Below are 230,686 nucleotides of genomic sequence, written 5' to 3'. Positions count from 1 at the left end.
ATTGTAAATGTTGCATATCCTGTGATTCTTATGTTTTTTATTGCAGCTGGGGAAGTTCATGTAAATGCTACAACATATGCAATGGTAGGTGATTTAATAAAACCAATACATCAAGGTATTTTCACCGGGTATATGTTTATATGTGTAGCCATTGGTATTGTTATATCGGGCCCTGTTTCAAACTATGCTATTGGAAACCAAACTCATGCTGAAAATATTACAGCACTTGGAACAAACCATTTATATTTAAAAATCTTCTTAACTCTAGCTATAGTTACAGCTTTTATCTCAGTATTTTTCTTCTTAATTTCTAAAAAAGTTAATAAAGTATTTAGTAAAGTTCATTAGTCAAATCTGTATTAAAATTAATTGTCTAAAACCATCATTTTTTCCTTTTTTTCTCTTTGAAAATTGCTTATTATTAACCATCTTTTTTTAAATACTTTTTTTGGATATAAACTCAATGAATAAAGTATCAAAGAAACCCATTGTTTCTATTAAAAATATATCTAAACAATTTGAGGATGGCCTTTTAGCTGTAGACTCAGTAAATTTAGATGTTTATCCTAAAGAGTTCTTCTCACTATTAGGTGGCTCTGGTAGTGGTAAAAGTACCCTACTGAGGATGCTTGCCGGATTTGAAAAGCCTACAGATGGTAAAATTATTATTGATGGTGTTGATATGTCAACTACGCCACCATATAAAAGACCTGTTAATATGATGTTTCAATCATACGCTTTATTTCCACATATGACTATTAAACAAAATATCATGTTTGGTCTAAAACAGGAAAAATCTCTTAATAAAGAAGATATTGAAAAAGCTACCGATAGAGCTCTAAAAATCATTAAGATGGATCATCTTGCAAAAAGAAAGCCTCATCAGTTATCAGGTGGTCAACGCCAACGTGTAGCTTTAGCAAGATGCTTAGCAAAAAGACCAAAATTAATATTATTAGATGAACCATTATCTGCTTTAGACAAGAATCTACGTGACCAAATGCAGTTTGAGCTTGTTGATATCCAAGAGCAAACAGGTAGTACATTTATAATGGTAACTCATGACCAAGAAGAGGCTATGACAATGTCTACTCGCATAGGAATTATGACAGATGGTTGGCTTGAGCAAGTTAGTACGCCATCAGAAATTTATGAATTCCCTAAAAGTAAATTTGTAGCAAACTTTATTGGTAAAAGTACAATATTTGAGGGACGTGTTGAAGAGGTTAGCAGAACTCGTAGTGTTATAACTTCTGAACAAGCTAACACTACCTTTGTCTTACAAAGAAATATTGAAGCTATTGAAGATCAAGAAATATGGATTGGCTTACGCCCAGAAAAAATTGTTATCAGCAAAGAAGTACCTGAAGATTATAACCCTCAAAACCCTATAAACTGTATCAAAGGTAAAGTAGAGGATATTGCATATATGGGTGGATTATCTACTTACCATGTCAGAACAGCTAATGGAATTATTAAATCTACTGATTTTAATATTGAGAGAAATGCTGATCATCCATCTTGGGGAGATGAAGTATATCTAACTTGGGAATCACAAAATATCATGGTGTTGTACTCATAATGCAAAATTTAGAAAAAAGTTTTAGGCATGTTTTTGCATACTTTATACCTTTCACATGGTTTGTAGTTTTTTTATTAGTTCCTTTCTTATTTGTTGTAGGAATAAGCTTTACCTTACCTGCAGATGGTACTCCTCCAGTCACATCTATTTTAACTTACAAAAATGAAGCCCTTAACTTTACTCTATATTTAAAAAACTATGTAGAACTAATACATTACAACTTAGTATTTATAGCACTACTTAACTCATTAAAAGTGGCACTTATAACTACCATTCTTTGTATATTAATTGGCTACCCTATGGCATTAGCCCTATCAAGAGCTGATAAGAACACACAAATATTTTTTCTAATCCTAATAGTTATCCCATACTGGACCTCATTTCTACTTAGAACTTATGCTTGGGTTACTTTGCTAGGTAATCATACATTAAATCAATACTTAATGGACTTAGGTTTACCAAGTATGGCTTTGTTATACAATAGCTTTTCAATGTATCTAGGTATGGTTTACTGTTATTTACCATTTTTAGTATTGCCTCTTTATAGCACTCTTATAAAGATTGATCCGAGTATATATGATGCTGCTGAAGACCTAGGATCAAGACCTATAAATTCTTTCTTTAAGATAACACTTCCTTTATCCATGCCTGGATTAGTCGCTGGAAGTTTACTTATATTTATTCCAGCAGTTGGTGAGGTTGTTGTACCACAAATCATGGGAGGAATGGACTCTCTAATGATTGGTAATATTATATGGGAAGAGTTCTTTACATCAAACAACTGGGGGATGGCTGCTACTATCTCAGTAGTATTAATAGTAATACTTGTTTTACCAATATTATGGATGCAACGCATTCAAGCAAAACGAACTTTTGTATAAGGGTATAACTATGAAAAAATTTACTTTTAGTAACATTATGCTCATACTTGGTCTAGTATTTTTATATATTCCATTAATAATTCTTATAGTATTTTCATTTAGTAATTCTGAAATTATCAATTTATGGGGAGGCTTTACATTTGATTGGTACCATGAAGTCATTAATGATGAAGATATTATCAATGCGACTTTTACCAGCCTAAAGATTGCTACAATCACATCAGTTGTTGCAACTGTACTCGGGACTATTGTAGCTTATGCTATGACTAGATTTACATTCTTTAGAACTAGAAGTTTCTTATACGGATTAGTAGCAACTCCGCTAGTGCTACCAGATATTATTCTCGGTGTTGCATTACTTTTGATGTTTTCAACTTTACAGCACATTATAGGCTGGCCTGCTGAGAGAGGCACTACGACTGTAGTAATTGCACATGTAACAATGTGTACAGCTTATGTAACTATTGTAATGCAATCAAGAATTGCTAGCGTAGATATATCACTAGAAGAAGCCGCTCTAGATTTAGGTGCAGGACCTATCAAAACTTTCTTTGCAGTTACACTACCGCAACTGATTCCAGCACTTATAACAGCTGCTTTACTTACTTTTACGCTATCTATAGATGATCTAGTTGTAACAGAGTTTGTAGCAGGTAGTGATAACCCTACCTTACCTATGTATATTTACTCTACTGTTAAAAATGGCCCTACCCCAGAAATTAATGCTTTAGCAACTATTATGATTGGCATTATTATAGTAGGAGTCCTGGCTGCTATGTTTATATCTACTAAGCTTCAAAAGAAAAAGTAGTATAACAATTATTAACTATTCAAACAATTAAGCCTTCTAGTCTCAACTTGGGCATTAGGAATAATTATAGCTATTACCAAACCAATTATACCTACTGTAACTAACAATAAACATAAGCCTATTGTGGGTGTAGTATATCCCATTACAATAGTAGCTATCATTGGAGCAAAGCCAGATAGTGATGCACCAAAACCAAACCCTATAGAACAGCCAGTTGCTCTGACTCTTGATGGAAATATTTCGGTATAATATGGAGTAGAGACACCTTGAATCACAGCTGTCAGCATAGCCATAGAGATAACCATTACTGCAATCAGAATAATATTTTGTAATTGCATAAGCATAACCATTGGCACTGTAGTAACTAATAGTAATAGATACCCTATTATATGAGTCTTCTTGCGACCATATACATCTGAAAGATAACCAAATAAGGGCATTATCAAGCACATAGCGATAATACTTAAAGTATTAATAGCTAATGCAGTTGATAAACTAAGTCCTAGTTGTCTTTCCATATACGTAACCATATATGTAACATCTAAATAATAAAAAACCGTAGCCGTTGTTGATAATACAATTATAAGAAAAAGTCTCCACTTATAATGTTTAAAAAGCTGTTCCATTGGTTTTATTTCAAGACTTGTGCTTTCCTCTCCTTTAATTTCCTCTTGAATTTTATCATCTTCTCTGAAGAAAAAGTGTAATAGCAAAAGTATAAAACCTAATGCAAATGGTATTCTCCAAGCATAATACTGCCACTCTTGAGGCAGTAAACTTACAGTTAAAAAACTTATTCCAGATGCTAGCAAAAACCCAATAACTGATGTTGAATAAGCAATAGCTAAATTAAAACCTCGATAACATTGATTATCATCCTCTGAAGTTATTGTCATAAGATTACCAAACTGACCACCTGCAGACAATCCTTGTAAAATACGTACTGTTACCAATAACACAGGGGCCCAAATACCAATTAAACTATAGCCAGGAAGAAAAGCCATAACTATAGTAGGTATTCCCATCATAATAATAGCTAGATTCATAGCATAATGTCGCCCTAATCTATCACCCAACCTGCCAAAGAATATTGAACCAATAGGTCTAGCTATAAAACCTGCAGCGAAAGCTCCAAATGTTGCAATAATTGCTACAAATGGACTTTCTTGTGAAAAAAACTGAGCGGATATAACTGTTGCAAAATAACCGTATAATGAAAAATCATACCACTCTATAATATTACCAAACGAATTTTTAAATGTTGTTTTTATTTGATCAAACATACCAAGTGAACGTTGTTAATCATGAAAATTTACAATAAGATAGCAAAAAACTACCTGAGTGAGATTAACAAACTAAACTAAAACTTCTCCCAAATTTTATTTTCTAGTATATAAATACCTTACATGCTTAAAAACTAAATATCAAATTTATATAGCTGTACTAAAAGGAAGTAGATAGATATAAGTAGTTATCTTATAAATTAGAAGTTAATAATAGGAAATACTGGTAAGAAACCATTTTTAGCAAAATTAAGTAGTCCAATTTGCAAGCCGCCTATATGACCTGTTACATTTATAAAACCAAATTGAAATAAGGTTGTACTACCAGCAATATTTACTAAACCAATATCAGCACTTGAATTTTTTGTTGATATATTTACTGCAGACCAATTTAACCCCGTTGTATCAGTAGTTAAATTTACTAGTCCAAAGTTTGCACCAAAAATATTATTAACGATATTTACGCCACCAAAGTTTGCGCCCACATCATCTCCTTGATGCCAATTTAAAATGCTGAAAGAAACACCTTTAAATTGTTCTCTAACTCTATTTGCACCAAAGAACATATCATATTCAAGCCCTGTGAAGTTATCTACATCAGAAAGCCCAAGTATAGAAAAGTTTAAGCCTGTTACATCAGCGCTCTTACCATAAAACAAATTAAGTCTAAGCCCTGTCACATCAGGATTTCTAGGAAAGTTTTTAAATACAGATAATTGCAAAGGCACAGAATCATTTGCTGGAGTTAAATTATCATCTGCATACACAACTGTATTAACCGTAAATAGCACGGTTAAAGATATTAAAATTTTTGAGATTATATTTTTCATAAGTATAAGCATCCAAAAAGCTTTATTGATACTTACATTTATAAATAATTACAGATATTATTGCAAGAAAAATTTATTTAGAAATAATGATTATTATTCGTCTACTGATACGAATTTACGGTTTAAAGCACCACCAGTATGGAACTTAACATGTCCATCTTTAAGAGCAAATAAAGTGTGATCTTTACCACAACCAACATTTACACCTGGATGAGTCTTAGTACCTCTTTGACGCAGGATAATAGTACCTGCTTTAACAAATTCACCACCATATCTTTTAACACCTAAATACTTAGGGTTTGAATCTCTTCCGTTTCTAGTACTACCACCAGCTTTCTTATGAGCCATTTGTATACTCCTTAAATATTCTTAATAAAATTATAAACTAATAGATGAAACTTTTACCGCTGTAAAATACTGACGGTGACCTTGTTGCTTCATGCTGTGCTTACGACGACGGAACTTCATAATTTTAACTTTCTTATGACGACCTTGTTCTACAACTTCACCTACAACTTTAGCACCTTCTACAACAGGAGCGCCTACTTTAACTTCGCCCTCTGCTGTTTGACCCATTAAAACAGTATCAAACTCAACTTTTTCACCAATACCAAGATCGAATTTCTCAAGTTTAACAACTTCGCCTTCTTTAACTTTGTATTGCTTACCGCCATTTTTAATTATCGCGTACATTTATTACTCCATTTATTAGATTTTAAATCCTCAGAACTGTCTATAAAGTCATAGACTTCTGACTTTTTGTTATTATTACAATTTACCTAGTCATAAAACTAGACACCATATTATAACAAAATTAATTAAAAGCTCAAGCTTAAGATTAGATATTATCTACCTTTTTAGAAAATCTATAAAGCAAGACTGAACCAAATAAGACCACTATAGAAATAACATAAAGAGCAGGAGAAATCGATTTAGTAGTATCTATAATATAGCCAATCAAATATGGTGTAACAAATCCTGATAAGTTACCTACAGAATTAATTATAGCTATTGCAATAGCCGCTGCCATACCGCTCATCAAGGTAGCTGGTAGACTCCAAAATAAAGAAACTAACGTTAAAATCCCTGCTGTTGCTAATGACATAAATATCAATGCTAAATAAATGTTATTATCAAAAACTGCGATACCTAAAAACCCTATTACTGCAATAATGTTTACAGCTATAAAATGATACTTTCTTTCTTTAAAATAATCAGAACTTGCACTAATAGCTATCATTGCTACTATAGCAGATATATATGGTATTGCAGATATAACACCTATTGCAAAAATATTTTTCACACCTACATTATTAATTAAAGCTGGCAAGTAAAAACAGACCGTATATAGTCCTGTAATGCCACAAAAGTATATTGCCGATAACCACCAAACACGCATGTCCATAAAAATAGCTATTTTTTTAGGTGATTCTTGATTTGCACGATCATTTTCTAATTGTTTGCGCAAGTATTCTCTTTCTGTTTGGCTTATCCATTTTGCTTTATCAATTGAGCTTAAAATTTTTGGTGCTAAAAAACCCAAAATAATTGTAGGAATCCCCTCAATTAAGAATAACATTCTCCAACCACCATAATGATATTGATCAAAGATATTCATAATAAACCCAGAGATAGGTCCCCCAACGATTCCTGAAAGAGCTATCGAGCTTAAAAATATAGCTGTAACTTTTGCCCGCCTATATGAAGGATACCACTCAGACAAATAATAAATAACCCCAGGAACAAATCCAGCCTCTGCTAAACCTAATAAAAATCTAAGTAAATAAAATTGTTGCGCAGAGTCGATAAACATTGTCAAAGAGGACAGAGTACCCCACACTACCATTAAGAAACCTAGCCATCTGCTAGCTCCAATTTTGACTAGCAAATAGTTACTCGGTACTTCGAAGATAAAATAACCTATAAAAAATATCCCTGCTCCTAAACCATATACAGTTTCAGAAAATCCAAGCTCAGACACCATCTGAATCTTAGCAAAAGATACATTGACTCTATCTATATATGCAAGAGTAAAGCATACAACTAAAAAAGGTAAAATCCGCCAACTAATTTTTTTATAGATACTTTCGTTCATACTTACTTTTTTTGAAGTAACATCTATTAATTATATGTAATATTAACCAAAATGAAATAAATAGTTTTGTATATGGCTATAAGTATCTTCTACTTGTTTATAGTGTAACACCAACAATTAACCAGATGATCATTAACTAAGCCAGCTGCTTGCATATAAGCATAGATTATAGTTGGACCTACAAAACTCATGCCTCTTTTTTTGAGATCTTTTGATATTTTCTCACTAATAGAGGTTGAGGTTGGAACTTCCTTATGAGATTCCCAATGATTTTTAATAGGTTTATTATCTACAAATGCCCATAGATAATCACTAAAACTACCAAATTTCTTTTGAATTTGTAGAAATGCTTGAGCATTCTTCCTAGTAGCGTAGATTTTTAATTTATTACGGATAATATTTGGATTAGAGCGAAGAGTCTCAAGCTCAGAATCTGTCATATCAGCTATTTTAGCTGGATCAAAATTATAAAAAGCATCCCGATAGCCTTGACGCTTTTTTAGAATAGTTTCCCAGTTTAATCCTGCTTGAGCGCCTTCTAATATCAAAAGTTCAAAAAGCTCTCTATCATTATATTTAGGAATACCCCATTCATTATCATGATAGTCAGCATAGAGCCTTTGATTAGGTTTATTGCCAAAACAACGATTTTTAGAAATCATCTGGGTTACAGAAACTTATTCAACCTTACCATGGCATTGTTTATACTTTTTACCTGAACCGCATGGACAAGGATCATTTCTTTTAACCTTTGGTCCTTCACGTTTTACTTGTTGAACCTTTGGTGCTTCATCTTGTTCCTGCTCTTCTTGAGTTTGATTGTTATCAATTACACTTTCATGTTCAGCTTTGATATCGCTCATTGACTCTTTCCACTCTTCTTGAGCTCTTTGAGTTTCTTCTTCTGTTGCTATTCTTATCTTAGCAAGCGAAGATATAACTTCATATTTAAAGTTATCAAGCATACTAGAGAATAGCTCAAAAGCTTCTTTTTTATACTCATTTTTAGGATCTTTTTGAGCATAACCACGCAAATTAATACTATTACGTAGATGATCAATAGAACTCAAATGCTCACGCCAATGACTATCTAAAGTTTGTAGTAATGAGAATTTCTCAAACTGTTTAACTGCTCCAGGTTCCAAATTTTTAGTCTTTTCCGCAAATTCTATTTCTATTGCTTCTCGAACTAATTTCTTAAGATCTTCCTCACCTAAATTATCATTCTCTTCATACAGCTTTTGTAAATCAACTTCTATCATAAAGTCAGATTTAAGTGCTTTTTCAAGACCCTCAAGATCCCATAGTTCATGCATAGAGCCTGATGGGACATAATCATGAAATAAGTTTTCTGCAACATCTATACGAATATCTGCCAATATCTCACTTACATCTTCAGCAGTTAAGAAATCTTGTCTTTGCTCATAAATAACTTTACGCTGAGTATTTACTACATTATCATACTCAAGTAGGTTCTTACGGATATCAAAATGATAAGCCTCTACTTTACCTTGAGCTTTAGAAATAACCTTTGACATAAAGCCAAATGCTAATGATTCACCACCTTTTAGACCTTTTTTAACTCTTTCAGCCATACCTTGAGATGCAAATATTCTAAGAAGGTTATCATCCATTGATAAGTAGAATTTACTTTCACCTGGATCACCTTGACGAGCAGCACGCCCTCTAAGCTGGTTATCAATTCTACGTGAATCATGTCTTTCTGAACCAATAATACACAAACCACCAGCCTGCTTAACAGCTTCGTTGCGTTCTTGCCAAGCAGCTTTAATTTCTGCTATTTGTTCATCTGTTGGATCTTCTAGCCCAGCAACTTCAACTTCCCAGTTACCACCAAGGATAATATCTGTACCACGACCTGCCATGTTTGTTGCGATTGTCACATTACCAGGATAACCCGCCATTGCAATAATCCCAGCTTCTTTCTCATGCTGCTTCGCATTTAGGACATTGTGTTTGATTTTTTTCTTCTTCATCAAAGTAGATAAAATTTCTGATGCTTCAATAGATGCTGTACCAACCAATATAGGCTGACCTTTTGATATTCTTTCTTTGATATCATCAACTATCGCATCAAATTTCTCTCTAACGCTACCATAAATTTCATCATGGTGATCTTTTCTGATAAGAGGTTTATTTGTTGGAATAATAATAACTTCTAAATCATAGATAGAGTGAAGCTCAAAGGCTTCCGTATCTGCAGTACCTGTCATACCAGCAATTTTATTATATAGTTTAAAGAAATTTTGGAATGTAATAGATGCCATAGTCTGATTTTCAGCATTTATCTTAACACCTTCTTTAGCTTCTATAGCTTGGTGAAGACCATCTGACCATCTACGCCCCGGCATTGCTCTACCAGTACTTTCATCAATAATTACAACTTCTTGATCTCTAACAATATAATCAACATTCAATTGATATAAAGAGTTTGCTCTTAAACAAGCATTTAAATAATGCATTTTCATGATGTTATGCGGACTATAAAGATTATCATCTTCCTCAAGAACACCCTCTTTCTTAAGCATATTCTCAATCTTTGCATAGCCCTTCTCTGTTAGATAAGCATTTTTAGACTTCTCTTCTAAGTAAAAATCTTTCTGTTCTGCTTCATCTTCAACTTCTTCTTTATCCTGTTTTTCTAAGAAAGGAATTAGTCTGTTGAAAAGATTATACATTTCAGAGCTATCATCAGATGCTCCAGAGATGATTAATGGAGTTCTAGCTTCATCGATTAAAATTGAGTCAACTTCATCAATAATTACAAAGTTACGGCTTCTTTGAACTTGGTTTTCTAATTCGTAAGCCATATTATCTCTTAGATAATCAAAACCAAACTCATTATTTGTACCATAAGTGATATCACATCCATAAGCTTCTTTACGCTGTTCAGGATTTAGATCTGCAACAATCACACCTACGGTCAAACCTAAAAACTCATAGATCTCTCCCATAAGCTCAGCATCACGTTTAGCAAGATAATCATTAACAGTAATTACATGAACACCATCTCCACTTAGTGCATTTAGATAAGCAGGCAGCGTTGCTACTAAAGTCTTACCTTCACCAGTTCTCATCTCGGCAACCTTACCTTGATGAAGCACTATACCACCAATAAGCTGAACATCATAATGACGCATATTCTTTGTACGCCTAGCAGCCTCTCTAACCGTTGCAAAAGCCTCGGGCAAAAGACTATCTAGATTCTCACCTTTTGCTAACCTTTCTTTAAACTCAGTAGTTTTTGCTTTTAACTGCTCATCTGACAAACTTTCAAACTGAGATTCTATTGAATTAATTTTTTGGACAGTTTTTGAAACTTTTTTTATAAATCTCTCGTTACGACTACCAATAATTTTTTGTACTAAACCTAACATGCTTACTTAACCAATTTTTTTATAAAAATTTATACAAATATAATACTCTGAACATACATTATATAGAGTTTGTAAGAAATTTAAATTAAGATAGAGTATTAATTATAATAATTATGACTAAACTCACAGAAATGAGATTTTTCTATTGCAAAACATTGTTGTTTATATTGTGTGGTATAGCCATATCTAGCTGCTCAACGACTCATGAATATAATCCAAATTTCACTCCAGAAGTTAAGAAAGTATCAGACAAAGAAATTATGCATAGTACACCAGCATGGTTTTCTTCAAACCAATCAAACTCTGAAAACACTCTATATGGTTTTGGTTCTGGAGATAATTTAGGCCAAGCAACAAAAAGTGCTTTAAGTGATATGGTACAAAGACTTCAAGTAACAGTATCAACTACAACAAGCTTTCAAAATATTTCAAGTAATGACAATATTTCTCAAAAATTAATTCAACAAGTTACAACTCAAACAGCAGAAGTAAATATTCCTAACTATACTGTAGTAAATCAACAAATCCCTGGGGATACGTATTATATAGAACTGCAAATAAACAAAGATCAAACCATCCATGACCTACAAAAGCTTATATTAAACAATACAAGGCAGGCACAACAATTACTTATAAATGCAGAAAATAAAAGCTCACTAGATAGATTCAATATCAGTCAAAAAGTAAATAATAATCTAAAAATTATTAAAAGTAGTCTTAGAACTTTAGTTATATTATCCCCTGAAATAGATATAGAACAACAAATGCAAGCTCTTAATAATATTGATAATAAACTTTTAAATCTTAAACGCACTATACAAATATTTATTGATAAACAAAATAGTGGCTTCTTTTACGATTCTCTAGAAAAGTATCTAAAGATTAATAATTACAGTTTAACTATGCAAAAAGACTATGCAAACATCTATATAACCCTGAAATTAAAAGACTATAATAATTTAAATAAGGATGATAAATACTGTATTGATACGAAAGTTGAACTTCAAGCAACAGACAATATCTCGGGAGAGCTATCACCAAAGTCATATACAATTAAGGCATGTTCTAAACAAGGGAGAATATCTGCTATAGACAAGGCTGTTGAAATATTTTATTCTCAATTAAATAATGCTGAAAGTATTTACCTATAATGAGTATAAAAATCCATCCAGAAAAAGCATCTAGTATAAATAATCATCGCACTAGAAAAAAAATAACTAACTCAACTTATGCTTATAAGGAATTAATTAGCAAAGCATCTCATCTAAGTACTACTATTGAAGTTGCTAATAAAGAATTACAAAAATTCAATTTACCATACTTATGTGATACTCACGTAGTATTCTATTCGCCAAAAAAAATTATAGTACAAAGCGATAAAGAGATATTAAAAACAAAATTCAAAGAGCTACAAAGTCAATTTGTCAGCAAACTAAGACAAAGCAGGCTTTTTTCTAAACTAGAAAAGATAGAAATTATAATCGACTATAAAACTCAAACTAAAAAACCTCAAAAAGTTAGTGATACTAAATTAGCAAAACAAGCGCTAAACGAAATAAAAAAAGAGATCTGTAAGGAATAACTATGGAACTAACCAATAAACATCCAAAAGGTATTTGGTATACAAGTGCATTATATTTTTGGGAATATTTCAGTTTTTATGGAATGAGAGCTATTTTTGTTTTATATCTTGTTAATCAACTAAAATTTACTGACCATCGCTCATACGCGATATATGGCGCCTTTACTGCCCTTGCTTATTTAGCACCGCTACTTGGAGGTATAATTGCTGATAAGCTGATTGGATTTCGTAATGCTTTAATACTTGGTGCAGGCTTAATGACATGTGGACATCTAATTTTAGGCTATGATGCTCAAGATATGTTCTATATTGCACTTGCATTTATAATATGTGGTTTTGGTTATTTTGAGAGTAATATTGCCTGTTTGGTAAACCAAATCTATCCTGAAGATCATCCTAAACGAGATAGTGGTTTTGTGATTCTATATATCGGTGGAAATATGGGCGGAGCTTTGGCTCCTATTGCTTGTGGCTATGCCGCGTATTATTTAGGTTGGGAATATGGTTTCTCAATAGCAGGTATAGGCATGTTTATTGGAATACTCATATTTCTATATGGAAGCAAACATATACCAAACATTACTCCCACAAATAGCAACTACACTCTTAGATTATTTAAAAATCTATTTATTGCTCTAGCAAGCTTCCTTGTTATAGTAGGATGTGTATATACAATCCAAAACGATTATGAAACATATGTTGTTGGAATTGTTACTGTATTTGCCACTCTTGCTTTTATCGGCTTAATTTTCAAAAACACGCAATATCGATCAAAGCTTCTATTTGCTGTTCTATTTATGATTTTTGCTATATTGTTTTGGATATTTGATGACATGATATTTACAGCTATAGAGGTGTTTTTAGATAGAAATATCGACTCACACTTATTTGGTATAAATATCCCTGCCTCTGTACTAATATGTGTAAATCCTATAGCAATTATAGTATTAGGTACCCTAATATCTATGCAATGGCAAAAAAACAATCCTGCAAAAGGATATAAACAAATGATTAGATTTACATTTGGTTTCACGCTTCAATTTATATCTTTTACTACTCTTGCATTTGCAGCTTATCTAGCAACAACAACTGGAAAGAGCTCTATAGTTTGGGCAGGTATTGCTATAGCGATACTTGGTGTCGCTGAAATATTTATTAACCCTGTAGCACTATCAAATATCACAAAAGCTGGTGGTGCTAAATATGCTGGATTTATGGCGGCACTATATACACTTTATACAAGTAGCATTGCTGAGCTTAGCTCTTCTAGATTAGCACAACTTGCAGCTACTCAAGATATCTCAAAAGTTAAAGATTTACATGAGCAAGCAAGATTATTTTTTGATCTTTTCTCACAAGTTTCAATAACACTTATTGGAATAATTATAATTTGGTTAGGAATAACTTTTATATATAAATTTAGACAAAGAAAAGTATTTTAGAATATTATTAATTTTCTACCAAAGTTCCTAGAGCAACTTCCATCATGTTTGTAAAAGACTGCTCACGTTGCTGAGATGTAGTTGACTCACCTGTAACAAAACAATCAGATATAGTTACAACTGCTGAGGCATTTTTACCTAAAAGCTTAGCTGTAGCAAACAATGCCGCTGTTTCCATCTCTACAAGATCACAACCATGTTCTTTACTTATAGTTTTCCAATCATCAAAATTCTTTCTATAAAAAACATCAGTACAATGGGCTTTAGCTTTTTTCAGTTCAATCTGCTGTCTTTTTGCAGACTCAACAAGCTCTTCATTAAGCTTTGAACTTGGTTTAATAGTACGAGTTTTTTCACCAGTAACTATCTCAACATAATCAGACTCACCATAAGTATCTTCAACAAGTACTACATCATAAACTGCTAAGTCTGCTGTATATGAGCCTGCTGAACCAACTCTGATAATATTTTCAACATCATAGTCATTAAAAAGTTCATAAGCATATATACCCATACTTGGCATACCCATACCGGAGCCCATGACACTTACTTTTTTACCATTATAAGTTCCTGTGTAAGCAAACATATTTCTTACAGCATTAACTCTTTCAATATTTTCTAAATAATTTTCAGCAATAAACTTAGCTCTCAAAGGATCGCCAGGCATGATTACTGTCTTAGCAAATTGTTCTTTACTTTCTGTTTCTATATGAGGAGTAGGTAGTGCCATATTATTTCCTTTTATATTATAAATCTCTTGAAAGCTATATTAGCATAATTTAGGTATAAATATTATTTTTCTAGCTGTTAAATTCTCAAACTAATTTAACTATCCAAACTTTACAAACCTCATTAAAAAGCATATTCTTTGATTGTACGGGTGTGGTAACCCAACAACAAGTAGTGTGATACAACTAAAAGTGTATCCATGGAAAGAATAGGGATAGCTGTATCTATAGCTGTCCTTTTGTTTTCCCATGACACCTTGATTAAGCCTCGTTGTTTGATCGGGTGGAGTGAGAAATACAATAGCCTCTATGGTAAATACTCACTACTAGGCTTGTTGCTAGTTACCAACCACCCGATTATTTTGGTAAAAACAACAAGAGGTATAACTTATGTTATATAAGCAAATCAACCTATCAACTAGTTATGCTAGTTGTTCGATAGATGATCCTAACTATGCTTTATCAGTCGATACTTATATTATCAAAGAAGATAAACAAAATAGTTTGTTTATCGAGTTAGATAATATATTTGAATATGCTGATATCAAAGATGTAGATAGTGTAATTAATGAGATAAAAGCGGTTAAAACTGCTTTGCTTTATAAAGAAACTATTAATAATCAAACTAAAAGATTTGTTTATTACAAACATCTAAATCCAGCGTTAGCAATTGCTCATTTTTACCTTAGAAAAAATGGTAACAATAGTAGTAAACTTAAAGATGCTATGGGAATATTATATTTTAATATAGTTCTAGAGTGGAGAAAGCAAGATAGTGATTTGGTAAAATCTCTGGATTTGTTTTTTAGGTAAAACCTAATACTAAACCTTTGCAATTTTGGATATAGTTAGATAAATTTTAACTTATATACTTTTGTTTTATGTTATTAACTAGGTACTTGTCGTGTCAGATGATAAGAAAAAGAAAAAACGGCCATTAGATGACTATGTAGCTAATACTCCGACTGTTCAAGAGATAGACCATGAAGGTGAGTATGGACCTGAACCTGAATGGGTAGGCGTGCCTCAAGATGTAGATGAAGTTGAGAGATGGCTTGATGAACCAGTTGTTTTACATAGTATAAATTCTTTGCCTTATACTAAGATTTGGACTAAACCAGCCTATGATCTAATCCATGATGAAATTAAAAATCTAAATAAAAACTGGCAAGATCGATCAGTAGACTCTATAGAGCATAGTGATACTGACTTTACAGGTTTAGATGCTCAAGGAAGTGCTATAGTAGCTAATACTTTTAAAGAAGGTACAGACTTTACAAATGCTAAGTTTAATCGAGCTAAACTGCATGGTGGTAAATATAAAAATTGTAAATTTGTAAATAACAATTTTGCTTCTGCTGGTATAGGACATTTAGAGTTTGAGAACTGTACTTTTACAAATGCTGAATTTGGTAAAACAGATATTAAAAAAGTAGAGTTTAAGAATTGCACATTTGATAAATGTAGTTTCTTTAGTACACAATTTCATACCTCTGATCTATATGATTGTACATTTAATGAATGTATCTTTAATACTGAACTATGGTTTAAAAACACGATACTAAATACGAAATTTTCAAAAAGTGAATTTAATAAAAGTCAGTTTAGTGGAGTTCTAATTGACTCAGTTACACTTGTAGATAGTTCACTTCTTAAAACGACATTCTTTGGTACTCAAATACAGAATAGTGATTTCACAAACAATGCTTGGTTAAAGGTTGGCTTTGCTAATGGTAATAGTATATACAAAACTACTTTGTATAATGAGAATATCCAACAATGTAACTTTGGTGATAGTGAATGGAAAGATAGTGAGTTACAAAACTCGCAAACATTAAGCAATGACTTTAGCAAGGTGGAAATGCACGACACTGATTTCACAGGAGTTAATGGAATTGGAGATAACTTTGCTACAGGACTATTTTCAAATTGTAGGTTTGCAGATTGTGATTTAGCACAAGCTAATTGTACAGGTACAGATTTTATAGTTGGTAGTTCTATACAAAATTGTACCTTAGATAAACTAATTTATGCTTATGCGAGATTACCAGAGAATTTTGATGAAGGACAACTTAAGAAGACTTCTCAAGCTCAGATAAGGCAGCTAACGGATAAGGATGTTAAGCTAGGTTATCCAAGTACTAAGGCAGAGATAAATACACCAAAGGCTACAGTAGCAAGTGTATCAAATGGTTATAGATACTTTGGTACTATGTCACTATCTGGAGATATGACAGTTACAGATACAGAAAGCCCTATATCAAATGTAACTTTAGAGCAAAAGAAAGTATCTATAGAAAACTCTGTATCAGAAGAGATCCAAAAATGGATACATAACGACTATGGTAAAGCTCCTAAAGATCAAAATCATGATAATGCTGCTATTGTAGACGTGATTACATCATTAGATATTAAGAATAAACAAATCTCTATAGGATGGAAATTTGGGAATTACACATTTAAACCAGAAATATTCTTTTTTGATGGTAAGAATTATACTATAACAGGTAGTATCACAAAAAATAACGATGATATTGCTATAGATAAAAGATTTATTTCTTCAAGTTCTTTGACTATAGATATTAGCTTGACTTTCATGAAGAATAATCAAGAAGCTGAAAAAACTAGTAATAATTTCTTGGAAGGTATAGCAACAAATTTGAAATTTGTAATATCAACAACAGGTACTGTAGTCGCTATGATTCCTCATCCTTTAGCGAGAGGCGTAGGATTAGGTTTAAAGATAGGGTCAAGATTAATTCCAGAAGGATAAAGTTTTATGAAAAAAATATTTCTATTTCAGTCTTTATGTCTAGTTTTCCTTTTATTTAGTTTTGTATATGTATTTATATATAAACTTATATTTTTAAACGATCTTATATACTTTGATCTTATACCAATACTTATTCTTTTAGTTTTACTTATAAATATATATTTTTCTATTAGAAAATATTTTATATCTGTCATTATAAGTTTTATATATTCAATATATTCTATTTACTCATTTAGTAACTTTGTAGGTTTGAAATTTTATGAAATGCCAAGGTATTTATTTGATTTAGTAGTAGATGGATATTACCAGGTATCAATATCTCAATTGCTAGCATTATTATTATTATTATTATCAGTAATTATGATACTTGTAAGGATTAGAAATTATGTTAATAAAGAATAAGGTTTTTTCAGCAACTGGAACCGTAATAAGTTTTATCCCCCATCCAATAGCTATAGGAGTCGGTTTAGGTATGAAAGGAATCGCTTATGTCATGTCTAAAATATGGGGTTAGGCTATGAAAAAATTATACTTATTGCAAACGATATTTTTATTTTCATAAAATTAGCGATATTATTATTTACAATGTTCTCGTGGAAATCATTTAATTTGCAACCTTACTTATATCTCTTGGCAAATCCTTTTATTTTCATTAATTGCAATTATTGTTCAGATAATTGAGTATAAGAAATCACAAAATTAAAAAGTTGGCAAAAAGAGGAAAAAGAATAAATGATTTATTAGATTTTTGTAATCTATCAAATTAGATTCTATAGTCAAACTATAGAATATCCCATAATTTACTTATCTGAATTTTTATCCATATCTGAATTATATGGTGTGAAGTAGTATGGGTTAATCAATGTTTGTACATTTATAGTATCTCCTATAGTTCTCCACTTAAATGGTCCTTTATAGGTATTATTAGATATTAAAGTTCCTTTAAAAGTAGTTTTGTCATTATTTTGCCACCTACCTTTATCATCCATAGGATTCCCCATAGCATCGAAGCTAAGAGTATCACCCGATATATGAATCTTAGGATACGTATAGCGCCAAGCATTAGGAAACCCTAACGAAGTATCTTGTATATACTCATAATTAACAATATTAGAACCACGAAGTCCATTTGGAACAAATAGTCCCGGCAACCATCTATTAGAATTAGATTTAATATTATATTTAATTGATTCTAGTGAATCTGTAATCTCTTCATCAGTAATTGGCTTTAATTTACTTTCTAAATCTTGAGCAACAGAAATACATTTATATGGTTTAGTAAAGCATTGAATACCTCCACTCACAGGATTAGTTAGCGTATTTACATTATCATCAGCCTTAGTGTATAGATCCTCAAGTTTTTCTTTGTATTGATCATCTAGTTTTACTGGATAACCATTTATGATTGCACCTAAATGCTCTTTATAATATTCATTTTCCTTAAGATCATTTTCTAGTTTTTTCCTAGCTTCTTTAACTTGAGGAGTCACAAGAGTGTCTGGCTCATCTAGACCTATTAGCTCGATATCCATAGTGTCAGCAAATGCTATACCAAATGGCTCTAAATTTTCATCTTTTGATAAGTCGTATTGCTTAGAAAAACCGTCTGTTGCATGAGTTTCTTTAGAACCTGCATAATCAAGAACACCTTCAGCAGCTTTAATACAACGATCCATATTTTGCATTGAGCAAGTTAGAGCATAATAACCACCTTTATCTGGATCTTTACTTAGAATTTCAGCTAATCTTTCAGGTTTACCTCCAATTTGGTATGCACTAATGGAAACTTTACCATCTATATTATTTTCTCTAGCAATTTTTTCTATATATCCTGAAGCATTAAATATATTACCAAAGCTAGCATGGGCTTTAGCTTTAAACGTCTCTAGGTCTGAATGATTATGGAACTTAAGATTTATTCCAAACAGTAACATTGCACCTGTTTGATATGCTGTAATTATTTCATTACCACACGAAACACCAAACTTATCGAAAACATTATTATATAGAGTATCTCCTATTGGAGTTAACCCTCCTTCAGATAAATCTAAATTTACACGCACTTTATTTGTTGCATAATTAAAATAGTTTAGTGAATAACTAAGATCAGTGTCTTTCATAGCTTTAAGATAATCTATCGCAAACCCGCCACCAAACGCTCCTATACCAGCACTCGCACTAGCTCCCGCTGCAAATTTATTCTCAATTTCTTTAAAAGAATAAACACTATCTAAATCAAAAACAGCCTCACCTGCAGACTTATCAGTATCTGTAAATGCAAAACATATCTGCTGCCCTAGTGTTTGAGCATCACTTGAGTAGCCACTACCAGGACTAATAAAATTATTTCCAGCCTCTAAATTCTTATTCTGTTCCCGCAACTTCTGTAAGTGCATAATTGGCTTAGTTGCAAATGCTGATCCAACTAGACTTACTAATAATACTGACGTTAAAATTTTCTTTTTCACAAACCTCTCCATTAAATTTAATTAAATTGAAAAATACTATTAAAATATAGTTTATTAACTTTGCATAATCAAGAAATAGTTTGGTATTTCTTACTTTTAAGATTATTTTGAATCATTTTTCTAAATATCATGCCTATGATAGTAACCTATATCTCAAAGCTACTTTTATAAGAAGTAAGATATATTTAATACTTAATTATACTTATCAATTTTATTGGCTTATAAAATGAATGTGAGATATATTGCTAAATCTAATAAGATTAGCTTACTTTAGAAAAATTATGATTTCGAATTATCAGAATCATTATCTTTTGATGATTCTTCTTGAGTACTATCTTGAACAGGTTTATCTTGTTTTTCCTCATCAACAACAGGAGCAACTATTTTACCTTGATCTTCTTTTGGCTTATAACTATCACCATAATCACCCGGTTCACGCACTTCACGTCTTGCCATAAGATCATCTACCTGCATAGCATCTATAGTTTCATACTTCATTAGAGCTTCTGCCATAGCATGTAATATATCTACATTATCTTCAAGAAGTTTTTTAGCTTTAGCATAACTGGCATCTATTAGTTTGCGAACTTCTGAATCTACCTCACGAATTGTAGAATCTGAAATCTTAACAGTTTTTCCACCAGATCCACCAAATGGACCATCATCTTCTACATCATACAGAATTGTACCCATAGAATCAGATAAGCCCCAGCGAGCTACATAATTACGAGCAATATCTGTAGCCACTTGTATATCATTAGATGCTCCAGTAGTTACATGATCATAACCGAATATAAGTTCCTCAGCCAATCTACCACCAAAGATACTACATAAACGACCATGAAGCACAAGCCTACTTTGGCTAACAGTATCACCCTCTGGCATATACATAGTCACACCAAGAGCTCTACCTCTAGGAATAATACTTACTTTATAAACAGGATCATGCTCAGGCATCAATCTACCAATAATAGCATGACCAGCTTCATGATAAGCAGTAAGTTTCTTCTCTTTCTCAGTCATAGCCATAGTTCTTCTTTCAGAACCCATTAAGATCTTATCTTTAGCCTTTTCAAAGTCAGCCATTGTAACTTTATCTTTTGATTCTCTAGCTGCAAACAATGCTGCTTCATTGACAAGATTTGCAAGCTCTGCACCTGAGAATCCAGGAGTACCACGAGCAATCCAGTCAGCTCTAACATCATCACCAAGAGCAACTTTTTTCATGTGAACTTTAACAATAGCTTCACGCCCTTTTACAGTTGGTAGGCTAACATTTACTTGTCTATCAAATCTACCTGGTCTTAGTAAAGCTTTATCTAGAACATCTGGTCTGTTTGTTGCAGCAATAACAATTACACCTTCATTATCTGCAAAACCATCCATTTCAACTAGCATTTGGTTTAGGGTTTGCTCACGCTCATCATTACCGCCACCCATGCCTGAGCCACGATGACGACCTACAGCATCTATCTCATCGATAAACACTAAACATGGTGCTTTCTTCTTTGCTTGCTCAAACATATCACGTACACGAGAAGCACCAACACCAACAAACATCTCAACGAAATCTGAACCAGAAATTGAGAAAAATGGCACCTTCGCTTCACCTGCAATTGCTCTTGCAAGTAGAGTTTTACCAGTACCAGGAGGACCTACCATTAAGACACCTTTAGGGATCTTACCACCAATTTTTTCGTACTTTTTAGGCTCACGTAAGAAATCAACAATTTCAGCAACTTCTTCTTTTGCTTCATCAACACCTGCAACATCATCTAGTGTAACCTTAATCTCATCTTCGCCTAGTAGCTTAGCCTTACTTTTACCAACAGAGAAAGGCCCTCCTTTGCTACCACCGCCAGCTTTCACCATCATATAGATAAAGAAACCAAAGATAAGTAGCATTGGTAACCAGTTAAGTAAAAATGCCAAGAATAGATTTGGTTTTTCTGGAGCTTTTGCCTCAACTGTTGCCTTACTATCCTCAAGCTTACTAACCAGACTACCATCTAGTAACGGAGCATAAGTTACAAAGCTAGTACCTTCACTAGTTTTACCCGTAATTGTTCTACCATCAACATCTACAGAACTAATTTGATTATCCTTTAACTTAGAAACAAATGTTGAATAATTAATACTTTTTGACGCTCTATTTGTGTCATTAATACCATTGAAAAGCAGTAGCATCCCACCAATGATCAAAACCCAAAAAATAATATTTTTCACCATATTATTTTTATTGTCATTATTTTGTGCCATATATTTATATTTATCCTTTCTTTTTTATAAAATTTAAATCTTGGATTTTTAACTAATATACTATAGTAAAAAAATTACCTATTAGCTAGTCGTTTTACTAAATAATTGTATAATACTCTTACAGTATTAAGCAATACAGATGCTTTTGATTCTTAGTTTAATCTGATCTTTTATCAAAAAAATTAAAATGGTTTGTTATAACAATGGATAAAAATAAAATAATTGCCTATACAATTGGTATAGTTTTTCTGATTGAGCTAATTGATGGTTCAGCTCTAAATACAGCTCTTCCACAAATTGCAAACGATTTTCAAGTAAATGCTATCACTCTTAAAGTAGCTGTAACTGTTTACCTACTTGCTCTAGGATTATTTATCCCTGCATCAGGTTGGATCTCAGATAAAATAGGTTGCAAAAAACTTCTTATCATATCTTTGATAGGATTTATAATTTCTTCTGTAGCTTGTGGATTATCAACAAATATTATTAGCTTGGTTATATTTAGAGCTTTCCAAGGTGCTTTTGGAGCATTCACAGCACCAGTTGCTCGTTTAGCAATGGTTAGAATATTTAAAAATGATCGATTAACGGCGATGTCAATAGTAGCAGTTATTGCTACACTAGGCCCTGTTATTGGCCCCTTATTCGGTGGTGCAATGACTACTTATATTGGCTGGAGAATGATATTTTTTATTAATTTCCCCATTGTATTGACTTGTATAGTATTGATAAGTATCTATTTACCCAATATTTCAACAACAAAAATTAGAAAATTTGACCTTAAAGGATTCTTAATCCTTGGATCATCAATTGCTTTACTGATGTTTTTTATAGACCTTATGATCGATACAAGTATACTTCCCAACATAAAATGGCTAATGCTTATTATAGCAATAGTTCTTTTTATATTATATCTACGTCATGCAATACGATTAGGTGATGATGCTGTCATTAACCTAAATATTTTTAAAAATAACTGTTTTAAATACCTTACTATCATAAGCTCTACTACTCGCCTGCTTATAATGGGGATGTCTTTTCTTATTCCTCTATATTTACAAACAAAGCAAAATTTTTCAGCTTTTGAATCTGGATTAGCATTAATGTTTTTTATAATGCCTGCTTGGTATGTTAAAAAAATAGTGAGAAAAGTTTTAATAAACTTACATTTTTATAATTTTTTTGTAATGATCCTTAGCGTAATGGCTATTACATATTTAGGCTTAGGAATAGTTTTTATTCATTTTAACTTTTTTGCATTTTCTGCTCTACTTATAGTAATTGGTGTTTGCTTTGGACTGTTTACAATTATATGTAATGCCGGAATCTATAATTCTATTGAAAATGATGATCACATGAGTCCAGCAACAATAGTTAATAGTTCAATAATTCAACTTACAAATGCCTTTGCAATATCTTGGGCAAGTGTAGTTTTAGCAACTCTATCAGGAATTAAAAATATAAGCTTTGATTCTATAATATCTTCATCTGCATTTGCATGGATTCAAGTTATTTACTTCTTAGGTTTATTAGCTATCTTAGTTTACGTAGTTATATGTAAACCTAATAATTTAAGTGAAGTTCCAACATCTTAAAGTAAGCTCTTTAAATACTTACCAGTATAAGATTTTTTACATTTAACAATATCTTCCGGAGTTCCTTCAAATATTATCTGACCACCTTTATTGCCACCTTCTGGACCAAGATCAATAATCCAGTCAGCCATTTTTATAACATCTAAATTATGCTCAATAATCACTACAGTATTGCCTCTGTCACGCAGATCCATAATCACTTTTAGTAATTGATGAATATCGTAGAAATGCAAACCTGTAGTTGGCTCATCAAGTATATATAAAGTTTTACCTGTTGATCGTTTGGATAATTCTTTTGCTAATTTAACTCGCTGAGCTTCTCCGCCAGAAAGTGTTGTAGCGCTTTGTCCTAACTTAATATAAGAGAGTCCAACATTCATAAGAGCTTCTAGTTTACTCTTAATGCTTGGTACAGCATCATAAAATTCTACAGCTTCTTCGACTGTCATGTCTAACACTTCGTAAATATTTTTACCCTTATACTGCACAGCTAAAGTTTCACGATTATAACGCTTACCACCACAAACATCACAAGCAACATATACATCTGCCAAAAAGTGCATTTCTACTTTAATAACACCATCGCCCTGACAAGCTTCACAACGTCCTCCACGGACATTAAAGCTAAATCTACCAGCTGTATAACCTCTAGATCTTGCTTCTGCTGTTGCCGCAAATAGCTCACGAATAGGTGTAAATACTCCAGTATAAGTCGCAGGGTTTGATCTAGGTGTACGACCAATTGGAGATTGATCTATATCAATAACTTTATCAAGGTGATTAAACCCTTTATGCGAGTTATATTCCATTGGCACTAGTGTACTTCTATTTAACAATCTAGATGCTAATGGGTATAATGTTCTATTTATAAGTGTAGATTTACCAGATCCTGAAACACCTGTAACACAGGTTAGCACTCCCATAGGGATTTTCAAATCATCACCTTGAAGATTATTTCCAGATGCTCCTTTTATTTCTATATATCTATTCTTACTAGCTTTTAACCTAGTTTGAGGGACTTCAATCTTTTTACGTCCACTTAGATAGTCTGCCGTAAGAGATTTTTTATTTTTGATAATAGTATCGTATTTGCCAGAAGCAACAACTTCACCACCATGAACTCCAGCCATGGGACCCATATCTATAATATGGTCTGCTTGTCGCATAGCATCTTCATCATGCTCAACCACTATCACTGTATTACCTAGGTTTTTAAGATTATGTAAGGCATCTAGTAATCTTTGATTATCTCTTTGATGCAATCCTATTGATGGCTCATCTAAAATATACATAACTCCAACAAGCCCAGCACCAATTTGACTAGCTAACCTAATTCTTTGAGCCTCGCCACCAGATAAAGTATCAGCCTGTCGAGCTAAATTTAAATATTCTAAGCCTACATTTACCAAAAACTGCACTCTCAGTTTAATCTCTTTAAGTAAGTTTTCTGCTATAACCTGTTGCTGACCAACAAATTCAAGTCCATTAAGCCATGCAATTAAATCTTCTATAGATAATGCACAAACATCAGCGATATTTTTATCTGCTATAAAGATGTTACGTGCATATTCATTAACTCTAGCTCCATTACAAGATTTACACTTAAGATTACTCATTAACTCATATAAGTCTTTTTTGACCATATCTGAGTCAGATTCATAATACCTTCTTTCGAAATGAGGAATCACACCTTCAAAAGTTTTTTTACGAACTTGTCTACCACCCCTAATAGAGTCGACTGTCATTTCAATGACTTCACTTCCTGATCCATATAAAATTGTATCTTGTATTCTTTGTGGTAATTCTTCAAATGGCTTTTCTAAAGAAAACTTATAATGTTTTGCCAACGATTCAAGCTGTGAATAATAGTATTGATTTGCTTTGTTCCACTTAACAATAGCTCCTCTTTTCAATGATAATGATGAGTCAACAATAACTTTTTTCTCATCAAAAAATTCTTTCACTCCCAAACCATCACAACTTGAACAAGCACCTAATGGACTATTGAAAGAGAATATTCTTGGCGATAATTCTTTAAGAGCAAAGCTACATAAAGGGCAAGCGTGCTTTGAGGAAAACAACATATCTTCAACATTATCATCACCCATATTTGTTAGCTTAACAATACCATTACCAAGATCTAAAGCAGTTTCAATTGACTCTGCTATACGTTGCTCATTTTCTTTTTTAGGTTTAAACCTATCAACAACAACATCAATATTATGTTTTTTGTATCGATCCAATTCAGGATAATCTTCATCAAGGTTATAAAACTCTCCATTTATTCGCACACGAATATAGCCTTGAGCTAGTATCTTATCTAAAAGTGTATGATGTGTCCCTTTTTTCTCAGAAATAATTGGAGCTAATATCATTAATCTAGAACTATCATCAAACTCCAGAATCTTATCAACCATTTGACTAACAGTTTGTGCTTTTAACTCTATTTGATGAGTAGGACATTTTGGCGTTCCAGCTCTAGCAAAAAACACTCTCAAATAATCATAGATCTCTGTTACAGTTCCAACTGTTGAACGAGGATTATGTGAAGTTGTTTTTTGATCAATAGAAATAGCTGGTGAAAGCCCTTCAATATGCTCGACTTCCGGTTTATCCATCATTGATAGAAATTGTCTAGCATAAGATGATAGAGACTCAACATATCTTCTTTGACCCTCTGCATATAGAGTATCAAAAGCTAATGATGATTTACCTGAACCACTAAGTCCTGTAATAACAGTTAACTTGTCTCGAGGTATTTCAACATCAATATTTTTTAGATTATGGGTTTTTGCACCCTGAATAATGATTTTTTTCATAAAGAACTTAATAAAGAGATATCCGTTAGATTTTTATAGATTACTTATATTCTACTTCTACGATTTCGTAAGTTACTTTACCTTTTGGAGTATCAAGAACAATCTCATCGCCCTCTTCTTTTTTGATTAAAGCACGAGCCAAAGGCGCAACTACAGATATTTTATGATTATCGATATCTGCTTCATCTTCTCCTACGATCTGGTAAGTAGTTTCTTCTTCTGTTTTAACATTCATAACAGTAACTGTTGCCCCAAAGATTACCATACCATTTGCATTAATTTTAGTTACATCAATTACTTGGGCATTTGATAGTTTTGCTTCAATATCTTTGATTCTACCTTCGATAATACCTTGCTTTTCCCTAGCAGCATGATACTCAGCATTTTCTTTTAAATCACCGTGATCACGAGCTTCTGCAATAGCCTCAATAATAGCAGGTCTTTCAACCTTTTTAAGTTTATCTAACTCTGTTCTTAGGGCTTGTTCTCCAGCTGGAGTCATAGGTATTCTATCAGTTGTCATTATTATATTCTCCTTTGATAATAAACATGAAAATTATTCGCAAGTATATGAGCCACCACCATCTCTAGTTGGGCTATCGGTATAAATAACTCTACCCACCAAATTCGTGATTAAAGCAGCTTGATATTGATTTGTTCTATCACAATATGTAATGTTCCCATTTCCTGTGGCCATAAAGCCATTTGGATTAATTCTTATAAAACTTGGACTACCTGCTAAATTTATATAAATATTTTCACCATGTCCTTGGGCCAGATTCGCAATAATTTCATCGTTATCACCATCATATGTAGTTGTACCATCAGCACTTTCAAAAGCTACAATAGGGTTATCGCCCCAAGACCTTTCAGTTGAACATGCAAAACTATTAGGATCAAGCTTACCATTGCTATCAAAACTATCAGGTGTTGCTGCACAAATAACTACTGTTTGCCCATCTGTACGCGCTCTGATAACACCAAACTCAATTAGTTTCTGTAAGTTTGTCAAACGAGTTTCTGCAAATGTCTTATAGTAAAAAGTAAATGAGCTAATTGCTGCCATCATAAGTATAGTCATGATAGCAATTACAACCATCACCTCTACCAATGAAAAACCTTTCTTTTTACTTCTAACCATTTCTTACTTAGTTACCTTTGCTATTAACATTTTTGTTGACTCATCAAGATTCTCATATTCATCTGACGATCTATCTGCCATAGCTTTTAAAATATTTTTGCCTAATTTTTTACCAAGCTCAACACCCCATTGATCATAGCTATTAACATTCCACAAAACACCTTGAACAAATATCTTATGCTCATATAAAGCAATCAATGCTCCAAGGCTAAATGGACTTAGCTCGTCAAGTAAAATTGTAGTACTTGGCCTATTACCTGGTATTACTTTGTGAGGAGCAAGTTCTTTCGCTTCAGCCTCACTTAATCCAGATTTTAACAAATCATTATAAACCATCTCGTACGATTGTCCAAACATTAGTGCTTGAGACTGCCCAAAGCAGTTTGCTAGAAGAGCATCTTGATGATTTTGATAATTATGATGACTATTCGTAACAGCAATAAAATCAACAGGGATAAAAACATTTCCCTGATGTAAAAGCTGATGAAAAGCATGTTGTCCATTTGTTCCAACACCACCCCACAAAACCACTCCTGTTTGATAATTAACAGTTTCTCCAGCTAAATTTACAGATTTTCCATTACTTTCCATATCTGCTTGTTGAAGATAGTCAACGAAATAACATAGTCTCTCATCATAAGGTAATAATGCCTGAGATTGACTATTATAAGCACATGAGTAAAAACTTGCTAACAATCCCATAATCACAGGAATATTTTTATCAAAATCTGTTTCTTGAAAATGCTTATCTACAGAATACGCTCCAGCTAAAAGTTTCTCAAAATTAGCATAGCCAACTGCAAAAGCTATCGACATACCGATAGATGACCATAAAGAATAACGTCCCCCTACCCAATCCCACATTTTATAACAATGCTGTAGATCTATACCAAATTCTTCTACTTTATCAAGTTTACTTGATATAGCTATAAAATGATTAGCAACTGCTTTTTCATTTTCATAATGATCTAATAGCCATTCTCTAGCTGAAATCGAGTTTAAAAGAGTTTCCTCTGTTGAAAAAGATTTTGAAGCCACTATAAATAAAGTAGTCTCTGGATCAACCACATGTAAAGCTTGTAACAATGAATCAGCATCCACATTTGAAACAAAATGCACTTTTAAACCTATACAATGATAAGGTTGCAATGCTCTAACAACCATCTTAGGACCAAGATCAGAGCCACCAATACCAATATTTACAACATCAGTAATTTTCTTACCAGAAAAACCTTTCCATTCTCCAGAAACCACTTTTTCAACTAATTCTTTTACTCGCTGTTTTTCCTCTTTGACTTCCTTGCGAATATCTTGACCATCTACAATTAAAGGTGAATCTGATAAGTCACGCAAAGCGGTATGTAATACAGCTCTATTTTCAGTAGAGTTAATTTTCTCACCAGAGAACATTTGTGCTATTTTGCTCTTTAAATCAGATTGCTCAGCGGCCCCTAACAATGAAGACAGAATAGTGTCATTTATAAGATTTTTTGAATAATCAAAGTATATACCACCATGCTTTAATGAAAATTTCTCAAGTCGCTTGCTATCACTTACGAACTCTTGTTTTAAATTAATATTCTGTTGTTTTAGTTGTTTTTTTGAATCATTACAAAATTGCATTTAATCTGTCCTTATATTTCGCATGCGATATAAATAATAAAATATCCCCGCTCGAATAAGATATTTCAACCTTATCTTGCGTAGCATAATTTCTTGCGCCTGTATTTGTATCTATACTTAAGCACTCTCCACTCAAAGGATATGCAAGACCATTATAATATATATCCTTTGCATATCCAAAAGGCATCACTGAAAACATCTTACCATCCACATTGGTAACAGAGTATTTTTCAGGTATGAAAAAGTACCTTGAATAAATATCTATAAACTCAATATCTATTTTATTTTTATAGTTCTTAGCTATAGAAATATTACACAAAAAATGATCCATCTCACCTTCAGAAGCTCCGAATACAAAAACCTTTTCAAAGCCTTGTGAAATTATATAATTAAGAGATTTTTCAAAATCTGTTGAGTATTGATCATGATCAACTAAAAATAGTGAACTATCAGAGACTAATAAAGAATCAAAATCCCCTATAACTTTCTTTATTTTTAAGTTTAGTTGTTCTGATTGCTTAACTATTCTATATGCACCATCAGCACAAAAAATATCAAGGCCGGTAAATTTATCTTGGATATATTTCTCACAAAAAGCTAAATCTATTTTACCATTTAGAAAAAGTATTGCTTGACGAAAAAACATTAAGCCATTTATTAGTCGTTAGAATTTAGTAGATTATAACTTATAAAGATCAAATTTAAGAACTTTTTAAGATTGATAATTAGGTGGCTCTTTAGTAATTGTAATATTATGCACGTGAGATTCATTAAAACCAGCACCTGTAATTTGTACAAATGTAGGCTCTGTACGCATAGTTTGAATATCTTTCGAACCTGTATAACCCATGCTTGATTTTAAACCACCGATTAACTGATGAATAACTGCCGAAAGTAAACCTTTGTAAGGTACTCTGCCTTCAACTCCTTCAGGTACAAACTTTTTAGCTTCCGTATCACCTTGAAAATATCTATCAGACGATCCTTGTTCCATCGCACCAAGAGATCCCATACCACGGTAAGATTTATAAGAGCGACCTTGGAAAAGTTCAACTTCACCAGGAGACTCTTCTGTACCACCAAATAAACCACCAATCATAACTACAGATGCTCCAGCAACGATAGCTTTTGCGATATCCCCTGAAAATCTGATGCCTCCATCTGCTATAACTGGCACCCCTGTTCCTTCTAAAGCTTCAGCTACATTTGAAATAGCGGTAATCTGAGGAACACCAACACCAGCTACAATTCTAGTAGTACAAATAGATCCTGGACCAATACCTACTTTAACAGCATCAGCTCCTGCCTCAACAAGATCTTTTGCAGCTTCTGCTGTGGCAATATTACCACCGATAATTTGAATATTAGGGTAGTTATCTTTTACCCATTTAACCATATCAAGCACTCCTTGAGAGTGTCCATGAGCTGTATCAACCACTATAATATCAACACCTTCTGCTGCCAATGCTGCTACACGCTCCTTAGTATCTGCTGCAGTACCAACTGCTGCACCAACTCTTAAACGCCCTAGAGAATCTTTACACGCATTAGGTTTATTCTGTGATCTTTCAATATCTTTTGTTGTAATCAAGCCAACTAACTCACCCTGATCGTTTACAACAAGTAATTTTTCTATTTTATGTTCATGTAATTTCTTTTTGATAGATCCTTGAGAAGCATCTTCAGCAACAGTTACAAGCTGATCTCTAAGTGTCATAATAGAACTAACTGGCTCATCAAGATCTTTTGCAAACCTAAAATCTCTCTTTGTAACAATACCAACTGTTTTATTATTTTCATCGACTACTGGAAAGCCTGAAAAATTATGCTCTTTTGCTAACTGCATAATCTCTTTAATCGGACTTTCTTGCTTAACAGTAATTGGATCAATTACCATGCCATTTTCGAATCTTTTTACTTTTTTGACTTCTTGAGCTTGAGCCTGAATTGACATATTTTTATGAATAATACCAATACCACCCTCTTGAGCTATTGCGATAGCAAGACGAGACTCTGTTACAGTATCCATTGCAGCTGAAACAAGAGGAATATTTAGCTCGATATCTTTTGTGATATTTGTTTTCAAATCAACCTGATGAGGAAGGACATTTGAATATCTAGGTGAAAGCAATACATCATCAAAAGTGATTGCTTGTTGAGTAATTCTTAACATTTTAATCTCCGTAATTAAAGTCTAAGGATAGGATTTAATTACAGTGGAATTTTATCACATAAGAAAAAATATACTAGAGAAAATAGCAAATATAGAATAAAAATATTTTTATTTTGCCTGAGAAAGTAAATAATGTGTTAATAATGGTACCGGACGTCCTGTAGCTTTACAATTAGCAAAATCTCCCATAGCAGATCCTGCTATATCAAGATGAGCCCATTCATAATCTTCTGTGAACTTAGATAAGAACAAACCAGCAACAATTGAACCCGCAGATCTATCACGACCACAATTATCCATATCAGCCACTTTACTATCTAACTTTTTCATATATGGCTTATGAAGAGGAAGTCTCCAAACCAAATCATTGGAAGCATTAGCAGCTTGTTCTAAACTATTTGCTAATTTATCACTGTTTGCCATAAGTCCAGAGAACGCATCTCCAAGAGATACAATCATAGCACCTGTAAGTGTTGCCATGTTAATCACATATTTTGGCTTATATTTACCAATATAAGTTAAAGTATCACAAAGAACTAGCCTACCTTCTGCATCCGTATTGCTAACTTCTACTGTTATACCTTTCATACTCTTAAGCACGTCACCTGGTCTATATGATCTTGCATCAACGGCATTCTCTGCAAGTCCCATAACACCTACAACATTAATTGGTAGATTCAGCATTGCTAGAGTTTTCATGGTTCCCATTACAGCTGCAGCACCACCCATATCCATTTTCATAGAGTCCATGCCAGCTGCTGGCTTAATACATACACCACCATTGTCAAAAACTAGCCCTTTCCCAACTAAAACTATTGGAGCTTGTCCTTCATCACCGCCATTGTACTCCATACAGACAGTATAATTTGACATGTCCGAACCACGACCAACTGCTAAAGCACACCCCATACCTAATTCAGCCATAGCATCTTGATCTAGGTAATCTAGATTAAATGTTTCATACTTGGAAGTAAGCTCTCTCGCTTCATTTAGCATATAGTCTGTATTACAGATATTTGCTGGTAAGTTTTGTAAATCTTTTGCATAGTTTTGACCACATGCAATAGCAGAGCCTACTTTTGCAGACTCCTCTATATCATGATTACCAGAATAGACTATTTCTATTTTATCCAAAGAGTATGTTTGTTTTTTTGACTTTAATTGATCAAAAACATAAGTTTCTGAAATAAGTGCTCTAACAGTTTCTAAAGTATACTGTTGAATATTACCATCAAAGAAATATTCTAAATTTACAGATATTTCTTTTAGATCAAGCTTTTTAAGTTCTTCAGTAAGTTTAGCTATGAGAGTATCATATTCTGAAGCAATAAATTCTTGCTTTAAACCTAAACCCAATAGAATAACTGTTTTTTCACCATGAAGTAATGGTAAAACCTCTCCAGCCTTTGCTTTAAAGATCTTTCTATCTAATAAAGCTTTTGAATTTGGACATTTTGTTTCTTCTACAAGTTTTTGCAAATTTTCTTGAGCTATAAGCACTACTTCTGCAGATAAAGTTGCTTCATTGTTTACTATTATTTTCATCTTTTAACAAGATCTCCTATTTTTTTACTAAAGTTTTTAACTTAGAAATAATATCAGAAATAAACTGACTGGAACACCTGTATTATACTAAAATCTTCCCCTATATAATAATTTTAATAACTTGCTTTAAGTGTAAAGCAAGATAAATCTAAAAGATAAGGTAAAAAAGAAATCACATTCGAAGAAATATTTAACTAATTTTCCAATCCATACCCTTCTTGGAACAAGCTATAATTATGACTTCGAACTTCTTCCATATTTTTCGGCCAAGCAAATGGTAAAGTATTACTATAGTACTCTTTGCCATTTATTTTAGTCTTAAATGACTTAAGTTTATAACTGCCTGTAATAACATTTGCTACAGCCTGCCCCCCACTTGTGCCTGGTAGCCATGCTGCAATCATAGCATTACTATTCTGTAATGGCGCTTTATCATTACCATCAGTAATAACTAGAGGTCTACCTGATTGAACAACAGTTATAATAGGTATACCTAAGGCTTTTAATTTTTTAATTTCTTTTGCTTGTTTTTTAGTAAACTTAAGCCCTAAAAATTTTGACTGTGGCTTTTTATACTCATCTGCATATAAAGGACTATTGTTATCAACATCACCGTGATACTCTGCATATGGTTTTTCTGATAAAACAACAAGTGCAATAGTATTATTTTTACTTAGATTATCTTTATCATCCTTGTTTAGTTTAGTTATAAAATTAGTATCTTTAGAAAAATTATTTTTTAATCCATCAATATAGCTCATTGCACCACTATGTTTTTTAGCCTCAGATCCCGGTAGCCACCATTGATTACCTGTAAACCCTTGCCACAAAACAGTCCAACCACCATTTTGTTTACCAATATCATCATAATCACCTATTAATACAACATTCTTAATATCACTTGGATCTACAGGTAAGGTTTTATTATCATTCTTTAAAAGTACTAAAGACTGCTCAGCTGCTTTAAGACTGGCTTTTTGCACCTGTTTATTATCAACAGGCTTCATTTTTGATTTCATTGCAAGCTTAACTGCTATAATTCTAGTAACTGCATCATCTATACGAGACATTGGTATTCTTTTTTGTTCTATAGCAAATTTTATAGCTTTTAACATGTCCACATCATTACTATAGTTGTAGCCTTCTAGTGTTTTTGGCCAAGGCGTTTTATTTTGATGAGTGTATAATGAATTTATATCTTTAGATTGCTCACCTAAAAAATCTTTAGGATAGTGGTTTGGTATAGCTGTATTAAATATACCTAACATTATCATATCTACACCGCTATTTATTGACATAGATAATGAATCAATAAATGAGATTTGACTATCTTTGTTAAGCATATTATATTTAGCCTGAGCTTTTGAAATAGCTGCATAGTCAGATACTACAATACCTTCAAATTTGTAACCTGCTATCCCTGTAGTAGTTATTCTTTGTAAAAGATCCTTATCACCACCATAGTGCATAGGAATTCCATTTAAACTACTATACGATGGCATTAAGCTACCAACATTAGCATCAATAGCTCCTCTATAACCAGCTCCATCAACTGCCCATAACTCATCTATATTATCAATTTCAGTATTACCTTCATCTAAACCGTTAACAGTTCTACCATCACCTATAAAATGCTTAACTGTTGCTAAAGCTCCAGTAATATGATTATTTTGTGTTGCTTGCAACCCCTCAACGAAGTTATATGCCATTGATTTTACAATATCTGGATTTTGTGAGAACGACTCATACGTTCTACCCCATCTATAATCATGAGCAATTGCTACAGTTGGTGCATACACCCAATTAAAACCTGATTCTAGCGTACCAGCTGCTGTCATTTTAGCAGCCTCTTTTACTAATTTAGGATTATGTGTAGCCCCTAATCCAATATTTTGAGGAAATAATGGAGATCCTATGACATGCTGATTACCATGAACTTCATCTGTACCTAATAAAAGCTCTGTTCCTTTTGGTCCAGAATACTGGCTTTTAGCAAGTCTAGCAATTTTTTGCCACATTTTAAGTGATGGATCATTTGCGTCAAAAGGCACATCATTTCCACCAACAAGTATTGAACCAATATGATATTTTTTAATCTTATCTAGACCAAATTTTTTAATAAGTTTATCGTCTGATAGAGATTCTAAATATTTAGCATCTTCAGGATTAGGAATCATAATAGTTGTCGTAGGTACAATCATTTGACCTATTTTTTCATCTAATGTCATCTTAGCTACTATTTTCCTAGCCTTCATTAAATATGGATTATAAAAGCTCTCTTGAATGTTATTTGGGTTAACTGTTGTTATTGCTGTTTCAGCAACAGCACACGCCATCATACTAGAAGCTATAAGAGCTCCAACAAACAATTTCTTTTTCATGTTCTTTCCTTATATTTGGTTAAATACCACTATGAAAACGAAATTCACTATCAGGTGATAGAATAAGTTCTTTTTCAATTTCACCAATTCTTTTAATATCTACAGAAATATTCTTTGATGAATATTTTTCTGCAAAACTCAGATAAATTGTAAAATGCCTCTTTTCAGACTCCAAAAGACCACTATAAAACTTCTGTAAATCAGCATCTAAGAACGGTGCTATCTTAGCAAACCTCTCACATGAACGAGCTTCTATATATGCCCCTATTATCAAAGCATCTATAAACCGGCCTTCTCTATCTGTTCTAGCGACCTTAATTAACTCTCCAGCATATCTTGATGCTGATATAGCTTTATACTCAATATTACGCTTTTTTAAGATTCTCATTACCTGCTCAAAATGTACCAGCTCTTCACGCGCTATTCTTGACATTCTTGTAACTAAATCATATTTGTCTGGATGCCTATAAATATATGTCATTGCCGATGATGCTGCCTTCATCTCACAATGAGCATGATCAATCAGCATTAACTCTATATTATCTAGTGCTTTTTTAACCCATTGATCAGGAGTTACGCATAATAAAAAATCCTCAATAGAAGCAAAGTTTGCATATAAACTATCAGTCATATTATATAAATTATTCATAGATAAATTCTGAATATATTATAAAGAAATATATAAATAATAGTACTCTTTTAAAAAATAGTGTAAACTGATCGTCCTTTGCCTTTAATAAATGATTTATGAATAAAGAACATGATCAAAAATTAATTGAAGCTGCAAAAGCTAGCTTTGAAAATGCTTATGCTGTATTTTCTAACTTTAAAGTTGGGGCAGCCTTGCTAATGAAGGACGGCAATATTATAAATAGTTCAAATGTAGAAACCTCTATACTAGGATTATCTGTTTGTGCTGAAAGAAATGCTATCTTTTATGCCTATAGCCAAGGTTACCGTAAAGATGATATTCTAAAAATAGCAATTGTTGCAGATACTGAAAAACCTGTATCTCCATGTGGCGCTTGTCGTCAAATTATGTCAGAACATCTAAAGCTAGATTGTCCAATCCTACTAACAAATATAAATGAAACTTCAAAAATAGAAACTAATATACAAGATTTATTACCTTATATGTTTACACTGTAATAATCCTTATTAGTTACTTTAAGCCTCTTCACCCAATAACTTTTTGATTAATACTACAGCGAATACTGTAAGTACAAAGGCTACAACTCCTATAATAGAAAAAATATTAAAGCTACCTAAATAAACTTGTTTTAACTCTATTATATTAGTTACTCCCTCTGGGATAGCTGCTACATTTGCAATAACACCCGCCACATAGCCTCCAACCCCCATATTAACCAACCATAATCCCATATAGCCACCTACCTGACCTTTTGGAGCTAATCTAGTAGCTAATGATAAACCAATAGCTGACACAAATAACTCAGCTAGTGCCAAAATTATATAACTTAAAACAACCCAATTACCATTAACTAATTGAGTTGTTGATTTACCAGATAAGTGTATACCTACAATCAATGTAGTAAACATAAATACAAGTAAGAACATTCCTGTAAGATATTTATATACATCAAGAATATTAACTTTTTTCCACAATATTCCTAAAAATACACCACCAATTAATATAGTAATATTATTAAAGGCTACAAAAGCTTGTGTTGGGATACTTATAAAACCTAATATTTTATGATCAACAACTCTTTCAATAAATAAGTTTAATGACATAAATAGCTGATTATACAATGCCCAGAAAAACACAGCTATAAATAAAAACACTAAATATGATAGTGCTTTTTTAAAGTCTTGTGAGCCTTTTGCTCCTTTAAATAGAACAAACAAGCTAAAAATAATCACTAAAGCAAAGAAAACACTAGATACATTAGGATTATATATTACAATAACGCCTATAATAGCTCCGATAAGTGTTAAAACTATTGCAGCTATCCAACTATAAATAGTCACCTCTCTTCTATATAGTTTCAAATTCATTAATTTAAAACCAAAATAAAAAGTTAACGTTCCAACTATTAGCATAAATGCAGAAGTAATAAATATTGCACTACCACCAAGATATTTATAAATATAGCCCGCCATAATATTTCCTACCAAAGCACCTATATTTATACCAACATAAAATATTGTAAAACCACTCTGACGATGAGTATCGCTAGCATCATAACTATGACCAAGATAGCTCCCAACATTAGTCTTAAGCAACCCTGTTCCACTACATACAACACCTAAAGCCACACAAAAAGTAAATAAATCTTGAGCTAATGCTAGATATGAGTAACCAATAACAAGGACTATACCACCCAAAATGACACTTCTATAGTAACCTATTATTTTATCTGCTATTTGACCAGCTAATACTGATGTTATATATAAAATAGCTGTAAATGAACCTACTATAATATTTGCTCTAGAATCATCCAAATTAAATCTTTGGATTAATATAAATATTACCGTTGTTGATATAAGCATATAACCAAATCTTTCCCACATCTCTGTAAGAAAACATATAGGCAATGCTTTGGGATGTTTCAAACTACTATTAGACATCAAAATCTCCTAAAATTAAAAGTAAAATAGACATCCTAATTTTACTTCAATTTTGGACTATTTTTTATATTTTTTAATAGATATTAAAATCTTAGGAAAATTATGCTTCTTCACCAAGCATTTTTTTAATGCAAAATGCTGCTATTAAAGTAGCTAGAAATGCGACAACCGCTATAGTTATATAAATATTAAACCCACTTAAATATATTTGTTTTAATCTTATAATATCTGAACCTTTATCTGGTATAGCTGCATAATTAGCAATAATACCGGCAACAAAAGCACCTATTCCAACATTCACAAGCCATAAGCCCATATAGCCCCCTATCTGACCATTAGGAGCTAGTCGAGTTGCCAATGATAATCCAATAGCAGAAACAAATAGTTCAGACAAACCAAGCAATATGTAGCACAGAACAACCCAATTACCATTGACAAGGTTTTCACTATTCACTCCAGATAAATGGACTCCTACTGCCACGGCTACAAACATAAACATCAAAATAAACATACCAAGAGTATATTTATAGATATCTAATAAATGAATACGTTTCCAAACTACACCAAGAATCACACCTCCAACTAGAATAGTTCCTGCATTAAATACTAAGAATGCTTGTGTTGGAATAGTAAACAATCCTAAAACTTTATGATCAACAACTCTATCAATGAATAAGTTCAAAGACATAAAAATTTGATTATATAATGCCCAAAAGGCAATAGCTATTACTAAAAAGACTAAGTATGAAATAGCTTTTTTAAGATCTTGTGAATTATTTGCACCTTGAAAAACAATAACTAAGCTAAAAATAATAACAAGTACTAAAAACACATTTGAAACACTAGGATAATAAATCACAAACACACTAATGCATGTCCCTATTAGAGTTAAAATAATCCCCAATATCCAGCTACTTATAGAAACATTCTTTCTATACAGTGTTAATCCAGCTTTTTTAAATCCAAAATAAAATCCCAACGTTCCTAATACCAACATTATAGCTGCAGTTAATAATGTAGCCTTTTCACCAAAATTATTATATAAATAACCAGCAGATGATAATCCTAAAAGAGCTCCAACATTAATACCAACATAAAATATAGTAAAACCACTCTGACGATGCTTATCACCAGGTTTATAACTATGGCCAAGATAACTGCCTATATTTGTTTTTAAAGAGCCTGTTCCACTACATACAACACCTAATGCTACACAAAAAGTAAATAGATCTTGTGCAAAAGCCAAATATGTATAACCAACAATTAGAAATATACCGCCTAAAATAACACTTCTATAATAGCCCAAAAGTCTATCAGCAACTTGACCAGCTAGAACAGATGTTATAAAAAGCATAGCTGTAAATGATCCAACTATAAGATTTGCTTTATGATCTGATAAATCAAACCTTTGTATAAGTATAAATACAACAGTTGATGCTATAATAGCATTACCGAACCTCTCCCACATTTCCGTAAGAAAACATATAGGTAATGCTTTAGGGTGTTTAACACTATGCTCCGACATAAAATCTCCAAAATTAAAAGCAAAATTAAAAGCAAAATTAAGATTTAAATTTTAACCTAAAAACTTTCAATTTAAAATTTTATTCTGAAGAATTTTTTATAAAAAATATTTGAAAATAAGTGGTGGGTTGTACAGGATTCGAACCTGTGACCAATTGGTTAAAAGCCAACTGCTCTACCGACTGAGCTAACAACCCGAAGTGATGTTGAGTATTATACTCATACTAGTTTTTGTGTCAACACTTTTTGTTGTTTTTTTCTATTTAATTCCAAAATTTCTATTGGATGCTTAATTGTATGCCCTTCCATACGCTTAACTTGGCATCTACACGAGAATCCAGTAGCTACAACTCCTCTTACTCCACACTCATTAATTTTCTCTTTCCAACTCATATTATATATTTTCTTTGATGTGTTTATATGTTTCACTTCATGACCAAAGCTTCCAGACATCCCACAACAACCAACATTAGCAATTTTTAATCTAATTCCAAAGTGTTTAAATATTTTCTGCCAATTTATAACCGATACAGTGGATAGAGATTTTTCTGTACAATGATTAAAAAGGTCAAACTCTTTATTTATCATAGTTTGCATTTTAGGAAATGTATCAAGTTTAGTTACAAGCCACTCTTGAACCATTTTAATTTTGAATCTAACTTTATCTCTACATATTTTTGGATATTCATCACGATATACCAATGTCATAGCAGGATCAATACCTATCATTTCAACTTTTGTTTCAGCTATACGATTATAAAACTCTGTAGCTTTCACTGCCTTTTTCCTAAAGTATTTTAGAAAACCTTTTACATGCGCTGGTTTCCCATTTATTCTAAACGGTGCAACATAAACTCTAAAACCTAAAGCTGTTAAAAAATCATACAATGCAACAACCACATGTGTATCATATAATGATGTAAATAAATCTTGTACGATACACACAGTTTTTTTCTTTTGCTCTATGGTAAGTTTTTTCATTTGATCTAGATTAAACTCTGGTGCATTCCTTTGCTTTAACTCTGATTTTAAGTTTAAAGAGCTAATCAACGGCGCATCAGCAAATCCAACAATATTTGTTAAACCAGACCTTACAAATTGAGTATTAAAAATATCATTAAATATTTTTGGCATATGAAGGTTTAGATTAAGTAACGCCTCACTATATTTAACAAAATAATCAAGACCTGGTCTTTTATATTTAGAATGATAGTGATGAAGAAATTGTGACTTCATTGTTGGGATATCCACTTTTATAGGACACCCAGAAACACAGGCCTTACACCCTAAACATTTATCCAAAGAGTCATAAACTTGGTGGGAGAAATCTTCAGGATAATCCTCATGGGTATCCAAGCCAATTTGTTTAGCTCTTCGAGCAGTAGAATATCCTTGTGCAGATAATCGGCCTAACCACTCTCGCAGGATAGCAGACCTTCCTTTAGGAGAGTAAAGCCAATTTCTACTTGCTTTTGCAGATGGGCAAATAACTGTATCTAAATTATAGTTCAAACATTGTGAGTTACCATTACAATTAAAAGCTCCAGAGAACTGTTCACGTACTTTTTGTGGCACCTGACTATCTAAATAGCCTCTATATGGACCATCTACTTTTACAAGTACATCACCACTTCCATTAGGAACAGTTATTTTACCTGGATTAAGCTGATTATGTGGATCAAATACCTTTTTTATATGTCCTAATGACTCATAAAGCTCTTCACCAAAATAATCTTTCAAATATTCACTTCTATAACCATGACCATGCTCTGCACATAAAATACCACCATATTTACTAACAAGTTGACTAACTTGTTTAGTGATCTGTCTAAGCTTTTGTGAGTCTTCTAGAGTACTCATATCAAGAGCTGGTCTGACATGCAGACAACCAACATCGACATGACCAAACATTCCATATTTTATACCATAAGAATCTAATAATGCTGTAAGTTCCTTAATATAGTCAGCTAACTTCTCTGGTGCTACCGCTGTATCTTCTATAAAAGGAATTGGCTTACGACTACCCTTCATTGCTCCAAGTAAACCTACACCTTTCTTGCGTAACTCCCATAAACTATTCATTTCATTATCACTTTCAGTAAGATGAAAAGATTGCTGATTCCCTAGAAGCTGTCTCTCAAGATCAATAGTTTTTGTATCTAATTCATTACGTGAGTTAGCTATGAACTCAACAAAATTAACTGCTGCAAGATTTATAGATTCTTTTTTCTCAAGCATGTGCTTTATTTTGTGGTAGACTTCATCATTTTTTGCAATTTCAACTATATTATTATCTACAGTCTCTATAGCTGATGGATTAAATGCCAGAAGATCTCTGGCTGCTTTTAGTGCTCCATCGAAACTATCATATGATATTGCAAACAAAGCCTTATACTTAGGTTTTTTTGTAAGTTTTAGTTTTAACTCTGTAACAAATGCCAGAGTTCCTTCAGAGCCAGAAATTAAATAGCTTAAATTAACCGCATTATTTTTCTTATCATAAGTATGTGATAAATTATAACCAGTTAAAAATCTACTGAGCTTAGGTAGGTTTTGTTCTATCAAAGCATACTTCTCAACAATATACTCAACAACTGTACTATATATTTCTTTTTCAATATCACTTAACTCATCTTCACGAAGATTATTGAGATTTATCTTTTTTGTAGTTAGTTTTTGGCCATTTACTAATGCACATTCTAACTCTAAAATATGTGCACTAGTTCTACCATAAATTCGTGAACCTTTACCACAAGCATCTGTGTTTGCCATACCTCCAAGCGTTGCTCGATTACTTGGAGAAAGATTTGGTGCAAAAAAATAGTCTGTCTCTGTTAGAGAATCATTTAACTGATCTAACACGACTCCTGGCTCAACTCGAACAAATTCATTATCAAGGTCTATCTCGAGAATATTATTCATATAGCGACTAGTATCAACTATAACGCCTGCACATAATGAGTGTCCTGCTGTACCAGTTCCACCTCCTCTTGGTGAGAATTTAACTTCTTGGTATTCTTTTTTGCTAGCCAATGCGAATATACGATTTACATCATCTTTATTTTTTGGAAAAACCACTAATTCTGGAAGCACATAATAAACACTATTATCCATAGATGAAGAGACTCTTGAAGCATAATCAGAATGTATATCTCCTTCAAACCCTTTTTGTTCTAGCTCTTCAGCAAAAGTATTAATTAAAATATTTAAGGTGTTTGTCTCATTTAAAACTGGGAGTCTATTTTTTTTCATAAATCAGGATAGAGTGATATATAGCTGAATGACATTATATAAGAAAATATTCCATACATAAATAAGAACATGTTACCTCAACCATAAAGCAAATGAAGTCATATTCAGTATAAAAATAAATTAAAACTCTTATATCAACGCAGACAAACTCCAAATATATAGTTATAATTATACAAAGTGATATTTTCCAAAGTTAAAACTTTTCAAGGATGATTATGAAGAAAACTACTCTATTAGTAATCTTAGATGGTTGGGGCTACAGTGAAAGCGATTATTTTAACGCTATCAAAAATGCAAATACTCCAACATGGGATAGCATCTGGGAAGAATTCCCAAAAACTCTAATTAATGCATCATCTCTAGAGGTTGGCTTACCTAGAGGGCAAATGGGGAACTCTGAAGTTGGTCATGTCAATATTGGCTGTGGCAGAGTAGTTTATCAAGAACTCACAAAAATTGATAAAGCTATAGAGGATAAGACTTTTGGGAATAACAAAGCAATTTGCGATGCTATTGATAACGCTATAAAAAATGACTCTAGCTTGCACCTGATGGGTTTACTTTCTCCTGGTGGAGTTCACTCTCATGAAGAGCATATTTTTGAAATGATAAAAATCGCCAAACAAAAAGGGGTTAAAAGAGTATACTTACATGCATTTTTAGATGGTAGAGACACCCCTCCTCGCTCAGCTGAAGAGTCTATAAAAAAAGCAGATAAGCTATTACAAGACCTAAAACTTGGTTATATTGCTAGTGTTTCTGGTCGTTACTATGCTATGGATAGAGATAATCGCTGGGATAGAGTTGAAAAAGCATATAATGCAATTGTAAATGCTGATGCTCAATATATATATGACTCAGCGATAGAAGCTCTAGAACAATCCTATGCTCGTGATGAATCTGATGAATTCGTAATACCCACATGTATTAAAAAAGATAACAAGCTTGTAAAAGTACAAGATAATGATAGTGTTATCTTTATGAACTTTCGTGCCGATAGAGCTAGAGAGATATCTCATGCATTCACAGATAAGAGCTTTGATAGTTTCCCAAGAGAAAAACACTTAAACATCAACTTCACAACTCTTACAGAATATGACTCCAAACTTGAGTGTGCTGTAGCATTTCCACCAGAGCAGCCAGTTAACACTCTTGGTGAAGTACTGATGAAAAATCATAAAACTCAGCTTAGAATTTCAGAAACTGAAAAATATCCACACGTTACATTTTTCTTTAACGGTGGTAAAGAAGACCAATTTGAAGGTGAAGATAGAATACTTATTCCTTCACCAAAAGTTGCTACTTATGACTTACAACCAGAAATGTCTGCACCAGAAGTTACAGATAAGCTTGTAAATGCTATTAATAGTGGTAAGTATGACTGTATTGTATGTAACTACGCAAACTCTGATATGGTTGGACATACTGGTAATTATGAAGCTGCAATGCAAGCAATTGAATATCTTGATAAATGTTTAGCAAAATTAAAAGACGCAATACTTGAGCACGATGGTAATATGTTTATTACAGCAGATCACGGTAATGCTGATATGATGCTAAACCCAGAAACTCAAAAACCTCATACTGCACACACTACTAATCTTGTACCATTTGTATATGTTGGTCACAAAGAGGCAGAAGTTGCTATAAAAGATGGTAAGCTTTCTGATATTGCGCCAACTATACTTAATGTTATGGATATCAATCAACCTGCTGAAATGACTGGCAGAACTATTTTTAAATTTCAAAAATAAGGATTTTATATAAAATGCTTGATGCTAAATATATTAAAGATAACTTACAAGAAGTTGCTGAAAAATTAGCTACACGAGGCTATAAATTTGATGTAGCTTCCTTTGAAGCTCAAGAGGCTAAACGTAAAGAGCTACAAGAAAAAACTCAAGATCTACAAGCTCAACGCAATACAATCTCAAAGGAGATCGGCAAAAGAAAAGCTAACGGTGAAGATGCTAGTGATATTTTTACAAAAGTTAATGAAATTAACGAAGAGCTAAAAACAATAGAAAAAGATCTAAAAGAACTCCTTGAATCTATAAATGATACTCTTCTTTCTATGCCGAATATTCCTGCAGACGATGTTCCAGTAGGCAAGGATGAAAGTGAAAATATTGAAGTTAGAAAATGGGGAACTCCTCGAGAATTTCATATTGAAGCGCAAGCAAAAGATCATGCAGATATTGGTGAGATCTTAAAAATGATTGATTTCAAAGCTGCTGCAAAAATTACAGGGAGCAGATTTGTAGTACTAAAAAATAAAATAGCAAAACTTCATCGTGCACTATCTCAATTTATGTTGGATATACATGCTGATAAGCATGGCTATGAAGAGTTATATGTCCCATATATGGTTAATAATGATAGTCTTTATGGTACTGGTCAACTACCAAAATTTTCTGAAGATTTATTTCAGCTTAAAGGCGATTTTGAATATAGTCTAATACCTACTGCTGAAGTTCCTATCACAAACCTAGTTAGAGATGAGATCTTAGATACAGACTCTTTACCTCGATACTATACTGCTCATACGCCTTGTTTTAGAAGTGAAGCGGGGTCTTATGGTCGTGATACAAAAGGTATGATTCGCCAGCACCAATTTGAAAAGGTTGAGCTAGTACACATCACTACAGCTGACAAGGGTGAAGAATCTCTTGAGCTACTAACATCTCATGCTGAGAAAATTTTACAAAAGTTAAACTTACCATACAGAGTAATGAAGCTTTGTACTGGTGATATGGGCTTTAGTGCTAAAAAAACTTATGATTTAGAGGTATGGTTACCATCTCAAAATACGTATAGAGAAATTTCTTCTTGTAGTTGGTGTGGTGATTTCCAAGCTCGTCGCATGAAAGCTAGACATAAAAATCCAAGCATGAAAAAACCAGAGCTAGTCCATACTTTAAATGGTTCAGGTCTAGCAGTTGGTAGAACTCTACTAGCAATAATTGAAAACTATCAGCAAGAAGATGGTTCTATTATGATACCAGATGCTCTTATAAACTATATGGGCGGTATTTCGGTTATTAAGTAAATATGACTTTCCTTTCTCAAACACTTCTTGATTTAGAAAAATCTTTATTATCTAGTAAAACTCGTTTTGATTATAAATATATGTCTGAAATTTTAACTAATGATTTCAGAGAATTTGGAAAATCTGGAAAAGCTTATACTAAACAAGATATTTTACAGTCTCTTCTATCACCTATCAAAATCAATTTAGAAATAATTAACAACAGCTTTAAAGTTAACCTGCTGGAAGAACATATAATATTAGTAACATATATGACCATAAATAAATATAACAATCAAAAACATAATAGAAGCTCTATTTGGGTTGGACTTAATAATAAATGGAAAATTAAATTTCACCAGGGCACGACTATAGAGGGTTAAATAATGTCAAAATTCATAAATTTTATAAAACGTCAACTGTATATCCTCAAAAGTAAGCTTTGGTTTAATCCTCTAGCTTATTGTATATTAGCGATACTCGCTATTTATTGGTGTTACTTGATGCAGCAGCTTAATATTGATTTTTATTCAACAAAAATCAATTTGGATACTGTTAACTCACTTTTATCAATTATAACTACAAGTATGTTAGCTGTAATTGTATTTACAGTAGGTGCAATAGTAACTGCCTACAACTCAGCTAGTAACTCTGGCACTCCACGAGTTCTTACTATTTTATTTCGAGATAAAGCTTCTCATAAAGCAACATCTAACTTTATTGGAGCTTTCATCTATGGTGTTGTTGCTACAGTAGGCATCAAATCAGGAGTATTTAATGGCACAGGAATTTTTCTAATTTTTCTAATTACTATTTTTGTTTTTGCATGGGTAATTTTTACCTTTATAATTTGGATAGATGATATTGCAAAATTAGGGCAAGTTAGAACTCTTCTAACAAAAACAGAAAAACAAGCTTTTAATGCTGTAAAAAAATATACAAACAATCCATACCTAGGCTGTAATGCTTTAGATGAAAATAGTATCCCAACAAATTCAACTCCAATATTTGCCCAAGACTATGGATTTCTTAATGATATTTTATTTGAAAGTCTTAATAGCTTATGTAAAGAGTTAGATGCTAAGCTATATATTGTTAAGTACAAAGGTGAGCACTTAGCTAGCACAGAGACCTTAGCATTTATTGAATGTTCAAAAGACCTGCCTAATGAAAAACTAGCTGAAATAGCTAATCACTTTATAATATCTAATGAGAAAAATTTTATAGAAGACCCTGTTTTTGGATTAGAAACTCTCAGCGAAATAGCTGCTAAAGCTTTGAGTCCTTCGACAAATGATCCTACTACAGCTATAAATGTTATTGATACGCTAAATCGTTGTCTTAAATATCTTTTTGATTCTAGTTTTAAAGATAAAAAGGTTATATATGAAAATCTTTATATAAAAGATATTTCTATAGAACGATTTATTAAAAGTAGTTTTGAATATATAAGAATATATGGAAGTAGCAATTTATTAGTGGCAAAACGTATTCAAAAAAGCCTTTTACACATATCAAAGCAAGCAAATAAAGAAAACTCAAAAGTTATCGAGAAATATATGGAGAACTGTTATACACAAGCTAATGTAGAACTAACATATAATTTTGAAAAAACTGAATTAAATGAGTTTATAAAAAGTTTAAAAGTACAAAAATAGTTTTCATAAAATACTAAATCGATATTACTAAAACTCCTTAAACAATGGTAATATTTAAATATATCTAATAATTTTTCAGATGAGAGAATAGATCAATGTATTTAGCGGGTATAGAAGCAGGTGGAACCAAGTTTTTTACAACTATTGGTGATATGGATGGAAATGTAATCGAACGTCATCGTACAGATACTACAACACCAGAACAAACTATGGCTGAAGTCCTAGAAATTCTAAAAAACTATCAAAGCAAATACGATATAAAAGCTATTGGCTTAGCATGCTTTGGCCCAATTGATATTAATAACAAGTCTAAAACTTATGGCTATATCACTAATACACCTAAAATAGCTTGGCAAAACTTTGATATTGTTAGCTCTATAAGATCTATATATGATGGCCCTATAGGATTTAATACAGATGTAAATGCTGCTGCTATTTGTGAACAACTTTGGGGTTGTGCTCAAGACTTAGAAAATCTACTTTACTTAACAGTTGGTACAGGTGTTGGTGGAGGTGTTATATGTAATAACAAATTAGTTCAAGGAGCTATGCATCCTGAAATTGGTCATTTGTTTATCCCTCAAAATCCTGAAGATACATTTGAAGGTTGCTGCCCTTTTCATGGTACATGTATAGAAGGCTTAGCCTCTGGTACTGCAATAAATAAAAGATGGAAGATTGCACATGCTGGAGCTCTAAATGATGATCACATTGCATGGGTATTTGAAGCAGAATATCTTGCAAAAGCTTTGGTAAATTATATATGCTCCTTTTCTCCTGAAAAAGTTATTTTAGGTGGCGGTGTAATGCATAAAACTATTCTTTTTGATATGATTCGTAAAAATGTTACCAGATACTTAAATAACTATTTTGATTATCCAGCTTTAAAAGATATGGATAACTTCATCGTACCCGCATCTTTTGGTGATAATACTGGTGTTAAAGGTTCCTTAGCTTTAGCACTAGAAACTTACAACTGTTCAATTTAGTTAAATTAAAAACATTGCTTATATTATTTTTACATTACTGCTAAAATTTTGATTAAATCAACTAGGTAACATATAAATTGATAAACAAAATCCGCTCTAATCACATTTTATCAAAATCATTACAAACAATGATAGTACAAGCTCTAGGCCAAGGGTGTGCTTTTATCACAGCTATACTATTAGCTCGCCACCTTAGCATAAATGACTATGGTTACTACATATTTGGTGTAACAGTTGCAACTATCTTAGCAGTAATTGCCACAATGGGTGGTGGTGGTATACTTGCTCGCACATGGGGCAAATCTGATTTAAAAGATATTTTTGAAAGAAATAAAGAAACATATCTTGTACAAAACTGGTATTTCAAAAGAGGATTTGCCTTTGTCGTTATAGCTATAGCTGTCATAATTTTTTATAATTACTCTGAAAACAATGATAATTCTATAGAAAATTTTGCTCTACTATTTGCAGTACCATTTTTTATGGCAAATATCTTTCAGTCTTTTTTTGTAGCTAGAAGAGTTGTTGTTGTTGCAAATCTTTTACAACTTGGCCTACGAATCATTATGCTTTTGCTAACTGTTGCTTTTATGTTTCTGCATATGAGAAATACTGCTTTGCTAGTAGGTAGCATGATGATTTTTATGACAATTTACACCTCAACAATATGGCTTATAAAAACATCTAAGTATTCATTCGAAAGCTCAAAACCTGTTGGAAGCAACCTATCTTTCGCACTAATGCAGTGGGGACTGTTACTATTATCACAAGTAGATATTATAATACTTAAAGGTCTATCATCGCCATCCAGTGTTGCATTATATGGTGTCGCTCTACAACTAGGGGCACTTGTTAGCTTTGTACTAAATGCAGTTAATTCAAATGTTTTATCACAAATCGCAGATGATTATAAAAACTGCTCTAGAGATGAGTTTCAAAAGAAAATCACATCATATACAAAGATTATTTTTCTCCTATCTATTATTGCTATATTTGGCTTAATTATTTGTGGTTATCCAATAACTCTTCTTTATGGTGAGAAATATACAACTTCATATTTCATATTCTGTATTCTAATGATCGGACAAATAGTAAATGTATTATCAGGCTGTGTCGCTACAATTCTAAATATGGCTGGCTTTGAGAAAACAACATGCTTTGCTTTTTATATAGCATTAGCAATAAATATAACTTTAGGGATAATATTTACTATTTATTGGGGAGTATATGGACTTGCTATTGCATCAAGTCTATCAATGATATATTGGAATATTCATCTTCTTTACAAAGTAGTTACTAATATAAAGATCAATCCAACAATATTTATAATTTAAATAGAAAAATTCCGAAGAATACAATGCTTAAAATCAATAATTGTATTTTCAGAGTATTAAGAGAAAACTACTGATCGCTTCCGTCAGCAACACCTTGCTTGAAATTACTTGCAGCATCTTGTGCATTATCAGCCATATCACCCATAGCATCTGTTGCTTGATCTGCTTTATCAGCAGCCGCATCTTGCATTGCATCAGCTTTGTCTGCCATTGTATCTGCTGCATCTGATGTAGCATCTTGTGCATTATCAGCCATATCACTCATAGCATCTGTTGCTTGATCTGCTTTATCAGCAGCCGCATCTTGCATTGCATCAGCTTTGTCTGCCATTGTATCTGCTGCATCTGATGTAGCATCTTGAACATTATCAGCGGCTTGCCCAACTTCTTGGCCTGCTTCATATGAAGAGCCTTGTGCCTTTGATGAGGACATTGCATTAACTAATAATGGTGATCCAGACAAACCTAATGCTACCATAGCCATACATATTTTTTTCATAGTTTTTCTCCTCTTATTTTAACTATATGGATATCTGTTAAAATTTTCATTTCTTAACAGCCTATGTATAACAACCTAACATAAAATATAGTCATTAACTACCCTTAGGACCAACTAATTTTAATAAATTTAAAAGCTATAAACATTTTAAATAAGAGAAAATATAGTTTATGAGTTTGATTATTCTACAGAGTTACTATTATTTTCAGCGGCATTATTAAGAGTTTTAGAGACATTATTAACTGTGTTATTTACAGTTGCTTTCGCTTCTTGAACTTTTTCATTCTTCATATTAAATACAACAATCACTGACCCGACTATCAAGAGAAAAATAATAAGTGGAATATTTATACCACCAACAATTTTTTTTATTATTTTTTTCATAATTCTATTATTTTTTTAAAATACCATTTTTTTATCCCCTGCTTCAAAACCTTTTTTAAAGTTTTTTGCAGAATCTTGAACATTTTTAGCCGTTGCCTTCATAGATTCAGATGTTTTATCAAAATCTTTTGAAATTTGACTCCCAATTTCCTTAGCTTTGAGCTTAGTCTCATCACTAGCATTATCTATATTTTGTTTTGTTTGATCAGCTACTTTATCCATAGATGCTGATATATTATCTTTTTGATCATCAAGTTTATCTTGCATCTTATTTAATGATTGACCAAAATTTTTACCTGCCTGGTAAGCTTGATCCTGCTCGTCCACAGAAGCCGCATTAACCAGTATAGGAGCTCCTATTAATATTGCTACGACAAATTTTAAAGATATTTTTCTCATAATCGATGACCTCTTGATAAAATTCAACTTTGCATTCCATTAGCTGCTGTATTAACATTAGCAACTTCATGTTGACCTTCTTGTGCTTTATCAACCGAATTTGCTTCAGCTATATCTTTCTCAGCTTGAACATCTTCTACAACTTCAGCATTATTAGATTGACCTTGGTCTAAATTAGCGTTATGGCTAACATCTTCCGCAGGGACATCCATTGCTGTTGACTCTGATGCGGCTATAGATAAACCAGGAATACTTATAATTAAACACATTATTAGGTAAAAAAATTTTTTCTTCACACTATATCTCCCAATAATAACAAATCCCCTGTATGGTAAAAATTATCATAAAATCTAGTTTTTTGCCATATATTAGAAGCAATTCAGTTGAGTTTGTAAAAGCTTCGATATCTGAATATGGTATAATTTTGAAAAGGAAAATCTTCAAAAAAATATTCTATATGCTATCCGATGCCTCTAAGGAAGACAAAAAAATCGCACGAAAATGGCTTAAAGATATAGCAAGTCCAGCAAAGAAATGGATCAAGCTAACTGTTATGATTGCTTTTATAAGTGGTTTATTGCTTATTGGCCAACTATATTTGCTTGCTCATATCTCTTATGATGCTTATTTACAAAACTCTACCCTAGCTCAACTTAGTACTTATTTCATTATGATAATTGTTATCGTAGTAATTAGGGCTGGACTAAGCTGGCTTAGAGAGATTATTAGTTATAAGACTGCAACTATTGTCAAAAAACAAATCCGTGAAGATATACTTACTCATATAAATAATCTTGGTCCAGTTCAGCTAAACAAAACTTCTCAAGCAAACTTAATATCAAGTACTATGGAACAAGTTGAAGGCTTAACTAATTTTCTAACAAAATTCCTTCCACAAGTGACTCTTTCTGGACTAGTTCCATTAGCGATATTGGTATTTATATTTCCTCAAAGTATTGTATGTGGTGTACTTTTATTAATTTGTGCACCATTAATTCCACTATTTATGATAATAGTTGGTTTAGGTGCAGAATCAGAAAGCCAAAAGCATTTCAAAACGCTTGCAAGAATGAGCACAACATTTTTGGACACTCTAAAAGGTTTAACTACTCTTAAATTCTTCAATAAAAGTAAATCTCATAGCGAAAAAATTTATGAGGCTTCTGATGAATTTAGAATCCGTACGATGAAAGTGCTTAAAATTGCATTTCTATCTTCTGCTGTTTTAGAGCTGTTCTCAGCTGCATCAATCGCACTAGTCGCAATATATCTAGGTATGGGCTTTATAAATACTGGTGCAGATAATAATATTTGGTGGTCATTCCACAATATTACTCTTCAAGGTGGTTTATTTATATTACTACTTGCTCCTGAATTTTTTATGCCACTTAGAGAACTTAGTACACATTATCATGCGAAAGCCGAGGCTGTTGGTGCTGCTCTAGAGATTGCAAAAATCTTTGAAATGCAACCATCTCATAATGAAAGAAATACAGTATTTAATGACAAGATAAATAATATCAAGCTACAAAATTTAGTAGTTAAATACGATGATAAAACTGCTATTGATAATATTAGCCTTGAGATAAATAATAATGAAAAAATAGCTATTGTTGGTGCTAGTGGTGCTGGTAAAACTACATTGATAAATACACTACTTGGTTTTATTGATTATCAAGGAAATATCCTAATCAATAATGATACAGAGCTTAAAAATTTAGAAGAAAAATCTTGGCTAAAAAATATCTCATGGCTTGGACAAAACTCTTCATTATTTAAAGGTTCAATCAAAGACAATCTATTACTGGCAAATGCTAATGCTACAGACGAGCAAATTAACCAAGCTTTGCAAGATGCTGATTTAAAAGATTTTATAGACTCTCTATCAAATGGCTTAGATACTCAAGTTGGTGAGCAAAATACTGGTGTGTCTGGTGGCCAAGCTCAAAGACTTGCTTTAGCTAGAGCATATCTAAAACCTCATGATATTTTGATACTTGATGAGCCAACAGCAAGTCTTGATAAATCTAGTGAAGATAAAATTGTGAACTCACTAATTTCAAATTGGGAAAACAAAACTGTATTAATGCTAACTCATAAATTAAGCTTCTTAGAATGTGTTGATAAAATAGTCGTTTTAGCTGATGGTAAAATAGCTGAGATAGGAACATTCAAAGAGCTAGTAGATAATCAAAGTAGTGAGTTTTATCGTTTTTATAAAAATGAGGTGACAGCATGAGAAATTTGATACCTTTTATAAAACTCTTTAAAAACCAAACTCAATGGATGCTTTTAGGTACGCTACTTGCATGGTCTGCAATACTTATGGGTATTGGACTTATGTCATTATCTGGTTGGTTTATTTCATTTACAGGATATTTAGCAACGACAACTTATGCTGTTGCGAGTTCATTTAACTATTTTTACCCTGCTGCTGGCGTTAGATCTTTTTCACTTGGTAGAATTGTAACTAGATATGGCGAGAGGGTTTTAACTCACCAAGCTACTTTTAAGATTCTTACAGACATTCGTGTTTGGTTCTACAAAAAGCTTGAACCTCTTGCTCCATCTCACTTATACAAATATAAAAGTGGTGATTTACTTACACGCCTAATCAATGATATTGGTGCTTTAGATAACTTATATATCCGTATACTTTCTCCAACCGTTGTATTTGTTTTAGCAAGTATCACTATAGCTCTATTATTTTGCTTTTTCAGCTTTACTCTAGCTATTTTGACATTTGTTGCTTTGCTATTTATCGGTTTTGTAATACCTCTAATTAGTAGCTTATTAGCAATGAAAAAGACTCATGAACTAAATACGACAAGTGCTGAGCTAAAGACAAATATTACCGAGCATGTAAACTCACTTGCTGAGCTGAAAATATTTGATTTAGAAGGAAAACATTTCGAAAATATTAGAGCTCAAAACTCTACGCTTTTGAAACAAGAAGAAAAAATAAGTATTATAAGTGGTTTTGGTAGTGCTTTAATGACTTTAGCTCTTGGCTTAACTATCGTTATGGTTACAGCTTTCGCAGTTAAACTTACGCAAAATGGTAATATTAATGGTGCTTTTATTGCGTTAATATTCTTAGCAATTATGGCGATGTTTGAATCAATTATGCCATTACCTTTAGCATATCAATATTTAGGTAAAACACTCTCTGCATCTAAACGTATTTTGAATATTACAAATGCAAAGCCAGATGTTGAATATCCTGCAGAATCACAAGCTAAGCCTGACAACTTCGCAATCAAGTTTGATAATATAAACTTTGGTTATGATACTGAGCATCAAATACTTAAAGACTTCTCTTTAGATATACAACAGAATGAAAAAATCGCTCTATTTGCACCTACAGGTAGTGGTAAATCTACGATTATTAACCTACTTGCTAGATTCTGGGATGTAAATTCTGGAGAGATTACTATTGGTAATAACAACATTAAAGAGTTTGATGAAAACCAGCTTAGAAATTTAATGGCTATAATCAACCAAGCTCCACACATTTTTAATACAACAATTAGAGAAAATTTGCTACTTGCAAAGACTGATGCTACTGATGAAGAATTGCTTTTAGCTTTAGAAAAAGTTGAGCTAAAAGATCATGTTGAATCTTTACCAAAAGGCCTAGATACTTGGACTGGTGAGCTTGGTAGACAATTATCTGGTGGTCAACAAAAACGCCTAGCTTTAGCACGTGCATTCCTACAAGATAAGCCTATACTTATCCTAGATGAACCAACCGAAGGACTTGATAAAGAAACTGAAAGATTAGTTTTTGAAAATTTAGTTGAGCTTATACAAAATAAAACTGTAATTTTCATTACTCATAATGCTAAGCTTTTGGAAAAGTTTGATAGAGTTATTAGGTTTTAGCTAAAAACTCATACTTGCTAACTTAGCAAGCTTCTTATGTACCATATTTGTTGGATGCAGGTTATCATGAAATATATATTTACTTTCATTTTTCTTGCATGACTTTCTTTTGTCATAAGAGATTAAAAAATTTAACTTATCAGTTTTGATAGGTATTTCTAAGCACGACTTATCTTTGATATATTTCTTCTTATCTAAGAGATTATTTAATAATCCATAAAAGTTGATTACTTTTATATCAATTCCTTGCTTTTTAAAAGAATAAGCAACTCCAAATATCTGCTTATTAATATTGACTACCTTTTCATGAACTTTCTTTCTCTTAAAATCACTAGATTTAAAATATCTAGGAGCTTTACTAAAATCTGGCAAATTTAAGATAATGAAATGCTGAGCCTTATCTTTCTTAACAAGGAGATCAATCGCTTTTTTGATATTATTAGCAATATTTTTATAATCATCTTTTAGGTCCATAATATCATTCCCACCTATATCCATCACATAAAGGGTCGTAGCTGGATTGTATTTTTTGTTAGTAGCTGTGAAATTTTCGACTTGCTGTAAGAAGTTAGTAACTACTTTAAAGACTGTTTTGCCATTAATATCAAATTTTTGATAGCCATCTTTACTATAGGCTCCACCATAAGCATTATCGATTAATTTACAGCTTTTATCATTGCTGTATTGACACAAATACTCTACCCATACTTTTGAATTAGAAAAACGTCCATCATACCAAGTTTCATGGTCAGGGAGCATCTCTAAAGATTTCTTATAGGTGTTGCCATTGTCACTAAGGCTGTCTCCAAAAACTACTATATTAGCTATTTTTTTGCCAGCAATACCATCGACTCTTTTTGAAGAGTATGATGCTACCCCCACCACGGCTAAAAAAATTAGTATAATTAAGCTAATAAGCTTTTTTTTATTTTTCATGATGGTAAGTATTTATTTAAAAGGAAATATAGATGCTTATAATAGTTTAGATTGATATAAAATACTAGCATTACAAAGCTTCTGGTTTTAGCTATTAAGCCTATGTATAAATTTTAATATAATTCCTATTCTTATAGTAAGCAAACCTGTGCTAAATACTATTATTTTCCAATCTCCTCTCTATTTAGAAAATTATTTTCACTTTAGAAGCTATTCTTTATAAAATTCAATAACTAAAATAAACAATATATAAGAGATTTCTGGAGATAAAATGACAAAACAACAAAAAGGTGTATTCTATGGATTATCCATAGGAATTATTTTATCAGTTGCTATTATTTTCGTTGGGTCTATGTGCGATTTTTTTCATCTTAGCAATGTTGATAACAAACTCTCAATAGCCTTCAAAGCTTTACTTGCTCCTGGTATATGCTTAATGGTTGCAATTGCCAGATTAGCAAAACACCGTTTCTTTAGTGCTGAAGATATAAATGGTAGTGGACTCACTCAGGGAACACAAAAAGCTAAAGTGCTACAAGCATTAATACAAAATACATTAGAGCAGCTAGTTATTGCTTTTGTAGCATATTCTTCATGGTCTATAATAATGCCTTCACTAACCATGTCGACTATATTTTTTGCTGGGATTGTATTTGTCATTGGTAGGATACTATTTTTCACGAATTATAATAAAGGTGCTGGAGCTAGAGCACTAGGTTTCACTCTGACATTTTATCCCTCTGTAATTATGATAATAGTAGCTTTGATATATCTTATTGTATAAAATAGAGCTAATTTATTTTTTAATATTTAAAATCTTAAATGAAAAAAACTTCTCTAATTATAGCAACCACTATCACATTAGGTAGCTGTAGCTGCTCTTACTTTAATGATTCTTTAACTAAAAATCACATTCAAAAGCCAAAAAGCTCTATTGTCTATCAAGTGACCCCAGAAAAACCAGATATAAGCCCTAATGCCATATCACCTCTTTCAAATAGAAACGTTGGTAATATTCAAGGAATTGCTGATTATTTATCATCGGCTTTTCTAACTCGTCATAAAGACGAAAATAGTGAAGATGGTTATCTAACAGCTTATCAAATTACTTATGTAACCAATACTCCTAAATCTTTTGGTACCTATATTCGCTGCAACCATGATGAACAAGGCATATATCACTGTAACCCTAGAGATACCTATACTTGTAAAGAACAAATCTGTAAAGGAAAAGATGATTATTCACAATGTATGAAGAACTGCCCAGCAATAGGAAGTTCAGATCAAATTGGTGCTGGTTGGATTAATAAAGACCTTGATGACCCTGTAATGTATTTCTCATTACCACAACAAGCAGAATGTAGTGAAAATCAACATATTGGTAATGATAACTGTACTTGGAAAGTCACTAAAGACTTAGGTAGCATAGGGTTAAAAGAAATTTTAGATAAAGGCCTAATCTTGAAACCTAAAACAAAAGAATCTAGTGATGAGAAACAACTAAGAGTTGAGAAAAATACAGAAATATTAAAAGAGATTTTAAAATCTCACAATATTAATTAGCTATAGCTATAGCCTCTATTTCAATACGTACATTTCTTGGTAATCTAGAAACTTCAACACATGAACGAGCTGGATAGTTTCCATCAAAAAAGCCATTATATACTTCATCGATAACTTTAAACTCAGCCATATCTTTGATAAAAATAGTCGCCTTAACTACTTTATCCAAACCTGAGTCAGCGGCTTCTAAAACTGCTTTTAAATTTTGCATAACTTGAGTAGTTTGTTCTTTAATACATTCTCCAGCCATTGTACCGTCAGCTTTTAAGCCTATTTGACCAGAGGTATAAACCATATTACCTACTTTTATAGCTTGTTCATAAGAGCCTATTGCTTGTGGTGCATTTGTTGTATTAATCTTTACTTTTTCCATTTTTAAGCATCCCTCGCTACTTTATAAGTTGGATCAATTTCCTCAAACACACAGTATGGTCCAGCATTTTTTAATACTTTACGACAATCTTCACTTAGATGTTTGAGTATTACCTTTTTACCTAAATCTAAATATTTTTTAGTAATATCATCAATAGCCTCAGCTCCTGATATATCCATAACTCTAGAATTAGCAAAATCTAAAACCACATTATCAGGATCAAACTTACTATCAAATAGGCTCTTAAAAGAGTTTGTTGACCCAAAGAATAATGGTCCAAAAAATTCATAAACTTTAGTATTCTCATCTTCTCTATGAGTTCTAGCGTGTACTTGAGAGCTCTTCCATGCAAATACTAAAGCTGAAATTATCACACCAGAGATCACAGCAATTGCTAAGTCAGAATAAACAGTAATAGCAGTTACAGCAACAAGTACAAACTTATCAGAGTTAGGCATATAGCGGATACGATTCATACTTTCCCACTCAAAAGTATTGATACACACCATAAACATAATACCTGCAAGCACCGCAACTGGAATATACGAAATATACCCAGATAATGCTACAACAAAAGATATTAATAAAAGAGCTGCCGTAAGTGATGACAATCTACCTCTACCGCCATTTGTGAAGTTGATGATAGACTGACCAATCATAGTACACCCTGCCATACCACCAAAGAAGCCACAAGTAATATTACCAACACCTTGAGCTATACATTCTTGATTACCACTACCACGCTTATTATCCATCTCATCAAGAACAGATAGTGTAAGTAATGACTCAATTAAACCAACTAATGCAACAATCACAGCATACGGTAATACAACAAGAAAAGACTCTATAGTTAGATGTATGTGAGGTATTGCAAAACTTGGGAAAGCTCCTGAAATATCAGCTAAATCACCAACATTCTTTGTATCAACTTTGAAAATTACCACAATTGCTGTAATAGTTATAATAGCAACTAAACCAGACGGTACTTTATCTGTAAACTTAGGCAAAAAGTAAACAATTAGCATTGTAAACCCAACAAGTGCATACATTGTCACACCTTCTCCTTTAAACAAAGGAATTTGTGCCAATGCAATCACTATCGCAAGACCATTTACAAACCCATACATCGCTGGTTGCGGAACTAATCTGATTAACTTACCTAAGCGAAGAAGTCCAATACAAATTTGTATCACACCAGCCATAATCGCACATAACAATATATACTGCAGAATATAGCTACTTAACTCGCCTGAAGCAGTTAACGAGTGAAGCATCTCTGGAGAGAGAGACTGTTTGACCTGTATTCCAAGCCCAACCAAAACAACTGCTACGGCACCTGTCGCTCCTGAAATCATACCTGGTTTACCACCAATCAAAGCTGTGATTAAACCAAGTATAAATGCTGTATATAAACCAACTGTGGGCGATACTCCAGCAATAACTGAAAAGCCAATAGCTTCAGGAATAAGTGCTACTGCAACGACAAAACCTGATAGAACATCAGCTTTGATATTTTTTCCAACAAAGTTTTCTTTGTAGTTTAACAATTGAAACCCTATTTTTTTGTATATATAAACTAAGGCTATAAAGATAACATAAAAGTAAAGACTATTTAAGTAGAATTAAAAGTTTATAAAGCAATATAAAATAGTTGTGTCAATAACATATTTAACATAAACTAAATAAATGATTTTTCTTCCAGGAAAAGACAAGCCAATATGAACTTTCTAAAACCAGCAAAAGCACTACCATTACTTGCAAAAGAACAGATACAAAAAAAATACCCGCATTGGCGACTACGAATGTTTTTGGTCGCTTATATTGGCTATTTTACTTATTACTTTGGTAGAAGTAGTTTTGATGTTTCAAAACAATATATAACAACTCTTAATCCAGATCAGTTAGGGTTAATTGGTGCAGGTCTTGGTGTAGCTTATGGTTTTAGTAAGTTCCTAATGGGAAATATCTCTGATAGAAGTAATGCTAAAATATTTCTAGCTATAGGGCTATTTATAACAGGATTAATAAACTTATTATTACCAAGCTTATTATCTATGGGCGTGCTAATAATGTTTATAGCTATGTTTATTAATGGCTGGGTTCAAGGTATGGGCTGGCCTGCTTGTGCACGTATTATGACACATTGGTTTTGTGTCAATGAGCGCGGTACTAAGATGGGAATTTGGAATACCGCTCATAATGTGGGTGCTGGATTCCTAGCTATTGCGGTTGTTCCTATTGGATTGTTTTTATTTCACGATAATTGGCATGGTCTTTTTTATGTTGCTGGAGCAATGTGTATAGTTATAGCTATCCTAACATTGATCTTTGGAGCAGATACACCACAATCAGTTGGTTTGCCAGCAATAGAGGTTTATAAAGGATATGCAACTGCCGATGAGTATCATGAGAAAGAGTTTTCTGCAAAAGAAATATTCTTTAAGTATGTACTAAATAATAAATGGGTTTGGATGATTGCTACGGCAAATGCTTTTGTTTATTGTGCTAGATATGGAATGTTAAGCTGGTCTACATACTACTTAGTACAGGTCAAACACATGTCTGCTACTACGGGGCTTCTTGGTTTTGCTTTATTTGAGCTACCAGCTATCCCAGGTACTATAATTATAGGTTGGCTAACAGATAAATACTTCGGCAGCAAAAGAGCTCCTATGAGTGTAATCTGTATGGCTCTTTTTGTTGTTGCTCTGATCATATATTTTCATAGTAATACTGGATGGGTATTGTTATTGTCACTATCTGCTATGGGGATTCTTATTTATGGTCCAGTAGCTTTGATTGGAATATTAGCATTAGATCTAGTTCCTAAAAAAGCAGGCGGCACAGCTGCTGGCTTTGTTGGATTATTTGGTTATTTATTTGGTACAGTTGGAGCACAAGCAGTTATCGGAATTATTGCAACATATTTTGGTTGGAATGCCGTGTTTGTATTTCTTCTAAGCTCATGTATTATTGCAACTATACTACTTGCAATATGTTGGAACCTCAAAAATACAAATGTCTATAACTAAAAACATCTTAATCACAGGAGCAAATGGTGGCATAGGTTCTGCAATTGCTCTTGAGGCTGCTAAAGCTGGATATAATGTTGGCCTACATTACCACTCAAATAATGAAAATGTCCTAAAGCTTCAACAACAAATCATCAAAAACAATGGTAAAGCAGTATTACTAAAAGCAGACATCTCAAAAGAGTCTGATATTACTGCAATGTTTGATAAATTTACGCAAGATTTTGGATCTTTAGATGGATTGATAAATAATGCTAGCACTATTTTTCCTAGTTCTCGCTTAGAAGATATGAGCACTGAACGGCTGGAGATAATATTCAAGATTAATGCGATAGGGAATATCCTTTGTGCTAAACATGCGATCAAATATATGTCCAAAAAGCATGGACATGATGGTGGTAAGATTATAAATATTTCATCAGCAGCATCAAGAATAGGTTCTGGTAATGAATATGTTGATTATGCTTGTACAAAAGGAGCTATTGATACTCTCACAAGAGGGTTGGCTATTGAGTTAGCAGATGATGGAATCTTAGTTAATTGTATTCGCCCAGGTTTTATATATACAGATATTCATAAATTATCTGGAGATCCAAATAGAGTTGATAAAATCAAAGATAAAATTCCTCTAAAACGTGGAGGCTATCCAGAAGAAATTGCTAGTGCCGTTATATGGCTTCTATCTAAAGGCGCTAATTATTGCACAGGAACCTTTATAGATATTGCAGGCGGTCGATAATAGTAAATGACATTTACTATATCTTAACTCAATAACTAATAATATTACTGAAAGCTGGTTAATATAAACAGTGTATACCATAGCTTTTTAAATCCAACATTACAACGATAATATACATCATAGATAAGAATGTAGTAATTTAACCTACAGCCTCCCCTTAATAAATACTTTAGATAATTTTTTAATTTGCACTTTTTTATACCCTTTTATGAGAAGAAAGAACCTTTATGATATAAGCTGTTATAAACCTATTAATTCTATAAGAAATATTTATCTACCTAATAACTAATTACTATTTGACTCAACTTATATTTATAAAATAGAATGACGTATAAGCCTTAAACTATGTAAATGGCTTAAAGGTTCATACATGGATCATTTTATTCGATCTTAGTATGAAACTGGTCTAACTTATACAGAGGAAATTATTATAATGCTGAAAAAAATAGTTACAGCTTTAGGAATGTCTAGTATGCTTCTAGCAACAAATAGTGCTATGGCTGATGACAAAACAACGGAAACTGCTACACCTCAAAGTGTAGATTTATCTCCATTACGTAATCTAAATAAATTAGATAGCCCAATGGGACCTAACTATAGCTATCATGAAGCTTTTAAAAAGCTTGATACTGAACAGCTTAAAAAAGATATGCAAGATCTTTTAACACAATCTCAAGATTGGTGGCCTGCTGACTTTGGTAATTATGGTCCATTCTTTATTAGACTATCTTGGCATGATTCAGGAACTTATAGAATATTTGATGGTAGAGGTGGTGCAAACCGTGGTCAACAAAGATTCTCTCCTCTAAACAGCTGGCCTGATAACGTTAACCTTGATAAAGCAAGACAGCTTCTATGGCCGATTAAGCAAAAATATGGTAATGCAGTATCTTGGTCTGACTTGATTGTATTAGCTGGTACAGTTTCTCTTGAATCTATGGGTATGAAGCCAATTGGTTTTGCATTTGGTAGAGTAGATGACTGGCAAGGTGATGATACAAACTGGGGATTATCTCCTGAAGAATTAATGTCAAGTAACGTAAGAAATGGTAAGTTAGAAACTCCATATTCTGCAACACAAATGGGCTTAATCTATGTAAACCCAGAAGGTCCAGATGGTAAACCAGATGTTAAAAAAGCTGGTGATGCAATTCGTCAAGCATTCGATGGTATGGGTATGACTGATAAAGAAACAGTTGCCCTAATTGCTGGTGGTCATACATTTGGTAAGACTCATGGTGCTGTTCCTGCTGATAAGATAAAAGAAGATGTTGGCCCTGCTCCGGATAAAGCTCCAATTGAACAACAAGGTTTTGGCTGGCACAATACTTATGGTACTGGTAATGGTGATGATACCATGGGTAGTGGTCTTGAAGGTTCTTGGACTGCTTCTCCTACTTACTGGAATCATGATTTCCTAACTAATTTATATAACTTAAATTATGAAAAAACTCTATCTCCAGCAGGCGCGCATCAATGGGAAGCTACTAATGCTAAAGAAGATAATATGGTTCCTGATGCTCAGAAACCTGGAGTTAAACATAAGCCTATAATGTTTACTACAGATTTAGCATTAAAAGCTGATCCTAAATTTAACAAATATGCTGAAGAGTTCTATAAGAATCCTAAAGAATTCAAAGAAGAGTTTGCTAAAGCTTGGTTTAAACTAACTCATAGAGATATGGGTCCTAAATCAAGATATATGGGTCCTTGGATTCCTAAGCAAAACTTTATCTGGCAAGATCCTGTACCAGCTGCTGACTACAAGCAGGTATCTACTCAAGATATAGCTCAACTTAAACAGAGTATCATCGATTCTGGTTTAACAAATCAAGAGCTTATCAGAACAGCTTGGGATGCGGCATCTACATTCCGTAAAACAGACTACAGAGGTGGTGCTAATGGTGCGAGAATTGCTCTAGCTCCAGAGAAAGATTGGCAGATGAATGAGCCGGCTAAACTTGAAAAAGTAATAGCTAAGCTTAAAGAAATCCAAGCTAACTTCAACAACGTTAAAACTGATGGTACTAAAGTATCATTAGCTGACCTAATCGTATTAGGTGGTAATGTTGGTGTTGAGCAAGCTGCTAAAGAAGCTGGTTACGATATAGAAATACCATTTGTACCAGGCAGAACAGATGCTACTCAAGAGCAAACTGATGTTGACTCTATCAACTACTTAAAAACTAAGAATGATGGTTTCATAAACTACACAGATGGTAGCCTAGCTTCTGATAAACTACCTCAAGCATTAGTAGAAAAATCTAGTATGCTTAAGCTAAACATACCTGAAATGACTGTATTAGTTGGTGGTCTTCGTGCTCTAAATGTGAACTATGATGATTCTCAAGAAGGTGTATTAACAGCCACTCCTGGCCAGCTTAATAACAACTTCTTTGTAAACTTACTAGACATGTCTACAGAGTGGAAAAAAGGTGATAATGGTGAGTATATCGGTGTAGATAGAAAATCAGGTGATCAAAAATGGACTGCATCTTCTGTAGATCTAATCTTTGGTTCAAACTCTGAGCTTAAAGCTGTAGCTCAAGTTTATGCTGAAAATGGCAATGAACAGAAGTTTGTAAACGATTTTGCTAAAGCATGGCATAAAGTTATGATGCTTGGCAGATTTGATGTTCAAAAATAATTATTTCTTTTCAACCTAATCTCATTAAGAGAATTAATTTCTATAAATCATTATACCTTCTAAAAAGATTAAACATTATAAATTGAATACTGATTATTTTGATAAATAACATTATAATTTAAAGCAATTTATAAACATATATCCAAGCTATGTCAAATCAAGATATCGAATATGATTTACAACAACTTATACTAAGTAAAGAATTCTCTTCCCAAAATGATATGTGTAATATCCTATATCAACTTGGTTATAAAGTAAGCCAGTCAAAAGTAAATAGACTACTAAAAAAAGTTGGGGCAATTAAGGTAAAAAACAGCAAAGGAATTCTTGTTTATAAAATCCCTAATGAACCGGCACCTCCAATGATAACAGACAATATAGGCTCCTTAATAACAAGCATAAAAGCTAATGAAGTTATGGTAACTATTGAAACAGCTCCTGGTTCAGCACAACTTATAGCAAGAGTACTAGATTACAATAAAAAAAGTTTTGAGATAATTGGTATAGTCGCTGGTGATGATACTTTATTTATATCACCATCAAGCATTAAGAATATAAATAAATTACAAAAAAATATAGAGAACTTTCTACTTTCAAAATAACTTAGCTAGTGATGTTTTATTTATCTTTTTCTTTACTACCACATAAGCATCTCGAAAAGACAAGCCGTCTTCAACTAGCTTATAAACTTCTTCTGTAACATATAAGTCTGAAGTCATAGCTTCATTTAATTTATCAGAATGAACTTGTAAATTCGCCACAACAATACTAAATAATAAAGTAGTATCTTCTATAAGCTCTATTGCTTCAAAAAAAGGAGCTTTTGTTAATTGGTAATCACGATTATATCCACTAGGCACCCCATCAATAATATTAGTAATCTGCTGTAAGTAACCCTGATATAACTTTGCATTACCACGCATAATTTCAAATAAATCATAATTACGCTTCTGTGGCATTATTGAAGAGCCAGTTGTAAATGAATTACCTAAGCTAAAATAACCAAACTCTGACATCGTAAACAGCATCATATCATTAGCAAACCTAGAATAAATATTCATTGAGTTTGATAAAGATTGTAATACTAGTTTTTCAAAATATCCTCTTGAGAAAGCACAGTATATCGGATTATCTTGAGATTTCCCAAAACCTAATTTTTCAGTTGTATAACCTCTATCATGCTTAAAATTTTCGATACCAAATCCTGATGCAGACCCTAGAGGATTTTGATCAATAATTTTGGTAGTTGCAGATATTAAAAGCAGAGAGTCTTCTAATCCATCAGCAAAAGAACTTAACCAAGTTGAGACAGTCGTTGGCATTGCTTTTTGCATATGAGTGTATCCTGGCATAGGAATATTTGAATTCTCACTAGCTTTTAGTCTTAAACATGAAACATTATCTTTAATAGATTTTTCTATCTCATGAATCTTTTCTTTCATAAAAAGACGTAGCATTACTAATGATTGATCGTTTCTACTTCTGCCAGTATGTATCTTTTTACCAACATCACCATAGTGAGTACAAAGATATTGTTCAATAGCTGTATGCCCATCTTCTTGATCTTGAGTTATTTCAAATTGACTTTTTTCTAATAGATCATTTATCTCAGTAAGACCTTGTTGTAATAACGCAAGCTCATCTTCACTAAGTATATTGACTTTATGCAACATCTCAGCATGAGCTAGACTAGCTTGTAAATCATATTTTAAAAGCTTTTGATCAAGTATATAATCCTGGCCAACAGTGTATTTTTCAACTATTGGTAAGAGTTTATCAGTAGACGTTTGCCAAAGTTTTTTACTCATAATATTACTAGTTTTTAGTTTTTTGAATTGAATAAGCAGTACGTTGAGCCAAACTATGAAGCTCTATAAATCCAGCTGAAGCATTATGATTAAATAAATCATCTCCTGCATCAAATGTTGCTAGTTCAGGCTTAAGCATAGAAAAAGGCGATTCTACTGCAACTACTTCTATATTACCCTTATATAAAGTCACTGTCACTTTTCCAGAAACTTTTTTATTTTGCTCTTCTATAAAAGCAAAAATATTATTCATGACTGGATTATACCATTGAGCTTCATAAGCAAGATATGCCCATTTATTATCAATAAAAGATTTTAATTCATTTTCTTGACGAGTTGAAACCAACTGCTCTAACTTCTTATGCGCAGCTATTATAATACTAGCTCCAGGATTTTCATAAATCCCTCTAACCTTTAAACCAATTAATCTATCCTCTATTAAGTTAAATACACCAACACCATGCTTGCTACCTATTTCATTACATTTCATTATAAGTTTAGCTAGAGGCATAATCTCACTATCTAACTGAGTAGGTACACCTTTTTTAAAATCTAAAGTAATTGTCTGGGACTCTGCTAGTGCATTTTCTGGGGTCTTACACCATTGTAATATATCTTCTTTTGGTGCAATAAGTTCTGAATGTTCAATTTCACCACCCTCACCAGTGTTACCCCACATATTTTCATCATACGAATAAGGTTTATCCTTTTGCTGTTTCACTGGGATTCCATGCTTTTGGGCATATTCTAATTCTTGTTCTCTTCCCATTCCCCATTCTCTCACAGGAGCAATAATTTTTAAATCTTCATCCAAAGTTGTTATATAACTCTCAAAACGAACTTGATCATTACCTTTACCCGTACAACCATGAGCGACTACTTGGCAATTATATTTTTTAGCCATTTCCACTGCTATTTCAGAAATTATAACTCTACCAAGTGGAGTAGATAGAGCGTAACCTCCTTGATAGTCTGCATTTGCTTTAATAGCCTTACTTATAATCTCATCTGCAAACAGATCTTTGGCATCATAAACAACGGCATCAACAGCTCCTAAAGTTATTGCTTTTTGCTTTATTTGTTCTAGATTATCAGCTACTTGTCCGATATCAATTGTCAAAGCAACTACTTCAACTTCATACTCCTCTTGTATCCATTTCAACATTACAGATGTATCTAACCCACCAGAATATAGTAATAAACAACGCTTAAAATCTCCTTTTTTAGCTTCATGACTTGCAACTTTTTGATACTCTTTAGACATATATCACCATATCATTTTTAGAATAATTATTCATAATATCAGCAAAATAATCATATATAAATACTTAAATATCATATTTTTGAATAATTATTCAAAAATATAGCCTCAAACACATCAGTAATACTATTGCATATAAAATCATTTGATCTAATATGTAACTATATAAGTATTTATTTTATTAAGTTTCATATGCCTATTAATCTATATCATGAGAATGACTACCTAAGACAAAATAACAACATTGCAAAAAAAGAAAACTTCTCGCCTTTTAGAAGAGACTATGCAAGAGTTGTACACTCTTCATCTTTTCGCAGACTGCAAGCAAAAACACAGATTTTTCCAAGCTTTGAAAATGACTTTTTTAGAAATAGGCTTACACACTCACTAGAGGTTGCTCAGATTGCAAAATCCATCGCTGTAAAGCTTAATGCTGAAAATGAACTAAATCTTGACTATGATTTAATTGAAACAGCCGCACTTTGTCATGATATTGGGCACCCTCCTTTTGGGCATAATGGTGAAGTCGCTCTTAATAAAAAAATGCGAGAATTCGGTGGCTTTGAAAGCAATGCTCAAACTCTACGACTAATATCTCATACTGCAAAAAAAGATGTCGATCAAAAACAAAGCTTTGGACTTAATCTTACCTACAGAACACTTGCAGCAACTATTAAATACGATAACCTAATTCCCCCTATCAGTGATCTGGGTAAACTAACCAAAGGCTACTATCATGAAGAGTCAAACCTCATTAATGATATTAAACAAAAGCTCTTAAAACCTTATAATGCAACGACTTCAACAGAAGATTTTAAAACTATCGAATGCTATATAATGGATGTTGCTGATGATATTGCTTATTCAACTTATGATGTTGAAGATGCCCTCAAGGGTGGTTTTATAGATCCACTATCAATGGCTAGTATAGATGATGGACTTTTGAGTAAAATCTACAATGCTATGCCCTCTGATTTAGATATCACAAAAGATGATATTAAAAACATCCTGAAGGATATTTTTTCTGATTATATAGATTTTAATAGTGATTGTCGTGATATTTATAAAATATCCAAAAACATTGCTAACAATAGTCTGCTACGTACAAAACTTACTTCTAAACTTGTAAACAGCTGCATCCAAAATATTGAAATAGATATAAATCAAGACATCCCAATAATTTCAAAAGTATATCTTAACAATGAGATCCGCAAGCAGGTAGAAGTTCTAAAAAAATATATTTTATTTAAGATTATCAAATCGCCAAAACTAAATGTACTTAGATATCGTGGTCGTGAAATAATTTCTGAAATTTTTGATATCTTAATTAGCTCAAATCCGAATGAAAGTCTCCTACCTGACGATATTGGTGCTATCTTTTATAATACATATAGCGCTCAAGGCAAAGCTAGAATTATTAGTGACTATATTTCATCAATGACCGATAGATATATTATCGAATTATATAATCAGTTTAAGTCTGACCCGTCGTCTATGATATTCAAACCTTTTTCATAAACCAACTGGATGCTGCTATTCCAGCAAGAGAAATTGCTCCTGCAAATATAATCATATATGCAGGAATCAGTAAACTACCTGTCTCTCTAATTAAAAGTATTGTTAATGCTGGCACACCTGCTGAAAATACCAAATACCCAAGATTATAAGCTATTCCATATCCTCTACATCTATATTCTAATTTAAAAAAGTTAGTAATAATCACATTATATGTTGATGCAAAGAAACCCATAATTATAGACAATATAATAAAACAAACAAATACATGCGTACCAATTATCAGGTTTTTATAAAATATAGGAGCTATAGATATACTAATAAGTATTAACAATGCCATCATCTTAGGCTTAGAAACATAATCACTGATAAATCCACCTACTAGACAGCTTATAGCCATTATAATTGATCCTATCAAAAGTAAATCTGAAACATCAAAACTTGAAACAATATACGTCTGATGAAAAGCTGGTAAAAACATATATAACTGTGTCGTAAGCATTGCTATGCAAGCAACTAGAGCTATGCCTATTAGAATTTTAACTATTACTGTTGAGTTTTGTGAACGAGATTTTTCCAATGTTTCTGTTACTTGAGGAAGATCTACAATATTCTTACGTAAGAAAAATAATATAAATGTAAAACATGCTCCAATTAAATAGCCAATTCTCCAACCATATTCACTAACAAACTCTTGACTAGTAAAATGATTTAAAACAAATAAAACTAGAGATGTCATCATTATTCCAATACTAAGACAACAAAAAACCAAACTTGTTACTAGACCTTGCCTTTTCGGATAATTCTCTACAATATAGACAACCGAAACAGGAATTTCAGCACCTACAGCTAACGACTGTATACAACGTAAACCAACAAAAAGTAATGTTGCAGCAACACCTATAGTTTCTATAGATGGTAAAAATGCTAAAACAATAGTAGAAAAAAATAGTAACATCATGTTTAAGCGCAACACAAATGCTCTACCCTTTTTATCTGCAATATAGCCAAATCCCCAAGCCCCTAAAGGACGAATCAGGTAACCTACTATATAAACTAAAAACACCAATAAGGTATTACTAACAGAACTGCTTTCATCAAAAAATTTATTACCAATAGTTACAGCAAATACAGAATATATTGCCAAGTCATAATACTCAAAAGCTGCTCCTAGAGTAGAAAAAAGAAGTCTTTGATATTTTTTCATTTATAAATAGTTCTGTTAAAGTTTGTATATATGTTATTTAAATCAGCAATATAATCAAATATTAATTAGCATATGCTGACGATAACTCTATCATTTCTAAGGTTAAATTATATTTTGATATATCAACATTTTTGTCAAGTAAACTTGTAAGTTCTAGCTTTAATTTATGTACCAAATCATTTAAATGCTCTTGTGTACGTCCAGCTAAAACTTTTATCTGCAAATGGATAATTTCTTTATCTAAATCACCTCCTACACTACAAGCAATATATCTATAAATTCTGCTTTTAAATGTTTCTAACTTAGTTGGCAACTTTTCCACTAAAAAAACTTGTGATTCATCAATGATCTTTTTAGCTATATTTATATCAAAAGTATCTGATATTTCTAAAGTTATTTGAGGCACTATAATTCCTTATATCAACTTACTAAACCTAAATTGTATAACTTATCACAAGATCATACAAACCGATATTCTAGCTATCAATTTTTAACTATAGCTATCAATTTTTGAATATCCTCATATTCACAAAACCCTGTTATATTTCTCTTAAACATTTTAACAACCTAACTTATATAACTTAAAACTCAAATTACTCAAGGAGAAAATATGAAAAGAAAACTAAAATTAGCATCAGTTGTCACTTGTGCACTAATGGGAGTAGGAACATTCACAATAGCAGATGCTGCTAGCTGGGATTCTGGCGCAGTTTATACAGCTGGAGATACTGTTACGCACAATGGTAAAGAATATACTGCTAAGTATTGGACTCAAAACAATAATCCAGAAAACTCTGGTGAATGGGGCCCTTGGAGCCTATCAAATGGCGGATCTAGCTCTGATGATGATAATGGTGGTGGCTCCTCTGAACAATCTGCTGAAGAATGGAGCTCTAGCAAAACATATACTGAAGGTGATACAGTTACATACAATGGTGGATCATATACAGCTAAGTGGTGGACTCAAGGAGAAACTCCTAACCCTGAGTCAAAATGGGGAGTTTGGCAATATAATGGTGAAGCTGAACAAGGCACAGGAACTGTATCTATAGTTCTACCAGCTAAGCCTGATTTTGTAAGCTCAAATACTAAAGCAGATGTACAGATTTTCAAAAATGGTGTAATGGTAGCTGAATCTAAAGATGCAAATTGGGGATCAACTACTAGCTTTGACATATCAGTTGGCAGCGGTGCAGATTTAACAGTTAGTGTTCCTAGCCTTGATGGTGCTACAGGTTCTGCTACTCCAGCATCTTTCAATCTTGCAAAAGATGCTTCACAAACAGTTTCTGTAGAATATACAGCTCCTAAACCAGCTGAAGAAGGTTCTATTAATATTAACGCAAAAGCTGATGTGATAGGCAATCCTACTACAACTTATACACTAACTAATTCAGATGGAGTAGTTGTTTTTCATGGTGACCTTAATGTAAATAACACGACTTCTTTAAATAGTGTCCCTGCATCAGAAGATGGTGTTAAATATACTCTTGAAGTAGCAGGATTTACTACTAATGGATATAACTATACTCCTAGCAAGACTTATAGTGTAACGGTTTATAATTATAACTCCTCAAACGTTAATGTTAATTTTGATAAAAAAGCAATTCCAACTGAAAATGTAACTTTCTCAGTAGATGGTCTTCCTAGTGGCAAATCCACTACTTTAACATTAACTAATGGCTCTGAAACTAAGGAAGTAGATCTAACAGGTAACTCAGCTTCTATAGATATAGCTAAAGATGGCAGTATTTGGACGATAACAGCTGCTGCTATGTCTGGATATAAGATAGCTGTTTCACCTAGCTCATTTACAGCTGATCAAAGTAACCAAAATGTAAATGTTAAAATAACTGAAAACGCAGCTCCTAGCACAAACTGGCCAGACAGAGCAGTTGTTGGATACGTAAGAGGATATGATGCACCATGGTATAGCCAACCTGATACTACTAACGAAATGATTCAGACAGCTATGGACCACGGTTACAACGTTATTGTTTACGCTTTTGCAGGTCAAGATTCTAACGGTACAGTAACTCTACCTAAGTGGACTGATGAAATGAAATCAAGAGTCCCTGCTCAGCTAGATATTATCCATAGCAGCGGAGGTATTGCTCTATTATCTATCGGTGGTGCTGTAAACTACTTTGATCCTAACATGAGCGGTGATAATGCAATTGTTACAGGTAAAGCTATGGGTAAATTCTTAGCAGAAAATGGTTATGATGGTCTAGATATAGATGTTGAGCACCCAAATGCATCTTCTTCTGTTGAGTCAAACTTTATTAGATATATTGATGCTGCTAGAGCTGAATTCAAATCCATATCTGGCAAAGATATGTATTTAGCTGCTGCTCCTCAAATTAGTGGTAATACAGGTAGCTGGGATGGAGGTAATGCAAAATTTGCTGAACCAATGTATACACAGGACTTCTTAAATGATGCTCACTTTGATGCAATTTTCATACAAACATATAACCAATATGGTGGAGCTGCTTTCTTTGGTAAAAAAGGTTTTGATGTAGGATTCTTATCTAATGTATTCAAACTACTTTCTGAAGAAACTAGACCAGATATGGAGCAATATTTAGTAGATAACAATCTATATGTTCCAGAAGGTACTAAGATTGTACTAGGTGTACCTGACTTCAAAGATCCTTCTGTCTCTGAAGCTGCATATAAGCAAGGTACTTGTTTAGCAGATGCTAGCTGTTCAGGTGCTGGTCTATATGACCCTAAAGATATCTCTACAGATATTACAAACGGTGGTCTTGGTGCATATAATCAATACGGTGGTGTAATGACTTGGATTCTTAACTCTGATTCTTATCAAGGTTGGACTTGGGTTGATGGAGTTAAAGGTGTTGCTTATAACTAACCTCATATCTATAAATCTATAAATCTATAAATCTAACTATAATTAGTAGCAATCATTCTCCTTATAGTGGTTGCTACTTTTTTGTATCTATCTAATAAATATCCCCTTATAAAATTTAAATAACTAGTTAGATAACTTTTTTTTAATTTTTAATTATCACTTCTATCATAAACTTATTTTTTTAAACTTCCTGTTTGCTTTAGTATTTTTTCCGGGCATATAATAAAAATGTAGGCACTTTGCTTACTTTGTTAAAAACTTATAGGAGAGATCTCTATGAACACTAAAATAAAACTACTCTCAGCAGTAACTTTAATACTTATGGGTTCTTCAGTATTTGCAAATAATGAAGGAGAATGGTCAGCAAGTAATCTTAAAAACTATGATGGTGGTGACATTGTAACGGTTGGTAACAAGAAATATCAGTGTACAACGGATATACATGCATCTAAATGGTGTCAATTAGCTGCTTACAAACCAAACGGTATCTATGGTGATGATGCTTGGAACGAAATATCTAACTCAGATCCTGATCCAGATCCTCAACCGAATCCTGACCCAACACCTACTCCAGATCCTCAACCGAATCCTGACCCAAGCAGTTGTGATACCCCTCCTGAAGATGTAGCAGAATTTATCCCTCAAGGACCAAAAAACTGGAGCGGCTATGCTAAAGATGCTTTTATTAAATTTGAAGGCGCTATTTATCAATTAACAGACTGGTGGACTGCTTCATCACCTAAACAAGACTCTGACTGGAAACTATGTAGTGCAGATGTTAATAATGAAGTTGCCTTTTTAAGTATTAAAATTCCTGAACGTCCTAATTATATTTCAGAAGATGAAAAACCCGATATCGTTATATTTAAACATGATGGTAATAACAGGGTTGAAGTAGCAGAAAAAACTGATGCTAATTGGGGCGAAACACTAAGCTTACAAGTTGTTCCTGGTGAGTTGGAAGTATATATTCCAAATATTGATGGAAATATAGGTAGTGCAAACCCTGCAAATATATCAATAGAAAAAGATCAGACTAAAGATGTTAAAATTTCTTTCCAAGCTGCAGCTCCTGCAGAAGAAGGATCTTTAACCATCAAATTCAACAGTTCTACCAGTCCAAACTCACTTGTGCGTTTTACTGTTTTCGATGAAGATAACAATATTGTTAAAAGTGATTTTACAGACTTTAGTTCACCGATCATCTTTGATGACTTGCCAGCTCAAGAAAATGGAACTAAGTATAAAGTTGTAGTAGATAGCTACACTCAAGGTAACTTTAAGTATTCAGCTGAAGCTCAAGAAACTACAGTGTATAGACATAACAATAGCAATGTAGAGTTTAATTTTGAAAGTACTCCTTTGGAGACTAATTCTGTTAAATTTAATACTTCAGGCTTACCAGAAGGTAAAAAACTAATACTCAATATATCTTCATCAGATGGTGATAGCCAAGAGTTTATTATTGATGCTAACGGTGAAAATAATTTTGAAGTACCGCAAAATGGTAAAACATATACTATCACTGCTACCCATTTATCAGGTCTTTTAGTAAAAATCTCAGACACTACATTTACAGCTGATGGCTCTGATAAAGTTATCAATGTTAATATCCAAGAAAGTGGACCAGCATCAGACACTATTGCAGCTACATATTTCTCACTATGGGGCGGTAATACTTCATATAGTGTTGACGGTAAACAAATAGTTACAAAACCTGTTAGTATTGATCTACAAAAATACCCTGACTACTGCCAAAATACTAGCAATCCAGATAGAGGCTTATGTGACTACAATGTACTAATCATGGCATTTATTATTACTGGAGATGATGGAAAGATGAAACTGGCTCTAGCCAATCCAGGTCCTGGTGGTAGTAGTGATACTTATAATGATGCGAACATTAAAGCATTTATAAGTTATATGAAAAACCAAGGAAAACATGTCTTGGTATCTATTGGTGGTCAATATTTCCATATGAACTGGGATACATTCAACTCTTCTGGTAAAAAAGAAATTATGGATATTATTGACAAGTATGGTTTTGACGGTTTAGATATTGATTTAGAAGGTCACGCTATACCTAATAACACAGCTGACTTACAAAGTGCAATTGCTGGCTTTAAAGACATTGTAAACCACTATAGAAATGAAGGTATTGATTTCTGGCTTACTGCAGCTCCTGAATGGCCTTATATCATTCCTTACACATACGGTACAGGTCAATATGCCTCTCATAGTTATGCTAACGGTGGATATATAGAACTTATGAATGGTATAGGCATGGATAAGTTCAATTATGTATGGCCACAAATGTATAACCAAGGCCCTGCCAATGGTATAACAGGTTATGAAAAAGATGCTAATGGCTACTATAAAAAAGTTGTCCCTAGTGATGGCATGGCTAAATTCTTAGCAAGTATGGCTTGGCAAGCTACAGATGAAGGTTTTGCTGCTAATGCTGGTGATTTAGATCGTCAAGTTAGAATACCACTTAATAAGTTTGTATTAGGTATTCCTGCTACAGGAGGTGCTGCCGGTGGTAATGACATATATGTTGCTACACCTTCAGATATAGCTAAAGCTTGGGATCTAATGCAACAACAAAACTCTGTTGCTGCAGGATTTATGGACTGGAGTGCTGACTTTGATGCTATGACTATTAATGATGGCGATCTAAAAGCTGGCTACTCTCATACACCATGGTCAACTGTCAAAGCTATAATTAGTAAATAATCTATCTTTTTATTCTTCGCTTTCTCTTATGTTTTCTTATTTTTAAATATTCTTATATCTTTTGTAACTGGGTAATTATTATTTAAAGAATAAGAAATAAATAGTAGCTTATATTATGATTGATTTAACTATTTTGTACCAAATATTTTGTCTCCAGCATCACCAAGACCAGGGATAATATACTTATGTTCATCTAAATGACTATCAACTGAAGCTGTATATAGTTCGACATCAGGATGAGCTTGCATAAGAGCCTCAACTCCTTCTGGAGCTGATACAATTGTAATAATTTTAATATCTTTTGACCCTGATTTTTTAAGTAATGAAACAGTTTCAATCATTGATCCACCTGTTGCTAGCATAGGGTCTACAATAAGAGCCATTCTCTCATCAAGCTTATCACAAAGTTTTGCAAAGTATGGAACTGGCTTCGCAGTCTCTTCATCACGGTACATACCAACCATACTAACTTTTGCAGCAGGTACATGTTCAAAAACACCATCCATCATACCAAGACCCGCTCGAAGAATAGGCACTACAGTTAGCTTTTTCCCTTTGATTTGTTCTACTTCAATATTAGTATCTTGCCAACCTAAAAGCTGAGTTTTTTCTAATTCAAAACCAGCAGTAACTTCATAAGTCAAAAGACTTGTTATCTCTTTGGTTAATCTTCTAAATTCTTGTGTGCTTATTTCTTTTGCTCTCATAAGCCCTAGCTTATGCTGAACCATTGGATGCTTAACTTCAATTACATTCATTAATATCTCCTAACTTATTGCCTAACTAAAATAATTAACTTGTCCAAGTATAACCTTATCTTTTGCTCCTGTAGCAGATGGTGCATTATTATAATTTCTATGTAATGTTTCATTACCTAATACTGCAAAAGCAATAGCTTCTTTAGCATCGCTATTTTCACCAACATCTTCAAATGTCAAAACATTCACGTTTAATAAATCAGTAATAGTGCTTATCAAAAATTTATTATACGCTCCACCACCAGTAAAGATTATTTGGTCTAATTTAACCTTATCAAGAACAAAATCTTTATATGCTCCTGCTATACTTTCTGCTGTAAATATAGTCAAAGTATGAATTATATCTTCAGCAAGATTCTCTTTATACTTATCAAGTATAAAATCAGTATACTCAACCCCAAAAAGCTCTCTACCTGTAGATTTAGGTGGTTTTTGTTTTAAGTATGAATTTTCTAATAGCTCAGCTAACATTTCAGGAATAATTCTACCACTTGCAGCAATATCGCCATTCTCATCATAGTCTTTGTTATAAAGAACTTCTACTGCTCTATTTATCATCATATTACCTGGACCAGTATCAAAAGCATAGATATCTTCAATCTCTGAGTTTTTAGGAATAATCGTAGTATTAGCTATCCCTCCAATATTATGTAAAGCTCGAGATTTTTTCTCATCTCTATACAAAATATAATCAACATAAGGAACTAATGGAGCTCCATCACCACCAGCTACGATATCTCCAGCTCGAAAGTTTGACACAACTGTTGTTTGGCACTCATACGCAATAGTTGCAGCATCTCCCAATTGCAGCGAAGACTTAATGAAATCACCTTCACATATCGCTTGATGATAAATCGTCTGCCCGTGATTAGCTATGAACTCTATATCCTCTAGTTTTAAATTAAAATTTTTAACTAGTTTTTTTACAGCTGCTGCATATTCTGTCCCCAGCTTAAAATTAAGACTACATAACAGCTGTGCATTACTATGTTTGAGACTAAGTGACTTCTTGATATCACTTAAAGTCTCTTTTGAGTAAGGATATGTTTCAAAATTAATTAATTTAATATCAGTATCTAAACCACATCCTTTGATTTTACATAATGCCACATCAACACCATCCAAAGATGTCCCAGACATGACTCCTATGCAATACTTATAATCATTCATAACAACTCTCTAACCACATATAAGTTTCAGCTTAACTTGTATGATATACATTGTTTTTTTTAAAAGCTATATGCTTTAATACCATTAATAATAACTTGTCTTAACTTACAACTTTGTTTACTCTTAAATTATAAGTAAAAAACTCATTTTTAAAAATGAAAAACTTCCAACTAAAACTATCTCTATTTTTAATATTTTTTATCAGTGCAATCTTATTAAATAGTGTTGGGATTGTTATTTTACAATCTGTTATACACTATCATGTAACTGAAGTACAAGCCAGTATTTTAGAAGCATGTAAAGACCTTACAATTGCTATAGTATCTTTTTCAATATGTTCATTCATTCCTCGTTTTGGCTACAAAAATGCAATGCTAACTGGCTTAGCAATAATTACCACTGGTTGTATAACTATGGCAACGTTAGATAGCTTCCTTACCACAAAGATTCTATTTATTTTGATTGGAGTTGCTTTTGCTTTGATTAAAGTTTCTGTTTATTCAACAGTTGGTTTAATAACAAAAGATTCCAAGGAACATGCTAGTTTAATGAGCATACTAGAAGGTATCTTTCAAATTGGTGTAGTTTTATGCTTTTTTATATTTAGTCTATTTATGCATTTTGGTAACTGGCTTGGCACATATTGGCTACTTGCTAGCTTATGTATTATTGCTTTTATATTACTACTGTTTACAAAACTTGATGAATCAGCAGTTAAACACTCAAAAGAATCAGGCTTTCTTAAAGATACTCTTAGTATGTTACAACTTATAAAGCTACCTATTGTTATGCTATTTATTATTAGTGTTTTCTTTTATGTCTTTATAGAGCAAGGTGTCCAATCTTGGTTACCTACTTTTAATACAAAAGTTCTACATCTTTCAGCATCTACGAGCGTATTTATGGCAAGTGTATTTGCTTTAAGTATTGCTGCTGGAAGAATTATATTTGGTGTTATCATGAAAAAAATCAGTTGGCAAAAAATAATACTGACTGGACTTATATGCTGTGCTGTACTAATTATCTTTACTCTTCAATTATCAAAATTAATAGATCCTGAACAATCTGATACACTAATAGCTATAGTTGTTGCAATGATATTCCCAATGATTGGCTTCTTTATGGCTCCAATATACCCTACACTATGTTCAAGTGTACTTAGTAGCCAACCAGAACATCTTCAAAGTGCTATGGCTGGCTTAATAATTATATTCTCAGCTTTAGGTGGAACCATTGGCTCAAGAATAATTAGTGAAATTTTTGCACATTTTGGTGGAGTTACTGCATTTTATTGTGTACTTATACCTATAGCTCTTTTAGTATTACTAATACCTCCTTATGCAAAACTACACGGAAATAAATAAATGGCTGAAAAGCAATTAATACAACTATCTGGAGAGCTTTTTGAAGCAGTTCAATTAAAACCATGTTTTGATGACTCAAAATATTTTGTCGATATGACTCCTAAAAGATCTCCTAATGAAATTCTTAATGATTATAAAAGCTTAAAAGATTTGAAGAATTTTGATCTTAAGGCTTTTGTTGAAGATAATTTTCACCCTCCTGTAGCAGAAAAAACTTTTGATAATGGTAAAGAAATATCTCTACAACAATATATCAAACAAATGTGGCATTTCTTACATCAATCATTAGATGAAAAAGACTCACTAAGCTCTCTTATAGCACTTCCAAAGCCATATATAATTCCAGGAGGACGCTTTAGAGAAGTTTATTATTGGGATTGTTATTTCACTTGTGAAGGCTTACGAGTTGATGGTGAAATTCAAATGATTAAAGATATCGCAGATAACTTCGCATATCTCATAGAAACTGTTGGCTTTGTACCCAATGCAAATAGAAAGTACTATCTAACTCGTTCTCAACCACCTTTATTTTACCTAATTGTAAATATCCTATATCAAGAACTAGGTATTTCAGCTATTAAAAAATATTTACCAGCTTTAGAAAAAGAGTATTCATTTTGGATGAACACTCAAAGAAATGTAAATGGTTTAAATAGGTACTGGGATGAGTCTGCCACTCCTAGACCAGAATCATATCGTGAAGATATTGAACATGCTAAGAATATAGAAGATAAGCCTAATTTTTATCGTAATATCCGAGCAGCTTGTGAATCCGGATGGGATTTTTCTAGTCGCTGGTTTGCTGATACAAACGATTTTAGCACTATTCAAACAACCGATATTCTACCTATTGATTTAAACAGCTATTTATATGGCTTAGAAAATCTATTAAGTAAGTGGTTCACAGAAGTTTCAGAGCAAGAAAAAACATCTAAATATTTAGAGTTAGCTAAAAAAAGGAAAAAACTTATCCAAGATAATTTTTGGGATAATGATAAAGAGTTCTTCTGTGATATAAATAACAAAACAAATAAAGTTACGAGCATTACAAGCTTAGCAGGAGTAACACCATTATTCTTAAATATAGCGACTAAAGAACAAGCTCAAAAAGTAGCTAAGGTTATAGAAGATCAATTTTTAACAGGTCATGGACTTATTACAACACCGATAAATACTTCTCAACAATGGGATTCTCCAAATGGTTGGGCTCCTTTACACTATGAAGCTGTTATAGGTCTAAAAAATTATGGATTTGATAAGCTTGCAAAAACTATTGCTCAAAGATTTGTAAATACAGTTAATGAAAAATTTAAAGAGACTGGAAAAATCCGTGAAAAATATGATGTAGTCAATCCAAAAGCAAATGCTGGTGGTGGCGAATATGTCGTACAAGATGGCTTTGGCTGGACGAATGGTGTTGTCACAAGTTTTGTCAAAATGTATAACTTATAAATCATAAAAAATAAAATACTCTCAACTTAGTAAGAGCATTAGCTTAGATCGAAAAATTTCATTAAATATTTGTTTTGATAAAATTCTAGAAGAAAATTTAAAAGAAATATTATTTTACGATTGGATCTAATTCACCAGCTTCATATTTTTGGAACATTGTCTCAAGAGAGATTGGCTTAATTTTACTAGCCATACCAGCCGAACCAAATGCTTCGTATCTAGCTTTACAAATTTCAGACATTGCCGCTTTTGCAACTGCATTATACTTACGAGGATCAAATTCTGCAGGATTCTCTTTTAAGAATTTTCTTACAGCACCAGTTGCAGCCATACGTAAGTCAGTATCAATATTTACTTTACGCACACCGTACTTGATAGCTTCAACAATTTCTTCAACTGGCACACCATAAGTCTCACCCATAGCGCCGCCATACTCGTTAATTACTTTTAACCAGTCTTGAGGTACAGAAGAAGAACCATGCATAACTAAATGTGTATCAGGAATTCTTGCATGAATTTCTTTTACTCTTTTTATTGATAAAATATCACCTGTTGGTGGCTTAGTGAATTTATATGCTCCATGAGATGTGCCAATAGCAATAGCTAAAGCATCTACTTTAGTTTTTTTGACAAAATCTGCTGCCTCTTCAGGATCTGTAAGCATTTGATCCATAGATAGAGTACCTTCTGCTCCAACTCCATCTTCTTCACCGGCTTGACCAGTTTCCAATGAACCTAAACAGCCTAATTCACCCTCTACAGAGACACCACAAGCGTGAGCCATATCAGTAACAGTTTTTGTTACATCAACATTATACTCATAGCTCGCCGGTGTTTTACCATCAGACATAAGAGAACCATCCATCATTACTGAAGAAAAGCCTAACTGAATAGATCTTTGACAAACAGATGGAGATGTACCATGATCTTGATGCATACATACTGGGATATGTGGATACTCTTCTATTGCAGCTAAAACTAGATGTCTAATAAAAGGAGCTCCTGCATATTTTCTAGCACCTGCAGAACCTTGTAAAATTACTGGTGAATTTACTTTATCAGCAGCTTCCATAACAGCTCTAACCTGCTCAAGGTTATTAACATTGAAAGCTGGAATACCATAACCATGCTCAGCTGCATGATCTAGTAATTGTCTTAATGAAACTAAAGCCATTGTATATCTCCTTATCTTACTTGACCTGCGATTATTACTTTAATCTTGTTTGTACTACCATGAACACCCATACTATCACCACTAGTAAGTACTAACATATCACCATCTTTAACTAGTTTTCTGCTTTCTAATTCCATAGATGCTGATCTATTTACATATAATTTAGACATTCTAGTAGAATCAAAATGTATAGGAACAACACCTCTAAATAGTGTCATTGCACCAAGAGTTGTTGCATTACGAGATAATGCATAAATAGGTAGTTCTGAATTTATACGTGACATCCAACGAGATGTATTACCACCTTCTGTTAATACAATTAAACCTTTAGCACCAATATCATTTGCTATTTTAACAGCTGCTATTGATACTGCTTGGTCTACTCGGCTACACTTAGCTATCTTAGCTTTTTTAACCATATGGTTATATTTACTATGTTCAGCTGAATCACAAATTCTAGACATAGCTTCAATAGTCTCAACAGGATAACTTCCAACAGCTGTTTCAGCTGAAAGCATTACAGCATCAGTACCATCAAATACTGCATTTGCAACATCTGAAGCCTCTGCACGAGTTGGAGAAGAATTTTCAATCATCGACTCCATCATCTGAGTAGCCGTAATAGAACCTTTCTCATTTTCACGAGCAGTCTGTATTATTAACTTTTGAGCAGCTGGGACATTCTCATCGCCAATCTCTACGGCTAAATCGCCTCGAGCTACCATTACTAGATCAGAAGCATCTACAATACCTTTTAGATTTTCCTCTATAACAGCTTCGGCTCTTTCAATCTTAGCAACCATTGCTGGCTTCCATCCAGCTTCATTAACAAGCTGGCGTGCATACTCCATATCTTTACCATCCCTAACGAATGAAACAGCTAAGAAATCTACTTGAAGCATTGCGGCTATTTTTATGTCTTCTTTATCTTTGTCTGTCAAAGCAGGTGCTGTTAAGCCGCCACCTTTTTTATTGATACCTTTATTATTAGAAACTTTGCCACCGACTAAAACATTTGTAACTGCTTTAGAACCTTTTACAGAATCAACTTCTAAAACTATTTTGCCATCATCTACTAATAAGATATCGCCTTTTTTAACATCATTGATAAGCTCTTTATAATCGATACTTACAGCTTTATCATCTCCATCTTCCACACCAAGCTCTGCATCTAGTGTAAATTTCTGGCCTTTTTTAAGCATTTCTGAACCTTTCTTAAACTTAGAAAGTCTAATTTTAGGCCCTTGTAAATCTGCTAAAATACCAACGTATGTATCTTGCTCTTTAGCAATACTACGAATTAAATCTACTCGTTTACGATGATCTTCTGCAGAGCCATGTGAAAAGTTACATCTCACAGCATTTACACCTGCTTTGATCATAGCGGTCAAAGCTTCTCTTGATTCACTAGCAGGACCAAGAGTTGCTAATATTTTTGTTCTTCTCATATATTAATAACCTTAAGTTACTTATGTGCTTTTTCTTTCAATATTTCTACAGCAGGTAGTTTCTTACCTTCTAGGAATTCTAGGAAAGCACCACCAGCAGTTGAGATATAAGAAACTTTATCTTTAATATCAAATTTTTCAATAGCTGCGATAGTATCACCACCACCAGCAACAGAGAAAGCATCTGATTCAGCTATCGCTAAAGATAAAGCTTTTGTACCTTCTGCAAAATTATCAAACTCAAAAACACCTACAGGTCCATTCCACAAGATTGTATTTGCAGATTTTAAAAGTTCTGAAATCATCTTTTCAGATTCTGGACCTATATCTAAAATCATCTCATCATCTGCAACATCAGATACTTTTTTAACAACTGCTTCTGCACTTTCACTAAACTCTTTAGCTACTCTTACATCTACAGGCACAGGGATATTAACTCCATGAGCCTTAGCTTTTGCTAAAATATCTTTAGCTTCTTCAACAAGATCTGCTTCAGATAGCGAGCTACCAACATCATAACCTTCTGCTTTAATGAAAGTATTCGCAATGCCTCCACCTACTACAAGAATTTCAACCTTATCTAAAAGGTTATGTAGTACAGATAGCTTAGTTGAAACCTTTGAACCGCCAACTATTGCTGCCATTGGTTTTTTAGGTGCTTTTAGAGCTTTTTCTAGAGCTTCTATTTCATTAGCTAAAAGTGTGCCTGCACATGCAACAGGCATGTACTCAGCAATACCATAAGTTGAAGCTTGTGCTCTATGAGATGTTGCAAAAGCATCCATAACAAATACATCACCTAACTTAGCCATTTGTTGAGCTAATTCAGCATTGTTTTTCTTTTCGCCTTTATTAAAACGAACATTATCACAAAGAACTATTTCACCTTTGCTTACTTCAACACCATCTAACCAGTTTTTTGCAAAGTTAACAGGTTTGTTAATGATTTTTTCTAAAGATTTAGCAACAGGCTCTAATGAAAATTCTGGATTGTATTCTCCTTCAGTAGGTCTACCAAGGTGAGATAAAAGTATAACTGCTCCACCATTATCAAGAATATAGTTAATAGTAGGTACAGCAGCTTCGATTCTAACTGTACTCGTTACTTCACCATTCTTAACTGGAACATTAAAGTCTACTCTTATAACAGCCTTCTTCCCATTAAAGTCTACATCCTTTAAAGTAAGAAAACTCATAATTTACTCCAAGTTATAAAGATTTGATTAACTTGATTACTTTAACCATTTGGTTTGTGTAAGACATTTCATTGTCATACCAAGATACTACTTTAACTAAAGATTTATCACCTAAGTCTGTAACTTTAGTTTGAGTTGCGTCAAATAAAGAACCTTCATCAATTCCAATAACATCACTTGAAACTAACTCTTCTTCAGTATATCCAAAAGAAGGATTTGAAGCTGCTTTCATAGCTGCATTTACTTCTTCAGCTGTTACTTTTTTAGATACTACAGCTACTAACTCTGTTAATGAACCAGTACATACTGGAACACGCTGAGCTGCACCATCTAATTTACCAGCTAATTCAGGTATTACAAGACCAATAGCCTTAGCAGCACCAGTTGAGTTAGGTACGATATTTACAGCCGCTGCACGAGCACGACGCATATCATTTTTACGATGAGGACCATCTAATGTATTTTGATCACCTGTATAAGCGTGAATAGTTGTCATAAATCCTTTTTCAATCTTAGCAAGATTATGTAAAGCATTTGCCATAGGAGCAAGACAGTTAGTAGTACATGATGCAGCAGATACGATTTTATCTTCTGCAGTTAAAATATCTTCGTTTACACCAAACACAACTGTTGGAAGGTCATTACCAGCAGGAGCAGAAATTACAACTTTTTTAGCACCTGCATCAATATGTGCTTGAGACTTTTCTTTAGATGCATAAAAACCAGTACACTCTAGTACCACATCTACATCTAGCTCATCCCATGGTAATTTAGAAGCATCTGCTTCAGCATAGATCTTAATTTCTTTACCACCAACAACAATTGAATTTTCCTTAGCTTCTACTTCTTTTGCTCTATCATATCTTCCTTGAGCAGAATCATACTTTAATAAATGTGCTAACATTTTTGGATTTGTTAAATCGTTAATAGCAACAATCTCAAAGCCATCTTTATCAAACATTTGTCTAAATGCTAAACGACCAATTCTACCAAAACCATTAATTGCAACTCTCATATCAATCTCCTTAAGATATTATTTCTCGAAAGTTATTACACATATTTAGCAACGATGTTACTAATATTTTCTTCAGTAAAGCCAAAGTGTTTAAATAACTCTTCAGCAGGTGCTGATTCACCAAAACTATGAATCCCTTTTACTTCACCACCAGCTTTTGGCATATATTTATACCAACCATCTGGCTGAGCCATTTCTACAAAAATAGCAGGAATATTATTTTTTATTACAGACTTTTTATAATCTTTATCTTGCATGTCAAAAATTTCCACACATGGAATTGATGCAACATTTATTTTTACACCCTCATCTTCAAACTTTTTAGCTACTTTTATAGCTAATTCAACTTCTGATCCTGTTGCAACAATCGTTGCTTTAGCATCAGAGTGTTCTCTAACTAGATAACCACCTTTTGAAACTTTTTCTACTTGCTCTTGAGTTTCAACCACAGGCTCTAATCCTTGACGAGTTAGCACCATAACACTAGGCGTATCTTTTGACCTAACAGCCTCATGCCAAGCAACCATAGTTTCAACTGTATCAGCTGGGCGCCAAACATTAAGATTTGGAATCAACCTTAAACTAGGAACATGCTCGATAGGTTGATGTGTAGGACCATCTTCACCTAACCCAATAGAATCATGAGACATTACATGAACTACAGGCTGTTTCATAAGAGCAGACATTCTAATGGCATTTCTCGAATAGTCACTAAACACTAAGAAAGTACCGCCATAAGGCTTAAGACCACCATATAAGCTCAAACCATTCATGATAGCTGCCATACCAAACTCTCTAACACCATAAGAAAGATAGTTAGCACCTTCATCAGTATTATTCAACCAAACCGAACCACTCCAGTTGGTATTGTTAGAACTAGTTAAATCTGCAGAACCACCAAACATCTCTGGCATTTCTTTGCACAATACATCTAAAGCCATTTGTGATGCTTTTCGCGTTGCAACTTTAACAGGATTTTGTAATTGAGAAGAAATATACTCTTTTACTGATTTTTCCATATCAGCTGGTAACTCTTTAGCTAACACTCTCTCCAATTCAGCTTTTTTAGGACCAGCATAACCAGCCCACTGTTTTTGCCAGTTAGCTTCTAATGCTTCTCCCTTACTTCTAGCATCCCAATATTTATATACATCAGTAGGAATCTCAAATGCGCCATAGTCCCAATTAAGTTCTTTTGCAGCGGATTCTCTTTCTTGTTCATTTAAAGGAGAACCATGAACAGATGCTGTTCCTGCTTTCTCAGGAGAACCAAATCCAATAACTGTTTTGCAACAGATTAAAGTTGGTTTATTTTTTTCAGTGTGTGCATGATTTATTGCATTTTCTATAGACTTAGAATCATGGCCATCAACACCCTCTATAACATGCCAGCCATATGCTCTAAATCTTTCAACAGTATTATCAGTAAACCAACCCTTAGTGTCACCATCAATCGAGATACTATTATCATCCCAGAACGCGACTAGTTTATTCAATCCTAACGTACCAGCTAAAGAACATGCCTCATGAGAAACACCTTCCATTAAACATCCATCACCTAAAAACACATAAGTATGATGATCGATTATCTTTGAATCTGAAGTATTATATCTATCTGATAGAAGCTTTTCACCTAAAGCCATCCCTACTGCATTTGCAACACCTTGACCAAGCGGTCCAGTTGTAGTTTCAACTCCAGCTGTATATCCATATTCCGGATGGCCTGGAGTTTTAGAATTTAGCTGTCTAAAACTCTTAAGATCATCAATAGAAACATCATATCCTGATAAATGCAACAGAGAGTATAAAAGCATAGAACCATGACCATTTGAAAGCACAAATCTATCTCTATTTATCCAACTTGGATTTTTAGGATTATGTTTAAGAAACTTTGTCCATAAAACTGTTGCTATATCAGCCATACCCATAGGCATACCTGGATGACCAGATTTAGCTTTTAAAACAGCATCTATAGATAAAAATCTGATTGCATTTGAAACTTGTTGAGGAATAGGTAAAGACATTAGTATTTGATCCTTTATTATTGATTATTAATTTACAAGAACATAACTACTTAGATAATACAATAGAGGCTTTAATAAAACAAGAAACCCAGCTAGAATATTACCTATAAATAAATACTTGAGCTTTAGAAATTTGAAAAGCAATTACTATAAAATAAATTACTCTATTTATGCTAAACAAAAAAGAGAATTATATAACTTTGAAATAGTGTTAGAAGATTTAACTAAAATATCAGAGTTTATTCAAGACACTCCGCATGTTCTGCTATGCGATTTTTCTTTTTTTGAAGAAAAAGGCCGTCCCTGTATCAAATATCATATTAAAGGAAATCTTAAACTAACATGTCAAGATTCTTTAGAGGTTTTTGACTATGTTCTAGACACTTCTAATAGCATTGTGATTGCAGAGGATGATAGACTTGTAGAGGATAGTTTACATGAACCTTTCATATGCAAAGAATCGATCATTGATTTAAGGGATATAGTTAAAGAAGAGATTATCTTAGATCTACCCTTAGCTCCAAAAAAAGATGCTAAGACTTGTAAAAAAGTAAAAAAACATTCATACTATAGCGAACAAGAAAATGTTATAGAAGAGAAAAAGAATCCTTTTGAGATTCTAAAAACACTCAAATAACATGCTTTTAAACGCTTTAAAAACTAAACAAAATACTAAGAGGTTACTATAAAATGGCTGTACAACAAGTTAAAAAAAGCAGATCAAAAAGAGATATGAGAAGATCTCACGATTCTTTAACAGCTCCTACTTTGTCTACTGACAAGTCAACTGGAGAATTACACTTAAGACATCACGTATCTCCTAACGGCTTTTATAAAGGCAAAAAAGTAGTGGAAACTAAATCTGAAGACTAATTCTCTTACAATTCCTTCTAAGCAGTTTACTTGATTGATTTTGGCAATAAACACAGATAATTAGCAATATAGGAAGTTTTATCTATCATGAGTTACAAAATATCTATAGATGCAATGGGTGGAGATAATGGTTTAAATACTACCATCCCTGCAGCACTTGAAGCAGTTAAGAAAGATTCTAACTTACAAATAGTACTAGTTGGTGATCACCACAAGGTTAAAAGAGCCCTAGACAGATACTCTAAGGTAAAAAAAATAAAGCTCCCAGTACTTCAAAGAATTGCTATACATCACGCTAGTGAAACAGTCGCAATGGACGAATCTCCAGCAGATGCTGTCAGAAAGAAAAAAGATTCTTCAATGAGAGTTGCCATAAATTTAGTTAAAGAAGGCTCTGTTGATGCTTGTGTTAGTGCGGGCAATACAGGCGCTTTAATGGCAACATCAAAGTTTGTTCTAAAAACTGTAAATGGTGTTGATCGCCCTGCTATCGTATATGCTCTACCTGCATATAATAGAGAAACAAAGCAACTTAGCAAAACCTACATGCTTGACCTTGGTGCAAATGTGGTCTGTTCATCTGAGCAACTTTTCCAATTTGCAATTATGGGATCAATATTAGCAGCTAGCTCAAAAGGCATTGCTGAACCAAGAGTATCTTTACTAAATATTGGTGAAGAAGAAATGAAAGGCCTAGATAACATTAAAAATGCATCAAAGCTTTTACAAAACTGTGATTTCATCAATTACAATGGTTACATAGAAGGGAAATACATCTTCGATGATTCAACAGACGTTATCGTTTGCGATGGTTTTGTTGGTAATGTATCTCTTAAAACAATGGAAGGAACTCTAAGACTAATAGAGTCATTAATCAAAAAAGCTGTTGCTGAAGGATCTTGGCTTATGAAGATCCCTACAGTCATGGCTCTACCAATTTTCAGAAGAATGAAAAAAGGTATGAACCTTGATAGTTTCAATGGCGCATCCTTACTTGGGCTAACTGGCATAGTTGTTAAAAGTCATGGTAGCGCAAGCGCAAATGCTTTTGAGACTGCAATTTACGAAGCTATAAAAGAAGTTAAACACAACATCCCTAAAACAATTCAAGAATCTCTAGAAAAAGTTCTTTAATCTTTTTATTCATGGTACAATAAAATTCAACTTCTAAAGTTCTTATGTGTAAACATATAGGCTTTAGGTTTTTGTTGTTAATCCAATTAAAATAGGTATAACTGATAAATGTTTGCACAAATACTAGGCACAGGGAGCTATTTACCTGAGAAAATCTTAACAAATGAAGATATAAGTAAGTTTGTAGATACCTCTGACGAGTGGATCAAACAAAGAGTAGGAATAGAGAGACGTCATTGCGCAAATGAAACAGAAACCACAAGTTTCATGGCTACTGAAGCAGCTAAAAAAGCGCTTGAGGCTGCAAATTTAAACGCCAATGACATTGATACAATAATCGTAGCGACAAGCACAGCCGATTTCATAATGCCTTCAACAGCCTCTATAGTTCAAAAAAATCTAGCTATTGAAGGTTTTAAAGTTCGTTGTTTTGATGTCTCCGCTGCTTGTAGTGGTTTTGTTTACGCACTAGATATAGCTAAACAATATATCGAAACTGAAATATCAAAAAACATATTAGTTATTGGTGCAGAAAAAATGACGCGTGTGCTTGACTGGAAAGACAGATCAACATGTGTACTTTTCGGTGATGGAGCTGGGGCTGTTGTCGTATCATCAAGCCAAAAGAAAAAAATCCTTTCATCACTACTATTCACTGATGGATCATGCTTGGATATGCTTAATGTTCCTAACAACCTTCCTACTACTAGAGGTCAAGCAATTAGTATAGACCCTTATCTACATATGGAGGGCAACAAGGTTTTCAAGTTTGCTGTATCAAGGCTAGCATCACTTGCTGATGATCTAATAAAAGAAGCTAACATCACAGCAGATGATATAGACTGGCTTGTCCCTCATCAAGCTAATTTCAGAATATTAAATTCAACTGCCAATAAAATAAATATGCCAATGTCTAAGGTTGTAACAACATTACAAGACCATGGCAACACATCTGCAGCGTCAATTCCATTAGCTTTAGATCACGCTGTAAGAACCAATCAGATAAAACCAGGTGAAACAATAATCTCTGAAGCTTTTGGAGCTGGTTTTGTCTGGGGCGGTTTTATCGCAGAAATATAGAACGTTTTTAAAATAAATATTTAATTGTAATATCAAAGAGGAGTACTGATATGTCAAAAACTGCTATAGTTTTTCCTGGCCAAGGATCACAGAAACTAGGAATGCTTCAAGACTATTATGAAAATTTTGAAACTTTTAAAAAAATTGTAGATGAAGCAAAAGATCATCTTGGTTATGACTTATGGGATATTATCCAAAACGATCAAGATACTCTAAATAAAACAGAATATACCCAGCCAGCGCTACTTGCAACAAGCTACGCTATCTTCAAAGTACTACAAGAACAAAAACCTTCTCTTGAAATAAGCCATCTTGCTGGTCATAGCTTGGGCGAATACACAGCACTTCTAGCTGCTGGGTGTATATCATATAAAGATGCCTTACAGCTAGTATCTACTAGAGGTAAACTAATGCAAAATGCTGTAACGGATAAAGATTGTGCAATGAGTGCTATCCTAGGATTATCAAATGAAGATGTTATCAAAAGTTGTGAAGAAGCATCTGATGCTGGAATCGTTGAAGCAGCAAATTTCAACTCGACAGGTCAGGTCGTAATATCTGGTGAAAAAATCGCAGTTGAAAAAGCTAATACAATTGCTAAAGAAAAAGGCGCTAAAAGAGCACAAATATTAGCAGTTAGCGTTCCATCTCACTGCTCTCTAATGAAAGATGCTGCAGATAAGTTCGAAGCAGAATTAAATAAAGTGGAATTTAAAGAACCTTCCACTGCTGTTGTACAAAATTTTGATGCAAAATCACATTCAAACCCAACTGAGGTTAAAGCTACAGTTATCAAACAACTTTATAAGCCAGTATTATGGACACAGTCTGTAGAAGAGCTAGTAAAACTTGGGGTTGAGGAAGTTATAGAATGTGGACCGAACAAAGTATTATGTGGGCTTATTAAAAGAATTGATAAATCGCTAACTATTAAAGATACAAATACAGTAGAAAGTTTAGAAAACATTTAAATAGGAGATTATAAATGTCTTTAAATGAAAAAGTAGTTTTAGTTACAGGTGCTAGCCGTGGAATTGGCTTTGAAGTTGCTAATGTTCTAGCGAGCAAAGGTGCTACCATAATTGGCACTGCTACAAGCCAAGGCTCTGCTGAGAAGTTTGAAACCTCTATGACAGAAAAAGGGTTTAAAGCTAAGGGTATGGTTTTAAACATTTCAGATATTGATAGTATTAAAGATTTTTTTACTCAAATCAAAGCTGAAAAGCTAGTTATTGACGTACTAGTAAATAATGCAGGCATTACACGTGATAACCTAATGATGAGAATGTCTGATGAAGAATGGGAAGCTGTTATAAACACAAACCTTAGCTCTATTTTTCGTATGACTAAAGAATGCATTCGCGGTATGATGAAAAAAAGATGGGGGAGAATCATCTCTATTGGTTCGGTAGTTGCTTCAGCTGGTAACCCTGGTCAATCTAACTACTGTGCTGCAAAAGCTGGTGTAATAGGGTTTTCTAAATCGTTAGCCTATGAAGTTGCTAGCCGCAATATTACAGTTAACGTCGTAGCTCCTGGCTTTATTGCTACAGATATGACAGATAAACTTACAGATGAACAAAAATCTTTCATTGCAACTAAGATTCCATCTGGACAAATGGGTGAACCAAAAGATATAGCTACAACGGTTGCTTTCTTGGCTTCTGACGATGCTAGATATATAACTGGGCAAACTTTACATGTCAATGGAGGCATGTATATGGCTTAATTTTTGCAAAAATATTGCAAAAATGAATAAAAAATAATATTATTGGATACGAATAAAGTTTTTAATTTTCAAAACAAAATAAAAAGGAAAAAAAAATGAGCGCAAATGAAGTATATGCTAAAGTAAACTCAATCATCGTTGAACAACTTGGTGTTAAAGAAGAAGATCTTAAACCAGAAGCTTCTTTCATTGATGACTTAGGAGCTGATTCTTTAGATACAGTTGAATTAGTTATGGCTCTAGAAGAAGAATTTGATACAGAAATTCCTGATGAAGATGCTGAAAAAATCAGAACAGTAAAAGACGTTTACGACTATATTGATTCTAAAGTAAACTAATCAAAATTAATCTCAAAGTCAGTATGGCTCTGCCATACTTTTTTCTTAAATAGTATACAAACAGGTTAATTTGAATTATGAAATCTAATCGTAGAGTAGTAGTTACTGGCTTAGGTATGGTAACGCCTTTAGGGAATGATGTCCCTACGACTTGGGCTAATATCCTAGCAGGTAAAAGCGGTATTGAAACTATTACAGGATTTGATACTCCAGCTCCAGATGTTAGCGAATTCAAAGTTAGATTTGCAGGAAGAATCAAAAATTTTGATGTAAATGCACTTGTAGGAAGAAAAGATGCTAAAAGAGTTGATCCTTTCTGTTACTACGGTATCGCAGCTGCTAATGAAGCTTTAAAAGATGCTGGTATAGATAAAGTATCTGAAGAAGATTCATATAAGTTTGGTGTATGTGTTAGCTCAGGTATTGGCGGTATTGAAACTCTAGAAACTACTAAAGCAACTATAGATGAGAAAGGTCCTTCAAAGATATCCCCTTTCTGTATTCCTTCATCAATAATCAATATATTATCTGGTGTAATATCAATAAACCATGGCCTACGTGGTCCAAATGTACCAATTGTTACAGCTTGTACAACAGGTACTCATAATATTGGTATGGCAGCAAGATTAATCGCAAGTGGTGATGCTGATGCTATGCTTGCAGGTGGTTCAGAAAAAGCTAGTAATGCTATTGGTATCGGTGGTTTTGCTGCTGCTAGAGCATTATCAACGCGTAATGACGACCCTCAAGGAGCTTCTCGCCCATGGGATAAAGACAGAGATGGATTTGTTCTTGGTGATGGAGCTGGTGTAGTTGTTCTTGAAGAGTATGAAAAAGCAAAAGCTCGTGGTGCTAAAATTTACGCTGAGGTTGTTGGATTTGGTATGTCTGCAGATGGGTATCACATGACTATGCCTTATGCTGCTGGCCAAGAAAGATGCGTTCAAAATGCTCTTGCTGACGCAGATCTTGATAAAAATCCTGATGCTATAGATTATGTTAATGCTCATGGTACATCCACTCCTTTGGGAGATGTACAAGAGTCTCAAGTAGTTGAGAAGATGATTGGTCAATACAGAAAAGATCTTGTAATGAGCTCTACTAAATCTATGACAGGCCATTTATTAGGTGCTGCTGGTGCAATTGAGTCAATCTTTAGTGTGCTTGCAATTAGAGACCAAATCGCTCCGCCAACTATTAATTTAGATAACTTAGATGATGGTTGTAACTTAGACTATGCTGCTAACGCTGCTAAGAAAATGAAAATTGACTATGTACTTAATAACTCTTTTGGTTTTGGTGGTACAAATGGATCAGTAATTTTCAAAAAAGTCTAATCATAATAATAAATTTATTCAAATCAAAATATAAAAGCCACAAATGTGGCTTTTTTTATATATGAGTTTAGGAGAAAAAAATGCAAATACATATCATAGACCTGCATTATTTAGTTGAAGAAAATGAAGTAGCTAAAATTAGGCCTGCACATCGTGATTTCCTCGACATCGGTTATAAAGAAGGTGTTTTTTTAGCTTCAGGGCCTAAAATACCCAAAACTGGTGGAATTATTTTAGCATTAGGTAGTATAGAAACCATTAAGAAATTCATCAAAAAAGACCCTTTTTATCTCCATGAAATCGCAAAATATAGTTTTAAAACATTTGATGCTGTTAAACATGCTGATGTTCTAACTAACCTATAAAACTACCATACATCATTTCTCTTTTTTTACCAAATCCAGTATCTTTTTTAACTTCAAAATCATTTCTTTGTAAAGCTTTCCTAACTAAAGAACTCGCTGTAAATGTTGCAAAGCTACTACCTTTTTTTGATAGAAGTTTCATATTAGTAAACAGATTCTCATTCCACATTGCACTATTTTTTGCTGGAGCAAAACCATCAAGAAACCAAGCATCAATTTTTGGAAGCTCATAACTACTCATATTATTAATATCATCAATAATCAACCTAAGCTTTATTTTTTCAAACTGATAATTATTTTCACCCTGTATAGGACAATAAACTCTCAATAAATCTTTATAAGAAACTAGATTGCTAAATTTTTGTGATATTTTTAAAAGATCACTATGCCTAATAGGATATTTTTCAAAAGAAATAAATTCTAAGTGAGTAGTATTTAAAATATTTGAAACATACTTCCTCCATAAATTCATCGTAAGTATAAAATTTAAGCCCGCTCCAAAACCACTTTCAAAAATTGTAAATTTCTGATTACTTTTTCCTAACTCTCTAAATTTAGTAGCTAAAAAATTATGTTCTAAAAAATTATAACTGCTCTCTGTAACAGCTGCGTCACTTGAAAAATAAAAATCATCAAAAAATAATGATTTAGGAGTATCATTTTCCCAGATTAATTTTGTAAATTTCATATTTTAGCTCTATTACACATTTTTAATAATTTCTTTTATAAAATAACAAATATCAACCTTGCTAAAAAGCCCTCTATATGCAAAAATATGGTTTTGATATACTCGCTATGTTTTAAACTCATGATACAAAGTCCCATTAAAAACTCTACAACCCTATTAAAAAATAAAATACTTATAACTTTTATTTGCTACTTATGCTATTTTTACACTGCAAACGTTGTTTTGGTAACAGGTGCTGTAATGCAACCTTTATCAGAATACTTTGGTGATGCAAATATAGGATTTGCGTTCACATTTATTAATGTAGCTATGTGGTTTGCAATATTATTCATTGGTCTACTGATGAATAAGTTCTCAATTAAAAAACTTCTTATTGTGGCAGTTATAGTTGGTATTGCTTCTGCACTAATCACAAATATATCGCCTTCAATACTAACGTTAAAAATACTATTAACCTGTGTAGGTATTACTAGCGGGCTTTTTATGGCAATAGCAAGTTACCTAATTGTAAATATTTATAATCATCATAAAGTTAGAGCTATGAATGTCATTTTCACTGACTTTTTCTTTAGCTTTGGTGGGGCTCTAATTCCAATATTTTCTGCTTACCTAATTACGCAACATTTCCAGTGGTATACAATATATCTTATTTTACAAATTACTGCCGCTATCATCCTACTTTTAACTCTTTTAACAGATTTTTCTTTTGTTGCTAAAAATAAACAAGAAAGTTTAAAGCTCCATAAGCCAGGAGCTATGTTTAAAGAATGGAACTTCAGTTTATATTGCATTGCTTTTGGGGCTTTTTTATTTCTACTAGCTCAGCTAACTATGACTAGCTATGCCCAATCATATTTTCAAAATATACTAGGCTGGGGAGCTGTGGATGCTAACAAACCTCTTTCATATTTTTGGACTGCCCAATGTGTTGGATTATTTATAAGCCCTCTTGTGACAAGAATAATTCCTCTAAAATATATACTTCCAACCTTTATGTTAATTGGATTAATTGCTCTTTCTTGCATCTTATATGTTCCTGATATGAGCATTGTCTTGAAATCAGCAGTAGTATTTGGACTATTTAACTGCTATATTTATGCTGGTTTATTAGCATACGGTACATTCCAAATTGAACCAACACCTCCAACTTTAATTACTACTATACTTTTATTTGGAACTACAGGTACAGCTCTTTCAACAACAACAGGTGCTTTTATAAATAAATATTTTGGCTTGACTAGCATAATGCATGCCATCATGATCTTTTATATAGTCTCTTTTATTCTTGTTATACTTGCAGTTATTTTCTCAGAAGAAAAAGAGATCTAAATATATTAGTTTTTCTGATAAGGCATATAAATTATTTTTGCTATAAAGTCTAATTTTTTTCATGTATAGTTGTACAAAATTTATCAAATAACCCAACGTTAAAAATGAAAAAACATTTTACTCAACCAATGATTTGTGGTGTGCTTTTAGTGGCTGTTCTTGCTGGCATAGCATACTTCATTGCTAAGATCCCTGCCATTTCAGATTTAGGAATTAGTCCATTAATCATAGGTATTGTTCTTGGTATGGCTTTAACTCATACCCCTGCTAGCAAACTAATCCATCAGTGGAAAGATGGTGTAGTGTTCAGTGCTAAGAAAATACTTAGATTCGCTATAATTTTTTATGGTTTTAACTTAACATTCCAATTAATTGCTTCTGTAGGCTTAGCTGGCTTATCTGTATCTATAATTATGCTAGTTTCTACTTTATTAATTGGTATATTTTTAGGAACCAGGGTCTTTGGCTTAGATAGAGATAGCTCTATTTTAGTAGCATCTGGTAGTGCTGTATGTGGTGCAGCTGCCGTTCTTGCAACTGAAGGTACTCTAAAGTCTGAACCATACAAAGCTGCTATGGCTGTAGGCACTGTTGTATTATTTGGTACTACTGCGATGTTTTTATACCCAATCTTGATGAAAGCTGGTCTTCTTGGTCAAATGAGCGATGCTCAATATGGTATATTTGCTGGCGGCTCGATTCATGAAGTAGCACAAGTGGTTGCAGCTGGTAGTGGTGTAAGCGCACATGCTGAAGAAATTGCTGTAACAGTTAAGATGATTCGTGTAATGATGCTTGCTCCAATGCTAATTGTAATTGGTATTTGGTTAGCAAAATCTGCGGCATCTGCAACAGGAAAAGCAGGTACCTCTCCAGAAAAAGGCTCTATCAAGAAAATTATCCCATGGTTTGCTATAGGATTTATCGTAGTAGCAGGATTTAATTCATTAGATTTAGTGCCTGTAGAAGCAGTTAATCACATTAGAGTAGCTGACCAATTCTTATTAGCTATGGCTATGACAGCTCTTGGTTTAGAAACTCATGTATCTAAGTTTATTCAAGCAGGTATTAAACCTCTGCTGCTTGCATTAATTTTATTTGCATGGTTATTCTTTGGTGGCCTAGCTATTACCTATGGAATAACTAGCATAATCTAACCCTTATTTAGCTAAATCTATCCTATTTTGATACTAAATAAGGTATCATATACATAAATTCAAATGCTCATATTCAAAACATTAAAAAAATGAAGCCTATTCTAAATACTACTACAACGATCGCAAGAAAAGCAGGTAAACTAATACTACAAGCTCAAAATGATCTAGGATCAATTAAAGTCTCTAAAAAAGCGGACAATACTACTGTTACAAATGTCGACGTTGCGGTAGAAAATTTTATTATTGATAATATTAAAAAATCTGGATTCAATGACTATTTTATAACAGAAGAAGCTGGTCAGTTTGGTAATAAAGATAGCCGTTTCACTTGGATTATTGATCCTATTGATGGCACTAATAACTTTGTACACGGTTTACCACATTGCTGTATATCAATTGCAATAAAAAAAGATAATGATATCGTAGCTGGTGTTATTTATAATCCCTTCCTAGATCTAATGTTTAGTGCATATAAAGGAGAAGGAGCTCAACTAAATGGCCAAAGAATACGCGTATCACAAAAGACAGATCTAAAAGATAATCTAATTTCAGCATCTTTAAAATACTCTCGAAAAGTTTTCAACGATAGTTATGTTGCTGAACTTTTAATGTTACAAAAGACTATTTCTGGTTACAGATATTCAGGAAGTATTGCTATGGATATGGCATATCTTGCGGCTGGTTATTTGGATGGCTTATGGGCTTGTGGCGATGTAAAGATTTGGGATTTAGCTGCAGGATATATAATCATGAAAGAAGCTGGTGCTATTGTTACAGATATCCATGGCACTAATAATCTTGACTCTAGTCTAATTATTGCTGGTAACAAAAAGATTCAACCTAAACTTATTAAACTCTTAGCAAAGCATATTAAGTAATGAATACCAGAGCTCTAGCAGCTAAATCTATTTTAGATATTCTCGAAAAGAAATATTCTCTTCTAACCTTAGATTCTAAACTCTGTAAGCTTAATATTTCGGATCAAGATAAATCTTTTGTTAAACTATTATGTTATGAATTTTTTAGGAATTTTTATTCACTAAAAAAAATAATTGATAGCTTAATTTCCAAAAAAACAAAATTCAAAGCTAAAGTTTTAATAATGCTTGGTGCTTTACAAATTTTTGAGATAAACCAGCCTTTATATGCAAGTATTAATGAAACTGTTTCAGCTTGTAAAAGTCTAAAAATACTTTGGGCGAAAAAATTAGTAAATGGAGTACTTAGAGAAATTTCTAGAGATATCGATTTATTAACACAAAACTATAACAATTATAAAAAAATTGATATGCCTAACTGGCTTGTTGATATGCTAAAAAAACAATATCACGACAATTACTTTGATATTATAAAAGCTAGCAATTCAAAAGCTAATATGTTCATTCGTCTCAATGAATCTAAAGATACCAAAGTTGTTTTAGATTATTTTGAAAAAAACCAGATAGTCTATGCAGATACAGAATTAAAAAATTGTTTGAAACTTGACAAAGCCATTGATGTAAAGAGTAATAAACTATTTCAACAAGGTTACTTCACTATTCAGGATTTATCAGCTCAATATATGGGACACATTATAAAACCAAGTAATAATGATAAAATCCTAGATGCTTGTGCTGCCCCAGGTGGTAAAACAACTCAAGTTCTAGAGTTGGCTCCAAAAGCACAAATTACAGCTATTGATGTAATTGATAAAAGACTAGAACTACTTAAAGATAATGTAAATAGAATATCTCCGAATAAATCAATAGATATTTTAAAACATGATTTAACCGAAGCTTTTACTGGAAAGTTTGATAAAATTATTTTAGATGCTCCCTGTTCAGCTCTTGGTACAATTAAAAGAAACCCTGATATAAAAATTTTAAGAACAGTTAAAGATATTGAAGATATCCAAGCTTTGCAAAATAAAATACTACAAAACCTTTGGAATAATAACCTTGAAGGTAATGGTTACCTTTTATACATCACTTGCTCAATTTTAAAACAAGAGAATCAAGATCAAATTAAATCCTTTATTGAGAAAAATCAAAACGCTGAAATAGCTAAAATAGAGATCCTAAAAAAATATAAAATAGATATTGGATATCAAATCCCACCTTCTATAAATAAAGGTGACGGATTCTATTATTGTCTACTTAAAAAGGTGTCTTACCCTTAGCAGCTATTTTATCTGCTGCCTCAACTGGAGAAATTAAAAGCTTTAACTTATTAATTTCATAAGGGTTATCAAAGAATATATCCTCAATTTTATCTTCGACAACAAAACCTAGTGCAGTATAAAACGCTAGAGAATGCATATCAGAACTATAAACATATGTTGTATCAATTCCATGCTCTCTAAATAAGAATTCAATCATCTTCTCTCCTAAACCTTTACCGAATAATCTAGGATCAACAGGAGAAAATAAAAGATCTTTACCTTTTATACAAGCAAAACCAAAAACTTCTCCATCCACAGCTTGAACAAAATACTGAATTTCTGGGTCTACCAGATGCTTTTCTTCAAATATTTTTTCAAGTTTTTTAATCTCAGATGTTGTAAGAAAATGACACGTAGCAGATATACACTCTGACCATATAAATAACATTTTCTCAAAATCTTGCGGAGTCGCTTTTCTTATTTCCATTAGCACCCTTTCGTAAAATTATTTTAAACAAATATATTGAATCATAATTATACGTTAAAAAATATTAGTTTTCCAACAATTAAGAAATAAAGACCTTCTTTATAAACTTTTCGTCTAAAGATAGGTTATTTGGATGTGAACCTGATTTTCCTTGAGGCACTTTTAAACCATGTTTACCATAAAAATCTATCCAATACTGAGAAACTTCCAAATCATTTGGAGCTATATAGTTCAGTTTATGTTGTGCAAAATATTCACCATCACTTACTTGGTTAAAAGCCTCATGTATCAGCTCAGAACAGTAGAGCTTATTTTTAGTAAATGGTAAGAATAAATCATTATAGCCATAACCTAAAAACTCTTTAGCTTGTAATACAACTCTATCTAAAAAATCTTTTGTTTCATCGACTCTTCCAGTTAACATTTTATAATTAACATATTTAGACAAGCTATTTTGTATTACTCCGTGTGAAGATACAGCCTCGATAACTTCACCATCACCAATATATAAAGCACAATGATAATAGCTATAACCACCATAACCTACAGACAGTTCAGAGATATTTTTCTCAGTATTATCAACTATAAATATAATATCGCCTTTTCTAAGCATTATTTAACTCTAAATATAGGATCGGGAACGGATTGCCTTGATGATCTACTTCTGATCGAGACTTAACCACAAAGCCATACTTCTGATAAAAATTTAATGCTCTAGGATTTTGCTCATTTACCTCAACTTTTGTACATTTCTTATCTCTAATAGCATGAACAAGTAAATATTTACCAATTCCTTTGCCAAAATAGCTTGGAGCTATAAATAACATTTCTATATTATTATTTGCTGTACCGATAAATCCAAGTATTTCATTACCCTTTTCAAATACTTTTATATCAATATCACCTAAATAAAAAATTTCAGATCTTATTAGTTTCCTTAAGCTCAATATATCTTTTTCTGTTAAGAAATCATGCGTTGCTCGAACTGATGCTTCCCATACATCTATCATCTGGTCAAAGTCTTTTTCATAGGCTCCTCGAAGTATCATTTTATAATAGCTCCTTTAAATCTTCTTCTAAAATGACTTCTACACCTAGGTCTTGCGCCTTTGTAAGTTTACTACCAGCATTATCGCCACAAATTACTATATCTGTTTTTTTAGAAACGCTTGATGTAACTTTTGCTCCTAGTGATTTTAGAAGTTGTGTGAGCTCTGTACGGTTAAACTGATCAAAAGTTCCTGTAATAACTACAGTCTTATCTGTGAAACTGTCATGATGTGCTTGCTCAACTTTCTCAGGATTTTGAATTTCAATACCTACTGCTAAAAGATCTTCAACTATCTGAATATTTAAATCATCTTGCCAAAAAGAGACTATATTATTTGCCATAATCTCACCAATATCATTAATCTCAATAAGTTCCTCAAACTTGGCTTGTCGAAAACTATCTAAACTACCAAAATGATTTGCTAAAGCTTCTGATGAAACCTCTCCAATATCCTTAATACCAATAGAAAATATAAACCTAGCTAAACTCGGAGTTTTACTTTTAACTATTGAATCTAAAACATTCTGCGATGATTTAGCCCCCATTCTCTCAAGATTAATTAGCTGCTCAAAATTAAGCTTATAAATATCAGCTGGGTATTTAATTAAATTAGCTGCAACCAACTGCTCAATCAGTTTAGCTCCTAACTTATCAGTATCCATAGCCTTACGCGAGACAAAGTGCTTCAGTCGCTCAGTAGTTTGTGCCTGACAATGCCAACCTCCTGTACATCGGTATATAGCTTGGTCATTGATATTTTCAATAGGAGAGTCGCATACTGGACAGTTTGTTGGCATTTGGACTACTGGTAAATCTGTATTACGATACTGTTTTAAGCTTTTAACTACTTCTGGAATCACATCACCAGCTCTTCGTACAATCACTCTATCACCTATACGAATATCTTTTCGCATGATTTCATTAATATTATGCAATGTAGCATTTGAAACTATAACACCTCCAACTGCGATAGGCTTAAGTCTAGCAACAGGAGTGACTGCTCCTGTTCTACCAACTTGGAACTCAATATTTAAAACTTCTGACTCAACTTCTTCGGCTGGAAACTTATATGCTATAGCCCACTTAGGCCCTCTTGCTGTATAACCAATAGTATCTTGAAGCTTGATATTATTAACCTTAAAAACTAAGCCATCGATATCATAGGCTAAATCAGCACGATGGTGAGACATCTTGCTATGATATGCTTCAACATCATCAAACGTTTTTGCTAAAAACATATTATCACTAATTGTAAAGCCAAACTCTTTTAGTAAATTCATCAAATCAAACTGGGATTCTGGATAAACAAAATCTTGTGAAAAATAGCCAATACCATAGCTATATAATTTCAAAGGTCGCTTAGCTACAACCTTTGAATCTAGCATACGAATACTACCTGCTGCTGCATTACGAGGATTTGCAAAAGTTTTATTTTCATTAGTTTGCATATACTCATTTAGAGCAAGAAAACTTTTTTTATCTAAAATAATTTCCCCACGAACTTCTAGCTCTTGTGGTGGATTTTGAGTGTTTAGCTTGAGCGGAATATTACGTATAGTTTTAACATTTTCTGTAACCTTTTCACCTTGAATACCATCACCTCTTGTAACAGCATAATCTAACTCACCATTTTTATAAAAAATGCTAATTGCAAGACCATCCATCTTTGGTTCACATTCAAGTTCAATATCATATTCAATTTTATCGTAAAAATCTCTAAGTTCCTCTATGCTAAATACATTAGCTAATGAGGTCATTTTCTTTTTATGCTTGATAGTCTCAAAACCAGCTAAAACTTCTCCACCGACCCTATCCAACACTGAGTTTGCTGGTTTAAATTGTGGATTAGCATCTACCAAATCTTGAAGTTTTTTGAATAATAAATCATAATCCGAATCAGCTATTACTGGCTTATCTAAAGTATGGTATAGATAACTTTGCTCATTAAGATAGTCTGCTAATTTAGTTATCTCAACTTGTAAATCATTAAGTTCTAAAGCTGTATAATCTTTATTTAAAAAATGCTTTGGATTCATAGGTTTTGCTATTTATATAAATATCTTTTGATTGCTTGTGGATATTTTATACTATTGTGTGCGATATAGAAAAGCTGTTAGGATATTTGTTCCAACATATCATAGCATTTCTAAAAGTAGTACTTGAGCAACTAGCTTATAACAAGCTAGTTGTTAGATTGTGTGGTCAAGCACATTCGACTTCGCTCAGTGACCACCTGACACAATGACGCACTACTTTTATTTTACTTTAGTTATGCTGCTGAGTTAGTTTGACTAACCTAAACATTATACTCGCCAAAACCTAGCTTACCTTCTTTAAGGATAATTTTCTTCTGGAGCTTTTCAATATATGATAGCTCTCTTTGACTGATAATAAGCACGCTGTTACCTTTCTTACCCATACGTCCTGTTCTACCTGCTCTGTGCTGATAATCTTCGTATTTAGTAGGTATATCGTAATTTACTACAAAATCTACATTATCAATATCTAAACCTCTTGCAGCAACATCTGATGCTACCAGAACTTGAATTTCACCTTTTTTGAATTTCCTAATAGTATTTGCTCTATCAATCTTATTTTGCTCACCATGTAATGAACCAACATTTATTTTTGCAGCATTAAGCTTTTTGGTCACAAAATTAACATCATTGTTTTTATGTAAAAAAACTATAGTTTTAGCTGGTGTTACAGCCTTGATCAAGCTTCTTAGTGTTTCATTTTTACGATTACCTTCAGCAACTATATAACTGTGAACTATTGTCTCTTTTTCAGTAGAATTATCAAGAAGCTCAATATCATCTATAAAGTTACTAGCTACATCTAATGCATGGTTTTTGATAGTTGCTGAGCCAAGTATATATTGTAGATTATTAGCTTTTTCGATGATTTTACGAAGCGTTTTTAAGCTATCATCCTCTAGCATTCTATCAGCTTCATCAATTATGCAATATTTGAAGTGATTCGCTTTTAATTTTTTTATTTCTACTAACTCAAGTATTCTACCAACTGAGCCTACAACTATTTGCGGTTTTTTCTTTAGCTTTTCTTTTTGTCTTTCTATAGATACTTTACCTATCAAAGCTAACGATTTAACTCCAATACTAGAAAATGTCTCATTTATAAAATTGCTAATTTGTATAGCTAATTCATGTGTAGGTGTAAAAAATATCACTTGTGTTAAAGATTGCTTTTCTTGTAGGAGTTTCTCAATAATTGGTAACAAATAAGCTAAAGTTTTACCACTACCTGTTGGCGATTTTAACCATACATTTTTACCATTATAAATACTCTCAAAACTTAGTTTTTGGGCATTTGCTGGTGTTGTAATATTTTTATCTTCTAAAGATTGGATTATCTCTAAACTTATTTTAAAATCTTGAAATGTCATGAGTTATCTTATAAATTTGTATCTAATAGTATAATATCATAAAGACTCTAAGCTACGATAATAACCTAGCTATATTAGAGTTTCTTTGCAGATCTTTTTTTATAACTGTTTTGAAAATTTTCTGTGCAGATATAACATCTAATTTTGTTTTTGCTCTGGTTATTCCAGTATATAAAAGTTGTTTTGTTAAAGCCTCATTATCTTCTGGCGGTAAAATTATTGCTACTTCATCAAACTCCAAGCCTTGTGTTTTATGAATTGTCATAGCATAAACACTCTCATATTGTGGCAACATATTTAAGCTAAATGCTCGATCTTCTTTACCATCAAAATACGCTCTTAGAGCCCCTGTGTTATCTGGCCAAATAATCCCCACATCGCCATTAAACAATCCTAATGAATAACTATTTTGAGTTATCATTATAGGCTTACCTTTATAGATAGTATCTTTTGCTCTACCAAGTAACTGCTCAATTTTTTGATTTAATCTATCAGTACCTATTTCAAGGTTTTTATTGGCTACTAATACTCTAAATTTATTAAGTTGATGTAACGCTTCTTTATGGCTTTCTGATAATTGTAACTCTTTGTATTTATCTGCATAAACCTGCAGTTGTTTATCTAACCATTTAAAATCATAAAAACTGATATTTTCATTTTGGTGTTTGGCTATATCAACATCTCCTAATAAAACATCACTAGCAAGATTATTAATATTTTGTTGCGAACGATAATTTTTAATAAGCTTAGCTGTAAACTTAGAAATACTACCATCTATACTTGTTGTAAAGTTAGCTAATAAACTGCCTGCCTCTACAGAAGGAAGCTGGTTAACATCACCAAGTAGGATTAGCTTTGTATCTTCACCAACAGCTCTAATTAGCTTGATAAAAATATTAACATCCAACATCGATGCTTCATCAACAATTATCACATCAAAAGGTGCTTTTGTTTTCTCTCCATATTTAACAAATTTTGAGTTTGGTCTTAGCCCTAAGAATCTATGAATTGTTTGTGCTTCTAGGTTTTGTAAATAGTTATCCGACGAAGCATTATGGACTAGATCACTGAGCGGAGTCGAAGTGTAGTTCATAATCTCATTTTCCTGCATTATAGATTCCATGGTCAAGCCTGACGGAATGGTATTTGCTAAAGTTTTTCTCAAAGACTCTGTCATTCTCTGAGCTGCTTTGCCAGTTGGGGCTAGAAGAGCTATCTTTTGTTGCTTACACTCCATTATTTGCATAGCTAATAGAAGCTTAGCTACTGTAGTTGTTTTTCCCGTTCCAGGACCACCTGAAATAATGCTAAAATCATAACTTAAACTTTTAATAACAGCTTGCTTTTGCCAATCAATTTCATCACTTGACTCAAATAGTTCGTACACAATCTCTTCAATGCGTCTATTTTCTTTAATTTTTTCAACAGTCTTTAGCTTTATGAAATCCGCTATTTCTTTTTCATACATGCATAACTTTTTGATATATAAAGAATCGAAGTCTTTAGTAAAATAAATAGGTAAATTATCATAATTTAGTTGTGTTAATACACTTAATAGTTGCTTATGTTCTGGTAGTTTAAAACCTTCCTTTGGTTCATCATCTGCTATATCAGAAGCAAAAACAGTTGTATCAGCAACCTCTTTTAATCTTATACAGCTATGACCATGCCCATATTCTGACATTAACTTCATTAACAAATGTAACAATATATTTGCTGAAGTTTGTTCTATTTTATATCTCACTTTTATCTCTTCTAACACTTCTTTAGCAAAGAAAAAATCTACTGGTCTAATATCTAGACTTTGGCTAGCTTCTTTAAAAGTCTTATACATTTGCCTTACCTCCATCAAACAGCTTTGATAGCTTAGATATTATTTCTAGTGAAGGTCTTGCACTATATACACCAAAACCATTTTTCATACCTCGAAGATAGAAATAATAGACTCCTCCAAAGTGTTGTTCAAAGTCATAATCTGCTATATTTTGCTGAAGGTACTTATCTAGAGCAACACTATAAATAAGATACTGCAAATCATAAAAGCTACTTCGATTCTTCTCTTGCATTGATTGTTGATTATAGTTTTCTAATTTATCACCAAGATAGTTTGATTTGTAATCAGCTACATAGTATTTACCATCATACTCAAAGATTAAATCTATAAAGCCATGAAGCATACCAAAAACTTTCTGATTATCAAACTCACTATAATTAACTGGCAAATTACGATAATTTTCTAAAAAACTAATGATATTCGTCTTAAAAAGTTTCTTATTTGTGATAGGAAAATAAAACTCTGCTTCCTTTAATGTTTTTGTATTTGGAATATCTTTTAGACAGAAACTATTATCTAAACTACCGTTATCTAAAAACAAGTCTGTTTGTGGACATTTTTCAGTTCTACTCTGTGATATTTTTTTGATTGGGGCTTCTAAGCACTCTTCTAACCACCTTTTGATATTCTCAAAATCTTCTGCAGCAACTACTTTATATCTATCTATTTGCTCTTGCAAAAGAGTTTCTTCAATCGGACCTGTACTAAAATCTGTATGCTCTAGAGCATTATGCAAGATATTACCTAAATCTGCTCCTTTTGGTGCTGTAAACCTATACTCTAAACTCTGCTTTAATTCTTGCACATTCTCGTCTTCCGACTCATCATTTTCTTTTTCTAAAGCTATATTTTGAGATTTAGATTTTGAGATTTTTGAAAAAGATAGCATTTCCCAATTGTCGTTTTTTAGGGTTATGTTTTTTGATTTTAACTCGTCGTAGCACGGCACTTCAACTACGTGGTTGCTGAGCGGAGTCGAAGTACTCAGTGACCTTTGCTTGCTTGGTTTATGACAACTGCTAATATCTATAAACATACTCTGATTAACAGGATTCGCTGTAATTTTTTGAACTTTATCTAGCCAATCATCGTCTTTTTTATATTTCAAAAATTGAGCTAATGGAGAATTCTCACACCCTTTATATTTAGAACCCCCTATATAACATCTATGCTCGGCTCTAGTAACTGCTACATAAAGCAATCTCATTAATTCTTCAACAGTTTCTTTTTCAATTAAGTTTTTTGCTATATCACATTCTCCTATCTTATAAACTATTTGACCTAGTTTACTATCGTAGTACTTATTAATTTTTTGTGTTTGTATTTTTTTACTATTAAATGAGCTTGCAAAGGGAACAAAAACTACTGGATACTCAAGTCCTTTTGAGCCATGAATTGTGATAATTTTGATAAGGTTATCATCGCTTTCTAGCCTAAGCTCACCCTCTGCTGTTGCGGCAACTTTGATTTGCTGGCGATACCATTTGATAAGCTGGTTTGGATGTTTATATTTATTCTCTGCTACCTTTATAAGCTCTGCTAAATGCAAGATATTAGTAATCGTTCTCTCTTTTGATTCTCCTCTTTGAGTGAACCTATCATGCAAAACAGCCATTATAAAAGACATAAAACCATACTTTTGCCATTGTTTTCGTAATGATTTTGCCTTTTCTATCTCATTGTCCCATGCTGAGATGTCATTCTCATCTGTATACTCAATAAACTTCTCAGCTGTGCCACCAAGTAAGCTAGTTGATAAAGCTCTTTTAAGTAATGATTTATTCTCAAGTTCATTTATACCTTCCATGACTGTCAAAATCTCGCTAGCCTCTTGACTATGATAGACATTATCTCGTTGACTTAGATATACTGAACTAAGATTATTTTTTGCCAAGGCTTGCTGAACAGAAGTTGCCTGTGTACGATTCTCAACTAATATTGCTATATCATTCTCGGCAACTTTTCCTGAATTTAGAAGTCTGCTAATCTCATTTGCAGTCCAAGTTGATAGTTGAGTATCAATATCACCTTTTTTATCCTCTTCCTTAACAGCATAATAGAAATAATTGATAGGCTTGAGATTATCACCAAAATCTTTTATTTTTTCATCTGCTTTTGGAGATGCTTTAACAATTTGATAGCCAATACCCTCACTAAAAATATTATCACCAACTTTTGTTTCAGCTCCTGGGTTATAATCCTCTTTATAAAAAAGACGATTGTAGGCTTTTATCATCTGACTAGTTGAGCGCCAGTTAGTATCCATGCTCCATTGATTATCATTTGGACAACTAGCTTTAGCTTTTAGATATGTAAAGATATCTCCACCTCTAAAACCATAGATTGCTTGCTTCGGATCACCTATCATTAATAATAACAAATCATCTCTATTCATAGGATATACTGTATCTAATATCTCATACTGCTGTGCATCCGTATCTTGAAACTCATCAATCAGAGCAACGGGATATTGCTGTTGCAAGGTTTTAACTAAATCTGGAGATTTTTTGACACTTTGGCATAGTTTAGAAATCAGATCATCAAAATCTAATACTCCTTTTTGCTCTTTAGCTTTTGTAAAATCTTCACTGATTTTTAAACAAGATTGTTTGATGAATTGGGCTGCATCAAACTGTTTCTTATACTCATCTAAATCTTTGATTTTTAAATACTTATCTTTTAAATCTTTAATCTCTTCAAATACCTCAGCAATGTCCTCTCTACCACGATATCGATTACCATTAATAAAAGCAGAGACCTCTTTAGGTATTAAGCTAAATTGACTGTCGTTAAACCAACTTTCTATAACTTGCCACTCTATAATTCTTGCTTGCTCTTTGTCTATAGATGCTTTCTTCTTGTCTTTTGCTAATATCAAATTATCAAATATAAAAGATTTATTCACTTCTAAATTTACAAAAACCTGCTGTTTTTCTTTCGCTAATTTTTCTATTTCTTGCTCAAAAGTATCTGCCAATATCTCATAATTAGCTCTAACAACATTCCTTAACTTATCCAAAAACTTCTCTGGTGTATGTAGACTATATGCTTTTAAATATTCAAAATTAGTTTCACTTTTATTAATATTCTTCCTGAAAAAATCCTCTACAACCTTTTGTAAAATATCAGAAGTATCAACTTCCATAGAGACATCCATCTCCATACCTGAAGCAAAAGCTTGCTCACTCAAAACTTTTTTACAGAAGCCATGTATAGTAAAAATAGCTGCTTCATCTATTTCAAGTAGCGCTCTTTTTAGATGTTTGTAATTTTCTTTATTAGACTCTTTTTTTTCTTCGGTATAACTATTTAATACATCACGAATTTTTGCCTCTACTCTACCTATAATCTCTTGGGTCGCATCTTTGGTGAATGTCATTACAAGAATATTACTTGGTAATAATTTTTTCTCTAATAAAAGTCGAATATACAACTCTGTAATATTATAAGTCTTACCAGTACCTGCACTAGCCTCAATTATATGTCGACCTTGTAAAGATATTGTTTTTGCATCTAGATTTTTCATTCGTCAGTTCTTACCTTAAAAATCCTACTTATGAATATAAAAAATAAAGCTATCGCAGTACCACTAAATGTCTCTATCAAACGTAAACCTGTATTTACAAAAGGTGAATAAGTTGGTTGATATAAACCTAAGGCTACTATCACACCCGCATTAGCACTACTCATTTTCACAGCATTCTCAAGACCAATGCTTGCAGTAATAAATACACTAATAGCCACAGCAAAAATCATAACTAAATAATGATAACCAAAGGTAAGCGTAAAAATAAATGCTGTAACACCTCCAACTACAGAACCAACTAATATTTGAAAAGCAGCTAAATAAGAATCTTTAACACTTAATTGTAATATTGTTGAAACCGTAATCAAGCACCAAAATCCACCTATGATAGATTGACCTTTATGTATCCATCCTGACACATAAAATCCAAGCAAGAAACATAAACAAGCAGCTATAGCTATTTCAAAACTTATATAAATATTTTTGTATAATCCCAACGTATTATTTCTCACACAAACTCAGATATTTTATGATTTTTTACTTATGCTCTTATTAATTTCCCAAATAGCTTCTCAAGATATCACTAATCTTATCGCCATCAAATTGAGTTTTAAACTCTACATTTATTTCACTATTTGAAAATAATTGCTGCGCATGTCTAATTTTTTGCTCCTCATCTTTAAACAATGTTCTTTTTGCCTTGTTCTTTGTTTCAACAATTAAACTTAGACTTTTCTCACCGTATTTATCTTTAAAAATGTATGCGAAATCAGGCGAATATGTATCTCCTCCAGCTACTGGAATTTTGATTGAGTTCTTTGGAATTTTAGTAAATACAATTACTTCATCAATGTTCGTCATTATATTTTGTTTTTCTAGTTCAGAATCATAAAACATCTCATTGAATAAATATTCATCTGCTGTTTTATCATTACTAGAAACAACCCCTAAATCCATAGCAGATATTTCACTTAAACATGATCCCTTATCATCTGTGAATTTAGTAGGATGAATCGTGTTTGATACTTTATTATATCCAATTTCATACTTATCAATAGCATTATCTAACATGTACTTGCTAAACCCACTTTTTATTAATCTAATAGTTTGATTATTCATAAACTTTGTAATATCAATGCTATCTTTTAATTCTGCAAATACATAATGTAATGTTTTGATATTTACATTAATCGCTATAGCTAATTGTCGAATAAAATCTCTATATGACATTGTAGATATTTGTAAAGACTGCATATTTAAACTAGTAAACTCTTGAATAGAAGCCAAATCATTCTCAAAAACTAGTTTTTTATTTTTAGAGATAATTTCTTGAGTCTTGAATAAATAGCTATTTTCTTGAAAATATTTAAGTAGTATTTGCTTGAATTGCTCTTCACTCTCGATTTTGTATTCCAATATTACTTTTTGATTTATCTTTTCCCACAAATCTTTTAGCTCTTCATATTTACCTTGTCTAATAGTTGCTTTTGGTTTCTTATCATTGGCATTTTTAACTTTACCAGTTTTCAGTGTTTCTGAAAGGATTCTAGGGTATAGCTCTTTTAATCTAGCATATCCTCCATCTTTAAAGTCATTACTTCTTTTTATAACATTTTCATTATCTAAATGTTCTAATAGATCATCTTCGCTAATATCATATAGTTTGACAATCTCAGCTATCATCTCATCAGTTAGTTTTGTTGGATTATCGACAAATAGTGCCTGTGATTTTTGATTAATCTCGCCTACTAATTGTTCTGTAAAATCTTTTTCTGTGAAGTCTACATAATAATGTAACTCATAGTTTTTACCTTTCTCTCTAGCCATAAACTCATTAACAGGTATTCGCAAACCACGACCTACTTCTTGTAGTTTAGATGTAACACTTCCACTACTTCTTAGCTTACAGATTTGAAAAACATTAGGATTATCCCACCCCTCTCTCAAAGTCCATTTTGAAAATATAAATCTACGGGTATTATCAAGACTTAGAAGTTTTTCTTTATCATGTAATATTTCATTTACTTCCTTTTCAATCTTATCATCTTTATCAGTATTATCTTTCGAGAAATAACCACCATGAATCTGTGATATATCATCTAAAGATTTTTGTAAATAATTTCTATAAAACTCATTTGTTTCATTTTCTAATGTGGTTTTTATAATATATTGAGTAGCTAATTCTTCAAACTCTTGTTTTAATGATCCTGATATATTGTCGCCATCACGATATCCTGCTATATCATCTATAAAAAATAGCGTAAGAGGTTTGATTTTAACATCTTGAGTTAGATATTCTTTCTCTAATTCAAAATGTCTTTTGATTGCGTTTTCAATCATCCTAGATTGTAAGCTTTGGTGATAAGAGTATGGATTTATTTTGTCCCCTTTCTTTAGCTCCAAGCCATTTGATAATACAACCTTTGTTTTATTGAGATTCTCAATGTTTAAATCGTGCATAGCATTGTGAATCTTGCTTAGACTAGCACCTTTTATCAGTTTGTAACTGCTCTTTTTACCATTTACATTTAGCTCAAATGTAGCTTCTTTACCATCTGTATTTGTAAGTGTTACCCAAGCATTTTCTTTTTGGTTGAAATCTTCTATATGTGTTACAACACCTTTTACCAAATCTTGGTTAAAAGCATCTATTGCTGTGAGTGTATATATTAGATTTTCATATTTATCATCAAATGTTGCACCATATCTAAAAATATATTGAGAGTTAAATTTTTGAATATTTTTCCAAGTTTTTTTGTCTGTACCAAACTTATGGGGCTCATCTATTATTGTAAATGGTTTAGTAGATGAAATTGCAGTAAATGGACTAGAAAACTTATCAAATAAATTTATATCAAAATTTGTAGCCATCGTATCCGAATTTATCATTCCTGCATTAATTATAAGTACATGAATTTTTTTAGTATCTGTTCTAGCCTCGACAAACTCTCGTACAGCCTGTGGCATATAGCTCTTTTTACTTTTCTTTGAGCCTGACTGACTCTCCACAATATAGGTTTTTATATCACAGTTATAATCTTGTCTAAAATGCTCTTTAGTAGCCTTTGCTTTGAGAAAGTTTACAGTACCTGCTTTGATAGATAATGTTGGGACAATCACAATAAACTTACCTACACCTAGATTGTTGTGTAATTTAAACATCATCTTTGTGTATGTGTAGGTTTTACCAGTACCTGTTTCCATAGATATATCAAAGACATTACTATTCTTATTTCTTTTTGATGTATCAATATTATTTTTTTGTTGTATCTTATTTAGATTTGTATATAAAAGATTACCACCTAGCTCTACTATAGGGTTAGATACACTTGCTATAGTTTTATCTTTATTATCAGAAACAGATACTCCTGAAAATGTTTCTAAAACTGCATTAACAGCGTTTGTTTGGTGATCTAAGTCTTTTTCAAAGTTAAATCCAGACATCGATTAGTACCTCACAATCATATCTATTTCTATAGATTTTTTGTTTGTATAAGATGTGATAGCTTCTTTTATTTCTCTTTGATGTTTGCTATCAAAATTATATCCAAAGATAACTAACTTAGTAGGTTTGAAAGATTTATCACTATCAATTTTTTCAATAAATGCTTTTAGAGCACTTGTAGTGAAATCTCTATTCATGAAATAGATTTTATCCTCTACCATATATGCTGTGTAGTTATCTAATTTAACTTCAGTAAAATCAGCATTTAATAAAGCTCCATCATGTACTTTATATGTTGTTAGAACAGCTTGTATCTCATCATCTGATAAATCATTTTCTAATAACTCAAATTGATTATAGTTTTCAATACAATCATTTAAACCATCTATAAGAGGTCTTGTTTCAAATACTTTGAAACCAAAATCTTGGTTTTTGATGTTTTCTAGTTTCTGCTCTAATTCAGCTAACTTTTCTTCACTAGGTTTCTTTTTAGAGTTTTCGGCATCAAATTCTTCTTTTGTATCTTTTTGAATTTTGTTAGCTGCTCTTATAAGCCTCTCTTGTGTAATTGATGAAATGACTGGTTTAAGATTATTTTCTATACAGAATTCATAAGCAGGTTTAGTTTCTTCAATAGTTTCATCTAATTGCACACAGATATATTTTCGTTTACCACCATCTTCTGCATTTAGTTGCATAACTGCATCGCCAGTTGTACCACTACCAGCAAAGAAGTCTAGGATTACATCATTTCTAGTCATGGCTATATTGATGCATTTACTTATCAAATCAGTAGATTTTGGAAAACTAAAAGGAACTTGATTTCCTGATAACTTAAAAATATCACCCAATCTCTCTTTACCATTTTCATGATTTATTGCTTTATCTAACCATATTGATTTTTCTTTTGTGAATGCTCCTCCTTCTGGGATATAATCTTTCCTAAACACTCTCCATATTCCTGTTGAAGCTAGATTTGCAACTAAGTCATTTACTTCAGCTTCAAATTTTTTGATACTCCATGTCCAACATCCGTCTTCCCCCTTAGAATTAATGGGCATAGCACATTCGTAAAATAAGTTAGATTTAGTTAAAGAAACTTCGTTATTTATTGGATTAATATAAATTGGGTAATATAAATTTGGACGATTAGATCTATTAAACTCAGGATTCCTATTTCTTAATTCTAGCAGCCTATACTTGCCTTTATTATCACTATACTTATATTCATTTAAAGCTTTATCTGTTTTAGGGATACCAAATATACTGCTAGAAATATCTACATTGAGAGCATAACATAAAATATATTCAAAAGTTTTAGCTACAAACTTATCTAATGATCTACCTCTAGGATTTGTCTGTGCTACAAACTTAGCAACAAAATTTGCTTCACCAAAAATCTCATCACATAGGATTCTAAGTTGTGCAACCTCATTATCATCTATAGAGATAAATATCACACCATCTTCTTTGAGTAGCTCTCTAGCTATATAAAGTCTAGGATACATAAATGTAAGCCAAGCACTATGACTATTTGATTTACTTTGAGTAAACTCTAAAATTCTACTAGCTTCATCTATAGAAATACCTGCTAGATCACTTAATTGCTCTTTTGTAAATTTCCTATCATCTTGGTATACAAAACCATCTCCACCAGTGTTATATGGAGGGTCTATATATATCATTTTTATAGACTCACTATAAGCATTTTTCAAATGTTTTAAAACTTCTAAATTATCCCCTTTGATAAGCATATTTTGAGAGTTTTTATTTTCATCTTTGTTATTATGCTCTCTATCTTCTGTGATAAGTGTAAGAGGAGTTTCATTTGCTAAAAGTCTTGCATAGGACTTGCCTAACCATGTGATTCCATAAGATTCCTTTGATATATCAGTGCCACTAGATTTGATGATATTATTTAGTTTTTCAGGTAGAAAGTTACCATTCTTATCAAAGCACTCAGGAAAGTTCTTTTTTAAAATTTCTAGCTGTTTACTATTAGATGTAATATTTGTATTATCATTTAGTTTTTCTATTTTCATCGTTTATATCTTCTTTGAACCACTTTCAATATTTTAACTTATTTTATTAATTGTTTAGAGGTTTATTATCTTTATTCAACATCTCAAAAAACTCTCTATAAACATCCTCGCCCTCAAACTCACTGACAGCTGGAGGTTTATTATAAAAAAGATTAAAGTACTCGTTCTTATCCAATGACTTGAAATTATTTTCATCTGAAATAACCTTATCCCAAGCTCCTTGAATTTGCCTAGCTGTTTTCTTGCCTTTTTTACCATCTGCAAATAAAGCTTCAGCCAAAGATAAATAAACAAGTTTAGGTTCACTAACTATTTCTATTGCCTGACAAACATAATGCTCTAGTTTCTCTTTTGCATTAGAATACCCAACTTGCGGTATTTCAAAAGTCTCTTGTTTATATGTCCCATCAGTTTTTTTATCTAAATAATGATACATCGCCGTGATATCTTTTTGCTCTTCGCATGCAACCAGTAATGCTACCAAATACAGCTCAAACTTATGCTTGATCCTAAAAGATGAAGTTGTATATAACATTATTTGGTTATCTCTTATGTAGCAGTCTGCCTCAAGTTCAAGCCCCAGTATTTCTTTTTGGAAGTATTTACTCTCATAACTAGGTAAATTCATTGCACCTAGTAGCTTTTGTATATTCTCAATCTCTGAATCTATACCGTCATCAGTAAGTACTGACTCTGGCAATTTAGCACTTAATTTTGCAGTTTTTCTTGTTTTACTTATATCCCCACCATCTTTTAGAACATCAAACAATTCTTGTTTTAAACTATGTTTCTCAAGGTTATCTATATCAAAAGGCTCACTATCTTCTAGTTCCTCAATATTATCTTCTAGGTACAGCTCTAAGCTATAATTTGCATAAGCTTTAATAGGATCATCAAATATTTTGATGAGCTTTGAGATAGATAGTTGTCGTGGTTGTTTACAATTTGTACTTAAATCAGATCTATTTACGATCGGCACTTCGACTCCGCTCAGCGACCTACAAGAGTCATAAAACTTCTGCGAATCAGCCTGCAATAACTTCAACCAAGCTTCATCATAACTTCTATAATTATCTGAATAACATTTAGGACTAAAGGCATGTAATGGATACTCTTTTATATCGTTATCCTGCCAACCATAATTAGCTTTCAAATAATTAATCAATTCTTGAAGTATCAAACTAGGTTGCTGCTCTGTATTTGTCTTAATACTTCTACCAATATAACTAATATATAAATACTCTCGAGCTGACAAAATTGCTTCTAAAAACAAATACCTATCATCATCTCTCCTAGTTCTATCACCTTTTTCTCGTCCTAACCTTGTCATAATATCAAAACTAATAGCGTTTTCTTGACGAGGGAATTTACCATTATTTAACCCAAGCATTGCAACTACCTTAAAAGGCACATTTCTCATTGGAGTCATTGAACAAAATGTAACCTTACCATTTAAAAAGTGGTTATTAATAATTGGCTCTGATAACTGACTAATCAGACAATATCTAATCGTATATAAATCAACTTTTATATCATCAACAATCTCTTTTGCATCAATCACAGTTTTAGCGATTATATCTTTAATTTTTTTGGCTATATATTGCTCTTCATTTGTAACATCGAATACATTCTCAAACATTTCTAAGAGATAAACTTGCCACTCATTAAAACTTCTTGATACTTGAAGCTCTTGTGAATATTCTGCTAGTAACTCCAGCAGTTCATACAAGCCACCAAGTTCGGCAACTTCACTTCCCTCAATGACAGGTACAGTCATAAATTCATCATTTACAATTTCATTCTCATCACTATAACTAAAGCCTAACATTAACCGCTTAAGCCCCCAGCTCCATGAGAAAGTTTTACCATCATTACTATGATGAATACATGACTCTTTTAACCAATAATGGATAGTTTCTAATTGCTCATCTGATATATTAAACTTCTGCTGAATTGCAGGCACCGATAAATAATCTAAAATCTTATTAACCTCAAAATTACTCTCTGGTAACTGCAACAAATCTATAAAACTCGCAGCTAAAGGTTCTGAGTCCAAGAGAGTTCTATCCGCTATAGAGCAAGGTAACTTTTTATCATCTGCAAATCTTGAGAAAACACTATCAATATATGGCGAGTAATCCTCAATATTTGGACACATTACTAAGATATCTCTAGGCTTAATATCAGGGTTCTCTTTTACCATGTCTAGAAGCTTATCATGCAATACTTGAACTTCACGAAGTGGACTATGGCAAGAGTTAATACTTATACTTAAATCTTTTTGGCTAGAGTGATTTTGAGTGTTTAGCTCGAGTAAATTTCTCTGTAGACTAACAAGCTGACACTGATTAGATTTCTCAAGTTTTTTAAAACTTAAATCTTCAAATATCTCTAACTCTTGCTTTTCTTGATTTTCTAACAATCGATTAAAAAATTCTTTCCCTTGCTGACCTAAATTTGCTAAAAGAGGCTGCTGTTCATAATCTTCACTATCCAACCATAATGAAACTTTATCTCTATGAAAATCATACCAATATTCACTACATGGATTTATATACAGAATATGAATATTAATATATTCAGCAAGCCTAAACACAAAGTCTAAATTCTTTGGAGAAACTGTATTAATACCAAAAAGATAGATATTTTCTGGAATATTAAGCTTTTGTATATTTGCTTTACTAAACATAGCTATTGCTTGTTCTTGAACTTTATATGGTGTATCTGGAACATCCTCCACAAGCTTTTGCCATAAAGTCATTTGCCAGCTTTCATCTTCTTCTGGCTTATTTTGATTGATACATTCGCCCTTCTCCCAGCCTTTTAAGCATTCGGTACGATAGGATAAATATTTTGAAAATGTTTCAGCAATTTTTATAGATAGTTGGTACTTCTTTAGATCACTGTCTTTATAGTATTCTTCAAGTTTAGAAATGCTTACAGAGTCTAAACTCTTAAAAATTCGCCATGTTAAGACATCTTTTGTATAGGCTTTTTTATGCTCTTGTTTACTCGTCAGTTCATAACAAATATCCAGAATATAGCCATTAATCATATCGTATTTAAGATTCATCGCAATACTACGACTCTCGGCTAACTGCATACTCAACCAATGTTGCATACCACGACTCCCAACTATCAATTGAGTCGGAGTAAATAAATTCTTTTTTTCAACATCTAAAAGCTTAGATAAAACTTGAACAAGATACTCAAGCTTATTTGATGGGTAAGTGTATAAAGCCATGTTTATTTAATATAAATATGTATAGATACTATTTTAGCAAAGTAATATTATAAAATTTAATGTTTATATAAGCTTTTAAAATAGAAATAATACTAATTAATAACTAATGCTTTCTGCCTAACACTAACATTAGTCTCTGAATCTGTTGCTGAAAACTGTTTTAGATTATAATCGATGCTCGTAGCACTACCTGTAGTTCCCCCTCCTTGATTACCCTCAGTAGTTGAATTACCGACTCCTAAACCACTATTACCTTCACTAGTTATATCTTGTTGAGAAAAGCTAAAACTACCAATGCTTGAGTCCTCAAAACTATTTGAAAGCATATACTCACTTACTCTTTGGTTTAACTCATTTGATAATCTAGATTTCTTTGTTAACAATGTAGATTTTGTCAGACTTCCTGATAATACATAAAAAAATACAAAGCTTACAAAAATTAATACTCCAACAGCAATTAATACCTCTATTAGACTAGCTGCTTTTATTAATTTTAAGAGCTTCATATATAACTCAAAATAATTACTAGTAATATAAACTCTAGCATAAAAGGTAAATAAATACTAATAAAGAGGTATAGGTATAATACAGACTTTGTAAAATATATTTGAATAATGGTGCCCGGGGCCGGACTCGAACCGGCACGAGAGTTAAGTCTCGAGGGATTTTAAGTCCCTTGTGTCTACCAATTTCACCACCCGGGCAGTTAGTGGAGGCTGAGGCCGGAATCGAACCGGCGTCCAAGGCTTTGCAGGCCTCTGCATAACCATTTTGCTACTCAGCCATACAAACCTAAGAGTATGGAGCGGGAAACGAGGCTCGAACTCGCGACCCCAACCTTGGCAAGGTTGTGCTCTACCACTGAGCTATTCCCGCTTTATGAGAGTATATATTACCTTATTTTAAAGCGTTGTCAATAGTCAGATACGCTTTAATTTATCAGAATTACTTTTTTTAGTAAATTTAGATTTCCCAACTAACCATTCACATCAAAATTAATATCAAACACCCTTTGCAAATCATCTAATAACTTGATATCTGGCTTCTTACTTAAATCCACTCTTCCACCTTTCATAGGGTTATGGTTTTGAAGTGTTTTCGCATCATCTAATATCATATTTAGTAAAGCAGTTTCATTCACTGGTTTCTTCGCTTTTACATCCACAGCTATATTCTTAGGATTTTGTAAAAACATAGCCAATGATGATAATGTTTTCTGTAAGAATCTATCATTTTGTTGTACAGCAAAAAGTTGTAATAATGCCCCATAAGATCCTAGTATTTGCTGTGGCGTAGTATTTGGATCTTGATTAGTATATCTTGCAGCTTTTTCAAGTAAGCCATTATTTGCAAATTTAAAATTAATATCAGTCAAACATAACTGATCTTTACAGTCATATAAATCAGTTTGCTGCTGTGCTCCAACACCCAGATAAGGAAGTAATTTCAATTTACCATCTACTTGTGCATTACTACTTACATTAAAGCTAGCTAAACCATACACTAAAATATTTAAATCCGTAGTGTAATCTGAACCTGTAAAATCACGATCAGAAGTTGCTGTTATATGCAACTTATCTTTTCCTAACGCTGACAAGATTTTTTGAGCAGGAGAATCTTTTGGAAAATCTTCTTTATCAAATTCAAGTTCAATTTTTGAGTCAGCTGTATTTTGCTCTACATAAGCATTTTTTAAAACATTCTTTGAACCATAGATAACATCTTTAACGCTAGCATTTTCTAAATCAATACCTGCCATAGAAATATTATATTTCAAATAACTTTGAGAACCTAGCTTGGCATCTAAATCTAATACAAACTTACCTGGTTGCTTGCCAAAATTACCTTTTAAATCCACATCAGGTGTCTGCTTATAGCCTTTACCAAAATATTGAGTTGTAATTTCTTTTAAGACCTCTGAAAAATTTGCGTCAAACTCAAACTCTTTAATCTTTGAATCTAGGGCTTTTCTTTCAAGATTAGCAAGAAAATCACCATTTACTTCTGTTCCTGATAAAGCAGTATCCGTTAATTCAAAATCTTCTGATATGAACGGCTTCTTATTAACTGTAGAATCAAGCTCAAATTTCAACTTACTATTACTATAGTCATATTTAAACTGGAAGTTATATAGCCCTTGACCAAGAGTATTCATTACAGCAGCAAAAAAACCTTTGTTATTTGCTAATTCTTTTGGATCCATTTTTGCGCTAACAACATTGCTATTTGCAACAGATGAAGCAAGATTTGTAACACTTAAACCTTCAACATTTATACTAAAGTCATCACTTACACTCTCATTTACTTTTAACCCATCAAGAGTTAGTTTGTTAATGGATATATTAGGATTCTTCGTACCGCCACTCATTATTAGAATATCAGAGGCAACAATATTGCCGTTACTATCTTGATTAATCTTACCTACTGATATCTGTGTTTGATAAGGAAATAGAGAGTCTAAATTAGAGATAATCAAATTTTTGACATCGTATTTTTCTTGACTAGTTAGTTGGTGTATAGGAGCTGTTGTACCAGCAGCATACAAGTTTGTCGTAGCTAATGTAGCTGTACAAACAGATGTTAATAACAGTATTTTTTTTAATTTCATCTTACTACCCTTTTTAGTTTATTTTTTCTAATTTTAAAAATTCTAGATCTTTTTTGCGTAATGAAAATGTACCACAATTAGTCTCAAAAGCTATTGGACCGCCCAATATAGATTTGTTTGTAATAGTCAACTCTTGACCTTCAATTACACCCATCGCTATTATTTTGTCTTTAAATGCTGTCGGGCAGCTTTCGTGAAAGCCTTTAACAACATATTTATCATTTTTCTTATAACGCATAACAAAACCCTATATATTTATATAACTATTAATTATAATCTTCTCTAGGATATAATAACAGATTAAACACTTAGTTAGTTTAAACAAATTTGTTACAAAATAGAGCTTATGAAAGACCTATCAAGATTTGATGCGCCAAAGAAAATAAAAAAAGAGACTCAACAAGAGCCTGAAAAGCCAAAAACCACCAAAAGAAAAAAGCTCTTAATAATTGCTGTAATCTGCCTATTAGGTATCGCTGTTGCTTCTAAAATTATCAATAAACACCTTAAAAAAATTAAAGCCGAAGAGCAAAAAGCAAAAGCTGAACTTCAAGCTGAGAAATCTAAGGTTAGTGATAGCAAAGAAGATGATAACGCAACCTCTGAGAAAAAAAATAGTGACCAAAATCCAGACTTCGCAGAGAAAACCCCAAGTGGAAAAATGGTATTCACATTCTATGATAACCTGAAACACGATACTGTTAAAGTTGACGTTGAACCTCAGGCTCAACGAGCTCAATATAAATATACTTATATTTACCAAATTGCTTCATTTAGAAATATGAATGAAACATCGTGGTACGTTAAGAAGATGAAAGAAGATGGTCTAAACCCTCAATTCAAGCGTGTTGGTAACTGGATTAGGATGTATATTGGTCCTTATGATAGTAAGCGAGCAATGGCTCCAGATATTATCAAGCTTCAAAGACTTGGTCTCAATGGCGGCTTCCCTAGAGAAATAAGCAGAACAAAGATCGAGCCAAAGGATGAAAAATCAAAAGATAACGCAGATAATGATAAAAAAGAAGATACTAAAAAAGAAAATTAAAACTTATTCTTCAACTCTCTAAGCTTAACAAACATTTCTCTACCAAGCTTACACTCTGGTAAAGCTTCCAAGAGTTTTTTATCATTCAAAGATCTAATAAAAATGTTGAATGTACTCTCTTCTGCCAGATCAACTATTGGCTTATCTTCCGCAGCTAGTTCTGCCACCTCATTTCTGTAACGTATCAAGACTTCATCATTAGGAAGAATACTAAGAGCAAAATCCAAATTACTCTGCCAATAATCATGAGCTGGATATGGCTTAATATTTCCATCAAGCTGAGAGATCTTAACTAGAGAGTCATAAAGCTCGTTTACATCTGCACTCTCTGCATGAACACCTCCGACACCGGCATTAAATAAAGCATCACCACAAAATAATGCGCGTTCTTTTTCGAATAAAAAACTTATATGATCGGATATGTGTCCAGGTGTATACATAGCTTTGAAGCTAGTAAATCCTAAATCTACATAATCTCCATCTTTAACATATACATCAGGTTTAAATAAGTCGTTATCAGTATAAGCATAAATTTTAGCATTTGGATAAATTTCAAGTAACTTCTTAACGCCAGCTATATGATCTCCATGTTTATGAGTTATTAAAATAGCTTTAAGTTGTAAACTTTTGCTTTTTATAAAGTCATCAAAAACATCAGCTTTTAAAGGATCAACAGCTATAGCATTACTTTCATCATACAAAAGGTACTGGTAATTTCTTAAACTATTATTTAAAAACCATCTTTTAATTTGCATATACTTCCCCTTTTCTAGTTATTTCTATATACAAGTCTTGCTTCAGATAGATCTAAACCAGAAACTTCACCATTTTTTATATAAAACTTACATAAGATATGTGAGTATTTCTCTAGCTCTATTATAGAGAGCTTATCCTTAAGACTTCTTTCAATATAGTCATAAATTATTCTAAAGCTATGACTATCTGATTTTACAACTGCTAGATTTAACAACTCTAACACACTAAAACGATCTTGGTTTGATTTATCTAAAACCTTTTCTATTAATCTACTAACAGGCATACCAAACGCATTTACATAAAGCTTAAGCATCTCAGCAGAGATATTTCCATGGGCAAGCTGCTTCTTAGCAAGCTTCTCTGCTACAGTCATTTCATCCAACTCAACTAACTGCTCAAGGTAAACTCTACTAAGCATATCTGTAGTATCTGATTTCTTATAGATATCTGATAACTTTGTAACATCTTTTGCTTTTCTCATAGCCAAAATTATTAACTTTTCTTCAAGATCTGTTTTTAAATAAGCATCATATTTCTCTAGTAATTTAAGAGCAAAAGCATCGTCCTTATCTGCTAAAGCAATTCTTGCTGCTAAATTAACAATACAAGGTAATAACCGAATATCTTTAGTTTCTAACAGTATTAAGATTTTTGTCTGTGCTTCACTAAGCTTTTGTACTAAATAAAGTTTATACACTACAAAATATTTATAACTAAATGATTTAGGATCAACTTGCTTTAAGGCTTTCTCCAGCTCTTTAATACCATTATTTTCCACAACAACACTTAGTTTCTTAAAAAGAATATAATCCTTTAAATACTTTGGTGTAATTTTAGATATGTTAGAAATATTGAGTCTGTCTATTAGTTTATTATTTTGTAGAGAGATGTCTGCTACCAAGTCAGCAAACTTTTCTTGCTTATTAATTGTAAACAACCCTATTAGCCAATTAAATAGCTGATATGGAAACGTAAACAAGAGTTTAATTATCCTAACACCAAAAATAAGTAAGAAAAGAAAAACTATTGCAGCAAAAACAAAAACCACAAGATTCATTTTAATAGTTTTATCTGCTAAAACTAGCATGATATAACCATGATATTTCGTCGCCCAAAGACCAATCATCGTAGCTAAAGCGACAACTATTACAAGCTTAAAAATCTTAATCATTTTTCACTTCCTTTTTCGCTTTCACTATTATTCATAGAAGCCGTATCTCTAGACAGAAGTTCATTTTGCTGTTTTGATAACTGGCTTACCACTTTACTTAAACTATCATCTAACTTCTCATCACTTTGAGCTTTAATATTTTTTAGTTCTTTTTCAACCGACTTTGCATTATCATTCTGTACAAAGTACTTTTTGATGATAGTTAAAAGATTATCTCTAGCACTATCTATTGCTGTTTGACTGTTTGTATACATAGCACTTTGAAGTGATATCAAAGCATTATATAACCCATCTGCCACTAACTGTTTTGATTGATTTGACGACACTAAAAGCTGATCTTTTGGTATATCTTGAATTTGAACAATCGAACCAAGTAGTTTCATATATTTATTTTTAGACTGCTTAGAACTAGCATTTTCTGAGGTTTCAGGCGTTATATATTCAAGTTTTTGTACTTGCTGCTGGATTAAAACAAAATCTTTAACAACATCATTTTTTGAAAGATAATTATTTAAAGCTTCTTTTATTGCTCGACGATCACTCGCACTAATATTTGCTACTTTACTAGCCTCTATTTTATCAAAAGCCATATCAGCAAGAGCTGTAGCTTTTGTAGTATCGCCTGTAAAAATAGCCACATCTTTAGCTAAAGTTAAATAGTCTATAGCAGACTGAATGTTAGCAACACCCATCTGTAAGTATATATCTTTTGCAGGTGTTGATACTTGACTGCTTACTGTACTAACCTGAGACTGAATTGCTTTAATACTGTTAGTTTGAGAATCACTCTGAGCACTAACATCATCCAAGATACCTTTTTGTTCATCTTGATTTAGTTTAAGTTTTTCAATTTGTTTTTCTAAAAGAGCATATTGTTTATCATCTTTAGTATTGTCTTTTAAAAAAGTTGAATCATTGGTAACGGCATATCCCGCTAAACCAACGGCTGCTAAAGATATAACTAGGCTTAATTTTGAGACTATTGACCCAGTAGTTTTTTTCCTAACATTTGCAGAAGACTGATCTTTTTTTTGACTAGCATTCTTATTAGCTTTTTCTTGTTGTTGAATGTTTTTTTCTGTCGACATCTTTAGCCTCTATAAGTTCCAATATTTGTTTACAAATATAGTTATTATTTAACCTTTCAAGCTTTAGAGTATTCTTAAAGCCCTCTTTATTTACAAATTCTAGCATTTTTGAGCTAGTTATGGTAATTATTGCTTGCTCTGATAATTGTGTTTTTTCTAAAATTCTATTTAAAGATTTAAATACGTCCAAACTAGTTGTAATAATCACATCAGGCTCAGCATCACTAAAAAGATTTTTATACTCTGTAGCTAAAAACTGTTCATCCTCAAATACTCTTTCATAAACTTCTAGTTTTTTACAGATAGTTTGTTTAGATAGTTCAGTTACTAATAAGTCATTTCCAGATACTCCTGAAACTACCAAAAATCTTTCTTTTGAAATATTATTTCTTTGAATTAATTGCACCAAAGCCTTTGAGTTATATTTAGCAGGATATATAGCATCTATCTCATATTTCTCTAAATATGCTGCTGTACTGGCTCCGACACTATATATTTTTTTACCCTTAAGAGATTTTACGGGAATAGAATTAAATAAACTTTCTACAGCATATTTACTAGTAAATATAATGCTTGTGTAAGCTTCCAGATTTATCTCAACATTAATTAGCTTAATTTTTATAGTTGGTAAACATACTGCTGCAACTCCATTTTTTTGGAGTTTTTCAGACAAATCTTTTGCATCTTTAGTAGGTCTACAAACTAAAACATTCATTTACTGATTTTCTTTTGCTGTTATATAAATATAATCAAGCATTGATTTAAGACCGTTTGCTCGAGTCGTACTTAAATTATTACCAAACCCTATCTGCTTAATAAAGTCTGTATTCGAATTAATTATCTCAACAGGCGTAGCATCATTATATACTCGTAAAAGCATGCCGATAAGTCCAGAGACTATAAGAGCATCACTAGTTGCCACAAAATGTAATTTTCCTTGCTCTAAATGGCTATCAAACCAAACCTGCGACTGACAACCTTTTACCAAATTATCTTCTGTTTTTTTATCTTCTGGAAATTTTGGCAACTGTTTTCCTAAAGATATAACATAATCATACTTATCTTCCCAATCATCAAAAAAAGACATTTCATCAATCAGCTCTTGCTGTCTCTCTACAACTTGATTTTCCATATTATTTTTTTAAGGTCTATATAGTAATTTTTAATTGCGAATATCTTAACATAAAGGCTGTAGTATATAAATGCTGATAAAATTCTATACATTTTTGTAAAAAGTGGTTGACACATAGCCAAACCCAACCTATAATACATCCCAAGTTCCCCGATAGCTCAGTCGGTAGAGCAGTTGACTGTTAATCAATTGGTCGGCGGTTCAAGTCCGTCTCGGGGAGCCACAGATTCCACAAAAACTTTTCATACTACAATAAAATTTTAGCTTAGGGTTATTTAGTAGTTTATATTTTTCTCCTCCTTTCTTATCTCTAAATTTATGAATTCTAAATAGCCCTAAGTATGTCCACGATACATATATCAGAATATCTTATATATTATTTACAAAATATCGATTTAACTTATTAAAAAACTTATAGTAATCTCTTAGTACATTACAAACTTAAGAGATTTCATCAAATGATTTTTTTAATTTTTTCAATAACATTTCTAAGCTTAGTTTTTGCAGTAACAGATAAATATAAGGTAGCAAAAATATTATTTTTCATCGCTTTAGGATTATTACTTATAGTATTTATCCCTCATACAATTAGATATATAAATATTCAACTATAAGGAGCTTTACAATGAGAAATAATATTTTAGATTTATTTGATTCTATTGCTATAATTGGAATATCCATAATTCTAGCTATGGCTTTTTATTATCAACTTTTCCTTCAAGAACTACCTTGCGCACTTTGTGTTTTTCAAAGAATGGCTCTTAGTCTACTGGCCTTTGGATTATTATTGAATTTAACTCATGGCAATAGATACAAACATTATCTTTTTGTTGTACTAGTAGCATTATTAAATGCTGCAATGGCTATCACACAAATACTTTTGCATATTGTTCCTGGCACTGGAAGTTATGGAGACGCAGTTTTTTCTTTACATATGTATACTTGGAATTTTGTTGTTAGCGTTGTATTTATTCTATATGCGACTATATGTGGTCTAACAACTCCAAATGAAACCAAAAAGAAAAAGTTAAATATAATAACTAAAGTGGCTATATTCTTAATTTTAGCATTAACATTAGCAAATACTTTAAATACTTTTGTAGAATGCGGCCCACACCTATGCCCATCAGATCCAAATAGCTATTGGCTTTTTAATCTATAAAACTTGCAATAAAACTCTTGACTTAAAATTTAACATAAATATAATACTTACTTCCAAACAAAGTCATTATTTTTTAGAAAAATTTTCTAATTGACTTTTTATCAAATAAAAGCTGACTCTAGATAGATAAAAACTCCTTAGTTTTTTCATATCTCCTTAACTTCCTTCTATCTAGAGTCATTTTTTATATCTTGTAATTGTTTTTTTGCTATAATTTACCTCACATTTTCACTTATAAAATTTATTAGCTTTATGAAAGCAACGCAAACACTTATAGCTACTACAAAAGAGCTACCTAAAGAAGCTGTTTTAGCAAGTCATCAATATATGCTAAAAGCTGGACTTATTAAGAAATTAGCATCTGGAATATACACATGGATGCCAATGGGTCTTAAAGTCTTACAGAAGATCCAAAATATTGTTCGCCAAGAGATGAATAAAGCTGGAGCAAGCGAATTATTGCTACCAAGTGTACTACCATCTGAACTTTTACAAGAGACTCACCGTTGGGATAAATTTGGTCCAGAACTTTTAAAATTAAAAGATAGACATGACAGAGATTTTTGTTATGGTCCCACTCATGAAGAGCCAATAGTTGATATGGCTAGAGATACTATCAAAAGTTATAAACAGCTACCTCTAAACCTTTATCAAATCCAAACAAAATTCAGAGATGAAATTCGTCCTCGTTTTGGTGTAATGCGTGCTCGTGAATTTATCATGAAGGATTCATACTCATTTCATGAGAATATCGATTGCTTACATAATACTTATGCAGTTATGTTTCAAACTTATTGTAATATTCTAAATAAAATTGGTTTAGAGTATCGCCCTGTAAAAGCAGATACAGGCGCAATTGGTGGTGATAATAGCCATGAATTTCAAGTATTAGCAAATGCTGGTGAAGATATTATCTGCTATAGCAATGGTAGTGATTATGCTGCTAATATTGAGCTTGCAACTTATGCAAAGCCTAATCTTAGCAAAAAAGAAGCTTCTGAAAATGTTATTGAGAAAATACACACTCCTAATATCAAAACTATCGAAAAACTTTGTAAGGAAATGAGTTTTGATATTAAGAAGACTATCAAAACTATGGTCATTAAAGATGCTGAAGGCAACTTCTTTGCCCTAGTCATCCGTGGCGATCATGAGCTTAATGAGACTAAGATCAACAAGCTAGAGCAGATCGTTACACCATATAGTTTAGCTACTAGAGATGAGATTTTTGAAATCTTCAAAGCAAATCCTGGTTCACTTGGTATCTACAACTGCCCTATTACAATAATTGCTGACTACAGTGCAGTTGAGCTTACAGATGTAGTTTGTGGTGCAAATGAAGATGATTATCATTTTACAAATGTAAATTGGGATAGAGATGTAACAGATTATCAAGTTGCTGACATTAGAAATGTAGTAACTGGCGATATCTCTCCTGATGGTAACGGTACCATAGAGCTAACAAATGGTGTCGAAGTTGGTCACATTTTTGAGCTTGAAGATGTTTACTCAAAACCTATGAATGCAACAATCATAGGGCAAGATGGTAAACCAAAACCTATGCTAATGGGTTGTTATGGCTTTGGTGTTTCTCGTGTAATGGCTGCAGCAATTGAGCAGTCTCATGATGATAACGGTATTATCTGGCCAGAGGCTATAGCACCATTTGAGGTTGCGATATTGCCTATCAATTATAACAAGTCTGAAAATGTCAAAAACACTGCCGACAAGCTTTATCAAGATCTACAGGCAAAAGGTATAGATGTTTTACTTGATGATAGAGGCAATCGCCCAGGTGTAATGTTCGCTGATGCTGATCTAGTTGGTTATACTCATCATATAGTAATTGGCGATAGACTACTTGAACAAGGCTTAGTTGAGTACAAAAATCGTAAGACTCAAGAGAAGCAAGAAATTACGGTTAATAAAATAGAAGAACTTTTAAGTATCTAAATATTTCAGTAACCCCTATTATTTTAACTTATTTAAAAGTAGATAATTTATTTTATCCTATCATAAAATATCACTTATATTTTTTTATACTGCTATAATTCAATTACTGCATATACTTTCCTCTATCTATATTGAGCTAAGCAATGCAGATAAATCAATCATAAGGAGCTATTTATGAAGATGACTAAAAAAATAATTGCCGCATCTTTTATATCTTTAATGCTTACAAGTTTAGCAACAGCTGAAGATGGTTCTAAGGTTACAAGTAACAATCAACAGAACACTCTAAATACGCAAACTAATATAAATAATAATGCTGATACCCAAAAAGTTAAAAAACATCACAGAGCCAAAAGAGGAAAACTAGTAAATTCAGTCACTCCATTTAGGGAAGATAGACTAAAAGATCGTCATGAAAGAAGAGATCACCGATTTAGAGCTAATGATAGTGCTCAATCGTAGTATATTTCTATAATTTCCTTGAATATTTTCTAAAGCTTTTGATTATTTCGTAAACTAGTGTCGCATTAATAGCAATATGTATTAAAGTTGCAAAACTCACTCCTTTAGAACCGTCTATAGGTAAAAATCGCGTAGATTTAAATGTCAAGTAATCAAAAATTTGATATGTAAATATACCAAGCTTTAATATTACATAGCTTATAATAATACTGAAGGTAAAATAAACCATCTTATTCAAAATACTACTATGTTTATCAAATGAAGATAAATACCCTATAAATATAGATAGTAAAAATAGACAAGTTGTAAATAGATATGGTTTTAACAGTGTCAGAACAACAAACATTATATTTATTAATACCAATGAAACTATGGATCTAAATATCGATGTTCCATAATTACTGACATATTTTTCAAACGCTAATATGAATTTATTAAAAAAATCTCGGCTATCCCATTTTAAGGTCTGATAATGGCTTTCACACTCGTCTTTATAGAATTCAACCGCTTTGATAGTATCATTCTTTTTTAGTGATTCATGCTTTAAGATTCTACAAGTTTCCTGTTTATCCTTTATACTTATCTGATAAGAATTTCCATTATTAACTTCAGCATCATGAAAGTCTAAAATAGCGGAATTGTTTATATTTACTCTTGCAAGATTTAAACCTTTAATAAAATGTGCAGCTCTAAGACTAGAATTTTCTTTAAATGTTGTATATTTAAAATCAACTAAATTACTAAATGTTGTTCCTTCAAATATACTATCTTTATGAAATTTTGTATTATCTGCAATCATTTTTTGGAATTTTGAGCTAGAAAAATCTACTACATTTAAAAACTCTGCATAAGAAATATCTATGTTATTCTTAAAAGCTACATTTTTAAAAATAACATTTTTTTCAAACATAGAATAACTAAGATTAGCTTTACCATAAAACTGAACATCGACAAAAACTAGTTTACCAAGAAACTTAGACACTACATCTAAATACACATCTTTTAAAAACTCAGTCTTTTGAAAAGAAATATCAAGCTCATATTCAAAATATTGCATTTTTACCATATCTTTGAATATACAACTTTCAACCGATAGTAAACTGTCTCTTGATAACTTCTTTAATTTTCCTGGAAATAAAGCACTCTTATTGAGCACACAATCATTAAACTGAATATTATAAATTTTGATTATCTTAAATTTAACAATACCAAGAAAGTCACTTAGCATAAAAGATAATCTTTTCAATTCTCCTGATAATTCTAACTGTCCTTTGAAATAACAATTACCAAACCAGATACTCTTTTTCTCATTATTAATATTAAATCTTATTACTCCCGAAAATATGAAAAAACAATGAACAAACCTTATGTCTTTATCTGAATATTTATCTAATATTTCATCTATAATATTTTGATTTCTAAAAACACAATAACTGATAATTTTGGGCGCACTGCTATCTTTATTTACTGGTATGTTATTTATGTATTTTTCCAATTGCTCAAGAAAACTAATAATATAATAATCCCCAGACAATGCCTTATAACAACAGTCAGGAATGGTTAGTTTGTTCCCATCCACTTTACCTATAACTGGAATGTCATCATTAACTTTAAAGATAGCTTCCTCAGAATCCTTGAAAGTAATATCTACCAAATGATTTCTAAATGCTTCATCGTTCATAAATAACATAGTAAAAGTATTCTATATAATTCAATTATACCCAAAATCAATATTAGTACCGTACCAAAATTTATACTATAATTTAACTAGTGTTTATTTTTCTTATCAAAGATTATGATTCAACCAAAACCTTATATCAGTACAGCGCCATCTGTATATGGCAAATTTGCTATGATGGCAGCTGAAGAAAAAGCTGTAAATTTTACACAAGGTGCTCCAGATTTTGATACCCCAGAATGGCTAATAGATCGTACGAACTTCTATATGCACCATGGCAAAAATCAATACGCCCCAATTCCTGGTGCTCCAGCACTTCGTAAGGCAATAGTTACTAAAACTAAATGCTGCTATGATGTAGATATAGATTTTGAAAATGTCGCAATAACTGCCGGTGCGCAAGAAGGACTTTTCTCAGCCATATCAACCTATGTTGGTAAAGATGATGAAGTAATTATGTTTGATCCAATATTTGATACTTATGCAGGTGTCACAAACTTTAATCAAGGTAAATGTGTAAGATTGAAGTTACTATCAAATGGCAATATTGATATTCAAGCTATTGCAAATGCAATAACAGATAGAACTAAAATTATAATATTAAACTCTCCGCATAACCCTATGGGCACAGTTATCTCAAAAGTCGAATATCAAGAGATAGCTAAGATTATAAAAGATAGAGATATCTTGGTAATATCTGATGAAGTGTATGAGCATATCTATGCTGGTGACAAATATGTAAGTGCAATACAAATACCTCAACTATGGGATAAGCTAATCGTGCTTCAATCGCTTGGTAAGACTTATAACCTAACAGGCTGGCGTCAAGGTGTGGCAATAGCCCCTGCTGAAATTATCAAAAATATCTTAGCAATCAAACAGTTTGCGACTTTCTCAGCTGCTCATCCTATGCAACTAGCTTTAGCTGAGGGTATTCTAGAATATCCAGAATACTACGAGAATTTACATAAACTCTATAAAAAACAAAACAGTTTACTTAGAGAAAACCTTAAAGGTTCAAGGTTTAAAATATTAGATTGGCAAGGCTCACCTTTTCAAGTTTTAGATTATAGTGAAATAAGTGATCTTGATGATGATACTTTTGCTACTAAACTTATCAAAGACTATGGTGTTGGCTTAGTACCAATATCATCATTATTTGAAAAACCACAAAATGGGCTTCTAAGACTATGCTTTGCTAAAAAAGATCAAGATATAATAAAAGGAGCTAAAATTTTAGCTGGCATTTAAATTTGGAAGTTACAGAATTCTTAAACTTTTTTAAAGATTACCATACTTAATATTACCATCAATAATATCTTCTAATGCCGAAGACCTAATAGAGTTCCCTTGAGAACCATATTTTATAGAAAGTCTCGTAAGCTTATCAGATTCTGGCTTGATAACAACTTCAAGATAGTCAGATCTATCTCTATTACTAAACGCTTCTATCACAGCTGCTTCATCTGTTTTTTTATTTAGTTTAATATCATATGTACTACCACTGGAGTCATAAGTTTCGCCAGTTTTAATTGCTTCTATAGTAGCGTCATAAACTTCATTATAGCTATGTTTCATAGTTGTACTATAGTAGCCATTTTCATAGCTAGTACCAGTATCATTACCAAACATTGCACAACTAGAAATCGTTGCTAACATGATAACCAAAAATACTGCATAAAATTTTCTCTTTAAAAGTTCCATAATTCTTTTATACACGGGATTAGAATAATCTTATTATCTTATCAGCCTATTTATTTGTCAATAAATAAAATATTCTTATGCAGTGATAATAAAACTTAAATATATGGCTAAACATTGCTAAACTTTTTTTAGATAAACTCTGTTAGGAGATAAGATGTCAAAGCTAAAAGTCAATATTATACAATCAGATATAGTTTGGGATAACAAACAGCAAAACTATACAAACTTAGAAAGCAAAATATCAAAAGTTTCATCCGGTACAGACCTAGTTGTTTTATGTGAAATGTTTAATACTGGTTTTATAATGAACCCTACTAATGAAGCCTGTTCACAAGAAGATATTGTTGAATGGATGTATAGCCAAGTTAAGGATAAAAATTTTGCAATTGTTGGAAGTGCTGCTACTTTTACAGATGATAAAATTGCAAATAGATTATATTTTGTAACTCCAGACAAACAAGTCTTCACTTATGATAAAAATCATCTATTTATCCACGCTGGAGAAAATAAGAAATACAGCGGTGGTAATCAGCGTAAAATCATAGAATACAAAGGTTTTAGAATTTTATTAACAGTGTGTTTTGATCTACGCTTCCCTGTATTTAACTGTAACAATAACGATTATGATATTTTATTAAATGTCGCTTGCTGGCCAGAATCCCGTCGCGAACATTGGAAAGCTCTTTTAAAAGCTAGAGCTATTGAAAATCAAACCTATGTAATAGCTTGTAATAGAGTGGGTAGTGATCCAAGTCTAGCTTATGCTGGAGATAGTATGATTATTGATTATAACGGAGATATTTTAGCTCATGAAGAATATAAAGAGAGTGTTTTAGCTGCAGAATTAGATAAAAATAAACAGGAAGAACATCGTGAGAAGTTTAACTTCTTAGCTTCTCAAGATAGTTTTACTCTTCACCTCTAATAGATTTTGCTAAATTCTGTAGTACAGCATTTACAAACTTATAGCCTTCTTCAGTACCCATACTATAGCCAATCTCAACATATTCTTTGATGATTACTTGATATGGGTTTTCTAAGCATTCAATAAGCTCTGCGATAGCTACTTGTAAAACCGCATAATCAACATAGTTTATAGAGTCTATACCATCTTTTGAATTAACTGCGATATACTCATCAATTGCATCATAGTTTGTATCTACTGCATCCATAAGTCTATAGAACAATTCCCAGTCAGTTTGATGTCTTTCGGCATTATCTGCATAATATTGTACTTTCAATTCTGCAATTGTATTATCAGCAACTTTTTTTTGATACAAAGCTTGCACTGCATAAAGCCTCGCATTATTTCTTGCTCTAGCTGTAGTTTTCATAAATTCCTTTGGTGTTTTTTGAGATAATTTAAGCTATCATTATTTTGCAAATAACTATTATAACCTATCAAGAAGAAATATGAACAAGTGGTGGCAAGAAATTGACCTAAAAGATATGTCAGCTGAACAGTGGGAGTCTATCTGTGATAGATGCGGATTGTGCTGCCTTAATAAACTGCAAGATGATGAAACTGATGAGGTGTACTATACCAAAGTTAGTTGTAAGCTTTTAGATACTGATAAATGCCAATGTAGTATGTATGAAAAAAGAAAACAAATTGTCCCTGAGTGTATAAACCTGACATACAAGCAACTTAAAAATCACGCTCATAAATGGCTGCCAAATAGCTGTAGCTATAAGCTTCTTCTTGAAGGTCAAGACTTACCAGAATGGCACCATTTAAATAATAATGGCTCCACAGAAGAAATGCATAAACAACAAAAATCTGCTAAACATTTTGCAATATCTGAATATGAATTAGATGTTGATGAGTACTTAGATGATTTTATAATAAAAATAGATAACTAGTTTTTAACTTTCTAGTATATAATTCGCTTACATATATTTCTTGGACATATAGATGTCTAATTTACCCCCTTCAAACTCTTTCTATGAAAAGATAATAGATAACTATCTTAATAAAGGTTTTTGTATCATTGATAATTGGCTAACTATTGATGAAACTATAAAACTAAGAGAAGAGTTAACAAACTTTTATCAAGCTGACTACTTTAGAAAATCTGCTATTGGTAATCGTTTAAATGAAAGTTTAGAACGTACTATTCGCAGTGATTTTATATGTTGGATAGATGAAACAAAATATGCAAAATCTTTTTTTGAGAAAATAAATGAATTTATAGAATATATTAATAAAACTTGTTTTGCAGGGATTGTTACTAAAGAGTTTCATTATGCAATGTATCCAAAAGGATCTTTCTATAAAAAGCATTTAGACACATTTCAAAATGATGATCGAAGAACTATTTCAATTGTTTGCTACTTAAATGAAAATTGGAATGACTCTTTTGGTGGACAACTCAAACTCTACCTAGATAACGAAAACCTGCAAATATTCCCAACAAATGGAAAGATAGTTTTATTTGACAGTAAAAAAATTGAGCACGAAGTTTTACCAGTACTCATAGAGAATCAGAGATTAAGCATCACTGGCTGGTTAAAAACTAATTAGTAAAATAAATAATACTTCCTAAGACTACCAGCATAATTGCAAAGATTATTTGTAATACTTTATCGTTTAGTTTTTTCTTAATTATATTTGCTAATAGCATACCCACGACCCCACCTATGATAAACATAATAGCTACATGCCAGTTCATACTTTCTGCATCATAATGTGAAGCAAAACCTGATATTGATATTACAAAAATCACTAATAATGATGTATTAATTGCTCTTTTAATAGGCATTGCCGTAATAAACACAAGTGCTGGTACTATTAGAAAACCTCCTCCAACACCAAAGAAACCTGTTAAAGTTCCAACAACACCTCCACTTATAAGCAAGGCCACAATACATTTAGGACCAACAGACTTACAAACAGAGTTATGTGAGTCTGACATTATTCTAGCTTTGATTAAGCTCCAAATACCTATAACTACCATAAGTATTGAGAAGCTAAGCATCAAAATTTTATCTGATAATGCTTGTGAGATATAACTACCAACAGGAGCAAAAATAACTCCTGTAATTATCATTACAATAGCAGCTAGATAATGTATATCTTGCTTTTTAAAGTTCACTAATAAACCAAACACTGCCGTAAAACCAACTACTAGTAAAGATATAGTCACAGCACTATGGAAGTCTAACCCCACTCCATAAGTTAGTAGAGGAACGGCTAAGATAGATCCACCACCTCCTGTAAGGCCTAAAGCGATACCACAGATAAAACCAAATATAACTAAGATCATTTTATTTTACTAGACCACATTTTAAGTTAGCTGGTACAGCAATATCCATATATTTAGGATTTGGCAGATTTAAGTTTGCCATAAGTTCAGCATATTCTTCTGCTGATTTTACTTGTAGCCTTGGATTAAACTTAATTTCTTCACCAATAGTACTAGAAGTAAAACCATTATAGTCATGACCTGGATATACGATTGTATCTTCTGGTAATTTGAACAGTTTATTTTTAATACTGTCATATTGTGCAAAAGAATCACCATGTTGAAAATCTGTTCTACCAGTACCTCTTATAAACAAAGTATCCCCCGTAAAAAGCTTATCACCAAGAATAAAGCTATACGAATCATCAGTATGACCAGGTGTATAGATAGCTTTCAACTTCAACCCATCAAAATCAACTGTTTCATCTTCTTTGATTTTCACAGAAACACATTCTGCTTTTGTATGAGCACCCATTATTGAATTACATTTAGTGTCATTTCTTAACTGTCCAATCGCTGTAATATGATCTGCATGTACATGAGTATCAATAGCAGCTACAAGTTTGATATCAAGCTCATTTAAAAGTTTGTGATACTTATCAATCTGTGTATCAACTGGATCAATAATAATTGCTTCTCTACCTTGTCCAGATGCGATTAAATAAGTATAAGTCCACGTATCGTAATCAAATAATTGTCTAAAAATCATAACTATCTCCTTTGTTTTTTCCACAAACTTATTAATTAAAGTTTGGTTTATTAAATGGTGATTTCTCACCTGTTAATCTCTCTAGGGTATCATAATAATATGAAATCATAATATACCCACCTGCGATGTTATATACATCAAAACCATGTTGCTGTAACATAAGAGCGACATTATAAGATCTCTGACCTGTATGACAATGCACATAAACTGGTTTAGACTTATCAAGTTCTGATAATCTATTTCTTATCTCTGACATTGGTATATTCTTAGAGTGATTCAATAGCCCTCTCTTAGTTTCAGCAACTTCCCTTACATCTATAACTTGAGCACTTTTGGTTACAAGGTCTGAGACTTTTGTAAAAGGTACTTGCTTAAACTCTCCATTTCGTAAGTTATTAGCCACATAACCTGTATGATTAACAACATCTTTACCAGTTGAATATGGAGGTGCATAACAAAGTTCAAGATCTTGCAAATCTTCAATTGTCATACCAGCCTTAATTGCTGTTGCGAACACATCAGCTCTTTTATCAACAATCCCCTTACCTACAACTTGTGCACCAAGCAACTTACCTGTGTTTCTTTCAAATAGAATTTTAGTAAATACATGCTCAGCATTTGGCATAATACTAACTCTATCAAATGGTGCAGTATAAGCAACTCCATAGTCAATATCTAAATTATGAAATTTAATCCAAGCTTCATTCAAACCAGTAGCTGCACCTGTATATTCAAAGATTTGAATAACTGATGAAGCAATATAGCCTTTGTTTACAGTCTTTTTACCATTTATATGATCTGCAATTAAACGCCCTTGTTTATTTGCTGGGCCTGCTAAAGGAAGATTAAAGTCCTGACCTGTAATAGCATTTTTTACTAAAATAGCATCGCCAGCTGCATAAATATCATTATCAGAAGTTTGATAATTTTCATTTACAAGAATATGACCACTTTTAGCCAGCTCAATACCTACATTTTTCAAGAAAGCAGTATCAGGTGCAACACCTATAGATAATACAACCAAATCAGTATCTATCTGTCTGCCAGATTCTAGCAATACTTTGTCAGATTCAAAACTAACAACCTTTTCAGATAGCATCAAATTAATATCATGATCTAATAGCTCTTTTTCTAAAGGTTTAACCATCTCATAATCAAAAGGACGCATAATTTGATTTGCCATCTCAACAATTGTTACATTAAAACCTCTTTCTTTAAGATTCTCTGCAACTTCGATACCAATAAATCCAGCACCGATTACTGTAACATTTTTAACAACTTTTTCTTTACTAAAAACAGCTTTATGGATTTTCTCAACATCAACAACATTTCTTAAGATAAAATGTTCTATAGAGTCTAAGCCTCCAAACGGCGGAACTATTGGCTTAGCTCCTACAGCAACTACTAGCTTGTCATAATTTTCTGTATACTTCTCACCAGTTGCATGGTTTAAAATTGTTACAAGCTTATTTGACTTATCAATATCTACAACTTCAGATAGAGTACGAGCATCAATATTATATTGCTTATCAAACTTCTCTGGTGTCATCAAAACCAACTTTTCTGATGGTTCTATATATCCGCCAAGATGATAAGGTAATCCACAATTTGAAAATGATACGTATGGACCTTTTTCAAACATTATAATTTCTGCTGATTCATCTAGTCTTCTTAATCTAGCAGCTGCAGAAGCTCCTGCAGCAACACCACCAATTATTAGATATTTTTTAGCCACTTTATAAGCTCCTTTTCTTAATGCCTTTCTACTTTCTTTTGTTGTATGGTAAGAACTCTAGCATTATAGCCATGCCACAAGTTCCAGTAAGACCCGCAAATAAAAGTCCTGCCCCAAAGAAACCACTTAATATTGCAAAGTATTGAGATACCGTAAATGAAAGCACCACTCCTAAAAGCACCATAAAACCAACTATAATTTGTACCTGACGCATAATTGGTAAAGGCTCTTTTACATTTTTTTGAGTTGGCTGTTTATGCTGTTTCCAAGCATTAAGACCACCTTCTAATAGATAAACTGCTTTTGCATTTAGATCTTTTACCTTACTAGCTGCTTGATTAGTTCTATTACCGGACTGACAATGAAGAACTACAATCTCATCTGGTTGAATATCCGCATCATAAATATCATCTACTATAATATTATGCGCACAATCAATACATTCTCTATTATGTTCACCAGCTGTTCTAATATCAATTAACTTAACTTTTTCTTTCTTTTGTAAATCAAGAAACTCTTTTACCGAAATATTTTTTACATTGTGCATTTCATTCTCCTTTTAGTACTTACTAATTTAGATTTTTCTAATATTTTAAATAAATTTTTTATCCGCAATATATTTTGTATAGTGCCTCTAATATTTGTTTCACAGCAGGATCTTTCAAACTATAAAAGACTGTCTGAGCTTCCTTTCTTGTTTGCACTAGCCCCTCTCTACGCAATACAGACAAATGTTGTGAAAATGCTGATTGACTAAGATCAGAGTATTCTGCTAATTCTCCTACTGTCATCTCTTTTCTTAGGAGCAAACATAGTATTAATAGCCTTGACTCATGAGATATTGCTTTTAATAAAGCTGATGCCTTACTTGCATTATCTTTCATCTGCATCAGATCCATATTTATTATCCTAATCAATCCTTATACTCAATATATTAGAATATTCTAATTTAGTTGTCAACAATATAAGTGGCTTATTTTAGATTTTATTTTAATAACTAAAAGACTTTGCTAAACTCTTCTGCATAAAATACAGTTTGATTTTTTAATAGATTTAATTTATTTGATAAATCTAATACCATAAAAACATCTACTGGCACATCATATTGACATTTAATCTGATAATCCTTCGTCGGTTTAAAACCAAATCTAGGATAATAATTTGGATGGCCCAAGACAAAAATTGCATCAATATTATTTTGCTTTGCCTCTTGTATAACAGCCTCAACAAGCTTTGTACCAATACCTTTACTTTGATATTCTGGAGCTACACACATTGGAGCTAAGCCATAAATTTCTAAGCCATTATCAGACTCTGTATTCATTTTTGACAAAATTATTTGCCCAACTATTTTATTATCAATCTCCGCGACCAATGAAATCAAACTTTGATGATCTGTATGTAAAAGTCTAACAAGTTTTTCTTCATCAGCAGTTTCAAATGCTTGGGAAATCAATCTATAAATTAATTCTTGGTCTTCTAATCTTTCATAACGAACATTAATATTCATAAGTTAGTCCTTTATTACTAAATCTCTAGTTGAGCGAATTTCTAAATTTAAGAACTTACCTGATTTTTTAAATTTGCCAAACACAGCAAACTTAGCTCTTTTACCTTTATCGAAATCAAGATACTTAACTTGACTAGGAGCTATAAATATCGAGAATCTTGAATCTTGATCTATCTTAAAAAGTAACTTCTTACTATCTTCAATATCTGAAGCTGTAATTCCTGCGATACCATAAACGATACAATACTTATTTATTATTTTTTCAATATCTAAATCTGCTAACTCTAAAGAATTGATTGTATATAAATCTTGTTTTGAGTACTCACGAGTGCGATTTTCCACAAGCTGCTGTTTTTTAAATGGCATAAGATTCAGTCTATCTTCCTCTTTAAGCTCACCATCTTTTTCAAGCTTTGTAAGTAAGTCTATTGATCTCTCTAGATTCTTATTAACTAAAAAATTAAGTTTACTCATATCTTTCTTTGAGTCACTCTGTACTAACTCAGTTATCTTTGAGTCTTGTATTGGTCGTCTAGCTTTTGGGCATAACTCATCATGTTTACTCTCATCTTTAATAAAATCAAAGTAAGATTCTTGCCCAGCCTTCCTTATTAGTTTTAGTTTTACTTTGCCACAATCTGGACAATATATATTTCCAAAATGAAGCTTACTATTGTATTCATCAATTTTTATAAAACCTTTTTTATATCTAGCAATTTTCACAGTTAATCCTTAAACTCTCTCAAATAGTATATCTGATATCGGATGTTCTAAATTTTGCCCTCTCTTCTCAAATTTTGTTAGAGGTCTCCACTTTGATCTTGGAGCAAAACTATCATATAAATTTTTATACTTGTTATCATTTTCAAGAAGCTCCAAAACATCTTCAGCATAAGTCAACCAATCACTTGCATAATGCAATACACCTTTAAATTTCAACTTCTTCGCAAAAAGATTTATATTTTCTTGATTCACAATTCTACGCTTATTATGCTTTTTCTTATGCCATGGATCTGGAAAATATATTTGCATCCCAGAAAGCGTTTCATCAGCAATCATATTATCTAGTATCTCTATCGCATCATAACTCATTACCAAAAGGTTTGCTATTTTTTGATGCTCTATCTCATATAAAATATTTCCAACTCCTGCTTTATGAACTTCAATTCCAAGATAATTCTTTTCTGGATTCTCTATAGCCATTTGTACTAATGATCCTCCCATACCAAATCCAATTTCTAAGATAACTGGATTATCATTAGCGAATATTTCTGCAAGGTTTAACTGTCTATCTTTATTGTATTCTATTAAATATTTTTCAGCATAATTATCAAAAGCCTGTTGTTGCTTCTTAGTCACTCGACCAGCCCTTTGCACAAAACTTTTTATTTGTCGCAAATTTTCTTTAGGTTTGTCACACATTTTTCTAGATTTATTGTAATTTTATTAATACTATTCTATATCAAGTCAAATAAAAATAAGAGTCTATCTGTGCTAATCTTTTTAACTATTCTAGCTTTACAGTGTAGCTGCCTAATATTACCGGGGCCAGACTTCTTTGTAACGATCAGTAACTCCATCAAGTTTGGACACAAATATGGAATATATACAGCACTTGGAATAGCTTGTGGAATACTTTTAAATACGTTTATTGTTTATTGGTTTGGCTCATTTTTGTTATACAAGCAGCCAATACTATTTAAAATCTTAATACTTGCTGGCGTTGGTTATTTAACATATATAGCATTTAATCTCTTTAAAGATGTTTTTGCCTCAAAAGAGCTTAACTCTAATGGAAGTGAACATATAAAGAACCTTAACAACTTTGATAGGCCTTCAAATATTAAACTCTTTTTGAATGGTACATTTACTAATCTTGCCAATGCAAAAGTCTTAGTATTCTTCAGTTCAATGCTTAGCTTAGTTGATGAGCTATCTAGCATTTGGGTTTTCATAACATGGATAGCGATTGCAGCAACAACTTTAGCATGGTTTTGCATTGTGGCGATCTTTTTTGGAAACAATAAACTTCGACAGTTATTTTTTAGAAATATCAAAAAGATTGAATTTGTTTCAGGTATTTTTATAACAAGCTTTATAATCATAATAACATTTGAACTTCTAGAAATATTAACTTAATGATTGAATTTATAATTACAAGCCTCTAAACTTAATTTATCGATTTAAAATAATACGGAGAACATATGAAAAAAACAGCAATTTTATTGACTGCTGCTTTAGCAGCTGGGACTTTATTGTCAGGATGCTCTAATGATGATGATAATTTGTTACAATCAAAACTTAAAAAAGTTACAATTGAAGTTCCAGCCTTAGCAGGAAGAGTATGGCTTGGAATTAACCAGGAAGATATCCCTGGGTTTGAAAATCAAGATGGATCTAGCCCTACTGAAGTTACAACTCAATTTACAGATGTTAGCAATGCATGTCAACCTATTGATGCTTCTGGCACAATCCATACAATAGGTCAAAATGGCACATGGCAAACGACATCAGAGGTTGTGACAAACGCTAGTTTTAACTCTGGGCTAGCAAGTTTACAATGTGCAGTCGCAGGAACAGCAAATGTGAAAATCTCTTTTACAGCCGGCGGAAAATCATACTCTGCAACACATAGGTTTGTCATTGTTTAAAATATAAATATTCTTCAAATTTTATATTTCTAAAATAAAACCTTACCCCAACCCAACTTCTCTCTTAGAGTATCATAGTAATTATAATCCTCAGGGTGCAACACTTTAACACTCTTTTTAGCTTTCTTAATACTAATCTTTTGACCTGCTTTTAATATAGTATCATGTCGCCCATCAATACTAAGAACAGGCTCAGGATCATTATAGTTTGTGATATGAATATCAATTTCACTATTATCTGAAATAACTAAAGGACGACTAGTTAACGAGTGAGAACAAATAGCAACCAATTCAATACTATTATGATTATGACATAAAATAGGTCCACCTGCTGACATTGCATGTGCAGTTGAGCCTGTTGGTGTTGAGATTATCAACCCATCACCTCTCTGATCAAAAGCATATCGACCATCAATATAAACTTTTAATCCAAACATTAGACCTCTTGATGATGTAATCGCAATCTCATTTAATGCTATAGATGTTTCTAGTGGATAACGAGTTTTATCATCAATTTTACATTTTATCATCGACATATTTGATAGCTTATTATTTCCTTTTAATATGCTAAGCAACGATTTTTTAAGTATTCTTTTATCTGATTTTATTGTTGTTAAAAAGCCAAGCTTTCCTTTGTTAACACCAACAATATGAATATCGCTATACAATGCTAGCAATCTCGCCGCTTTAAGAAAATTTCCATCTCCGCCAACAATTATAGCCATATCACAGTATTGTGATATTTCTTGAAATGATTTTGTTTTTATATTTTTTATAGATAGATCCTGAGCTGACTCCTCCTCAACATAAACTTCTGCTGTATATTTAGATAATAGCTTATATATCTGAGTAACTGTTTCGGCAACTTCAATATTATAATGCTTACCGATAATTGCTATCTTTTTATATACAAACATAATACTCTTATTTAAAAAATTATTATGATAAGTATAACAAAAGATAATTTATATTTATCAACAATATCACCACTAATATTAACTTATCAAAAGATAATCTAGTTGCTCTATGCCCAATATCTCTCTAAAATATACATTAATCCCAAAGCTGAACTCTCTAGTATGGATAATAGCAGCAAACTAACAAGTATAATAATCCCTGTAAAGGATGAGTCTGATGGTTTAAAACATCTTTTTGAAAGATTAATGCCTATTTTAAAAAAACTACCTACTAAATATGAACTTGTTTTTATAAATGATGGTAGCTCAGATAATACCTTAGAACTTCTTCTACAAAAACAAAAAGAAATTCCTGAAATAGTTGCCGTTGATTTATCACGAAACTTTGGTAAAGAAGCTGCTCTTTTTGCTGGTTTTGCCAACTGCAAAGGCGATGCAGCTATATCTATAGATGCAGACTTACAAGATCCTCCTGAACTTATTTTAGAGATGGTTGATCACTGGTTAAATGGCTATGAAGTTGTTACAGCAGTTAGAGAAAATAGAGACTCTGATACATCTACAAAAAAACATTCAGCAGGTCTTTTCTATAAGCTTATGAATAATATTAGTGATACAAAGCTAACTCCTAATGCGGGGGATTATAGACTACTTAATAGAACCGCTATAAATGCTTTTCTAGAGTTAAAGGAAAAAGTTCGTTTCAATAAAGGTCTTCTTACATGGATAGGTTTTAAAGAAAAGCTTGTATATCATGCAAGAGAAGAAAGAGTTGCTGGTGAAACAAAATGGAATTATTGGAAACTTTTCAAATTTTCTATAGATGGAATTACAAGTTTTAGCAAAGCTCCTCTAGAAATCTGGTCATATCTTGGTGTAATAATTGCTCTTATTAGCTTTATTTATGGTTCAATAATAGTGCTTAAATCCTTGATATTTGGCGTAAATGTGCCAGGCTACCCATCATTAGTAACATTTATCTTATTTTTCAGTGGTCTACAAATGATTGGAATTGGAATGCTAGGGAGCTATATTGGACGTATATTTATAGAAACAAAACATCGACCTTTATATATAATAAGAGAAGTTCATACTTCAGAAAAAAATAAATAAATTTCTATCTAAGCTTTAAGTCTAATACCTTTATTTAGTAAATACCAACTTAGATAATATAGCATAAACGTAAACAATATTATCGCAGCAAATGCAAAATATGGATTAACTGTAGATACTCCTAAAAATCCAAATCTAACAAAATCAACAATATAAAATAATGGATTACAAGCAGATATAAAGTGCCAAAAACCTGTTAAATTATTTATATCATAAAACACTCCACCTAAGTAAATAAGAGGTGTTAATATAAATGTTGGAAATATAGTTGTATCATCAAACTTCTGTGAGAATATAGCATTAATAAGTCCTCCAAGAGAGAATAATGCACCACAAAATATAAAGCCAGCTAATACTAAAGCCACATTATGTATAGTTGCAAATCCCCCCAATAAAAAGGCTGCTACACTAACTAAAATACCAACTATAAAGCCCCTAAATATTCCACCAGAAATATATCCTAGAACTATAACATGATTACTCACAGGTGAAACCAAAAGCTCTTCTATAGCTTTACTAAAACGAATTCCAAAGAAAGAGCTTACTACATTACTATATGAATTAATTATTACAGACATAATAATCAAACCAGGCGTAATATATTGCATGTAAGTAAAACCTTCTGACATTTCTCCTATTCGAGAACCCACAACTTTACCAAAAATTAGAAAGTATAAAATTGTCGTTATTACTGATGGTAATAAACTTTGTGGCCAAATTCTAAAAACTCGTTTACATTCGCGATTAAAAATCGTTATATATGTTATCCAAAAATCTCTTAAACTCATAAACCTACCTATTTATTTCTTGCTACTTCAATAAATAATTTCTCTAACTTAGCCTCTTTTGAACGCACACCTAATACATCCAAATTACACTTAGTTGTTAACTCTGCAAATATTTCATTTAGCACAACACCCTTAGAAACTTCTACTTCAATAGTATAATCATCAACTTTTTTAACAGCTCCAAGGCTTAGAGATATTTCTTTGTCACACTTCTCTTTTAGATCAAAGACATAAGTATGTTTATCTGCTGACTTTAAAAATGTCTTCATATCTGTATTCACATGCACTTTACCTTTATGGATAAGTGCAATACGATTACACATAGACTCCGCCTCTTCAAGATAATGCGTAGTCAAAATCACAGTCAGACCCTCTTTATGAAACTCTGCTATCATATCCCAAAGAGAATTTCTAAGCTCAACATCAACTCCCGCCGTTGGCTCATCTAATATAAGAAGCTTTGGCTTATGAATAAGCGCACGAACTACCATTAGCCTTCTTTTCATACCACCAGATAAGAATCTAACCTGTGTATTTCTTTTATCATAAAGATCAACCTTTTTAAGAAGCTCTTCTGCATAAGGTATAGCTTCTTTCTTAGATATCCCAAAAAATCCAGCCTGTGTAATCAATATATCCATAGGCTTCTCAAAGATATTAAGATTTATCTCTTGAGCCATTACACCCAGGTATTTTCTAGCTTGGATATAATCTGTTTCTATATCATACCCAAAGATCTTTATTTGCCCTGATGTTTTATTTACAAGTGAAGAAATCATACCAAGAGTTGTTGATTTACCAGCCCCATTTGGTCCTAAAAGAGCAAAAAAGTCACCTTTTTGCACATCAAGACTAATATCATCTACTGCTTTTAACCCACCTTTATAAACTTTGGTAAGATTTTTTATTTCTAATGCTTTTTGATTATCCATAATAAATTAACTTATTGATAAAAATATGATGAACATTATACCATTGTAAAAGTTTAGAAACATTAAGTTTTATTTATATATAAACTTAAGAAAAGTAGCTACTTTTTATCATGACTAGAACACTCACACCAACAATTACTATAAATATTGGCCTAACTAGTTTTGAGCCTTTTAATATAACCATTCGTGAGCCTACTACCCCACCAAAAAAACTACCAATAGCCATAAGTAACCCAAAAGTTAAATTAACTTGTCCTGATATTGCAAATACAGCAAGAGAAAACACATTACTTTTTAGATTTAAAACTTTTGCATAACCTGAAGCTTGTAAGAATGTATAACCAAGAAAGTACACAATCGCAATAATCCAAAAATTGCCTGTTCCAGGACCAAAAAATCCATCATAAGCTCCTAATACAAAACCAAATATTGTAAAGAAAGCCATCTCAGACATTCTTTTTTTACCAACATTTATACCAAGATTTTTATTAAAAATGCTAAAAACAAAAACAACTAGTAAAAGTATTGGCACAGTACTACTCATAAAATCATTATGGATAACCAAAGTTAGAGTAGTACCTAAGCAAGCTCCGACAAATCCAGCAATCAAGCCACGATAAACAGTTCTAATATTTATCAAACCATTCTTATAATATTTCAATACAGCCATAGCTGTGCCTATACTTGCTTGGAACTTATTTGTCCCAAGAACCATCACTATTGGTAAACCTGTCATACTCAAGGCTGGAATACTAATAAGACCACCACCACCTGCAATTGCATCAATAAAACTTGCTAAAAATCCCATTGATATAATAAATACACATAAAATATAAAAATGCTCAGAAAAAAAATGTTGCATCTAAATTTTAATCCTTGAAATGAATAGCTAACCATATAGTTGGATTAGATGTATAAGTAACCCAATGTTTCATGTTTTTAGGAATATACAGATATTCTCCTTCTTCTAAAGTATACCCATTATCTTCTAATTTTACTTTTGCCCTACCTTTTAAGATAAGAACCCATTCATTATGATCTTGAATATATGGTTGATCTATTGGAGTAACTTGACCATAAGAGATAATTTTTTCTATCTGGAGGTTATCTTTTTTCAATAAATCAGTAAATATTTCCTCATCAGAAGATTTAGGAACTATATCAAAGACATTCACTTTATCAGCCATAATGAAAACTATATTTTGAAAACATCACAAGTATTTTGATAGGTTTGTTTTGCAACTTCATCATAGGAGATACCTTTCAAATTAGCTAAAAATTGAGCCACATATTTGACATATTCTGGATAATTTGGTTTACCTCTAAATGGTACTGGTGTCAGATACGGAGCATCTGTTTCAATAAGAATTCTATCAAGTGGTAATTTTTTAGCAGTTTCTTGGATATCTTTAGCATTTTTAAAAGTAAGAATACCAGAAAATGATATACACATTCCCATATCTAGAGCTTGCTTAGCCATATCATAATCCTCTGTAAAACAATGCAGTATACCACCACAACCTTCAACATTTTCAGATTTTAAGATATCTAAAGTATCTTGCTTGGCTGCACGAGTATGTATGATAACGGGCTTATTAACTTCGTTAGCAGCTTGCATATGATTTACAAACTTGATCTTTTGAGCCTTTTTTGTCTCGTCACCATTATAATAATAATCTAGCCCTGTCTCCCCGATAGCAACACATTTGCTATGATTAGATCTTTCGATAATCTCATCAACGCTTGGCTGATGTGTATCCAATTCGCTTGGATGTACACCTACAGAAAAGAAAACATCTTCAAATTCTTCTGCTGTCTTTTGAATACCAGCTATTTCATCCCAAACCACTGCAATTGATACAATCTTATCAACACCAACATTTTTTGCATTTTTAATGATCTGTTCTAATGTTGTATCTTCAAGCTTTAAATAGTTAAGATGGCAATGTGAATCTATAATCATAAACGGCTTTATATTTTTTTAAAATAATTTTGTATATTATACCAAATTCTCAATAAGCTATAACAGGTTCAAATCAATTATACTTATAATAGTTATAATATAAATTCATTAAAACAAGACTTAATTAGAATTTCATTTCATTGTAATCTCATATGCTTATGGCTATAATCATATCTCTATTCAGTACTTTATTAAAAAGAGTTTTTTGAAATCTAGATCACTAGGCTATTTTGATTATCAAAAGTAATTATCACGATAATTATTAAATCAAGAATTAACTAAGTTCAATTAATGTTAGGAGAATTATATACATGAATCAACAAGTTGAATTACAAAAAGAAATGGGGCCAAATTGGTTCGCCTCTGTAATGGGTACCGGCATTATTGCAAATGCTGCTGTTGGCTTACCATATATTGGTAAAAATTTAACAGGGTTTGCAACAGTTGTTTGGCTGATTGCATTTGCGATGCTTATCTTCATGACTATATTTAAAGGTTATCAAACAATAAAAAAACCTCACATTATTAAACGCCAATTTAATGATCCAATAATGTCTCAATTTTTTGGTGCACCTCCTATGGCATTTCTAACTGTTGCTGGTGGAACATTATTACTAGGGCCAGCTCTTTTTGGTCAAGAATTAGCGCTTAATATAGCATGGCCACTTTTTTGGATTGGTACTATTAGTGGTATTGTTACTGCAGTTATCATTCCATATCGTTTATTTACTTATAATGAAGTTCATGAAGATGCTGCATTTGGTGGCTGGTTGATGCCAGTTGTTCCACCAATGGTATCGGCAACTATTGGTTCAATGTTCCTTAAATACATGGAAAATGGTGATGCACAGCAAACCCTACTTTATGGTATGTATGCTTGTTTTGGTCTTAGTTTAGTAGCTTCACTTATAATTATAACTCTAATCTGGAGTCGTTTATCTCATTCTGGTACATCAGGTAGTGCACGAGTTCCAACATTATGGATTGTTTTAGGTCCTTTAGGTCAATCAATTACAGCCGCTGGTGCTTTAGGTACCGCAGCTTTGTTTACTGTTAGTGAACCAATAGCAACAGGTATGAATGTAATGGCAATTCTTTATGGTGTACCTGTTTGGGGGTTTGCTATGTTATGGTTCTTCATTGCCTCTTTACTTACTTTAAGAGCACTTCGAAGAAAAATGCCATTCGCACTAACTTGGTGGGCATTTACATTCCCTGTTGGTACATGTGTAACAGGAACAACGCAGTTAGCATTACATACTCACCTGCCATTTTTCCAATGGGCTGCAATAGGTTCATTTGCATTCCTAATCTGTGCATGGACTATAGCTGCTATAGGTACAATCAAAGGTATAAGAACCGGTAAGATATTACATAACCCAACATCTGTTATTCATATCAAAGCAAAGAAAAAATAAAACAACTTCTAGCAAAGTGGGTTATTAGATAAAATGCTGCTTCTCTAATATATTCTGATAGAGTTTTAAAGGCTACGGAAGCAAAACAAAACACCTCAAAATAATCTCTGTATTCTTCTAAAATAAATAACTGTACTCCTTAGAAAACTAAGAAATATCTATAACTTATTTTAAAATGCAGAGAAGTAATATTAATAAAATCAATTCTCATAATTATCATTATTACAGCCATAACAATGTTAAAATGATTTTATTTCATCTTTTTTAAGTTCTTGACCTTAAGGAATTAAACTTCTGAAAATGTAGGGTTTTTAAAAAATTAGATGGTGCCGGAGGCCGGACTCGAACCGGCACTCTGTTGCCAGAACCGGATTTTGAATCCGGCGCGTCTACCAATTTCACCACTCCGGCAAGAGTAGATATATTCTATAGATCTTCAGGCCAATTGTCGATAGCTGTACCTAAAGATAATCCAAGCTCAGAAAGCTTGTCTTTGATTTCTGTTAATGATTTTTTACCAAAGTTTGGTGCTTTCAGAAGTTCGTTTTCAGTTTTTTGAACAAGCTCACCAATAAATCTGATATTTACTGCTTTTAGACAGTTAGAAGATCTAGCTGTTAAATTCAACTCTTCAACATGCTTCAATAAAATAGGATCAATATCTTTAGTTGGATCTTCAACAAATATGCCTTTATTGATTTCTTCAACATCTACTATATTTCTTAATTGATTCTGAATCTTAGTTGCTGCTAGTCTAAGAGCCTCTTCACAAGTAACATTTCCATTTGTTTTGATATCTAGACGAAGCTGATCAAGGTCAGTTCTTCTACCTACACGAGCATCTTTAATCTCAAACTCACAGAAAGTAACTGGAGAGAAAGTGGCATCTAGCAAAAACTCACCATCTTTAAAGTTTTCAACAGTTTGTCTATAACCAGTACCTTTTTCTACTTTAGCTTCTATTTTTAATTTTTTGCCGCCATTATAGCTACAAATAAACACTTCTTCAGTAATTTCTAAACCTTCAGAAAGTTTTGCCTCTTCAGAAAATATTTCTTCTTCAGAACCAGAAAGTTCAAAAGTAATAGTTCCTGTCTCAACACCTTCTGCCAAAGTTACAGGAAGTGCTTTAACATTTAAAATAATATCAGCGACTGTTTCGTCACATGGAATTACATCCTCTAAAGATGCAACTTTTCCATCATTAATTTTAATACTAGTAATACATGCACCACTTACAGAATAAAGCATAGTTTGCTTTAGTGCATAGCCAAGAGTATAACCAACACCTCTCTCAAGTGCTTCAAAAGAAAACTTGGTAGCATTTTTAGCATAGTCATCAATTTTTATATTAGTAGGATGTAGTAAATTTTCTAGTGCCATAGCTATTTTAAAACCTAGTTATATTTTATTAGATATAATTTAATTCCAAAGATTATAACATACAAATATCAAATTTTAATAGATTAATTATTACTTCTTATTTTAGAAATACTATCAAGCTTTACTTTAATCTTACTTTCAAAACCAGATCCACTAGGATTATAAAATCTTTGTTTTAAATTATCAGGTAAGTATTGCTGATTCACATATGAATTTGGATAATTATGCGGATATAAATAATTACTATCTTTATAATTTTTTAGATGTTGTGGAACCTCTATATGGCCAATATTCTTAGCTACCTGCTGTGCTTCTGCTAAAGCACTATAGCAAGCATTACTTTTTGGAGCTACTGTCAAATAAATAGCTGCTTGTGATAGTACTAATCTCCCCTCTGGAAGGCCTAACTTCTCATAAGCATTCCAAGCATCTATCGCAACTCTTAAAGCTTGTGGATCAGCATTGCCAATATCTTCTGATGCTATACACAGCATTCTTCTAGCGATAACCAAAGGATCAACACCATTATCTAGCATCACACTTAACCAAAAAATAGCTGCATCAGGATCTGTTCCTCTAACAGATTTATGAAAAGCTGAAAGTTGCTCATAGAATTCTTTACCCTCACGATGAAAATCTCGAGATGCTTCACCTACAGCTTGATCAAACAGATCCTTATTCAGGATAATATTATCTTCTTTATCACTTATCAAAAACATTCTTTCAAGAAGATTTAAAATCTTACGACAATCGCCTTCACTATAATTATGAATAGCACTATATAAGCCATCTTCTATTTCAAAAGTATATTTTGCTAGAATTTCATCTTGCAATAAAGCTCTTTGAATTAAAACTCTAGTTCCAGTAATACTTAACCTTTTAAGTCTTAAAACGAAAAGACGTGAAACTAAGGCATTATTCAAATAATATGTCGGGTTTTCAGTCGTAGCTCCAATCAAAACAATCTTTCCAGATTCAACATACGGTAAAAGCAAATCTTGTTGTGATTTATTAAAGCGATGAATCTCATCTAAAAACAATACAAAACTATCTAAATGTTGATTATCCACAATCAGTTTTTTAACTTCTTTAACACCAGAATCTACTGCTGATAGCTCAAAAAACTCTAAATCTTTAGAACCCGCTATAATTCGTGCCAGTGTAGTTTTACCAACTCCTGGCTTACCACATAAAACCATAGAGCAAATACCATCACTAGCTATTATTCTTTTTAAAGCGCCATTTCCTGATAGGAGATGTTCTTGACCTATTATATCATCAACCTTTTTAGGTCTTACTCTAGCAGCTAATGGAATATATTTCATTGAATTGTTATCTTATACTTACTTTTAACAAGCTCATAAAGCATACCTTCACGCACAGCGCCATTTGATAGTTTCATCTCAGAAATTCCAAGACAGTCAAATATCGCATACAAAATTGCCACACCACCAGCTAAAACACTCTCTCTATCTTCTCTTAAGCCTTCAAAACGAATATGCTCAACTTCTCGCTTATCCATCATCATGGTTATCAAATCATTCAAAAATTCTTTAGTTATAGTACTTCGACCAGTGAGTCTCTGACATATATTATTAACTGAGATAATAGTTCCAGAAGATCCTAATACATTATTCCAACCTATTTTCTTATATTTAGATAATATAGGCTCAAGAACCTGCTTTGCTTTAGAAGCCGCAGCATGAAAATTTGCAAAATCAAGTTTCTCATTTTTAAAACAATCTTTTTGCATACCAACACAACCCATATCTAAACTACGAGCAACAAGTATTTTATCGCCTCTGCCAATTACAAACTCCGTAGAACCTCCACCAATATCTATAACTAATGTTTTTTTCTTAATATCATGATTATCTCTAGCCCCAACATAAACAAGGCGAGCTTCTTCTGGACCTGAAATAATCTTAATTTTAGTTCCAAGTGCCTTGTCTAACTTCTTTTTAAAGCTTTTGATATGATTCTTAGCTTTCCTGAGTGTATATGTCCCAACAGCTTTTACATATTCAACATGATACTTATCTATTTCTTTTGCAAAAAACTCTAAACACTGTATAGCTTTTTCTTGAACATCTTTACTTATTGTTAGATTATTATTTAAACCAGCTCTAAGCTGAACTTTTTGTTTTTGCTTTGATAATGTTACAACCTCCCCATCAGGCTTAATTTCACTTATTAGCATGTGAAAACTATTTGACCCAAGATCTACCGTTGCAACTATCTTTGACATATAAACAAATCTTCTTTTTTAAACTAACTCCCATTATAAAAAAATATATCTAAAATAGCTAAAAAAATTTGTCTAAGAAGTTTTTTTGTTTATAATAATTAACAATTAGTTTAACTTCTTAAAATTATCAAATAGAGGCAGAAAAGCCTGCCCATTCAGTTTTAAAAAATCAAAACTTAAAGGAAAAATCAAAGCATGTCAAAATGTATCGATATATCAGATAGCCAGTTCGAAGCTGAAGTACTAAATAGCAATATTCCAGTAGTATTAGACTTTTGGGCACCTTGGTGTGGTCCTTGTAAAATGCTTTCACCAATACTTGAGCAAGTAGCTAATCACTACGATGACCAAGTAAAAATTTGTAAGCTTAATATTGATGATAATGAAGAAGTTGCACAAAAGTTTGGTGTACGTGGCGTGCCTACAATTATGGTTTTTAAAGATGGTGAAAACAAAGAAACTAAAGTCGGTGTAGTACAAAAGTCTCAATTAATCTCAATCGTAGATAAATATCTATAATTAGTTATATCAACATATCTTTATAAGAGAACACTAATGAATTTAAATGAATTAAAGTATAAATCTGTTAATGAGCTAATGGACATAGCTCAAAGTCTAGACCTTGAATCACTTCGTGCAAGAAAGCAAGAGCTTATTTTCTCAATCTTAAAATATCATGCTGATAAAGGTGAAGATATTTACGGCGAAGGCATTTTAGAAGTTTTACAAGATGGTTATGGTTTCTTAAGGTCTTCTGATAGCTCATACTTTGCATCTCCCGATGATATTTATGTTTCACCTGCTTTTATTAGAAAACTAAACCTAAGAACTGGTGATAGCATCGTTGGGAAGATTCGCCCTCCTCGTGATAATGAGAAATACTTTGCAGTTAAGCATATTGACAGTGTTAACTTTGATTCTCCAGAACTAGCTAGAAAGAAAATCTTATTTGAAAATCTAACTCCTGAGTATGCTAAAGAAAGGCTAACCATGGAAATAGGTAATGGCTCAAATGAGGACATTACAGCTAGAGTTATAGATCTAGCAGCCCCATTTGGTAAAGGTCAACGTGGTTTGATCGTTGCACCTCCAAAAACAGGTAAAACAATTATGATGCAAAATATTGCAACATCAATTGCTAAAAACCATCCAGAGTGTAATCTAATTATGTTACTAATCGATGAGCGTCCAGAGGAAGTTACAGAAATGCAACGCTCTGTGCGTGGTGAAGTTGTAGCATCTACTTTTGATGAACCAGCTGCTCGCCATGTTCAACTAGCTGAGATTGTAATCGAAAAGGCTAAAAGACTTGTTGAACATAAGCAGGATGTAGTTATTCTACTAGATTCAATCACAAGACTAGCTCGTGCATACAACACAGTATCTCCAGCCTCAGGTCGTGTACTATCTGGTGGTGTTGAGGCAAATGCTCTTCAAAAACCTAAACGATTCTTTGGTGCTGCTCGTAATACTGCTGAAGGTGGTAGTCTGACAATCATTGCAACAGCTCTTGTAGAAACAGGCTCTAAAATGGATGAAGTTATCTTTGAGGAGTTTAAAGGTACTGGTAACATGGAACTTCATCTTGATCGTAAGATTGCTGAGCGCCGTGTGTTCCCTGCTATTAGCTTCGACAGATCTGGTACACGTAGAGAAGAGCTTCTTACAACTTCAGAAGAGCTTCAAAAACTATGGGTGTTGCGTAAGATTCTTGGTAGTATGGAAGATGTACAGGCTATGGAATTCCTTACAGAAAAAATGAAAGGATCATTAACTAATGAAGAGTTTTTTGAGACTATGAAAAGAGGTGCTATTTAAGCTCTAAATTTATTATATCTACAAAATTTCTCATATAAATATTTCCACAAAAACAGAAACTAATATTCTGAATTAAAATCAAAAGTCCTCAATTATTAATATTATTAATCAGATTCACACAACACTTGTTTAGCTCTTTAGCATTATTTTCACTAGTCGCTTCTGTATAACAAACTTCAGAGCATTACCTGAAGGTCTTAGATGAACAACATCTTGATCTTTTAGAGTTACTCTAGCATCATCTGTGGCGTCTATATGTTTAATATCGTTTTATCATCAAAATGCTCAGATATCATTTGATCTAGAAGCTTCAACTCGCCATTTAATATTGATTTTAATATCTCTTGGCTTTTCTCAGTAGCAAAATCATCAATCCTACTACTGGAAGTATAGCACGACGGTAGATCTTGTAAAAGTTCAGAAACTTTTTTATTAGAGTTGATAGATAACATCATTACCGCAAGCATTGGAATTACAGCACCTCTTGTAGCTAACGCTTTTAGAGTTTTATCATCTCTAGATATATCACTAGCTAAAAGAAATCCACCATTTGCCTCATCCCCAGCAACAGCTTCCTGATTACTAGAAAGTAGCTCATTCATTGCAGCAATTACATAGGGAGGGCCTATTTTCGTTCTGGTTACATCCATAAAGTAATTAGTTTTCTCAACCGTAGTATTACTACTTACGGAAGTTACAACATTTTTCGCACCTAAATACTTCGCTGTCAAAACACCCAAAATATCTCCCTTTAGCCAATACCATACTCATCACTAACCAACGGTCCATCTGCATCACCATCAGTTGAGACTATACTATCTATCTCATACTCACTTGCCCACTGCTTTGCAAATTTAATATCCTCTTGGCGAATTGCTTCAGTATCAACCGATATAAATTTTTTAGAATAACCCAGCAGTATAACTTTTGCTCCAAGCTTCTCTAAAATTTCTTTGATTATCTCTCGCCCTACAGATGAGTGTTGATATAATCCTATAGTCTTACCTGACAAGCAACCTTGCAGGAAAAAATCTAAATACCTATTTACATATTGCTTATATGCCAGGTTAGAGACCTTAGGGAGCTCTACCTCTTACAAAAGCATATTATTTTCATCAAAAGTATTATCACCAATAGCAACAGTCTGGCTAATAATCAGTTCTTCATCTTCCTTAAGAACTTCACCATAAGGAGTATTAAACTTAATACCATTTCTTTCTGGGATATGGCTACCCGTGACCATGACTGATGGTATCTGATTAGATACACCATACAACATCACAGCTGGTGATGGTATCTGACCACAATACACAGGCTCATAACCACTATCCATAACCGCTTTAACAACTGCTTTTGTAATTCTAGGACTACTATCACGCAGATCATGTGCTATAGCAACCTTTGTGCCTTTAGCAATCGAATATTTTTGCTCTAGAAACTGAATAAATGTTTAGTATACAGCCAGCAAATTTTATCAGTCATAGCTGATACAAGCCCTCTGACACCACTAGATTTGATTATATTTTTTATCACAACTTCTTTCATTTACCCCGCCCCTAAACAAATACTTAAAAGTTTTACAATATGTATAACTTATAACAATAAAGCTAATGAAATTGATTCACGCCTAAGTAAAACATTAAGAAAAGTAGTGCGTCATTCCACCAAGCTTGACCATGGAATCTAGCATTAGCTTAATCAAGCTATTACTCAAGCACTACTTTGAAACTCAAAATAATTTTTGAAGCATATTTTAGTTTTACCTATTAGCAGTTATCAATCCTCACGATATCATCCTCACTTATATACTCGCCAACTTGAGCTTCTATAAGCACAACAGGAATTTTCCCATTATTCTCTAATCTATGCGCCTCGCCAATCTTTATATATACAGATTCATTTGGTCTAAGTATAGATTTTGTATCACCTATTGTTATCGTTGCTGTCCCAGATATTACAATCCAATGTTCACTACGATGATAGTGTTTTTGTAATGAGAGTTTTTTACTAGGCTCTAAATGGATTGCATTTATCTTATAACCAAGTTTATCCTCTAGGACTGTTGAAGACCCCCACGGTTGATAAATCTGCTTATGCCTTAAAAGTTCATTTCAATCACTAGTTTTCAAAGACTCAACTACCTTTTTAACATCTTGAGTTTTATTTTTATCTGCTACTAATATAGCATCTGCTGTTTCTACGACGATTAGATCCTCGACACCAATAGCCGCTAATAAACGATCCTGTGAGCGTAAATAACTTTTTCACACTACTAGTAATCACATCACCTAGAACCACATTACCATAATCATCCTTTGATGATATATTATACAAAGAGTCCCATTAGCCAACATCAAACCAACAGCTTTCTTGCATTGGCACCATTACAACATTATGAGCCTTCTCCATGATAGTATAGTCAATTGATTGCGACTCAACTGTTGAAAAACTTTGTTTATCAAAGCGGACAAAATCCAAATAATATTGTGACTTTTGATAAGTTTTTATAAATAACTGACTGTAACTTTTCTAGGGCTTGTAGATAAGGCTTTAGCTGTGAACATAAACATGCGACTATCTCAACTATAGTCACCACTATCTAAATACTGTTGTGCGATGCTAGCATTGGGTTTTCAACAAAACTTTCTACTTTATAAGTACCCTTTATATTGGTCTCACTACCTTGCTTAATATAACCATACCCCTCATGGGCACAATTTGGAGTAATTCCAAAAGTAACTAAAGAATCATTCTCAAAAACTTTTTGCTGTGCTTTCTCGATAGCTTGATGAAAAATTCATAACTTTCTCTCCAAGAGAATAAGTTTATAAACCATCTAACACAACTAATAAAGTATTAATCTCATCTTTTAAGCAAACCTGACTATTCCCCACAAAAAAACCATTATCATGTAAATAATCAGCATTCTTCAATTCATTATGTATTTCATAATCAAAATATTTAAGAACTTCATTTCTAGCAAAATTCCCTGTAACTATAGGTCTACATTCAATACCTTTTTCTTGAAGCTTTTTAACTATATCTTTTCTACATAAATTAGACTCTGGTCGAATTATAAATGAAAAACCAAACCAAGAGCTGTTATCAATATCTTTTTGAATGATAAAATCTTTATGATTTTTAAATAGCTCCACAAAAAGCTTTGCATTTTTTCTTCGCTGTTCTAAGAATCCAGGAAGTTTTTTTAATTGCTCTATACCTATAGCTCCACTCATTTCGACAGGTCTCACATTATAACCAGGTAAAATAAATCTAAATGACTCTTCAAACCAATCATCACTTTTTTTGCAAATCAAATTCTCTTTAGGAAGGTTTCTAGTCCAACCATGAGCTCTCAATGAAAGAAGAATATGGTATAACTCTTCATTATCTGTAACAACAAAACCACCTTCCATGGTCGCCATATGATGTGAGAAAAACGTAGAAAACGTTCCCATAACTCCAAAAGTCCCTGCTTGCTTATTTTTATACTCAGCACCCATAGACTCACAGTTATCTTCTATATAAAAGATATCTCTATCGCCTATTATTTTCTCTATAGCATTAAAATCATTAGGATTACCCAATAAGTTTACTACCATAATCATTTTGGTTTTATCTGATACCGCTGATTCAAGTGCTTTTAAATCATAATTTAAAGTCTCAAGATCTATATCCACAAACTTAAGCTTTAATCCATACTGTTGCAAAGGCGAATAAGTTGTCGACCATGAAACTGCTGGCACAATAACTTCATCACCCCTTTTAAGCATCGGATTTTTGGTATAAAATAGTGCAGCTGTCGTAATAAGATTAGCTGCTGAACCTGAGCTAACCATTACAGCATATTTACTACCTACGTATTTACAAAAATCAGCTTCAAATTGAGCAACATAATCACTCATACTATACATGTCTTTTTTGATAACATTATTAATAGCTTCAATCTCTTTATCATCCCATGTAGATGTTGCTAATGGATATCTCTTAATCATTCAGAACCTCTTTCAAATAATACTCATATGTCTTTTTAATACCTTCTTCTAAAGGTGTCTTATGTTTCCAACCAAAATCTGTTAGTAAACTATCATCTATCAATTTCTGTTTCATACCGACTGGTTTAGACAGATCATGTTTAAACTCAGCATTATAGTCCAGTACCTTAGCTATCGTCTTATAATACTCATTTATTGTAAAATCAAATCCTAAACCTACATTTATATTCTGAGGCATTCTTTGGATATTTTCTAAGGCATAATATGTGAAATTAGCTAAATCCTCAGCAAACATAAACTCTCGCCTAGCCTCACCATCACCCCAAATGTCAATACTATCTAAATTTTCAATTTTAGCCTTATGAATTTTTTTGATGACAGCTGGAATCATATGAGACTTATTCTCACCAAAGCTATCATATTTACCATATAAGTTACATGGAATAATAGTTTTATAGTTACAACCAGGATCTTCTTTATTTACATATTCACATAACCTTGTAGAGAATATTTTTGAAATAGCATAGCCCTCATTAGTAGGCTCTAATTCACCTTTTAAAATCTCACCTTCTTTTAATGGGTTTTTAGCATTCCTTGGGTACATGCATGAACTCCCCATATTAAGAAATTTTTTCACTCCATTTTCAAAAGCTGACATTATAATATTATGTCCCACCAAAGTATTCTTCGAGAGAAATTTAACAGGGTTATCTATATTTGCCTGAATACCTCCAACAATTCCAGCACAATGAATTACAATATCAGGTTTGTTGTTTTTTATATATGAATCTACACTTTGTATATCTAAAAGATTAAGCTCTTTACTCGAAGGACTAAGAATTTCATATTCTCTTGCTTTATCAAACTCAAGTATGTTTCGCCCAACCATACCTGAAGATCCTGTTATTAAAATTTTTTTCATAATAATCTCTATTACTCGTAATAACTCATAATCTGATAGCCACCATCTTTAAGATATACATCTTTAGTCATCATTTTCAAATCTGAAGCCATCATATCATTTACAAGATCCTTAAGATTATACTCCCTATTCCAACCTAACTTTTGCTCTGCTTTCGTAGGATCACCAATTAGTAAATCAACTTCCGTAGGTCTAAAATATCTTGGATCAACACAAACTAACTCTTGCCCTATTGATAAGTGATTAAGATCAAGACTTAGTTCCTTTGTCCTATTTTCATCTATAGATTCAATAACCCCAACTTCATCGACTCCTTCATTTTTAAACTGTAAATGAATGCCTGTATATTCAAATGATAGCTTTACGAAATCTCTAACTGTAGTTGTCTGACCTGTAGCAATTACCCAATCTTCTGGCTGATCCGCCTGTAAAATCATCCACATCATTCTGACATAATCTTTTGCATGACCCCAGTCTCTTTTAGCATCAAGGTTTCCTAAATATACTTTCTCTTGTAAATTTAAAGCAATTTTAGATGCCGCTCTAGTAATCTTACGTGTTACAAAAGTCTCTCCTCTTACTGGAGACTCATGGTTAAACAAAATCCCATTACATGCATATATACCATAAGCTTCACGATAGTTAACCGTTATCCAATATGCATACATCTTTGCAACAGCATATGGCGATCTTGGATAAAATGGCGTAGTTTCACTTTGTGGTATCTCTTGAACCTTACCATACAATTCAGAGGTACTAGCTTGATATATTTTTGTTTTCTTCTCAAGCCCTAACAGCCTAACAGCCTCAAGTATTCTTAAAGTCCCTGTTCCATCCGCATTAGCAACATATTCAGGCATCTCAAAGCTTACATGTACATGACTCATTGCAGCCAGATTATATATCTCATCTGGCTTAACATCTGCAATAATCCTTGTTAGATTCATTGAATCCGTCATATCTCCATAATGAAGTATAAAATTTAAATTCTTAGTATGTGGGTCTTGATAAAGATGATCTATTCTATCTGTGTTAAATAGTGATGTTCTTCTTTTAATTCCATGAACCTCATAACCTTTTTTTAAAAGAAACTCAGCAAGATATGATCCATCTTGACCTGTAATACCTGTTATCAATGCTATTTTTTTCATAATTCAACCCAATATTGTTATATTAAAGCACTAAGCAGTGCTTCTTCATCATTTTTCTTCCTATTTACTTTTTATCCATATAACTCTCATAAGACTTTGTTATATCAACTATATATGCATGTGATGGATAACTCATTTTAACCTCTTCACTTGGCATCTTCATATAATCATCGCCATATCGCAGCTTTAAGTATCCATGAGCATTTTGGGGGATTGGTAAATCTAAGTTCTCAAACTTAGTGTATATCGGATCTCCTAAATAACTAGCTGGAAAAGATGTTTTTTTAAACCTAGCTCTTCCAAAAAGGTGACCAACCATTCCTGTATCTTTAGCATTAAATGACCTTACAAAATTAAGCAGCATACTTCCAGTTTTTCTAGATACAAAGTATGATAGTGTTCTCATTGCAATTTTTTTGATAACACTAGTCGTTATATATCCTTTACTATACAAAGCCTTTGCATTTAACACTCTAGCTGACAAATATTGCAAATATCTAACAAAATAATTTGGTGATACATTATTCAAACACATTATATCAATATATATACCATGATGCATATCCTTATAGAGAACATCTTTTTCTATATATGTTGTACCATTAAGCCTAAGTTTACTAAAATACATAGGCCATTCATCTGTATTTTCTTCTTGAAAGTAAAACTTATCTCTATCTAAATTTTCTTTAACTACATGCTGTAATTTCTGATAATTTTCGAAGTCTAAGAAAACATCAAAGTCATCATCCCAAGGAATAAAGCCTTTATGTCTAACAGCTCCTAAAGCAGTCCCCCCCATTAAGTAATAACGGATATTATTTTGCTTACAAAAGTTATCAAAATAAACAACTATTTCTAATATTTTAGACTGCAATTCTTTATTATTAAAATTATTCAAACTTTATATCCTTCTAGATAAATAATAATACTTAGAAACAATTTTTTTTAAGACAGGTGTTTTAAGCATAATTCTTGCTAAAGTCTTTATAAACTTAAAAAAACAAACATTTAGTAAAAACTTAAACTTATTTCTATACCATCTATGTGGATGAGTACTCAAGATGACTCTTGAATCTGAACATATTATCTTTTTTAGTTCACAATTAGATTTTAGATGGATATCTCCCTTGTTACTAATATCATTATCGCTAATATTAACTATTTTCTTCCATCCAAATCCCGCATCTGATATATATGTATATGAACTATCTAATTTAGATGGCAAATGAACAACAATATCTAAAATATCAGGAAAATACTTACTAATATGATCATTCCTAAAAAAATCCTTATTAGAATTCCAACCATTCCTCAATATTGCAGGATTGCCATGGGGACACACAGTTTTTATATCAAACCCATACTTTCTGAATGTTTCTAAATTATTACAAAAATCTAACTTAGCTAGATGAAAAGATCCCTTATTAGCGTCCATAACATCATAATGATATGCTATTTCATGCCCTAACTTCTGAATCTCTTGCAAACATTCATGATTTGGCTCTACTAAATCAGCTTGAACATAATATGTAGCTTTTATACCATATTCTTTTTCTATTTTAGCTAGTTCTAATGCTTTAAAAACATTAGTTTCTACGTCATGTTTAACTAAAACCCACTTATCATCACTAGTATTTAGTATATCCCTAGCGTGAATAGTCTTACAGTTTAATGATATAGTTTTACAAAGTTCTCTCCAGTAACTATAAATAAACATCTTTATGATCCAAAATTTTCGCTTGAGATAGCTGTAAGAATATCTGTAAACTTAGTTGATGAAACATCTTGTGTATAGGGAAAATATTCAATACGAGCACCATTTTTTTTCAAAAACCTCTCTAAATTATTAAATATTTGAGATCCCTTCCAATCATCTCCTACAAACAAAACATCGTACCCTACGTCTAAATAAGCTTTCTCTTTATCTCTATGAGAAACAGCTACAACTTCATCAACAAATTTTAAAGAAGAAATTATTTCTAATCTATGCTCAAATGGAATTATTGGAAGTTTTTTCTTATATTCCATTACAAGATCATCTGTACTTACTCCAACAATTAGATAATCGCAGTGGTTTTTAGCCCTTTTCAATAAATGTAAATGACCCACATGAAACATATCATATACGCCTGTAGTATACCCTACTATTTTCTTACTCACTTAAACACCTTCCTTCCTAAAAAAATACTTAAAAATCAATGCTCTAAAACTGGTAGGAAAAACAAGTTGCAAAAAAAACCTTACTACAATATTAAATGTAAGAGTATGCAATCTAATTAATCCACCTTTATACATTATTTTTTGCAGTCTACACTCACTAAAAAAATATTTCAACCCTCCCCTCCTACTATAAAAATTATCATCGACTCTCACATCTACCAAAACATCCGGAATATTATAAAACTTACATCCAGCAATAGCCATTCTTACCCAAAGATAATAATCTTCATTATGATAGAAGTCTCTGTAACCTCCGACTCTATTAACATCATCTTTTTTAAACATTACTGTCATTTGATTTAATGGGCATCTCGTTCTCATATATTCCTTGATATCACAATTTTTTTCTGGAACATTGCGCATAAATAGTGGTGTTAAAGTTATATGATCAATCTCTAATATCTGCCCTCCAACAACACTAATATCATTTCTATCTTTAAATACTTGCAACTGTTTTCTAAACCTATAAGGTCTAGAAATATCATCAGCATCCATAAGGGCTACTATTGGATATTTAGCAATACCTAGCGCAACCCTTCTAGCCTCTCCATGACCAACATTATCTTTAATATAATAAGTCTGTAAACTAAGTTGGGTTTGTGAAAGTCTAACCTTATACCCATCTATAACTCTAACAATATCTATAGAAACAGGTCCATCTATGACTATGACAACTTCATTAGGAGCTGCTTCTTGATTTATTAAACTATCTAAAGCTTCCTTAAAATTAGATGCCACATCTCCATCATAAACGCAAATGCATACGCTAAACTTTATTTCTTCCATAATCAAATATCCTTAGCATTAAAGCTATTACAATCCAAGGAGTTGGATCTCCGACCGACCCTATTACACATACATTAAATATAAAATATAATATCAAATTCCTTGATTCAGTACCATTCTTCCAATACACTTTTAATTTATCATAAAGATAAAATGAAAACATCAACACTCCTAGCCACCCCACATCAAGCATCAAATTAGAAAAAAATCCACTAGATCTAACTGGTACAACACTACCTGCTCCATGCACCTGAAAATAACGCATAGAGCCAACATCAAAGCCTGTCATATTTAATGCATCTACAGAGGAAATCTTCCAGCACCCTATGCCTCCGCCAAAAATATTATGTATACCATAAATAAAAGATGAGTATATTGAAATAACTCTTGCTCCTGAAACATTCATAACCATATACAAGGAATCGTAAATAGAACTTGAACCAATAACTTTATAAACCAAATCAATAGCTCTACCACCCGAATGTAAATTAATTTGAGTAATTAACAATAAAATCACAGCTAAGATCAACACTAGGCGAAGTCTATAAATAATCAAAAGAAATACCATATAACACCCTAAAGCCATTGCAGACTGAATAATAAATAAGATATATATCAACATCAAAGCATCACTAATAAGTGTTTTTCTTATAGATGTATACCTAACAACGACATACATAAATATCAACTCCACACCAGCCCTAGCAGGCTCACTAGAGAGTAAAGTTGCTCCTCGGTTCATAAAACTTAATGATTCTGCTGATGCTCTAGGAATAAAAAATTTAAATAAAGGATCTAGGAAATTAATTAGATGAAAGTATTGCAAAAAACCTAGGGTTACTAGAAAATAAAAAAGCCATAAAATAACCTTTCTTAATCTCTGCAACTCCTTTGACTCTAAGTTAATAACTAAGATAAAAGGTAACAAAGCGTTTAGATAAGCTGCTAAAGATCTAAAAACTTCTATATGAGAATAATTACTAGGCAATAATAACAGTGATGAAATAGCTGAAATGAACATCAAAAAAATAATTAAAATTGATTTCGAGTCGTACCTAACATTCAACAACAGACATACTATAACCCCCCATGGAAATATTTCTGCATTTAATATCCCAAATGTAACGGATGGTAAGAATAAAATAGAATATAAAAATATCATAAACATCCTAATAAATATTAATCAAATATAGTCTAACAATAATTATTATAAACTGTATTATCAAAATATAATAAATAAACGATTTTTTAAGCTCTATTCGTTTTCTAACAATACGAAAATATAAAATAATTTCCACACTCAAAAAAATCAAAAAAGCTAAAGGCCAGTCTTCACCCAAGAATCCTACTCGAATAGAAAACCACAAAACAAAAATTTTTATATTCAAAACAAGAAAGTCAACAATAAATTTATATCTAACCAACCCCAAAGATAATATATAATAATATGAAACCGCAGACATAATGAATACAGGAAACATCACTAAAAATAAGCTTATAAAATGTTTACAATTACTATATACCCCCTCTCCTAGCCAAGTTACAAAAAGCAAATTTGAGGAGGCACTAAGAGTAAGGCTTAAAACGCTCCCTGCTAGCACCAAAAATATCATCAAACTATAGAAAAGCTTTTTTTGATCATTTAAACACAAAGAATTCGATGAAATTTTTGGAAAGACCCAAGCTATTGAACTTGCCAGCACCGTATATAGTTGATTAAAAACTAAGACAGCGATTGAATAATATCCAAAGGCTTTTAACCCTAACAACATACTAACTATCCACTTATCAGAATTTACTCTTAAAATTGAAAGAATAGATGCAAACCAATTCCAAATTCCAAAATCTAAAAGTGATTTAAACGTAATAAATGATGCCCCTCTAAAAATGTGTATATAATAATATTTCATTTTTATATATAACAATTCGATTAAATAAATAATTACCGCGACAATAAGAGAGTATTTTATTACTTGGTAAACAGAGCCCGTTTCTATAGCAATAAATGCCTGCATAGAAAAGAAAGTAATCTTTGATATCAATGAAAGAGTTGCAACAACACCATAACGTTCATGTGACTTAAAAATAGAATAAGCTACTTGCTCAAACTGCTTTACAAGAAAAAGAGGTATTGCGACAGCAAATATGCTCACATACATACTATACCTTCCAGAAGACTCAAAACAAGGTAGAATAAGACTTGTAAAAATATAAAAACATAAAATAATAACCACAGCAATAGTCAATTGAAATATAAAGATAGTACTGCTAAGTGTTTTAGCTTGCTCATAATCATTTGTAGTTAAAAGCTTTGGAAGATATTTTATTACAACATCACTAACTCCAAAATTAAATAAAGATAGTGATGCCACCATACTATTAACTAAAATCCATAAACCATACTGTTCAACACCTAAAAAGTGAACAAATATAGGGGTCAACAGGATCATTATTAAAGGAGAGACTACAACATCTATAACAGCATAAAAACCATTTTTCAGGTTACGAATATCCATTACGGCTATTTCTCACGCTTCTTGATTACTTTTTCACGAATATAACCTTGCATTCCTTTGGGTACGACCATGAAAAAAATCTTCAATCTTAGTCTCATAATAGATTCTATGATCAATTCATAAGTAGACATTTTCTTTCTACTTTCTTCTACAACACTAAACCCATCTTTCTTTAAATAATTTAAGGCAGGGGTAACCCATTTGCCTTTTACAACAGCATTCAAATAAGGAATTAGTTTTTTCCTTGATACATAAAACTTATCATAACAGTTACTTCTCATACTCGCATTACGTTCAAACTCCCAAGCTGATTCTGTATCAATTAAAAGATTCCTAAAAGTATCTTTTTTTATTATTGAAAAAACTGTAGATGCTCTATACATTCTATTTGGCAGAATCTGACCAATATCATCATCAAGTATAATATCGGGAGTAGGAGATGGATGGAGTCTAAGATAGTCCCAATCATTTTCCATCGCTCTCATTATCAAACCATCAATCTTTTTATTATCAATATCTGAAAATAGAAACAAGTCATCGAAAGTTAATAAAATATAATCCTCATCAATTTTATCAAGACATTTTAATATATTATCTGACCAAGATTTCTCTTTGCCTATTTTTAAAGCTTCAAACCTTGGTAATAAAGGATCAAGATAATTAGTACCCAGATATATTTTATACCGACTACTTTTCCAATACCTTTCATAAGATTCTGAAAGAGGTTTCCATAAATCTTCGGACTTGTCATATGACGATATAAGCACTGCTAAACTTTTAGATTTTTCTCCCATAAAATCAAACCTTCTTATTATTACCTATTTCTTTTAGTAAACTAACTGCCTCATTGATCCTTAAATCATAATCATTCTTAGTTATCTCTTCTGCTAGCAATAAGTAATCTCCAAGATCCAAATCAGAATCTGTACCATTCCTATTAATATCACTTCGTTTAACAACCTTTAAAAAAGTTCTACAAACAACCTTAAAATCCAAGAAAAAACTCTCTTTTTTAAGATAATCCATATCGTACGCAAGTTTATTTTTCCATGAAATATTATTTCTACCACTAACTTGCGCCAACCCTGTGAGACCTGGGCGAATCAAATGCCTCTCTCGCTGTTCATCCGACATAAAAACCATATCTTTTATTAACAGTGGTCTAGGACCAACTATGCTCATATCTCCCTTTATAATATTTATCAAACTAGGCAATTCATCTAAAGAGGTACTACGAACAAACTTTCCAAACGTTGTAAGCCTCTCTGAGTCTGGCAATAGACTGCCGTCAACGTCTCTCGCATCAGTCATTGTTCTAAACTTATAGAGATTAAACACTTTCTCGTTCTTACCTGGTCGAGGTTGTTTAAATATTACAGGCGAGCCAAGCTTAAGTCTCACCAACATAGCTAAAGCCAATATTACTGGGAATAAAACAATAAGCGCGAGTAATGATAAAACAAAATCTAAAACTCTTTTAAGAAATAACGTATACAATGTCTTCTTAGGCATCACATACCTCTTTTATTATACTTACTACCCTTAACAGATCATTTTCAGTCATTTTTGAATCACTTGGCAAACACAATCCTAGCTCAAACAGTTTTTCCGCCACACCTGTACCAATGAAATCATAATACTTGAAAAATGGTTGCATATGCATTGGTTTCCATAAATGCCTTGCTTCGATATTATACTCTGCTAACTTAGCAATAATGCTCCCTTTTCTTTCTATACTATCAACCAGTATAGAGCTTAACCAATAATTAGGCTTATCCTCTTCTAATGGCTCTACAAATTTTATAAATGAAATATCTGATAAATGCTTTTTATAATGCTCAAATATATGTGTTTTTTTGGCAACCCTATCTGCTAGTACTTTTAACTGACCTCTGCCGATACCCGCACAAACATTACTCATTCTATAATTGAAACCAAGCTCTTTATGTTCATAGTAGGGTTTATTTTCTCTAGACTGTGTAGCATAAAATCTTGCCTTATCAGCCCATTCTTTATTTTTAGTAACAAGCATACCACCACCTGATGTTGTAATAATTTTATTACCATTAAAAGAATAGATACCAATATCACCATAGGTACCAGTAGCATCATCCTTGTATACACCACCAAGACTTTCTGCAGCATCTTCTATCATTTTCACATCATACTTGTCACAAATATCACGGATAGTATCTAGCTCAGCAGCTATTCCATATAAATTAACCACAATTACAGCTTTAGTTTGCGGGAACATCTTCAAAGCTTGTTCTAGTGCTATGGGACACATGTTCCAAGTGTTTTTTTCACTATCGATAAATACTGGCGTTGCATTTTGATAAATAATAGGATTAGCACTTGCTGAGAATGTAAGAGATTGACACAAAACAACATCACCATTTGATACACCTAATATTTTAAGTGCCAAATGTAAAGCCGCCGTTCCTGAACTAAGAGCTGCAGCATAACCGCAACCAGTATATTCAGCTAACTCTTTTTCAAATTCATCAACATTTTTCCCTAACGGAACTATCCAATTTGTATCAAATGCTTCCTGCACAAACTCTTTTTCATACCCCTCATCAGACATGTGAGGAGATGATAAATAAATACGATCACTCATAACTAACTATTCAACCTATGTTCAAACTCTGGCACAATTTTCTTTAATCTATTTATTTTATCAGAGTCTTTTAACAATAAAGATATATCTAAATTTAGATTTTCAATATCATAAAAAGTTCTCTTGCCTATAAAGATATCCTTATAATCCGTTCTGATATCACTTTCATCAATAAGAAGTTCTTCATATAACTTCTCACCCGGTCTTAGCCCAGTTATCTCTATCTCAACATCATCACGACCAGAGAGTTTTTTAAACTGCTTTGCTAAATCTAGTATTTTAACAGGTTTACCCATATCAAGCACGAAAACTTCTAAGTTTTTTGCTATTGCTCCAGCTTGAAGCACCAGCTCACACGCTTCTGGAATAAGCATAAAGTATCTTGTAATCTCAGGGTGAGTAACAGTAAGCGGACCACCTTTTCTAACTTGCTCTTCAAACTTAGGAATCACACTACCGCTACTACCTAGAACATTACCAAACCTTACAGCTGCTAGCTTTGTATTTTTTGGGTCAACATTCTGCAGGTATAGCTCACATACCCTCTTTGTCGCACCCATTACATTTGTTGGTCTCACAGCCTTATCTGTTGAAATAAGGATAAATGACTCAACGTTAAACTTAATAGCCAAATCAATAACATTTTTTGTGCCTAATATATTATTTTTTATCGCTCTCGATATATTGTCTTCAACTAATGGTACATGCTTATAAGCCGCTGCATGAAATACAATTTCTGGTGTGTACTTATCAAAAACTTCCTGCAAAGCCTCAATATCACACACTGAGCACAAAGTACTCTTAATACTGTGGTTTTGAACCTCTTCGGAGATCTTATATAAATTAAACTCACTATGATCCAAAAGAATCAGCTGTCTTGCCTCATACTTGATACATTGCCTAACAATTTCAGAACCAATACTACCACCAGCCCCTGTAATAAGAACAACCTTACCTTTAATGAAATGCGATATAGACTCCTTATCTAAACTTCTTGAATCTCTAGCAAGCAAATCATAGAGTGAAACAGGTTTAAGTTGAGATACAAAGCTTTCATCTTGCAATACGTTTTCAAGTGCTGGCATTATCTTAATTTGATCAAAATCTTTTTCATACCCTTTATAAATTTCTTTAATAACACTATCATCCACACTAGGCAAAGCAATAATAAGCAAATCAAACTTAGATATTAAAAGCTTCTGTTGCAGTTGTTCTTGTGACAATACTCTTTTTCCATTTATGCTACGTCTTTGCATAGCAGCACTATCATCAACAAAATATTTAACTACATACTCCGTATTGTTTAATTCTTGAGCTATCTTCGTACCTGCAGCTCCTGCTCCATAAATAATAGCTAGCTTTGTCTTTTTTATAGATATTCTATTTGTAACATACCAGTACAGATAAACACTCAAATTAATCAAAAACAAGTAAAATACAAATTCAGAAAACAAAAGAGAAAATTCTAGTCTCCCATAGAAAAACACTACAGTAATAACAAATACTGGAATGTTAATAAAAGCTTTACGTAAGAATGTTTTTTGTGTTGACTTGCTCCAACTTGCCATATAATCACGTAAAAGCAAAAAAGAAAATAAACACCTTAATAGAGTTACCGTTACTAAAAAAGGAAAAATCACTGTTTGCTTAAATATATAAAATGTCCAAACAACAGAAACCACGTTCAATATAATAATAACTATAAAATTTAGAACTCTCTTGTCGTAAAAGAACATTTTTCAGTTTTTAGCTTTTTAGGCACTAATTCTAAGATTATAACAAAATATTATACTATTAACTATATTTGGCCAATATATTGACTAACTTTCTTTCCAGAAACTGACTCAATAGTTTTAACATTCTGTAAATACCATGAAACCCAAAGCTCTTTAATTAAGACTTTTATTTTTATTACTTCATCATTTTCACCATTTAAGTGTTTAGCTTTGATTTTTTTGTTTAGTTTTACTCTAAGCTCATCAACCTCTATTTGATAACCCTTATCTCTTTGCAAATTAGTTTTAGCTTTTTCCAACCTATTCTCTAAAGCCTGAATATAATATTTATATCTCTGTAAATACTCAACTGGTTGAGATAAATAATCATCATAAAAAAGTTCATTTAGCTCACCTCTAACATCCGCAAATATTTGAATAAAATTAAGCGGTACTTTTTTGACATTCAACTTTTTATCGAGTTGATTCTTATATTTGAATATCTCAGATACTAATAATTCAACTTTAGAGTTATTTGAGTCAAAGCTCTGTATTCCACTGTTATAAAATTTTTCAAAATTATCTTTTGTATAAGGTAGCTCAGAGTCATTAAAAAAACTCAAGTCTATAGCTTTATCAACAATATTATCTTTTGATTCATTCAGCTTTAATGACATTGATAAACTTGCTAGATTATTTTTCTTAATGCTTTTTGATAGATAATTCTGTAAACGTAGTTTAATTAGCTTCTTCAAAGCTTTTTGCATACAAGAATTAGCTTCTTTCATAGTTGCTTTATATGAAAGTTTCACACCATCTTTATACTCTTCAAGGCAATTATATACCTTTACATTTATACCATATTCTCTTATTTGAGATGTTTGCTTAATATCATCAAACTCCCAATCATAATAAACTTTATCATCAACATTTTTCTTTGGCTTTTGAACTAGATTTTGAAGTTTTTGTTTTAAAGTGTTTATATTTTTATCTATAGCTAGCGTTTTTCCTTTTTCATCAACAACTTTAATATTCAATATTAAGTGTTTGTCTAACTCTTCATCTTGCCAAACAGTTTCATCAACTATAGAACCAACTATCCTTGTAATATGTTTTGCAACAACAGACTTTAATGGTTTATACCTATCTACATCAAAATCTATTGACTCAAATATAGCTTGTGCATAAGTTGGTACTGGCACACAGTTTTTACGAATATTTTTGGGTAATGCTCTTAATAACGCGACAAACTTATCATATAAAAAACCATATACTCCCCACTCAAGCACGCTAGGATTAATATCATTAAGAAAGACAATTGGTACTGTAGCTGTTGCGCCATCTCGCTCATCAAGTGGATCAAAGTGATATTCTAATGGCAAATGCATCTCTCCAATAGCTAAAGCATCAGGAAACTTTTGTTGAGTAACTTCTTTAGCATCGTGTTGCATCAGACTATCTAATTCAAAAACAAACTTCTGTTGCTCATCTTTAGAAATGGTTTTTAACCATTTATCAAAAGTTACACCACTACAAACGTCATCAGGGATAAGCCCATCATAATGTTCATACATTACTTGTTCATCCACCAAAATATCTTTTCTGCGCGACTTATTTTCAAGATCTTCAACTTGGTCTATTAGCTTAAGGTTTTGCTGATAGAAATATGCTTTAGACTCAAAATCACCATTCACTAATGCTTCACGAATAAATATTTCTCTGGCTTCTTGTGGATTTATTTTTGAGTATTGGACAGATTTTTTTGAGACTATCTCTAGACCATAAAGTGTAATTCTTTCATTTGCTACCACAGATCTACGCTTTTTACTCCATACCGGTTCATCATAATGTTTTTTCACAAGATGATTAGCTAAAACTTCTAACCATTCAGGCTCAATTTTCGCCACATTACGTGCGTAGGTCTTAGTAGTCTCAACAATCTCTGATGAGATTAACCACTTAGGCTTTTTCTTAAACTGTGAAGATCCTGGAAATATAAAAAACTTAAGTCCATTAGCACCTAGATATTCAGCATTTTCATAATTAAAACCAATATTACTTAAAAAACCACTCGCTATTGCTTTATGTAAATTTTCATAACTTAACTCTTGATTAGAAGATAATTTCCACTTAAATCCATGAATTACTTCAATAATTTGTCTATAAATATCATTCCACTCATTAAATCTAACAGATGAAATAAAATTCTTTTTAAAATATTCTTTCTTCTCTCTATTTGAAAGTTCTTTTAAATTACTACTTAGCCTATTAGCTAAATTTAATATTGCGATAAAGTCAGAAGACTTGTCTTTATCTACAGAGTGTTTTTCATCTGCCTTTTGTTGAAAATTTAATGGTCGCTCACGAGGATCTTGTACACTCAAAAAGCTGACGATTGAAACTATTTCTCTAAGAGTATTTTGTCTATGCCCCTCTATAACTATTTTTGCTAATTTTGGATCTAACGGCATAATAGCCATTTTCATCCCATCAGCTGTAATTTTTGGTTTTGAGTAATTAAGTTCCGAGATAGCCTGCAACTCAAACAAAAGTTTAAAACCATCCTTAACAAATCTAGAATCCGGAGGGTCTATAAATTGAAACCCTTGAATATTCCCTAATTTTAAAAATAACATCTGTAAAATAACAGAAGCCAAATTAGTGCGTAAAATCTCTGGATCTGTATATTCTTTACGATTATTGAAATCCTCTTCACTATATAAACGTACGCAAACACCAGCAGATAACCTACCACAACGACCAGCTCTTTGATTTGCACTAGATTGTGAAATCTTTTCTATTGGTAAACGTTGCACCTTGGTACGATAGCTATATCTACTAACCCTAGCTAACCCTGAATCTATGACATATTTTATACGTGGTACAGTCAAAGATGTTTCAGCAACATTAGTAGCCAAAATAACTCTACGAGTTGATCCTTCTGGGTTAAAGATTTTATTTTGATCTTTATTTGATAACCTTGAAAATAAAGGTAAGACTTCCGTAAATCTTAAATCTTGTTTATTCAAATAAGCCAATGTTTCATGAATATCTCTTTCTGTTGGTAAAAAGACTAAAACATCCCCTCTACCAAACTCATCGATTGCATATAAGATTCTCTCCTGCATTGAAAATGTGTCAAAATCTTCATCATTTTGATAATGAATCTCTACAGGATATGTTCTACCACTGACCGTAATCTCTTTAGCTTTTTGAAAGTAACTTGTAAATTTTTGATGATCTATGGTAGCTGAAGTTATAATAACTTTTAAATCAGGCCTAAACGGTAAAATCTTTTTTATACAGCCAAGTAGAAAATCAATATTTAGGCTTCTTTCATGCGCTTCATCAATTATTATTGCTTCATATTGAGACAAAAACCTATCATTTTTAATTTCAGATAATAACACTCCATCTGTCATTACTTTTATCAAAGTATTTTCAGATGTTTGATCAGAGAACCGAATTTTAAAAGATACTTTTGATTGATCCCCTATCTCACTAGCAACTCTATTTGCTATAGATCTAGCTGCAATCCTTCTTGGTTGAGTATGCCCTATTAGTCCCCTCTTACCTAGACCCAAATCTAGACATATTTTAGGCAATTGTGTTGACTTACCAGAACCTGTCTCACCTGCGACAACTATTACTTGATTTTCCTCAATAAGCTTTTTTATGTCTTCGACTTTTTCAGCAACAGGTAAATCAGGATAATTTATTTTTGGTAATATTTTTTGATTTGTTTCTGTGATTATTCTTTCAAACTCAAGGATTAAGTCTTTTTCAGATATTCTTTTATTTCTAGAAAGTGAAATATATTTACCGCGAAGTTTAGTTGGAATTTGATTTAAAAGTTCTATATTATTTTTCACTATTTTTAATAATTAGCTTTCAGCTTTAGGTTGACGAATAGTATTGGTTACAAAAACCTTAAGCATCACTGCCAAACAACCTAAAATAAATGCAAACACTACTCCACCAACGATTATAACATTTTGCTTATTCTTTTTATCAATAGTAAATCCACCTATTTTAGATAAACTTTCATTAGCACTTTTTAATTGCATTTCCAAATTCTTTTGAGTCTTCTCTAAGGAGTAAACATGCTGTTGATAATTATCAATTCGACTTAAATAAGAAGCTAATAAAGTCTGAGCAGGCATCCCTGATAAATCTTTCTGAGTTGATAAATTTTTTAGATATTTATAGTCGTTACTAATTAGTTTATTGTATTTCTCTATGCTATCGCTATTTATATTTAATTGCTCAGCAATAGCATCTTTCCAATTTTTTATAGTGGCAGTGACAGTTTGATTTTTATCAAATTGATTATTTAAAGCATTATAGTAAGTATCAGCAAGATTCAAATCATACTCTTTTAGTGCAAAAGAAAAATTTACTTGCTTGTTATCATCAAGACTTATAGCTGCTGTTACTGGCAAATCTCCACTTTCAATTTGTTGCGACACTATCGACCTCGAAATAGTAGCTACATTATCATTACTGATAATATAATTCTGTTCGCTACCATTATTATAATTTGGTGAGGCAAGAGTAACATTATATATAAGTTGGTTTATATTTAATAGCAAACACCCCCACACTAACAAGAGCTAAAATAACTACTAAAACGAATATTCTATAATTCTGCAACAATGTAACAAATATTTTACCAAGATTGATTTCTATATATTCATTTTTATTATCAGACATTTAATTCTCCTTATTTGCCTCAACAACAACTTTCTTACACAATGCTATAAACAAACTCGTAGCTATTGCTAGTAAGAAAGAAAGCACTATACCAACAGCTAAAATCTTTGCTATAGATTTACTTTCTGCCTCTAAGCTAAAAGACTTACCAAAAGACGATAATTTCGGCCCAGCATTATCAAGCTTTAACTTAGTCAAAGCTATAGAGTCTTGTAGTGAGAAAATCTTATTCTGATAACTATCAATATTACCAATATACTTAAGAAGCATTGACTGAGATTGCCCATCCATACCTAATATACTTGTTTGTTTAGAAATTAAATCCATTAGAAACTTTTGATTTTTTTCCAAAAGTTTTTCATTTCTTGACAAATTATCATTATCTAGTTTAAGTTTTGTTTGTAGACTTTTTTGCCACAACTCAATTTGTTTTTTGATAACTTGAGAGTCTGAGAACTGCTTTAAAAGATTATTATATACTTTCTCCACATCAGCAGCACCTGCATTTTTAGATGAAACAAACAATGTGAAAAACATTTTTTGCTGATCATACTTCTGTTTTAACTTATAATTATCATTTTCTATTACTTTCTTATCTTTCCCAGTACCTTCGTAATCATAGAATGGGTACAAAATATCTATATGTTGAAGTAACTGGTCATCAGGATTACTATCCTGAATCTGCTTTAACATACTTTGTAAGATAACATTTATCTTTGTATTATTTAGTATGCTCTGCTCATCTTTTCCATCAAAATACGAAGGAGTTTGTATCATTTGTTTATATACATAAGTATTTCGAGTCATCATATATGATACAACTATTGTAAGTACTAAAGCACACACAAGAGTAGCTAAGAAAACTTTACCATTTTTATAAATAGATACTAACAATCCCATCATCATGCGACCAAGATTGATTTCAATATATTCATTCTTACTCTCAGACATTTTATTCCTTATATTTTTGCCATGATAGAATTTAAAGTTTTACTAGGACGCATAACCTCTATTAACTTAGCTTTTTTAGGTAAGTAATAACCACCTATATCTGCTTTTTTACCTTGCACAGCTGCTAGTTCTTTAACAATTTTTTCTTCATTTGCTTTTAACTCTGCATAGATAGGCTCAAATTTAGCTTTTAACTCAGCATTACCAGTTTGCTCAGCTAATGCTTTCACCCAGTAAAATGCCAAATAAAAGTGACTTCCTCTAGTATCAAGTTCGCCAACTTTACGCTTTGGTGACTTATCATTATCTAAGAAATCTTTATTAGCTTGAGCAAGAGCCTCTGCTAATACTTTGATTTTAGCTTCTCTAGTTTTAATTGCCAAATCTTCTAATGAAGCTCCTAATGCTAAGAACTCGCCCAATGAATCCCATCTTAAATGATTTTCATTAATAAGTTGCTCAACATGCTTAGGAGCAGATCCACCAGCACCAGTCTCGAACAATCCACCACCAGCTAAAAGAGGTACAATTGAAAGCATCTTAGCAGAAGTACCAAGCTCTAGAATTGGGAAAAGATCTGTTAAGTAATCTCTTAAAACATTACCGGTTACAGAGATTGTATTTTTGCCTTCTTTCATTCTTTTTAGAGAATATTTTGTAGCTTCAATTGGTGATAAAATCTGGATATCTAAACCAGTAGTATCATGATGAGTTAAATATTCATTTACCTTAGCAATCAAATTTCTATCATGTGCTCTATTTGAATCTAACCAGAATATTGCAGGGTTTTGAGTAATTTTAGCTCTATTAACAGCTAATTTAACCCAATCTTTTACTGCGATATCTTTGGTTTGACAAGCTCTCCAAATATCACCTTTTTCTACCTGATGCTCGAGTATTACATTACCATCAGCATCGATAACTTCTACATTACCATCTGCTTGGATTTCAAATGTTTTATCATGAGAGCCATACTCTTCTGCTTTTTTAGCCATTAGACCCACATTGGAAATATCTCCCATAGTAGCAACATCAAAAGCACCATTCTCTTTGCAGAAATCAATAGTTGCAGCATACACGCCAGCATAACATCTATCCGGAATCATAGCTTTCATATCTTGAAGCTCATTATTTTTATTCCACATTTGACCAGATGAACGGATAGCTGCAGGCATAGAAGCATCGATAATCACATCACTTGGTACATTCAAGTTTGTAATGCCTTTATCAGAATTAACCATAGCAATATCAGGTTGCTTAACAAATACTTTTTCAATATCAGCATTAATTTTATCCTGAACATCTTGAGGTAGTTGCTTAATTTTCTCAACAGCATCACCCCAACCATTACGAGGATTTACACCTAGCTCTTTAAACTCTTTAGCATATTTTTTGAAAACATCTTCAAAGAAGATCTCAACAGCATGACCAAATAAGATTGGATCTGAAACTTTCATCATTGTAGCTTTTAAATGAAGTGAAAGTAGAGTCCCTTCTTTTTTAGCTTTTGCTATTTCAGTCTTATAGAACTCTCTCAGAGCTTTTGCAGAAATTTTTGTAGCATCTATGATTTCTTTCTCTTCTAAAGCAAGACCTTCTTTAAGAACTGTTTGGGCTCCTTTAGGACATGTGTGTACAATCTTAACAGTAGTTGCTTTTGGCACTATGTAAGATTTCTCATTTGCGTAAAAGTCATCAGCAGTCATACTTGCAACATGAGACTTTGAATCTTTTGACCACTCACCCATAGAATGTGGATGTTTCTCAGCATATTTTTTAACTGCCTCTGCTACTCTACGATCAGAGTTACCTTCTCTTAATACAGGATTTACCGCACTACCTAAAACTTTTGAGTAACGATTCTTGATTTCTTGTTCTTTATCATCTTTTGGCTCAAATGGATAATCAGGAATCTTATATCCTTTCGCTTGAAGCTCTTTGATAGCAGCTGTTAACTGAGGAATTGATGCACTAATATTAGGAAGCTTGATAATATTAGCATCAGGAGTTTTTGCTAGATCTCCCAAAATTGCTAAATCATCTGAGCATTTTTGGTCATTAGATAAACAATCACTAAAATTTGCTAATATGCGTGATGCTAATGATATATCTTTTGTCTCTAATTCAATATCAACAGTTTTTGTAAAACTTTCAACAATTGGTAAAAATGACCCAGTCGCTAGAGCTGGTGCTTCATCTGTAAATGTATAGAATATTTTATGCATATAGATATCTCCGTGTAAATAAAACTTAATCTCTAAAATATTAGCATAATACTAATACGTGTTTAATATCTCTGTAATTTTATCATCTGATCGTGCAACCACTGCAAAATCTTTATGTTCAATTATTGGTCTTTCTAAAAGTCTTAGATTTTCTGCAACAATCTCAATAAGTTCATTATCAGAAAGATCTTTATCCTTAAAGTTTTCTTTCCAAATATCTTCTTTCGTGCGAATAATATCTCGTATAGAAAGATTTAGCTTTTTAAGCAAAGCTTCAATTTCAGTCTTATTCAAAGGATTATCTAAATATAAGTGAGTTTCATAATTAATATTGCTTTGATCTAAGACTTGTTTTGCTTGACGCGATTTTGAACATTTTGGATTATGATAGATTTTCATAACAGCTAACATTACGATTATTTAATTTATGCAGATAATTATAAATTACATTAGCATAGAAGTCATAAAATAATCCTGTTTATTTTTTATTTAGTATCGATATGTAAATCTAGTTAAATACGCTATAATGTTTAATATACTAAATGAGTAAAGTTTAAAAAACAGATAGAGGGTTAAAAGCAAAGAAAAGGTTTAAAAGATTAATCAAGGAACCAGGAGGCTCTATGACTATGAAACCATGGAAAGAAAACTACCCTAAAAAAGTTCCGCTCTCAATAGATATTCCAAATATCACACTTAGTGATATGCTCAAAGAAACTACCGAAAAATTTTCAGATAAAGAAGCACTAATATGTCATGGTGAAAAATTAAACTTCACACAAGTGGATGAATATGCTGAATACTTTGCTGGCTTCTTACAACATAAATGGCAACTTAAAAAAGGCGATCATGTTGCGATTATGTTGCCAAACTTATTACAGTTCCCTATTGCTATTTTTGCATTAATAAAACTGGGATGTGTCTTTGTAAATATCAATCCTCTTTATACAAGTAGAGAGGTTAAAGGAATTCTTAGAGATTCAAAAGCAAAAGGAATTATTGTCCTATCTGCATTAGCACACAATGTTGAAGCAATTGCTGATGAATGCGAAGACCTTAAATATAAAATGGTTACACATATTGCAGATCTTTATCATACTCCTAAAAAACAAATTATCTCTTTTGTTGCTAGATATCTCAAAGGAATGAAAGACAGATATTCCAAAGATAAATTTAATTCCTTCGCTGATGCCATAAAAGCAGAATATAAGCCTGATTATTCTAAAGTAACTATAACACCTGATGATATGGTTGCTTTACAATACTCTAGTGGTACAACTGGTACTCCGAAAGGTACTATTCTTTTACATAGAAATATTGTTGCGAATATATATCAAGTTAAAGCTTGGACTGAAGGTTTTGATGTAGTTCTTGGTGAACAAATTGTCTTAACTGCTCTACCTATCTATCATATTTTTAGTCTTACTGCGAATTTGTTTCTTTTCTATTTCTCTGGAGCTTTGCAGATTTTGATCACGAATCCAAAAGATCTTAAAGGCCTAGTTAATGAAATGAGAAAAAGTAACTTCTCAACTATCTTTGGTGTAAATACTCTTTATGTAGCTTTATTGAATAATAAAAAATTCAAAAAGAGTCAATTCCCTAACTTTAAGTTATCTATAAGTGGTGGTATGTCGACTGTTGAGGCAGTAGCTAATGAATGGAAAAAAATTACAGGAGTCAGTATTAGAGAAGGTTATGGATTATCTGAAATGTCGCCTGTAGTAACTGTAAACGCACTAGAAAACGACTCTGCCTTTAATGGTTCCGTAGGATTCCCGCTACCAAACACAGATATCAAAATATATGATGAAAAAGGTAATGAACTCCCTCAAGGTGAAACTGGTGAAATCTGGGTTACGGGACCACAAAAATCGCCTGGATTCTGGAGTTTACCAAAGATTAACAAAGAACATTTCACCGAAGACGGTTGGCTTAAAACTGGAGATATGGGTTATTTAGATGAGCTTGGTCGCTTAGTTATTTCTGGAAGAATCAAGCACATGATTATTGTTTCTGGTTTTAATGTTTTTCCTAAAGAAATTGAATTAACACTTACAGAAAAAGAAGAAATAGCAGATGCTGCTGTAATCAAAGGCTTCTCGAAAGAAACAGGAGAAATGCCAGTCGCATTCGTAGTTCTAAAAGATGACAAAAAACTAACTCAAAAACAAATATTCAAATACTGCAAAACAAAACTTGCACACTATAAGTTACCTAGAAAAATAATATTTAAAGATGATCTTCCTAAAAATACTGTAGGAAAAATAGATGTGAACGCATTACAAGAAGAATATGCTCAAACGTATGAAAATAAGTAAGTTAACAGCTTTCTGCTTAAGGAACTAAAATGTTTAGCAAAATTTATAAGATTGCCAAAAAATCAACACCCAAAATTTCAAAGACTGAGCAAACTGCTCTTGATGCTGGAGATAATTGGTTTGAGAAAGAAATATTTCAAGGTAAGCCTGACTTTGAAAAATTACATAGTCTAAAAAAGTTTGAGCTATCTGAGGAAGAGAAATCATTCTTGGAAAATGAAACTGTTGAGCTTTGTAAAATGATTGATGACTGGAAAATCAATTATGAAGACAAAGACCTAACTGTAGAGGCTTGGGACTTTATCCGTAAAAAAGGTTTTCTAGGTCTAGTAATAAGCAAGGAGCACGGCGGTAAAGGCTTTTCTGCAGCAGCACATTCAGAAGTTGTAATGAAGCTAGCTACTAAGAGCGTTACTGCAGCAATTTCTGTAATGGTGCCAAATTCACTAGGTCCAGGAGAACTACTAGCACATTACGGTACTGATGAGCAAAAAAAACAATATCTACCAAAGCTTGCAAATGGCGATGAAATACCTTGTTTTGCTTTAACAGGTCCAACAGCTGGTTCTGATGCAACATCACTGCCTGATAAAGGAGTAGTCTGTTATGAAACTTTCAACGGCAAAAAAACTCTTGGCATAAAGCTAAAAAACATCAATAAACGCTATATTACATTAGCACCTATTGCAACACTAGTTGGCTTAGCATTTCAATTGCAAGATCCTGATGGCCTACTGGGGGAAACTGGTTCAGAAGGTATCACTTGCGCCCTACTGCCTCATAACCACAAAGGCTTAGAAATAGGTAAAAGAGGCTTCCCTCTAGCACAAGCATTCATGAATGGATATATTAAAGCTAAAGATGTTTTCATACCTATAGATTGGATTATCGGTGGACAAAAAATGGCTGGGGAAGGCTGGCGTATGCTTGTTGAATGTTTATCTATTGGTAGAGCAATTTCCTTACCTGCTTGTGGTACAGCCAATACACTTATGTCAGCAATTATGACATCTGCATACGCAAATGTGCGTGAACAGTTTAAAGTTCCCATTGCTCAATTTGAGGGAGTCCAAGAAAAGCTTGCTGAAACTGCAGGGCTTGCATATATAGCAAATGCAACTCGTCAATTTACAGTTGCTGCTGTTGATAGTGGAATTCGCCCTTCTGTTTCTTCTGCGATATCAAAATATCATCTAACCGAGATGGGTAGAACAACTATAAATAACTCTATGGATATTCATGGTGGTAGAGCAATTATTATGGGACCAAATAACTACTTAGCAATTCCATACATGGCGACTCCGATTGGAATTACTGTAGAAGGTGCAAACATTATGACTCGTAATCTAATGATTTTTGGTCAAGGTGCGATGAAATGCCACCCATATATCCGTAATGAAATACAAAGCCTAATGGATAGCAATGAAAAAGAATTTTCTTCTAACCTTAAAAAGCATATAGGTTATATGTTTAGCAATGGTGCACGCACACTTTGGTATGGTTTAAGTGGTGGCTTTACAGCACCTGGTTATGATAGCAAGTTTAACAGATACTATAAATCCATTTACCAAATGAGTACAGCTTACTCCTATATCAATGATGTTTCTTTGACAATCTTAGGAGCTGGACTTAAACGCAAAGAAAGATTATCTTCTCGTCTCGGTGATATTATGAGCTACTTATATATGGCAAGTGCTGTTCTAAAATATTACAAAGATAATGGCGAAAATTCTGATGATGATATCTTCGTACAATGGGGTGTGAAATACTGTTTATATAATGCCCAACAATCAATGATTAGTTTATTTAGAAATTTCCCTAATAGATTACTTGGTATTAAAATGAAGTTTTTTGTCTTCCCTTATGGACGTAAGTTTAGAAGACCTTCAGATAAACTAGATGCTAAAATCTGCCAAGAACTAATAGCTAATAAAGGTACTCGTCAATGGATGAAAGATATATGCTATGTTCCAAATGATGATAATGATCCTATAGGTAGAGTTGAGAATGCCTTTTTAGCTATGCTTGAAGCTCAAAATGTAAAAGCAAAAATAGATAAAGCAATGAAAAATGGTGATCTTAATAAAGACTATTGGTGTAATTTGCTTGATGAAGCATTAGAAAAAAATATCATTACTACAGAAGATCATAAGAAAGCAAAATCCATGTCTGAAAAGATTAATAATGTAATTCAAACTGATGAGTTTGATGACTATGCATTAGGGCCTAAAAATGCTCATCCAGAATGGCAAAAAGAAAATAGTGAAAAATAGTTTAAAATGTTGACTCTCAAGGAGGACAAAATGTCAGAATTAGAGAAAAAGTTTGAAGAAATGCTAACAGCTGTTAAAGATGCTACTATAGATTTCAAGCCTGATAATAGCCAAAAATTAAAGCTTTATGCTTTTTATAAACAAGTTAAAGAAGGTGATAATGATACAAAGAAACCTTCGGCATTAAAAATGGTTGAGCGTGCTAAATGGATGGCTTGGGATGCTATCAAAGGCATGTCAAAAGAAGATGCCATGCGTGGCTATTTAAAAATCTTTGGTGATGAATATCTTCCAGAAGGAGAAGATGATAGTCAAAAATCTGATATCGCAAAAAAACTAGAACCTGTTAGACGAGAATCACAACGCCAAGCCATTGATAAAATTGCTGTTTTAGGTGCTGGTACAATGGGAGCTCAAATAGCTGCTCATTTTGCTAATGCGAGATTCCCTGTTGTGCTATTTGATCTAAAATCAGATAAAGAAAATCCAAATTCTATAATAGAAGAATCGCTAGCAAACCTTAAGAAACTTAACCCTGCTCCTTTTGGTTCAAAAGACTCTATTAAATATATTACACCCGCTAATTATGAAGATGGCTTAGAGCTTTTAGAAGATTGTGATCTTGTAATTGAAGCTGTGGCTGAGCGTATTGACATTAAAGAAAGTCTTTACACTAAAATAGCAGGACACATAAAAGAAAATGCCATACTAGCTTCCAATACTTCAGGGCTAAGCATTACGACACTTGCTAGTGTTTTACCAGAGAATCTAAAAGTTAACTTCTGTGGTATACACTTCTTTAACCCTCCTAGATATATGCCGTTAGTTGAGTTAATACCTCATAAAGATACTAACCTTGAAATTCTCGATAAATTAGAAACTTTCTTAGTAGAGAAGCTTGGCAAAAGTATTATCCGTGCTAAAGATACACCTAACTTTATTGCTAACCGCCTTGGTGTATTCTCTATGCTTGTAACATGTCACTACACTGAGAAAATGAACATCCCTCTTGAGATAGTTGATGAACTTACTGGTAAAAAACTAGACCGTGCAAAAAGTGCTACTTATAGAACAGCTGATTTGGTTGGTCTAGATGTGTTATCTCATGTTATAGAAACCATGAAAGATAATCTAGAAGATGGCTGGGAAAGTTTATATGAAACTCCTAGCTGGATTCAAAATCTAGTTGACAATGGAGCACTTGGTCAAAAAACCAAAAAAGGCTTATATATAAAAGAATCAGACGGTATTAAAGTTCTTGATTTAGATACTAAAGAATATCGCCCTTCTGATAAAAAAGCAGATAAAGAAGTTCTAGAAATATTATCTGAAAAAGATTGGGCTAAAAAACTTGAAGGACTTCGTAATTGTGACAATGCCCAAGCTCAATTCTTATGGGCAACATTTAGAGAGATGTTTTTATATGCTGCTCATCTTGTTGGTGATATTTCCAACTTCCCTAAAGATATGGATTTAGCAATTCGCTGGGGCTTTGGCTGGAAACAAGGAATATTTGAAATCTGGCAACTTGCTGGCTGGCACAAAGTGACCAAATGGTTAAATGAAGATATCTCAGCAGGAAAAGCACTATCTGATAATTCTTTGCCTAATTGGGTCAGTGAATTAGAAAATGGTGTATATAAAAATAATAAAGAATTTAGCTTTACAGAAAATGATCTTATATCCCGTGAAAAACTAAGTGTCTATGATAGACAACTTTTCTCAGATAATGTTATTGAACATACTGATGAAGTTGATACAGAGATACTATATGAAAATGATGGTGTTAAACTATGGCAGATGGCCGATTACAAAGGCGTTGGTATATTATCATTTAAGAGTAAAATGTGTTCAATTGGTGATGATGTCTTAGATGGTATCCATGAAGCTATAAACTATGCTGAAGAAAACCTAGATGCCATGGTTATATGGCAATATGATGATATCTTCTCAGTTGGTGCAAATCTTGAGGAATTTGGTATCAAATTCACAATGAATGGTGAAGCTGCTGTTGAAGAAGTTATCCGCAAAGGTCATCAGATAGTTACACAAAAACTTCGCTATAGCAAAATACCAACAGTTGCAGCTGTAAAAGGATTTGCTTTTGGTGGTGGATGTGAAACTATCTTACATTGTGATGCTGCCGTTGCTGCTCATGAAAGCTATATTGGGCTAGTTGAAGCTGGGGTTGGAATTATCCCAGGTTGGGGTGGCTCTAAAGAAATGACTCAAAGAGCTAGCCAAGCTCAAGATCATTGGAAAGACTTTGAAAAACGCTACAAAAACTTAGCTATGGCAGAAGTAGCTAAAAGTGGTTACGAAGCAATTGAGATGGGATTCTTACGTGAAAGTGATACGATAGTAATGAATAGCAAAGAAGTACTAGCTGTTGCACTTAAAAAAGCTCAACTGTTAGCATTTAGTCAATATCATCCTCCCCTAAAACAAAAGATTAAAGTCTTTGGGGAGACTGGGATTGCAACAGTCAAAGCGTTACTTGTAAATATGCGTGATGGTAATCAAATCTCTGAACATGATTATAAAATATCTGTAAACCTAGCTAACACAATGTGTGGTGGAGAAATTGAAAAAGACACAGAGGTTTCTGAAGATTGGCTTTTAGAAAAAGAGTTAGAAAACTTTACAGAACTAGCAATGTCTGAAAAAACAGAAGCTAGAATGAAGCACATGTTAGAAACTGGTAAACCACTGAGAAATTAATAAGGAGCCTACAATGAGTGAAAATGTCTATATAGTAGCTGCAAAACGCTCAGCGGTAACAAAAGCTAAACGAGGTGGTTTTGCAAAAAAACGCCCTGATGAATTACTTGCTGATGTACTAAAACAAACTGTAGCAGAATCAGGAGTTAATCCTGAAGATATTGGCGATATTGTAGTTGGTTGTGCTATGCCAGAAGCCGAGCAAGGTATGAATGTTGCAAGGATATCAACCCTACTAGCAGGCTTACCAGATAAAGTACCAGCCTTTACAATCAATCGTTACTGTAGTTCTGGATTACAATCAATAGCAATTGCAGCAAATGAAATAGCTCAAGGTAATATGGATGTAGCTATTGGAGCTGGTATCGAGAGTATGAGTATGATCCCTATGGGTGGTAATAAAATTTCTTTTTCTAAAGAGGTTTTTGCTAAAGATGAAAATGTAGCTATTGCCTATGGTATGGGAATCACAGCTGAAAATGTAGCTAAAGATTGGGATGTCTCTCGTCAAGCACAAGATGAATTTGCTCTTAAAAGCCATCAAAAAGCTATAACAGCAATTGAAAACGGTTATTTTGATAATGAAATTTTAGATATTAATGTTGATCACCAGCTTCCTGATGAGGAAAATAACAAAATAGTAAACCACAAAAAAATCATCTCAAAAGATGAAGGTGCAAGATCTGACACATCTCTAGAGGCGTTAGCTAAACTAAAACCTGCTTTTGCAGCTAAAGGCTCTGTTACCGCAGGTAATAGCTCTCAAGTCTCTGATGGTTCTGGTGCTGTTGTACTAGTAAGTGAGTCATATTTGAAAAAACACAATCTAAAACCTTTAGGTAAGTTTTTAGGATTTGCTGTAGCTGGAGTTGACCCTCGTATTATGGGTATAGGTCCTGTTGAAGCTATTCCAAAAGTGCTTAAGCAAACAGGCTTAACTATTGAAGATATGGATTGGATTGAGCTTAATGAGGCTTTTGCTGCTCAGTCTATAGCTGTTATTAATGACTTAAAACTTGATGAAACTAAAGTAAACCCTTGTGGTGGAGCTATTGCACTTGGACACCCTCTTGGTGCAACTGGTACTATACTTACAGTTAAGGCATTGCATGGTTTGCATCGTACTGACAAAAAATATGCTATGATTACGATGTGTATTGGTACTGGTATGGGCGCTGCGGGTATTATTGAGGCTTGTTAAAATTAATAATAAACTATAGAACAAACCCATAATAATAAAAGATAGATCAATGATCTGTCACGACAAGCAGAAATATATCATTTCTATAATGCACATCTGTTTGAGCTATTATTTGATAGCGAAATTTTTATAATTAATTTGTAAATATAATATAGGCTAACTAAAATGATAAATTTAGATGATTATACTCCAATCGATTTCCCTTGGAATTTTACCTGCTTTAGTGACACCAATAAAAATCCTTTAGGTATACAACTTCCTTTGTATCATGTCGGTGATCATATGTATACTAACTTCAAATGTTTACCAAACCATGTTGGCTGGGATAATGTGATTCATGGAGGAATTATCGCTCTAATTTGTGATGATATTCTAGGTAAACATGTTTTAAGTGTTAGTAAATCATTTTGTATGACTCGTAATCTTAACATAAAGTACCTAAAACCAACTTACAGTAAATCTGCTCATATATTTAAAACTTCAATTATCCGCAAAGGTCGTACAACAGTGTGGATTAAGGTTGATATCTATAATGAAAAGGGTGATTTATGTGCTTATGCTGATGCTGATTTTGCATTACTAGATGAGCATCATGCAAAACAAAAAGATATTGCAAGCTATAAACTAGATGAGCTTACAAAGCATTTAAAGTAAGTCTAACTTTTTTTAAAGAAGTTCCTTATTTGTCATTTCAGGCAAAAATTTATAAACAATAATTATAAATACAACTATGCATATTCCCATAAAGTATAGTATCGGAGCATACCCATAATTATGAACAAGATCTAAAAATCTAGAAATAAACATACTTTCTATCAAAGCTTTTGATACTAATGCTATAGATATCCCCATACCACGTATCTGTACAGGTAATACCTCTGATAATACAAGCCAAATACATACACCAGGTCCAACAGCTCCTCCAAACACTACCATGATCAATAGATATAAAGCAACCATATTTGAACTATTTGTTATTAAAAAAATCATACAAAATATTGCTAAAAAAGAAATAAGCAATCCACTAAGTATAAGTTTTCTTCTACCAATCATATCAACTAAAAATAATCCAAAAAATGTGGCAATAAGGTTAACCAGTGTCATTGTTGTACCATAGTATGTCGGATTACATTCTAAACATCCTCCTAACTGACCAAAAATAGTTGGTCCATAACTAATAAATACATTTATACCAACAAAACCATTTAATATAGCCATTAAGCTAATTAAAGCTACCGATAAATAATATTTTTGCTTAATTACTATTTTTACAAACTCAACAAAGCCAATCTTATTTTTATTAGTCAATGAGTACTGAATCTTTAATGATAATTGTTCACTTATAGTTAAAGCCTGCTCATTTCTACCTTTTAATATTAACCAAGACGGTGAAAATGGGGCTAAAATACTAATTATAAAAAGAAAGATTGCGAAAGGAATTGCACAAGCAAATATAGATCGCCAACCAAAATAACTAACGAATATACTAGCAAAAAAATTTGCTAAGAATATTCCAGAGACCAAAGACAGTTGAAATGTTGCCATTGCTCGTCCTCTAAACTTTGCCGCACTCGTTTCAGATATATAAACAGGAATAACTGTTAATAAAAAACCAATTGAAATACCCTGCAATAACCGCGATAACATAAGTGTTGTATAAGTTCCTGATATAATCATTAAGACTAGAGAAATTGTAAATAAGAAAGATCCTAAAGATATGACGTTTTTCCTACTTAAATAGTCCATCAAAGGACCGGATACTAGTTTCGAAAGTAATGCTCCAAAAAATACTATACCCGCTATTTTAGATAGTTGAGTAAAATCAAGAGATAACTCATTTTTTATAACAGGAAGAGTCCCTGAAATGACACCTATATCAAACCCTGCACATATTCCTGTTAATATAATTAGTACAATCACTAACTTTTGATACTTAGTTACTAACATAAATTCTCCATAAGAAAAGCTAAAAGCTCATAAGAATTAAGAACTTTATATTTAAAAATAAAATATACTATATAGATATAAGTTTTACTATTATTTTAAATAGAATTTAATAATAAAGTTAGGAAGAAAATCTAAGGTATGACTTTACTTAATTTTTTAGAGCTTTATAAATCTGATCTTTAAGCTCCAATCTTTGTTTTTTAAGATCTTCAATCTGAGTATCTTCAAATTTACCTGAACTCTCTAAATTAAAAATTTCTTTATCAAGATCTTCATAATGCTTCATCTGCTTATTAACATGATGGTCTGCTTTAATATTATGAAGCTGATCTTTTAACTCAGGGAATTCTTTAATTAACGGATGATGTTCTAGCATATGCTATACTCCTAAAAACTTTTGACTTATACTTTAACTTTATACCTCTACACCTATAAAATCAATCAGTTTTACATAGTTTAAAAACTTATTTTCCTAATATCATCAAGAGTCTGGTTAAACATAATATTTCCATTTTCATAATATGTTTCTAACTGTGTATCTGAGTGATATTCTCCAATAGCATAATCATCACCAAGAACTATCGTTTTATAATTACCTTTTTCATCTTTTATAAGATCAAGACGCCCTTGTTTTGATTTTTTAGAAAGGTCTGTAATAGGTTCTTTTTTAACCCCTAATAACTTATCATTTCGTTTGATCGCAGAGCATTTAATTGCAAATTTAAAACTATCTCTATTAATCGATGATTCATGATTTCCTTGTAGTAATGCTCCACCCATTCCAAAAGCTATGTTATCTGCTGAAAACCCATGATTTTTCATCGCTGTAAGTATTTCCTTAACTAAGCTGACACTAACACCATCACCCTGAATAAGAGCAACTTTATCTAAAACCTTGTACCCTTTAGAATTGATAGTACTGCCATAACCTTTATCCAGCTCTTTAAGTGCATATATAATATTATCAATTGCATCACCCGAATCTGGACGAATTACTAAGTTAGCTTTCTTATCTTTCACTTTATCTTTTAGACTAATCCATGTTTGGATAGCTTTTTTAAAATTCCAACTATCTGACACACATGCATATAAAACACTTCTATCACCAAATTGCTCGATCATATTCTCAAAAGCTTCTTTTTCACAATCACTGCCAACACCCCAACTTGTCATTGTAGAATGTTCACTTGCAGATATCGAAAACCCAGCTATTTTCTCACTATAATACTCTCTACACATCTTAAGAGCTGCTAAAGTATCTGTACCTAAAAAATTAGTCAAATGTGCAGCTCCACCGATCCTAGCAGATTCTTCTGAAGAGACTCCTCTATAACCAAAATCATGAAGCATAAAGTCAAGCTTGTCTAAATTTTCAGACGTTTCTAAAAGATACTCTTTAATTACTTGTTTCATATTAAAACTAATAGTTGCTACAGTAGTTGGATACCAAACTTTTAACAATAAAGTTTCTAAAATTCCTGGCAACCAAAATAACTCTTTGTCTGTACTCTCTATAGTCATAAGAGCATTATGTAAAGGCACTAAACTACCTTCTTTTACAGCACGAATTCTAATTGGTAAAAATCCATTATATCCTTTAACTATCTTCTCAAAACCTTCTCGATAAAAAACTAAACCATGCTCTGTTAAAACCTTTTCAGTCTCATCTATCATCTGTTGCGTAATTGGTTGAGATAGATATTTTTTTATATAATACTGTAGCCCAAAAAACCTTGTATAGTCTCCTAAATCCTTATTAGCTGTGCCACGACTTTCTAAATAAAAGTGAAGGTAGTTCGCATCTTTTGGATATTGGAATGGATGGGAATGCTTATAGCTATCTGTCATCAAAAGAAGATTATTATTATAGCTCATTGAACAAGTTATCTAGTAAAAAAACCTAATAAAATAATGTTAACAGATGTCTTATACCAATCCTAATAAATTGGTATATTTATCATAAAGAAATTTACACCTAAATCAACTTTGGATATCCCCAGAATAGCAAAGCTATTAGCAATATCAAAAATATAATTTAGATATAAAAAAATGAGAAAATAGAAATAATTTGAGTTAAGGTTAGCATTACATATAAACTATGCTATTTTCAATGTTAAACACTTTAATCCACCTCCTGCTTTTCTAAACTCGCTAATATCCAAGATTACTGGTTCTATATCAAGTTTGATAAGCTTTTTCTCAAGCTCTTTATCGTGTTGACCCATAAAAAGTTTATCATTTACATAAACGCTATTACATAAATGTTTACTTGCTTGCTCATGGCTAAGTTGTATAGCATTTGGAATATCTTTTGCTATCTTCTGACTTTGTTCATCATAAGCACCAGGATAATATAACACAGCCTTATTACCTAATGGACAGAAAGTCAAATCAAAATCATAAAACTTAGAATCAACAATTTTAATTGATACAACATCCTTATTCAATAATTCAGCTAATTCATGGTGAGATTCTATATCACTACGATAACCATATCCACAGTACAGTTTATTATTATAATTTAATGCATCTCCCTCACCACCCTGATAATGGTTTAGCTTTTTTACTTCATAATTATTATTTTTAAACCATTCTTGAAAGAAAATTTCTTCTTGAGTTCTCTCCTTAGAAATAAACTTAGCACTAATAAATGTTTTTTGATGCACAACACCTGCATTTGCAGTAAATACCATATCAGGTAAATCTGGATGTTGATCTATCAAATTTACTTTTATTCCATTATTTATATATGCTTCATATAAACTATCCCATTGAGAGCGAGCTACTTTTTTATCTGGTCTATTTGACAAACTCATCCATGGGTTTATTTGATATATAACATCAAATGCTGTTGGTGGACACATTAAAACTTCTTTCATAATCACTAATTACCTGTAAAAAAAATATAATCATAAATATATCATAACTTCTTTATAAGTATAATTTTTTTAAATTTAACAATATAAATACACCTGGGTAAGCAGTAATAAGTCTAAATAAGCTTAGAAGTTTTCTTATTAAAATATAGAGCTATAGTGCTGAAAATAAATTCTTAGGATCTTTAATCGGTGGAACCATATCCATTTGGCTACCAATATCATATTTCTCAGCAAGATCTAAAGTTAAGCGCAATGCAGAGAAATCTTCAACTGCAAAGCCTACAGAATCATAAATTGTAATTTCTTTATCATTCTCGCGACCTTTTTTATCACCCTTTAAGATTTCCCAAACTTCAGCATGAAGGACTTGTTCTACTTCTTGAGGAGACAGATTTTGAATCTCTCCTTCAATCATTGATTGCTCTTTGTATTCAACAACTACCTTACCTCTGAATAATATATCCATATCAAGCTCAGTTTTACCAGGACAATCCCCACCTAAACCACTTATATGTACACCATCTTTTACCCAATCATTTTCAATAACAATTGCATGAAGCTTACAAGCTGTACAAACTACGATAATATCAGCATCTTCACAGGCTTCTTTTGCGCTATCGCAAGCTACAAATTCAAGATCCACATCTTTCATATTATTAGCATACTTTTTCATAGCTTCTGGATCTGTATCGAAATACTTAACTGTTTCGATAGGTCTAATTAATTTATGTGCTAAAGTTTGAAATTCACTTTGAGCTCCTGTACCAATTAGAGCCATTGTTTTACTATCTTTACGAGCAAGATAATCAGTTGCTAAAACTGTAGCAGCAGCTGTTCTTAAAGCCGTAAGAACAGTCATTTCAGATATAAGAAGCGGATATCCATATTTAATCTCATTAAGCTGACCTGTTGCAACAACTGTTTGTTTACCCTCAAAAGGATTTGCTGGATGGCCATTTACACATTTATATGTGAAAAGTTTATTATCTGCTGTTGGCATAAGTTCTAATACACCACCAGGGACATGTGCTGCATATCTAGGTGATTTATCAAATTCATTCCATCTAATAAAATCTTCTTTTGTATATTGAACCAAATCTGTTATAAAGTTATTAAAACCATGTTTTTCTACTATTTTTGCCATATCTTGGACTGATAAAATTCTCATATTACCTCCCGTAATCCCTAATTAATGTTGTATCATTGTAGTTTAGATATTTAACTCTTTCAAATGTTCATGCTTATTTAAACTAGTAAATCAAAGCAAACACCATAAACACTATACTTATAATAAATATGAAACCTCTTGTTCTTTTACTTCCATGAAAAAAATAAGACCCTCCCTTATTATACTTATCAAATAACTTATAAGATACACTAGATGGCAAAGCTACAGAATATCCTATACCTGCAAAGCCAGATACAGCCAGAGCCATTACAAATATATCATCAAAATACATTGCTATAATTAAAGATGGTATTAGTGCTATAGCTGCTGCTATTAACCTACCTGATACTTTAGTATTTAGTTTTAATGCATCAATCCAAAAATCAATAAAAGCTATTGATACCGTTAAGAATGATGCAAACAGTGTTACATTTAAAAATATATCTAATGCTGTTACAGCAATAGAGTCACCTGTATTATCTTTAATTATGGCAACGAGTTGACCTAATGTTGGCTTATCTATAAATACTTGAGACTCTCCAGTATGATTTATAAATCCAGATACAGCTATTATCCAAAGTAAATATATGACACAAGTAAGAATAGTACCTGTTAAAATAATTGTTTTTATTTCTTTCTTGTTTTCAGGTCCAACATAACTCACAATACTAGGCAATATTGATTGATATGAAAAAGCCAGAATAATAATAAGAGATGCCTCAGCTAAACCTGAAAAATTAATAGGAACCACAAATAAGCTTTTAATATCTATATACTTAGATAGAAGATATATTACCAAAACTAATGAGGCTAACTTAATAAGCATAATAAATCTATTTATATGCTCCGAATATTTCATACTATAAACAAGCACTATTGCGAGCACTCCTGTAAATAATAGCTCCATACTACTAGGACTTAAGCAGGAGTAAAGATTTATATTACAAGAGCTTGATCCAATCAAAGATGGTACTGCTCCAATATATGCTGTTAATGTTGCATATATAGCCACTGAAAAAGCTAATATTGCAATTATTTTACCAGGCATACCAAATGCTTCATAAGCTAGAGAAGTATAGTGATTTCTATATGGAGGTAACTTTGTACTAACCTCAACTACCAAGAGTCCTGATATTGTCATCAAGATATACATAAATATAGTCAAAACAATTGTTGCAATTATACCTAACTTAAAAGCCACAATAGGCAGAGCAAAAATACCTCCACCAATCATTGAACTTATAACAAGCAATATACAACCAAAACACTTAAGGTAACCTACTTTATTTATCATAAAAGACTCCACTAGAAAATAATTAATAAAAAACTTCTGCAACCATACATCTAGCACTTCCACCACCAACGGCTTCGATATTCTGAATATCTGATACTATACAGGTTACATATTTATTGATTAATTCTAGCTGAGTTTGAGTAAAACCTTTTTTTGCTGTTTCAGACAGTATCAAGAATGATTTGTCATGCTTATTTTTAACTTCTAGAACATTCCCACACATTTGATACATTTGCTCAATTGATATATCAATAATTTTCTTATTTGAATGTTCTAGATTTTGAATTACAACATCTCTTTCTTTATTTGATTTAATAGATTCTAAACAAACTATAGCTAAATGCTCGCCTATGCTCAGCATTACATTTGTATGATAAATTGGGCCTTTTTTATCAAAGCTTGTGAATGCAATTAATTTATACCCTAATTTGTCACAAACTACTTGTGCCAACTCCACATCAGCTCTAGGAGATATCGACATATAAGCAGTTTTATATTCATGATCAAATATAAAAACACCTGTACCCTCTAGTGCTTTTGAGTAACTTCCTCTTAAATCCAAGACCTTATAATCAAGTTTTGTAGTATCTTTTAAATGCCTAAGTAGATTTTCAACCTGAACTTCTTTACGCCTATTTTGTGTATACATTGGATAAATAAAGACATATGGTTGATTATCAATAATATGAGTTGAAAACCAATTATTTGGAAAAACTGCGTCTGGAGTATCTAGATTTGAATCTAAAACAACAACATCTATATCATTTGATTGGATGTTTTTTACCATATTATTAAACTCAGCCATTACTCTAGCTTGTAACTCTTCATTAGATATAGCTAATTTATTTTGAAAAGCATTATTAACGGATGTTTCTTGATTAAAGCAAAAATATGTAGGCTTAACCATAACTACGGTATCTGTAAGACATTTACTATTCATAACAGTATTTTTAAGATAATTATAATAATCACTATATATACCTATTTATCAAAATTCCAACAAATATACCAACTTTATTATTAAATCATCTTTCAAAGTTAAAAAATATAAGCAAATATACTATAAAGTTTCATTTAATAAAACTCTTATGAAATGACCTTCCTTTGTTATCCATACAAGAGTTATCTCTTGAGGGTTTATTGTTACCTTTTCTGCTGAATTATTAACTTTTAGAGTATAGTCTCCTGCTAACAAAGTTGTAGAAAATAAATCAACATTTTTGGGTAAAAGGTTCCAGCTACGCTGATCAGCTCGAGTTGTTGCTAAATTATAAACTGATGTACCTATTGCCGCTAATGCTGCATAATCACCTGAAGATCTTATAGCAGCCACAGAAATAGCTGTTTTTGTCACCAATCTCAAAATTTCTCTAGTAACGATGGCAGGATATTGATCTGATAATGATTTAGCAGCCATTGCTGTAGTATCTACTAATAAAGAGGTTTTACCTTGATCAACTAACTCTTTATCATTATAGACTTGTATATTTGCGTTTGGAGTTAAACTATACGACTTATAATATGGCAAAGATACTTTTTGTACACCAGCTTGCTGAAAGAATATTGTAATTGGTAAATCAAAGCGCTGAACAGGTTCAACCCAACCACTTTCATATATTACAACAAGTTTACCTTTACCTTGAGGATATACAAGACCTCCTCTATCAAAAGCATTTTTAATCTGCTTATAATCCTTTTGAACATAAGGATTATTTGGCACAACGTTTAAAGCATTACTCATTGATAGATTTGCATTATTTAGATCTGTATCATAAGACTGGTAGATTAAAGCTTCTAGATAATATCCAAAAGCATTTTCATAGGAGTTATTAACTTTATTAGCTATACTATTTAGCTGTTTATATTCTTTAGAACTTGAAATACTTGAAGAAACTTGACTAGAGTTAACATGTCTAAACTCTTCATAGTTTCGACCTTGGACTTTATCAGCTAAATCTTTTGATTGAAATGTTGCATATTGTGCATATGATAGGTTTCTAATACTTACAGCAGCATTCTCTAGATCGTGCTGCCTTAAATAATTAAGCGCTTGATATGCATATAAGAATGTAATCTCATAGTCAGATATATAGTAATATCTCTCCTTATCACTTAAAAGAGTTGCTTGAGTATTTTTAAGAACATTCCTAACCCTTATCTTAGCTTCTGCTTCTGATTTAGCAACATATCTTGTAGCTTGACTATATTTCTGTTGAGACAAGCTGGTATTTCCTAATAACTGCTCAAAACGTCCTGTTTCTAGAAAGCCTATCGAAGCATTAACACCATCATCACCAAAAGTTTTTAAAAACTTTGCTTCAATTGGCTTATATTGACCAGATTCGATAGCTTTTTTTGCATTATCAACTTTTGTTGGGTGACTACCACTAAAAGTAGCGCAACTAGAGATAATAGTACAAAGAGCAAATAAAAATACTATTTTTAGTTTCATAGGTGTTATTATTTAGCCAAGTAAGCTCTTGAATTTTTTTGAATTTTACTCAAACTGCCGCCTATAACAATACCTACTGAATATTTAGGCATGACATCTATAATTCTGACCTTTGCAAGCACTTTTGAATCTAGGACTATATGCTGACCTGTTGAGTCATCAACTGTAGTTCCTCCTTTTTGACGAACCTCATAAACACTACCTTTAATGACCCTATTACCACCTTGGTTAAAGTACACCTCACCATCATCAACTTTTAATACCTGAAGAGGATATATCGCTCCAACAACTTGATCTGCAATTGTTCTACCAAATTGCTCACCTAAATAATTTAAAACTTGAGAATAATTTCCATCATCAGAATCTAAATATTCATTAGCAATGTTTGTAGGAACATTAATAGTAACAACATTTGACCATTTAACTTCCATTGTAGCTAATTCAACTACTCTATATGCAACTGTTGCAGAAACTTTCCAAGTTGTAAATTTTTCACCATAATAAGATGACTTTTTCTTGTTTATGTTTAATCCTAAAATATCACCAGTAAGTATAAAATCTGCTCCTATTTTCTGATTCAACTTATCACTATCGTTATTAGTGTTAGAATTCATAATACGCTGAATTTCTTTCTCATAAGCTTTTTCATCATTAGCATTACGATTTGATACTCTAAACTTTCTGGATTGAGTTATCTGTGCAATTATAACTTGGTTTAACCCATCTTTTAATTGCTGGGCACTAATATCAGCACTGATACTAGCTCCCTTAGCATCAAAAGGTAAAATAGCTAGCTTAAACATGTTCAAACTACTACGCTCATCGACACCTTTATAGCTATTTGAGATCTTATTGCTAACAGTAGGGTCTGAAACTGTACTTCCTGATGCTACTTTTTCGTTAGCTACTAAGAGCTGAAAAGACATAAATATAGTTAAGCAAGAAATTATAAATTTTCTCATGAAAATAGTCCTAGAATTGATTTAAATACTCATTATCATCACTTTGTCTAATAATTGTCTTTCCATCTAAAGAACTGTCACCAGTTTCTTCTTTCTTAGCATTTTGCTTACGATATTCATCATAATTGAAGTTTTTAATCTTATTAGCTGTTGCTACCTGCTTAGGATCCCATTTAAGAACAACGCCATAAACAGTATTTTCTGTACTTGGTAATTTATAACGCCATCTTTTAACTGTTTTCAAACCAACAATATCTAAATTGGCTTTAGATTGATAGTAAGTAGATAGTGTTTTTTCAATATCTGAAGAATCTACTCTACGAGTTTGTTGAGTTTTAGTATTTTTAGCTAAAGTGCTAGATATATTCTCTGACATTGTCAAAGCTTCTTTTGTAGACATTTGACCAGCTATTAAAGTAACAAGATTTGCTCTTGCCATAATGGCAGCTTGTTTATAGCCATAGTCACCTGCCGATACACCTTGGATACTTGGACCATTATATGAACCTTGACCATATGATAAGATATAAGGTTTGTTATCTTCACCAAAACCAATTCTGATACCATAATCACCCATCATGTCTTCACCTGATTTATCTTTATATAAATCAGAAGATGATTTACCACCTTTACCTACTACAACAGGCTCATTACCATGTTTAATATCTTCAAACATGCCCTTAATCTTGTCAGAATAGATAACTACAACACCAATAGCTGCGTTACCATTTTTCTCAACAACAAATGTTTTAATTGGTAATAATCCTGATAAATTCCCAAAACCAGTAGTTAAACTCTTAACTGTCATTTGCTGACTTAGAAGTGCTTTTTTCTTTTCTTCAGGTGTAGCAAAGTCATCTGGATTTAAACCTTGTTCTTTAAGTTGACTATTTAGCTTCGCCTCATCTAAAGCTTTTTCTTTGGCATCAATAGCTGCTTGTGTACCTTCTTTTGGTTTATCAGAATCTGTATCAATCTGATTAGCACTAGACCCTTGTGTACTATCCACACTCATGCTCTTATCAACTTGTGTATTTGCTGATATAAAAGAGATATACTCTGCTTGAGCTTTTATTAAAGCTTTCTCAAAAGCAAGCTGAGCACTATCGACATAGTTTGAATTCGTTTGATTCATAGAGGCCACACCTATTGCAGACCCTACATAATCGTATTTATCTCTTAGATTATTTTGATCAATGTAACCCTCCATTACATCACTCAAAATTTCTTCAGCTGATCTTTTGTCCTCTGTTTTTTGCTCAACAGGTTTAGACTGTGAAGAAATCGCATCATTTAAGTTTGCAACATTTTCACCCATATCAACTTTTGACTGATCTTGAGTTTGCTCAGTAGTAGCTTGAGAATCTGCTGTTGTTTCATCTGCTGCAAAAGCTCCACTAACTAAAAATGATGATGCTATTAATGATGTTAAAATTTTCTTTTTCATATCAGTTCTCTCCTTTCATAACCCTAAATACACTAGGATAAACTTATTTCCATATTATTGTATATTACCAACCAAATGTTGACTTAGTTTGAGACTTACGAATCTGTTTATCATCTTGCCAAACAACTAAGCCTGTTTTTAGATCCATCATCTTCAATGTTGCTAAGAAGAACTTAGATCTCTTATTACCATCAACATTAGTATTATCTATATCTTGAATAGCTCCATAAACCATATATCTAGCACCTATATGCTGACCTATCTTAGTTGCTGTACTTTGATCAACCATACCACTATTTGCTTGATAACCAAGCTGTTCTCGAACATTTTTAATTTGAGACATATCTGTCACTTGGAATAATCCAGATTTTATAATCTGAGTCTGAACAGTATTTGATAACATTGTTGTATTAATATGCTCACGAGTCTCATTACGTATATTACTGAAGAATAACGTTGGAGTATCCATCGCAGTAATTTTCTTAACCCCTCTTGAATTAAGCATATCTTCAGCCATTTTATTAGTAATTGACTGCAAATCTGTTGAGCTAAAATTTATTGAAGTAGTATCAACACCGTTTGGATCTTCATATGCAACTGTTGTTTTTCCACACGAACTAAGAGCCACAGTAACACCTACGATACTTAAAATAGTTAAAATATTTTTTTTCATACTGATAGTTATTAAAAAATTATCTATACTGCGATTATAACAAAAATATTTACGAATGTTATTGATTATTAAATAGTAAAAATCACTTTATTGGCTGACTCATTACATAAATACAGACTGAGCCTATCTGTCTTATGGAATACTCTTTAAAATTTTCTTTCACATAACCTTCAACAATCTCATATGTATCATTCTCATTATCAAAAATGCCTTTTGAATTAAACTTAGTTACGACTTTAACAGCTAACTTAGAGTCGTAATCATTAATTATTGTTGCACCAAAAGCTATCCCACTAGGCTTAAGCATTTTGGCAATATTCTTAAAAACCATTTGCTTATTACCGTTATCTGGTAAGCAATGAACTAAGTAGTTACAAGATATAGAATCAAACTGTGAATTAAACTCATCTGAAACATCTTCAAGAATATCAATTTTATAAGTTAAAACGTCTTTATCCTTAAGTATCCTTTTTACATAATCTAGACAATTAGGATTTAAGTCTATTAGAGTAACTTTTTCTAATTTATCAGCAACTTTATTTAGATAAAATCCTGAACCAACACCAATATCTAAATGATTCTTTGAAACATTATCTTCATATAACTCTAATAAATTTGAAGTTTTACATTTCCATAGAAAAGTATTATTAAAAAATAAAACAATGAAATTATATAGTTTTAACATTAACCTTGAATAGACTTTTTGTCCATCATATGTAGTCTTATCCACTTATCATTCAACCCTTTAGTTAATTACCAAAACATGTTTGAACGCATTGGCTTAATAGCAAAAACGACTATCAAAATAGCATACACATACCATGGTACAATAATAAGTACCGGAACTAGTACAACGATCATACATCCAAAAAAGAACTGACTAAAAAACAATAGTACCTGATATGATGGCTTATTTGTCTTAAGATACATTCTAGCTTTTTCGATATATGATCCCTCAAATGAAAATAAATGAATCACAATAGGAAACGCTGCTGTTAAAAACATTAGCAAGTAAAATATCCAGCTTACATTAGTCAGAACCAGATAATTAGTTGCTACTAATAAACCAACTAGAAAATATACTATTTTAACTAATGCTATATCCACTAGTGAAAATTGTTGTAGTTTTTCTGATAAGAACTCTTCTTCGTACATAAGCTACTCCTTAATTTAGTAGTTTATTCACTTATAATAGTAACTTATGTAACAAAAATTTTAAATATGACTAGTCTTCAATTTTTATATTCTTTAGCTGATCTGCTGGCACTTCTTTTTCTACAGTTTGAATATTGCCATTACTATCTTCTGTTTTTTTAACAATTTTTGCAGTTTTACCATCTGAGTTTATGGTAATCGAACTAAATTTCTTGAAGACTTTTGGTTTAGCATCTCCAGATTGAACCTGCATTTGGGCAATATTCTGATCAATTCCTGCTATCATTTTGTTAAAATGATCATCTAACATATGCTGTTGCTGTTGGAAACTTTGCATCATTTGCTCAACAGGATCTGTATTCGACTCAGTTTGTTTATTAACAGACTTTTGATTAACCCAACCAACTTTACCATCTTTCTTATCAACTATTTCGACCCAGTCACCTTTTGAAAAAATCACCTGATATTGTGAACTCTGATCATCTATTTTTGCTATTTCTTTGGATTTTGTATCAGGCTTTTCATACATAGAGTAATTTTCAGCATAGACACTAGAAATTACAGACAAGCCAAACATTAATACTAAAATTTTCTTCATATTAATCTCCTTTTTTGTTGTCAAATATTCTACACATAAATTTACATTTTATTAAATAATGTTTACAGTTTATTTTTTCAAGTAAGCTAGTAATTTATCCGCTATAATTAAAATATATCAAAACTTATATAGTCTTAAAAATGAGTGGCACTCCTAAAGTTCTAGTTGCTGATGATGATAAACAAATAGCGAAATTCATAAAAACAAAGTTTGAAGAGAATAAAATCGACACAACTGTTGCTTATGACGGTAAGGAGGCTCTTTTCCTTATAAACACGAATGAATATGATGTGATAGTTATTGACTGGATGATGCCATACTTAGATGGAATATCACTGCTAAAAATTCTGCGTAAACAAGAAATCACAACTCCTGTAATCATCCTTAGTGCTCTTGATAGTACTGAGAGCAAAATTGAAGGTTTAAAATCAGGAAGTGATGATTATCTTACAAAGCCTTTCTCTATTGATGAGCTAATGATTCGTGTTAATATTCTCTATAACCGAACTAAACAGATTGCTGAAGCGAAATCATATAAACTGACTTGTGGAGATATCATCCTTGATGAGCTAGCTCACGAAGTCTGCCGTAATAATGAACATATATTGCTACAACAGAGAGAATATAAGGTTCTACATTTACTTCTTAAGCATAAGAATGAAGTAGTCAGCAAATCAATGATTCTTAAAGAAGTCTGGGATTATGATTTTGACCCTCAGACTAATGTAGTTGAAGTACATATTTCTCGCTTACGCAACAAACTCACAGAATGTGGGCTTTCAGACCCTATCAAAACTATTAGAGGTTTTGGATATGTCATCCAAGAATAACGAAAGTAATTTAAACAACACTATACAACGAAGCTACATCATTAGCTCAAGCTTCAAAATGGCGATGTTGTTTACAATACTTCTTGGACTTAGTATTACATCTTGGATATATATAATTTACTCAGCTCTTGGTGATAAAGTTCTAAATCATATCTTTCCTCTTTTGATAGGAATACTTTGTACTCTTAGTGTTGTAGTCATTAGTTACTTAATTAGTGTCTTTGTGGTAAAAAAAATTAACTATATCGCAAGTTCAGCTGCTTCGATTGTCAATACACAAGACTTCAGTCAAAGAATCCAGTCAAATACAAACTGGGATGATCTTAGCAATCTTGGTTGTATATTAAACATCTTATTTGCCAATATTGAGGAGCTTTTAGTTGATATAAAAAGTGTCTCGAATAATATTGCTCATGATTTAAAAACCCCTCTTACAAGGTTAAAAAACAGGTTAGAAATTCTCGCTCAAAACAACCCAAATAATGAAACTGTTGAAGCGCTAAAAGAATGTGACAAACTTCTAGAAATATTTAATAGCTTACTTAGATTAAATAGACTTGAACATGGTCGCGAAAGTTTATCTAAGAAACGTATTGATATAAAAAATATTATAGATGATGCCATTGACCTATATGAGCCAATATTTGAGCAAAACAATATACTGCTAAATATAGATGTGGAATCTAAAATACTCAATATTGATAAAAATCTTATATTCCAGAGCATCGCAAATATTTTGGATAACTGCTACAAATACTCTCCTCAAGATACACAGATTTCGATTCACACTAAGATTCAACAATCAAAATATATCATTGAATTTATAGATCAAGGTGATGGGATTAATGAAGAAAATGTAGACAAGATTTTTGATAGGTTCTTCAGAGAAGAAAAAAGCCGCTCCCAAGCAGGTAACGGTTTAGGCCTCCCATTAGTTAAAAAAATAATTCAACTACATAATGGAAATATCAAAGCTCAAAATAATATATCTAAAGGCCTTAAAATCACTATTTCACTTCCGTTACATTAACAATTTTTAACTATGCTTTTAAATGTTTTAGTTTTAATCTAACAGTAATTATTGTTCATTTGTATAAGTAAAATATGCAAAAAATAGCTATCATAGGAAGTGGAATATCAGGATTAGCAGCTAGCTACTTACTAAAAGATAAATATGAAATTACACTTTATGAGAAGAATAACTACTTTGGTGGTCATGCCCGTACCCTTAATATAGATAATACTCCAGTAGATACTGGCTTTATTGTTTTTAACTATGAAACTTATTATCACTTAACTAGATTATTTAAACACCTTAACGTACCTGTTGCCAAGAGTAATATGTCGTTTGGTGTATCTATCAAAAATGGTAGTATTGAATATGGTTCTAGTAGCTTTAAAAGTCTACTTGCACAAAAATCAAATATCTTTAAACCAAATTACTATAAGATGATTAAAGATATTTTGAAATTCAATAGAATTTCTAACAGACATCTTGAAGAAAATATTCTAAATGAAAATATCACACTAGCTCAATATCTAGATGATATTAAAGTTGGCAGATGGTTTAGAGATTATTACTTACTAGCTATGGGGGCTTGTATTTGGAGTACTCCACTAGAAAAGATGTATGACTTCCCTGCTCTTAGTTTTATTAGATTCTTTAGCAATCACGGTTTATTATCAACTTCAAAACCTCTGCAATGGTACACAATACAAGGTGGTAGCAAGGTTTATGTTAAGAAAATAATTAATGAATTGAAAAAAACAAATATCAGTTTTGCTCCTAAAGCTACTAAAGTAGAAAGAACAAACAAAATAATAGTTACGGATTCAAATAACACTTCTCAAGAATTTGATAAAGTAGTATTTGCTTGCCATTCTACGGAAATACTTGAGCTACTTGATAATCCAAACACAGCCGAGAAAGAACTAATCTCAGCAATCAAATATCAACCAAATTCTGTAATATTACATACAGATGAAAGCATAATGCCAAAACGCAAAAACGCATGGTCAAGCTGGAATTACTTAAGTGCCGAGACTAAAGATAAGCACAAGGTTGTATCACTCAGCTACTGGATGAATAACTTACAACCACTAGATACAGATACTAACTATTTTGTAACAGTGAATCCCGACCAAAAGCCTGATCCTAAAAAAATCATTAATGAGCATTTATTTCAGCATCCAGTTTTTGATAAAAAAGCGATCCAAGCGCAACAAAATTTTGATAACATACAAGGACTCAATGATACATATTATTGTGGAGCTTATTTGCGCTATGGCTTCCATGAAGATGGTATACTTAGTGCAGTAAATGTTGCTGAGAAACTAGGTGTTAAAACTCCATGGTAAAAAACTTAATCTTAAGCTCTAAGGTTTATCATAAACGCCATCATCCCAAGCAAAACTCTTTTAAGTATAGATCCTACTATGTAATTCTAGATATGCTTGATCTTTCAAATAAAAAAAATAGGTCACTGAGCGGAGTCGAAGTGCCAAAACCAAATATTACAAACCCAAAAATCTTCAGTATCAACAAGCCAAATATCTATTCTTTTTACGACAAAGACCACGGACTTCGAGATGGTTCAAACTGTCTAAACTGGGCCTCCTCCCTACTTGAAGAACATAATATTAAATACGATAATATCAAACTAATGACTATGCCAAGAGTCCTAGGTTATTTATTCAATCCCGTTAGTTTTTGGTTATGCTATAGAGAAAGTGAGCTTGTGACAGTAATTGCTGAAGTAAATAATACATTTAAAGAAACTCATAGTTATATCTGCCATAAAAATGGTAATGAAATAACAGATAAATGCTGGTTTGAAGCTGAGAAAGTTTTTCATGTTTCACCTTTCTACCCAAGACGAGGTACTTATAAATTTAATTTCCAGATACCTCAATCAACAAGTTCAAAAGCTCGAGTCATTATCAATTACTATGACAATAACCAGTTACAACTTGGTACTGCTATTACAGGCGATCTAAAACAGTTTTCTAGCTCTAACCTAATAAAAGAATTTTTTCGCTCACCACTTTTAACTTTAAAAGTGGTTTATTTGATACATTGGCAAGCTTTAAAAATTGTCTTCAAACGCATTAAATATATTCCCAAACCTGAGCAGAAAAATGTTAAGGTTAGTATGGCAAAGATCATAACTGATTAAAACGTAAAATTATTCGGCATTTTTCTGCACATTAGCGATTAGTAAGTAGCTCATAAAATTACCCAAAAAGATTCATTAACAAAATTTAATTTATTCGCAATATTACCGTAACCTTTATTTGCTAATATATATTTCAGAAAATACCAACTACAAGATATGAAAATATGTTTGAGAAATCTGTTAAAAAAAGTATTTTAGAATCTCTAAATAAACTTGAATATGGTGAACTATATCTAACTACTCCTGAAGGAGAAACCACTTTTACAAAAGGCTATAAACCTGGTCCAACAGCTGATCTTAAACTCAAAGACTGGAGAACTGTTGTAAACTTAAAACTTAAGTCAGATATTGGCTTTGCTGCTGACTATCGTGATGGCTACTGGGAAACTTCTGATCTTAAATCACTAATACTGCTTGGATTAAAAAATGAAGAAGCCTTTGGACAGTATATGAAGCCGAACTTCTTCTATACACTTTTACAAAAACTTGGGTATTTAACCAAACGAAACAATATTAAGCAAAGCAAAAAAAATATCCATGATCACTACGATTTGGGAAATGATTTCTACAGCTTATGGCTTGATAAGACAATGACTTATTCTTCAGCATTATACAAAAGCGAAAATGAAACTCTTGAACAAGCACAAATCAACAAATATCAAAACATTATTGATAAACTTGATAAGAAAGATGGCTCAATTATAGAGATTGGTTGTGGCTGGGGTGGCTTTGCTGAAACCGCTCTCAAAAATGGTAACTACTCCATTAAAGGTATTACTCTATCTCAAGAACAACACGATTATGCAAAAGAAAGACTTGCTAATAAAAATGCCGAAATTGTAATTGAAGATTACCGTATTCAAACTGGCAAATATGATTATGTTGTATCTATTGAGATGATAGAAGCAGTTGGTAAGGAGTATTGGAATACATATTTTTCTAAACTCAAATCATTAATTAAAGAAGACGGTAAGATAATCATCCAAGCTATCGTAATTGACGATAAATTCTTTGCTGATTATGCTAAGGGGAGTGATATGATTAGGACATTTATATTCCCAGGTGGTTTTCTACCTTCTATTGAGCAAATAAATCTTGAGCTGAATAAAGTTGGCTTAAAATGTACTAACAAAGAGTTCTTTGGAAAAGACTATGCTAAAACTTTAGATGAATGGGACAGAAAATTTATTGATGTTGAACAAGAGCTTATTAAGCTTGGTTTTGATAAACGTTTCCAAAGAATGTGGCGTTTTTATCTAAATTCATGCAGTGCCGCTTTTGTTCATGGCCGTATAGATGTTGCTCAATTGGAGATAACTCATGCTTAGAAAACTACTGATAATATTTTTTATTAGTTTACCCATATTCAGCTTTGCTGAAGGACTGAGCCTTGAAGAAATAAAAATTCAACAATCTCAACAAGTTGGTAAAATTCATTTTACAAAATGGTTTTTTGATGTCTATGATGCTGAACTCTATACTCAAAATGGAGAGTTTAGCTGGGATAAACCATTCTTACTAAAGATCCATTACCTAAGAAGTTTTAGCGGCAAAAATATTGCAAAACATACTGTTAAAGAAATTTACAGCCAACACCCACAACAAACAAAGCCTAACTATCAAAAATATAGAGAGATTTTCAATAATCTAATACCAGATGTTAAAAAAGGCTCGAACTTATATGGCTATATGGACAAAAATGGCAATGGTTATATTTATACAGATGATAGGCTAGTTGGCGAAATTCCATCAAAGCAACTATCAAAATATTTCTTTGAAATATGGCTTAGCGATAAGTCATCAGACATCAACCTATCAAAACAATTGAGAGGCATATTATGAAAAAATTTATATCTAAAGTAGGAGTAATTATTATGGCACTAGGATTATTTGGATGCTCTGCTGATATCTCAAGTTACAAGGGTGAAGGTCCAAAACTTGATTTACAGCAATATCTACAAGGTAAAATAGTCGGTACAGGTCTTATCCAAGACTACAAAGGCAAAGTAATCAAAAAATTTGACTTCTCTGGTAATGCTAGCTGGGATGGTGGTACTGGAACATTTGATGAGCACATGACATATTATGATGGTCAAAAAGATCACCGTATTTGGACTATCAAAAAGATATCTGACAACTATTACGAAGGTACTACAGATGATGTTATTGGTATCGCTAAAATTTATGTCGAAGGTAATGCTATGAACTGGCAATATCAGATGAATATTCCAGTTGGTGATAAAAAATATAAAATCACCTTTGATGACTGGATGTATCTAATGAATGATGGTGTACTAATCAACAAAAATTCTTTCAAAAAGTTTGGCTTAACGGTTGGTTCACTTACTCTTTTCATGCACAAAGAATCTATAGGAGAGTAATATGCAAAAATTTGCAGATAAAACAATCTGGATAATCGGTGCTACAGATGGCATTGGCAAAGCGTTATTACAAAAATTAGATAGCTCTATAAAAGCTACCTTTATAATTTCTGCTCGCTCAGAAGAAAAGCTTCAAACAATTGCAGCAAATCTTAATAATGACTGTCATGCTATTGGTTTTGATGTTGTTGATTTTGATAGTTTCAAAAATGCTTCTGAAAAAGCTCTTGCTTTAAATCCTGATTTTATTATTTATTTGCCTGCATATTACGAGCCATCACTAATCTCTGAAATTAAACCACAAGATCTTGATAGAACGATCCAAACTAACCTTACTGCGGTATTTTACCTAATAAGACTAACTTTACCTTTTTTGAAAGAAAATACTCATTGCCAACTTGCTATTACTGCTAGCGTTGCTGGATACGTTGGCTTACCAAAATCCCAACCTTATGCTGCAACTAAAGCAGGGGTAATAAATTTAGTTGAAAGCTTAAAAGCTGAAAACCAAGAACTAGATATTCGCCTAATCAATCCAAGTTTTGTAAAAACTAAACTTACTGAGAAAAATGATTTTAAAATGCCAGCTCTTTTAGAGCCTGAGCAAGCGGCAGATAGTATTATAAAAGGCTTAGAATCAAATAGTTTTGAGATTCATTTTACAAAAAAATTTACTATAGTTTTAAAATTCATCGCAAGTTTACCTTATAAACTATACTTTAAGATTGCTAAAAAAATGATTTAAAATTGGAGAAATCATGAAAACACAGCATAATAAATTAACGATAATAGCATTCATTATTATGCACTTAGCATGTTTGGCAATATTTTTTGTAAATTATAATATTACCGCACTAATTGTCTTTCTTGTTACATTTTCAGTTAGGACATTCGCGTTAACCGCAAGATATCATCGTTACTTTGCGCATAAAGCTTTTCAGACAACTAGAGTATTCCTATTTATATTAGCATTAGTAGGCACATGGGCTTCTCAAAAAGGTCCTCTGTGATGGTCTGGACATCATAGATATCATCATATATATTCCGATAAAAATTCTGATATACACTCCCCTAAAAATGGTCTTTTTCAATCACATGTAGGTTGGGTTTTTGATCCCAAAAGTAAAGAAGTAGATCCAAAATTTACAAAAGATTGGAGTAAATTTCCTGAGCTTGTTTGGTTAGATAAATATGCACATTTGTCATTTGTACTATATTTGCTCGGACTTTTTTCTTTAGGTAGTATTTTAAACCACTTTTATCCTATCTTACATACATCAGGATTAGCTTTTATCTTCTGGGGAGGTATCTTAAGCACCGTACTATTATATCATACAACATTTAGTGTAAACTCGATTTGTCACATATTTGGAACTAGAGACTATCAAACATCAGATAACAGTCACAATAACTGGTTTATAGCTCTTATTACACTTGGGGAGGGATGGCATAATAATCATCATAAATTTGCATACTCAGTTAGAAACAATCTCAAAGCATGGCAAATTGATATTACATATATAATCTTATGTGTTTTAAAGAAACTCAGAATAGTTTGGGATTTTAAAGAGCCAAAAAGGACTTCCTAAAAGCTTAATATACTGATAATAAAGATATTTAATAGACTCGAAGCTTCTTAACTCTCTTTGATTTGGTTTCTTCTAAAGAACAAATTACAAATAAAAGTATAAATAATCACAAAAAGCATATCTAATGAGAAATTACCCCAATAGTACTTCCATAAATTAGCTTTATCATCTATTGCTATAGGATATAAAACTAGATTATGCAAAAGTATAGTAGTTGCGATAGCTACAACAGAAGACCAAAATAGATTATTTTTAAATACCTTCTTAAATAACATACTAAACAATGTAACTTCTGCCATATAGGTAATAATTGAAGCAATCATTCCACCTGTAAATAGAAGAATTGTTGGGTGAGATAAAGTATGTATTGCATGTATAGCCGCTTGGTAATTTTCTCCTATATTTTCTGGCATCGCAAAAAATGATACGGAATAAACGCCAAATGAATATAAGCCATCCATAAGAGTTGCCAACAATATAACTATATACGCTTGTTTCAAACCAAAAACAGCAGCACATAAGTCTGTCATTACAAACACTAATCCGTAGGTAAACGCTGATTGGGTAATTAATAAATCATAACCAAAGAAATTAAACTCAATCCTATTCATAAACAAAGGATTACACATTAGTTTAGCTGTAACCAGTAACATCACAATCAATAGGTATCTTGATTTGATTTTTTGCTCATTCATGATATTTTAAGCCTTATCTTTTGACTTATCTTTATTTTTTCTTCTACGTCTAGATCTTTTCTTTTTAACTTTTTTATTTTTCTTAGGTTTTTTAGCAGTAGGTCTTTCAGAAGCATTTTCATTAAAAGGTTTACTGCTTCGAGGATCATATAATTCAAAATCAATATGTATCCTTTCTAAATCTGCTCGAACAACCCTTACAGTTATATCTTGACCAATTTTATAAACTTTATGAGTTCTTTTACCAATCAGAATATCTTTAGTTTCATCATAAATATAATAATCGCCAGGAATAGCTGATACATGTATTAATCCTTCGATATACATATCTTTTAGCTCTGCAAACAGTCCTAAACCATTAACATGCTTAATCTGAGCTTCTAATACATGACCAATATAATCTTGCATAAAGTAACACTTCAACCAATTTTCTACCTGTTTTGAAGCACCATCTGCATTTCTCTCTTGATCTGAAGCATTCTCACAAATATTTGATAGTTCAGAAGGCTTATAATCAGCACCGCCATGTTCATACTCACCAATGATTGACTTAATAATTCTATGTACTACTAAATCAGGATATCTACGAATTGGCGATGTAAAATGTGTGTATTCATTATATGCTAAGCCAAAATGTCCATCATTATTTATACTATAAACTGCTTGATTCATACTACGAAGAGTCATCATCTGAATATCATCATAGTCTGGACGATCTTTAATACTCTCTAGCATTTCAGCTAAGGCTTTTGGTGTAACCTTTCCATCTTTACCATAAGCAAGATGTATTCCATGCCTAGATAAGTACTTTTTAAGTGTTTCCATTCTGTCTTCTTTAGGTTCACTATGAACTCTAAATGGCGATGTTTTCTTATGTTTAATTGTGAATTTAGCTGCAGCGACATTGGCTACAAGCATACACTCTTCAATCAATCTATGAGCATCATTACGATGTCTAGGTATAATTGAGTCTATATGGTTATGTTCATCTAATATGATTTGTGTCTCTACAGTATCAAAATCTATCGCACCTCTTTCAGCTCTTGCTTCATGTAATACTTTATACAAATCATATAAGTCAAAAATATTTGGAACTAGCTTTGGAGTTTTCTCAACTATAGTATTTTGCTTCTTTTCTAAAAGGTTAGCTACATCTGTATATGTAAGCCTAGCTTTTGAATTAATTACAGCTGAGTAGAATTTATATCTTGAAAGCTTACCTGTTTTAGAAATATTCATCTCACAAACAAGAGAATATCTATCTTCATTAGGCTTTAATGAACATAAACCATTCGATAATCTCTCAGGTAACATTGGAATTACATAACCAGGAAAATATACCGATGTCGAACGGCGTTTAGCATCTAAATCTAAGCCAGAATCTTTTTCAACATAGTTTGATACATCTGCAATAGCAACATATAGTTTCCAGCTACCACTTTTAGTTTTATGAGCATATACTGCATCATCAAAATCTTTAGCATCTTCACCGTCAATCGTGACAAAATGCTTACTTCTTAAATCAACTCTATTACCGACAATTACATCATCAGAGATATTATCTAAATATCTAAGAGCTTTTTTGCTCCACTCTTCAACTAAATCATACTTTTGAGTTGCCATCATCATGGCTTCTTTAACAGGAGATACTGCTTCTACTTCTTGCTTGAATCTAGCCACTGCAGCATTATTAACACTTGGCTGAACTATTATATCTGCCTCAATTAAAGAATTATGCTCTATTTTCTGCTTAGGTGGTAATAGGACAATATCATTTGGCATATTCTTACTAATAGGCTTCAGAAAATGACAATCAAAACTCTTATAATAATATCCAGTTACTGTTTTCTGCGCCCTTGAAACTATAGATTTAATTTCTGCCTCAATACGGCCTCTTTTGTTTATTCCAAGCACTTTTGCTGTTACTTCATCACCAACCATCACCATTTTTGCTTGATGTGATGAAATTCCTACTTTGGTATTTAAAGTATGACTAAATAATTCCAGTCGAGAATCTCTATCTGAAGTAACTTTGGATGTTATATAAATAGGTACCATTTCTGGCAGACTATAGTATGATTTATCTTTTTCTAATTGCTCATCTCTAACCATTGCACCTAATCGATTAACAAGACCATCAAAAAGGTTCTTCTTAACTATTTCAAGTGCATTTGCTATATTTTCAATACTAACAGGAAGATTAGTATCTCTTATATATTTTAAAATCACATCCCTGCTAGGAATTGGATTTTCATATTTTTGTGCTTCAAGATCCTTATTAGGATCGTTTTGTATGTTGTATTTACTCACTTATCAATATACCTTGATCAAACATTTTTTTACTTATTAATTTACCATTATCAAACTCTGCTATAGCAATGAATTTATTATCATCATATACTCTCACCGTACCATCTAGGTTCGGTTTATCAGCAAAAAGTCCTCTTTTGTATAAATCCTCTTTCTCATTTTCCTCAAGAGTGTATATTGGCTTATCTACAAACACACTCTCTATACTAGCTATACTAGCAATTTTTTCTTCTAAACTTAAATCTTTTAATTGTTCCAACTCAAAAGCTTGGTCTAAATTAAAAGGACCACTTTGAGTTCTTTGTAACTCAATTAGGTGTCCACCACATCCAAGTTCTTTACCTATATCAATCGCTAAGCTACGAATATAAGTACCTTTTGAACATTTAACTCTTACTCGTATCGTATCTTTCTCAAAACTCAATAACTCTAATTCATATATAGCTATATTACGAGGCTTTATTTCAACAATTTTACCTTCTCTAGCTAATTTATAAAGTGGTTGACCATTGTATTTTAAAGCTGAATACATTGGTGGAACTTGTGATATTTCTCCACGAAACTTCTCTAAGGTTTCTTCAATTAACTCTTTTGATAATGTTGGAATATTACCGCTCTCTGCAATAATTGTACCTTCTGCATCACCGCTATCTGTCTCAACTCCCAACTTAATAGTAGCAATATATTCTTTATCTGAATCCAAAAGATATTGTGCAATTTTTGTTGCCCTACCAAAACAAATTGGAAGAACTCCTGTTGCCATAGGATCAAGTGTTCCTGTATGACCAGCTTTTTGTGCATTGAAAAGATATTTTAATTGTTGTAAAACTTTATTAGAACTAAGACTTTTAGCCTTATTAACGACGACTACCCCATTTAAATTTAGTCTATTTTTTTTCATGAAAACCTTTTTGAGATAATATTTCTAACATCTTTTGTGCTGCTTTTTGCTCAGCTTTTTTTCTTGATGTTCCTTCTGCTTTTACTTGAATATCTAATTCTTTAGAAATAGCTACAATTGTAAAAACCTGCTCATGCTCTTTACCAGCTATACTTTCTACTTCATATTCTGGCAAACTAAAAGCATTCTGTAAAAGTATTTCTTGAAGCTTAGATTTATTATCTTTGACTTTGACATCATCTAAGTTAATTTTTGCTATTACAATCTCATACCAGTTCAAGACAACCTTTTTAACTGTTGCAAAATCACTATCTAAATAAATAGCTCCTATTACAGCTTCAAAAACATCTTCCAAGATCTTTTCTTTTTTATGACCACCTTGCTCACTTGCACCTAAAATCACATATTCATCCATTTTGAAATTTAATGCTAACTGAGCTAACGTAGCACCTTTAACAAGCCTTGACCTTATTTGCGTAAGTTTTCCTTCTGCTAAATCTGGAAACTTTTTATATAAAGCTTCAGCAATTACAAATCCCAAAACTGAATCACCGAGAAATTCTAATCTTTCATTATTTTTTTTAGTTTTAGAGCGATGAGTTAATGCTCTAATTAAAAGAGTATAATCTTTAAAACTATAACCAAGAATTTTATATAATCGAGAATATTCAGGAACCATTTATCTAAAAGACCTTACCTAGCTCGCTCCAACGAACTCTTTTATCAATTTTATCCCAGCTCATCCAAACAACTTTTGCTTTGCCAACAAGATCTTTTTCCGGCACAAATCCCCAGTAGCGACTATCCTCACTATTATCGCGATTATCACCCATAACAAAATAGTGACCAGGAGGAACTTTTAAGTTTTCAAAATCAGTACCTTTTACAGCTTCTATCCAATCAACCTGATGCTTTACACCATCAAGGTTTTCTGTACAGACAGTATCGCCACTACCACTAGCTAGTGATTGATTATAATAATTCATCGCATCTCTATCACAATCGGTATACTCAAGCTTTTTACCATTTATAGTGAGCATTTTATCTTTATAAGAAATTACATCGCCAGGCAACCCAACAACTCTTTTTACAAAATCAACACTTGGATTAACGGGAAAGTGAAACACAACGATATCACCACGTTTTGGCTCACCTACTTTTATAAAAGTCTGATTTGTAAATGGGGCCCTTACTCCATAAGCTGTCTTATTTACAAAAATAAAATCTCCAACAGGCAAAGTCGGAGTCATTGATGCTGTTGGTATCAAAAAGTTACCTATGAAAAACGTTCTTAGAAAAAAAACTATTATGAAAACACTAAATAAAGATCTAGCTTGATCAGCTATAAAAGGAGCTTTTAAGCCATTATCTTTATAAAATTGGCGTTTCTGCTTTTTAGACAAACCTTTCAATTGATCTGCATAAGCAGCTAATCTTGATTTTTGAAAAAATAAATAATCTATAGCGTAGATAATCCCACTAGCTATAGTCAGAAACAAAAGCCAAAAAGTAAAGCCCAAGTTTAGAAGATAGTTGATAAATTCCATAGAACTACTTAATTACTCTATCCTTCTGAACAAAGTAACCAACCCCTCTAATAGTTTGAATAAAGTTAGGGATGTTAATTTTTTTTCTTAGATTATGCATATGGACTTCAAGAGTATTTGTATCCATTTCTTTATCTGTAGCATAAACTTCTTCTAGTAATTGAGATTTAGGAACAACCCTACCTGCATTTTGAACCAATATTGCAAGCAATGCCAATTCTTTTTTAGATACAGGTATAATCACACCATCTTTTGTTACTGTCTCAGAACTTGGATTAAAACTATAATCACCAAATCTAATTTCTTCATTGACACTTTTACCTGATCTAGTATCAACTCTACGTGAAATTGCTTTAATTCTAGCAACAAGCTCTTTAAGTTCAAATGGTTTAGTTAAGTAATCATCAGCACCAAGATCAAGACCTTTAATTCTATCTTCAAGACCATCTCTAGCTGTTAATAGAAGTATAGGAATCTTAACGCCTCTGTTTCTTACATTTCTAAGAACTTCTAAACCTGTTTTAATTGGTAAACCAATATCCAAAATAGTAATATCATACAATCCAGACTCTATAAACGTTTGTGCTGCTTCACCATCAGAAACTAGGTTTACATTAAAACCTTCTTTTTGAAGCGCCTCTAATAAGCCTTCGCCTAAATTAAGATCGTCTTCTGCTAATAGTAATCTCATAATTCACCTTTTCTTATTTTTTGAAATTTAATTTCATTTAAAATACATAATTATCATCAAGTATACATCATAATATACATAAAGCAAATATTTATTTAAAATTACAACATTAAGCTAAAAGCTTGATTTATCTATAGCTTCACTAAACTCTTTTGATAGTTCTTTAGCTCTTTTTATATTTGCTTGTATTGCATTATTTACAATACTATCAAGCCCTAAAGATTCAAACGTATTTAAAGCTTCATACGTTATACCTTTTTTAGAAGTAACATTTTTTCTTAACGTTGATATATCCTCATTACTATTTTGTGCCATTTTTGCAGCCCCTAAACAAGTTTGCATAACTAGCTTTTCAGCTTTAGATTTATCTAAACCATTATTTACAGCAGCTTCTATCATGTGCTCCATAAATTGGAAATAGTAAGCTGGACCTGAGCTTGCAATAGCAGCAATAACATCTATCTCACGTTCATCATTAACAACAGCAACTTCTCCCATTGTCTTCATAATATCTATTATCTTGTTTTTTCTATCATCACTTACATTATTATTAAAATATATACCTGTCGCCCCGTATCCTAGACTACTCGGAGTATTTGGTATCGTTCTTACAAAAGATATCTCTTTTGCAAAAAGCTTTTCATATGCTTGAGTTTCAATTCCAGCAGCAACTGTAACAATAATTTGATCTTTGTTAACAAGAGCTTTTATATCATTAATAAGTTCAACCATATTTTGAGGCTTAATTGCCAAAATTAAAATGTCTGCACCTTTAACAGTACTAGATATTGAATCAGAAACACATATTCCATACTTCTCAACAAGAGCATTTTTCTTTTCTTTGTTTCTATCAAAAACTAGAATACTTTTTGAATCATACCCATGAGCAACCATTCCAGCAATCATAGCAGCAGCCATATTACCACCACCAATAAAACTTATTTGCATACCATACACCTTACACGCATTTGATTATAAAAAATGATAACATATCCCTTACAAGAGAAAAACATTCTAAGACAAATGAAAGAAATAGTTTTAGCGTCTAGTAATAAAGGTAAGATTAACGAATTTACAGCTATTTTCCAACAAATAGGAGTAAAAATAATCCCTCAAACCGAGTTTAATATCCCTGATGCAGATGAAACAGGTCTTAGCTTCATAGAAAATGCTATTATAAAAGCTAGAAATTGCTCCAAATATACAGGGTTACCAGCTATAGCAGATGACTCGGGTCTTGAAGTGTTTTCACTAAATGGTGAACCTGGTATATATTCTGCTAGATACTCTGGACAACATGGTAATGATATAGCCAATATAGAAAGACTATTAACGAAACTAAAAGATAGTCAGAAAAGACAAGCTCGTTTTGTTTGTGCTTTAGCATATATCAATCATGAACTAGATCCTACCCCAACGATCTGTCAAGGATTTTTGAACGGTGAAATCTCGCAACAATTATCTGGAGATAATGGCTTTGGCTACGACCCTATATTTGTATTACCCGAGTTTAAAAAAACACTAGCAGAAGTTTCACCTGAATATAAGAATAAAATAAGCCACAGAGCTAAAGCTTTAACTGAAATGATAAAGCTTATAAATGTATAGAAGTAAATTCTCTTGATATTATATAATTTCTATGTTGTATGCTACAATGTAATACAGCAGCAAACTCAAAAGAATTAAACTTTTATTAGGTAAAAGCGTGGAACATCTAAAAAAAATATTGTATGTCTTTCTAGCTCATATATATTCTAGTCTTTTTATTGTTTATGTACCTATTGTGTACCTCAAAAAACTCAAAAGAAGCTTCAAAAATATTCACTATAGACAAAGATGGTCAGAAAGGTTTGCTCAAACAAAGTTACGCCTTAAAGATTGTATATGGATTCATTCAGTTTCTGTTGGTGAAACAGTTGCAGCTGAACCTTTGGTTAGAAAACTGCTTGAAAACTATCCTAATGAAAGGTTTGTTATAACTACTACTACGCCTACAGGTAGTGATGTAGTTAAGCGTCTCTATGGTAAATGCGATAATGTTTACCATGTATATATACCTTATGACGTCATGCCTTTTATAAATAGCTTTTTTGTCAAAATCAACCCTAAGATGCTGCTAATTATTGAAACTGAAATTTGGCCAAATATCTTAAATAAATGTTTCGCTGAAAACATACCCATTATCATAACAAACGCAAGATTATCAAAACGTTCAATACGTAACTACACTAAAATACCTTTTGGGAAAGAGTTCTTATTTAGTAATATTTCACAAATCAGTGCCCAATCAGAAAAAGATGCCAAAAGGTTTGCTTCACTAGGTGTTTCTAAAGAAAAAATTTCTGTAACTGGAAATCTCAAATACAGCATGATCACCCCCGAGAATTTAAGTGCGACAACAAAAACATTAAAAGAAAGCCTTGGGAATAGACCTATATGGATAGCAGGTAGTACACACCCTGGAGAAGAAGAAATTATTCTTCAAGCACATAAAGAAGTATTAAAGCTAATACCTGAATGTCTGTTAATACTAGTTCCTAGACATAAAGAAAGATTCTTAAAGATAGAAAAGCTTATTGCCTCAGAATCTTTTTCTTACCAAAAGAGAAGTACTTATAAAAATGAAGTTTTTGATCATACTCAAGTTTACTTGGGAGACACCATGGGGGAGCTATTAAATTTATATCATATTTCCGACATAGCTTTTGTAGGCGGTAGTTTAATAGAAAATGGTGGTCACAATATGCTTGAGCCTGCAGCATTAGCCAAACCTATTCTAAGCGGCACTAGTTTATATAACTTTAGTCAAATATCAAAAGAATTACTTAGAAACAAAGCGCTAACAAGAGTTAAAAATCATCAAGATCTTGCTGATAATATCATAAAGATATTTAAAGATGCTGAAATATATAATCAAATGTCTTCTGGTGCTATCAAAACTTTTAAATCACATAGTGATGTTTTAGAAAAACAGTATACAAATATTGTAAAATTTTTATGAATGATAAAAATAATTTAAAAGAATTTAACAACTTTGCCGAAAAAGTATTTAAACAACTTCAAATACCATCCAAAACTTTATTTGATGCTATGCAGTATAGTTTTTTTAGTGGTGGCAAAAGAATCAGATCTCAATTTGTACATATAATTGGTAATATTTTTAGTATAGATAAACAAGACTGTCATAGAATAGCTTTTGCTATTGAAGCAATACATACATATTCATTAATTCATGATGACTTACCTGCAATGGATAATGATACATTACGCAGAGGAAAACCAACCTGTCATATAAAATTTGATGAGGCCACTGCTATATTAGCTGGCGATGCGCTTCAAGCTCTAGCTTTTGAAGTACTACAGGATGTAAAGATTTCTAATATTGAACAACAAAAGAAAATAAATAAATTATTATCTATATGTAGTGGTGCTAGCGGAATGGTTGGAGGTCAGCAACTAGATATCGAAGGCGAGAATAAAAAACTAGATTTAAAAGAACTAGAAACTATACATATAAATAAAACAGCAAAAATGTTCACAGCCAGTATAGTAATGCCTTATATACTTTCAACGAACCATTGCCAAAAGGTAGAACAATTACTCACACAATTGTCACAATTAATAGGATTATGCTTTCAAATAAAAGATGACATTCTAGATGTTACAAAAACAACACAAGAACTAGGAAAAACTAGCTCTAAAGATTTAGATTCAAATAAATCTACCTATGTAGCATTAATGGGATTAGATAAGGCTATTGAATACTTACATAGTAAACAACTTGAGATTACACATATTCTTAAAGAACTATCAAACTATCAAATTCATTCGCAAGATCTTAAGCAAATTATAGATTTAGTTATTAATAGAAACTATTAATTATTTTTGCTACAATTCCATAAATTTACTTAAATAAAGATAATTTAATAACATGCAAAAAATTTATGCTTGGCTTGTCCATTTATTCACTTCATTAGGTGCTGTATTTGGCATATTAGCGATTATTTATTCAATAGAAGCCGCAAAAGCTAACTCTATCGGCGATATCATTTCTTATCACGCAAATATAAAGTTATCTTTGTTTAGCATAATAGCATCAGTTTTCATTGACTCTATTGATGGAAGTCTAGCAAGACTTGTTGATATAAAAAAATTAGCTCCTCTTGATGGTGCATTACTTGATAATATAATTGACTTTACGACATATTCAATTGTCCCATGTATATGGATTTATGTGTCAGGAATTGTAAGCCAAGAATGGTTAATACCTGTTATAATTATGATTACAATATCTTCTTCGTACCAATTTTGTCAGTTAAATGCAAAAACTGACGATCATTTTTTCGTTGGTTTTCCAAGTTATTGGAATGTAATAGCTATTTTTATGTTATGTTTCCAGTCACCTCAGTGGATAAATGAAATAGTAATTATTGTTTTAACTATTTTCTCTTTTATCCCTATAAAATATATATATCTTTCTCGTACTGAATATATTAGTGATAAAAAAGCCGTTAAGATTTTCACATTTTTATTTACAATGTTAGCAGCAATATCGACTTTTACAGCCGTACTTTTGTACCCTATAAAAACACCTTCTCCAATCATTACAATAATTCTTATATTTACAGTCTTTTATATAGCTTTTAGCTTCAAGCTAAATATTAAACCAGCAAATAAATAATCTAATATCTAATACCTTTATATGTTAATATATTAGATAGGTCAAATTAATATTTCTTAGCTCTATGAAAGTTTTAAGTCCTGAAGAGCGTCAAAAGCTTTTCTTAGAAAATATATTCCCATATAACCATAAAATTCCTCGTAAAGTTTATGAAAAACAAAAGCATCATCTGCAAATAGAACTACTGAAATTTCAAAGGTGGGTTAAAGAAAATAATAAGAAAGTACTAATTATTTTTGAAGGTCGTGATGCTGCTGGTAAAGGAGGAACTATTAAAAGAGTTATGGAACACTTAAACCCTCGTGGTGCTAAAGTTATTGCTCTTGAGAAGCCTTCTGAACGTGAAAGGAACCAATGGTACTTCCAAAGATATATAGAACATCTACCATCAGGTGGTGAAATCGTTTTATTTGATAGATCATGGTACAACCGTGCAGGTGTTGAGCGTGTTATGGGCTTCTGTACAGAAAGAGAATATTTTTCATTCTTAGAACAAGCACCACAACTTGAAAAAATGCTTGTTGACAGTGGTACTATGATAATTAAGTTTTGGTTCTCCGTAAGTCAACAAGAGCAAAAAAATAGATTTACAGCAAGAGAAGGTCATCCTCTTAAGCAATGGAAGTTAAGTCCAATTGACAAAGCTTCTCTAGATAAATGGGATGACTATACAGAAGCTAAAGAGAGAATGTTCATATATACAGACAAACCATATGCTCCTTGGGTTATCGTAAAATCAGATGATAAGAAAAGAGCTCGCTTAAACGCTATTAGATATATACTTAATAGCGTTGATTATGAAAATAAAGACTCTGAAGTAGCTATTGCCCCTGATCCTCTTATCGTAGGCTCATCGTCTAAAATATATAAATAAAATATTTAAGCTAAATTTCTATTGACTAACAACAGTATTTTAAATATAATTCTCGTTATGTTTTGGGCCTATAGCTCAGTTGGTTAGAGCGCCGGACTCATAATCCGTAGGTCGTAGGTTCGAGTCCTACTGGGCCCACCATTACTTCTCAAAATATCTTAAGAAATTTCATCAGGATATAAAATAGATTTCTTATGTTTTGAATCATCCCAGATTTCTTCTTCACTTAAACTGGTTTGAATAAACTCAACTATCGCACCATTTTCTTCGATTATAGCTACTCTAAAATTTTCCATTGGGAAATATGGCTCCAAAAGAATGTTTTTACCTTCGATAGCCTTATCTAAATCAGAAACTTTATAAGCAATATGAGGCATAGTCTGAATAAGCTCATTTAAGGGACAATTAGGCCCAAAGCGATGATATTGAACTCTTCCTGGCAGCTTACCTCCTGATGTATACATATCCATTGTAGGGCTATAACGCTCGCCATCTCTTTGCTCATTAATGGGTATTCCAATATGATGATATTGATATTTCATAAAATTCTCTTAATTATTATAATTTATAATGTGTAAGTATATATAAATAAAAATAGTTAACTAAAGAAAAATAGAAATGATAAAGTAAGAAATTAAAAAGTTTTATAGAATTGCCTCTAAATAGTTCTGCTTATCTTTCTTTGTAAGTCTAATTCTATGCTCATTCATTAGCGTACCATGAAATGACTTACTTAACGCTTCTAAAACATCCATCATTAATTCATAACAAGTTTTAACATCATACTCCATGGTTGTAAGCTTTTTATAATTCATAACAGCAATAAGCCCATCAACTTTACCTTCCTTGGAGCTAATAAATTCTTGTGACTCATTATCAGCTAATACAGTAAATATAACATCTTTATAATTTATTTTTTGGAAGATTTTTTCATCGGTATATTTAACACCATAATATTTCAAGAAGGTAGCTAAATCTTTTACCTCTATTGCTTCAATAGCTTCAAAATAGAACAGTAAAAAGCCGTCTCTTAGTAATGGATACTCTCTCTGAACATCTTCGATATGAGCATATTCAGATGAATTTCTAACTTGCCCAAGAAGCTCTTCACTTCCCTTTTGTTCAATTTCTCTAAGAACTTCTTTTTGCTTAAGGCGCAAACTCTTACGATAAAGATCTATTATGATCAACACTACTAAAACTAAAACCAATGCCAGTATTAATGTCATTTATTTGATATCCAAATCTAATGTTTTCTAAGTATGTATTATATATATAAAGATTATAAAAATTAAGATTTTTCTATCGTAGCGTCTATAACTTCAATAATTTTCTCATCAGTATTTACTATCATCTGATTATGAATCTTATTGAATTCTTGCACTATATAATCATTTCGCTGCTTATCATCAAACAACTTCTTCAATTCTATAAATAAGTTATTAACTGTACAATCTTCTTGAATTAGCTCTTTTATAATCTCGCTTTTATGTAAAATATTTGGAAATGCCCAGTAACTATGACTGCCAATCAGTAATCTACCTATAAATGCAGATAACTTAGATAACTTATACCCAACAACCATAGGTAGCTTACATAACATTGCCTCAAGTGTAGCTGTACCAGATGCTAGTAAACTGAAATCTGATGCTTTTAAAACATCATGAGAATTTGTTTTAAAAACTATTATTCCTAGTTTTTTAATCTGATTCTCATATTTATCAAATAATGGCTGTAGTGATGGTTTTGCTAAGGGCATAATCGCTTGAAATTTATAACCCGATTCTACCATTTTTTCTAAAGCATCAAGATATAGTGGTAGAAGTCTAGAAACCTCTGTAGTTCTACTACCAGGCAACACTGATAAGATTGGTTCAGAAACATGCTCCAACCCAAGTATTTTTTTATACTTATCTCTATTTATTTCTATAGGTAGGCTTTTTGCTAAAGGATGTCCTACATATATTGCTTCAAAGTTATGACGCTTTTTATAATACTCAACCTCAAAAGGTAAAATAGCTAAGATTTTCTCTGTTGCTTTTCTTATTTTCTTAATGCGGTATTCTCTCCAGACCCATATCTTAGGACTAACATAATGAATAGTCTTTATACCCGATGCTCTTAACTTTTTCTCTACAGTAAGGTTAAAATCAGGAGCATCTATACCAATAAAAATATCAGGCTTATTTTGTTTAAAATGGTTTACAATATTTTTTCGGATTTTTAAAATACTAAGCCCTTTAGAAATAATCTCCAAAAAGCCGATAAGAGACAGAGCATCCATTGGATACAAGCTTTTAAAGCCTTCTGCCTCCATTTTAGGACCACCAATACCTTCTATAACAGCTTGAGGATATTTCTGTTTCAAAGCTTTTACTAAAGTACCTCCTAACTGGTCACCTGATAACTCACCAGCTACAATACCAATTCTCATTATCTTAGTATCCCTCTTCTTGATGTTTCCATAACATCAACAAATGGTTCTAGAACATTATGATCATTAGCCATATCCTTTATAACTTCCAAAGCCTCTTTAGTCATTAACCCCCTACGATATAATACTTTATAGACTTCCTTGATTTTCTTAATATCTTCTGGCGAAAAGCCTCTACGCTTCAAACCTTCAGAATTAATTCCACAAGGAGTACAACCACCTGTAACAGCTGTAACCATTAGATATGGAGGCACATCTTTACCAACTAAAGCTGCATGAGCAAGAAACGCATGTTTACCAACCCTACAGAATTGATGAACACCAACATTTGAACTTAGTATAGCAAAATCATCTATATGTACATGGCCAGCTAAGCCAACACCATTAACAAGGTTTATATTATTACCAACCTTACAGTCATGGCCAATATGTACATAACACATAATGATATTATTACTTCCTATAGTTGTAACACCAGTTTCTTTAGAGGTCCCGCCATGAATAGTTGCACACTCTCTTATTATGTTATTATCTCCTACAACAACTTGTGAGAAATCACCCTTCTTATAAGTATAGTCAATAGGGTCATCACCAATAGAAGCATACTGGAAAATGCGGTTATTTTTACCAAGAATCGCATTATCGCCAATAGTTACGTGGCTTTTTAACTCAGTACCTTCACCAATAATGACATTTTCTCCAATAACACAGAATGGCCCAATTATAGCACTGTCAGCTATTTTGGCACTCTCATGTACTACTGCCAAACTATGTATCACGATTAATAATCCTTATATGCTGCCATTAACTGAGCTGAGCAAACTACTTGTCCATCTACTTTTGCTACAGACTCAGCTGTACAAATGATATTTTTTTGTTTAACCATTCTTGATTCAATTACTAGAACATCACCAGGTACTACAGGTCTTTTAACTCTAACCTTATCAATACCGGCTAACATGAAAGTTCTTCTACCGCCACCGGCTTTTTCAACTACATGTTTGAATAATGTCTCAGCCATTAATTCACCTAGGATAGCAGTTGCTTGAGCCATAGCTTCTACAATTAATACTCCTGGCATAACTGGGAATTCAGGAAAGTGACCATTAAAAAAATCTTCGTTTATAGATACATTTTTATGTGCTGTAATTCTTCTTTCTTCGACATCCCAATCAACAATTTTATCTAAAAGCGCAAAAGGATACCTATGAGGTAATATTTTTCTAATCCCCATTACATCTATTTGTTTATTATCCACATCGAACTGACTCATTTCAATTAATCCTTACTTATTTAATTTATCTTCTAACTCTTTTACTTTAGCCGTCAGCTTATCTATTCTTGATAGTTTAGCTACAAACCTACCCCACTGAATCCTTGGCTTTGCTTCAAATGCAGCATAATACATGCCCGGTTTAGTAATAGATTTACCTACATTAGATGCTCCACCAACAACAGCATTATCACAAATACTGATATGTCCTGTAATAGCTGACTGACCTCCAATAAGACAATTATCACCAATCTTTGTGCTTCCAGCAACAGCTGTAACCCCAGCAAGTGCAGTATTTCTACCAACAATTACATTATGTGCTATCTGTACTAAATTATCAATACGAGCGCCCTTTTTAATAATAGTATCATCTATTGCACCCCTATCTACAGTAGTACTCGAACCTATCTCAACATCATCTTCAATAACAACTCTACCCAACTGTGGGATTTTTGTCCAGCTCCCATCTTCATCACGAGCATTACCAAATCCATCACAACCTATTACTGCATTTTGGTGAATAATACAATCTGAACCAATCACAATATCATGAGCAATAGAAACATTACTTTTTATAATAGTGTTATCACCAATTTTTGAACCTTCATCGATAGTCGCACATGCACCTATTGAAACATTATTCCCAATAATTACATTTTCATTAATTACAGCATTCGCATCAATAGTTACATTCTCACCTATGATAGCACTAGATGCAATTATAGCTTTACTATGAATTTTGCCGTTTGGCTTAGGAGATTTATCAAATAACTCCATCACCTTAGCTAAAGCCATATAAGGGTTAGATAGAACAATTGCATTAGTATGACAATACTCCAATGCTTCTTCAGTGATTAAAACAGCTGATGCTTTTGTTTCAGATAAATCCTTTAGATACTTAGGGTTAGTACAAAATGAAATATCTCCAGCGCCTGCTTGCGATAAAGTAGCGATCTTGTTAATTTGAACACTACTATCACCTTTTACAACACCATCCAAATTAGAAGCTAAAAATTCCAAAGTATACATTTAAAGCTCCCTTACTTATTCAGAGTCTTTATTCATTAACTCAACGACATCATTTGATATATCATCAACTCCGTCAACATAAGCAAGTGCTTGTGTTGTAAGAACTACATTATAACCCTTTTGTTTAGCTACAGTTTGAACAGCCTTATCAAAAGAAGCTTGGAATTTTTTTGATAACTTATCTTTTTCAGCGTATTCTTTTTGTTGAAGAACTTTTGCTTTCTCTGCAAAGGTTTGCTGCTCTTTTTGTATTTCTTGTTGTTTCTTTGCCAGCTCATCTTTAGTCATTGTCGCTGAATTATCTTGTAATGTTCTCATCTGCTGCATAATGCTATTTTGCTCTTGCTGCAGCTTAGAAGCTTGAGGCTTAAGATCATTTTCTAGCTTTTTAACACTTACCGAACCCGAATCAGAATCATTAAATATCTCTACAGGGTTAACAACTGCCATCTTAGTTTCAGCATAACCGCAAGATATTCCTGCTAGAACAAACAATGATAAGACGATTTTTTTCATTTAAGTTATCTCCTTTAATTTAATAAAACTCTCTCGATAAATTCTAACACAATATTATAATAGTTGGTAAGTTGTTTCAAACATCAATATAAAAGAATAATAGTAAAACAAAATATATAAGATTTATTAATTCGCAGAAGTATTTAGAAGTTTTGCCCTAATGAGAACTGGAAGACCTGAGTCACATCACCTTTTTGAACATTAAATGGTTGAGCAAATGAAACGGCTAGCGGCCCCATTGGAGAAGCCCATCTAAACTGAACACCAACAGAATATTTTAGATTAGAGAAGGATGGGGTAGTGTCTTGTTTAGGGAATGGAGCAGCAGCACTTCCTAAATCATAAGTTGTATATGTATTACCTATATCTACAAAAGCACCTATTCTCATTTTTGAACTATCACTAATAAAAGGCACAGGGAATAATAAATCATAATTATTATAAATATTAAGGTTACCACCAAAAGAGTTTGTTGGATCACCTGTATTTACATTTATACCTCTAGCACCTAATGAACCTTGTAGGAAACCACGAACGCTTCCCCAGCCACCACCGAAGAAGTTCTCATAGAAAGGAAGTTCTTTTGTCTTACCATAACCACCACCGTAGTCAACACCACCTCTTATAGTTAAGGCTGACATTTCCATACTAGGAACAGCAATATTATAAGTTCCCGCAACCTGAACTTTATAAGCATAAATATTACTAATAACAGGGACATTTACTGAACCATTTAGATTAAATGAGCCACCATCTGTAGCAAATATATATCTATTTGAATTATCATAACTCCAGCCTGCTGTTATAGCTGGCTCATTAAAATTATTTCTACCTTGCTGCTTTAAAAACCTCTGCACAATTGTATCTTGATATGCCGCAGACTGTTTAACTGTGTTATTAGCAAAAGTTAAACCTCCAGAAACATTACTAAATGTCGAGATTGGCACCCCATACATCAACCTTGCACCAAAAGTATCTAATTGATACGAGGCGATAGCATCTGTTCTAGCAAAGTTTGAACGGTTTATATAGGCTGAAATACTTTGACTCACGCCTGATGTAGTAAAGAATGGATCAATATAGCTTATATCTAATTGTTGGAACGGTAATGAAAGCTGAGCATTAATATTAAAAGTATTACCAGTACCAAAAACGTTAGGCATATTTAACCTACCGCCAATCATAAAACCATATAAGTCTGAGAATCCTAAACTACCACTTACTGAGTTAGCATTTCTCTCTTTAATATTATAATTAACATCAACCAAATCATCAGAGCCCTCAACAGGCACAAGCTCCATATTTGCTGATTCAACGTATGGAAGCTGATCTAACCTACGTTGAGATTTATCAATCGATTCTTTGTTATATTGACTTTGCTCATAATACTGTAATTGTCTACGAAAAACATAATCATTAGTAACATTGTTACCAAAGAAATTAACTCTATTCACATAAACTTTTTTACCAGCATCAACAACAAACTTAAAAGATACAGTCTTTTTATCTTTATCTACATCAGGGATAGGGTTAACTACAGCAAAGGCATAACCTTTACTTCCAAGAAGAGTTTTAATTGCTTCAACGGTATCAACTAGTTTTCTTTTAGAAAAAACTTCGCCTTGCTTAAGCTGAATTAACGACTCAAGCTCTGACTTAGGAAGTATAAACTTTCCAGTTAGGGAAACGCTTCCCACTTTGTAAACATCGCCTTCCGCGACATCAAATGCAATATAAGCATGCTCACGGTCTTTCGACATAGATGCCTGCTTAGAAGTAACTTTAAAATCCAAATATCCTCTATCTAAATAATAATTAGTTACCCCTTGAACAGATTGATTCATCCCATCTGGAGAATAGCTGTCATATGGAGATAAGAACCCCCAAAGATTCCAGACAGAAGGCACTTCAAAAGCAACACCTCTATCTAGCTCAGAATCATCAAAACTTTTATTACCAACAAAGTTTATAGCATCAATTGTTGCTGGTTTACCCTCTTTAAAGGTTAAATTTATATCTATTCTATTATTTGGTAATTTTCTTATATTCTCATCAATTTTGGCCCCATAAAGACCCATCTGAGAATATTGATTAAGCAAAGACTGCTTAAGTAAAAACATTGTATTTGGGTTGTATACATTACCTACATATATACCCGCATCAGTAAAAACTTTTTCCAAATCGTCTTTCTTTAGCTTTTTATTTCCAGTGAAATTAAAACCCGAGATAATAGGTCTTTCTTTAACATTTATGAAAAGATTACTACCTTTACGATACAGATCGACACTATTAAAAAAACCTGTACCATAAAGGTTATTAATAATCTGGTTTGTATCTTCTGGAGTGATATAGCTACCCTTCTTGTAGCCTATACGGCTCTTAACCACATCACTTTGCAAGCCCTCCAAACCTTTTACAGATACATCATCTAAGATGAAGCTGTCACCAGCAGCCCAACCATTAAACGCTACACCCACAAGAAGAGAGGCTAATACAAACTTCTTTCTCAAAAAAAACACTCAATTTACCCCAAAATAGAATCCACATATTCACGAGTTTTTCGATCAATTTCAAAAACTTCTTCTATATCCCGTGGATTCTTAAAATTTAATTCTTTTATTACTTTTTTATTTACTTCTATAATTTCTAAATATTTAACTTTCTCATTCAAAAATGCTTCAACAAGCACCTCATTTGCCGCATTAAAAATTATATTTGCCGCATAGTTTTTGTTTCTTAAATTATCAAAAACAATCTTTAATGCTTCAAACCTATCAAGGCAAACATCTCTAAATGTCAATTGTAAATTTGTAAAATCAAGCTTATCAACCTCTGTAGTACCTCTATTAGGATAGTACATAGCATTAGCAATAGGTGTCTTCATATCTGGGGCACCTAATTGTGCTAAATAACTTCCATCGGCATACTTCACCATGGAATGAATTATACTCTGAGGATGAATCAAAACGCTTATTTTATCAGCAGAAATGCTAAAAAGCCAATATGCTTCTATAACTTCTAAAGCCTTATTAACCATAGTTGATGAGTCTACAGAAATTTTTCTACCCATACTCCAATTAGGATGAGCACACGCCTGATCAGGAGTTATTTCTACCAAATCCTCCAGCTGCTTATCTCTAAATGGTCCACCTGAAGCAGTCAAAACAATCTCTGAGACACCATCGGTATATTTTTTAGAGGCATTATC

At 32.3% G+C, this 230,686-nt stretch carries 206 protein-coding genes, 7 tRNA genes and 3 pseudogenes (2 of these 216 only partly in view); 80 read left to right on the top strand and 136 right to left on the bottom strand.

Annotation, left to right across the window (positions count from 1 at the left end; all coding sequences use genetic code 11):
* From QI37_RS09285 to QI37_RS09270, 4 genes are all read left to right on the top strand, one after another.
* Nucleotides 1-348, top strand: partial view of a POT-type proton-dependent oligopeptide transporter gene (locus QI37_RS09285; protein ID WP_040010517.1) — the 3' end only. It extends 1,110 nt beyond the left edge of the window; only the last 348 of its 1,458 coding nucleotides appear in the window; the start codon falls outside the window, past its left edge; the stop codon is at nt 346-348.
* Nucleotides 349-463: 115 nt separating this feature from the next.
* Complete coding sequence (locus QI37_RS09280; protein ID WP_040010516.1) at nt 464-1,582, top strand: ABC transporter ATP-binding protein; 1,119 nt, start codon at nt 464-466, stop codon at nt 1,580-1,582.
* Nucleotides 1,582-2,463, top strand: a complete 882-nt coding sequence (locus QI37_RS09275) for an ABC transporter permease (RefSeq protein ID WP_040010515.1) — start codon at nt 1,582-1,584, stop codon at nt 2,461-2,463. Before QI37_RS09280 ends, QI37_RS09275 begins: the two co-directional genes overlap by 1 nt.
* A 10-nt stretch (nt 2,464-2,473) precedes the next feature.
* A complete protein-coding gene (locus tag QI37_RS09270) occupies nt 2,474-3,274 on the top strand; it encodes an ABC transporter permease (RefSeq protein ID WP_040010783.1) in 801 nt (266 codons plus the stop codon).
* An 11-nt stretch (nt 3,275-3,285) separates the two neighbouring features.
* On the opposite strand, the gene QI37_RS09265 is transcribed toward QI37_RS09270, so the two are convergent.
* The 7 genes from QI37_RS09265 to secA all read right to left on the bottom strand — a co-directional run bounded on the left by QI37_RS09265 (nt 3,286) and on the right by secA (nt 10,880).
* Nucleotides 3,286-4,557: an MFS transporter gene (locus QI37_RS09265; protein ID WP_040010514.1), complete on the bottom strand. Its 1,272-nt coding sequence runs from the start codon at nt 4,555-4,557 to the stop codon at nt 3,286-3,288.
* A 200-nt stretch (nt 4,558-4,757) separates the two neighbouring features.
* Entirely contained in the window at nt 4,758-5,387 is a 630-nt protein-coding gene (locus QI37_RS09260; RefSeq protein WP_200883198.1) for a hypothetical protein, read from the bottom strand.
* Between the two features lie 93 nt (nt 5,388-5,480).
* A complete protein-coding gene (gene rpmA / locus QI37_RS09255) occupies nt 5,481-5,735 on the bottom strand; it encodes a 50S ribosomal protein L27 (protein WP_040010513.1) in 255 nt (84 codons plus the stop codon).
* Nucleotides 5,736-5,765: 30 nt separating this feature from the next.
* The gene (rplU, locus tag QI37_RS09250) at nt 5,766-6,080 is read right to left on the bottom strand and encodes a 50S ribosomal protein L21 (protein WP_040010512.1); all 315 of its coding nucleotides are present in this window, start codon (nt 6,078-6,080) and stop codon (nt 5,766-5,768) included.
* 145 nt (nt 6,081-6,225) lie between these two features.
* Nucleotides 6,226-7,482, bottom strand: coding sequence for an MFS transporter (locus tag QI37_RS09245; RefSeq protein ID WP_052399182.1), 1,257 nt, complete (start codon nt 7,480-7,482; stop codon nt 6,226-6,228).
* An 89-nt stretch (nt 7,483-7,571) separates the two neighbouring features.
* Entirely contained in the window at nt 7,572-8,144 is a 573-nt protein-coding gene (locus tag QI37_RS09240) for a DNA-3-methyladenine glycosylase I (protein ID WP_040010510.1), read from the bottom strand.
* Nucleotides 8,145-8,159: 15 nt separating this feature from the next.
* Nucleotides 8,160-10,880: a preprotein translocase subunit SecA gene (gene secA / locus QI37_RS09235; protein WP_040010509.1), complete on the bottom strand. Its 2,721-nt coding sequence runs from the start codon at nt 10,878-10,880 to the stop codon at nt 8,160-8,162.
* Nucleotides 10,881-10,993: 113 nt separating this feature from the next.
* Between secA and QI37_RS09230 the strand changes: the two genes are divergently transcribed.
* From QI37_RS09230 to QI37_RS09220, 3 genes are read left to right on the top strand one after another with little or no spacing between them, the layout of a single operon-like run.
* A complete protein-coding gene (locus QI37_RS09230; protein ID WP_268746171.1) occupies nt 10,994-12,031 on the top strand; it encodes an LPP20 family lipoprotein in 1,038 nt (345 codons plus the stop codon).
* Complete coding sequence (locus tag QI37_RS09225) at nt 12,031-12,462, top strand: hypothetical protein (RefSeq protein ID WP_040010508.1); 432 nt, start codon at nt 12,031-12,033, stop codon at nt 12,460-12,462. Before QI37_RS09230 ends, QI37_RS09225 begins: the two co-directional genes overlap by 1 nt.
* Before the next feature lie 2 nt (nt 12,463-12,464).
* Complete coding sequence (locus QI37_RS09220) at nt 12,465-13,904, top strand: peptide MFS transporter (protein WP_052399181.1); 1,440 nt, start codon at nt 12,465-12,467, stop codon at nt 13,902-13,904.
* 7 nt (nt 13,905-13,911) lie between these two features.
* On the opposite strand, the gene deoD is transcribed toward QI37_RS09220, so the two are convergent.
* The gene (deoD, locus tag QI37_RS09215; protein WP_040010507.1) at nt 13,912-14,634 is read right to left on the bottom strand and encodes a purine-nucleoside phosphorylase; all 723 of its coding nucleotides are present in this window, start codon (nt 14,632-14,634) and stop codon (nt 13,912-13,914) included.
* A gap of 388 nt (nt 14,635-15,022) precedes the next feature.
* Here deoD and QI37_RS09210 point away from each other — a divergent pair, with 388 nt between their 5' ends.
* From QI37_RS09210 to QI37_RS10445, 3 genes are all read left to right on the top strand, one after another.
* Nucleotides 15,023-15,445 (top strand): hypothetical protein, encoded by a 423-nt coding sequence (locus tag QI37_RS09210; protein ID WP_040010506.1) that lies wholly within the window; start codon nt 15,023-15,025, stop codon nt 15,443-15,445.
* 91 nt (nt 15,446-15,536) lie between these two features.
* Nucleotides 15,537-17,405: a pentapeptide repeat-containing protein gene (locus tag QI37_RS09205; RefSeq protein ID WP_040010505.1), complete on the top strand. Its 1,869-nt coding sequence runs from the start codon at nt 15,537-15,539 to the stop codon at nt 17,403-17,405.
* Between the two features lie 385 nt (nt 17,406-17,790).
* Nucleotides 17,791-17,919: a hypothetical protein gene (locus tag QI37_RS10445; RefSeq protein WP_268746169.1), complete on the top strand. Its 129-nt coding sequence runs from the start codon at nt 17,791-17,793 to the stop codon at nt 17,917-17,919.
* A 286-nt stretch (nt 17,920-18,205) separates the two neighbouring features.
* On the opposite strand, the gene QI37_RS09195 is transcribed toward QI37_RS10445, so the two are convergent.
* Both QI37_RS09195 and ftsH read right to left on the bottom strand, forming a co-directional pair.
* Nucleotides 18,206-19,873, bottom strand: a complete 1,668-nt coding sequence (locus QI37_RS09195) for a hypothetical protein (RefSeq protein WP_040010503.1) — start codon at nt 19,871-19,873, stop codon at nt 18,206-18,208.
* A gap of 279 nt (nt 19,874-20,152) precedes the next feature.
* Nucleotides 20,153-22,132 carry an ATP-dependent zinc metalloprotease FtsH gene (gene ftsH / locus QI37_RS09190; protein ID WP_040010502.1) on the bottom strand — a complete coding sequence of 660 codons (1,980 nt, stop codon included), beginning with the start codon at nt 22,130-22,132 and terminating at the stop codon, nt 20,153-20,155.
* A gap of 203 nt (nt 22,133-22,335) precedes the next feature.
* Between ftsH and QI37_RS09185 the strand changes: the two genes are divergently transcribed.
* Nucleotides 22,336-23,727, top strand: a complete 1,392-nt coding sequence (locus QI37_RS09185) for an MFS transporter (RefSeq protein WP_040010501.1) — start codon at nt 22,336-22,338, stop codon at nt 23,725-23,727.
* Here the strand turns inward: QI37_RS09185 and uvrA are convergent.
* The 9 genes from uvrA to QI37_RS09140 all read right to left on the bottom strand — a co-directional run bounded on the left by uvrA (nt 23,724) and on the right by QI37_RS09140 (nt 36,040).
* Entirely contained in the window at nt 23,724-26,546 is a 2,823-nt protein-coding gene (gene uvrA / locus QI37_RS09180) for an excinuclease ABC subunit UvrA (protein WP_040010500.1), read from the bottom strand. The two genes, QI37_RS09185 and uvrA, sit on opposite strands and share 4 nt — an antisense overlap.
* Nucleotides 26,547-26,586: 40 nt before the next feature.
* On the bottom strand, nt 26,587-27,069 hold the full coding sequence (gene greA, locus QI37_RS09175; RefSeq protein WP_040010499.1) for a transcription elongation factor GreA: 483 nt from the start codon (nt 27,067-27,069) through the stop codon (nt 26,587-26,589).
* A gap of 33 nt (nt 27,070-27,102) precedes the next feature.
* A complete protein-coding gene (locus QI37_RS09170; protein WP_040010498.1) occupies nt 27,103-27,687 on the bottom strand; it encodes a pilus assembly FimT family protein in 585 nt (194 codons plus the stop codon).
* Nucleotides 27,688-27,690: 3 nt separating this feature from the next.
* Entirely contained in the window at nt 27,691-29,310 is a 1,620-nt protein-coding gene (pgi, locus tag QI37_RS09165) for a glucose-6-phosphate isomerase (protein ID WP_040010497.1), read from the bottom strand.
* Nucleotides 29,297-29,956 carry a thiamine diphosphokinase gene (locus QI37_RS09160; RefSeq protein ID WP_040010496.1) on the bottom strand — a complete coding sequence of 220 codons (660 nt, stop codon included), beginning with the start codon at nt 29,954-29,956 and terminating at the stop codon, nt 29,297-29,299. Before QI37_RS09160 ends, pgi begins: the two co-directional genes overlap by 14 nt.
* Before the next feature lie 66 nt (nt 29,957-30,022).
* The gene (guaB, locus tag QI37_RS09155) at nt 30,023-31,483 is read right to left on the bottom strand and encodes an IMP dehydrogenase (protein WP_040010495.1); all 1,461 of its coding nucleotides are present in this window, start codon (nt 31,481-31,483) and stop codon (nt 30,023-30,025) included.
* Nucleotides 31,484-31,591: 108 nt separating this feature from the next.
* Entirely contained in the window at nt 31,592-33,028 is a 1,437-nt protein-coding gene (locus QI37_RS09150) for a leucyl aminopeptidase (protein ID WP_040010494.1), read from the bottom strand.
* Between the two features lie 194 nt (nt 33,029-33,222).
* Nucleotides 33,223-35,409: a glycoside hydrolase family 3 protein gene (locus QI37_RS09145; RefSeq protein ID WP_040010493.1), complete on the bottom strand. Its 2,187-nt coding sequence runs from the start codon at nt 35,407-35,409 to the stop codon at nt 33,223-33,225.
* Between the two features lie 19 nt (nt 35,410-35,428).
* Nucleotides 35,429-36,040: a MiaE family protein gene (locus QI37_RS09140; protein ID WP_040010779.1), complete on the bottom strand. Its 612-nt coding sequence runs from the start codon at nt 36,038-36,040 to the stop codon at nt 35,429-35,431.
* 116 nt (nt 36,041-36,156) lie between these two features.
* Between QI37_RS09140 and cdd the strand changes: the two genes are divergently transcribed.
* Complete coding sequence (cdd, locus tag QI37_RS09135; protein WP_040010492.1) at nt 36,157-36,558, top strand: cytidine deaminase; 402 nt, start codon at nt 36,157-36,159, stop codon at nt 36,556-36,558.
* 18 nt (nt 36,559-36,576) lie between these two features.
* On the opposite strand, the gene QI37_RS09130 is transcribed toward cdd, so the two are convergent.
* The 4 genes from QI37_RS09130 to QI37_RS09115 form a co-directional block, all read right to left on the bottom strand.
* Entirely contained in the window at nt 36,577-38,001 is a 1,425-nt protein-coding gene (locus tag QI37_RS09130; RefSeq protein ID WP_040010491.1) for a peptide MFS transporter, read from the bottom strand.
* A 100-nt stretch (nt 38,002-38,101) separates the two neighbouring features.
* The gene (locus tag QI37_RS09125; protein ID WP_040010490.1) at nt 38,102-39,526 is read right to left on the bottom strand and encodes a peptide MFS transporter; all 1,425 of its coding nucleotides are present in this window, start codon (nt 39,524-39,526) and stop codon (nt 38,102-38,104) included.
* A gap of 120 nt (nt 39,527-39,646) precedes the next feature.
* Nucleotides 39,647-39,722: transfer RNA gene (locus QI37_RS09120), tRNA-Lys, on the bottom strand.
* A 22-nt stretch (nt 39,723-39,744) separates the two neighbouring features.
* Nucleotides 39,745-42,777 carry an FAD-binding and (Fe-S)-binding domain-containing protein gene (locus tag QI37_RS09115; RefSeq protein ID WP_040010489.1) on the bottom strand — a complete coding sequence of 1,011 codons (3,033 nt, stop codon included), beginning with the start codon at nt 42,775-42,777 and terminating at the stop codon, nt 39,745-39,747.
* A 215-nt stretch (nt 42,778-42,992) separates the two neighbouring features.
* Here QI37_RS09115 and gpmI point away from each other — a divergent pair, with 215 nt between their 5' ends.
* The 6 genes from gpmI (at nt 42,993) to QI37_RS09085 (ending at nt 49,786) form a co-directional block, all read left to right on the top strand.
* Nucleotides 42,993-44,531 (top strand): 2,3-bisphosphoglycerate-independent phosphoglycerate mutase, encoded by a 1,539-nt coding sequence (gpmI, locus tag QI37_RS09110; RefSeq protein ID WP_040010488.1) that lies wholly within the window; start codon nt 42,993-42,995, stop codon nt 44,529-44,531.
* Nucleotides 44,532-44,545: 14 nt separating this feature from the next.
* Complete coding sequence (gene serS, locus QI37_RS09105) at nt 44,546-45,826, top strand: serine--tRNA ligase (protein WP_040010487.1); 1,281 nt, start codon at nt 44,546-44,548, stop codon at nt 45,824-45,826.
* A gap of 2 nt (nt 45,827-45,828) precedes the next feature.
* Nucleotides 45,829-46,188 carry a nuclear transport factor 2 family protein gene (locus QI37_RS09100; protein ID WP_040010486.1) on the top strand — a complete coding sequence of 120 codons (360 nt, stop codon included), beginning with the start codon at nt 45,829-45,831 and terminating at the stop codon, nt 46,186-46,188.
* A gap of 3 nt (nt 46,189-46,191) precedes the next feature.
* On the top strand, nt 46,192-47,463 hold the full coding sequence (locus tag QI37_RS09095) for a DUF2254 domain-containing protein (RefSeq protein WP_081947005.1): 1,272 nt from the start codon (nt 46,192-46,194) through the stop codon (nt 47,461-47,463).
* 95 nt (nt 47,464-47,558) lie between these two features.
* Nucleotides 47,559-48,452, top strand: a complete 894-nt coding sequence (locus QI37_RS09090; RefSeq protein ID WP_040010485.1) for an ROK family protein — start codon at nt 47,559-47,561, stop codon at nt 48,450-48,452.
* Between the two features lie 77 nt (nt 48,453-48,529).
* Nucleotides 48,530-49,786, top strand: a complete 1,257-nt coding sequence (locus QI37_RS09085; protein WP_040010484.1) for a lipopolysaccharide biosynthesis protein — start codon at nt 48,530-48,532, stop codon at nt 49,784-49,786.
* Between the two features lie 67 nt (nt 49,787-49,853).
* Here QI37_RS09085 and QI37_RS10010 read toward each other — a convergent pair whose 3' ends face one another.
* The 4 genes from QI37_RS10010 to QI37_RS09065 all read right to left on the bottom strand — a co-directional run bounded on the left by QI37_RS10010 (nt 49,854) and on the right by QI37_RS09065 (nt 51,364).
* Nucleotides 49,854-50,285 carry a hypothetical protein gene (locus tag QI37_RS10010; protein ID WP_052399180.1) on the bottom strand — a complete coding sequence of 144 codons (432 nt, stop codon included), beginning with the start codon at nt 50,283-50,285 and terminating at the stop codon, nt 49,854-49,856.
* Between the two features lie 180 nt (nt 50,286-50,465).
* Nucleotides 50,466-50,669: a hypothetical protein gene (locus QI37_RS09075; protein ID WP_040010483.1), complete on the bottom strand. Its 204-nt coding sequence runs from the start codon at nt 50,667-50,669 to the stop codon at nt 50,466-50,468.
* A 15-nt stretch (nt 50,670-50,684) separates the two neighbouring features.
* Entirely contained in the window at nt 50,685-51,068 is a 384-nt protein-coding gene (locus QI37_RS09070; protein ID WP_040010482.1) for a hypothetical protein, read from the bottom strand.
* A 23-nt stretch (nt 51,069-51,091) separates the two neighbouring features.
* Nucleotides 51,092-51,364 carry a hypothetical protein gene (locus tag QI37_RS09065; protein WP_144242728.1) on the bottom strand — a complete coding sequence of 91 codons (273 nt, stop codon included), beginning with the start codon at nt 51,362-51,364 and terminating at the stop codon, nt 51,092-51,094.
* Between the two features lie 161 nt (nt 51,365-51,525).
* Here QI37_RS09065 and cydD point away from each other — a divergent pair, with 161 nt between their 5' ends.
* On the top strand, nt 51,526-53,307 hold the full coding sequence (gene cydD / locus QI37_RS09060) for a heme ABC transporter permease/ATP-binding protein CydD (RefSeq protein WP_040010776.1): 1,782 nt from the start codon (nt 51,526-51,528) through the stop codon (nt 53,305-53,307).
* Nucleotides 53,304-54,953 (top strand): heme ABC transporter ATP-binding protein/permease CydC, encoded by a 1,650-nt coding sequence (gene cydC / locus QI37_RS09055; RefSeq protein ID WP_040010480.1) that lies wholly within the window; start codon nt 53,304-53,306, stop codon nt 54,951-54,953. The genes cydD and cydC overlap by 4 nt, the downstream gene beginning before the upstream one ends.
* Here the strand turns inward: cydC and QI37_RS09050 are convergent, their stop codons facing one another.
* The gene (locus tag QI37_RS09050; protein WP_040010479.1) at nt 54,954-55,889 is read right to left on the bottom strand and encodes an SGNH/GDSL hydrolase family protein; all 936 of its coding nucleotides are present in this window, start codon (nt 55,887-55,889) and stop codon (nt 54,954-54,956) included.
* 271 nt (nt 55,890-56,160) lie between these two features.
* On the opposite strand from QI37_RS09050, the gene QI37_RS09045 reads away from it, so the two are divergent.
* Nucleotides 56,161-56,673 carry an MAPEG family protein gene (locus QI37_RS09045; RefSeq protein ID WP_040010478.1) on the top strand — a complete coding sequence of 171 codons (513 nt, stop codon included), beginning with the start codon at nt 56,161-56,163 and terminating at the stop codon, nt 56,671-56,673.
* Nucleotides 56,674-56,711: 38 nt separating this feature from the next.
* Nucleotides 56,712-57,452 carry a hypothetical protein gene (locus QI37_RS09040; protein WP_040010477.1) on the top strand — a complete coding sequence of 247 codons (741 nt, stop codon included), beginning with the start codon at nt 56,712-56,714 and terminating at the stop codon, nt 57,450-57,452.
* Here the strand turns inward: QI37_RS09040 and QI37_RS09035 are convergent.
* Together QI37_RS09035 and QI37_RS09030 are read right to left on the bottom strand one after the other, a co-directional pair.
* Nucleotides 57,445-57,825 carry a RidA family protein gene (locus tag QI37_RS09035; protein ID WP_040010476.1) on the bottom strand — a complete coding sequence of 127 codons (381 nt, stop codon included), beginning with the start codon at nt 57,823-57,825 and terminating at the stop codon, nt 57,445-57,447. The two genes, QI37_RS09040 and QI37_RS09035, sit on opposite strands and share 8 nt — an antisense overlap.
* A 2-nt stretch (nt 57,826-57,827) precedes the next feature.
* Nucleotides 57,828-59,372 (bottom strand): SulP family inorganic anion transporter, encoded by a 1,545-nt coding sequence (locus tag QI37_RS09030; protein ID WP_040010475.1) that lies wholly within the window; start codon nt 59,370-59,372, stop codon nt 57,828-57,830.
* Nucleotides 59,373-59,543: 171 nt separating this feature from the next.
* Here QI37_RS09030 and QI37_RS09025 point away from each other — a divergent pair, with 171 nt between their 5' ends.
* The 4 genes from QI37_RS09025 (at nt 59,544) to QI37_RS09010 (ending at nt 64,845) form a co-directional block, all read left to right on the top strand.
* Entirely contained in the window at nt 59,544-60,857 is a 1,314-nt protein-coding gene (locus QI37_RS09025; RefSeq protein WP_040010474.1) for an MFS transporter, read from the top strand.
* On the top strand, nt 60,844-61,596 hold the full coding sequence (locus QI37_RS09020) for an SDR family oxidoreductase (RefSeq protein WP_040010473.1): 753 nt from the start codon (nt 60,844-60,846) through the stop codon (nt 61,594-61,596). The genes QI37_RS09025 and QI37_RS09020 overlap by 14 nt, the downstream gene beginning before the upstream one ends.
* Before the next feature lie 433 nt (nt 61,597-62,029).
* Nucleotides 62,030-64,243 carry a catalase/peroxidase HPI gene (katG, locus tag QI37_RS09015; RefSeq protein WP_040010472.1) on the top strand — a complete coding sequence of 738 codons (2,214 nt, stop codon included), beginning with the start codon at nt 62,030-62,032 and terminating at the stop codon, nt 64,241-64,243.
* 149 nt (nt 64,244-64,392) lie between these two features.
* The gene (locus tag QI37_RS09010) at nt 64,393-64,845 is read left to right on the top strand and encodes an arginine repressor (RefSeq protein ID WP_040010471.1); all 453 of its coding nucleotides are present in this window, start codon (nt 64,393-64,395) and stop codon (nt 64,843-64,845) included.
* Here QI37_RS09010 and argH read toward each other — a convergent pair.
* Entirely contained in the window at nt 64,837-66,051 is a 1,215-nt protein-coding gene (gene argH, locus QI37_RS09005) for an argininosuccinate lyase (RefSeq protein WP_040010470.1), read from the bottom strand. The two genes, QI37_RS09010 and argH, sit on opposite strands and share 9 nt — an antisense overlap.
* 7 nt (nt 66,052-66,058) lie before the next feature.
* Nucleotides 66,059-67,315: an argininosuccinate synthase gene (locus QI37_RS09000; RefSeq protein WP_040010469.1), complete on the bottom strand. Its 1,257-nt coding sequence runs from the start codon at nt 67,313-67,315 to the stop codon at nt 66,059-66,061.
* 189 nt (nt 67,316-67,504) lie between these two features.
* Between QI37_RS09000 and dgt the strand changes: the two genes are divergently transcribed.
* Nucleotides 67,505-68,830, top strand: coding sequence for a dGTP triphosphohydrolase (gene dgt / locus QI37_RS08995; RefSeq protein WP_040010468.1), 1,326 nt, complete (start codon nt 67,505-67,507; stop codon nt 68,828-68,830).
* Here the strand turns inward: dgt and QI37_RS08990 are convergent.
* Both QI37_RS08990 and QI37_RS08985 read right to left on the bottom strand, forming a co-directional pair.
* The gene (locus QI37_RS08990; protein WP_040010467.1) at nt 68,814-70,034 is read right to left on the bottom strand and encodes an MFS transporter; all 1,221 of its coding nucleotides are present in this window, start codon (nt 70,032-70,034) and stop codon (nt 68,814-68,816) included. The two genes, dgt and QI37_RS08990, sit on opposite strands and share 17 nt — an antisense overlap.
* A gap of 61 nt (nt 70,035-70,095) precedes the next feature.
* On the bottom strand, nt 70,096-70,440 hold the full coding sequence (locus tag QI37_RS08985) for a tautomerase family protein (RefSeq protein WP_040010466.1): 345 nt from the start codon (nt 70,438-70,440) through the stop codon (nt 70,096-70,098).
* Nucleotides 70,441-70,644: 204 nt separating this feature from the next.
* Here QI37_RS08985 and QI37_RS08980 point away from each other — a divergent pair, with 204 nt between their 5' ends.
* Nucleotides 70,645-72,912, top strand: a complete 2,268-nt coding sequence (locus QI37_RS08980) for a carbohydrate-binding protein (protein WP_040010465.1) — start codon at nt 70,645-70,647, stop codon at nt 72,910-72,912.
* Between the two features lie 276 nt (nt 72,913-73,188).
* On the top strand, nt 73,189-75,648 hold the full coding sequence (locus tag QI37_RS08975) for a glycosyl hydrolase family 18 protein (RefSeq protein WP_040010464.1): 2,460 nt from the start codon (nt 73,189-73,191) through the stop codon (nt 75,646-75,648).
* A gap of 128 nt (nt 75,649-75,776) precedes the next feature.
* Here the strand turns inward: QI37_RS08975 and upp are convergent, their stop codons facing one another.
* Nucleotides 75,777-76,406, bottom strand: a complete 630-nt coding sequence (gene upp, locus QI37_RS08970; protein ID WP_040010463.1) for a uracil phosphoribosyltransferase — start codon at nt 76,404-76,406, stop codon at nt 75,777-75,779.
* A gap of 21 nt (nt 76,407-76,427) precedes the next feature.
* Entirely contained in the window at nt 76,428-77,576 is a 1,149-nt protein-coding gene (gene anmK / locus QI37_RS08965) for an anhydro-N-acetylmuramic acid kinase AnmK (protein WP_040010462.1), read from the bottom strand.
* A 155-nt stretch (nt 77,577-77,731) separates the two neighbouring features.
* On the opposite strand from anmK, the gene QI37_RS08960 reads away from it, so the two are divergent.
* Nucleotides 77,732-78,940, top strand: coding sequence for an MFS transporter (locus QI37_RS08960; RefSeq protein WP_040010461.1), 1,209 nt, complete (start codon nt 77,732-77,734; stop codon nt 78,938-78,940).
* Entirely contained in the window at nt 78,941-80,392 is a 1,452-nt protein-coding gene (locus QI37_RS08955) for a trehalase family glycosidase (RefSeq protein WP_040010460.1), read from the top strand.
* A gap of 109 nt (nt 80,393-80,501) precedes the next feature.
* On the opposite strand, the gene fba is transcribed toward QI37_RS08955, so the two are convergent.
* From fba to tkt, 5 genes are read right to left on the bottom strand one after another with little or no spacing between them, the layout of a single operon-like run.
* A complete protein-coding gene (gene fba / locus QI37_RS08950) occupies nt 80,502-81,566 on the bottom strand; it encodes a class II fructose-bisphosphate aldolase (RefSeq protein ID WP_040010459.1) in 1,065 nt (354 codons plus the stop codon).
* A gap of 11 nt (nt 81,567-81,577) precedes the next feature.
* Nucleotides 81,578-83,014: a pyruvate kinase gene (gene pyk / locus QI37_RS08945; RefSeq protein ID WP_040010458.1), complete on the bottom strand. Its 1,437-nt coding sequence runs from the start codon at nt 83,012-83,014 to the stop codon at nt 81,578-81,580.
* Between the two features lie 17 nt (nt 83,015-83,031).
* Nucleotides 83,032-84,210 carry a phosphoglycerate kinase gene (locus QI37_RS08940; RefSeq protein WP_040010457.1) on the bottom strand — a complete coding sequence of 393 codons (1,179 nt, stop codon included), beginning with the start codon at nt 84,208-84,210 and terminating at the stop codon, nt 83,032-83,034.
* A gap of 13 nt (nt 84,211-84,223) precedes the next feature.
* Nucleotides 84,224-85,225, bottom strand: coding sequence for a type I glyceraldehyde-3-phosphate dehydrogenase (gene gap / locus QI37_RS08935; protein WP_040010456.1), 1,002 nt, complete (start codon nt 85,223-85,225; stop codon nt 84,224-84,226).
* Between the two features lie 35 nt (nt 85,226-85,260).
* Nucleotides 85,261-87,249: a transketolase gene (tkt, locus tag QI37_RS08930; protein ID WP_040010455.1), complete on the bottom strand. Its 1,989-nt coding sequence runs from the start codon at nt 87,247-87,249 to the stop codon at nt 85,261-85,263.
* A gap of 133 nt (nt 87,250-87,382) precedes the next feature.
* On the opposite strand from tkt, the gene QI37_RS08925 reads away from it, so the two are divergent.
* The 9 genes from QI37_RS08925 (at nt 87,383) to QI37_RS08885 (ending at nt 94,105) form a co-directional block, all read left to right on the top strand.
* Nucleotides 87,383-87,886, top strand: a complete 504-nt coding sequence (locus tag QI37_RS08925; RefSeq protein ID WP_040010454.1) for a YceD family protein — start codon at nt 87,383-87,385, stop codon at nt 87,884-87,886.
* Nucleotides 87,887-87,939: 53 nt separating this feature from the next.
* Nucleotides 87,940-88,122 carry a 50S ribosomal protein L32 gene (gene rpmF / locus QI37_RS08920; RefSeq protein ID WP_040010453.1) on the top strand — a complete coding sequence of 61 codons (183 nt, stop codon included), beginning with the start codon at nt 87,940-87,942 and terminating at the stop codon, nt 88,120-88,122.
* 87 nt (nt 88,123-88,209) lie between these two features.
* Complete coding sequence (plsX, locus tag QI37_RS08915) at nt 88,210-89,256, top strand: phosphate acyltransferase PlsX (protein WP_040010452.1); 1,047 nt, start codon at nt 88,210-88,212, stop codon at nt 89,254-89,256.
* A gap of 108 nt (nt 89,257-89,364) precedes the next feature.
* Nucleotides 89,365-90,336, top strand: a complete 972-nt coding sequence (locus QI37_RS08910) for a beta-ketoacyl-ACP synthase III (RefSeq protein WP_040010451.1) — start codon at nt 89,365-89,367, stop codon at nt 90,334-90,336.
* Between the two features lie 50 nt (nt 90,337-90,386).
* Nucleotides 90,387-91,307 (top strand): ACP S-malonyltransferase, encoded by a 921-nt coding sequence (gene fabD / locus QI37_RS08905; RefSeq protein WP_040010450.1) that lies wholly within the window; start codon nt 90,387-90,389, stop codon nt 91,305-91,307.
* 14 nt (nt 91,308-91,321) lie between these two features.
* Nucleotides 91,322-92,065, top strand: coding sequence for a 3-oxoacyl-ACP reductase FabG (gene fabG, locus QI37_RS08900; protein WP_040010449.1), 744 nt, complete (start codon nt 91,322-91,324; stop codon nt 92,063-92,065).
* A 95-nt stretch (nt 92,066-92,160) separates the two neighbouring features.
* Nucleotides 92,161-92,403, top strand: a complete 243-nt coding sequence (acpP, locus tag QI37_RS08895) for an acyl carrier protein (protein ID WP_004287370.1) — start codon at nt 92,161-92,163, stop codon at nt 92,401-92,403.
* Between the two features lie 77 nt (nt 92,404-92,480).
* Nucleotides 92,481-93,740, top strand: a complete 1,260-nt coding sequence (gene fabF / locus QI37_RS08890; protein WP_040010448.1) for a beta-ketoacyl-ACP synthase II — start codon at nt 92,481-92,483, stop codon at nt 93,738-93,740.
* A gap of 80 nt (nt 93,741-93,820) precedes the next feature.
* A complete protein-coding gene (locus tag QI37_RS08885; RefSeq protein ID WP_040010447.1) occupies nt 93,821-94,105 on the top strand; it encodes a YciI family protein in 285 nt (94 codons plus the stop codon).
* On the opposite strand, the gene mnmC2 is transcribed toward QI37_RS08885, so the two are convergent.
* Nucleotides 94,095-94,793, bottom strand: coding sequence for a tRNA (5-methylaminomethyl-2-thiouridine)(34)-methyltransferase MnmC2 (gene mnmC2, locus QI37_RS08880; RefSeq protein ID WP_040010446.1), 699 nt, complete (start codon nt 94,791-94,793; stop codon nt 94,095-94,097). The two genes, QI37_RS08885 and mnmC2, sit on opposite strands and share 11 nt — an antisense overlap.
* A gap of 120 nt (nt 94,794-94,913) precedes the next feature.
* Here mnmC2 and tsgA point away from each other — a divergent pair, with 120 nt between their 5' ends.
* The 4 genes from tsgA (at nt 94,914) to rsmB (ending at nt 99,437) form a co-directional block, all read left to right on the top strand.
* Nucleotides 94,914-96,122, top strand: coding sequence for an MFS transporter TsgA (gene tsgA / locus QI37_RS08875; RefSeq protein ID WP_081947003.1), 1,209 nt, complete (start codon nt 94,914-94,916; stop codon nt 96,120-96,122).
* Nucleotides 96,123-96,226: 104 nt separating this feature from the next.
* Nucleotides 96,227-97,279 (top strand): YeiH family protein, encoded by a 1,053-nt coding sequence (locus QI37_RS08870; RefSeq protein ID WP_040010444.1) that lies wholly within the window; start codon nt 96,227-96,229, stop codon nt 97,277-97,279.
* Nucleotides 97,280-97,368: 89 nt separating this feature from the next.
* Complete coding sequence (locus QI37_RS08865) at nt 97,369-98,157, top strand: inositol monophosphatase family protein (RefSeq protein ID WP_040010443.1); 789 nt, start codon at nt 97,369-97,371, stop codon at nt 98,155-98,157.
* Nucleotides 98,157-99,437 (top strand): 16S rRNA (cytosine(967)-C(5))-methyltransferase RsmB, encoded by a 1,281-nt coding sequence (rsmB, locus tag QI37_RS08860; RefSeq protein WP_040010442.1) that lies wholly within the window; start codon nt 98,157-98,159, stop codon nt 99,435-99,437. The genes QI37_RS08865 and rsmB overlap by 1 nt, the downstream gene beginning before the upstream one ends.
* Here rsmB and QI37_RS08855 read toward each other — a convergent pair.
* The 17 genes from QI37_RS08855 to QI37_RS08775 all read right to left on the bottom strand — a co-directional run bounded on the left by QI37_RS08855 (nt 99,415) and on the right by QI37_RS08775 (nt 121,300).
* Nucleotides 99,415-99,906, bottom strand: coding sequence for a GNAT family N-acetyltransferase (locus QI37_RS08855; protein WP_040010441.1), 492 nt, complete (start codon nt 99,904-99,906; stop codon nt 99,415-99,417). The two genes, rsmB and QI37_RS08855, sit on opposite strands and share 23 nt — an antisense overlap.
* 79 nt (nt 99,907-99,985) lie before the next feature.
* On the bottom strand, nt 99,986-100,519 hold the full coding sequence (locus tag QI37_RS08850) for a YiiX/YebB-like N1pC/P60 family cysteine hydrolase (RefSeq protein WP_040010440.1): 534 nt from the start codon (nt 100,517-100,519) through the stop codon (nt 99,986-99,988).
* Complete coding sequence (locus QI37_RS08845; protein WP_040010439.1) at nt 100,512-100,955, bottom strand: GNAT family N-acetyltransferase; 444 nt, start codon at nt 100,953-100,955, stop codon at nt 100,512-100,514. Before QI37_RS08845 ends, QI37_RS08850 begins: the two co-directional genes overlap by 8 nt.
* Nucleotide 100,956: 1 nt before the next feature.
* Nucleotides 100,957-102,993, bottom strand: a complete 2,037-nt coding sequence (ligA, locus tag QI37_RS08840) for an NAD-dependent DNA ligase LigA (RefSeq protein ID WP_040010438.1) — start codon at nt 102,991-102,993, stop codon at nt 100,957-100,959.
* A 260-nt stretch (nt 102,994-103,253) separates the two neighbouring features.
* Entirely contained in the window at nt 103,254-104,363 is a 1,110-nt protein-coding gene (locus QI37_RS08835; RefSeq protein WP_052399179.1) for a DEAD/DEAH box helicase, read from the bottom strand.
* Nucleotides 104,364-104,415: 52 nt separating this feature from the next.
* Nucleotides 104,416-106,197: an exodeoxyribonuclease V subunit alpha gene (gene recD, locus QI37_RS08830; protein ID WP_040010437.1), complete on the bottom strand. Its 1,782-nt coding sequence runs from the start codon at nt 106,195-106,197 to the stop codon at nt 104,416-104,418.
* On the bottom strand, nt 106,190-109,723 hold the full coding sequence (recB, locus tag QI37_RS08825) for an exodeoxyribonuclease V subunit beta (RefSeq protein WP_040010436.1): 3,534 nt from the start codon (nt 109,721-109,723) through the stop codon (nt 106,190-106,192). Before recB ends, recD begins: the two co-directional genes overlap by 8 nt.
* Nucleotides 109,720-110,235, bottom strand: coding sequence for an FUSC family protein (locus tag QI37_RS08820; protein WP_040010435.1), 516 nt, complete (start codon nt 110,233-110,235; stop codon nt 109,720-109,722). The genes recB and QI37_RS08820 overlap by 4 nt, the downstream gene beginning before the upstream one ends.
* Before the next feature lie 40 nt (nt 110,236-110,275).
* The gene (locus QI37_RS08815) at nt 110,276-113,167 is read right to left on the bottom strand and encodes a type III restriction-modification system endonuclease (protein WP_040010434.1); all 2,892 of its coding nucleotides are present in this window, start codon (nt 113,165-113,167) and stop codon (nt 110,276-110,278) included.
* Between the two features lie 3 nt (nt 113,168-113,170).
* Nucleotides 113,171-115,210, bottom strand: a complete 2,040-nt coding sequence (locus QI37_RS08810) for a site-specific DNA-methyltransferase (protein ID WP_040010433.1) — start codon at nt 115,208-115,210, stop codon at nt 113,171-113,173.
* 46 nt (nt 115,211-115,256) lie between these two features.
* Entirely contained in the window at nt 115,257-118,454 is a 3,198-nt protein-coding gene (gene recC, locus QI37_RS08805) for an exodeoxyribonuclease V subunit gamma (protein ID WP_040010432.1), read from the bottom strand.
* Nucleotides 118,455-118,546: 92 nt separating this feature from the next.
* Nucleotides 118,547-118,960, bottom strand: coding sequence for a Vir family protein (locus QI37_RS10005; protein WP_052399178.1), 414 nt, complete (start codon nt 118,958-118,960; stop codon nt 118,547-118,549).
* Between the two features lie 109 nt (nt 118,961-119,069).
* Nucleotides 119,070-119,158, bottom strand: a tRNA-Leu gene (locus QI37_RS08795).
* A gap of 6 nt (nt 119,159-119,164) precedes the next feature.
* Nucleotides 119,165-119,238, bottom strand: a tRNA-Cys gene (locus tag QI37_RS08790).
* Nucleotides 119,239-119,255: 17 nt separating this feature from the next.
* Nucleotides 119,256-119,330: transfer RNA gene (locus QI37_RS08785), tRNA-Gly, on the bottom strand.
* A gap of 100 nt (nt 119,331-119,430) precedes the next feature.
* Complete coding sequence (locus tag QI37_RS08780) at nt 119,431-121,062, bottom strand: aq_1923 C-terminal domain (protein ID WP_040010431.1); 1,632 nt, start codon at nt 121,060-121,062, stop codon at nt 119,431-119,433.
* 13 nt (nt 121,063-121,075) lie between these two features.
* Nucleotides 121,076-121,300 carry a FeoA family protein gene (locus QI37_RS08775; protein WP_040010430.1) on the bottom strand — a complete coding sequence of 75 codons (225 nt, stop codon included), beginning with the start codon at nt 121,298-121,300 and terminating at the stop codon, nt 121,076-121,078.
* Nucleotides 121,301-121,408: 108 nt separating this feature from the next.
* Here QI37_RS08775 and QI37_RS08770 point away from each other — a divergent pair, with 108 nt between their 5' ends.
* Nucleotides 121,409-122,110 (top strand): SPOR domain-containing protein, encoded by a 702-nt coding sequence (locus QI37_RS08770; protein WP_040010429.1) that lies wholly within the window; start codon nt 121,409-121,411, stop codon nt 122,108-122,110.
* Here the strand turns inward: QI37_RS08770 and QI37_RS08765 are convergent.
* From QI37_RS08765 to QI37_RS08745, 5 genes are read right to left on the bottom strand one after another with little or no spacing between them, the layout of a single operon-like run.
* Nucleotides 122,107-122,865 (bottom strand): MBL fold metallo-hydrolase, encoded by a 759-nt coding sequence (locus QI37_RS08765; RefSeq protein WP_040010428.1) that lies wholly within the window; start codon nt 122,863-122,865, stop codon nt 122,107-122,109. The two genes, QI37_RS08770 and QI37_RS08765, sit on opposite strands and share 4 nt — an antisense overlap.
* 14 nt (nt 122,866-122,879) lie before the next feature.
* Nucleotides 122,880-124,037 (bottom strand): heme biosynthesis HemY N-terminal domain-containing protein, encoded by a 1,158-nt coding sequence (locus QI37_RS08760; RefSeq protein ID WP_040010427.1) that lies wholly within the window; start codon nt 124,035-124,037, stop codon nt 122,880-122,882.
* Nucleotides 124,034-125,125, bottom strand: a complete 1,092-nt coding sequence (locus QI37_RS08755) for a hypothetical protein (protein ID WP_040010426.1) — start codon at nt 125,123-125,125, stop codon at nt 124,034-124,036. Before QI37_RS08755 ends, QI37_RS08760 begins: the two co-directional genes overlap by 4 nt.
* Nucleotides 125,085-125,840: a uroporphyrinogen-III synthase gene (locus QI37_RS08750; protein WP_040010425.1), complete on the bottom strand. Its 756-nt coding sequence runs from the start codon at nt 125,838-125,840 to the stop codon at nt 125,085-125,087. The genes QI37_RS08755 and QI37_RS08750 overlap by 41 nt, the downstream gene beginning before the upstream one ends.
* A complete protein-coding gene (locus tag QI37_RS08745; RefSeq protein WP_040010424.1) occupies nt 125,841-126,257 on the bottom strand; it encodes a SufE family protein in 417 nt (138 codons plus the stop codon).
* A gap of 147 nt (nt 126,258-126,404) precedes the next feature.
* Here QI37_RS08745 and QI37_RS08740 point away from each other — a divergent pair.
* The 5 genes from QI37_RS08740 (at nt 126,405) to QI37_RS08725 (ending at nt 129,834) form a co-directional block, all read left to right on the top strand.
* Nucleotides 126,405-126,480: transfer RNA gene (locus tag QI37_RS08740), tRNA-Asn, on the top strand.
* A gap of 235 nt (nt 126,481-126,715) precedes the next feature.
* Nucleotides 126,716-126,871: a hypothetical protein gene (locus QI37_RS10320; RefSeq protein ID WP_200883197.1), complete on the top strand. Its 156-nt coding sequence runs from the start codon at nt 126,716-126,718 to the stop codon at nt 126,869-126,871.
* Nucleotides 126,872-126,882: 11 nt separating this feature from the next.
* Nucleotides 126,883-127,419, top strand: coding sequence for a disulfide bond formation protein B (locus QI37_RS08735; protein WP_040010423.1), 537 nt, complete (start codon nt 126,883-126,885; stop codon nt 127,417-127,419).
* Nucleotides 127,420-127,671: 252 nt separating this feature from the next.
* On the top strand, nt 127,672-129,372 hold the full coding sequence (locus QI37_RS08730) for a proline--tRNA ligase (protein WP_040010422.1): 1,701 nt from the start codon (nt 127,672-127,674) through the stop codon (nt 129,370-129,372).
* Between the two features lie 174 nt (nt 129,373-129,546).
* The gene (locus QI37_RS08725; protein WP_040010421.1) at nt 129,547-129,834 is read left to right on the top strand and encodes a hypothetical protein; all 288 of its coding nucleotides are present in this window, start codon (nt 129,547-129,549) and stop codon (nt 129,832-129,834) included.
* A gap of 7 nt (nt 129,835-129,841) precedes the next feature.
* Here QI37_RS08725 and QI37_RS08720 read toward each other — a convergent pair whose 3' ends face one another.
* Entirely contained in the window at nt 129,842-131,515 is a 1,674-nt protein-coding gene (locus QI37_RS08720) for a pentapeptide repeat-containing protein (protein ID WP_040010773.1), read from the bottom strand.
* Nucleotides 131,516-131,629: 114 nt separating this feature from the next.
* Between QI37_RS08720 and QI37_RS08715 the strand changes: the two genes are divergently transcribed.
* Nucleotides 131,630-132,763, top strand: a complete 1,134-nt coding sequence (locus tag QI37_RS08715) for an aminotransferase class I/II-fold pyridoxal phosphate-dependent enzyme (protein WP_040010420.1) — start codon at nt 131,630-131,632, stop codon at nt 132,761-132,763.
* A 30-nt stretch (nt 132,764-132,793) separates the two neighbouring features.
* Here the strand turns inward: QI37_RS08715 and QI37_RS08710 are convergent, their stop codons facing one another.
* Nucleotides 132,794-133,216 carry a DUF3568 family protein gene (locus tag QI37_RS08710; protein ID WP_040010419.1) on the bottom strand — a complete coding sequence of 141 codons (423 nt, stop codon included), beginning with the start codon at nt 133,214-133,216 and terminating at the stop codon, nt 132,794-132,796.
* A 154-nt stretch (nt 133,217-133,370) separates the two neighbouring features.
* Between QI37_RS08710 and QI37_RS08705 the strand changes: the two genes are divergently transcribed.
* Nucleotides 133,371-134,141, top strand: coding sequence for an amidohydrolase (locus QI37_RS08705; protein ID WP_040010418.1), 771 nt, complete (start codon nt 133,371-133,373; stop codon nt 134,139-134,141).
* Here QI37_RS08705 and nusB read toward each other — a convergent pair.
* On the bottom strand, nt 134,125-134,550 hold the full coding sequence (gene nusB / locus QI37_RS08700) for a transcription antitermination factor NusB (protein ID WP_040010417.1): 426 nt from the start codon (nt 134,548-134,550) through the stop codon (nt 134,125-134,127). The two genes, QI37_RS08705 and nusB, sit on opposite strands and share 17 nt — an antisense overlap.
* A gap of 79 nt (nt 134,551-134,629) precedes the next feature.
* On the opposite strand from nusB, the gene QI37_RS08695 reads away from it, so the two are divergent.
* Both QI37_RS08695 and QI37_RS08690 read left to right on the top strand, forming a co-directional pair.
* Entirely contained in the window at nt 134,630-135,079 is a 450-nt protein-coding gene (locus tag QI37_RS08695; protein WP_040010416.1) for a YcgN family cysteine cluster protein, read from the top strand.
* Between the two features lie 52 nt (nt 135,080-135,131).
* Nucleotides 135,132-135,740, top strand: a complete 609-nt coding sequence (locus QI37_RS08690) for a 2OG-Fe(II) oxygenase (RefSeq protein WP_040010415.1) — start codon at nt 135,132-135,134, stop codon at nt 135,738-135,740.
* Here QI37_RS08690 and QI37_RS08685 read toward each other — a convergent pair.
* The 8 genes from QI37_RS08685 to trmB form a co-directional block, all read right to left on the bottom strand.
* Nucleotides 135,733-136,482: a sulfite exporter TauE/SafE family protein gene (locus QI37_RS08685; protein ID WP_040010414.1), complete on the bottom strand. Its 750-nt coding sequence runs from the start codon at nt 136,480-136,482 to the stop codon at nt 135,733-135,735. The genes QI37_RS08690 and QI37_RS08685 overlap by 8 nt on opposite strands.
* Nucleotide 136,483: 1 nt before the next feature.
* Nucleotides 136,484-137,170, bottom strand: coding sequence for an MBL fold metallo-hydrolase (locus QI37_RS08680; protein WP_040010772.1), 687 nt, complete (start codon nt 137,168-137,170; stop codon nt 136,484-136,486).
* Between the two features lie 31 nt (nt 137,171-137,201).
* Nucleotides 137,202-138,905, bottom strand: coding sequence for an FAD-dependent oxidoreductase (locus tag QI37_RS08675; RefSeq protein ID WP_040010413.1), 1,704 nt, complete (start codon nt 138,903-138,905; stop codon nt 137,202-137,204).
* A gap of 28 nt (nt 138,906-138,933) precedes the next feature.
* A complete protein-coding gene (locus QI37_RS08670) occupies nt 138,934-139,452 on the bottom strand; it encodes a rhodanese-like domain-containing protein (RefSeq protein WP_040010412.1) in 519 nt (172 codons plus the stop codon).
* A gap of 58 nt (nt 139,453-139,510) precedes the next feature.
* Entirely contained in the window at nt 139,511-139,804 is a 294-nt protein-coding gene (locus QI37_RS08665; RefSeq protein WP_040010411.1) for an ArsR/SmtB family transcription factor, read from the bottom strand.
* Nucleotides 139,805-139,902: 98 nt separating this feature from the next.
* Nucleotides 139,903-140,415 (bottom strand): GNAT family N-acetyltransferase, encoded by a 513-nt coding sequence (locus QI37_RS08660; protein WP_040010410.1) that lies wholly within the window; start codon nt 140,413-140,415, stop codon nt 139,903-139,905.
* 3 nt (nt 140,416-140,418) lie between these two features.
* The gene (locus QI37_RS08655) at nt 140,419-141,138 is read right to left on the bottom strand and encodes a hypothetical protein (protein WP_040010409.1); all 720 of its coding nucleotides are present in this window, start codon (nt 141,136-141,138) and stop codon (nt 140,419-140,421) included.
* 9 nt (nt 141,139-141,147) lie between these two features.
* Nucleotides 141,148-141,837 carry a tRNA (guanosine(46)-N7)-methyltransferase TrmB gene (gene trmB, locus QI37_RS08650; RefSeq protein ID WP_040010408.1) on the bottom strand — a complete coding sequence of 230 codons (690 nt, stop codon included), beginning with the start codon at nt 141,835-141,837 and terminating at the stop codon, nt 141,148-141,150.
* A 69-nt stretch (nt 141,838-141,906) separates the two neighbouring features.
* Between trmB and QI37_RS08645 the strand changes: the two genes are divergently transcribed.
* Both QI37_RS08645 and QI37_RS08640 read left to right on the top strand, forming a co-directional pair.
* Nucleotides 141,907-142,554 carry a LysE family translocator gene (locus tag QI37_RS08645; RefSeq protein ID WP_040010407.1) on the top strand — a complete coding sequence of 216 codons (648 nt, stop codon included), beginning with the start codon at nt 141,907-141,909 and terminating at the stop codon, nt 142,552-142,554.
* A 65-nt stretch (nt 142,555-142,619) separates the two neighbouring features.
* Entirely contained in the window at nt 142,620-143,066 is a 447-nt protein-coding gene (locus tag QI37_RS08640; protein ID WP_040010406.1) for a hypothetical protein, read from the top strand.
* Between the two features lie 29 nt (nt 143,067-143,095).
* On the opposite strand, the gene QI37_RS08635 is transcribed toward QI37_RS08640, so the two are convergent.
* Entirely contained in the window at nt 143,096-143,986 is an 891-nt protein-coding gene (locus QI37_RS08635) for an NAD(+)/NADH kinase (protein WP_144242727.1), read from the bottom strand.
* Between the two features lie 159 nt (nt 143,987-144,145).
* On the opposite strand from QI37_RS08635, the gene QI37_RS08630 reads away from it, so the two are divergent.
* Nucleotides 144,146-145,096, top strand: coding sequence for a glycosyltransferase family 2 protein (locus QI37_RS08630; RefSeq protein ID WP_040010404.1), 951 nt, complete (start codon nt 144,146-144,148; stop codon nt 145,094-145,096).
* A gap of 8 nt (nt 145,097-145,104) precedes the next feature.
* Here the strand turns inward: QI37_RS08630 and QI37_RS08625 are convergent, their stop codons facing one another.
* The 5 genes from QI37_RS08625 to QI37_RS08605 all read right to left on the bottom strand — a co-directional run bounded on the left by QI37_RS08625 (nt 145,105) and on the right by QI37_RS08605 (nt 148,779).
* The gene (locus QI37_RS08625; protein WP_040010403.1) at nt 145,105-145,884 is read right to left on the bottom strand and encodes an ABC transporter permease; all 780 of its coding nucleotides are present in this window, start codon (nt 145,882-145,884) and stop codon (nt 145,105-145,107) included.
* An 8-nt stretch (nt 145,885-145,892) separates the two neighbouring features.
* On the bottom strand, nt 145,893-146,816 hold the full coding sequence (locus tag QI37_RS08620) for an ABC transporter ATP-binding protein (protein ID WP_040010402.1): 924 nt from the start codon (nt 146,814-146,816) through the stop codon (nt 145,893-145,895).
* Between the two features lie 85 nt (nt 146,817-146,901).
* Nucleotides 146,902-147,678 carry a TSUP family transporter gene (locus QI37_RS08615; RefSeq protein WP_040010401.1) on the bottom strand — a complete coding sequence of 259 codons (777 nt, stop codon included), beginning with the start codon at nt 147,676-147,678 and terminating at the stop codon, nt 146,902-146,904.
* Between the two features lie 7 nt (nt 147,679-147,685).
* Nucleotides 147,686-148,003: a cupin domain-containing protein gene (locus QI37_RS08610; RefSeq protein WP_040010400.1), complete on the bottom strand. Its 318-nt coding sequence runs from the start codon at nt 148,001-148,003 to the stop codon at nt 147,686-147,688.
* An 8-nt stretch (nt 148,004-148,011) separates the two neighbouring features.
* Nucleotides 148,012-148,779, bottom strand: coding sequence for a TatD family hydrolase (locus QI37_RS08605; RefSeq protein ID WP_040010399.1), 768 nt, complete (start codon nt 148,777-148,779; stop codon nt 148,012-148,014).
* A gap of 311 nt (nt 148,780-149,090) precedes the next feature.
* Here QI37_RS08605 and QI37_RS08600 point away from each other — a divergent pair, with 311 nt between their 5' ends.
* A complete protein-coding gene (locus tag QI37_RS08600) occupies nt 149,091-150,197 on the top strand; it encodes a TDT family transporter (protein WP_040010398.1) in 1,107 nt (368 codons plus the stop codon).
* A 324-nt stretch (nt 150,198-150,521) separates the two neighbouring features.
* On the opposite strand, the gene QI37_RS08595 is transcribed toward QI37_RS08600, so the two are convergent.
* From QI37_RS08595 to QI37_RS08580, 4 genes are all read right to left on the bottom strand, one after another.
* Nucleotides 150,522-150,608 (bottom strand) — tRNA-Leu (locus tag QI37_RS08595).
* A gap of 15 nt (nt 150,609-150,623) precedes the next feature.
* Nucleotides 150,624-151,580, bottom strand: a complete 957-nt coding sequence (locus tag QI37_RS08590; protein WP_040010397.1) for a DNA-directed RNA polymerase subunit alpha — start codon at nt 151,578-151,580, stop codon at nt 150,624-150,626.
* A gap of 83 nt (nt 151,581-151,663) precedes the next feature.
* Nucleotides 151,664-152,905: a replication-associated recombination protein A gene (locus tag QI37_RS08585; RefSeq protein ID WP_040010396.1), complete on the bottom strand. Its 1,242-nt coding sequence runs from the start codon at nt 152,903-152,905 to the stop codon at nt 151,664-151,666.
* Nucleotides 152,902-153,828 carry a Ppx/GppA phosphatase family protein gene (locus QI37_RS08580; protein WP_040010395.1) on the bottom strand — a complete coding sequence of 309 codons (927 nt, stop codon included), beginning with the start codon at nt 153,826-153,828 and terminating at the stop codon, nt 152,902-152,904. Before QI37_RS08580 ends, QI37_RS08585 begins: the two co-directional genes overlap by 4 nt.
* A gap of 195 nt (nt 153,829-154,023) precedes the next feature.
* On the opposite strand from QI37_RS08580, the gene trxA reads away from it, so the two are divergent.
* Both trxA and rho read left to right on the top strand, forming a co-directional pair.
* Entirely contained in the window at nt 154,024-154,347 is a 324-nt protein-coding gene (gene trxA, locus QI37_RS08575) for a thioredoxin (protein WP_040010394.1), read from the top strand.
* Nucleotides 154,348-154,383: 36 nt separating this feature from the next.
* Nucleotides 154,384-155,646, top strand: a complete 1,263-nt coding sequence (gene rho, locus QI37_RS08570; protein WP_040010393.1) for a transcription termination factor Rho — start codon at nt 154,384-154,386, stop codon at nt 155,644-155,646.
* Nucleotides 155,647-155,734: 88 nt separating this feature from the next.
* On the opposite strand, the pseudogene QI37_RS08565 reads toward rho, so the two are convergent.
* The 21 genes and pseudogenes from QI37_RS08565 to arsC all read right to left on the bottom strand — a co-directional run bounded on the left by QI37_RS08565 (nt 155,735) and on the right by arsC (nt 179,859).
* Nucleotides 155,735-157,191 (bottom strand): annotated as a pseudogene (locus tag QI37_RS08565) (phosphomannomutase).
* A gap of 221 nt (nt 157,192-157,412) precedes the next feature.
* Nucleotides 157,413-158,443 (bottom strand): annotated as a pseudogene (locus tag QI37_RS10395) (mannose-1-phosphate guanylyltransferase/mannose-6-phosphate isomerase); the annotation flags it as partial.
* Between the two features lie 28 nt (nt 158,444-158,471).
* Nucleotides 158,472-159,641 carry a DegT/DnrJ/EryC1/StrS family aminotransferase gene (locus tag QI37_RS08560; RefSeq protein WP_040010392.1) on the bottom strand — a complete coding sequence of 390 codons (1,170 nt, stop codon included), beginning with the start codon at nt 159,639-159,641 and terminating at the stop codon, nt 158,472-158,474.
* The gene (locus QI37_RS08555) at nt 159,634-160,563 is read right to left on the bottom strand and encodes a GDP-L-fucose synthase family protein (RefSeq protein WP_040010391.1); all 930 of its coding nucleotides are present in this window, start codon (nt 160,561-160,563) and stop codon (nt 159,634-159,636) included. The genes QI37_RS08560 and QI37_RS08555 overlap by 8 nt, the downstream gene beginning before the upstream one ends.
* A gap of 11 nt (nt 160,564-160,574) precedes the next feature.
* On the bottom strand, nt 160,575-161,714 hold the full coding sequence (gene gmd / locus QI37_RS08550; RefSeq protein ID WP_040010390.1) for a GDP-mannose 4,6-dehydratase: 1,140 nt from the start codon (nt 161,712-161,714) through the stop codon (nt 160,575-160,577).
* Nucleotides 161,715-161,778: 64 nt separating this feature from the next.
* Nucleotides 161,779-162,612, bottom strand: coding sequence for a LicD family protein (locus QI37_RS08545; RefSeq protein WP_040010389.1), 834 nt, complete (start codon nt 162,610-162,612; stop codon nt 161,779-161,781).
* Between the two features lie 3 nt (nt 162,613-162,615).
* Nucleotides 162,616-163,431 carry a polysaccharide deacetylase family protein gene (locus QI37_RS08540; RefSeq protein WP_040010388.1) on the bottom strand — a complete coding sequence of 272 codons (816 nt, stop codon included), beginning with the start codon at nt 163,429-163,431 and terminating at the stop codon, nt 162,616-162,618.
* Between the two features lie 2 nt (nt 163,432-163,433).
* Nucleotides 163,434-163,874 (bottom strand): FAD synthase family protein, encoded by a 441-nt coding sequence (locus QI37_RS08535; RefSeq protein WP_040010387.1) that lies wholly within the window; start codon nt 163,872-163,874, stop codon nt 163,434-163,436.
* Complete coding sequence (locus QI37_RS08530) at nt 163,875-164,720, bottom strand: glycosyltransferase (RefSeq protein ID WP_040010386.1); 846 nt, start codon at nt 164,718-164,720, stop codon at nt 163,875-163,877.
* Nucleotides 164,701-165,882 carry a hypothetical protein gene (locus QI37_RS08525; RefSeq protein ID WP_144242726.1) on the bottom strand — a complete coding sequence of 394 codons (1,182 nt, stop codon included), beginning with the start codon at nt 165,880-165,882 and terminating at the stop codon, nt 164,701-164,703. Before QI37_RS08525 ends, QI37_RS08530 begins: the two co-directional genes overlap by 20 nt.
* 7 nt (nt 165,883-165,889) lie before the next feature.
* Nucleotides 165,890-167,236, bottom strand: coding sequence for an oligosaccharide flippase family protein (locus QI37_RS08515; protein ID WP_040010383.1), 1,347 nt, complete (start codon nt 167,234-167,236; stop codon nt 165,890-165,892).
* A gap of 5 nt (nt 167,237-167,241) precedes the next feature.
* Nucleotides 167,242-168,030: a hypothetical protein gene (locus tag QI37_RS08510; protein ID WP_040010382.1), complete on the bottom strand. Its 789-nt coding sequence runs from the start codon at nt 168,028-168,030 to the stop codon at nt 167,242-167,244.
* Nucleotides 168,031-168,034: 4 nt separating this feature from the next.
* Entirely contained in the window at nt 168,035-168,748 is a 714-nt protein-coding gene (locus QI37_RS08505; RefSeq protein ID WP_040010381.1) for a sugar transferase, read from the bottom strand.
* Nucleotides 168,741-169,856, bottom strand: coding sequence for a DegT/DnrJ/EryC1/StrS family aminotransferase (locus tag QI37_RS08500; protein WP_040010380.1), 1,116 nt, complete (start codon nt 169,854-169,856; stop codon nt 168,741-168,743). The genes QI37_RS08505 and QI37_RS08500 overlap by 8 nt, the downstream gene beginning before the upstream one ends.
* A gap of 2 nt (nt 169,857-169,858) precedes the next feature.
* On the bottom strand, nt 169,859-171,592 hold the full coding sequence (locus QI37_RS08495) for a polysaccharide biosynthesis protein (RefSeq protein WP_040010379.1): 1,734 nt from the start codon (nt 171,590-171,592) through the stop codon (nt 169,859-169,861).
* Nucleotides 171,593-171,654: 62 nt separating this feature from the next.
* On the bottom strand, nt 171,655-175,443 hold the full coding sequence (gene hrpA / locus QI37_RS08490; protein WP_040010378.1) for an ATP-dependent RNA helicase HrpA: 3,789 nt from the start codon (nt 175,441-175,443) through the stop codon (nt 171,655-171,657).
* Between the two features lie 12 nt (nt 175,444-175,455).
* Nucleotides 175,456-176,163 carry a hypothetical protein gene (locus tag QI37_RS08485; protein WP_040010377.1) on the bottom strand — a complete coding sequence of 236 codons (708 nt, stop codon included), beginning with the start codon at nt 176,161-176,163 and terminating at the stop codon, nt 175,456-175,458.
* The gene (locus QI37_RS10275; protein WP_158409073.1) at nt 176,132-176,284 is read right to left on the bottom strand and encodes a hypothetical protein; all 153 of its coding nucleotides are present in this window, start codon (nt 176,282-176,284) and stop codon (nt 176,132-176,134) included. Before QI37_RS10275 ends, QI37_RS08485 begins: the two co-directional genes overlap by 32 nt.
* Complete coding sequence (locus QI37_RS08480; RefSeq protein ID WP_040010376.1) at nt 176,285-177,235, bottom strand: hypothetical protein; 951 nt, start codon at nt 177,233-177,235, stop codon at nt 176,285-176,287.
* Nucleotides 177,236-177,243: 8 nt separating this feature from the next.
* The gene (locus tag QI37_RS08475; RefSeq protein WP_040010375.1) at nt 177,244-179,460 is read right to left on the bottom strand and encodes an NADP-dependent isocitrate dehydrogenase; all 2,217 of its coding nucleotides are present in this window, start codon (nt 179,458-179,460) and stop codon (nt 177,244-177,246) included.
* A gap of 51 nt (nt 179,461-179,511) precedes the next feature.
* Nucleotides 179,512-179,859 (bottom strand): arsenate reductase (glutaredoxin), encoded by a 348-nt coding sequence (gene arsC, locus QI37_RS08470; protein ID WP_040010771.1) that lies wholly within the window; start codon nt 179,857-179,859, stop codon nt 179,512-179,514.
* A 224-nt stretch (nt 179,860-180,083) separates the two neighbouring features.
* Here arsC and QI37_RS08465 point away from each other — a divergent pair, with 224 nt between their 5' ends.
* The 5 genes from QI37_RS08465 (at nt 180,084) to QI37_RS08445 (ending at nt 188,630) form a co-directional block, all read left to right on the top strand.
* Complete coding sequence (locus QI37_RS08465; protein WP_040010374.1) at nt 180,084-181,781, top strand: long-chain-fatty-acid--CoA ligase; 1,698 nt, start codon at nt 180,084-180,086, stop codon at nt 181,779-181,781.
* 29 nt (nt 181,782-181,810) lie between these two features.
* Complete coding sequence (locus QI37_RS08460; protein ID WP_040010373.1) at nt 181,811-184,054, top strand: acyl-CoA dehydrogenase; 2,244 nt, start codon at nt 181,811-181,813, stop codon at nt 184,052-184,054.
* Nucleotides 184,055-184,084: 30 nt separating this feature from the next.
* A complete protein-coding gene (locus QI37_RS08455) occupies nt 184,085-186,775 on the top strand; it encodes an acyl-CoA-binding protein (RefSeq protein ID WP_040010372.1) in 2,691 nt (896 codons plus the stop codon).
* Nucleotides 186,776-186,788: 13 nt separating this feature from the next.
* Complete coding sequence (locus QI37_RS08450) at nt 186,789-187,976, top strand: acetyl-CoA C-acyltransferase (RefSeq protein WP_040010371.1); 1,188 nt, start codon at nt 186,789-186,791, stop codon at nt 187,974-187,976.
* Between the two features lie 165 nt (nt 187,977-188,141).
* A complete protein-coding gene (locus tag QI37_RS08445) occupies nt 188,142-188,630 on the top strand; it encodes a PaaI family thioesterase (RefSeq protein WP_040010370.1) in 489 nt (162 codons plus the stop codon).
* A 12-nt stretch (nt 188,631-188,642) separates the two neighbouring features.
* Here the strand turns inward: QI37_RS08445 and QI37_RS08440 are convergent, their stop codons facing one another.
* The 14 genes from QI37_RS08440 to QI37_RS08375 form a co-directional block, all read right to left on the bottom strand.
* Nucleotides 188,643-189,923, bottom strand: a complete 1,281-nt coding sequence (locus QI37_RS08440) for an MFS transporter (protein ID WP_040010369.1) — start codon at nt 189,921-189,923, stop codon at nt 188,643-188,645.
* Between the two features lie 148 nt (nt 189,924-190,071).
* Nucleotides 190,072-190,299, bottom strand: coding sequence for an HP1242/YdcH family protein (locus QI37_RS08435; protein WP_040010368.1), 228 nt, complete (start codon nt 190,297-190,299; stop codon nt 190,072-190,074).
* 80 nt (nt 190,300-190,379) lie between these two features.
* Nucleotides 190,380-191,798, bottom strand: a complete 1,419-nt coding sequence (locus QI37_RS08430) for a nicotinate phosphoribosyltransferase (RefSeq protein ID WP_040010367.1) — start codon at nt 191,796-191,798, stop codon at nt 190,380-190,382.
* A 221-nt stretch (nt 191,799-192,019) separates the two neighbouring features.
* Nucleotides 192,020-192,802, bottom strand: a complete 783-nt coding sequence (locus tag QI37_RS08425) for a dimethylarginine dimethylaminohydrolase family protein (RefSeq protein ID WP_040010366.1) — start codon at nt 192,800-192,802, stop codon at nt 192,020-192,022.
* Between the two features lie 151 nt (nt 192,803-192,953).
* Complete coding sequence (gene ocd, locus QI37_RS08420) at nt 192,954-193,970, bottom strand: ornithine cyclodeaminase (RefSeq protein WP_040010365.1); 1,017 nt, start codon at nt 193,968-193,970, stop codon at nt 192,954-192,956.
* 82 nt (nt 193,971-194,052) lie between these two features.
* Entirely contained in the window at nt 194,053-195,264 is a 1,212-nt protein-coding gene (locus tag QI37_RS08415) for an aromatic amino acid transport family protein (protein ID WP_040010364.1), read from the bottom strand.
* Between the two features lie 22 nt (nt 195,265-195,286).
* Entirely contained in the window at nt 195,287-196,204 is a 918-nt protein-coding gene (locus tag QI37_RS08410) for an arginine deiminase-related protein (RefSeq protein WP_040010363.1), read from the bottom strand.
* A gap of 120 nt (nt 196,205-196,324) precedes the next feature.
* The gene (locus QI37_RS08405; RefSeq protein ID WP_040010362.1) at nt 196,325-197,716 is read right to left on the bottom strand and encodes a COG3014 family protein; all 1,392 of its coding nucleotides are present in this window, start codon (nt 197,714-197,716) and stop codon (nt 196,325-196,327) included.
* A gap of 8 nt (nt 197,717-197,724) precedes the next feature.
* Nucleotides 197,725-198,678, bottom strand: a complete 954-nt coding sequence (locus QI37_RS08400; protein WP_040010361.1) for a CsgG/HfaB family protein — start codon at nt 198,676-198,678, stop codon at nt 197,725-197,727.
* A 10-nt stretch (nt 198,679-198,688) separates the two neighbouring features.
* Entirely contained in the window at nt 198,689-200,125 is a 1,437-nt protein-coding gene (locus QI37_RS08395) for a DUF6844 domain-containing protein (RefSeq protein WP_040010360.1), read from the bottom strand.
* 64 nt (nt 200,126-200,189) lie between these two features.
* Nucleotides 200,190-200,798 carry a penicillin-binding protein activator LpoB gene (lpoB, locus tag QI37_RS08390; RefSeq protein WP_040010359.1) on the bottom strand — a complete coding sequence of 203 codons (609 nt, stop codon included), beginning with the start codon at nt 200,796-200,798 and terminating at the stop codon, nt 200,190-200,192.
* 82 nt (nt 200,799-200,880) lie between these two features.
* Entirely contained in the window at nt 200,881-201,528 is a 648-nt protein-coding gene (locus QI37_RS08385) for a class I SAM-dependent methyltransferase (RefSeq protein WP_040010358.1), read from the bottom strand.
* A gap of 23 nt (nt 201,529-201,551) precedes the next feature.
* Entirely contained in the window at nt 201,552-201,953 is a 402-nt protein-coding gene (locus tag QI37_RS08380; RefSeq protein ID WP_040010357.1) for a hypothetical protein, read from the bottom strand.
* Between the two features lie 70 nt (nt 201,954-202,023).
* Nucleotides 202,024-202,551, bottom strand: a complete 528-nt coding sequence (locus QI37_RS08375) for an SH3 domain-containing protein (protein WP_040010356.1) — start codon at nt 202,549-202,551, stop codon at nt 202,024-202,026.
* 140 nt (nt 202,552-202,691) lie between these two features.
* Here QI37_RS08375 and bfpR point away from each other — a divergent pair, with 140 nt between their 5' ends.
* From bfpR to QI37_RS08330, 9 genes and pseudogenes are all read left to right on the top strand, one after another.
* A complete protein-coding gene (bfpR, locus tag QI37_RS08370; RefSeq protein ID WP_040010355.1) occupies nt 202,692-203,381 on the top strand; it encodes a two-component system response regulator BfpR in 690 nt (229 codons plus the stop codon).
* The gene (locus QI37_RS08365; protein ID WP_040010354.1) at nt 203,365-204,411 is read left to right on the top strand and encodes a sensor histidine kinase; all 1,047 of its coding nucleotides are present in this window, start codon (nt 203,365-203,367) and stop codon (nt 204,409-204,411) included. The genes bfpR and QI37_RS08365 overlap by 17 nt, the downstream gene beginning before the upstream one ends.
* Before the next feature lie 74 nt (nt 204,412-204,485).
* On the top strand, nt 204,486-205,739 hold the full coding sequence (locus QI37_RS08360) for an NAD(P)/FAD-dependent oxidoreductase (RefSeq protein WP_040010353.1): 1,254 nt from the start codon (nt 204,486-204,488) through the stop codon (nt 205,737-205,739).
* Nucleotides 205,733-206,557, top strand: coding sequence for a DUF1365 domain-containing protein (locus tag QI37_RS08355; RefSeq protein WP_040010352.1), 825 nt, complete (start codon nt 205,733-205,735; stop codon nt 206,555-206,557). Before QI37_RS08360 ends, QI37_RS08355 begins: the two co-directional genes overlap by 7 nt.
* Before the next feature lie 164 nt (nt 206,558-206,721).
* Nucleotides 206,722-207,885: an SAM-dependent methyltransferase gene (locus tag QI37_RS08350; RefSeq protein WP_040010351.1), complete on the top strand. Its 1,164-nt coding sequence runs from the start codon at nt 206,722-206,724 to the stop codon at nt 207,883-207,885.
* Nucleotides 207,878-208,399, top strand: coding sequence for a chalcone isomerase family protein (locus QI37_RS08345; protein WP_040010350.1), 522 nt, complete (start codon nt 207,878-207,880; stop codon nt 208,397-208,399). The genes QI37_RS08350 and QI37_RS08345 overlap by 8 nt, the downstream gene beginning before the upstream one ends.
* On the top strand, nt 208,396-208,938 hold the full coding sequence (locus QI37_RS08340) for a DUF3833 domain-containing protein (RefSeq protein ID WP_040010349.1): 543 nt from the start codon (nt 208,396-208,398) through the stop codon (nt 208,936-208,938). Before QI37_RS08345 ends, QI37_RS08340 begins: the two co-directional genes overlap by 4 nt.
* A gap of 1 nt (nt 208,939) precedes the next feature.
* Nucleotides 208,940-209,683, top strand: a complete 744-nt coding sequence (locus tag QI37_RS08335; protein ID WP_040010348.1) for an SDR family NAD(P)-dependent oxidoreductase — start codon at nt 208,940-208,942, stop codon at nt 209,681-209,683.
* A gap of 13 nt (nt 209,684-209,696) precedes the next feature.
* A pseudogene (locus tag QI37_RS08330) lies at nt 209,697-210,527 on the top strand (acyl-CoA desaturase).
* A 47-nt stretch (nt 210,528-210,574) separates the two neighbouring features.
* Here QI37_RS08330 and QI37_RS08325 read toward each other — a convergent pair.
* The 7 genes from QI37_RS08325 to proC all read right to left on the bottom strand — a co-directional run bounded on the left by QI37_RS08325 (nt 210,575) and on the right by proC (nt 217,619).
* Nucleotides 210,575-211,222, bottom strand: a complete 648-nt coding sequence (locus QI37_RS08325) for a VUT family protein (RefSeq protein ID WP_040010347.1) — start codon at nt 211,220-211,222, stop codon at nt 210,575-210,577.
* 6 nt (nt 211,223-211,228) lie between these two features.
* Nucleotides 211,229-213,532 (bottom strand): ribonuclease R, encoded by a 2,304-nt coding sequence (gene rnr, locus QI37_RS08320; protein WP_040010345.1) that lies wholly within the window; start codon nt 213,530-213,532, stop codon nt 211,229-211,231.
* Complete coding sequence (gene truB, locus QI37_RS08315; RefSeq protein ID WP_040010343.1) at nt 213,525-214,433, bottom strand: tRNA pseudouridine(55) synthase TruB; 909 nt, start codon at nt 214,431-214,433, stop codon at nt 213,525-213,527. The genes rnr and truB overlap by 8 nt, the downstream gene beginning before the upstream one ends.
* Nucleotides 214,420-215,112 (bottom strand): ribonuclease III, encoded by a 693-nt coding sequence (rnc, locus tag QI37_RS08310; RefSeq protein ID WP_040010341.1) that lies wholly within the window; start codon nt 215,110-215,112, stop codon nt 214,420-214,422. The genes truB and rnc overlap by 14 nt, the downstream gene beginning before the upstream one ends.
* A 4-nt stretch (nt 215,113-215,116) precedes the next feature.
* Entirely contained in the window at nt 215,117-215,980 is an 864-nt protein-coding gene (gene lepB, locus QI37_RS08305) for a signal peptidase I (RefSeq protein WP_040010340.1), read from the bottom strand.
* 4 nt (nt 215,981-215,984) lie between these two features.
* Nucleotides 215,985-216,671, bottom strand: a complete 687-nt coding sequence (locus tag QI37_RS08300) for a response regulator (protein ID WP_040010339.1) — start codon at nt 216,669-216,671, stop codon at nt 215,985-215,987.
* 114 nt (nt 216,672-216,785) lie between these two features.
* On the bottom strand, nt 216,786-217,619 hold the full coding sequence (gene proC, locus QI37_RS08295) for a pyrroline-5-carboxylate reductase (protein WP_040010338.1): 834 nt from the start codon (nt 217,617-217,619) through the stop codon (nt 216,786-216,788).
* A 75-nt stretch (nt 217,620-217,694) separates the two neighbouring features.
* Between proC and rdgB the strand changes: the two genes are divergently transcribed.
* The 6 genes from rdgB to QI37_RS08265 all read left to right on the top strand — a co-directional run bounded on the left by rdgB (nt 217,695) and on the right by QI37_RS08265 (nt 222,367).
* Complete coding sequence (gene rdgB, locus QI37_RS08290) at nt 217,695-218,279, top strand: RdgB/HAM1 family non-canonical purine NTP pyrophosphatase (RefSeq protein WP_040010336.1); 585 nt, start codon at nt 217,695-217,697, stop codon at nt 218,277-218,279.
* Nucleotides 218,280-218,376: 97 nt separating this feature from the next.
* Nucleotides 218,377-219,672, top strand: coding sequence for a lipid IV(A) 3-deoxy-D-manno-octulosonic acid transferase (gene waaA, locus QI37_RS08285; RefSeq protein WP_040010334.1), 1,296 nt, complete (start codon nt 218,377-218,379; stop codon nt 219,670-219,672).
* Nucleotides 219,669-220,550: a polyprenyl synthetase family protein gene (locus QI37_RS08280; RefSeq protein ID WP_040010332.1), complete on the top strand. Its 882-nt coding sequence runs from the start codon at nt 219,669-219,671 to the stop codon at nt 220,548-220,550. The genes waaA and QI37_RS08280 overlap by 4 nt, the downstream gene beginning before the upstream one ends.
* Before the next feature lie 52 nt (nt 220,551-220,602).
* On the top strand, nt 220,603-221,352 hold the full coding sequence (locus QI37_RS08275; protein ID WP_040010331.1) for a CDP-alcohol phosphatidyltransferase family protein: 750 nt from the start codon (nt 220,603-220,605) through the stop codon (nt 221,350-221,352).
* 64 nt (nt 221,353-221,416) lie between these two features.
* Nucleotides 221,417-222,226: a polyphosphate kinase 2 gene (ppk2, locus tag QI37_RS08270; protein WP_040010330.1), complete on the top strand. Its 810-nt coding sequence runs from the start codon at nt 221,417-221,419 to the stop codon at nt 222,224-222,226.
* A gap of 64 nt (nt 222,227-222,290) precedes the next feature.
* Nucleotides 222,291-222,367: transfer RNA gene (locus QI37_RS08265), tRNA-Ile, on the top strand.
* A 17-nt stretch (nt 222,368-222,384) separates the two neighbouring features.
* On the opposite strand, the gene QI37_RS08260 is transcribed toward QI37_RS08265, so the two are convergent.
* The 9 genes from QI37_RS08260 to dxr form a co-directional block, all read right to left on the bottom strand.
* A complete protein-coding gene (locus tag QI37_RS08260; RefSeq protein ID WP_040010329.1) occupies nt 222,385-222,768 on the bottom strand; it encodes a hypothetical protein in 384 nt (127 codons plus the stop codon).
* Between the two features lie 102 nt (nt 222,769-222,870).
* A complete protein-coding gene (locus tag QI37_RS08255) occupies nt 222,871-223,455 on the bottom strand; it encodes a cell division protein ZipA C-terminal FtsZ-binding domain-containing protein (protein WP_040010328.1) in 585 nt (194 codons plus the stop codon).
* A 62-nt stretch (nt 223,456-223,517) separates the two neighbouring features.
* A complete protein-coding gene (gene lpxB / locus QI37_RS08250; protein WP_040010327.1) occupies nt 223,518-224,660 on the bottom strand; it encodes a lipid-A-disaccharide synthase in 1,143 nt (380 codons plus the stop codon).
* The gene (gene lpxA / locus QI37_RS08245; RefSeq protein WP_040010325.1) at nt 224,660-225,439 is read right to left on the bottom strand and encodes an acyl-ACP--UDP-N-acetylglucosamine O-acyltransferase; all 780 of its coding nucleotides are present in this window, start codon (nt 225,437-225,439) and stop codon (nt 224,660-224,662) included. The genes lpxB and lpxA overlap by 1 nt, the downstream gene beginning before the upstream one ends.
* Nucleotides 225,440-225,441: 2 nt before the next feature.
* Complete coding sequence (fabZ, locus tag QI37_RS08240; protein ID WP_040010323.1) at nt 225,442-225,933, bottom strand: 3-hydroxyacyl-ACP dehydratase FabZ; 492 nt, start codon at nt 225,931-225,933, stop codon at nt 225,442-225,444.
* Between the two features lie 12 nt (nt 225,934-225,945).
* Nucleotides 225,946-226,962, bottom strand: a complete 1,017-nt coding sequence (gene lpxD, locus QI37_RS08235; protein ID WP_040010321.1) for a UDP-3-O-(3-hydroxymyristoyl)glucosamine N-acyltransferase — start codon at nt 226,960-226,962, stop codon at nt 225,946-225,948.
* 15 nt (nt 226,963-226,977) lie between these two features.
* Nucleotides 226,978-227,478: an OmpH/Skp family outer membrane protein gene (locus tag QI37_RS08230; protein WP_040010319.1), complete on the bottom strand. Its 501-nt coding sequence runs from the start codon at nt 227,476-227,478 to the stop codon at nt 226,978-226,980.
* 143 nt (nt 227,479-227,621) lie between these two features.
* Complete coding sequence (gene bamA, locus QI37_RS08225) at nt 227,622-229,997, bottom strand: outer membrane protein assembly factor BamA (protein WP_040010317.1); 2,376 nt, start codon at nt 229,995-229,997, stop codon at nt 227,622-227,624.
* Nucleotides 229,998-230,002: 5 nt separating this feature from the next.
* A protein-coding gene (gene dxr / locus QI37_RS08220) for a 1-deoxy-D-xylulose-5-phosphate reductoisomerase (protein WP_040010315.1) crosses the window boundary here: on the bottom strand, nt 230,003-230,686 show its 3' portion. The gene runs 468 nt beyond the window's last position; only the last 684 of its 1,152 coding nucleotides appear in the window; the start codon falls outside the window, past its right edge; it ends in the stop codon at nt 230,003-230,005.

The organism is Candidatus Francisella endociliophora (genome assembly GCF_000764555.1).
Taxonomy (GTDB): Bacteria; Pseudomonadota; Gammaproteobacteria; order Francisellales; family Francisellaceae; genus Francisella; species Francisella endociliophora.
This window is presented reverse-complemented; position numbering and strand designations above follow the sequence as displayed.

Excerpts from the sequence above, each read along its gene's own strand:
- QI37_RS09280 (WP_040010516.1), top strand. The coding sequence starts at position 464 with ATGAATAAAGTATCAAAGAAACCCATTGTTTCTATTAAAAATATATCT.
- QI37_RS09275 (WP_040010515.1), top strand. The coding sequence starts at position 1,582 with ATGCAAAATTTAGAAAAAAGTTTTAGGCATGTTTTTGCATACTTTATA.
- QI37_RS09270 (WP_040010783.1), top strand. The coding sequence starts at position 2,474 with ATGAAAAAATTTACTTTTAGTAACATTATGCTCATACTTGGTCTAGTA.
- QI37_RS09265 (WP_040010514.1), bottom strand. The coding sequence starts at position 4,557 with ATGTTTGATCAAATAAAAACAACATTTAAAAATTCGTTTGGTAATATT.
- QI37_RS09260 (WP_200883198.1), bottom strand. The coding sequence starts at position 5,387 with ATGAAAAATATAATCTCAAAAATTTTAATATCTTTAACCGTGCTATTT.
- rpmA (WP_040010513.1), bottom strand. The coding sequence starts at position 5,735 with ATGGCTCATAAGAAAGCTGGTGGTAGTACTAGAAACGGAAGAGATTCA.
- rplU (WP_040010512.1), bottom strand. The coding sequence starts at position 6,080 with ATGTACGCGATAATTAAAAATGGCGGTAAGCAATACAAAGTTAAAGAA.
- QI37_RS09245 (WP_052399182.1), bottom strand. The coding sequence starts at position 7,482 with ATGAACGAAAGTATCTATAAAAAAATTAGTTGGCGGATTTTACCTTTT.
- QI37_RS09240 (WP_040010510.1), bottom strand. The coding sequence starts at position 8,144 with ATGATTTCTAAAAATCGTTGTTTTGGCAATAAACCTAATCAAAGGCTC.
- secA (WP_040010509.1), bottom strand. The coding sequence starts at position 10,880 with ATGTTAGGTTTAGTACAAAAAATTATTGGTAGTCGTAACGAGAGATTT.
- QI37_RS09230 (WP_268746171.1), top strand. The coding sequence starts at position 10,994 with ATGACTAAACTCACAGAAATGAGATTTTTCTATTGCAAAACATTGTTG.
- QI37_RS09225 (WP_040010508.1), top strand. The coding sequence starts at position 12,031 with ATGAGTATAAAAATCCATCCAGAAAAAGCATCTAGTATAAATAATCAT.
- QI37_RS09220 (WP_052399181.1), top strand. The coding sequence starts at position 12,465 with ATGGAACTAACCAATAAACATCCAAAAGGTATTTGGTATACAAGTGCA.
- deoD (WP_040010507.1), bottom strand. The coding sequence starts at position 14,634 with ATGGCACTACCTACTCCTCATATAGAAACAGAAAGTAAAGAACAATTT.
- QI37_RS09210 (WP_040010506.1), top strand. The coding sequence starts at position 15,023 with ATGTTATATAAGCAAATCAACCTATCAACTAGTTATGCTAGTTGTTCG.
- QI37_RS10445 (WP_268746169.1), top strand. The coding sequence starts at position 17,791 with ATGTTAATAAAGAATAAGGTTTTTTCAGCAACTGGAACCGTAATAAGT.
- ftsH (WP_040010502.1), bottom strand. The coding sequence starts at position 22,132 with ATGGCACAAAATAATGACAATAAAAATAATATGGTGAAAAATATTATT.
- QI37_RS09185 (WP_040010501.1), top strand. The coding sequence starts at position 22,336 with ATGGATAAAAATAAAATAATTGCCTATACAATTGGTATAGTTTTTCTG.
- uvrA (WP_040010500.1), bottom strand. The coding sequence starts at position 26,546 with ATGAAAAAAATCATTATTCAGGGTGCAAAAACCCATAATCTAAAAAAT.
- greA (WP_040010499.1), bottom strand. The coding sequence starts at position 27,069 with ATGACAACTGATAGAATACCTATGACTCCAGCTGGAGAACAAGCCCTA.
- QI37_RS09170 (WP_040010498.1), bottom strand. The coding sequence starts at position 27,687 with ATGGTTAGAAGTAAAAAGAAAGGTTTTTCATTGGTAGAGGTGATGGTT.
- pgi (WP_040010497.1), bottom strand. The coding sequence starts at position 29,310 with ATGCAATTTTGTAATGATTCAAAAAAACAACTAAAACAACAGAATATT.
- QI37_RS09160 (WP_040010496.1), bottom strand. The coding sequence starts at position 29,956 with ATGTTTTTTCGTCAAGCAATACTTTTTCTAAATGGTAAAATAGATTTA.
- guaB (WP_040010495.1), bottom strand. The coding sequence starts at position 31,483 with ATGTTAAGAATTACTCAACAAGCAATCACTTTTGATGATGTATTGCTT.
- QI37_RS09150 (WP_040010494.1), bottom strand. The coding sequence starts at position 33,028 with ATGAAAATAATAGTAAACAATGAAGCAACTTTATCTGCAGAAGTAGTG.
- QI37_RS09145 (WP_040010493.1), bottom strand. The coding sequence starts at position 35,409 with ATGAAAAAGAAATTGTTTGTTGGAGCTCTTATAGCTTCTAGTATGATG.
- QI37_RS09140 (WP_040010779.1), bottom strand. The coding sequence starts at position 36,040 with ATGACTGATAGTTTATATGCAAACTTTGCTTCTATTGAGGATTTTTTA.
- cdd (WP_040010492.1), top strand. The coding sequence starts at position 36,157 with ATGAATAAAGAACATGATCAAAAATTAATTGAAGCTGCAAAAGCTAGC.
- QI37_RS09130 (WP_040010491.1), bottom strand. The coding sequence starts at position 38,001 with ATGTCTAATAGTAGTTTGAAACATCCCAAAGCATTGCCTATATGTTTT.
- QI37_RS09125 (WP_040010490.1), bottom strand. The coding sequence starts at position 39,526 with ATGTCGGAGCATAGTGTTAAACACCCTAAAGCATTACCTATATGTTTT.
- QI37_RS09115 (WP_040010489.1), bottom strand. The coding sequence starts at position 42,777 with ATGAAAAAAAATAGACTCCCAGTTTTAAATGAGACAAACACCTTAAAT.
- gpmI (WP_040010488.1), top strand. The coding sequence starts at position 42,993 with ATGAAGAAAACTACTCTATTAGTAATCTTAGATGGTTGGGGCTACAGT.
- serS (WP_040010487.1), top strand. The coding sequence starts at position 44,546 with ATGCTTGATGCTAAATATATTAAAGATAACTTACAAGAAGTTGCTGAA.
- QI37_RS09100 (WP_040010486.1), top strand. The coding sequence starts at position 45,829 with ATGACTTTCCTTTCTCAAACACTTCTTGATTTAGAAAAATCTTTATTA.
- QI37_RS09095 (WP_081947005.1), top strand. The coding sequence starts at position 46,192 with ATGTCAAAATTCATAAATTTTATAAAACGTCAACTGTATATCCTCAAA.
- QI37_RS09090 (WP_040010485.1), top strand. The coding sequence starts at position 47,559 with ATGTATTTAGCGGGTATAGAAGCAGGTGGAACCAAGTTTTTTACAACT.
- QI37_RS10010 (WP_052399180.1), bottom strand. The coding sequence starts at position 50,285 with ATGAAAAAAATATGTATGGCTATGGTAGCATTAGGTTTGTCTGGATCA.
- QI37_RS09075 (WP_040010483.1), bottom strand. The coding sequence starts at position 50,669 with ATGAAAAAAATAATAAAAAAAATTGTTGGTGGTATAAATATTCCACTT.
- QI37_RS09070 (WP_040010482.1), bottom strand. The coding sequence starts at position 51,068 with ATGAGAAAAATATCTTTAAAATTTGTCGTAGCAATATTAATAGGAGCT.
- cydD (WP_040010776.1), top strand. The coding sequence starts at position 51,526 with ATGCTATCCGATGCCTCTAAGGAAGACAAAAAAATCGCACGAAAATGG.
- cydC (WP_040010480.1), top strand. The coding sequence starts at position 53,304 with ATGAGAAATTTGATACCTTTTATAAAACTCTTTAAAAACCAAACTCAA.
- QI37_RS09050 (WP_040010479.1), bottom strand. The coding sequence starts at position 55,889 with ATGAAAAATAAAAAAAAGCTTATTAGCTTAATTATACTAATTTTTTTA.
- QI37_RS09045 (WP_040010478.1), top strand. The coding sequence starts at position 56,161 with ATGACAAAACAACAAAAAGGTGTATTCTATGGATTATCCATAGGAATT.
- QI37_RS09040 (WP_040010477.1), top strand. The coding sequence starts at position 56,712 with ATGAAAAAAACTTCTCTAATTATAGCAACCACTATCACATTAGGTAGC.
- QI37_RS09035 (WP_040010476.1), bottom strand. The coding sequence starts at position 57,825 with ATGGAAAAAGTAAAGATTAATACAACAAATGCACCACAAGCAATAGGC.
- QI37_RS09025 (WP_040010474.1), top strand. The coding sequence starts at position 59,544 with ATGAACTTTCTAAAACCAGCAAAAGCACTACCATTACTTGCAAAAGAA.
- QI37_RS09020 (WP_040010473.1), top strand. The coding sequence starts at position 60,844 with ATGTCTATAACTAAAAACATCTTAATCACAGGAGCAAATGGTGGCATA.
- katG (WP_040010472.1), top strand. The coding sequence starts at position 62,030 with ATGCTGAAAAAAATAGTTACAGCTTTAGGAATGTCTAGTATGCTTCTA.
- QI37_RS09010 (WP_040010471.1), top strand. The coding sequence starts at position 64,393 with ATGTCAAATCAAGATATCGAATATGATTTACAACAACTTATACTAAGT.
- argH (WP_040010470.1), bottom strand. The coding sequence starts at position 66,051 with ATGAGTAAAAAACTTTGGCAAACGTCTACTGATAAACTCTTACCAATA.
- QI37_RS09000 (WP_040010469.1), bottom strand. The coding sequence starts at position 67,315 with ATGTCTAAAGAGTATCAAAAAGTTGCAAGTCATGAAGCTAAAAAAGGA.
- dgt (WP_040010468.1), top strand. The coding sequence starts at position 67,505 with ATGCCTATTAATCTATATCATGAGAATGACTACCTAAGACAAAATAAC.
- QI37_RS08990 (WP_040010467.1), bottom strand. The coding sequence starts at position 70,034 with ATGAAAAAATATCAAAGACTTCTTTTTTCTACTCTAGGAGCAGCTTTT.
- QI37_RS08980 (WP_040010465.1), top strand. The coding sequence starts at position 70,645 with ATGAAAAGAAAACTAAAATTAGCATCAGTTGTCACTTGTGCACTAATG.
- QI37_RS08975 (WP_040010464.1), top strand. The coding sequence starts at position 73,189 with ATGAACACTAAAATAAAACTACTCTCAGCAGTAACTTTAATACTTATG.
- upp (WP_040010463.1), bottom strand. The coding sequence starts at position 76,406 with ATGAATGTAATTGAAGTTAAGCATCCAATGGTTCAGCATAAGCTAGGG.
- anmK (WP_040010462.1), bottom strand. The coding sequence starts at position 77,576 with ATGAATGATTATAAGTATTGCATAGGAGTCATGTCTGGGACATCTTTG.
- QI37_RS08960 (WP_040010461.1), top strand. The coding sequence starts at position 77,732 with ATGAAAAACTTCCAACTAAAACTATCTCTATTTTTAATATTTTTTATC.
- QI37_RS08955 (WP_040010460.1), top strand. The coding sequence starts at position 78,941 with ATGGCTGAAAAGCAATTAATACAACTATCTGGAGAGCTTTTTGAAGCA.
- fba (WP_040010459.1), bottom strand. The coding sequence starts at position 81,566 with ATGGCTTTAGTTTCATTAAGACAATTACTAGATCATGCAGCTGAGCAT.
- pyk (WP_040010458.1), bottom strand. The coding sequence starts at position 83,014 with ATGAGAAGAACAAAAATATTAGCAACTCTTGGTCCTGCTAGTGAATCA.
- QI37_RS08940 (WP_040010457.1), bottom strand. The coding sequence starts at position 84,210 with ATGAGTTTTCTTACTTTAAAGGATGTAGACTTTAATGGGAAGAAGGCT.
- gap (WP_040010456.1), bottom strand. The coding sequence starts at position 85,225 with ATGAGAGTTGCAATTAATGGTTTTGGTAGAATTGGTCGTTTAGCATTT.
- tkt (WP_040010455.1), bottom strand. The coding sequence starts at position 87,249 with ATGTCTTTACCTATTCCTCAACAAGTTTCAAATGCAATCAGATTTTTA.
- rpmF (WP_040010453.1), top strand. The coding sequence starts at position 87,940 with ATGGCTGTACAACAAGTTAAAAAAAGCAGATCAAAAAGAGATATGAGA.
- plsX (WP_040010452.1), top strand. The coding sequence starts at position 88,210 with ATGAGTTACAAAATATCTATAGATGCAATGGGTGGAGATAATGGTTTA.
- QI37_RS08910 (WP_040010451.1), top strand. The coding sequence starts at position 89,365 with ATGTTTGCACAAATACTAGGCACAGGGAGCTATTTACCTGAGAAAATC.
- fabD (WP_040010450.1), top strand. The coding sequence starts at position 90,387 with ATGTCAAAAACTGCTATAGTTTTTCCTGGCCAAGGATCACAGAAACTA.
- fabG (WP_040010449.1), top strand. The coding sequence starts at position 91,322 with ATGTCTTTAAATGAAAAAGTAGTTTTAGTTACAGGTGCTAGCCGTGGA.
- acpP (WP_004287370.1), top strand. The coding sequence starts at position 92,161 with ATGAGCGCAAATGAAGTATATGCTAAAGTAAACTCAATCATCGTTGAA.
- fabF (WP_040010448.1), top strand. The coding sequence starts at position 92,481 with ATGAAATCTAATCGTAGAGTAGTAGTTACTGGCTTAGGTATGGTAACG.
- QI37_RS08885 (WP_040010447.1), top strand. The coding sequence starts at position 93,821 with ATGCAAATACATATCATAGACCTGCATTATTTAGTTGAAGAAAATGAA.
- mnmC2 (WP_040010446.1), bottom strand. The coding sequence starts at position 94,793 with ATGAAATTTACAAAATTAATCTGGGAAAATGATACTCCTAAATCATTA.
- tsgA (WP_081947003.1), top strand. The coding sequence starts at position 94,914 with ATGATACAAAGTCCCATTAAAAACTCTACAACCCTATTAAAAAATAAA.
- QI37_RS08870 (WP_040010444.1), top strand. The coding sequence starts at position 96,227 with ATGAAAAAACATTTTACTCAACCAATGATTTGTGGTGTGCTTTTAGTG.
- QI37_RS08865 (WP_040010443.1), top strand. The coding sequence starts at position 97,369 with ATGAAGCCTATTCTAAATACTACTACAACGATCGCAAGAAAAGCAGGT.
- rsmB (WP_040010442.1), top strand. The coding sequence starts at position 98,157 with ATGAATACCAGAGCTCTAGCAGCTAAATCTATTTTAGATATTCTCGAA.
- QI37_RS08855 (WP_040010441.1), bottom strand. The coding sequence starts at position 99,906 with ATGGAAATAAGAAAAGCGACTCCGCAAGATTTTGAGAAAATGTTATTT.
- QI37_RS08850 (WP_040010440.1), bottom strand. The coding sequence starts at position 100,519 with ATGCTTAGAAAAGGCGATATTATATTTATAGTTGATAATACTGAGAAA.
- QI37_RS08845 (WP_040010439.1), bottom strand. The coding sequence starts at position 100,955 with ATGATACTTCGAGGAGCCTATGAAAAAGACTTTGACCAGATGATAGAT.
- ligA (WP_040010438.1), bottom strand. The coding sequence starts at position 102,993 with ATGAATCCAAAGCATTTTTTAAATAAAGATTATACAGCTTTAGAACTT.
- QI37_RS08835 (WP_052399179.1), bottom strand. The coding sequence starts at position 104,363 with ATGACATTTCAAGATTTTAAAATAAGTTTAGAGATAATCCAATCTTTA.
- recD (WP_040010437.1), bottom strand. The coding sequence starts at position 106,197 with ATGTATAAGACTTTTAAAGAAGCTAGCCAAAGTCTAGATATTAGACCA.
- recB (WP_040010436.1), bottom strand. The coding sequence starts at position 109,723 with ATGAAAAATCTAGATGCAAAAACAATATCTTTACAAGGTCGACATATA.
- QI37_RS08815 (WP_040010434.1), bottom strand. The coding sequence starts at position 113,167 with ATGTCTGGATTTAACTTTGAAAAAGACTTAGATCACCAAACAAACGCT.
- QI37_RS08810 (WP_040010433.1), bottom strand. The coding sequence starts at position 115,210 with ATGAAAATAGAAAAACTAAATGATAATACAAATATTACATCTAATAGT.
- recC (WP_040010432.1), bottom strand. The coding sequence starts at position 118,454 with ATGGCTTTATACACTTACCCATCAAATAAGCTTGAGTATCTTGTTCAA.
- QI37_RS10005 (WP_052399178.1), bottom strand. The coding sequence starts at position 118,960 with ATGAAGCTCTTAAAATTAATAAAAGCAGCTAGTCTAATAGAGGTATTA.
- QI37_RS08780 (WP_040010431.1), bottom strand. The coding sequence starts at position 121,062 with ATGAAATTAAAAAAAATACTGTTATTAACATCTGTTTGTACAGCTACA.
- QI37_RS08775 (WP_040010430.1), bottom strand. The coding sequence starts at position 121,300 with ATGCGTTATAAGAAAAATGATAAATATGTTGTTAAAGGCTTTCACGAA.
- QI37_RS08770 (WP_040010429.1), top strand. The coding sequence starts at position 121,409 with ATGAAAGACCTATCAAGATTTGATGCGCCAAAGAAAATAAAAAAAGAG.
- QI37_RS08765 (WP_040010428.1), bottom strand. The coding sequence starts at position 122,865 with ATGCAAATTAAAAGATGGTTTTTAAATAATAGTTTAAGAAATTACCAG.
- QI37_RS08760 (WP_040010427.1), bottom strand. The coding sequence starts at position 124,037 with ATGATTAAGATTTTTAAGCTTGTAATAGTTGTCGCTTTAGCTACGATG.
- QI37_RS08755 (WP_040010426.1), bottom strand. The coding sequence starts at position 125,125 with ATGTCGACAGAAAAAAACATTCAACAACAAGAAAAAGCTAATAAGAAT.
- QI37_RS08750 (WP_040010425.1), bottom strand. The coding sequence starts at position 125,840 with ATGAATGTTTTAGTTTGTAGACCTACTAAAGATGCAAAAGATTTGTCT.
- QI37_RS08745 (WP_040010424.1), bottom strand. The coding sequence starts at position 126,257 with ATGGAAAATCAAGTTGTAGAGAGACAGCAAGAGCTGATTGATGAAATG.
- QI37_RS10320 (WP_200883197.1), top strand. The coding sequence starts at position 126,716 with ATGATTTTTTTAATTTTTTCAATAACATTTCTAAGCTTAGTTTTTGCA.
- QI37_RS08735 (WP_040010423.1), top strand. The coding sequence starts at position 126,883 with ATGAGAAATAATATTTTAGATTTATTTGATTCTATTGCTATAATTGGA.
- QI37_RS08730 (WP_040010422.1), top strand. The coding sequence starts at position 127,672 with ATGAAAGCAACGCAAACACTTATAGCTACTACAAAAGAGCTACCTAAA.
- QI37_RS08725 (WP_040010421.1), top strand. The coding sequence starts at position 129,547 with ATGAAGATGACTAAAAAAATAATTGCCGCATCTTTTATATCTTTAATG.
- QI37_RS08720 (WP_040010773.1), bottom strand. The coding sequence starts at position 131,515 with ATGAACGATGAAGCATTTAGAAATCATTTGGTAGATATTACTTTCAAG.
- QI37_RS08715 (WP_040010420.1), top strand. The coding sequence starts at position 131,630 with ATGATTCAACCAAAACCTTATATCAGTACAGCGCCATCTGTATATGGC.
- QI37_RS08710 (WP_040010419.1), bottom strand. The coding sequence starts at position 133,216 with ATGGAACTTTTAAAGAGAAAATTTTATGCAGTATTTTTGGTTATCATG.
- QI37_RS08705 (WP_040010418.1), top strand. The coding sequence starts at position 133,371 with ATGTCAAAGCTAAAAGTCAATATTATACAATCAGATATAGTTTGGGAT.
- nusB (WP_040010417.1), bottom strand. The coding sequence starts at position 134,550 with ATGAAAACTACAGCTAGAGCAAGAAATAATGCGAGGCTTTATGCAGTG.
- QI37_RS08695 (WP_040010416.1), top strand. The coding sequence starts at position 134,630 with ATGAACAAGTGGTGGCAAGAAATTGACCTAAAAGATATGTCAGCTGAA.
- QI37_RS08690 (WP_040010415.1), top strand. The coding sequence starts at position 135,132 with ATGTCTAATTTACCCCCTTCAAACTCTTTCTATGAAAAGATAATAGAT.
- QI37_RS08685 (WP_040010414.1), bottom strand. The coding sequence starts at position 136,482 with ATGATCTTAGTTATATTTGGTTTTATCTGTGGTATCGCTTTAGGCCTT.
- QI37_RS08680 (WP_040010772.1), bottom strand. The coding sequence starts at position 137,170 with ATGATTTTTAGACAATTATTTGATTACGATACGTGGACTTATACTTAT.
- QI37_RS08670 (WP_040010412.1), bottom strand. The coding sequence starts at position 139,452 with ATGCACAATGTAAAAAATATTTCGGTAAAAGAGTTTCTTGATTTACAA.
- QI37_RS08665 (WP_040010411.1), bottom strand. The coding sequence starts at position 139,804 with ATGGATCTGATGCAGATGAAAGATAATGCAAGTAAGGCATCAGCTTTA.
- QI37_RS08660 (WP_040010410.1), bottom strand. The coding sequence starts at position 140,415 with ATGAATATTAATGTTCGTTATGAAAGATTAGAAGACCAAGAATTAATT.
- trmB (WP_040010408.1), bottom strand. The coding sequence starts at position 141,837 with ATGTGTGACAAACCTAAAGAAAATTTGCGACAAATAAAAAGTTTTGTG.
- QI37_RS08640 (WP_040010406.1), top strand. The coding sequence starts at position 142,620 with ATGAAAAAAACAGCAATTTTATTGACTGCTGCTTTAGCAGCTGGGACT.
- QI37_RS08630 (WP_040010404.1), top strand. The coding sequence starts at position 144,146 with ATGGATAATAGCAGCAAACTAACAAGTATAATAATCCCTGTAAAGGAT.
- QI37_RS08625 (WP_040010403.1), bottom strand. The coding sequence starts at position 145,884 with ATGAGTTTAAGAGATTTTTGGATAACATATATAACGATTTTTAATCGC.
- QI37_RS08620 (WP_040010402.1), bottom strand. The coding sequence starts at position 146,816 with ATGGATAATCAAAAAGCATTAGAAATAAAAAATCTTACCAAAGTTTAT.
- QI37_RS08615 (WP_040010401.1), bottom strand. The coding sequence starts at position 147,678 with ATGCAACATTTTTTTTCTGAGCATTTTTATATTTTATGTGTATTTATT.
- QI37_RS08610 (WP_040010400.1), bottom strand. The coding sequence starts at position 148,003 with ATGGCTGATAAAGTGAATGTCTTTGATATAGTTCCTAAATCTTCTGAT.
- QI37_RS08605 (WP_040010399.1), bottom strand. The coding sequence starts at position 148,779 with ATGATTATAGATTCACATTGCCATCTTAACTATTTAAAGCTTGAAGAT.
- QI37_RS08600 (WP_040010398.1), top strand. The coding sequence starts at position 149,091 with ATGAATCAACAAGTTGAATTACAAAAAGAAATGGGGCCAAATTGGTTC.
- QI37_RS08590 (WP_040010397.1), bottom strand. The coding sequence starts at position 151,580 with ATGGCACTAGAAAATTTACTACATCCTACTAATATAAAAATTGATGAC.
- QI37_RS08585 (WP_040010396.1), bottom strand. The coding sequence starts at position 152,905 with ATGAAATATATTCCATTAGCTGCTAGAGTAAGACCTAAAAAGGTTGAT.
- QI37_RS08580 (WP_040010395.1), bottom strand. The coding sequence starts at position 153,828 with ATGTCAAAGATAGTTGCAACGGTAGATCTTGGGTCAAATAGTTTTCAC.
- trxA (WP_040010394.1), top strand. The coding sequence starts at position 154,024 with ATGTCAAAATGTATCGATATATCAGATAGCCAGTTCGAAGCTGAAGTA.
- rho (WP_040010393.1), top strand. The coding sequence starts at position 154,384 with ATGAATTTAAATGAATTAAAGTATAAATCTGTTAATGAGCTAATGGAC.
- QI37_RS08560 (WP_040010392.1), bottom strand. The coding sequence starts at position 159,641 with ATGATTAAGAGATATCCATTAGCAACATCTACATGGGATGATAAAGAG.
- QI37_RS08555 (WP_040010391.1), bottom strand. The coding sequence starts at position 160,563 with ATGAAAAAAATTTTAATAACAGGATCTTCAGGTATGGTTGGGCGAAAC.
- gmd (WP_040010390.1), bottom strand. The coding sequence starts at position 161,714 with ATGAAAAAAATAGCATTGATAACAGGTATTACAGGTCAAGATGGATCA.
- QI37_RS08540 (WP_040010388.1), bottom strand. The coding sequence starts at position 163,431 with ATGTTTATTTATAGTTACTGGAGAGAACTTTGTAAAACTATATCATTA.
- QI37_RS08530 (WP_040010386.1), bottom strand. The coding sequence starts at position 164,720 with ATGGAAGAAATAAAGTTTAGCGTATGCATTTGCGTTTATGATGGAGAT.
- QI37_RS08525 (WP_144242726.1), bottom strand. The coding sequence starts at position 165,882 with ATGATATTTTTATATTCTATTTTATTCTTACCATCCGTTACATTTGGG.
- QI37_RS08515 (WP_040010383.1), bottom strand. The coding sequence starts at position 167,236 with ATGGATATTCGTAACCTGAAAAATGGTTTTTATGCTGTTATAGATGTT.
- QI37_RS08510 (WP_040010382.1), bottom strand. The coding sequence starts at position 168,030 with ATGGGAGAAAAATCTAAAAGTTTAGCAGTGCTTATATCGTCATATGAC.
- QI37_RS08505 (WP_040010381.1), bottom strand. The coding sequence starts at position 168,748 with ATGCCTAAGAAGACATTGTATACGTTATTTCTTAAAAGAGTTTTAGAT.
- QI37_RS08500 (WP_040010380.1), bottom strand. The coding sequence starts at position 169,856 with ATGAGTGATCGTATTTATTTATCATCTCCTCACATGTCTGATGAGGGG.
- QI37_RS08495 (WP_040010379.1), bottom strand. The coding sequence starts at position 171,592 with ATGTTCTTTTACGACAAGAGAGTTCTAAATTTTATAGTTATTATTATA.
- QI37_RS10275 (WP_158409073.1), bottom strand. The coding sequence starts at position 176,284 with ATGTCTGATAATAAAAATGAATATATAGAAATCAATCTTGGTAAAATA.
- QI37_RS08480 (WP_040010376.1), bottom strand. The coding sequence starts at position 177,235 with ATGTCTGAGAGTAAGAATGAATATATTGAAATCAATCTTGGTCGCATG.
- QI37_RS08475 (WP_040010375.1), bottom strand. The coding sequence starts at position 179,460 with ATGCATAAAATATTCTATACATTTACAGATGAAGCACCAGCTCTAGCG.
- arsC (WP_040010771.1), bottom strand. The coding sequence starts at position 179,859 with ATGAAAATCTATCATAATCCAAAATGTTCAAAATCGCGTCAAGCAAAA.
- QI37_RS08465 (WP_040010374.1), top strand. The coding sequence starts at position 180,084 with ATGACTATGAAACCATGGAAAGAAAACTACCCTAAAAAAGTTCCGCTC.
- QI37_RS08460 (WP_040010373.1), top strand. The coding sequence starts at position 181,811 with ATGTTTAGCAAAATTTATAAGATTGCCAAAAAATCAACACCCAAAATT.
- QI37_RS08455 (WP_040010372.1), top strand. The coding sequence starts at position 184,085 with ATGTCAGAATTAGAGAAAAAGTTTGAAGAAATGCTAACAGCTGTTAAA.
- QI37_RS08450 (WP_040010371.1), top strand. The coding sequence starts at position 186,789 with ATGAGTGAAAATGTCTATATAGTAGCTGCAAAACGCTCAGCGGTAACA.
- QI37_RS08445 (WP_040010370.1), top strand. The coding sequence starts at position 188,142 with ATGATAAATTTAGATGATTATACTCCAATCGATTTCCCTTGGAATTTT.
- QI37_RS08440 (WP_040010369.1), bottom strand. The coding sequence starts at position 189,923 with ATGTTAGTAACTAAGTATCAAAAGTTAGTGATTGTACTAATTATATTA.
- QI37_RS08435 (WP_040010368.1), bottom strand. The coding sequence starts at position 190,299 with ATGCTAGAACATCATCCGTTAATTAAAGAATTCCCTGAGTTAAAAGAT.
- QI37_RS08430 (WP_040010367.1), bottom strand. The coding sequence starts at position 191,798 with ATGAGCTATAATAATAATCTTCTTTTGATGACAGATAGCTATAAGCAT.
- QI37_RS08425 (WP_040010366.1), bottom strand. The coding sequence starts at position 192,802 with ATGAAAGAAGTTTTAATGTGTCCACCAACAGCATTTGATGTTATATAT.
- ocd (WP_040010365.1), bottom strand. The coding sequence starts at position 193,970 with ATGAGAATTTTATCAGTCCAAGATATGGCAAAAATAGTAGAAAAACAT.
- QI37_RS08415 (WP_040010364.1), bottom strand. The coding sequence starts at position 195,264 with ATGATAAATAAAGTAGGTTACCTTAAGTGTTTTGGTTGTATATTGCTT.
- QI37_RS08410 (WP_040010363.1), bottom strand. The coding sequence starts at position 196,204 with ATGAATAGTAAATGTCTTACAGATACCGTAGTTATGGTTAAGCCTACA.
- QI37_RS08405 (WP_040010362.1), bottom strand. The coding sequence starts at position 197,716 with ATGAAACTAAAAATAGTATTTTTATTTGCTCTTTGTACTATTATCTCT.
- QI37_RS08400 (WP_040010361.1), bottom strand. The coding sequence starts at position 198,678 with ATGAGAAAATTTATAATTTCTTGCTTAACTATATTTATGTCTTTTCAG.
- QI37_RS08395 (WP_040010360.1), bottom strand. The coding sequence starts at position 200,125 with ATGAAAAAGAAAATTTTAACATCATTAATAGCATCATCATTTTTAGTT.
- lpoB (WP_040010359.1), bottom strand. The coding sequence starts at position 200,798 with ATGAAAAAAAATATTTTAACTATTTTAAGTATCGTAGGTGTTACTGTG.
- QI37_RS08380 (WP_040010357.1), bottom strand. The coding sequence starts at position 201,953 with ATGTACGAAGAAGAGTTCTTATCAGAAAAACTACAACAATTTTCACTA.
- QI37_RS08375 (WP_040010356.1), bottom strand. The coding sequence starts at position 202,551 with ATGAAGAAAATTTTAGTATTAATGTTTGGCTTGTCTGTAATTTCTAGT.
- bfpR (WP_040010355.1), top strand. The coding sequence starts at position 202,692 with ATGAGTGGCACTCCTAAAGTTCTAGTTGCTGATGATGATAAACAAATA.
- QI37_RS08365 (WP_040010354.1), top strand. The coding sequence starts at position 203,365 with ATGTCATCCAAGAATAACGAAAGTAATTTAAACAACACTATACAACGA.
- QI37_RS08360 (WP_040010353.1), top strand. The coding sequence starts at position 204,486 with ATGCAAAAAATAGCTATCATAGGAAGTGGAATATCAGGATTAGCAGCT.
- QI37_RS08355 (WP_040010352.1), top strand. The coding sequence starts at position 205,733 with ATGGTAAAAAACTTAATCTTAAGCTCTAAGGTTTATCATAAACGCCAT.
- QI37_RS08350 (WP_040010351.1), top strand. The coding sequence starts at position 206,722 with ATGTTTGAGAAATCTGTTAAAAAAAGTATTTTAGAATCTCTAAATAAA.
- QI37_RS08345 (WP_040010350.1), top strand. The coding sequence starts at position 207,878 with ATGCTTAGAAAACTACTGATAATATTTTTTATTAGTTTACCCATATTC.
- QI37_RS08340 (WP_040010349.1), top strand. The coding sequence starts at position 208,396 with ATGAAAAAATTTATATCTAAAGTAGGAGTAATTATTATGGCACTAGGA.
- QI37_RS08335 (WP_040010348.1), top strand. The coding sequence starts at position 208,940 with ATGCAAAAATTTGCAGATAAAACAATCTGGATAATCGGTGCTACAGAT.
- QI37_RS08325 (WP_040010347.1), bottom strand. The coding sequence starts at position 211,222 with ATGAATGAGCAAAAAATCAAATCAAGATACCTATTGATTGTGATGTTA.
- truB (WP_040010343.1), bottom strand. The coding sequence starts at position 214,433 with ATGAAAAAAAATAGACTAAATTTAAATGGGGTAGTCGTCGTTAATAAG.
- rnc (WP_040010341.1), bottom strand. The coding sequence starts at position 215,112 with ATGGTTCCTGAATATTCTCGATTATATAAAATTCTTGGTTATAGTTTT.
- lepB (WP_040010340.1), bottom strand. The coding sequence starts at position 215,980 with ATGGAATTTATCAACTATCTTCTAAACTTGGGCTTTACTTTTTGGCTT.
- QI37_RS08300 (WP_040010339.1), bottom strand. The coding sequence starts at position 216,671 with ATGAGATTACTATTAGCAGAAGACGATCTTAATTTAGGCGAAGGCTTA.
- proC (WP_040010338.1), bottom strand. The coding sequence starts at position 217,619 with ATGCAAATAAGTTTTATTGGTGGTGGTAATATGGCTGCTGCTATGATT.
- rdgB (WP_040010336.1), top strand. The coding sequence starts at position 217,695 with ATGAAAGAAATAGTTTTAGCGTCTAGTAATAAAGGTAAGATTAACGAA.
- QI37_RS08280 (WP_040010332.1), top strand. The coding sequence starts at position 219,669 with ATGAATGATAAAAATAATTTAAAAGAATTTAACAACTTTGCCGAAAAA.
- QI37_RS08275 (WP_040010331.1), top strand. The coding sequence starts at position 220,603 with ATGCAAAAAATTTATGCTTGGCTTGTCCATTTATTCACTTCATTAGGT.
- ppk2 (WP_040010330.1), top strand. The coding sequence starts at position 221,417 with ATGAAAGTTTTAAGTCCTGAAGAGCGTCAAAAGCTTTTCTTAGAAAAT.
- QI37_RS08260 (WP_040010329.1), bottom strand. The coding sequence starts at position 222,768 with ATGAAATATCAATATCATCATATTGGAATACCCATTAATGAGCAAAGA.
- QI37_RS08255 (WP_040010328.1), bottom strand. The coding sequence starts at position 223,455 with ATGACATTAATACTGGCATTGGTTTTAGTTTTAGTAGTGTTGATCATA.
- lpxB (WP_040010327.1), bottom strand. The coding sequence starts at position 224,660 with ATGAGAATTGGTATTGTAGCTGGTGAGTTATCAGGTGACCAGTTAGGA.
- fabZ (WP_040010323.1), bottom strand. The coding sequence starts at position 225,933 with ATGAGTCAGTTCGATGTGGATAATAAACAAATAGATGTAATGGGGATT.
- lpxD (WP_040010321.1), bottom strand. The coding sequence starts at position 226,962 with ATGTATACTTTGGAATTTTTAGCTTCTAATTTGGATGGTGTTGTAAAA.
- QI37_RS08230 (WP_040010319.1), bottom strand. The coding sequence starts at position 227,478 with ATGAAAAAAATCGTCTTATCATTGTTTGTTCTAGCAGGAATATCTTGC.